Source organism: Pseudoxanthomonas sp. LARHCG66 (assembly GCF_052871755.1).
Genome location: NZ_JBIXJW010000006.1, coordinates 1 through 215,704 on the forward strand (window position 1 = coordinate 1; position 215,704 = coordinate 215,704).

A 215,704-nucleotide genomic window follows, 5' to 3' on the forward strand; every position below is an offset into this window, starting at 1 on the left:
CATTGACCGTTGAAGTCGATATGAAATGACAAACTCATTGCGGAAGCATCCTGATCTGTTCGTGGGGCCTAACACCAGAATTAAGCCGACCCGCGAAGCGGGTTCGGCTTGAATGAATTGTTAGGCCGCAACCAACAAAACGCGACCTATCCCTTTGTTGCCATTCTCCCAGACTGTGAAATCAGAACCCACAGAAAAGTACTTAAGTGCATCTGGAACTAGTAGCTGCACCGTGGCATGAAAGGTATCGCCGGGTCCAGGACTGTCCGCAAAAGTAAGGCGGGCTGACCAGTGCTCGTTGCCGATGCCAAGAATGGTGCGCCACTCACCAGATGCCAACGGAGTTGATCGACTGCCGGTCTCAATCGGTAGAAGATGGATCTCGGCAACAAAGTGAGCTTTCATTGCGGCCTAACACCTGAATTAAGCCGACCCGCAAAGCGGGTTCGGCTTGAATGAATTGTTAGGGCTCAATCCGAGAGAACTCTGGAGCGGACGAAGACAGGACGCTGACACAATCTGTCTGACCAACCACCAAGAACTCCCTGATACCCCGCGTGTTGCCACTGATAAAGCCTGGTCTCTGAGCCTCAGATGCCATCCAGCCGCCAGACCGAACCTCCCAGAGCCAGCCGTTAGGGCGCGCAGTGCTCCAGTACTCTAATAAGTCGCCCTCGCGGAGAACCCTGAAGCCAGAAAGGTCTTTGAAGGTCAGATAAGCTGGTGGCGACTCTTCAAAGTGAAGCGTGATCCGTAAGGTCCAGATGTCGTAATCAAGCCCGCCGACCTCCGGCACTGTGGGTGCGTAGGGGAATCCAGGAACTAAGCTTGCGGTGAACTCTGACATTGAGCCCTAACACCGGAATTAAGCCGACCCGCGAAGCGGGTTCGGCTTGAATGAATTGTTAGAGCCCATGCCTATGCTCATGCCCACTGCTCGAGTCCTGCGCATCCGCTGATGATGCAGGACGATCCTTGCGGTAGATGCGAGAAACGCCAAGTAGACCCCAGCCTGTTAGTGCAAGAACCAATGACATTACGTATCCGAGCATGGACTCATTGACTTGGCCAGGAGGAATGGTGGCGTCGGCATGTAGTGCAGCTATCAAGAATAGGATAGCGACCAACCATGAGGCCAAAGCCAGAAGCAACGTCGCGAATCTAACAATGGCTGCGGACTTGATCATGGGCTCTAACACCTAGTAGACCCCATTTCGGGGTAATAGCACGGAGTATTCAGGCGGCGCATTGAGGCGTCAACAGGAAGATGACCTTCTCATTCAATGCCTTGCCGGGGCCAGAAGTCGAGCGCTCGGAATGCTCCGTCGGTGCTATTTGCGGGAAGTAGGGTGGCGATCAAATAGCAGGGCGAATGCGGGGTGATAACGGGATCGGTTTGTGCGGGCAACTTGCGTGTTGGATCGCCGAGGTTTGTCGCTCACCGATACGGATTCTGGCGATCCATCGCTACATGAAATTGGGTCCCATCCGGCGGTCTGGTTAAGTCGCGGAACGTGAATGCAGGCGTGGCGGGGCTGCTCAATCCACCGCGGGCAGCGATGCGGACACGTGGTGGGCGGCGAGGAAGGCGCGCAGCGAGGCGGGCTTGACCGGCTTCGTCAGCAGCCGGTAGCCGCATTCGCGGGCTTCGCGCTTCAGTTCGTCGCGGCCATCGGCGGTGAGCAGGGCGCCGGCAATGGGGCCGGGGCTGGCGGCGCGCAGGGCGTCGAGCGTGGCAAGGCCATCGAGGCGGTCGTGCAGGTGGTAGTCCACCAGCATCACGGTCGGTGCCTGTGCGATCTTCTCGAGCGCTTCGTCGACCGTGGTGGCGGTGAGTACTTCCACCTGCCAGCGGCCGAGCAGGGCCTGCATGCCGTCGATGATTTCGCGGTCGTTGTCCACGCACAGTACGCGCAGCCCGGCAAGCGAATCGTTTGCAAGCGCGGTGCGTCGTGGCGACGCGCGCCGTTCGCTGGTGGGGCTGCCGCGCGGCACGACGATGGAGAACATGCTGCCGTGGTCGACCTTGCTGCGCGCATCCAGTTCGTGCTGCAGCAGGCGAGAGATGCGCTGACAGATCGACAGGCCCAGGCCGAGGCCACGTTCGCCCCAGTCGAACGGCTGCTGGTAGCGGTGGAACTCGTCGTAGATCTGCCGCATGTGGTTTTCGGGAATGCCGGGGCCGGTATCCCAGACCTGCAGGACCACCTTGTCGGCCTGTGCGCGCATGCCGATCACGATGCGCCCGTCGCGCGTGTAGCGCAGCGCATTGGCGAGGAAGTTCTGCAGCACGCGGCGCAACAGGCGGCGGTCGCTGCGCACCGGAATGGGGCGTGCGTGCACGCGCAGGCTGATCCCGCGGCCTGCGGCGACCGGAGCGTACTGCGCGGCGAGTTCGCGCAGCAGTTCGCCCGCATCGAAATCGCTGATCTGCGTCTGCAGTCCGCCGGCATCCAGGCGGGAGACATCCAGCAGGCCGTCCAGCAGTTCCTCGGCGGCACGCAGCGACGCGTCCACGCGCTCGGCAAGGTGCTGGCGTTCCTGGGCCTGTGCATCCGCACCCTGTTCGCTGTCGCGCAGCGCGCTGACGAACAGGCGTGCCGCGTTCAGCGGCTGCAGCACGTCGTGGCTGATGGCCGCGAGGAAGCGCGTGCGCGACTGCTGCGCATGCTCGGCGGCCTGGCTGCGTTCGGCCACGCGCTGTTCCAGCGTCTCGTTGGTTTCCAGCAGTTGTGCTTCGGCATGCTTGAAGTCGGTGATGTCGTTGTAGCTGGTGACGTAGCCACCTCCGGGCAGGGGTTGCCCGCGCATCTCGATGACCTGGCCATCGGCGCGCACGCGCTCGAAAATATGCGGCGAGCCAGCGCGCATGTAGCGGATGCGCTTGTTGATCTGTTCGTCGATGTCGCCATCGCCCAGTTCGCCGCGTTCCGCGTTGTAGCGGATCAGGTCGGCCACCGGACGGCCCACGTAGAGCATGCCGTCGGGATAGCCGAACATCTGCTGGTAGCGGCGGTTCCAGGCCACCAGCCGCATGTCGGGATCGACCACGCTGACACCGGCGCTGATGTTCTCCAGCGTGGTGGACAGGATCTCGCGGTTGAAGCGCAGCTCCTGGCCGGCCTGGTCGAGTACCGCGACCACTTCGCCCAGCTCCATGCCCGAGCCGCGCAGCACGCTGGTCAGCACGATGCGCGCCGAGGCGGCGCCGATGGCGGCCGCGAGCAGGCGTTCGGTGAACTGTACCCAGACGCGGTCGGCGGGCACATTCGGCTGCAGTTCGCGTTCCAGCAGCTGCGCCTGTTCGGCGAATGCACGCCGCGCATGGCGCTCGCCGACCACGCGTTCCGCCAGCGTGCACAGGTCACCCACGCGCACGCTGCCGGGCCATTCGCCGGCCACCAGCGCGGGGCGCTGTGCGTAGGGGTCGAGGAAGGGCGCGGCCCGCAGGCGTTCGTCCACGCCGGGGCGCGAGCGCGCGGAGACGATCATCATCGCGCCGGTGTTGACCAGCAGCGACCAGAACGTTCCGTGCGTCAGCGTGTCCCACCCGCTCAGGCCGAACAACTGCTGCGGCCGCAGCCAGGTGATGCCGAACGGACCGGCATGCAACCAGTGCGGATCGAACCAGCCGGCCTGGGTCATCGTGGGCAGCAGCAGCGTGTATATCCACGTGGCGAAGCCCAGCACCATGCCCACTTCCACGCCGCGCCGGCTGGCGCCACGCCAGTACAGGCCGCCGATGAGGCCAGGGGCGAACTGCGCCACCGCGGCGAACGCCATCAGGCCGTACGACGCCAGCGTGCTGTCGTTGCTGCTGCTGCGGTAGTACGAGTAGGCCGTCAGTGCGAGCAGCAGGATGGCCACGCGACGGATCCACAGCACGCGCGAGGCCACATCCGCTTCGGCATGGTGCTCGGCCCAGCCGCGGCGCAGCAGCACCGGCATGATCAGGTCGTTGCTGACCATGGTGGCCAGCGCGATGCTGGCGACGATCACCATGCCGGTCGCCGCGGAGAAGCCGCCGACATAGGCGACGATCGCCAGCGCGGTGCGGCCCTCCGCCAGTGGCAACGCCAGCACATAGCTGTCGTCGGCCACATTGGTGCCCCCGAACAGCGCGATGCCGGCGGCGGCGACCGGGACCACCATCAGCGAGAACAGCACCAGGTAGCCACCGAACAGCCAGCGCGCCTTGCGGATATCGCCCACGTCGCTGCATTCCACCACGGCCACGTGGAATTGGCGTGGCAGGCACACGATGGCGAGGAAGCCGAGCAGCGTCTGCGCGATGAAGCCGACCGGAGGCGCGTTCTCGAACAGCGTGCGGGCCGAGTCCGCGACGTGGATGTTGTTCCCGCCCAGCCACAGATAGGCGAACACGCCCACCGCGATCATCGCCACTAGCTTCACCACCGACTCCAGCGAGATCGCCAGCATCATGCCGTGGTGGTGCTCGGTGGCGTCCACCTGGCGAGTGCCGAACAGTGCGGCGAACAGCGCCATCAACAGCGCGACATACAGCGCAGGGTCCGTGAAGAAACCATGCGTGCTGTCGCCGCCTTCGCCGCTGAGCACGCTCAGACTCATGGCGACGGCCTTGTACTGCAGTGCCAGGTACGGCACCACGCCGATCAGCGCGATCACGGTGACCAGCGCGGCGAGACGGCGCGAACGGCCGTAGCGGGACGAGATGAAGTCGGCGATCGACACCGTGTTCTCGCTGCGCGCGATCAGGGCCAGCCGTTCGATGATGCGCCAGCCGAACAGCAGCAGCAGGACCGGGCCGAGATAGATCGGCAGGTAGCCCAGGCCGTTGCGCACCGCGCTGCCGACCGCCCCGTAGAACGTCCACGACGAGCAGTACACCGCCAAGGCCAGGCTGTAGACGACCGGCCGCAACCACGGGCGGTCGGGATACATCGGGCGACGGTCGCCCCACCACGCCACGCCGAACAGCAGCGCGGCATAGCCGACGGACACCAACAGCAGGATCCAGCTGGAAACCAACGCCCTCTCCCCCGGCGCTCAACCCGTCGCCGAGTGTACTGCGTGGCGCGTGCCGGGGCGGGTGGTCAGGCGGGCGTGGTGGCGAGCAGTTCGCGTACGGCGGTCTCGGCCTGGCCGCGCAGTTCGGGAACGGCGATGCTCTCCCACACGCAGCCGATGCGCAGGCTGCCGAGGATGAATACGCGCGGTTGCGGGTTGCCTTCCGCGTCGACCATGCGGCCGTCGCGCGCCGCCTTCAGGCCGATGCCATGCGGACCCGCCTGCGCATGCCCCTTGCCCAGCAGGTCGTGCAGCAGCGGATTGCGCATGGTCTGCGCGCGCATCTCCACCCCCGTGGCGTTGACCACGTAGTCGACGTCGAACTCGTCGGTACGGCCGTCGCGGGTATGCGTGGTCACGCGCAGGCAGCGTCCCTCGGCCATCACCGTGTCCAGGCGGCCGCGGTGCAGCCGCAACTGGCCGCGATCGAGCAGGGCCTGCAGTTTCGCGTGCACCTCCGGCGCGATGCGGTGCCGGTGCACATCCCACTGGCGCACCACGTGGCGCAGGAACCGGCGCTGGTCGGCGATGGACATCGATTGCCACAGCGCTTGGCCGTGCGGGCGGATGCGCTCCATGGCCGCCTGCCACGGCAGTCCGTCGGCGACCGCCTGCTTCGCTGCCGCACGCAGGAAGCGCATGCGTGCGCGCAGGTCCATCGTCTGCAGGGGAGCCGGATCGTAGGTCGCAGCCGGTCCGTGGCAATGCGGCAGCGGCAGCAGCGCGTGCCGCGACAACACGTGGATCGTGCCGGCGTGGCCGTTGTCGGCGAGGCTGAGCACGGTGTCCACCATGCTGAGGCCGGAACCGACGATGCAGAGGTCGGCATCCACGGGAATCGCCTTCACCGCATCGAAATCCCACGCGGCGATCGAATGGCCTTCCGGCAGTTGCGGCGCACCCCGCGCTGGTAGCGGCTTGGGCGTGTTGCCGACGGCCAGGACCACGCCACGTGCCTCCAGCGCGCCATGCCCGGCCAGTCGCAGCGTCGCGCCGTCGTCGCGCGCGTCGAGCTCAAGCACGCTGTCGTGGACGACCTGCAGCAAGGCTGGACTGGCCGCGACGGCTTCCTGCAGTCGCGTGCGCAGGTAGTCGCCGTAGCGGCGACGCTCGATGAACGCATGCGCCAGCGTCTCGCGGTCGGGGCCGCCCGTGGGTGTGGTGGCCACGACATGGTCGAGGAAATCGGCAGGCCGGTCGTCGAAGGCACTCATGCGGCCCGCGGGGACATTCAGCACGTGCTCGCCATGGGACGTCGCATACGCGACGCCCTGCGCCAGCACGTCGCGAGGCTCGATCATCACGATGCGCAGCGGCGTGGTGGCCTGGCGCAGTGCCTGCATCGCCGCCAGTACGCCACCGGCACCGCCACCGATGATCGCGAGGTCGCAGGGCGGCAGGCGGGGTGTCGTGGCAGCGCTCATGTCGCCATTGTAGGCGAACGGCATGCCGGCCCTCATGCGCAAGCCGCATGAGGGTGTGCCCACCCTACATCAGCGAGTCGGCCAGCCGTGCGATGCCTTCCCGGCTGCGCTGCCAGCCGGGGCGTCGCCGCCAGGCATCGCGTTCGACGTGGTCCGCATGCGCCAGGTAGTCGGCCTCGATCGCGCGGATGTGCGCGACCACCCCGGTGTCGTAGCAGACCAGGCCGATTTCGGCATTGAGCGCGAACGAGCGGATGTCCAGGTTGATCGAGCCGACCAGGGCGATGCCGTCGTCCACGGTCAGGTGTTTCGCATGCAGGAAATGCGGCCTGTACAGCGCGATCTTCACCCCGCAGGCCAGCAGCTCTTCGTAGTACGACTGCTGCGCCCACGCGGTCAGCGTCTGGTTGTTGGTGGCCGAAAGCACCAGTTGCACGTCCACCCCCGACAACGCGGCGATGCGCAGCGCGCTGAGCGTGGCGTCGTCGGGGACGAAGTACGGTGTGGTCAGTACCACCTTGCGGCGTGCCAGGTGGATGAGTGCATTCACCGTGTCGCGCGCGTTCTCGAATGGATACGCCGGTCCGCTGGGCAGCAGTTGCGCGGCGACATCCTGTGCCTGCACCGTCAGGTCGGGGTGCACCTCGAGCCGCTGGCCGGTTTCGATGTACCAGTCGCTGGCGAACACGCCCTCCAGGTGCGCGACCACGGGGCCCCGCACGCGCGCCACCAGTTCGCGATTCGGATGGCCGGGAACGAACGTCGCGGTGGCCAGGTTCTGCGAGCCCACGTAGCCGATACAGTTGTCGATCACCGCCACCTTGCGATGGTTGCGAAGATCCATGCGCCCGCTGCGTCGCCAGCGCAGGCCGCCTGGTAGCATGTCGTGTACATCGACACCCGCGGCACGCAGGCGTGTTGCATAGGCGCGCAAGCCGCGCTTCGCCCCGACGGCATCGAGCAGCATGCGGCAGGCCACGCCGCGTGCGGCGGCCCGGCAGAGTGCGGCGGCGATCGCTTCGCCCACAGTGTCGTCGAACATCAGGTAATACAGCAGGTGGACCTGCTGCGTGGCGGCGTCGATGTCGTCGAGCAGCGCGCGCAGCGAGGCGTCGTAGTCGTCCAGCAGGTCCACGGCATTGCCATGGGTGGGCATGAAGGCGCCCTGGCGTTCGATCAGGGGCGCCATTTCGACGGCAGCGCCCTCGCGTGGGGACCAGCGCAGCGCGCTGAGCGGACGCTGTTCCTCGCGGATCACGTCGGTGGCCCGCGACTGCCGGTCAATGCGCTCGCGCGACAGCCAGGGATGGCCGAGCAGCAGATAGAGCGGCAGACCCAGCAGCGGCACGAAACCGACCAGCAGCAACCAGCTGCGTGCGGCGGCCGGCGTGGTGCGACTGGGAATCCACCACAGCGCCGCCAGGCGGATCAGCCAGTCGACGATCAGCAGGGCGGTGCCGAGGGACCAGTCCATGTGGTGGATCCGTCCAAGTGGGATGGATCGATTCTGCTGGTGCTCGCGGGTAAAGAAAACCCGAAGGTAGTTCCTTCTCCCCGCAAAGCGGGGAGAAGGTGCCCAGCGGGCGGATGAGGGGCAGCTTTTGACTCTCCGAAGTCGAAAAGCAGAAAGCCCCGCCGAAGCGGGGCTTTCTGGGAGGCGCTGGACCCCGGCCTTCGCCGGGGTGAAACAGCGGCACAGGCGCATGCAGAGCATGCGCGCCGCTATTTCACTTGATCTTGCCTTCCTTGTAGATCACGTGCTTGCGCACGACCGGGTCGTACTTCTTGATTTCCATCTTGCCCGGGGTGTTCTTCTTGTTCTTGTCCGTCGTGTAGAAGTGGCCGGTGTTGGCCGAGGAGATCAGACGGATCTTGTCGCGCTTGGATGCCATGTTCGATTACTCCTCAGATCTTCTCGCCGCGCGCGCGCAGCTCGGCCAGGACGGAGTCGATGCCGTTCTTGTCGATGGTGCGCAGTGCATGCGCGGAGACTTTCAGCTTGACCCAGCGGTTTTCGCTGGCGACCCAGAAACGGCGCTCGTGCAGGTTGGGCAGGAAACGACGACGGGTCTTGTTGTTCGCGTGGCTGACGTTGTTACCCGTCATCACACGCTTGCCGGACACTTGGCATACGCGGGACATACGCACCTCGATGGATAATTGTGTCGCCCGTAGCCCGGGAGACGGCGGCCCGGCGGACGGCCTGCAGGGCAGGACGGACACCACGCGATACGGCAGGAAAACCGCTGCTGACCCAAGCCGGAATCGCGCTTCCGGCCGCAGATCCGGTCATGCCGGACGCAGCGAGCCGCGCATTATGCCGATGTTTCCCTTGCCCCGCAAGCACTTAGGTGGAGTGTCGCGGGGTCGATGGCGGAGGCGGGCCGGGGCCCGCCCTACGGGACTGCGGCCGGGCGTAGGTTGGGCCCTGGCCCGGCATCGTGGCGTTCGGATACCGGAGGGCCGGATCGGGCAAGGTGGGCCAGGGCCCAACCTACTGAATCACGGCGCCGCGGCCGCCGCCTTGCCCGGGCTCGCCTTGCTGGCGGCGATGAAGGCCCGGATCTGGCTTTCCAGCACCGGCAGGGTCACCGAGCCCTGCTTGAGCACGGCGTCGTGGAAGGCCTTGATGTCGAACTTCGGGCCAAGCTCGCGCTCGGCCTCGCCGCGCAGGCGGACGATGGCGATCTCGCCCAGCTTGTAGCTCAGCGCCTGCGCCGGCCAGGAGATGTAGCGGTCCACCTCGGTGGTGACCTCGTGTTCGGACAGGGCGGTGTGGTCGCGCAGGTAGGCCAGCGCCTGGTCGCGGGTCCAGTTCTTGTGGTGCACGCCGGTATCGATGACCAGGCGGGCGGCGCGCCACATTTCGTAGGTCAGGCGACCAAAATCTTCGTAGGGCGTCTCGTAGATGCCCATCTCCCTGCCCAGCTTCTCGGTATACAGCGCCCAGCCTTCGCCGTAGGCGGAGATGTAGTTGTCGCGGCGGAACGCCGGCTGTGCGCCCTGTTCCTGCGCCAGTGCCGCCTGCAGCGAATGGCCGGGTGAGGATTCATGCAGGGTCAGGGCCGGCAGGTTGTACAGCGGGCGCGATGGCAGGTCGTAGGTGTTCAGCCAGTACGTGCCCAGGCCGCCGCGGCCGGCGGTCCAGAACGGCGCGATGTCGGCCGGCACCTCGACGATGGTGAAGCGCCCGCGCGGCAGCGTGCCGATGTACTTGCCGACTTCGCCATCCACGCGCTTGGAGATCCACGCCGCGCGATCGAGCAGCTGTTGTGGCGTCTTCGCGTAGAACTGCGGGTCGGTGCGAAGGAAGGTCAGGAACTCCGCGAACGTCCCCTTGAAGCCGGCCTGCTTGATGACGTCCTGCATCTCGGCCTGGATGCGTGCCACCTCCTTCAGGCCGATCTGGTGGATCTGTTCGGCGTTGAGGTCCAGCGTGGTGTATTCGCGGATCTGCTGGGCGTAGAAATCCTTGCCGCCCGGCATGGCCTCCGCGGCCAGCGTGGTGCGCGCCTGCGGCACGTACTCGGTGCGGAAGAAGGTCAGCAACGTGCCGAACGCGGGCACCACCTGCTGGCCGATCGCGTCGCGCACTTCCTTGCGCAGCGCTTCCTGTTCCGCCGCCGGGATGCTGGCCGGCATCTTCCTGTACGGGGCGTAGAACGTGGATTGTTCCGGATCCTTCAACTCCGCCACCGTGGCGATGGAGACGTCGCGCCCGTCCAGCACCGCACGCGGCACGCTGAAGCCGCGCTTCAGGCCTGCACGCATGTTGACGATGTGCTGGTCGAAGTAGCGCGGCACGTCGCGCAGGCGCGCGGCATAGGCGCGGTAGTCCTCGGCGGTCTTCATCGGCCGGCGCGCCATGAACGACAGGTTGGACCAGAACGACGAGTCGGAATTGAACGGCATCTCGTAGGCGCGCAGGCGCACCTCGGCGGCAAGGTTCTCGACCTGCGGCCGGTAGATGGCCAGGTTGATGCGGTTCTCCGGCGACAGGGCCGCTGCGTCGATGCCATCCAGGTCTTTCAACACCTGTTCCCAGACCTTCAGTCGCGCCTGGTGCGCCTCGGCGCCCACGTCCGGCAGGCGGCGCTTGTCGCCGCTGGTATCGGTGTCCTCATCGGCCTGGCCGGTCTGTTCCTGCCGCCACTTCCATTCCTTCTCGTAGAGCGCCTGGAAGCGCTGGTCGGCGTCGGACGGGGCGAAGGCGAACGCCTGCAAGGGTGCGCAGGCGAGCAGCAGGGCGGCGATGCGGAGGTTCAAGGCGGGCATCCGGTGAAAGCGGAAACCGGATGGTAATGCAGCGTCGGCATCGGTGCTTTCTGTAGGAGCGACGTGAGTCGCGACCATGGCGCCGACACGCGCGATACCCGCGTCGTGCCGTGGGCTGCGGCACGAGACTGGTTTCTGGTGTCAGCGCCCGCCTCGGGAGTGAGGCGCGGCGATGGCCTGATGGCGTGCGGTCGCGACTTGCGTCGCTCCTACAGCAAGCACAAGCATCACACCCGCGGGCGCAGCCGCTCCAGCACGCCGTCCAGGGTGTCCAGGTCGGTGTACTGGATGATCAGCTTGCCCTTGCCGCCGCGGCCGTGGGCGATGGTGACGCGCGTGCCGAGGCTCTCGGACAGTTCGGTTTCCAGCGAGGCGATGTCGGGCTGCGGTGCCGCCTTGGCGGGCTTTGCTTTCTTGCCGTTGACCGGCACCTTGCCGGCGGCGAACTGCTGCGCGCGGTGTTCCACTTCGCGCACCGACCAGCCCTGCTCGGCGGCATCGGAGGCGAGCTTGCTGGCCAGGTCCGGCGACAGCGTCAGCAGGGCGCGGGCGTGGCCCATTTCAAGACGGCGCGCTTCCAGCAGCGCGCGGATGGCCGGCGGCAATTCCAGCAGGCGGAGCAGGTTGGACACGGCCGCGCGCGAGCGGCCTACCGCTTCGGCAGCTTCGGCGTGCGTCAGCGCGAATTCGTTGATCAGGCGCTGCAGCGACTGCGCTTCCTCGAGCGGATTGAGGTCTTCGCGCTGGATGTTCTCGATCAGCGCCATCGCAATGACGGTACGGTCGTCCAGATCGCGCACGACCACCGGTACTTCGGCCAGGCCGGCTTCCTGCGAGGCGCGCCAGCGGCGTTCGCCGGCGACGATCTCGAACTTGCCGGGCGAAAGTTCCCGCACGACGATCGGCTGGATCACGCCTTGCGCCTTGATCGACTCGGCCAGCTCGGTCAGCTTGCCGGGGTCCATCGCCGTGCGCGGCTGGTACTTGCCCGGTTGCAGCTGCTGTACCGGCAGCGTGCGCAGGGCTTCACCCGGCTGGGCTTCCGGCGGTGGCGTCTCGGCGGCTTTGGGGCCGAGCAGGGCTTCCAGTCCGCGACCCAGGCCGCGCTTCTTCGGGGCGCTCATCACGCATGCTCCATATGCTGCTGTTGCTTCTTGCGGTCGGCCTGGCGGCGCAGGATCTCGCCGGCCAGGCCAAGGTAGGCCACGCCGCCGCGCGAGGTGCGGTCGTAGCCCACGATGCTCTGGCCGTGGCTGGGCGCTTCGGCCACGCGCACGTTGCGCGGCACGATGGTGCGGAACACCTTGTCGCCGAAGTGGGTGGTCAGTTCGCCGGAGACCGCGTTGGCCAGGTTGTTGCGGATGTCGAACATCGTGCGCAGCACGCCTTCGATTTCCAGGGTGGGGTTCAGGCGTGCGCGCAGCGCTTCGATGGTTTCCATCAGCGCGGACAGGCCTTCCAGCGCGTAGTACTCGCACTGCATCGGCACCAGCACCGAGTCTGCGGCGGTCAACGCATTGAGCGTGAGCAGCGACAGCGCGGGCGGGCAATCGACGATGATGAAGTCGTAGTCGCCACGCAGCGGTTGCAGCGCGCTCTTGAGGCGCTGTTCGCGGCCGTCCGCATCCATCAGCTGGATCTCGGCCGCCGTCAGGTCGATGTTGCCCGGCATCAGGTCGAAGCCTTCCGGGGTGGTCACCACGGCGGCCTTCGCCTCGACCTCGCCGAGCAGCACGTCGCAGGTCGAAGCCTCGACCTCGCGCTTGTCCACGCCGCTGCCCATCGTGGCGTTGCCCTGCGCATCCAGGTCGACCAGCAGCACCCGCTGCGGCGCGCGCGCCAGCGCGGCGGCCAGGTTCACGGCGGTGGTGGTCTTGCCGACTCCGCCTTTCTGGTTGGCGACGGCGATGATGCGGGCCATGCGAGGGGCGCCTTATCGAGTACGGGGTGAGGGGGGATTATGCGGGCTCGGGCGGGGCCGTGCGAAATGAAGGGTACGCACAAGGCGCCCGCTCCCGGTCAGCCCGAGGGACAGCCCCGCGCCGGCATTCGGGCGTGACCAGTCTTTTCAAGGAGTTACAGGTTTCGCGTGGCCACGTTGCGCCGATCAGTCGCGGCGCACGATGACCATGTGGCGTTCGCCGACCAGACCCGGGACCGTCAGCGGGTGCAGGGCTTCCAGCGACCAGCCCGCCGGCAATGCCGCGATCTCCTCGTCAGGCCGTACGCCCTTCATCGCCAGCAGTGCCCCGCCCGGTTTCAGCAGGTGGCCGCCCACCTCGATGATGCCCGCCAGCACGTCCAGGGCCCGGGCGGTGAGGGCGTCGTAGGCCTGTGGTTCGTCCAGCGCCTCGGCGCGGGATTCGGCCACGCGGGCGTTGTCCAGTTTCAGGGTGCGCAACGCTTCGCGCAGGAAGCGCGCCTTCTTGCCGTTGCTCTCCACCAGGGTCACGCGCAGTCCCGGCTTAGCGATCGCCAGCGGAATCCCGGGCAGGCCCGGACCCGTGCCGAGGTCGGCGAGTGCGCCACCGTTCGCGGCGAGTCCGTCCACGAACGGGTGCATCGCCAGCGAATCCAGCAGGTGGCGCGTGACCATCTCGCGCGGGTCGCGGATGGCGGTGAGGTTGTAGGTCTTGTTCCAGCGATCGAGCAGGGCGAGGTAAGCGAGCAGCCGTGGCGCCAACGCCTCGGCATCCAAGCCGAGGGCGGCCAGGCCATGGTGCAGGGTTTCGCGCATATCGGCGGGAAAGGCGGTGTCGTTCATCACGGCATTATCGCAGGCCGCCACGCGGCCCCGCGCGGATGCCAGGCCAACGCGGCGCGGTAGTCCGCGCGCGGCGCCCATTCGTGCAGGTGCCAGTCGTCGGCATGGCCGAGCGCGGGATCGCATGCCGCCAGCCATGCGCGATCCCCGTCGAGGCGGACATGGAAGCGGTGCAGGCCGAAGGAGATGCCCTGGCCGTGCGCCTTCAGCACGGCTTCCTTGGCGCACCACAGGCGCACGAAGGCCAGCATGCGTGCATCCTCGTCGAGCGAATGCAGCCACGAGGTTTCCTGCGGATGATAGAAGCGCTGCGCCAGCTCCATCGCGCGCGGGCGCGGGCGCAACCGCTCCAGGTCCACGCCCAGTTCGATGTCCTCGCCCAGCGCCAGCAGCAGCGCCTCGCCGCTGTGGCTCCAGCCGGTTTCCAGCGAGTGCAGCGGGGCGATGAAGTGCGGCCGTCCCAGCGTGTCGCGCGTGATCGGCAGCAGGTGCGGTGCGAGGTCGAGCACGCGCGCCAGCTGCTCGCGCGCTGCGGGCTCGCCACGCAGCCGCGGGGCATGCGGCAGCAACCACAGGGCGATGCCGTCCAGCCGCCAGTCCGCGGCCACGTTGCGCCAGTTCATCCCGCCAGACCCGATGCGTGGTGCGGCACGGCGTGCAAGCATGCTGCGATGGCGCTATGTAGCAGGGGCAGGGACGCTTCCCCCATGTGAGTTAACGGCGGTTTCACGCCGCGCGTTGAAGATTCAAGCGTGCCCCGCACCATGGGGTTCTGTCCATTCAAGGGAGGAAGCAACGAAATGAATTTTCTCATCTATCTGATCGTGGGTGGCGTCGCCGGTTGGTTGGCCAGCCTGGTGATGAAGCGTGACGGGTCGCAGGGCATCATCCTGAACGTCGTGGTCGGCATCATCGGCGGCTTCCTGGGCGGTTGGCTGCTGCCGACGCTGGGCCTTGGCCTGGGCGGTGGCTGGGTAGGCTTCCTGATCACCGCCTTCATCGGTGCGGTGGTGTTGCTGCTCATCGTGAACCTGTTCACCCGGGGCAGGGCGAGGTAACGGTTTCGCTGCGGCCGCGTGCGCGCTTGAGACGCACCCAAGGCCCGTGGCAAGGAGAAGGCCCGGCATCCGCCGGGCCTTCTTCGTTTCCGTCGATCAGCCGCCCAGGCGCACCCACGCGGGCGCATGGTCGCTGGGGCGCTCCCAGGTCCGCGGTTCGCGGTCGATGCCGGATTCCACGGCGTGCCCGCGCAGCGCGTCGGAGACCAGGGTCAGGTCGATGCGCAGGCCCAGGTTGCGGCGCAGGCCACCCATCCGGTAGTCCCACCAGCTGTAGACGTTGGCTTCGTCGCTGTGCAGGCGGAAGGCATCGTGCAGGCCCAGTGCGTAGAGCCGGTGAAGGGCGGCGCGCTCGGCGGTGGAGGTGAGGATGTGGTCGTCGTTCCAGACCTTGGGGTCGAACACGTCGCGGTCGTCCGGCGCGATGTTGAAGTCCCCCATCACGACCAGCTTCGGGTGCGCCTGCAGTTCGGCGGCGACCCAGTCGTGCACCGCATCCAGCCAGCGCAGCTTGTAGGCGTACTTGTCGGTACCCACGTCCTGGCCGTTGACCACGTACAGGTTCACGATGCGAACCTCGCCCACGGTTGCGGCGATCACGCGCTTCTGCTCGTCCTCGAAGCCCGGTATGCCGATCTGCACATCGCTGACGGGTTCGCGCGAAAGCAGCGCCACACCGTTGTAGGTCTTCTGCCCGGCGAACACGCTGCGGTAGCCGAGCTCGGCCAGCGAGGTGTCCGGGAAGCGGTGGTCCTCCAGCTTGGTTTCCTGCAGGCCCACGATGTCCGGCGCGAACGCACCCAGCCATTGCGTGAGGTGCGGCAGGCGCACGTTGAGCGAATTGACGTTCCAGCTGGCGATCTTCATGGCGGCGATTCTAAGCCACGCACGCCGGTCAGGCGCCGGCTCCCTCGTCGGCCACGGCGGCATGCGCGGCACCCTCGCCGTCGCGCATCAGCCGCGCCGACATCCAGGCGGCCAGCAGCATCATCGCCACGCCGAACAATGCGATGGCGCGCATGGCGCCGGTGAACGCGGCACGTGCGGTGTCGCCGACCAGCGTCCCGGCCTGGCCTCCCAGTTCGCCGGCTACCGCGACCGCGCCGCCCAGCGTGGACAGCGCGCGTGTCGCGTCGGCGTCACCCAGCGTCGCGGGCAGGGCGGGATCCAGCCACAGCCGGTAGGCGAGCATGCCGGCGCTGCCCAGCACGGCGATGCCCAGCGCGCCGCTGAGCTCCGCGCTGGTTTCCGCCAGCGCCGAGGCCGCGCCCGCCCGTTCCGGCGGCGCGGTGGTGATGATCAGTTCGTTGCCCACCGTGAACACCGGCGCCATGCCCAGGCTCATCGCCAGCATGCCCGCGATCAGGATCCACAACCCGTACGGTGGCGTGACCAGTGCGGTGATGCCGAAACCCAGGGCGGCGAACAGCAGGCCGCGCACCATCACCCGGCGCGCACCCCAATGGCGCGCCAGTCGCGGCGCGAGCAGCGAGCCGACGGTGAAACACAACGACCACGGCACCGTCGCGATGCCTGCCTGGAGCGGAGTGAGTCCCAGCACCAGCTGCAGATACTGGGTCATGAAGATGTACACGCCCATCATCGACAGGCCGGCCAGCGCGTAGGCGACGATGGCGGCGGAGAACGCCGGCCGCCGGAACAGCGTCACGTCGAGGAACGGATACGCCAGATGCTGCTGGCGACGCACGAACAGCACCCCCAGCCCCAGGCCGAGCAGCAGCACCGCGATGCCGCGGACATCCATGCCGTATTCCGCGATGCGCTTGAGGCCGTAGACCACGGCGAGCACCGCGAACAGCGATTGCACCATGCTGGCCGGGTCGAGCTTGCCGGCATCGGGGTCGCGGTACTCCGGCAACAGCTTCGGGCCCAGCACCAGCAGCAACACCATCACCGGCACCGCCGCCAGGAAGGCCGCGCCCCACCACCACCATTGCAGCAGCACGCCGCCGACCAGGGGCCCGATGGCCCCGCCGACCGAGAACGCCGCGATCCATACGCCGATGGCGAACTGGCGTTCGTGTTCGTCATGGAACATGTTGCGGATCAGCGACATTGTCGAAGGCGCCAACGTGGCGCCGGCCACGCCCAGCAGCGCACGCATCGCGATCAGCATTTCGGCACTGCGCGAGAACGCCGCCATCACCGACGCCGCGGCGAACGCCGCCGCGCCGATCAGCAGCAGCTTGCGCCGGCCGACGCGGTCGCCCAGCGTGCCCATCGTGATCAGGAAGCCGGCCACCAGGAAGCCGTATACGTCGACGATCCACAGCAACTGGCTGGCCGTGGGGTCGAGTTCGGCGCTGATGGCGGGCAGGGCCAGGTTCAGCACGGTCAGGTCCATCGCATAGACCATGCAGGGCAGCGCGATGATCGCCAGCCCGATCCATTCGCGGCGGGTGGCTTTGGCGGGTACGGCGGTGGTCGACATGGCGGTCCGTCAGCAGGGGGTCATCCCGTTCGACGAACGGGAGCGACGATTCTCGACGAAGACGCGGACCAACACCGCCCGCAATGGAACGGACCGGCTCAGCGAATGATGAAGTCGATGAATCGCGCTACTTTGGAGTAAGGCGGCTTCAGCAGGTCGCTACCGGCCCACCGCGGCTGCCACAGCACGGGCAGCGCCTTGCTCATCGCGTCGAACCCCGCGCGCCCGTGGTAGGCGCCCATGCCGCTGGGGCCGATGCCGCCGAACGGCAGCGCATTGATGCCGAAGTGCAGCACGGTGTCGTTGACGGTGACGCCGCCAGCCAGCGTGCTGCGCAGGATCTTCTCCACCCGCGCCCGGTCGTGGCTGAAGGGATACAGCGCCAGCGGACGGTCGTGCGCGTTGACGTAGGCGATGGCCTCGTCCAGCGAGCCGACCGTGCGGATCGGCAGGATGGGGCCGAAGATCTCGTCCTGCATCACCTTCGCATCGTCGCCGGGTTCGATCACCAGAGAGGGCGCGAACAGCCGCTCCGCGCGGTCATGCGCCGGTGCCAGCGCGACGACCTCGTGGCCGCGTGCGCGGGCGTCGTCCAGGTAGCCTTCCAGCCGTGCGAACTGCCCATCGTTGATGATGCGGGTGAAGTCGCCGGCATCGGACAGGTTGCCGTAGCGCGCGGCGACCTGTCCGCGCAGCGCCTGCACCAGCGCATCGCGGCGGCTTCGACCCACCAGCAGCACGTAGTCCGGCGCGATGCAGGTCTGGCCGCCGTTGAACCACTTGCCGGTCGCCAGTCGCGCGGCGGCCTGTTCCACGGGGAAGTCGTCGCAGACGATGGCAGGCGACTTGCCGCCCAGTTCGAGCGTCAGCGGGGTCAGGTTCGCCGCCGCCGCCGCCATCACCTTGCGGCCCACGGCGGTGGAGCCGGTGAACACCAGATGGTCGAACGGCAGCGCGGCGAAGGCGCTCGCCACGTCGGCGCCACCCGTGGCGACCGCGACGCGCTCCAGCGGGAACACCTCCGCCAGCAGCGAGCGCAGGAACGCGGTGGTATGCGGCGTGTGTTCGGATGGCTTGAGGTAGACGTGGTTGCCTGCGGCGATGGCGGTGGCCAGCGGAATCAGCGCCAGGTTGACCGGGTAGTTCCACGGCGAGATCACGCCCACCACGCCGACCGGCTCGCGCCGGATTTCCGCGCGCGCCGGCCAGAACCGCCAGCCCACGCCCACGCGGCGCGGCTTCATCCATCTGCGCAGGTGCGAGGCCAGGTGGTCGATCTCGTTGAGTACGGTCATGCCGTCGGCGATCAGCGACTCGTGGCGCGAGCGATGGCCGAAGTCGGCGGCGATGGTGTCCGCCATTTCCGGCAGCCGCCGCTTCAGCGCGTCGCGCAGGCGTTGCAGGTCGTCGCGGCGCTGGGCCAGGTCGGGCTTCTTCGCCTGCCATGCCTCGCGCAGGCGTTGCAGGGTGGCGCTCAGGTCGGGCGTGGCGGTCATGTCCATACGCCGGAGTGTAGTCCGGCCGCATCGGGCCTGCTCGCTACAATGCGCAAATGACCTCCCTGCGCCCCTATCTTGACCGTTTTCCCGTCCTCGGCCCGCGCGTCTACGTGGATCCCGCGGCCACCGTGATCGGCGATGTCGAACTGGCCGAAGACGTGTCCGTCTGGCCCGGCAGCATCCTGCGCGGCGACGTCAATTTCATCCGCATCGGGGCCCGCACCAACGTGCAGGATGGCACCATCGTCCACGTCAGCCACCACAGCCCGTACAACAAGGCCGGGTACCCGACGCTGATCGGCGCGGACGTCACCATCGGCCACGGCACCATCATCCACGCGTGCACCATCGAGGACCTGTGCCTGATCGGCATGGGCGCCTGCATCCTGGACGGCGCCACGGTGAAGAAGTACGGCTTCCTGGGCGCCGGCGCGGTGCTCGGCCCCGGCAAGGTGGTCGGCGAGGCCGAACTGTGGCTGGGCAATCCCGCCCGTTTCGCACGCAAGCTCACCGACAAGGAAATCGAGAGCCTGCACTATTCCGCCGCGCACTACGTGCGGCTCAAGGACCATTACCTGCCACCAACACCGCCTGCGGCATGATGCCGCGTGGCGCATCCGGCGCCGGCATCGCAGGAGGGCCGCATGGCCTGGAAACCGGAAGGCTATACGTCGGTCGCGCCCTACCTGGTCGTCGACGGCGCGCAACGTACGGTCGAGTTCCTCCTCACCGTGTTCGACGCCGAACCGCTGCGCATGCATCCGGTCGGCGAAGGCAGGCTGGGACATGCGGAAGTCCGGATCGACGACACCGTGGTGATGCTGGCCGACGCGGCCGATGGCTGGCCCGCGATCGCCAGCCACGTGCATCTGTATGTGCCGGACGTCGATGCCACGTGGGCGCGTGCGCTGGCGGCGGGCGCCGACCCGGTGCAGGCGCCGGAGGAAAAGGGCGACGGTGACCGTCGCGGTGGCTTCCGCGATGCCGGCGGCACCACGTGGTGGATTTCCACGCAGGTGGCGTGACGTCGTGCCGGCGTCAGGGCGTTGTCGCGTGCTCGAGCGCGGCGAGCAGTGCCAGTGCCTCGGAGCGGCTGGCACCGCACATGTCGGGCCCCGGTTTCAGGGTGCCGCAGAACGCGGGGCGTTCCGGCCTGCCGAACAACCGGCAGCGCAATGCATCGTCCAGTTGCACGCACGCTACGCCTGCCGGCTTGCCGTGCGGCATGCCGGGGATGGGCGAGGTGATCGACGGCGCGGTGCAGCAGGCCGCGCAGCCCGGGCGACAGGAAAAGGACGTGTCCATGATGGCGCGCAGTGTAGTGCGGCTGGGCAAGCGCGACGCGGCCGGCTAAAGTCGCAAGGCACGGGGAAGGCGCATGGACAGCGGAACACGCCACTTCAATCACATCGGACCGGTCGCGGCCACCACGCCGCCAAGGGCGCAGCGCCCATGGTGAACGGCTGATGCTGGACACCTACCGCGAAGTCATCACGCCCGAGGGCGTGGGCCTGCACCTGCCCGCGGCGGGCCCCGTGCCGCGCGCGCTGGCGTGGGGCATCGACCTGGCCATCCGGCTCGGCGTGCTGATGATCATGGGCATGGTGCTGGCCATGCTGGGCAAGGTGGGTGAAGGGCTGTACCTGATCGGCCTGTTCCTTGTGTTCTGGGCCTATCCCATCGTGCTGGAATCCGTGTGGCACGGGCAGACGCCCGGCAAGAAGGCGCTCGGACTGCGCGTGGTATCGGCCGATGGCGCGCCGGTGGGCTGGCTGGCGGCGATCACGCGCAACCTGCTGCGCACCGTCGACATGCTGCCCTTCGGCTATGCCGCCGGGCTGGTGGCCTGCCTGGCGGACCCGCATGCGCGCCGCCTGGGCGACATGGTGGCCGGTACGCTGGTCGTGCATGCCGGCAACGAGCGCGAACACGCGCCGGCACCCGTCAACACGGTGTTCGTGCCGCCGGCGCGCCTGCTGCCGGAAGAGCAGGGCGCGATCGTGGCGTTCGGCGAGCGCGCGCCACAACTGACGACCTCGCGCCAGGAAGAGCTGGCCAACCTCGCCGAGCCTGTCACCGGTGCGCGTGGAGAGGTCGGCGTGCAGCGCCTGTACGGCATGGCCAACTGGCTGCTGGGGCGGCGATGAGGCAGGAACAGTTCGTCGCCCGCCACCAGCCCGAATGGCTGGCTTTCGAATCCTGGTTGCAGGCGCGTGGTGGCAGCGCCCGCAGCGCGCGCCGCGAGCGCAACAACGGTGTGCTCACCGATGAAGACGTGCCGGCACGCTACCGCCGCATCTGCCAGCAGCTGGCGCTGGCGCGCAAGCGCGGCTACAGCCCCGTGGTGGTGGACCGTCTGCAGGCACTGATGCAGCAGGGCCACGGCGTCATGTACCGGACGGCGCCACCGCGCTGGCAGCGCGCGGTGCGCTTCCTGCTGGCGGAGTTCCCGCGCCTGGTGCGCAGCGAGGCCGGGTGCATGTGGGTGGCCGCGGCCGTGTTCGTGGTGCCGCTGGTGCTGATGTTCGTGCTGCTGCAGGTCCGACCGGAGCTGGTGTACAGCATCGTGTCGCCCGAACAGGTGGCGATGTACGAGCGCATGTACGACCCGAGCGACACGCGCCATGCGCTGGGGCGCGAGAGTGGCAGCGACTGGCAGATGTTCGGCCACTACATCTGGAACAACATCAGCATCGGCCTGAGGACTTTTGCCGGTGGGCTGCTGGCGGGCGTGGGCGCGCTGTTCGTGCTGATTTTCAACGGCATCGGCATCGGCACGGTGTTCGGCCATCTGCAGCAGATCGGTTACGGCGATCCGCTGTGGCGCTTCGTCTGCGGGCACGCACCGTTCGAACTGACCGCGATCGTGCTGGCCGGCGGCGCGGGCCTGCGACTGGGCCTGAGCCTGGTGGCGCCGGGACGCCAGCGGCGCGTCGATGCGCTTGCCAGCGCGGGTGCGAAGGGCGCGCGGCTGTGCCTGGGCGTGGCCTTCATGCTGCTGGTGGCCGCGTTCATCGAAGCCTTCTGGTCATCGACGCAATCCATCCCGGCTGCGGTGAAGTACAGCGTCTCCGGTGTGCTGTGGACCCTGGTGGCGCTGTGGCTGGGCGTCGGCGGGCGCGGGATGGCCGATGAGGATTGAGCAGCTGACCGTCCGCCTGCGGGCGCGTTCGGACTGGGAGGCCGTCGAGCTGGGCATGGCGCTGGTGCGCCAGCATGCCGGTGCGGTCTGGAAGCCCTGGCTCTGGCTGACCCTGCCCGCGTTCGCGCTGCTCAATCTCGGCGCGTGGTGGATCGACCAGTTCTGGCTGGCCATGCTGCTGATGTGGTGGCTGAAACCGGCCTTCGACCGCATCCCGCTGTACGTCATCTCGCGTGCCGTGTTCGGCAGCGCGCCCGGTACGCGCGAGACATTGCGGGCGCAGTGGCAATGGGGCCTGCGCACGCTGCCGCACCTGCTCACCTGGCGGCGCTTCAGTCCCGTGCGCTCGCTGTACATGCCCATCGACCTGCTGGAAGGCGTCCAGGGGGATCGCCTGCGCCAGCGTCGTGGCGTCCTCGGTGGGCAGGCGTACGGCACCGCGATTCTGCTGACCTGGATCTGCCTGCTGTTCCAGGCCGTGCTGGTGATGGGGGGCGTTGTCGCCGTCGTCATGTACCTGCCGCAGGATCTGCTGCCGGACAGCATGCAGACGGCCTTCCGCATGGTGGCCATCGAATGGCCGGCGTGGCTCAAGCTGGCGTGGAATGCACTGGCATGGGCGGCCATCAGCGTGGTGGAGCCGTTCTACGTCGGCGCGGGGTTCGGCCTGTACCTCAACCGCCGCACGCAGATCGAAGCCTGGGATCTGGAGATCGTGTTCCGCAAACTGCGCGCACGGCTGGCGGCGGTCGCGCCGATGCTGTTGGCTGCGGTGCTGTGGGCCGGCATGGGCGTCGCCGAGGCGCAGGAGCGCCACGGCGCACCGCCGGCCACGACCGCGCCGCATGCCGAAGCTCCCGCCAAGCCGACGCCGCCGACGGTGCCCATCGTGTTCGGCGACCAGCGCGTCGACGACCGTGCATTCCGCAAGGCCGCCGATGAGGCGTACCGCGATCCCTTGCTGGATCGCACGCGCACGCAGGCGTCGTGGGAGCGTCGCGACACGGCGGAAGAAGAAGACCCCGACGAAACGCTCGACGGCGACAAGGCCTGGCTTTCCGGCTTCGGCAACGTGCTCGCCTTCATTGGCGAATGGGGCCTCTGGCTGGTGGTGGGCGTGCTGGTGCTCGCCTTGCTGGCGACGGCACGCTACTGGTGGCCGTGGATGCGCGGCATCTCAGGCGCGCGCGCGCTGCAGCCGGATGCGCCGCAGTCGGATGCACTGGTACTCCCCGAGGCGCTGCCGGACGACATCGCCACGGCGGCGCGCGCGCTGTGGCGCGAGGGACGTCCGCGGCACGCGCTGGGGCTGCTCTACCGCGCGAGCGTGGAGAGCATGAGCCAGCGCGCGGACATCGCGCTGCCGCCGGGCGCGACGGAAGCCGAATGCCTGCGCGCATCGCGACGCATGCCGCATGCGGAAGACCGGCATGCCTTCGCGCGCATCGTCAGGACCTGGCAGTACGCGGCCTACGCCGAGCGGCTGCCCGGCGAAGACGAGTTCGATGCGTTGGTGGGTGAACTGCAGCGCCGCTACGGGTGGGCGGCATGACGTCCGCGCGCCGCAATGGTCGCCTGGTGGGCGTGGGCCTGCTGGTCGTGTTCGTGGTGGTGGCGCTGCTGGCCGTGTGGTTCCGGCATACCTTCCACCGTGTCGAAAAGACGTTCTATCTTCCGCCCGATGGCGAAGCGGCCTACAACCCGCTGTACGCGCTGGCGAAGACGCTGGAAGCCGACGGCGTGAAGGTCAACGCACGCCAGCGCCTGCTGCTGGATGACAACGCGCTGGCGCGCGAGGACACGTTGTTGCTGTTCAACGATCCGCGCGCGCTGTCGCCACCCGAGGCCGATCGCCTGCTGGCATGGGTCGAGGCCGGCGGGCATCTTCTGGTCCGCACGCCGCTTTACTCGCCGGGCGAAGACCTGGCCGGGCCGGATGCACCGCAGACGGCCATGCTGGATCTGCTGTCGGTCTGGCTGGTGGACGGGGAGCCCGAGTGCGAAGCCTTCCAGGTGGAAGGCGAAGACCATCATGTCGAGTTCTGCGCCGGGCGGCGTTTCGCTTTCGATGACGTGGAGCCCGAACTCGCCTGGGGCAACCTGCAGGACGGCTATGTCTACGCGCGGCTGTCGCAGGGGCGTGGCCACGTGGATGTGCTGGCCGACTTCGATTTCATGGCCAATACCGAAATGCGGGCGCTCGCGCGCGGTGCGCTGGACGAGCCGCCGAAGGGCGGCCTGCGCGACGGTCCGCATCGCGCGCTGGCGCGGCAGGTGCTGGCGCCCAACTACGGTCGCGGCACCATGCACCTGGTCTATGCCGCCGAGATGCCGTCGCTGTGGCGCATCCTGTTCGTCCGCGGCTGGATGGTGTGGGCACCGCTGCTGCTCGCGCTCGCCGCCTGGTTGTGGATGCGCATGCAGCGGTTCGGTCCATCGGTGCCGTCACCGGCCGGCGAGCGCCGCTCGCTGCTGGAGCACGTGCGCGCGAGCGGCGAACATCTCTACCGCTACGGTCGCGGGGTGATGCTGTACGCGGCGGTCCGGCAGGCATTCCTCGCCCGGCTGCGCCGACGCGATCCTGTCGCCGCCGCGCTGTCCGGCGATCCCCAGGTGGCCGCCATCGCGGAGCGCACCGGCCTCCCGGCCGAGCGCATCCGCGTGGCCCTCAATGCGCCCGCCTCGCACGACAGGCAGGCATTCCGTGACCGCATCTCCCTGCTGATCCAACTGAGAAACCGCCTATGAACGACGAGACCGCCGCCGCGCCGCCCGCGCTTCCGCCGATGCCGGAAAATGCGCTGTCCCAGCGCGTCGATGCCGTACGCGAGGAAGTGTCCAAGGCGTTCATCGGCCAGCCGGATGTCCTCGACCAGATCCTGATCGCCCTGCTGGCGGGCGGCCACGTCCTGATCGAAGGCGTGCCGGGGCTCGGGAAGACGCTGCTGGTGCGGGCGTTGGCGCAGGCACTGGAACTGACCTACGGACGCGTGCAGTTCACCCCCGACCTGATGCCCAGCGATGTCAGCGGCCACGCCGTCTATGACCCGAAGACGGAGAGCTTCAAGATCCGGCGCGGGCCGGTGTTCACCAACATCCTGCTCGCCGACGAGATCAACCGCGCCCCCGCCAAGACCCAGTCCGCATTGCTGGAGGTCATGCAGGAAGGCCAGGTGACCATCGAAGGCAAGTCCTTCGAGCTGTCGCCGCCGTTCATCACGCTCGCCACCCAGAACCCGGTCGAACAGGAAGGCACCTATCCATTGCCGGAAGCGCAGCTCGACCGCTTCCTGTTGAAGGTGCTGATCGACTATCCGGCGCTGGACGACGAGAAGCGCATGGTCGACGCCATCACCACCGGTCGGACTGCGTCCGACTTCGATCTTTCGCAGGTGGCGCGCGTGCTGGGCGCGGACGACATCATCGCCATGCAGCGCGAAACCGCCGCCGTGCGCGTGGATCCGGAAGTCATCGACTACGCCGTGCGTATCGTCGCCGCCACCCGCAAGTGGCCCGGCATCGCACTGGGCGCGGGCCCGCGCGGCAGCATCGCGCTGGTGCGCGCCGCACGCGCGCAGGCCGTCCTGCAGGGACGCGATTTCGTCACCCCCGACGATGTGCGCGACATCGCCCGCCCGGCGCTGCGCCACCGCATCACCCTGGCGCCGGAACTGCAGATCGAAGGGCAGTCGCCTGACGATGCGTTGCGCGCGCTGCTGGCGAAAGTGGACGCGCCGCGGAAATGATCGTCCGCGTGGCCCCGACCTATCTCGCGATGAGCTCCCTCCTCCGCCTGCGGGGGAGGGTCGGGGTGGGGGAGAGCGATCAACCTGATCGTTTGCCGACGTATCCGGTCTCCGATTGCCCCCATCCCAGCCTTCCCCCGCAGGCGGGGGAAGGAGCGCCACAATGAGGCCTGCGCCGCTGCTGATCCTGCTGATCGCCTGCTGGGGCCTGGCGGGCCTGGCCGTGCCGTTCCTCGGCTGGCCGTTGTGGCAGTGGCAGGCGGTCGGCGCGGCGCTGCTGGTGCTTGCAGCGCTGGATGCATGGCGGCTGCGCGCGCGACCGCTGCCTGACGTGGTGCGCGAGTTGCCTGAGGCCCTGCCGCTGGGCATCGAGCGCGACGTGGCGCTGTGCTTCGAGTCGCGGGTACGGCAGCGGCTCGATGTGTTCGACCTGCATCCCGGCGGCTGGCCGTCGTCCGGCATGCCGCGGCGGCTCGCGCTCGCCCCGATGTCGGCGACCCGCATCACCTACCGGTTGCGGCCCAACGCGCGCGGCGATGCCGCATTCGAGGGCGTGCAGCTGCGCCTGCGTTCCGTGCTGGGACTGTGGCGACAGTCGCGGGTGGCAGGCGCGCCGCAACGCGTGCGCGTGTATCCCAACTTCGCACCGCTGACGCGTTTCGCGCTGTTCAGTGCCGAACAGGCGTCGCGCCTGGTGGGCGCGCACCTCAAGCGGCGACGCGGCGAAGGCACCGACTTCAACCAGATGCGCGAGTACCGCGTGGGCGACAGCCTGCGCCAGGTCGACTGGAAGGCGACGGCGCGCTCGCGCAAGCTGATCTCCCGCGAGTACCAGGACGAGAAGAACCAGCAACTGGTCATGCTGATCGATACCGGTCGCCGGATGATGGCGCGCGAGGATGCGCTGGGGCATTTCGACCACGTCCTGAATGCCGCACTGGTGGTGTCGTACCTGGCGTTGCGCCAGGGCGATGGCGTGGGCCTGCTTGCGGCGGGTGGCGACAGCCGCTGGGTGGCGCCGCAGCGCGGGATGGCGGCCATCGACACGCTGCTGCGCGCCAGCTACGACCTGCAGCCGCGCGCGGTGGCCACGGACTACCTGGCGGCGGCCACCGAGCTGAGCCTGCGGCAGCGTCGGCGGTCGCTGGTGATGCTGGTCACCAATGTCCGTGACGAAGACATCGAGGACCTGCTGGCCGCCGTGCGCCTGTTGCAGCGCCGTCACCTGGTCTGCGTCGCCAGCCTGCGCGAAACCTCGCTGGATGAGGCGCTCGACGGTGACGTCCGCGACCTGCAGGGCGCCATCCATGCCGGCGCGGTGGCGCGCTACCTGGAGCAGCGCACGGCCGCGCACGATGCATTGCGCAGCCACCGGGTGATGGTGCTGGATGTTTCCAGCGATGAACTGCCCGGCGCGTTGGTGGAGCGCTACCTCGCGGTGAAGCGGGATGGCGTGCTCTAGTGCCGCGCATGCGCTCTGCCTCTGTCTGCCTGCTGCTCATGGCGGCCCTGTGCCCGCAGGGTGCGACGGCGCAGCAGTCCACGGAGGTGGAACGCATCCGCCTGCAGTCCGGAGAGGTGGTGCTCGACGTCACGCCCGCCCTGGGTGGGCGTGTGTTGCGGTTCGGGCTGGCCGATCGACCCAGCCTGATCAAGGTCGGCGATCCCGTCGCCCCGCAACCTGCGCCGGCCGTATCGCCCGATGCGGATGACATCGGCTATCTCGGTCACGACGTATGGCTGGGGCCGCAGAGCGGCTGGTGGTCCGACCAGCATGTGAATCCTGCGCGTCGCGCTTCGAAGGCGGTGTGGCCGCCGGACCCTTACCTGGCCTTCGCCGAGACCCGCGTGGTCGCGCGTTCGCCCGAACGGCTGGTGTTGGAGGGCATCGACAGCCCGGTCACCGGCGTGCGGCTGCTGAAAGCGTTCGCGTTCGATCCGGCGGATCCGTCCACCGTCATCGTGGCGGCGACCGCGCGCAACATCCGCGACCGCCCGGTCGCGCGCGACCTGTGGTTCAACACCCGTACCTCGGCGGTCACGCGCGTGTACGTACCCGTTACCGACACGCGCGACGTGCGGGTGGAGGCCGCAGAGGGAGCCGCGCCTGCCTGGACGATCGAAGGGGGCGTGTTCTCGTTCCTGCCCATGCCGCAGGAGATGGAGATGCGCCGTGGCAAGGTGTTCCTTCAGCCATCCGCAGGCTGGATGGCCGGTTTCGCGCACGGGCAGGTGTTCGTGATCCGCTTCGATCACCTGCCACGTGCCGTGATCCATCCGGAACATGGGCAGGTCGAGCTCTATCTCGACCACGCCGACGACATGCAGGCCGGCTTGCTTGAGATGGAGGTGCACGCCGCCTTTCGCACGCTTGCATCCGGTGAGGCGATGCAGGCGCGCGAGCGCTGGACGGTGTTGCCTTACGAAGGTCCCGAGACGCGGGACGCGCAGGTGGCGTTCCTGTGTTCACGGCTGCAGCTCTGCGCCGGACCTGCCGTGCGCTGACGCGGATCAGCGCGGTTCGTCGATGCCCTGGCCGGTCGCGGCCCACCAGATGCCGCCGTACAGGTGCGCGAGATAGAGCGGATCGTCGTAGAGCGCGGGGGTATGGCCGAGTGCGGTGACGAAGACGCGACCACCGTCGTAGGCGTGGTACCACGCGACGGGATGTTCTTTTCCCATGCCGTGCGCGGTCTGGCCCGGCCAGATGCGGGAAGGATCGTAAGTGGATTCATCCACGCTCAGCACCGTCCGCAGGCCGCGCGTGACCGGGGCATTGAACTCGTACCATTCGTCCGTCCAGATCCACTGCGCCGGCAGGCCGAAGGTGGCGGGAAACGCAGGGTCTTCCACGCGCACGGTGGCGGTCTGCACCATCGGATGGATGCGGAACGTGCGTCCGATCAGCCGTTCGAACCAGGGCCATTCGCCAGGCGGGTTGAAGATCAGCGCGCGGTGCACCGCCACCACGCCGCCGCCAGCGCGCACGTAGGACGTCAGCCTTTCGCGCTGTGGGCCCTTCAGTTCATCGCCCGGCGTGTTGAGCAGCACGATGGCGGCATAGGCCGAAAGATCGCCATCGAACGGCGAGCTGTTCCACGACCACGTGAGTTCGAACGCATGCCGCTGTGCCATGCGTTCGAACTGCGGCTTGGCGACCACGGCGTAGTCGTGGTGATAGCGGTTGGGAATCGCGACGACCAGCACCTTGAACTGACCCTGCGCGAAGGCGGGCGCGGCGAGTGCGGCGATACACAGCAGGGTGAGCAGCAACAGGCGTTTCATTCCGCGATGCTAGCCCGGCCGGTGCCGGGCGGGTGCCTTTCCGCTATTCCGATTTCGGCGACGCCTATGCGGATATCGCCTATGCCGTCCGCGCTGCCTGCATGGCCTTGCAGGCGCCCCAGACCAGCAGCACCAGTCCGACGGCGGACACCACGCTCAGCAGCATGCCGAACGCGCCGAACAGGGACATCATCCCGCTCAGTGAGGCGTAGCCGTCAGCGGTGTTGTTGATCAGCCATGCCTGCCACACGCTCATCGCCACGCGCAGCAGCGTGGTGACCAGCATCAGTGCGACGCCGGCCAGCGCCAGCTTGCGGCCGGGCGCTGCCGGCACCCACATCGCCAGCATGGCAATACCCGCCACGCAGGCCAGCAGCTCGGGCAGCTGGTAGCCGAGCATCGTCAGCAGTTGGGTGAGGAATCCGTCCATGCACTAAGTTCCTTGAAAGTTGGGGGAGTTGTGTGAGTTTCTTCAGACGGTGCGCGTCCGGAGGCGCGCACGGTCGGAGTCGTTGAGAATCGCAGGGAGTTGTCGGGAATCGTCACCCGGATTCTCCTTGGTCTTTTCGCAGGCGGGGGATGGACGCTACGGCAAGCGCGAACGAGAGCGCTACCCAGAACGCAAGCAATGTGTCACCAGCGATCACCGCGTTCTCAGCCATTGTGGCCTGGTCAAGCGTTGCGAGCGCCCCTCGAGCGTTGTTGCCTGTCGTCGTCGTTGTTGGAAAGGGGGCATGGGCTGGTGTCAGGACATCGCGAAGCGTTGACTGGCCCCCTGCGAGCCACAACGCATTCGTGGCCAGCGCGATCAATAGAGAGAGGCTGGGAAGGTTGCGCAAGCGCACATGGAGCATGACGCAGCCGGCGAGGATCAGCACCAGGCTTCCCGTACCTGCGGCTTTACCAATCGTCAGGAAGCTGGAGTCCGCGATAGTCAATCCGCCGTCACCAGTACCTTGTCCCTGTCGCGCAACGCGGTGTAAACCGCATCGGTTTCCGGGCGCACGCCGTGCCACTGCTCGAATGCCTCGGCTGCCTGTTCCACCAGCATGCCCAATCCATCCACGGCATCGTGGCAGCCGGCGGCGCGCGCCCATGCGAGGAAGGAAATCGCGGCTTCGCCGTAGTTGAGGTCCACCGCCAGCGTGCGCGGCGTGGCCAGGTGGAAGGGCAGGCTGAACTCGCCGTGGTCCTGCCGCGAGGCGGACGTGGCGTTGACGATCAGCGAGAAGTCGCCGAGGTCGCGCAGATCGTCCCAGTAGCGCGAATGCGCGCGCTCCGGCTCGCCCAGCGCGTCCGCCAGCGCATCCGCGCGGTCAGGCGTGCGGTTGACGATGATCAGCTCGCTGATGCCTGCATCGAGCAATGCCGGCGCTACGCCGCGTGCGGCGCCACCGGCACCCAGCAGCAGTGCACGGCGTGCGCGCAGGTCCAGGCCATGCCGACCGGTAAGGTCGCGCACCAGGCCGGCGCCGTCGGTGTTGTCGCCATGCCATTGGCCGTCGTTGCGGGTCAGCGTGTTCACCGCGCCGGCGCGTCGCGCGCGCTCGGTAGTCCGAGCGCAGATCGCGAAGGCGGCTTCTTTCAGTGGCAGCGTGACATTGGCGCCCGCACCCCCGTCGCCCACGAAGCGATCGAGCGTGGCGACGAAATCGTGCGCCGCCACGTCAATGGCGGTGTACTCCAGTGTGATGCCGACCTGACGCGCGAACGCCGCATGGATGCGGGGCGACAGCGAGTGGGCGACGGGATGGCCGAAGACGGCGTAGCGATGGCTGGACATGGCGCAGGACCCCGTCGGGAGGAAGGATGGGATGCCGCAGAGGCGCGCCGCGAATGCGGGAGGCCGCTGCCGCTTCGATCCGAGTCTACCGCGCACGGCGGTCCGCTTGACAGGCAGTGCTGCCCGGCCTCACTGTGCCGCCGCCGAAAAGGGGCGCCAGGGATCAAGGCGACAGGCAGGCCGGGCTGGGGAGTCCGGTCGCCATCCATCGAACCCTGCTGCTGCGAGGGCGCTCGCCGACCGCGAACCGGTCAGACGGGCGCCACGTGCGCGCGCCGGGCCGGCTGTTTCCGCGACACATCATTCACCCCGCCGGTACCGCAAGGACGCGGGGATTCCACCACGACCGAAAGGGAGAATTCCATGAAGCCGTTGTTCCGTTGCCTGCCGCTCGCGCTGGCGGCCTTCGCCCTGCATGCGCAAGCGCAATCCATCTCTCCCGCGTACGAAGCCTTCCGCAAGAAGGAGGCGTCGCAGCCCGCCGCAAACCCGCCCGTGACGCCGGCGACGCAGGCAGCCGCCCCCCAGCCCGCACCGCCGGCCCCTGCGCCGACGTACCCGGCGCCGGCTCATGTTTCTCCCGCGCCTGCCCAAGAAGAGGAGGACGGCGGTTTCTTCATCGGCGTGCAGGCGGGCCAGGGCTGGATCTACGAAGACGTCGAACAGGATGCCGTCGCCGTGAGCGCGGGCTACCGCTGGCAGGCGGGTCCGTGGGCGCAGGTGGGCGTTGAACTGTCGGGCGGCCGCCTGGACGAGACCACCGATGGCGACTGGCGGTTCGCGAAGGCGACCTACAAGGCCATCGGCGCGAATGCACGCATGAACTTCGGCGACAGCCCGTGGTTCGCCACCGTGCGCGGCGGCTACTTCGATGCCGAGGTTGACGGCGCCGACGAGGAATTTTCCGCCGACGGCGGGTATGCGGGCGTGGCGATCGGCGTGGACATCAATCGCCATTTCAACATCAGCCTCGGCTATACCGCGTTCGTCTATGCCGACGACTACACCTACGACGACTGCGACGACGATCTCGACTGCGATTTCAACCGTGCCGACACCGTGATGCTGGGCGTCGAAGCGCGCTTCTGAGCGTTGAACGAAAACGGGAGCCGGACGGCTCCCGTTTTTTTCCTGCGCCGTCGATGCGAAGTATCCGCTCAATCGCCTGCCGGCTGTGCCAGCCGTCGCACGTAGGCATGCTGGGTCTTGGCGAGCGTGAAGCCTGCTGCCGGATAGAACGCATGCGATTCCGGACGCAGGATGTTGGAGCGCACGAAGACGTCCGTGCCGCCCTGGTCCCGTATCCAGTCGCAGGCCGTATCCACCAGGCGCCGCGCCAGACCGAGGCGTCGCGCCCGCGGGTCGATGATCAATGCCGTGATCTCGGCGCGCCCGCCGAACTCGATCATCAGCCGCCACTCCGCGGCCACCATTCCCATCAGGCCGCTGTCGTCGTCCGCTGAGGCGGCAACCATCACGGCATGCGCGGGCGATGCCAGCAGGATGGCCAGCCGTCCGGCCATCGCGGCGCTGTCGACGGGATAGGCGAGCAGCGTGCACAGGCGCGCCAGTTCGCCTGCATCGTCTTGCCGCGCATCGCGGATGACGATGGACGTCACTCAGCTGCTCCGCAGCCAGCGTGCCGCATCCAGCGCGAAGTAGGTCAGCACGCCATCGGCGCCGGCACGCTTGAATGCGGTCAGCGCTTCCAGTGCGCAGGCCTTCTCGTCGAGCCAGCCGTTCGCGGCCGCAGCCTTGATCATCGCGTACTCGCCGCTGACCTGGTAGGCGAACGTCGGCACGCCGAACTCGTCCTTCACCCGGCGGATCACGTCCAGGTACGGCAGGCCCGGCTTCACCATCACCATGTCGGCGCCTTCGTCCAGGTCCAGCGCGATCTCGTGCAGCGCCTCGTTGGAATTGGCCGGGTCCATCTGGTAGGTGAACTTGTTGCCCTTGCCGAGGTTGCCGGCGCTGCCCACCGCGCTGCGGAACGGGCCGTAGAACGCGGACGCGTACTTGGCCGCGTACGACATGATGCGGGTGTTGATATGGCCGGCATTCTCCAGCGCCTCGCGGATCGCGCCGATGCGGCCGTCCATCATGTCGCTGGGCGACAGGATGTCCACGCCGGCGGCGGCATGCGCCAGCGACTGCTTCACCAGCGCCTCGATCGTCTCGTCGTTGAGGATGTAGCCGGTGTCGTCGATCAATCCGTCCTGGCCGTGCGTGGTGTACGGGTCCAGGGCCTGGTCGCTCATCACGCCCAGTTCGGGGAAACGGGATTTCAGTGCGCGGATCGCGCGCGGGATGATGCCGTCCTCGTCCCATGCGATGCGGCCATCGGCGGTCTTCGCCGACGGATCCGGCACGCCGAACAGGTCCAGCACCGGCACGCCCAGCTCCAGCGCTTCCTCGCCCACGCGCAGCAGCTCGTCGATCGAGAGCCGCTCCACGCCCGGCATCGAGGCCACCGGCACCCGGCCCTTCTCCTCGTGCACGAACACGGGGTAGATCAGGTCGTTGGTGGTCAGCACGTTCTCGCGCATCAGGCGACGGGAGAACTCGTCGCGACGCATGCGGCGCGGGCGGGTATGGGGATAGGCCATCACGGGCTCCTGGCAGAGCGGCGAATGATACGCCCGCCGCCCGCCGGCCAGCCTGCTACGGGCGGTCGCAGTACGGAACGCTGCATCCGGTGGCGTCAGATGATCCCGCCGCCCAGCGACAGGCGGAAGATGCCGACGACGATGACGATGCCGTTCAGCACCAGCCCCGCCTTCGCGCGACCGCGGTGTTCCGTGCGGGTGAACAGGATGCCGATGGCGGCGATGACCGCGCCGACCGCCGCGAACGGGATCAGGAACCAGTTGCCCCAGCCCAGTAGCGGGATCAGGGCCAGCACCATCCACAGCATCGCCACGATGCCCCACAGCAGGCTGATCAGTCCCATGTCGCGGTTTCCATGCGGGCGTGCGGAAGGTCGCCCCGTGTTTCCACTATGCGGACGGTCGCCGGGCGCTTCAAGCTCCCACGCCGTGCATGCCCTCGATCTCGACCAGCAGCTCGCGCCGGCAGACGTCGGCATGCAGCATCAGCCATGGCACGCGCGTGCCCAGGCGGGCCTCGAGTTGCGCGGCCACGGTGTCGGCGTCGGCGGCATCACTCACGTAGACCTTCAGGCGCGAACTCGCATCCAGGTGCGCCGGCAACGTCGCCGCGTGGGTGCGCGCCGCGCCCAGCAGGCTGTCGAGGTTGGTGAGGGTCTCGTCCAGTTGCGCGCGCAGCGAGTCCGCGTGCTGCGACGCATGGCCGACGATACTGGCGGTGCCGGACAGCAACAGGGGCACCTGGTGCGACGGAGGCAGCAACGCGCGCGCGAAGCTCGGGGATTGCGGGCCGTATTCGCGCGGATAGCGGTAGGCACTGACCTGGCGCGGATTCTCCAGCGGCGTACCCGGTTCACGTGCGGCGAGCCAGTAGACCTGCAGCACGCGGCGGCCATCGCGGCTGCCTATCGCCGTGGCGGCGGGCAGCGCACGCGTATCGATATCGCCCAGGCCCTGCACGCGGCCGATGCAGAATTGCCGGTAGCGTTCACCGTCGCCTTCGCCCTGCGTGATGGCATCGAAGTAATTCCAGATGCGCAGCAGGTGCGGATATCCGCTGTCGCGCCAGAAGGCGGCCATCGCGGCATATGCATGCGCGCTTGCGTGCAGGATGCCGCCTTCGGGTTCTTCCCACTCCACCACGCCGAACATCAGCGCCCCGTCGTGGCTGTAGCGCACCGCGCCTTCGCGGCCGGTGGTCACGGGGCCCGCCGCACGCCAGACTTCGTACGGGGCCGCGGCTTCGCGCAACGGCGACAGCGGCACGCGCAGGTAGCGCGGGTCGTCGATGGTCGAGGTAGCGGGCGCCAGCGCGCCGAAACCGAACACGGCCAGCGTCTCCGGCAGGCTCAGCAACGCCCGTGGCGTGGGCGCATGGATGTAGTCGACGGCCAGCCGCTGCGGCGCGGGTGGATGGTCGGGGGCGGAGCTCATCGTGCGGGAAACGGGGGGCATGTCGGGGCGAAATGATAACCCGCCCATCCCGTCACGCCGGACGCCTGCTGGCTGTGCCAGTATTCAGCGGCATCGGCGGAAGATCGCCGCAGGTCACCGGGAGAAGCCGCCATGTCGTTCCGTATCGCTGCCATCGTGCTCGTCGCCGCGCTCAGTGCCGGCTGCGCCAGCAGCTCCAAGGTCATGCTGGGGCAGGCGCGCCCCGCCATCGATCCTGCGCAGGTCCAGGTCTACCGCACCGCGCCTGCGGGGTCGCTGGAAATCGCGCAGCTTGAATCCAAGAGTGCCGTCGGCTTCGGCACGCAGGGCCAGACCGACGCCGCCGTGGCACGCCTCAAGCGCGAAGCCGCCGCCCTCGGGGCGAACGGCGTGGTGCTGGTCGGCGTGGGATCCAGTGGTTCCCCGGTCGGCATGTCGGTGGGCGCCGGCAGTTACGGCCGCCACTCGGGCGGCGGTCTGAGCATGGGCATTCCCACCACCCAGAAGCAGGCCGCAGGCGTGGCGATCTACGTGCCGCCGGGCACGGCGGTGGACCCCACCCTGGTCGTGCCGGACCCGGCACCGAAGAACTGAGCCGGCCACCTGCCGGATGCGATCCGAAGGCGGCCCATGGCCGCCTTCGTCGTTCGTGGGGTCAGGGAGATGCCGGCCCGTCGTTGCCGGCTTCCAGCACGATCCGTTCGCCGCCGTCCACGTTGACGGCCAGCGTTTCGTAGTGCCATTCACCGGCGCGCTTCTCCGCCACCACGAACAGCGTGCCATCGGTCTTGCCGCCATCAAGCGGGATTGCCAGCTCTGCCTCGCCGCCCGCTCCACTGCTGTTGAGGCTGCCCTGCACGAACCAGCCCGGCTTGATCGGGGTGCCCAGTGCGGCGACCACGGCCGCATCGGCCTGCGCCCGTGCCATCGCATGCCGGTAGGGTTCGGAGGATTTCATCGCGCCGAAGATCAGTGTCATCAGCCCGGCGATGAAGGCCAGGAACGAGGCCAGCAGCACCACCGCCAGCACGGGCACGCACCATTTCCAGTTGCGGCTCCACCAGCCCGCTTTCACGGCGGCGGGCATCGGCGGCGGGGAAGCGGACATCGGCGTCTCCTTCGTCTCAGGGCTTCAGGCAACGACCGAAGAAATCCTCGGTCAGGCGGTAGCGGTGCAGCAGGTCGCTGCCGCGCAGGCCGTGCTTGGCGCCGGGGTAGGTCATCAGCTCGAACGGCGTACCGCGCTTCTGCAGGTCACTCATCAGCTTCGTCGAGTTGGAAAACAGCACGTTGTCGTCGGCCATGCCGTGGATCAAGAGCAGCTTCGAGTGCAGGCCGTCCAGGTGGGTGAACACGCTGGCCTCGCGGTAGCCGGCTTCGTTCGCGTTCGGCAGGTCCATGTAGCGCTCGGTGTAGTGGGTGTCGTACAGCGCCCAGTCCGTCACCGGCGCACCGGACACACCGCAGGCATAAGCCTCGCTGTGTTTGGCCAGCAGCATCAGCGTCATGTAGCCGCCGTTGGACCAGCCGTGCACGCCGATGCGCGCGGCATCGACGAACGATTGCGACTTCAGCCATTCGACGCCGCGCAGCTGGTCGTCCACTTCCACCGTGCCCTGCCTGCCGTACAGCGCGCCACCGAAGGCTGCGCCACGGCGTGGCGTGCCGCGGTTGTCCAGCGAGAACACCAGGTAGCCCTGCTGGGCCAGGTACTGGTTGAAGAAGGCATCGCTGCGGCCGGGCCAGGCGCGGGTGACGGTCTGCGCCGCCGGGCCGCCGTACACGAAGACAACCACCGGGTACTTCTTCTTCGGGTCGAAGCCGGCCGGCTTGATCAGGCTGTAATGCAGCGGCGTGCGGCCGTCAGCGGCCGTCAGCGTGCCGTAGGTGGTGGGCTGGTGGGCGCCGAGGTACTTCGCGTAGGGATGCGCCGCATCGGTCGCATCGTTGGTGAGCAGGGTCGCCAGCTTCGTGCCGTCGGCCTTGAACAGCTCGATCTGCGGCGGCGTGGTGTCGCTGGACCAGCTGTCGACGAAGACACTGGCATTGCGGGCGAAGGCGGCAGCATGCATGCCGGGCGCCTGCGTCAAACGACGCGGCTCGCCGCCGGACAACGGCACGGCATACACGTGCGTCTCGGTGGCGCCATCACGCGTGCCGCTGGCGTAGACCAGGCCGGCGGCTTCGTCGATGGCCAGCAGGCCGTCGACCACCCACTCGCCCTGCGTCAACGCGGTCAGCTCGGACCCGTCTTCCGATGCCATGTACAGGTGTTCGAACCCGCTGCGCTCCGACGACCACAGGAAGCGCCCGTCCTTCAGGAAGCGCAGGTCGCTGTGCAGTGGCACCCAGGTCTTCGAGGTTTCCGTCACCAGCGTGCGCTGCGTGCCGGTGGCCAGTGTGGTTTCGATCAGCTCGAGCTTCTTCTGGTCGCGCGACTGGCGCTGGAAGGTCAGGCGTTGCGGGTCGCGCCAGTCGACGCGGGCCAGATAGATGTCCTGGTCCGCACCCAGGTCGATCCAGCGCGGCTTTGCGCCGGCCTTCGGTGCGATCACACCCAGTTGCACCAGCACGTTGTCATCGCCCGCCGCCGGATACCGCTGCTCGATCACCTCGGTGCGGTCGGGGTACACCTCGTAGCGCTTCTGTACCGGCACCGGCGTTTCGTCGATGCGCGCGAAGGCGATGGCGGAATCGTCCGGCGCCCACCAGTAGCCGGTATGGCGATCCATTTCTTCGTCGGCGACGAATTCGGCCACGCCGTTGCCGATCACGTCGCTGCCGTCGCGGGTCAGCTGTGTTTCCCTGCCGCTGGCCAGCTCGATGACCCACAGGTTGCGGTCGCGGATGAAGCTGACGAAGCCCCCCTTAGGCGATATCTTCGGATCGGTGGCAAAACCACCGCCATCCGTCAGCTTGCGCACCGCGTCCTTGCCGGACTTCGCCAGGTCGTAGAAGTAAAGCTCGCCGCCCAGCGGGAACAGCAGTGCCTTGCCATCCGGCGACCATTGGTAATCGACGATGCCGGACAGTGCAGCGATGCGCTGGCGCTCGCGGCGCGCCTTTTCCTCATCACTCAGCACTTCCTCGCCGGGCAGCACCACCGACGAATCCACCAGCAGGCGCGTCTGTCCGCTGGCGATGTCGTATTCCCACAGATCCAGCCGGTTGCGGTCGCTGTCCTTGCCGCGCAGGAAGGTCACCCGCGATCCGTCCGGCGCGACCTGCGGCTTGGTCAGCGTCGGGCCGGACAGGGGCGCGCTGCCGGTGATCGCTTCCAGGGTGAGTTTTTCGGCGTGGGTGGGGAGGGCGGTGGCGAGTGTCATCAGGGCGAACAGGGCGAGGCGCATCGGATTTCTCGGGCGGCAGGGCCGGTCAGTCCCGGATTATTGCATTGGCCGCCGCGCGCGGGCCGGATGCGTCCTGATGCGGCGCAGCCGAGCAGGCTCGGCTCCGTCTACCGTGAGGGCTGGCCGAACAGGTGCTTGCGCTCCTCGTCGCTGAGCGGCTGGCCCGCGTTCGGATTGACCTGCGACTGCAGCGCATACGCGCGTTGCACGGCCGGCCGCGCCGCGATCTCGGCGCGCCAGCGCTGCAGGGCGGGATAGGGCGACAGATCCAGCGGGGCCTTGTCGTAGGCGTTGATCCACGGATGCGTGGCCATGTCGGCGATGCTGTAGTCGTCGCCGGCGATGTAGGCATGTTTCGCAAGCTGCGTGTCCAGCACGCCGAGCAGGCGCTGCACCTCGCGCGTGTAGCGGTCGATGGCGTAGGGAATCTTCTCCGGCGCGTACACGGTGAAGTGGCCGTACTGCCCGGTCATCGGGCCCAGGCCGCCCATCTGCCACATCAGCCACTGGTTCACGGCCACTTTCTGGCGGGTGTCGGCGCCGAAGAAGCGGCCGGTCTTGTTGGCCAGGTACACCAGGATGGCGCCGGATTCGAAGACGCTGATCGGTTCGCCGCCGTCGGTGGGGGTGCGGTCGATGATGGCCGGCATCTTGTTGTTGGGCGAGAACGCCAGATAGTCGGGCTTGAACTGGTCGCCCTTGCCGATGTTCACCGGCACGATGCGGTAGTCGAGTTTCGCGCCTGCATCGGCCAGCTCCTCCAGCAGCAGCGTGATCTTGTGGCCGTTCGGGGTGGGCCAGTAGTACAGGTCGATCATGGTGGATTCCGCAGGAGGGGGAGGCCTTCGAGTCTAGCCGTCCGTGCGGGCTTGGCAGCGTCAAATCCGGCCGGTACCCTGCGCCATCCTTGGAAAAGACCGTTCCCATGACGCTCCCCGCCAGCCCTCGCCCCAACTTCCTGCCCAACCTGATCTTCGCGTCGCGCTGGCTGCAGCTACCGCTGTACCTGGGTCTGATCGTCGCCCAGTGCGTGTACGTGTTCCTGTTCGGCAAGGAGCTATGGCACCTGATTCATCGCGCGCCGGGTCTCGGCGAGCAGGAGATCATGCTGATCGTGCTCGGCCTGATCGACGTGGTGATGATCTCCAACCTGCTGGTCATGGTGATCGTCGGTGGCTACGAAACCTTCGTATCGCGCCTGCGCCTGGAAGGCCATCCGGACCAGCCCGAATGGCTGAGTCACGTCAACGCCAGCGTGCTGAAGGTGAAGCTGGCGATGGCGATCATCGGCATCTCCTCGATCCACCTGCTGAAGACGTTCATCGCAGCGGGCGCCTTGAAGGGTTTGCCTTTCTGCACGCCGGACCAGCTGGCCCAGATGAAGGCCGAGATGGCGATCACGAGCACGCAGTGCACCCAGCTGACCCCTGACGGCGTGCTCTGGCAGACCATCATCCACTGCGTCTTCATCCTGTCGGCCATTGGCATCGCCTGGACGGACAAGCTCATGAATGGTGGAGCCCCCGCCAAGCACGCCGCACACTGACCCCGTGGCGGCCGAACCTGAGATACGCGACGCAAACGATGGCGACTACGCCGCCATCGTTGCGCTGAACGAAGCCGAGGTCCGCCACACCAGCCCCATGGATGCGGACAGGTTGCGCCACTTGGCGTCCCTGTCCGCTTATCACCGCGTGGCGACGCTCGACGGTCGCGTGGTCGCCTTCCTGCTGGCCATGCGCGCCGGGGCGGATTACCGCAACGACAACTTCGGGTGGTTCGCTGAACGCTATCCGGACTTCCTCTACGTCGACCGCATCGTCGTGGACGCGGCCGCGCAGGGGCACCGGCTGGGCTCGCGGCTGTACGCAGACCTGTTCGCCTTCGCCCGTGCGCATGGCATCCCGCGCATCACCTGCGAGTTCAATGTGGTGCCGCCGAACGAGCCGTCGCGCCTGTTCCACGTGCGCCACGGCTTTGTCGAGACCGGCCGCCAATGGCTGGACGACGGCCGCAAGCAGGTCTCGATGCAGGTCGCCGAGCTGGCCTGAGCCAGCGTCTCAAGGCGTGGGCCGCAGTAGGCCGTAAAATGCGCGGATGGATGTTTCCCACCTGCTCGACCACCTGAATCCCGCCCAGCGCGACGCCGTTTCCGCAGCGCAGGGGCATTACCTCGTCCTGGCCGGCGCCGGCTCCGGCAAGACCCGCGTGCTGACCCACCGCATCGCCTGGCTCAACGAAGTCTTCGGCGTGCCCACGCACGGCATCCTGGCGGTGACCTTCACCAACAAGGCGGCCGGCGAAATGCGCGCCCGCGCCGACGTGCAGTTGCGCAACGGCAGCCGCGGCATGTGGATCGGCACCTTCCACGGCCTTGCCCATCGCCTGCTGCGCCTGCACTGGCAGGAAGCGAAGCTGCCCGAGACCTTCCAGGTACTGGACAGCGATGACCAGCAACGGCTGGTCAAGCGCGTGGTGCAGGCGATGGAGCTGGACGAAGGCAAGTTCCCGCCCAAGCAACTGGCGTGGTGGATCAACGAGCAGAAGGACGAGGGCTGCCGCCCCGAGCACATCCAGCCGGCGCCGAACGACGAATGGCTGGACATCCGCCGCCAGGTCTACGCCGGTTACCAGGAACGGTGCGACCGCGCCGGTCTGGTGGATTTCGCCGAACTACTGCTGCGCGCGCACGAGCTGCTGCGCGACACGCCGGCCTTGCTGGCGCACTACCGCACGCGTTTCCGCGAGATCCTGGTGGACGAATTCCAGGACACCAATGCCATCCAGTACGCCTTCGTGCGCGTGCTGGCGGGCGATACGGGCCACGTCTTCGTGGTGGGCGACGACGACCAGAGCATCTACGGCTGGCGCGGCGCCAAGGTCGAGAACATGCAGCAGTTCCTGCGCGACTATCCGTCCGCGCGGACCATCCGGCTGGAGCAGAACTACCGGTCCAGCGCGAACATTCTGGGCGCGGCCAACGCCGTGATCGCGCACAACCCCGGCCGGATCGGCAAGCAGCTTTGGACCGATACCGGCGACGGCGAACCGATCGACCTGTACGCCGCCTACAACGAAATGGACGAAGCGCGCTTCGTCGTCGAGCGCATCCGCCAATGGGTACGCGACGGAGGCAGCCTCGGCGATGCCGCCATCCTCTACCGCAGCAACGCGCAGTCGCGTGCGTTCGAAGAGGCCTTGCTGTCGGAGCAGGTGCCTTATCGCGTGTATGGCGGCATGCGCTTCTTCGAGCGCGCCGAAATCAAGGATGCCCTCGCGTACCTGCGCCTGATGGCCAACCGGGCGGACGACGCGGCGTTCGAGCGCGTGGTCAACACGCCCACGCGCGGCATCGGCGAGCGTACGCTGGACGAAGTCCGCCGGCTGGCGCGCGGCGCACGCGTATCGCTATGGGGCGCGGCGATGCTGGCGGCGCAGGGCAGCGACCTGGCCGGGCGCGCACGCAATGCGCTGGCCGCATTCGCCGCATTGGTCGACCAGTTGGCCGAGGAGACTGCGGAGATGACGCTGGCCGAGCGCGTCGACCACGTGCTGGCGCGCTCCGGCCTGCGCGAGCACTGGGCGCGCGAGAGCCGCGGCGGGCTGGATTCGGAATCGCGCACCGAGAACCTGGACGAACTGGTGTCGGTCGCGTCGCGCTTCGTGCGTCGCGAAGACATCGCCGATGACGAGAATGGCAGCGAGGGCATGAGCGAGCTGGTCGCCTTCCTGTCCTACGCCGCGCTTGAAGCGGGCGAAGGCCAGGTCGAGGCCGGTGAGGATGGCGTGCAGCTGATGACGTTGCACTCGGCCAAGGGCCTGGAATTCCCGCTGGTGTTCCTGGCCGGGCTGGAGGAGGGGCTGTTCCCCAGCAACCGCTCGCTGGACGAGAGCGGGCGACTGGAAGAAGAGCGCCGCCTCGCCTACGTGGGCATCACCCGGGCGCGGCAGAAACTGGTGCTGAGCTTTGCCGAGGCGCGACGCCTGCACGGGCAGGACATGTACGGGATCCCCTCACGCTTCCTGCGCGAGATCCCCGCCAACCTGCTGAACGAGGTGCGGCCCCGCGTGCAGGTCAGCCGACCGGCCTCCGGCTTCGCTACCCGGGCGACGCCGGGCCATGCCAGCCTGGAAACGCCCGGCCTCAAGCTGGGCCAGACCGTCACCCACGCCAAGTTCGGCCATGGCGTGGTCACCGATTACGAAGGCAGCGGCGCCCACGCGCGGGTGCAGGTGAACTTCGACAGCGAGGGCAGCAAGTGGCTGGTGCTGGCCTACGCGAACCTGCAGGCCGTCTAGGCCGCGATTGATCCAGATCACGGCGCACTAAGCCCGCCAGGCGTGTAATGGCCGCACCCCATCACCCTGAGGTGCGGCATGTACCGGCATATCCTGATCGCGACCGACGGTTCCGAACTGGCAGGCAAGGGCGTGGAACATGGCCTCGCGCTGGCGACGCGACTGCAGGCCAGGGCCACCGTGCTGACGGTCAGTGAACCCATCAATACCGGCTTCGATGACGGCCTGGGCTGGAGCGCGGTGGGCACCTCGCTGCCGGAATTCCAGGCGGCCCGCGAAGAGGCCGCACGCCGGGTGCTGGACGGAGCCGTCGCACAGGCGACCCGGCATGGCATCGAGGTGCAGTGCCTGCACGTCGCTGACCGGTACGCCGCGGAAGCCATCGTCGAAACCACCGAACGCCAGGGCTGCGACCTGATCGTCATGGCCTCGCATGGCCGACGTGCGCTCGGGCGCCTGCTGCTGGGCAGCCAGACCAGCGAAGTACTGGCCCGCTGCGGTGTGCCGGTGCTGGTGATCCGCTAGCGCGGCATCTCACCAGCCATAGAGCTTCCAGTAGACGGGCGATACGTCGACGTTGTCCTTGCTCTTGTCCAGGCGCCCGTCGCCGTCGGAGTCATACAGGTAGTAGGGCGCGCCGCGCGATGGCGTGACCTTGACCATCCGCAGGTTGCCGGCCACGCGGTACTCCTCGATCACGTCACCATTTTTCTCGGTGCGGACGGCGACCTGCGCGTTGGCGAGATCGACGTTGGTGGGATCGCTGCCGGTCGATGCGCAGCCGGCCAGTGCCAGCAGGCAGGAGAGCAGCACGGCACGCTTCGTCATGCGGGTCATCGTGGCGACCTTTCGGGGGATGGATGGCCCGATTATGCGCCCAACGCCGGGCGGCGCGCGTGACGCCGCATGCAAGGCACGCGGCGTAGAATGCCGGCATGACACGACTCGTACTCATCGACGGCTCCAGCTACCTGTTCCGTGCGTTCCATGCGCTGCCACCGCTGACCAATGCGCAGGGCGAGCCTACCGGCGCGCTCTTCGGCGTGGTCAACATGCTGCGCGCGACGCTGAAGGAAAAGCCCGACTTCGTGGCCTTCGTGCTCGATGCCAGCGGGCCGACCTTCCGCGACGAACTGTATCCGGACTACAAGGCCAACCGCCCGCCGATGCCGGAAGAGCTGCGCGCGCAGGTGGAGCCGATGATCCGCATCGTGCAGGCGCTCGGCTTCCCGCTGCTGCGTGTCGAGGGCGTGGAAGCGGACGATGTGATCGGCACGCTTGCGTTGCAGGGCGCGGCGCAGGGCATGGACGTGACCATTTCCACCAGCGACAAGGATTTCGCGCAGCTGGTGCGTCCTGGCGTGGCACTGGTCAACACCATGAGCGGCAGCCGGCTGGATTCCACCGAGGCAGTGGTGGAGAAGTTCGGCGTGCGGCCGGAGCAGATCGTCGACTTCCTTGCCCTGATGGGCGACACCGTGGACAACGTGCCCGGCGTGGAGAAGTGCGGTCCGAAGACCGCCGCCAAATGGCTGGGCGAATACGGCACGCTGGCTGCGATCATCGACCGGGCCGGCGAGATCAAGGGCAAGATCGGCGACAACCTGCGCGCGGCCCTGCCACGCCTGCCGCTGAATCGCGAACTGGTCACCATCAAGACCGACGTTGCACTGGATGGCGGGCCGGAGACGCTGCCGCTGCGCGAACGCCATGTGGATGAGTTGCGCGAGTTGTACGCGCGCTATGGTTTCAACCAGGCGCTGAAGGAGCTCGAGGGTGGCACTGTCGACGCGTCCGCGGTGGCAGAAAAGGAGCCGGGTCGTGCACGCGGCACCGGTCGCGTGGCGGCGGCGATCGCGGACGATGCAGTCATCGACGCGTCGCTCGGCGTTGCGGGCGAATACACGACCGTGACGGAGCCCGCGCAGCTTGAAGCGCTGGTGGCGCAGCTGGAGCAGGCGGACGAATTCGCGTTCGATACCGAAACCGACAGCCTCGATCCCATGCGCGCGAACCTGGTCGGCCTGAGCTTCGCCACCGAACCCGGCAAGGCCGTGTACATACCGGTGGGACATGACTATCCCGGCGCGCCGCTGCAACTCGGCCGCGAGGCGGTGCTTGCGGCGCTCGCACCCGTGTTCGCCGATGCAGGCCGGCGCAAGCTCGGCCAGCACGGCAAGTACGACCTGCACGTGTTGCGCCGCCACGGCGTGGACGTGCGGGGCTACGCAGACGACACGATGCTGGAGAGCTTCGTGCTGAATGCCGGCAGCAACCGGCACGACATGGACAGCCTGGCCAAGCGCCACCTTGGCTACGACACCATCAAGTACGAAGATGTCGCCGGCAAGGGCGCCAAGCAGATCCTGTTCTCGCAGGTGGCCATCGACGACGCCACCCGCTACGCCGCCGAGGACGCCGACATCACCCTGCGCCTGCACCGCGCGCTGGCGCCGAAGCTGGCAGCGGAAGCCGGACTGGAAAGCGTCTACCGCGACATCGAGATGCCGCTGGTCCCCGTGCTGGCGCGCATCGAGGCCAACGGCGTGATGATCGATGGCGATGAACTGCGCCGGCAGAGCGCCGACCTGTCCAAGCGCATGCTGGCCGCGCAGCAGAAGGCCACCGAACTCGCGGGCCGCACGTTCAACCTCGATTCGCCCAAGCAGCTGCAGGCGCTGCTATTCGACGAGCTCAAGCTGCCGGTGCTGGTGAAGACGCCCACCGGCCAGCCCAGCACGAATGAGGAAGCACTCGAAGCCATCGCCGACCAGCACGAACTGCCTCGGGTGATCCTGGAATACCGTGGCCTGGCCAAACTGCGCAGCACCTACACTGACAAGCTGCCGGAGATGGTCAATCCCGACACCGGTCGCGTGCACACCAGCTACCACCAGGCCGGTGCGGCAACGGGACGGTTGTCGTCCACCGATCCCAACCTGCAGAACATCCCGATCCGCACCGAGGACGGGCGCCGCATCCGCAAGGCATTCGTCGCGCCGCCGGGCCGCAAGCTCGTGGCCTGCGATTACTCGCAGATCGAGCTGCGCATCATGGCCCACCTGTCGCAGGATCCCGGGCTGGTGCGCGCGTTCGAGTCCGGCGCCGACATCCACAAGGCGACGGCGGCGGAAGTGTTCGGGCGCAAGCTGGAAGACGTCACCGGCAACGAGCGCCGCGCCGCCAAGGCGATCAACTTCGGTTTGATGTACGGCATGAGCGCCTTCGGCCTGGCGCGCCAGCTGGGCATCGGCCGTGGCGAGGCGCAGGACTACATCGCGCTGTACTTCAGCCGTTACCCCGGCGTGCGCGACTACATGGAGCGCACGCGCCAGCAGGCGCGCGAACACGGCTATGTCGAAACCGTGTTCGGTCGCCGCCTGTACCTGGAGTACATCAACAAGGGGACGCAGGGCCAGCGCGCCGGCGCCGAGCGCGCGGCGATCAATGCGCCGATGCAGGGTACGGCGGCGGACATCATCAAGCGCGCGATGATCGGCGTGGATGCATGGCTTGCGGATCACCGCGACCAGGCGCTGATGATCCTGCAGGTGCACGACGAACTGGTGTTCGAAGCCGACGCCGGCTTCGTGCCGACTTTGCTGAAAGAGGCGACAGCGCGGATGGCTGCCGCAGCGCAACTGAGCGTTCCGCTGGTGGTCGACAGCGGCGTGGGCGACAACTGGGAAGAGGCCCACTGAGCGGGCCTCAGGACGGATTTCCTTCCGGAACATGGACTTGCGGAAGCTTCAGGAAAACCCTGTCAGGTATATTTGTATACTGACGAGTTCAATAAACTGAATTCCTCCTGAATCTTACGGTTTTTTAACCGGAATCTTCACGAACCATCCATGTCCGGAGTGGTCATATAGCCCGTGACAGATGCAACGTCTGTCACTGATCTCTCCCATCCCCTGGAGCGATCTCCCCCGGAGCGACGACCCCTCCCCAGGTCCCGCTCCCTGGCCCCGCCGATCTCCCCCTGGTCTGCGGGGCTTTTTATTGCCTGTCGTTTGCCCGCGTCGCGTGCGCTACCGTGCGCGCAGTCCTTCGCCACCGGGTGACGCATGAGCGCAACGTTCGCCGAGATGTTCCAGCTGGCCATGCCGTGGTGGGCGTTCGTGCTGCGGGCGTGCGTGGTCTACTTCATCCTGCTGGCGATGCTCCGTGTGTCCGGAAAGCGGTCGATGGGCCAGTTCACGCCGTTCGACATCCTGCTGGTCGTCCTGCTGGGCAATGCGGTGCAGAACGCGCTGCTCGGCGCGGATACGTCGGTGGGCGGGGGTCTGTTGCTCGCGGCCACGCTGATCGCGTTGAACTGGATCGTGGGCCTGGTGTCGGCGCGTTCGCCGAAGGTGGAGCGCTGGGTGGAGGGCGCGCCGGTATTGCTGGCGCGCGACGGGCAGGTCTACCGCGACGTGCTGCGCCGTGAGCTGATCAGCCGCGAGGATTTCGAGAAGGCGATGCGCGAAGCCGGCTGCCTGGACATGGCCGACATCCGGCTGGCGGTACTGGAGAACAACGGGCACATCACGGTCGTGGGCAGGCAGGCCTAGCTCCCTGCAGGAGCGACGTGAGTCGCGACCGTGGAAATGAAACGTCGTTGACGTTTGTCTCACCCGCACCGCGCGGGAAACAGGGAATTCTTGGCCCGCGTGCGCCGGCCGAGCCCCCCACAGATGACGTGCGGTCGCGACTCACGTCGCTCCTACAGAAGAGCAGGCTCAGGCGAACTCGGCCAGCCAATCACGTGGTCGCAGGTAGTCCGCCAGCCGCTGCTCGTCGCTGCCGTCTTCCGGGGCGTAGCCGTATTCCCAGCGCACCATGGGGGGCAGGCTCATCAGGATGGACTCGGCGCGCCCACCACTCTGCAGGCCGAACAGTGTGCCGCGGTCGTAGACCAGGTTGAACTCGACGTAGCGGCCGCGACGATACAGCTGGAACTGTCTTTCGCGTTCGCCGTAGTGCGCGTCCTTGCGGCGGGCGACAATCGGCAGGTAGGCGTCGAGGAAACCGTCACCGACGGCGCGCAGGTAACCGAAGTCGCGCTCGAAATCCCCGCTCAGATCGTCGAAGAACAGACCGCCCACGCCACGCGTCTCGTTGCGGTGCTTGAGGAAGAAATATTCGTCGCACCAGCGCTTGTGTGCGTCGTAACGCGCCTGGCCGCCGAAGGGCTCGCACAGGTCGCGTGCGGTCCTGTGCCAGTGATGCACATCCTCGTCGACCGGATAGAACGGGGTCAGGTCGAAGCCGCCGCCGAACCACCATGCCACGGTCTCGCCGTCGCGTTCTGCGCGGAAATGGCGCACGTTGGCGTGCGTGGTGGGCAGGTGGGGGTTGCGGGGGTGGAACACCAGCGACACCCCGACCGCGCGCCAGGAGGCGCCTGCGAGTTCAGGCCGGTGCGCGGAGGCCGAAGGCGGCAACCGGTCGCCGGATACATCGGAGAAACCGATGCCTGCCTGCTCGAACACCGCGCCGTCGCGCAGCACGCGGGTGCGTCCGCCGCCGCGGATCGGTGACGCATCGCCGGGTGGCCGTGCCCACGCATCCTCCCGGAAGCGCGCGCTGCCGTCGGCGGCTTCGATGGCGGCACAGATGCGGTCCTGCAGGTCGGTCAGATAGTCGCGGACGGGCGTGATGTCGTTCATGCCGCGCATTCTACCGGGGCGTCCGGATCATCCCGAATTCCGCCCGCACGTCGCGCCTGCACAACTGCCAGACCACCAGGCCGTGCAGCACGGCGAACGCGAGGGCGGTCGCCCAGAGCATGGCCAGCGCCAGCAGTCGCAAGCCGGCCAGCTCGTTCCGCATCTCTTCGGTGCCGGGCTGGGATGGGAGCGACTGGATCCAGGAAAAAGCGGCGTCGATCACCGCGATGCCGGCGAAATTGGCCGCCGCGCCAGCCACCATGAAGAACACGAAACCCCACCAGCCCCAGGCGCGGCGACGGAGCAGGCCCACCGCAACCGCCAGGAAGGCGATGCAGACGCCCAGGAAGCCGACGGCGATCGCGGTCAGGTGCGTGAGCGTCCACAGCGCGGGTGCGGGAGTCGACCGCGAAGCCAGGAAGCCCAGCACCGTCTCGGTATCCACCTGCCCGAGCAGCAGCCACGCCGCGATCACCTGCGCCGCCGCGTACAGCGTGGCGACGATGCCCATGGCGATCGACACCTTCGCCGTGACGGTGACGAAGCCGGCGCTGGCCATGGCGTTCGGTGAAGACGCCATCGCCTACTTGAGGGTCTGCTCGAACAGCTTCAGCACACGCTTGTACTCATCCAGCCACGAGTCCGAGCGGGTGAAGCCGTGGCGTTCGAGCGGATAGGCAGCGAGTTCCCAGTTGTCCTTGCGCAGTTCGATCAGCTTCTGCGTCAGCACGACGGAGTCCTTGAAGAACACGTTGTCGTCGATCATGCCGTGCGCGATCAGCAGGTGGTCCTGCAGTCCGGCGGCGTATTCGATCGGCGACGAGGTGCGGTAGGCCTCGGGATCCAGCTCGGGCGTGTTGAGGATGTTGCTGGTGTACTCGTGGTTGTACTGCGTCCAGTCCACCACCGGGCGCAGCGCGGCGCCGGCCTTGAACGTGCCGGGCTCGCGGAACAGCGCCATGAAGGTCATGAAGCCGCCGTAGCTGCCGCCGTAGATGCCGGCGCGGTCGCGGTCGCCCTGCTTCTGCTCGACCAGCCAGTCCAGTCCATCGAGATAGTCCTCGAGTTCCGGGTGGCCCATGTTGCGGTAGATCGCGGTGCGCCAGTCGCGGCCGTAGCCCTCGCTGGCCCGGTAGTCCAGGTCGAGCACGATGTAGCCGCGCTCCACCAGCAGATGGTGGAACATCTGTTCGCGGAAATAGTTGGGATAGCGCGCGGTGACGTTCTGCAGATACCCCGCGCCATGCACGAACATGACGATGGGGTAGCGCTTGCCGGGTTCCATCGTCTTCGGGCCGTAGTACTTGCCCCAGACCACGCCGGCGCCATGCTTCGACGGCACCTGCACGTACTGCGGCTCGATCCATTCGCGCGCCTTGAACGCCGCGCTGCGGGTGTCGGTGAGCGGCTTCGGCGTGCCGCCGTCCATGCCCACGACGGACAGTTGGGCCGGCGTGTAGCTGCGGGAGTGGCGGACCAGCAGCTGGCGTCCGTCCGGCGATGCACTGAAACTCTCCACGCCGTCCAGCGCGGTGACTTCGCGAAGGCCGTTGCTGGCAAGGTCGAGCTTGCAGACTTCGTAGTCGCCCGGCCAGTCGCGGTTGCACAGGAAGAGGAACCCGTTGCCGTCGGGCGTGATCTCCGGTTCCGACACTTCCCATTTGCCGGAAGTGCGTGCGCGTGGCTTCTCGTTGCCGGTCGCCGTATACAGGTGGGCGTAGCCGGATTCTTCCGACAGCAGCCACAGCGTACGGTTGTCCGGCAGCCAGCCGAACTGGTTGAAACCCCAGTTGATCCATGCAGCGTCGGTCAGACGGTGGCGCGGCAGCAGGCGGGCGCCCGGCAGGTCGACCGTGGCGATCCAGCGATCCTTGTTGTCGATGGCATGCACCTGCACCGCGACCTGGGTGCCGTCATTCGTCCAGGCGATCGCGCTGCCGTTGCTGTCGTTCTCCACGCGCACGTCGCGGTTGCCCTTCAGAGGCTCCTTGCCGGCCTTCTTGCGCAGCGCGGCCAGGGGATCCTTGTCGATGCCCGGCAACGGATCGAAGGCGAGCGGCTTCACGCTGCCATCGGCCAGGTCCACGCGCCACAGAGCGTGCGGCAGCGGCGCATTGCGACCCACGCGCGTGCGCACATCCTGGAACTCTTCATAGCCGGATTCGGTGACGTACTTCGGCATCTTGCCGCCCTGGCCGGCATCGGCCCCCTTCTTGCGGGTCACCACCAGCAACCAGCGGCCATCGGGAGAAAGCGAACTGCTTTCGATCTCCACCTCGGCGCCCAGGTAGACCGGGGCGGGCGCGCGGGTGGGGTCCGCCTTGCGCCAGGCCTCCGCCTGCTTCTGCGCGGTTTCGCGCTGGGCACGGTCGTCGGCCAGCGTGCGGATCGTGCGCAGTTGCTGCTCGCGCAGGGCGTCGGCTTTCGGTGCGGCCAGCGGATCGCGTTCCGCCTTGAGTTCGGCGACCGTCGTCGTGCCGGTGCCTGCGGCCCAGCGATACCACGTGCTGCCCACGCGCCAGATCACGGCGCCGTCATGGGTGAAGCGTGCCTGCTGCTCGGCTTCGTTGGTGCGCGTGACCTGCGTGAGCGTGCCGCTGCGCAGGTCGCGCACGAACAGGTCGCCGTTGCGCGACAGCAGCATGCGCTGGCGGGTCGCGTCGTAGACGGGATTGCCGGCGTCGAGTCCTGCGCGCTGGTCATCGGCGATGCGCCGCGCGGCGCTGCCGTCCAGTGCCTGCTCGAAGGTGTCGCGTACCACGCTGGCGTCGCGCTTGAGTTCGTACTGCACCTGCTTGCCGTCCCATGCCCACCACGCGCGCTCGACAGGGGGGCCGATCCAGTCCGGCTCGGCCATCGCCTGTTCGATCGTGAGCGGTGTGGAGGTCTGGGCGTGTGCCGCGGGGACGAGGGCGAACGGCAGCAGCAGGGCAAGCAGGGCGGGGCGCATCAGGCATCCGTTAGTGCGAGGTGAAGGGGCAAGATTACCAGCCCCTCCGCCGCACTCCTGCCGCTGATGGTCATGCATCGCGTGAACGCCGTGCGGGTTTCGCGCATGGGGCATTTCCCGCACAATCCCCGCTTGTCCACTCGCGGGGCGCGATACGCGCGAATGCAAGCCTACGTCTACAAGACCGAGCGCAAGGCCGACACCTTCGTCTACCTGGCGAAGCGCGACGGCTTCACCCTCGTGCCCGAGCCGCTGCGTACCCAACTGGGGCCCCTTTCGTTCGTGCTGGAAGTGGCGTTGACCCCCGACCGCAAGCTGGCGCGCGAAGACGCCAAGGTGGTCCGCGAGAACCTGACCGCGCGCGGCTTCCACATCCAGTTCCCGCCCCAAGCCGATCCCACCGTTCGCCCCGATGCCTGATTTCCGGCTGCAGCCCCGTCCTGTCGCCCTGGTCGCCTTGCTGGCGGGACTGCTGCTGGCCGGCATTGGCGGAGGGGTGGGCGGGATTTTCGCTGCCGTGGCGGCATGGCTGGCGCAACCGGCCGTGGCGCTGGGTGTGTCGTGGCTGCGGGGCACCCGCGTGCTGGCGCCCTCGCGCGCCTGGCGCGAGGACGTGCCGGCCTTGGTGCTGGCGTGGGCGGTCGCGTTCGCGGGTACGGCCCTGCTGCTGGCGTGGCCGCTGGCCTCGTTGCGCGACAGCGGCAGCCTCCCGGCCGCGCTGGGTGTCAGCGCGGTGGTGGGCGCGGTGATCGTCGGGCTGTGGCGGACCTGGCCCCTCTGGCATGGCCTGGAGCGTGATGGTGGCGCCCTGTCCGCGCACTGGCGTGGCCTGGTCGAACGCGACTTCCATGCGTGGCGCGGCCTGGCGGTGGCGACGCTGTTGACGCTCGCCGTGGCCGGTGGCCTTTCCCTGGCATGGACGGACCTGGTGCCGGACGCTGCGCGTATCGGTGCCGCCGTGGCGTATGCCCTGCTGTTGCCACTGGTGCACTGGGGCGTGCAACGGCTGGACGGGGCTGGCGTGCTGCCCGTCGTGGAAATGCCCGGGAGCGACGCCGTTGCCCTCCACGCAACGGACGTGGAGGAAGCGCCTGGACACGGCCTGGACCTGGAGCAGGCGTTGTTCGATGCCGCCCGCGCCGGACGCGTGGACCGTGCGCTGGAACTGATCGAGGCCGGCGCGGATCCGCATGCCGTGCCGGCGGAAGGCTCGCGCGACCAGCGCAGTCTCGGGGCTCTGGCGGCCGTGCTGCCCGACCTCCGTCTGCTGCGCACCCTGATCGCGCATGGCGTGGACCTCAACCATGCGCATGCCGGCGTGACGCCGCTGCTGGCCGCGACGCGCGACAGCTGGCACGGCCGCCCGGACGCGGTCACCACGCTGCTGGCCAACGGCGCCGATCCGCGCATCGCCGACGCGGATGGCAACACGCCGCTGCATCACGCCGCCCGCAGTTCCGATCCCGGCGTGGTGGCATTGCTGCGCGACGCCGCTGCGGAACTGGATGCTTTGAACCATGACGGCCTCACTCCGCTGGGCGTTGCCTGTGTGGCCGGCAACTGGCGGCTGGCGAAGTTTCTGCTGGAGCGGGGGGCGCGTCCGGATCCGCAGGGCGGGCAACCCGTCCTGCTGGCGGCGGCCTCGACCGAAGAAGACGACCCTGCCGGCGTGCAACTGCTCCTCAAGCACAAGGCGAAGGTGGATGCGCGCGACGCCCAGCGCCGCAGCGCGCTGCATGAAGGCGCGTATGCAGGCCATGCGGAAATCGCGGCATCACTGCTGGCCGCCGGTGCCGATGTGCATGCGCGCGATGCACAGCAGCGCACGCCCTGGCTGGAAGCCGCGCGCGGAGGGCATCTGGGCGTGCTCGAAAAGCTCGCCGAGGCGGGAGCCGACCGGCAGGCGGTCGACGCGGATCGCAGGAATGCGCTGATGCTGGCATGCGCCGCCGAGCATGCTTCGCCGACGCTGGTGCGCCGGCTGCGGGAATGGGGCGTCGATCCCGAAGCCACCGACGCCCAGGGCCGGCGCGCGGTCGATCTTGCTGCCGAAGCGGGGCGCTGGGCGCTGGTCTCGGCCCTGGACCCCGGCTATGCGCTGCCCACCGCCGTGGCGACAGCGGATGACGAAACGCTGCCCGACCGTGCACCGGTGGCACTGCTGCGCGAGGGCCTGGCGAGCGGCCAAGTGGAGGGCATGGAGGCGCTGGCGCGCCTGAGTTCGCGCGATGAGCTCGGTGCCCTGCTGCACGACCCGGAGATGCAGCGTCCGACGCGTCTGGCATGGTTGCTGCGGCAGGGTGCCGATGCCGACCATCGCAACGCGCAGGGCGACACCCTCGCATTCGTCCTGCTGTCCCAGGGGCCTGCGGGCATGCCCGCGTTGGCGACATTGATGGCGCGTGCGGTTTCGCCGGCCGGTGCCGGTGGCCTGGCGCGCTTCATGGCCGCCTGCGCGGCGGACGACCAGGCGGCGCGGACGCTGGAGTCCTGCGCACTGGACCTGCTCGAGCGTGGCGCGGATCCGTTCGCCGCCTCCCCGCAGGGCGATCCTGCGCTGTCGCTGGCGGTGCGCCTGGGTTGGCAACGGGTGCTCGACCGGCTGCTGGATATCGGCGTGGACCGCGAGGCGCGCGACAGCCACGGCATGACCGCGTTGCACCTGGCGGCAGTACTCGGCCGCGAGACCGCGCTGAAACACCTCATTGCCAAGGGTGCGTCGCCCGAGTCGCGCGCGGCCGATGGGCAGACGCCGCTGGGTGTCGCGCTGGCGTGCGGACGCCGTGACCTGGCCGACTGGCTGGACTGGCGCATCTGGTCGCTGCCGCGTCGCGCGCTGCGTCCCGCCGACCTGCCGGCGGCGGCCATGGCGGGTGATCGCGATGCCGTGCGGCGGTTGCTCGATCTCGGCTTTGACGTGGACTCGCCCGACGCCCAGGGCTGCACGGCGTTGCTGCGTGCCGCAGGCGGCGGATTCACGCCCACGGTGGAACTGTTGCTCGCGCGTGGCGCCGATGCGCAGCGTGCCGCCAATACCGGCGCGACGCCGCTGTCGGCCGCGGTGAGCATGCGCCAGGCCGACATCGTCAGTGCATTGCTCGGCGCAGGCGCCGACATTGAATACCGGCTGCCCGGTGGGGTGACCGTGCTGATGCTGGCGGCGGCGCTGGGCCTGCCCGAAATCGTTGCCCGCCTGATCACCGCCGGCGCCAACGTGCATGCCGGCGATGCGCAGGGACTGACGCCGCTGCATTGCGCCGCCCTGTATGGATTCACCGCGCGCGAGAAGCCCCGCCTGGTAGCGTTGCTCGACACCCTGCTGCTGTCCGGCGCGGAATCCGAACAGGTCGCGGCGGGATCGGTGACGCCGCTCCTGTTGCTGCTCGGTTCCCGGGCGGAGCCCGGCACCGCCTGCGACGAGGAAGTCGTGCTGGCCGGCCTGGAACGCCTGCTGGACGAAGACGTTTCGCTCGACGTGCAGGATCCGCGCGGCTTCGGGCCGCTGCACCTGGCGTCGCTGCATGGCCTGCTGCGCGTGGTCAGTCGCCTGCTCCGCGCCGGCGCCGATCCGGAGCTGCGCGATGCCTTGAACCGCACGCCGCGCGAGATCGCGGTGATGCGCGGCTTCATCGACGTGGCGGCGGAATTCGTTCCCGCCACGCCGGGCGCGGGCGCATCGATGGCCCGCTTCCTGCGCGATCGCGGTTAACGTGCCGGCGGCGGAACGTCTTCGCCGGTCGCGTCGGCTTCGAAGAGTTTCTCCAGGTCGCTGATCGCATCGCGCGCGGTCTGGATCACCGCACCGTCGTCGTCGTACACCAGGTACTGGGCGCGCATCAGGCTTTCGTCGTGCTGGCGGAAACGGCGGGTGTGCTCGGCGGCGGTCTCGGGCGGTATGCCCAGTTCCACCAGTACCTGCTGCGCCATCTCCAGGCTCGATCCCAGCGTTTCGCGATAGGCCTCCGCGCTCAGGTCCATCAGGCGCCACGCGTGCTGCCGGTTGCGCGCCCGCGCCAGTACGCGCGCCTCGGGGAACATGCGCCGGATCAGCCGTGTCGCCTTGATGTTGGTGTCGGGGTCGTCCATCGCCACCACGAAGACCTTCACATGCTGCGCGCCGGCCGAGCGCAGCAGGTCGGGGCGCGTCGGGTCGCCGTAGTAGAGCCGGATGTTGCCGAACCGCCGCAGCGTGTCCACCGTCTCGGGACTGTTCTCGAGCGCGACGAACGGGATGCGCTGCGCCGTGAGCAGGCGCGCGACGATCTGGCCGAACCGGCCCATGCCCGCGATCAGGACTTTCGGCTGCTCGTCCGGAATGTCGTCGAAGGCACGGGTCGCCGGTCCGGATCGCCGCACGTGCGCCGGCAGGCGATGCAGGCCCAGCAACAGCACCGGCGTCAGCGCCATCGAGATGCCCACGATGGCGGTCAGCTGGTTGCGCAGTTCGGCGTCCATCAGGCGCACGCGCGCGGCTTCGCTGAACACGACGAAGGCGAACTCGCCCCCCAGCCACAGGGTGCCGGCCAGCATCAGCGCGCCGCGCGGATCCAGCCGTCCCGGCCAGCGCCCGACGCAGAACAGCAGCGTGAACTTCACCGTCAGCAGGATCAGCACGCCGGCGGTGATCAGTTCCGGCTGCTTCACCACCGCGTCCAGGTCGATGTCCATGCCGACGGCGATGAAGAACAGGCCCAGCAGCAGCCCCTTGAACGGATCGATCTGCGATTCCAGTTCGTGGCGGAATTCCGAATCGGATAACAGCACGCCGGCAAGGAACGCGCCAAGGCCGGCGCTGAGGTCGGCCAGTTGCATGAACCATGCGATGCCCAGCACCACCAGCAGTGCGGTGGCGGTGAATACTTCGGGCATGCGGGTGCGCGCCACGATGCGGAACAGGTGCCGCAGCAGCAGCCGTCCGCCGACGATCACGATGGCGACGGCGCCGACCGCATGCAGCACCATGGTCCAGGTCAGCGTTTCGTTCTTGGCGCCGCCCAGCAGCGGGATGGCGGCAAGCAGGGGAATGGCGACCAGATCCTGGAACAGCAGGATCGCGAAGCCGAGCCGGCCGTGTTCGGTGGTGAGTTCCTTGTGTTCGGACAACAGCTGCAGGCTGACGGCCGTGGACGACAGCGCGAGTCCCAGCCCTATCACCAGCGCGGTCTTCCAGTGATGTTCGAACAGCAGCGCGACCCCGCCCAGCACCAGCGCACTCAGCATCACCTGCAGGCCGCCCGCGCCGAACACCGGCTTGCGCATCACCCGCAGGCGCGACGGCGACAGTTCCAGGCCGATGACGAACAGCATCATCACCACGCCGATCTCGGCCGCATCCAGGATGCGGTCGGCATCCCGCACCAGCGCAAGCCCGTCCGGACCCAGCACCACGCCGGCCACCAGGTACGCCAGCACGGCCCCCAGGCCAAAGCGCTTGAACACCGGCACCGCGATCACCGCGGCCAGCAGGAATACCAGCGTCAACTCCAGACCACTACCGTGCATGCGTCACCTCGCGCGGATAGTATGCGGCGGACGGAGCTGGTCCGAACCCATTCTCGGAAACCGAAGCGGGTGGCGTGCGGCCAGGGCACGATGATCCATGGACAAAGGAGGAGGTAGTGAAGCAGGGCATCGGGTGGGGCATGGCCATGGTGGCAGGGATGCTGGCAGTGTGGAATCCGGTTTGCGCCAAGGAGAGGACCGACACTGTCGAGGGCAGTGATCTGCGCAATCAGGTGGTGGGCAGCATGCTCCTGACCGGCAAGCTGGTCGTAGGCGCCGACGGCGCGATCAACGCTTACGCCATTGACGGTGCCCACAAAGTGCCGCCGCAGGTATTACAACACGTGGCGCGGCATGTTCCGAGCTGGCGGGTGATGAAGACCGGAGGTATCCCAGTGGAGCAGCGCTTCAGTGTGCGGGTCATGGCCACGCCGCAGGGCGGCGACAACTACGCGTTGTCACTGGTAGGTGCTGCGATCGCCAGGCAGCCGAATCCAGACGAAGACATCGCTGTTGTTGGCCGCCGCGAACGCCCCGAATATCCTCGCGCGCACCGAAACATCGGCGTCAGCGGCACGGTGTACATGGCGCTAAAAGTCGGGCGCGACGGCAAGGTGCAAGACCTGATGGCCGAGCAGGTCAACCTGGATTTCGTCGGCTCGCCGACCGAGGTCGCGCAAGTGCGGGCGGACTTCGCAGCACATACGGCGGCTGCGGTGCGGCGATGGAAGTTCCGCCTGCCGGCGTCGGGTCCTCTCGCCGCCGAGTCTCATGTAGTGGTGCGTGTCCCGGTGCGGTACACAATGGAACAGGTGCCGGGCTACGGGGAATGGGAGTACTACGTGCCCGGACCGCAGCGTGCGGTGCCATGGTCGGATCAGGATGGCATGGCGATCGGCGCCGGCGAAGCTGGCGTGCCCAAGCTGGTCGGGGTAGGCCCTTACCTGGAGATGCCGCTCGAACCCCGTCGCGGGTTGCGTGCATCAGGCGCCTACACCATTCCTTAGTCCATCCCGTCTAGGAGGAACCTTCAATCGACTCGCTTGCCCGTTGTCGCCATCGGTATCTCGTCGGATAGAAGCGTTCGCTCATTGCTTCACGGAACAACAGAGCTCGTCATCCGATCTGGCGAGGTTCATTCCACAACGAGTTTCGTCCTCCCGCCGCCATCAACCCGCCAGGACATGCAGCAGGTGCTTCCCATACTTCCCGGTGGGCGTGGCGCTGACCATGACGACCGCATAGGCGAAGATCAGGGCGATCGCGGTGAAGGCGATCACCGCCGGCCACGCCAGGCGGCGGGGTAGCGCGATGCGCTTGTGCTTGTTGCGGATGAAGAATTCGGCGACCAGTAGATTGGGAACGAAGAACAGATAGAGGATCGCGTAGTCGAACAGGCCGCTGGTGGTGCCTGTACCGATGCCGGCGCCGCCGGTCAGGTCCTTCCACGCGCGGAACTCCAGGTCGAATACCCATGAGCCCAGCACCATCGCGAACAGGCGGATGGCCCAGGCGCGATGCAGCTCGAACCGTTTCGCCCGCGCATGCAGGTATGCCATCACCGCGCTCAGCATCAGCACCGCGCCCCAGATCGCGAACGCGATGGAGGCGGCCGGGGTGTAAGCACCGTGCGTCAGGATGAAGGACATGCCGCCGACGCCCGCCAGGAGGCCCGCGCTCACGTAGACCCGCCCCATCCAGCGATGCACGGCGCGATGGCGGGTGCGGATACGCGCCGACAACAGGATCGGCCAGGCCAGCACCAGCACCGTGCCCATGACGAAGTGGACACCGATGCCGATGTTGGCGATCCAGTCGGAGGCGGTCTGCATCGGCATGCCGTCCATCAGGGCGCGCCACTGCTCGAAGTTCTTGAACGTCGCCCCGGTGGCCCGGAGCGCGATGTAGGCGCCGAAGGCCAACAGGCCGATCAGGGTCACGAAACGGAAGACGCGAGCGATGCCGCGGAGCCCTCGTTCCGCGACGGAGGCCGGCGGCGCCCCGGTCCGGTCCATGCGCATCGTGCCTTGCTCACTCATGGCGTTTCCTTTCCGGGCTGTTCCGGGTCGCTCCCGGCGCCGACAGCTTCCGGTCGTGGCGAGGGGATGTCGTTAGGGGAGTCGCAGGGCGCGATGAGGAAAGCTCAGGAACGCCGGTGGCCGGCCCGAGCGCGTCGGCACCTATACTGGATCGGGCGGGGCAGGCTCCGCCGGGGGACCGCATGCCGCAACCTGATCCGAGCCGCCTGGTCTTCGACGACGTGGTCATCGACTTCGTCGGTCGGCGGCTCATGCGCGCGGGCGGCGAGCAGTCGCTGGAACCCAAGGCCTTCGCCGTGCTCGCGCTGCTGGCAGGTTCGCCCGGCCGGGTGTTCACCCGGGAGGAGCTGTTGGATGCGGTCTGGGGCCACCGCCACGTCACCCAGAGCGTGCTTAACCGGATCATGAGCCTGCTGCGCCAGGCGCTGGGCGAGGACGCCCAACACCCGCGCCTGCTGCATACCGTGTATGGGATCGGCTATCGCTTCGATGCGCCGCCGGTCGATGGCGTCGCAGCGCAAGAAGCACCGACGGTCGCACCCCGTTTGCGCTGGGTGTGGATCGTGGCCGCGGCGGCCCTGGTGCTGCTGATCGTGGCGGTGACCGCCTGGATGCCGCGCGGCGCCATTCGCAACACGTCCAGCGTGGCGGCCGGGGCGCAAGCACGGCCTTCGCTGGCCGTCCTGCCGTTCGCCGACCTGTCGCAGGCGCGCGATCAGGCTTACATGGCCGACGGCCTTGCCGAGGAAATCCGCAACCAGTTGGCGCAGTCTCCCGCGTTGCGCGTGGTGGGCCGTACCTCCAGTGCGGCGGTCAACCGCAAGCGCGATGACCTGCGCGCCGTCGGCCATGCGCTTGGTGTGGCCTATCTGTTGGAGGGCAGCGTGCGCCGCGAGGGGAGCCACCTGCGTGTCACCGCGCAGTTGATCCGTGCCGATGATGGCTCCCACCTGTGGTCGAAGACCTACGCGCGCGAACTGCGCGACGTATTCGCGGTGCAGGACGAGGTTGCGCGCGATGTGGCGCGAGCGCTCAGCGTGAAGCTGGATGTGGCCAGGTTCAACCGCGAACAGGGCGGCACCACGCAGGTCGACGCTTACGAACGATTCCTGCGCTGGCGCAGCATCGTGATGCGCGAGCAGTTCGACTTCGAACACGACCGCCTGCGCCTGCAGCTCGCGCGCGAGATGGTGGCGCTGGATGCGCAATGCGTGCTGTGTTGGGATGCGCTCGCGGTCTCGCTGAATGCCATGGCAGAGGAACTTGACGACGTGCAGGCCGATCGGTTGCGTGCGGAGGCGGTGCAGATCCGGAACCATATCGCCCGCATCGCGCCTGAGAGCTGGGTGGCCAGGCGCGACCGGTCCAATGCGCTGTGGCGCGAAGGCAGGCGGGCCGAGGCCATCGCGCTGGCCAGGCAGATCACCGATGCCGGACCGTTGACCAAGGAGCGCACGTGGGACTACGCCTACATGCTCTATGCGATGGGCCATCTGGAGGACACCATCGCGCTGGTGGAGCAGGTGCGTGCCACCGAACCCAGGGCGCTGTTCCTGTCGCGCGACCTGCAGTACGACTACACTGCCGCGCGTCGCTACGCGGACGCGGAGGCCGAATACCAGCGCGGTCTTCGGCTGGAGGGTAGCCAGCGCGAGCCGGACTACGTGGCTTTTTTCCGCCAGCTCGCGGGCCGGCGGCCCGGAGGGACGCCTGAGCTGCAAGCCCTGCATCGCCGTTTGCTGCGGTACGACGGTCTCGATACGCCATTCTTGCGCGATCTGGGCGAAGTCCTGGACGACCGGGAGGCGATGCTTGCGCTCGTACGCCGTGCGCTGGCGGACGATGCTTACGCCGGCGGAGTCGAGGTCGCGTACGCACGCACGAGCGTGGCAGACGCACTGGGAGATGCGGGCCTGGCCGTGAGGTCGTTGCGCAGGGAACTCGAAGCCCGGCCCGGATTCGAGGACGGCACCATGGCGCAACACGCCTACGTCGCCTTCTGGAACGTGCCGTACTCCGGTGCACGCGCGCACCCCGACTTCAAGGCGTTGCTCGTGAAAGCCGGCGTGGTCGACTACTGGCGGCAGACTGGCCGGTGGGGCGACGGTTGTGGTCCGGTGGGAGCCGACGATTTCCAGTGCCGATGAGCGCAACCCCTTGCCTGGCCGCGCGTTGGCACTTGCACTTGCCTGCCGGAGGCGGTCGTCATCGCACTTCCCGTCCCTCGTCTTGTGCACAGGGCCGGTTCCGGCCTTGGCCGTGCATGCGTTGTCTCGTGGCGATAGTATGCGGCGGAAGGGCCCGGACAGGGCCGCATTTCCACGGATGAGGGAGAGGATGATGAAGCAAGGAATCCTGTGGCGCGCCGCGATCCTGATTGCCGCCTTGATGCTGGCACAGCCAGCCTTGGCCCAGGGGGCGGCGGCCGTGCGCAAGCAGGTGGAGGCCAGCCTGCGGGTGACCGGATCGATCACCATCGCCACTGATGGCAGCGTCGAGCGCGTGGAGCTGGATGCGCCGGAAGCGTTGCCCAAGGGCATCGCGGCGTTCGTCGGCGGCAATGTCGCGGCGTGGCGCTTCGAACCCGTGCTGGTGGATGGCAAGCCACGCCGCGCGTTGACGAAAATGAGTGCGCTGGTGGTGGGCAAGTCGATAGGTGATGACCAGATGCAGGTGTCCATCCGCGGCGCGGATTTCGGCGACTATGCAGCGACTCCCGAGGCCGAGCGCGTTGTTGCGCTCAAACTCAAGCCGCCGAGCTACCCGGCCGGTCCGGCCCGGAGCGGTGCACAGGGCACCGCCTACCTGCTGGTCAAGGTCGAGCGTGACGGCAGCGTCGGCGAAGTGGCTACCGAGCAGGTCAATCTGCGCATCGTCACCAACGAGGCGCAGATGAACCAGTATCGCGAACGTTTCGCCACCGCCGCGATGGCGGCGGCCCGGACATGGACGTTCACCCCGCCGACCGCAGGCGAGGAGGCAACGCAACCGTACTGGGTGGTGCGTGTGCCCGTGGACTTCACCTTCAGCGGCCAGCAGCGCCAGGGCAAGTGGGAGGTCTACGTACCCGGCCCGCGATCACGTCCGATCTGGGCGCCGGATGAAGATCAACCCGGATTCGCCCCCGGTGCGCTCGCCGAGGGTGGCGTCCACCTTGCCGGCAACAAGAGCGGTCCCCGGCTGCTGACCCCACTGGATGGCGCCTAGCATGGCGTGAATGCCGTCGCGGCCGATACGCGCGCGGAAGCCAACGAAAAAGCCCCGCATCGCGGGGCTTTTTCTTGTCTGCTGTCGGAGCGGTTCAGCGCTTCATCGAGCTGAAGAACTCGTCGTTGGACTTGGTGTTCTTCATCTTGTCCAGCAGGAACTCCATCGCCGCGATCTCGTCCATCGGGTGCAGCAGCTTGCGCAGAATCCAGATTTTCTGCAGCAGTTCCGGTTCGATCAGCAGGTCTTCGCGGCGCGTGCCGGAGCGGTTGATGTCGATGGCCGGGTAGACGCGCTTCTCGGTGATGCGGCGGTTCAGATGCACTTCGCTGTTGCCGGTGCCCTTGAACTCTTCGTAGATCACCTCGTCCATCTTGCTGCCGGTCTCGACCAGCGCCGTGGCGATGATGGTCAGCGAACCGCCTTCCTCGACGTTACGCGCGGCGCCGAAGAATCGCTTCGGGCGGTGCAGGGCGTTGGCGTCCACGCCGCCGGTCAGCACCTTGCCGGAGCTGGGCACGACGTTGTTGTAGGCGCGGGCCAGGCGGGTGATCGAGTCCAGCATGATCACCACGTCCTTCTTGTGCTCGACCAGGCGCTTGGCGCGTTCGATCACCATTTCGGCCACCTGCACGTGGCGGGCGGCCGGTTCGTCGAAGGTCGAAGACACCACTTCGCCGCGCACGGTGCGCTGCATTTCGGTGACTTCTTCCGGACGCTCGTCCACCAGCAGCACGATCAGGTGCACGTCCGGATGGTTGGTCGTGATGGCGGTGGCGATCTGCTGCATCATGATCGTCTTGCCCGCCTTGGGCGGCGACACGATCAGCGCGCGCTGGCCCTTGCCCTGCGGCGCCATCAGGTCGAGGATGCGGCCGGCGATGTCTTCCGACGAGCCGTTGCCGCGCTCCAGGGTGAAGCGGCGGCGCGGGAACAGCGGCGTCAGGTTCTCGAACAGGACCTTGTTCTTCGATGCTTCCAGCGGCTCGCCATTGATCGTGTCGATGGTCGACAGCGCGAAGTAGCGCTCGCCATCCTTCGGCCAGCGGATGCGGCCGGCCAGGTGGTCGCCGGTGCGAAGGTTGAAGCGGCGGATCTGGCTGGGGCTGATGTACACGTCATCGGGGCCGGCCAGGTAGCTGGCCTCGGCCGCGCGCAGGAAGCCGAAGCCGTCCGGCAGGATTTCCAGCACGCCGTCGGCGGCCACGCCCTCGCCATGGCGGGTCAGCACCTTCAGCAGGGCGAAGATGACGTCCTGCTTGCGGGCGCGGGCCACGCCTTCCTGGATGTTCAGCTGCTCGGCGATGTCCAGCAGCTTCGGCGCCGGCATGCGCTTGAGATCGCCCAGCGAATACTGGGGGAACCCTTCCGGCACATTCGGCATGGCGCGCGGCACAAAGGCGTCCTGGCCATTGCCGTTGCCATCCTGCGGCAGGCCGTCGTTGCCCTGGCGCTCGCGGTTGCGCTCGCGGCGGTTGCGGAAACGGTCACGGCGATTGTTGTTGTTGAAGCGGTTGCCGTCGCGCTGGTCGCCGCCGTCCTGCTGCTGGCCGCCCGCCTGGTTCTGCGGCACCGGCGCGTCGCCGCCACCGTCATGGGCCGGACCGGGCCCCGCAGGGGTGGGGGCGCGCTCGCTGGTCACCGGCGGCAGCGGGAGCTGCGGCGCCGGGTCGATGCGCTCTGCCGGTGCGGCGGCGGTATCGGCGGACGTGGTCTTCGGGACACGGGCTTTGCGCACGCGCTTTTCGGCGGGAGCGCCGGTTTCGTTGCTGCTGTCGGACAAGGTGCGATTCCTCGCTAGGTGGCGAGCGCCGGCGTTGCGGCGGCGGGGTGAAGTGAAGAGTGGGTATTCAGATCAGATGGGTGCGGCGCATCCCCTGCGCCGGATTTCGGGTTCGACACTACCACCGGCCCGGGAGGGCGGCAAGCCGCGTGGGGGCGATGGGTTCAAGCGGATTCAGCCTGGGCCCCCGCCTGGACGGGGGGCTCACGGGGCATCAGGCGGCCTGGGTGCCCAGGGCCTTGTCGATCATCTGGGTCAGCTGCCCCTTGCCGACGGCGCCGATCTGGGTGGCCTGGATCTGGCCATCCTTGAACAGCAGCAGCATCGGGATGGAGCGCACGTGGTACTTGATGGCGGTGGCGCGGTTCTCGTCCACGTTCACCTTGGCGACCTTCAGCTTGCCGCCGTAGGTCTCGGCCAGCTCGTCGAGCACGGGCGAGATCATCTTGCACGGGCCACACCATTCGGCCCAGAAGTCCACCAGTACGGGTTCGCCGGACTGCAGCACGGCAGCATCGAAATCGGCATCGCCGACGTGGGTCACTTTGTCGCTCACGGGGATCTCCTGCGGAGTCCGCGGCCGGGCGCGGACGGGTTCGGGCCGGGACGGCCACCACTATTGGGGTAAACTGGGGCGTTCCGCGACCTTTTCAAGGTTACCCAGGTGGTCGCGCAACCCGGCACAGGGGGCGCAGTGTGCGACGCCGGTACGGCCGATGCAAGCACACCCACCGCATTCATAAGAGACGCGCGCGGAACACAGCGACGCAAAGAAGAAGGCATGAGCGACAAACCGTTAACCGATATCACTTTCTCCTCGTTCGACCTGCATCCGGCGCTTCTGGCCGGGCTGGAAGCCGCAGGTTTCTCCCGCTGCACGCCCATCCAGGCGATGACGCTCCCGGTTGCCCTCGCGGGCCGCGACGTGGCCGGCCAGGCGCAGACCGGCACCGGCAAGACGCTGGCGTTCCTGGTGGCGGTGATGAACCGCCTGCTGATCCGCCCGGCGCTGGCCGATCGCAAGCCCGAGGATCCGCGCGCGCTGATCCTCGCGCCGACCCGCGAGCTGGCCATCCAGATTCACAAGGATGCCGTGAAGTTCGGCGCCGACCTTGGGCTGCGCTTCGCGCTGGTCTACGGTGGCGTGGACTACGACAAGCAGCGCGAGATCCTGCAGCAGGGCGTGGACGTCATCATCGCCACCCCCGGTCGCCTGATCGACTACGTCAAGCAGCACAAGGTGGTCAGCCTGCACGCCTGCGAGATGTGCGTGCTGGACGAAGCCGACCGCATGTTCGACCTCGGCTTCATCAAGGACATCCGCTTCCTGCTGCGGCGCATGCCCGAGCGCACCACCCGGCAGACGCTGCTGTTCTCGGCCACGCTGTCGCATCGCGTGCTGGAGCTGGCCTACGAGCACATGAACGAGCCCGAGAAGCTCGTCGTCGAGACCGAGTTCATCACCGCGGCCAGGGTGCGCCAGAAGCTCTACTACCCGGCCGATGAAGAAAAGATCCCGCTGCTGATCGGCCTGCTGTCGCGCAGCGAAGGCGCGCGCACCATGGTGTTCGTCAACACCAAGGCGTTCGTCGAGCGCGTGGCGCGCGCGCTGGAACGGGCCGGCTACCGCGTCGGCGTGCTGTCCGGCGACGTGCCGCAGAAGAAGCGCGAATCGTTGCTGAGGCGATTCCAGGCAGGCCAGCTCGAATTGTTGGTGGCCACCGACGTGGCCGCGCGCGGCCTGCACATCGATGGCGTGTCGCACGTGTTCAACTACGACCTGCCGTTCGATGCCGAGGACTACGTGCACCGCATCGGCCGTACCGCGCGCCTGGGCGCCGAGGGCGATGCGATCAGCTTCGCCTGCGAGCGCTATGCGATGTCGTTGCCCGACATCGAGGCCTACATCGAACAGAAGATCCCGTCCGAGCCGGTCACCGCCGAGCTGCTGACCGCGCTGCCGCGTCCGGAGCGTCCGAAGCCGGCAGCGGGCGAGGGCGATGACGAAGAAGAAAGCGTCAGCCAGATCTTCCGCGAGGCCCGCGAACAGAAGGCGGCCGACGAAGAGCGTCGTGGCGGTGGCCGCAAACCCGGTGGATCCGGTGGCGCGGGTCGTCGCGAAGGTGCTCGCCGCGACGGTCCGCGTTCGGCCGATGGCAAGCCGCGTCCGCCGCGCGCACCGCGTCCGCCACGCCCCGAAGGCGAGGCTGTCGTCGCCGTGGCGGCCGCAGCCGCACCGGCGGCGCATCCTGCCGAAGTGGCGCGTCCCGAGGTTGCCGCGTTGCCGGAAGGCGAGCGCAAGCCGCGCAAGCGCCGCCGCCGCCGTCACGGCCGTCCGCTCGAAGGGGCCGAAGGCGCCGTGGCGAACGTCGCGCCGTCCGCACCGAAGCCCGCGTCCGCACCGAAGCCGGCCGACGAGAACGCGGGTTTCCTGACGCGGCTCGGACGCAAGATCCGCTCGCTGGTGTCCGGCGGCTGAGTCGCATCGCTGCGCGTGAGGAGAAGAAGCCGGGCATGTCCCGGCTTCTTCTTTTGTGCGGCGGCATCGCCAGTGTCTTGATCGGTCCGGCATAATCGACGGACATGAGCGTCCTTCGATTCGAAAACGTCAGCAAGCAGTACCCCGGTGGCCATGCGGCACTGGAGGACGTCAGCTTCGAGGTGGCCGAGGGCGAGATGCTGTTCGTCACCGGCCATTCCGGCGCCGGCAAGAGCACCCTGCTGAAGCTGATCCACCTGAGCGAGCGGCCCAGCCGCGGTGCCGTGGTGTTCGGTGGCAGGAACCTGCTGAAGGTCCGTGGCGGGCGTATTCCGCTGCATCGCCGTGACGTGGGCGTGGTCTACCAGGACCACCGGTTGCTGACCGACCGCACGGTGATGGAGAACGTCTCGCTGCCGCTGATCCTGCGCGGCGACCGCCGTGGCGACATCGGCAAGCGCGTGCGCGAAGTGCTGGCACGGCTGGGTCTGGGCCATCGCGAGAAGGCGCTCCCCACCCAGCTGTCCGCCGGCGAGCAGCAGCGCGTGGGCATCGCGCGCGCCATCGTCGCCGAGCCGCGCCTGCTGGTGGCCGACGAACCGACCGGCAACCTGGACCCCACGCTGGCGGCCGAAATCATGTCGCTGTTCGCATCCATGCCGGAACGTGGCACCAGCGTGCTGGTGGTCAGCCATGACCTGTCGCTGCTCAAGCGGATGAAGAAGCGCGTGCTGATCCTGGACCACGGCAAGCTGGTCGACGACATTTCGCCTGCGGACCTGGCCGAATGAGCGATCTCGAGAACACCCGCGTGCGGCGGCGCTCCGGCGCCGGCATCTGGCTGGACCAGCATCTCTACAGCTTCGTTTCGAGCCTCGGCCGTGCGGTGCGGCGCCCATGGGCCACGCTGCTGACCATCGGTGTGATGGCGGTGGCATTCGTGCTGCCGTTGGGTCTGTGGCTGGCCCTGCAGAACGTGGGCCACTTCGCGGGCGATGTGCAGCAGTCGCGCGAGATCGATCTCTTCCTCGCGCCGGAGACACCGGTTGCGCGTGCGCAGGCGTTGGCCGAGGAATTGCGCGCGCGCGCCGATGTCGCCAGCGTGGCGGTACGCACGCCCGAAGAGGGCCTGGCCGAATTCCGCGAGCGCAGCGGGTTGAGCGCGTCGCTGGACCTGCTCGATGGCAATCCGCTACCCAGCCTGCTGGTGGTCGTGCCCGAAGGCGACGAGGCGCGGCTTGTCGCTGCGCTCGAAGCCTTGCCGGAAACCGATCTGCTGCAGCACGACGCGGCATGGCGCGAGCGCCTGGCCGGATGGATGGGCTTCGGCAAGCGATTGGTCTGGGTGCTCGCTGCGCTGTTCGGACTGGGTGCTTTGCTGGTGGTGGGCAACACGGTGCGCCTGGACATCCAGTCGCGGCGCGAGGAAATCGGCGTACTGCAGTTGCTGGGCGCCAGTGATGGCTTCATTCGACGTCCGTTCGTCTACCTGGGCGCCTGGTACGGCCTGGCCGCAGGCGCGTTGGCGCTGGGCCTGCTGACGTTGGCGGCATGGGCGCTGCAGGCGCCGCTGGCTGCGCTGGTGCGCAGCTACGGCAGCCCGTTCTCGCTGGTCGGGCTGGACCCGCTTGGCGCGACGGCCGTCGTGGCGGCGGCTACGGTCATCGGCTGGGTGGGGGCATGGCTGGTGACGGGCCACTTCTTGCGTCAGACTCGACCGACTGAAACCTGAGATTCCTCCCCTTCATGGCCCAAGAGCTCCGGCACCTGATCAGCGACGCGCCCCGCGTGATGGTGGTGGACGGGTCCAAGCTGGTCCGCAAGCTGATTGCCGACGTGCTGCAGCGCGAGTTGCCGGGGGTGCAGGTGATCGGCTGCTCGAGCGTCGCCGAAGCGCGCAATGCACTGGCGGGCGGTGAAGTGCACCTCGTCACCACGGCGCTGGCTCTGCCCGATGGCGACGGACTGGAGATCGCGCGCAGCGTGCGCGAGGCGGCGGGACAGGCGTACGTGCCGGTGATCGTGGTCTCCGGCGATGCCCAGCAACATCTTGAGGAGCGTCGCTTCACCGAGTTCGTCACCGATTACTTCGACAAGTCGCTCGGCCACGAAGCACTGGCGACCTTCATCCGGGGTTACGTGCAGCCCGAACCGATCGTGGGTGCCACGATCCTGTACATCGAAGACAGCCGCGTCGTCGCCGAGACCACGCGGCGCATGCTGGAGCGCCAGTCGCTCAACGTGGTGCACGTGCTGAAGGCCGAGGACGCGTTCGCCCTGCTCACGGCGGAATCATTGGGCCTGTCCACGCACAAGTTCGACCTGGTGCTCACCGACGTCATCCTGAAGGGCGAGCTGAGCGGTCGCGACATCGTGCAGCGCATCCGCGTGGACTTCGCCTACGGCAAGCGGCGGTTGCCGATCCTGGTGATGACCGGCGACAGCAACCGCGACAACCAGGCCGAACTGCTGCAGGCCGGCGCCAACGACCTGGTGCTGAAGCCCATCGCCGAACGCCTGCTGGTGACCAAGGTGCTGTTCCAGCTGCGCCTCGCGCGCATGGACGAATCCCGCAGCCTGGTCTGAGGCGCGCGCGACACCGCATGACCGACGACGACCGCATCAAGCTGGAGCCTTCGTGGAAGGCGCACATCGGCGACTGGCTGCAGCGGCCGGACATGCGCGAGCTGTCGGCCTTCCTGCGCCAGCGCAAGGCCGTGGGTGCGCGCATCTATCCGCCCGGGCCGCAGATCTTCGCCGCGTTCGACGCCACGCCGTTCGATGCAGTGAAGGTGGTGATCCTCGGCCAGGATCCGTACCACGGACCCGGCCAGGCGCATGGCTTGTGCTTCTCGGTGCTGCCGGGGGTACCGGTGCCGCCGTCGCTGGTGAACATCTACAAGGAAATCAATGCCGACCTCGGCATTCCGCCGCCGGATCACGGCTGCCTGCTGCCGTGGGCACGCCAGGGCGTGCTGCTGCTCAATGCCGTGCTGACGGTCGAGGACGGTCGTGCGGGTGCGCACCAGGGCAAGGGCTGGGAAGGGTTTACCGACCATGCCATCGAGACGCTGGCACGCGAGCGCGAAGGCCTGGTGTTCCTGCTGTGGGGCAGCTACGCACAGGCCAAGGGCAAGGTCATCGACACGCGTCGCCATCGCGTGCTGCGCGCGCCACATCCCTCGCCGTTGTCGGCGCATCGCGGGTTCCTGGGCTGCGGGCATTTTTCCGCGACCAACCAGTATCTGGCGCAGCGCGGACACGCGCCGATCGACTGGCGGTTGCCGCCGCGCGACCAGTTGGTGCCCTGAAGCAAGCTGTGCGCTGGGGGTGTGGGAGCGACGTCAGTCGCGATGATTTACTCGTAACACTTCATCGCCCCGGAAGTCGCCCCCACACCCCCCCCCTCTGCGGACCGGCGTCAGCGCGTACGGCGGCGCTTCTGCGGTGGTGAGACCGGAGGCGGCGGCGTGACCGGGATGTTCTTGATCTCGCCCTGCAACTCTTCCAGCATCGGCACCATCTTCTGCTGCACGGCGGTCATGATGTTCTGCATCAGCGCGGGGCTCTTCTCGAGCATGCGCTGGCCGGCGGCGCTTTCGTAGAACTTGGTGATCGCGCGCACGTCCTCGCGCGTGTAGGTCTTCTTGTAGACGTCCAGATATACAGGGCGCATCTCTTCCCACGACAGCGCCTTGCGCACGATCTCCCGGGTCTTGGCCTGGATCCGGGCGACCTCGGCCTTCTGCTCCTCGGTCATCTCCTTGCCGGCGAAGTGCTTGTCGAACTCCTGCTGCTGCACCGCTTCCATCTGCGGAATCATCCCGGCCAGCAGACTCTCGGCACGGGACGCCTTCAGCAGGCGGTCGATGTCGGTATCGGAAGGCTCGGCGGCGAAGGCTGGACCGGCCAGGGCCAGCGCGAGGACCAGCAGCGCGCGAAGGAACGGGTGCGCCGCGTTCAGCGAGGGTCGAATCATGCGGTAGGGACGGCGTGGAGCGGGGCCACAGGGTGCCTGCCCGGGAGTAAATCTGGTGTTAATCGTCGGCAAATCCACCCCCTCGCGCTGCGAACGGACACGCATCCTGACTACAATCCCCACATGGGGAGCAATGCACTCGAGATCACGCCCACACTGGCGATTCCGGACGACGAACTGGTCGAGCGCTTCGTGCGCGCCAGTGGCGCCGGCGGCCAGAATGTCAACAAGGTATCCACTGCCGTGGAACTGCGTTTCGACGTGGCCGGCTCGCCGTCGCTGCCCGACGCGTTGCGCGAGCGCCTGCTGGCCAAGCGCGACCGTCGCCTGACCGACGAGGGCGTACTGGTGATCGATGCGCAGCGTTTCCGCACGCAGGACCGCAACCGCCAGGACGCACGCGAACGGCTGGCCGCCATCATTGCCGCCGCGCTGGTGGTGCCGAAGAAACGCGTGGCCACCCGGCCCTCGCGCGCCGCCAAGGCGCGTCGGCTGGATGCCAAGCGCGAGCGCAGCCAGATCAAGCGCGGCCGCTCGCAGAAGAACCAATGGGAGTAATTGTTTGAGCGACGACATCATTCCGCGCATCCCGCCCAACATGCCGCAGGTGCCGCCGAACCGGTTCACCCGCTGGCTGGGTCGCACGTTCCTGCGCACGTTCGGCTGGAAGATGACCGGCACGCTGCCGGACATCCCGAAGCTGGTGATGATCGTGGCGCCGCATTCGTCCAACTGGGACGGCATCTGGGGCATGGCCGCGAAGATCGCGATGGGCTTCCAGGTGCGCGTGCTGGGCAAGGCGCAGCTGTTCTGGTGGCCGCTGTCGCCGCTGCTCCGGAAGCTGGGCGTGGTGCCGGTGGACCGCAGCTCGCCGCAGGGCACGGTGGAGCAGGCCGTGCGCATGCTGCGGCAGTCCGAGAAGATGTGGTTCGCACTGACGCCGGAAGGGACGCGCAAGCGCGTGGACAAGTGGAAGGGGGGCTTCCTGAAGATCGCCCACCAGGCGCAGGTGCCGATCCTGATGGCGTACTTCCACTATCCGGAAAAGACCATCGGCATCGGCGACGTGTACTACCCCACCGGCAACATGGACATCGACATGGCCGCGATCCGCGATTGGTACCGGCCGTGGCAGGGGAAGAATCGCGGGACGGTGTGAGGCTGCAGGCCGGGCAAGCGGCCATCCGATCCACACGCGTTGATGCCAATGGATCCCCGCGTTCGACGGGATAACGAAGTGACCACGCCCCGTCGTCCCAGCGAAGGCTGGGACCCATCTTGATTCTGCTCTTGCACGGGTTGGCCCCGGGTAACGCGTGCAAGGGCAGTGAAGCCGCTGCGGGAACACCCCGGGTTGACCAGGTGGCAAGGGCGCAATGGATCCCAGCGTTCGCTGGGATGACGGAACCCGTCACCACGGGCGCGCCGGGTCGCGATGGCGTTCCATCAGATAAACAAAAGCCCGCCTTTCGGCGGGCCTTGTTCCTGTCCGTGGCGCAATGCCTTACAGCGGCTCGCCGCCCAGCTTCCAGGTGACCTGCAGGAAGTAACTGCGGCCCACCGAATCGAACCAGGAGGTGTCGTAGTACGGGTAGTTCGCCCACGTCGCGTCCTTGGGCGGCATCTTGTCGAGCAGGTTGTTGACGGTCAGCGATACCCTCAGATGGTCGTTGATGTCGTAGCGCGCACCGGCATTGAAGCGCCAGGTGGAGCCCGTCCAGGCATCGTTGGCGTAGTTCGCGACGCGGCCCAGGTAGTTGCCGAAGATGCTGGCGCCTACCGCATCGCGCTCCCAGCTCACGCCCAGGTTGCCCTTGGTGCGCGGCAGCGTGGTGGCGCTGAAGCTGACATCCAGCATGTCCTCCTCGGGGTCGCCCGGATACTGCTGGCGCGTGTGCTCGTCGGTCCACGTGTAGGTGCCGGTGAAGCGGAAGTCGCCGGCGTTGGCGGTCTGCAGGCGGTAGTTGGCGGTGACGTCGACGCCCGAGGTTTCTTCGTTGGCGATGTTGATGGGGCTGAAATGCACGCTGGTGATGAATCCGTCCGCATCGCGCATCACGCGGGCGAGGGCATCGACGCAGGTCGGCGAGGTGATGTCCACCGGCGCCCCGGTATCGGTGGTGCCGAGGCGGCAGTTGGCTTCGTCCATGCGCAGTTGCTCGCGGCTCTGGCTCTGCACCTGGTTCGACACCTTGATCCTGTAGTAGTCCACCGCCAGGTCGAAGTCGGCGAACGGCGACCACACGAAGCCCGCCGAGAACGACTTGCTGGTCTCCACGTCCAGGTCCATGTTGCCGGTGTAGACGTCGAACGTGTTGATGTCCCAGGTGCCGTCGTCGTAACACTCGTCGTCGCTGAAGCCCGGTTCGTCGGTCCGGCACTGGTAGTAGTCGGTCGACACGGTGCGGTAGTAGTCGTCGCCGGCGAACAGGTAGTGCATGTCGGGCGCACGGAAGCCGGTGCCATACGAGCCGCGCACCAGCAGCGTGTCGAGCGGACGCCATTCCAGACCTGCGCTGTAGGTGAACTTGCCCGGGTTCTTGTTGCCGTACTCGTAGCGGTCGTAGCGGCCCGCCAGGCTGGCCTGAAGTGAGGACAGCAGCGGCAGGCGGAACTCCGCCGCCACGCTCCAGCGGTCGCGGTCGCCCTCGCCATCGCCGTAGCGCGGGCCGAAGTAGGCATCGGCGGTCAGCGCGAGCGGGTCGGGATTGATCTCGTAAGACTGCTGGCCGTATTCGATTGCGCCGGCGAAACCGACGTCGCCGGCCGGCATCGTGAACAGTGCGGGTGTGTCCACGGTGAAGCTGAGGTTGTCGTTGTCGGCCTTGGGGCGGAACGTCGACATCGCGCCGATGGAAGCGAACTCGGCAGGCGTCAGCGGCGTGAACAGGCGCGTCGGGTCCGGGCTGAAGATCGCATAGCCGTCCGCGTCGTAGCCTTGCTGCTCGCCCAGGAACAGGCGGTTGGCGGCGGCGGCGCGGATGCGGGGCATGCCCACGTCGGCCTTGTACTGCGAATGGTTGTAGGCCGCTTCCCAGTTCCAGGCGTCGCCGAAGCTGCCCTGCAGGCCGGTCGTCACCGCGAACGTCTTCTGGGTGGTGGTGTTCATGCGGTTGCCGAGGCCGCCGATTTCCTCGGGCGTGAACTGCCGCGACCAGATCTCGTAGTGGCCTGTGGCAGCGTTGTAGAACATCTTGTCGTTGTTGTCGGTCGAGTTCGGGTCATGGAATTGCCAGCCCATGACGTCGCTGACCACGTCGTTGCCGTTGGTGCCGGTCAGCAGCTTGACCTCCTGGCGCCCCAGTTGGACATCGGCGAACCAGGACAGCGTGTCGGAGAAGCGGTACTCGAACGAACCGTAGGCCGTGAAGCCTTTGCGCTCGTTCTGGATCGTGCGGTACGCGATCGCGCGCTCGCTGCCGCAATACGGCTCGCCGAACCGGTCCTCGGCCAGCACGGTGGTGCCATCGTTCAGGCCCGCCATCGCGGCGCAGTTATCGGCCGGCGCGATGTTGACGTCGTCGTCCCAGTCGTAGAGCTGGGCGGTGAGGCGGGGCAGCTGGCGGCGCGAGGTCGGCGCATCCAGCGTGGAGTCCTGGTTGCGGCGTTCGAAGCCCCATAGTGGACGCTTGTCGAGCAGCTCCAGGCCGACGATGCCGCTGAACGCATCACGCTCGAAGCCGGTGGTCAGCGTGAGCTTGTGGGATTCGCCGCCGCCGCGTTCGGTATCGCCGTAGCGATAGTCGATGATGGTGCCGTCGGTGGACTTCTTCAGGATGAAATTGATCACGCCGGCCATGGCATCCGAGCCATACACCGCCGACGCGCTGCCGGTGAGCACTTCGATGCGGTCGATCATGCCCAGCGGGATGTTGCCGATATCGGTGAAGTTGCTGCGGCCGTTGAGCGGCAGCGGGAAGTCGGCGATGCGGCGGCCGTTGATCAGCACCAGGGTGTGGTTGGGGCCGAGGCCACGCAGATCGACGGCCTGCGCGCCTGGGGTCGACTGTGCGCTGGTGGTGTTCTGCTGGCCCTGCACGCTGCCGCTGTTCTGGCTGAGCGAGCGCAGGACGTCAGGGACAGAGGTGAAGCCCGCCGCCTGGATCTGCTCCGCCGTCACCACGGTGATCGGTGCCGGTCCCTCGATCTGTGCACGCGGGATACGCGAGCCGGTGACCTGCAGGGTTTCCAGCTGGGTCACGGGCTCTTCGACCTGTGCGGCGCCTCCACCGGGGGGTGTTTCCTGGGGTGCGGGACGCGGGGGCGGTGCGCGGCGCGGAGTGGCGTCGGCCTGCACGATCAACACGGCGCCGGAAGCGTCGCGCTTGGCCTGGAAGCCACTGCCCTGCAGCAGGCGATCCAGCGCCTGGTCGGTCGACGTGGCGCCCTGCACCCCGGTGGTGCGCCGGCCCTTCAGCTGATCGGCGCGATAGACCAGCTGCGTGCCGGACTGCTTGGCCAGCGTGTTGAGCGCTGCCGTCAGTTCGCCCGCAGGCAGGTCGATGCGGCCCGGGGCCGCCTGGGCCTGCGCGGCGAGTGCCGCGCTACAGGCCATGCTCAACAGCAGGACTCGCACTGGGTACTGCATCGACGACTCTCCCCGTGGTGCTCGGAATGGCACCTCTCGCTATCAGGACGAACGAGCCGCGCAAATCCCCCCATGACCTTCGTCGTGGCGTGCGCGGCCCTAGCGTGTGTGCAGCACGATGCGGTCCGGATGCCGTTCGGCGCGCACCGGGAATCCCTGTTCCAGGAGATGCGCGAAGCCGTCGGCGTTGGACCAGCGGAAATTGCCGCCCACGCGCAGCTCGGCGACGGTGGCGTCGGCCAGTTCCAGCTTGCGGGTGTTGAAGCGGTTGAACTCGGCGGCAGCCTCCGCCAGCGAAGTGTCGTCGAAGGTCAGGAAGCCCTCGCGCCATTCCAGGTAGCGCTCCGCATCGGCCACCGGCAGCGAGCGCACCAGCACGCCGTTGCGGCCGGCGGTCGCCACGCTGCCGGCCGGCAGCAGGGCCACCGGCTGTGCGCGGCCATCGCGGCCGGCCCGGCTTTCCAGCCGCACCTTGCCTTCCGTCACCACCACGCGCACGGCCTCGGTATCGCGTCGCACGGAGAAGCGCGTGCCCACCGCAGCCACGCGGCGGCCCTCCGTTTCCACCACGAACGGGCGCCGTGTATCACGGGCCACGTCGAAGAAGGCTTCGCCCTGCACCAGGGAGACGTGCCGTTCGCTGCGGCTGATACGCAGTTCCAGCCGGCTGTCGCTGCTCAGGGTCGCGGTGGAGCCGTCGGGCAGCGTCACGGTCTGTATCTGGCCGACGGTACTGGCGTAGGTGCCCTGCTCGCGACCGGTCATCTGCCAGCCACCCCAGGCGGCGGAGCCCAGCGCCAGGACGGCCAGCGTCGCCGCCATGCCGTGCCGCCATCCGCGGCGCCGCGCCCGGTCGTCCCGGTGGCGTGGCGCGAAGGCGACGTCCCGCAGGTCGGGAACCCGGTCGGGTGATCCTTCCGGCACGCGCGCACCGGACCAAGTGCGGGGCGGTGGCGAGCCTGCGGGAAGACCCGCCGCCAGCGCCTGCAGGCGACCGGCTTCGCGCCACGCCGATTCCAGTCTCAGCCATGCCACCTTGTGCTGCGCCGATGCGGCCAGCCATGCGTCCAGCGCACGCTGGTCCTGCGCGCTCCAGTCATCGCCATCGCGACGGACCAGCCAGTCGGCTGCGGCCTCTTCAATCCGACTGCTGTCGGTCATGTCCGTCGTCCTCGTCCATGACGGGCCGGGCAGCCGTCCGCGCGACCGGCCCACGCACGGCATCGCCGCCGTACAGGTGGTCGGCGAGCAGGCGCATCCCTTTGGCCAGATGTTTTTCCACGGTCTTCTCGCTGATGCCCAATTGCCGGGCGACGTCCTTCTGCGGCAGTTCCTCCACCCGCCGCAGCCACACCACCTCGCGGCAACGGTCGGGAAGCCGGTCCAGGGCCTCGACCATGCGCTTGAGCGCCTGTCGGGTCCCGGTCCACCGCTCGGGCGACACCTCGTCGATCAGGTAGACGTTCGAGGACTCGAAATCACCCACCGACTCGATCGACACCACCCGGCTGCGGCGCAGGCGGTCGGTCATCAGGTGGCGGGCGGTGGCGAACAGGAAGGCCTTCGGCGCGTCCGGCCGTGCGCGGGCCGCCGCTTCGTAGACGCGCGCGTAGGCCTCCTGCCGCAGGTCATGCCACTCGTCGCGATGTGGCCATGCGCGTTGCAGGAACAGCACCAGTGCCCGTTCGTGGACGAGCACCTCGCGAACGAACCAGTCGTCTAATTCGGTGGGCATGGCCGCACTCTAGCCGATCACGCACGCCGTACGCGCGGTCCATCCGGATGGGGGGAAGTGCGCGCCGGTTCGTCTCTCCTTGGCATCGGTGCGTGGCATCCTGCCGCCACCTTCGACGTGGGAGTAGCGGCATGGTGTCTGTCCTTGGTGCAGTGCGGCGTGGCGTGGTGTGCATGCTCGCGCTGGCATTGTCGTTGCCTGCGCTGGCGGGCAAGCCGGCGCATTACGTACTGGGCGACACCGGTGCGAAGACCCCGGGGAAGGTGCAGCCGGGCCTGCTGCTGATGGGCGGTGGCGACCGCAACTTCGATGCGATGCGCTGGTTCATGCAGAAGGCGGGCAACGGGCACATCGTGGTGCTGCGTGCATCGCAGGCCGGCGAGATCGGCGAGGAATTCTTCAACGAAGTGGGCGGCATCGCGTCGGTGGAAACGTTCGTCTTCAGCGATCGGGACGCGGCGACGGATCCCGCCATGCTGCGCAGCCTGAAGCGCGCCGACGGCATCTTCCTGGCGGGCGGCGACCAGTCGCGCTACGTGCGCTACTGGCGTGGCACCCCGGTGGGCGATGCGCTGGACGCGCACGTGCGCGCCGGCAAGCCGCTGGGCGGCACCAGCGCCGGACTCGCCATGCAGGGCGAATACCTCTATGGCGCGATGGACGGCGGCAGCCAGATCAGTCCGCGCGCGCTGGCCGACCCGCTCGGCCCGGACAACACCATCGAAACGGATTTCCTGCATCTGGCGTTGCTGAAGGGCGTCATCACCGACACGCACTTCAGTGAGCGCAACCGCCTCGGCCGTCTGGTCGCGTTCGTCGCCAAGGCCGAAGCGATGGCGCAACGTCCGCTCATCGGCCTGGGCGTGGATGAGGACGCCGCGGTCGCCGTGGAAGGCGATGGCCGTGCGCGCGTATACGCCACCGCGCCCGGTGCGGGTGCCACGGTGGTGAAGGGCGGCTTCGCGCAGAAGCAGGTCGAAGACGAGGCGATGAACCTCGATCGTGTCGACACCGTCGTCGCCGGTGTCGACTCCGTGCTGCACCTGCCGAGTGGGCGCGTCGAGAAGCCCGCCGCCGAACGCCAGTACGCCGTGCGCAACGGCGTGCTGGTGGCGCTGGAGTCGCCGGTACTGGTGATCCATGGCGGTGCCGGCGTCGAACGCGCGGGGATGACGCCGGCCGACGAGGATGCCGCACGCAAGGCACTGGAAGCGGCGCTGCGCGCGGGCCATGCACAACTCACCGCAGGCAAGCCGGCGCTGGACGCGGTGACCGCCGCGATCACCGTGCTGGAGGATGCACCGCAGTTCAACGCGGGCCGTGGTGCGGTATTCACCCACGATGGCAAGAACGAACTGGATTCCTCGATCATGGACGGTGCCACCGGCAAGGCGGGCGCGGTGGCCGGGGTGCACCGGGTCAAGAATCCGATCACGCTGGCACGCGCAGTGATGGACAAGTCGCGCCACGTGATGATGGTCGGCGGCGGCGCGGAAGCCTTCGCGAAGGAGCAGGGCATCCCGCTCGTCGACCCGTCGTACTTCCGCACCGAGAAGCGCTGGCAGCAGTTGCAGAAGGCGCTCAAGGAAGAAGCGCAGGCGCAGGCGGCCAACGCGCCGCTGGACCTGCCGGGCAAGGCTTACTTCGGCACGGTCGGCGCACTGGCGCTCGATGCGAAGGGGCAGCTGGCCGCAGGCACCTCGACCGGCGGCATGACCAACAAGCGCTACGGCCGCGTGGGCGATTCGCCCATCATCGGTGCGGGCACCTGGGCCGACGACCGTTGCGCGGTCTCCGGCACCGGCTGGGGCGAGTACTACATCCGCGCCGCCGCCGCCCACGAGATCTGCGCGCGCGTGCGCCTGGCCGGACAGGGCATCGCACGCGCGGCGGACGGTGTGATCAACCGCGACATCCCGAAGGCCGGCGGCGACGGCGGCGCCATCGCCCTCGGCGCGGACGGCAGCATGGCCTTCCCCTTCAATACCGAAGGCATGTACCGCGGCTGGATCGGTGCCGACGGCGTGCCGCATGTGGCGATCTACAAGGAAGACCCGCTGCCTGCGCGCTGAGGCCGTGCCCGGGCTCCGGTGGGCCGACGGCGGCCCGCCGGCCCAACCCCCATGGCGGGGGAGGGGCGGTTCACGCCTGTCGCACCAGATGGAGCCCACGGCTCGCCTTACCCCTCGCGACGCCCTGCATATCCGCGCATGCCTTCACCCCTGCGAGCGCGGGCCGCAATAACGTGACGCACTGCTCACATATGTGACATGTGGGTTAAGATACGAATCACATTTGCAGGTGACCCCTCCTTGGCCTGGAAGGCGTCTTGGGTCATCGCGTCACTGGGGGCAAGCGGTAAGGCCTTGATTCGTACAGGCCTGGGGAGCGCCTCTCCAACAGAAGTGTCAGGGGATCCGTTCGTCGATGTCGTACCACGCTATTGATGGCCTGCGCCCGAGCGGCGCTTTTTCTGCACGTCCGTCGTCTTCCACTGTCGCCCTGGTCACCCCGAAAGCCCGCCGCTGGCGGCGTCGCGCCGGGCAGGCTGGCCTGCTGCTCGCGGGCCTCGTGACGGCGGGTTCGGCGCTGGCGCTGATCACCGGCACCTGGACAATCAACGGGTCCGCCTCGGCCACCACCGCGGTCAACGGCATCACCGTGACGTGGACTGGCGCAGCCGACAGCGCGTACTCCAACGGCAACTTCAACGCGACCAACGACAGTCGCTGGACCAACCCCTACGGTGGCACGGTCACCAACGGTGCCTCACTGACGTTGCTGCACGAAGTGGGCAGCAGGAACTACACGGTCACCTTCAGCAAACCGGTGGACAACCCGGTGCTGCACATCGATCGTCTGGGCGGCGCCATCGGCTCGGACCCCAACAGCTCGCGCTGGACCTTGAGCAACTCGGTGTCCCAGGGCGGGACCGTCTCGCTGACGCGGCTCAGCGGCAATCCGCAGTTCCTGGTGAACGGCAACACCATCGTGCGCGACACCAGTAACGGCTTCTCGGGCGAAGCCGATGCGGAATGCCGGACGGGCAACACGGCATCGGTCGCTCGTGGCACGGCCTGCGGCTCGGTCCGCTTCAACGGCACCGGCATCACCAGCCTGACCTTCAACGCGGGGTTGCAGGGGCCCACCGGAGGCGATCAGCTGGAACTGCGCTGGAGCTTCGAAGGTTCCAGCGTGATCGTGCGCAAGCAGTCCGCGGGCGGCACCGGCACCTTCGGCATCACCGCCAGCAACGCGGTGTCGCAAGCCTTCAACCTGACCACGACGGTGCAGAATTCGCCGGTGGCATCGGTGGCCTATCCCGTCACCAATCACGCGGCTGCGATCACGCTGACCGAATCCAGCGTTCCCGCCGGCTACGTACTCACCACCGGTGCGTGTACGGACCAGAGCGGCGCCGCTGTGGCCTCCACCGTCGATACGACCACCCGGCAGCTCACTGTTCCCGTCGCGAACTACCGCGCCAACCAGACCATCACCTGCACGCTGACCAACAGTGCCACGGCCACGCTGGCCGTGGCCAAGAAGTGGGTCAACGCGGCGATCAACGATACGGCCGTGCTGTCGGCGACCGGCGGTGCCAACAACGCCACGCTCTCATCCACCGCCGACAATGCATCGGAGACCGACACCGGAACCGCCGTGCAGGTGGTGCCGGGCAATGTCATCACCCTGGCGGAGACGCTGGGTGCGGGCAACGCACGCACCTACACTGCCAGCACCTGGAGTTGCAGCGGTGGCAACCTCAGCGGCAACACGCTGACGCTGACCAGCGCGCATGCGGGCCAGGCCATCGTCTGCACGGTCACCAACACCGGGCGCGTGGCCGATCTGTCGGTGGTGAAATCGACCGCGGCCGGCTCTTCCCTCAGTGGCGAGGTGCGCAACTTCACGCTGACGGTATCGAACGCAGGCCCCAACGCCGCGGACGGTGCGCTGGTGAGCGATGCGTCCGGCGGCGGTCTCGGCTGCGCGGTGGCCGGTACTTCCATCACCTGCAGTGCCAGCGGTGGCGCTGCGTGTCCGGGCGCAGCAGCGCTACCCGGTCTGGTAAGCGGTGGCGTGGTCGTGCCCACCCTCCCTTCCGGAGGACGGGTCACGTTCGTCGTACCTTGCCAGGTGACGGCGACGGGCCGGTAGGTCCGCGCGACGCGCTTCCCAAGCGGGCGTCGAATCCCCATCATGCGGCGTCGTTTCTCGGGCGTCCTGATGCAATGAGTCGTACTGCCTGGCTGTGGGTGGTGGTCGTGCTTACCACCGCCGCCCTCGCCGCCACGTTCCTGTTCACGCCGCGTTTCCCGGTCCCCGTGCCTGACGCCGGCCCGCCGGCCACCCCGTTCGGCTGGCCGGGACAGCTGTCGCTGACGGCGGGCGATGGCGTGCGCGGCCTGCGGGAAGGCGTGGGGTTGCAGGCCCGCTTCGATGACCCCTGGGGCATCGTGGTGATGGAGGACGGCACCCGTTATGTCGCCGATGCGGGCGACAACAACCGCATCCGCCGCATTGCGGCCGACGGCACGGTCACCACGCTGGCAGGCGGGCGCGAGGGGTTCGCCGACGGCACCGGTCCGGCCGCCGCCTTCCACACACCGTCGGCGTTGGCGCGCGACGGTGACGGCAATCTCTATGTGGCGGATACCGGCAACCACGCCATCCGCAGGATCACGCCGCAGGGCGTGGTGACCACGGTCGCGGGCACGGGCGAGGCGGGGTACCGCGATGGGCCTGCGAGGCAGGCGCAGTTCAATGGCCCCATCGGCGTGGCAGTGGACGGCAGCGGTCGCATCTATGTGGCCGACACCTACAACGACCGCATCCGGCTGATCTCGCGCGAAGGCGACGTCACCACGCTGGCGGGCGGAGAACATCCCGGATTCCTCGATGGTTCGGGAACGGAGGCGCGGTTCGACACGCCGACCGGCATCGCGGTCGATGCGACCGGCGTGGCCTGGGTCGCCGATCTCCGCAACAATGCCATCCGCCGGATCGCGCCGCAGGGTGGCGTCAGCACGTTGCCGATGCAGCAGGACCTGCCGGCGCTGGCCGGCCCGCGTCGACCCTTGAGCCTGGCGTTGACGCGCGATGGCCAGTTGTACGTCGGCGAGATGTACAGCGGGCGCGTCATGCAGGTGATGCGCGACGGTCGCTGGCATGCGTTGGCGGGGCATGTGCCGGACCAGCGCCTGTCGCGCACCGCCGGCCTGGCCGTCGATGCTTCCGGCGATGTGCACTTCACCGATGCGGGAAGCCATCGCGTGCACCGCATCACGCCACTCGCACCGGGCGCCGTCCCGATGGCGGCGACGGTGGGGCCTGCGACGGACGATCCATTGCCGGATACCGCGGGCCGCTGGCCCTTGCAGCCGCAGGACGCCTGGCACGAGGTGGTGGGTACGCTGGGCGAAGTCCGGGGCGACTACGAAGGCGAGAGCCGCCACCATCTGCACGGCGGACTCGACATCCGCGGCGACGTGGGCGCCACCGTGCTGGCCATCGCCGACGGCAAGGTCAGCAGTCCGGCCGCGGCCTGGGGTTTCGATGGCCTGGGCGAAGGACTCGGCGTGGGCCCGCTGGACTACATCCACATGCGCGTCGGCCGCACACCGCGCGGCGACCTGCTGGATCCGGCCCGCTTCCAACTGCTGCGGGATCTCAGCGGCGATCCCAGTCGCATCCGGGTGCGTCGCGGCACGCGCTTCGAGGCGGGCGATGCGCTGGGAACGATCAACCGCATGGCGCACGTGCACCTGTCGATCGGGCCATCGGGCTACGAACGCAACGCCATCGCACTCGGTTTCACCGGTTTCACCGATGCCTATCCGCCGCGCATCGACGACGTCGCGCTGTTCGATACGCTCGACCAGCCCATCGAACAGCGCCAGGAAGATCGCGTGCTGGTGCCGCGCGCGCTGCAGGGCGTGCGTATCGTGGTGGACGCGTGGGACCAGGTGGACCGCAACCTGCCGCGGCGCCGCCTCGGCCTGTATGCGCTGGGCTACCAGGTGCTGCATGACGACGGCACGCCCGTCGCCGGCTTCGAGGCGCCGCGCATGACGCTGGACTTCCAGCGCCTGCCTTCCGATGACGCGGTGCAGGTCGCCTACGCGCCGGGTAGCGGCATCACCGTGCATGGCAGCGCCGTGACACGGTTCAAGTACAGCGTGACCAACACCGTGCGCGATGGCGCCTGGGGCGAAGGCACGTGGCAGGCGGGCGAACTGCCGGCGGGCGACTACCTGCTGCGCATCACCGCGCGTGATTACAGCGGCAACGAGGCGCAGGGCCGCCGCGACCTGAAGCTGCGTCTCCAGTAGGACGCGTCCCGACCCGCCGCCGTCGGTCGCGCGGGATCGTGTCGATCCGCGCCACGCCCGTTCGTCGTCCCCCTGAAAGCGGCGGAAGGTCCCGACCGCGTGACAGGAGATCCTCAATGAAAGTCATGGTCATCGTGAAGGCCAGCCCCGCGTCCGAAGCCGGCGAAATGCCCGGCACCGAGCTGCTGGCCGAGATGGGCAGGTTCAACGAAGCGCTGGTGAAGGCCGGCATCATGCTGGCGGGTGAAGGGCTGCATCCGTCCTCGCGAGGCGCGCGGGTGCGCTTCGAGGGCAGGCAACGCAGCGTCATCGATGGGCCCTTCGGTGAAACGAAGGAGCTGGTCGCCGGCTTCTGGCTCTGGCAGGTGCGCAGCCTCGACGAGGCGATCGAGTGGATCAAGCGCGCACCGTTCGACGGCGGCACGGAGATCGAGGTGCGCCCGGTGTTCGAGGCCGATGATTTCGGCGACGCACTGACGCCGGAACTGCGCGAACAGGAAGCGCGCCTGGCCGCGCAGATCCAGGCATCCACCCACCGTTGAGGCAACCGCCATGAGCACCCAGATCTTCGTCAATCTTCCCGTGCGCGACCTGGCCGCATCCAGGGCCTTCTTCAATGCGCTGGGCTATCCGACCAATCCGCAGTTCACGAACGAGGACGCTGCCTGCCTCGTCATCAGCGACACCATCCATGTGATGTTGCTGGTGGAGCCGTTCTTCCAGGGCTTCACGCGCAAGACGATCTGCGATGCGCGCACCCACACCGAAGTGATCCTGTGCCTGTCCGCCGACAGTCGTGCCGCCGTCGACGACATGTTGGGCAAGGCACTGGCCGCCGGCGGCAGCGAACCCATCGAGGCGAAGGACTACGGCTTCATGTACCAGCGCGGCTTCCAGGACATCGATGGCCATCTGTGGGAAGTCGTGCACATGGACGAAGGCAAGATGCCCGGGGATTGATGTACATGAATGTAGCCGGTGAGGCGTGCTGATTTGAATGTGAAAGCTTGCGCAGGCGACATATCTGAAGTACAGAAGAGCCGACGCATGACGCGAGAGGTGCACGAATGCAGGGCAGGAGGCCGACACTCCACGGACGATCTTCGGGCCAAGCGCGATCGCTGGCGCTGGTATCGGCGATGATCGTCTCAACCGCAGGATGCCAGGGCATGGCGATGACGCAGGAATCGGGTTTGGAGGAAACGAGGGCTGGCGACACGGCTGCGTCGGAGTGGCCGTTGAAGTTCTTCCAGCACAACTTCGGCGCGCACTGTTTCGACACCATCGGCTGCAAGATCGTGTACAGCGGTTTCGTCCATGGCGTTGACCAAGACAACGAGGTAAGTCCTCCCGTTTCGTCCTATCGCGCAAGTCACGAGAAGCTTCTCAGTGCGGGCCACATCGCCCGGCGCAATTTTCCGGCGCCGGCGAAAGTGCAATGGCGCTCCAAGGATGGCGTGCCGCATGAAGCCGAAGTCGATATCGGTGAGATCTTCAAGGACCGCGTCGTGCTGCACAACGTGCCGCGCGACGAGATCTATGGAGATCTGGGCGATCCGGACATCATCCTTGAAGTGAACGATCGCACCATCAATGTCTACATGCGCGCCTTCGTGCCAACGAAGACATTGCAGGTTCCGGGCAACAAGTACAGCGGCTTCCGCGACGATCTGATCCTGGCCTGGACGAAAACCTACTGACACACCTCCAGGGAGTGGAGCATGGGCGGCGAACGGCATCCTGATGGTGTAAGCACGGTACCGGCGACGGCATCGGATCTGGCGACGTTCCCGGACGCCAGCAGGCAACTCGCGAGCTTCTCGGCGCCGTTGCTCCGCGACGGCGATGCGCCCGACCATCGGCTGTTCGTCGCTGCCTTCGACGGCACCGGCAACAGCATGTACAAGGATGCGCCGGAGAACCACACCAACGTGGCCCGCATCGCGAAACAGCTTGAGCAGGCAAAGGATGCGGCGATCGGCTTCGGATACGTCGAAGGCCCGGGTACGCAGGGCGGACTGGGCGGTGTCATCGACCAGGCAACCGGCGGCACTTACGAAGCCCGCATGGAGGAAATGTACTTCCAGTTCATCCAGCAGGCCTCGGCGTGGCTGCGGGACAATCCCGGTGCCGACATCCGCATCGCCGCCATCGGATTCAGCCGTGGTGCCGAGCAGGCGGCGGGCTTCACGCGCCTGGTTGAGGAGCGGGGCATCCAGGATCCGAGGGGCATGGACGTCGTGCGCGATCTCAACGGTCACATCGAGCGGCTGCAACCCACGCGCCCCAACCTGCGCGAACCCGGCACCGTCATCCAGGCCGTCGGCCTGTTCGATCCGGTTGGCACGGGCGAGCCGCGCGACCATGATCGCCGCCTGCCGCCGTCCGTGGTGTCGGGCTTCCAGATCACGGCCGACGACGAGCGGCGCAATTTGTTCCAGTCCACGCGTGTGATGGATCCCGGGGTGACCGACGGTGGGCGCTTCCTCAACGTCACCGTGGCAGGTGCGCACAGCGACATCGGCGGCGGCTATTCCCAGGACGGCATTGGCATCCGCAGCGGCAACCTGATGATCGATTACCTCAACGCACTCAGCGACACGCCCTATCTGGAGAAGCGCGAGGAGCCGACCGATCCGGCGCGCAACGTCATCCATCGCTCCGAAGAGCACCAGTTCTTCTATCGCACCTCGATCTACGACAAGGCGGGCGCGCGCGGCATGCAGGAGGAACTCGCGCCTGGAGCCCTGTGCAGGATCGACTGCCTGGATGCGCAGCCACGCAACGAAGCGCTGGCGCGCGAACTGGCCTGGCGACCAGTCGAGATCGGCCCGGTGCCGCAGACCCGTTCGGACACCGCAGTGCCTGCCCGTGCAGGCGACATGGTCGGACCGTTGCTCGACGCGGCGAAGCGCGGGGATGGCGCGGCGATCGAACGCATCTCACGCGAGGGACTGCAAGGGGCAGCCGGGCAGGCCTGGCTGCAGGCCGGCCGGCAGCAGCTGGAGGCCGCCTCTCTCGTGCAGGCGCCCGCCATCGAGCGGGCGCAGGAGCCGGCGCTGGCGCGTTGAGGTCCGCTTCGCAATGCCGTGACCGCGTGCGCTTGTCCCTTACCGTGCCGCTGCGCTTTAATCCGCGCGGGGACACGTGATGCCACGGGAGGCGTCCATGGAGTGGGGAGTACGCGGTGCGGGCATCCTGCTGGGGTGTCTGCTGGCGCCCTTGGCGCATGCGCAGGTCGAGCTTGAGCCGTTCCTGAAAAAGGACGTGCTGGAAACCCTGAAGATCTCGCCGACGGGCGAGTACTACGCGATGACGGTGCCGCTGGAGGACCAGACCATCCTGGCCGTCATCCGGCGCAGCGACAAACAGGTCACCTCCAAGGTCAGTGCCGGCCGTGACAGTGTGATCAATGGCGTGTGGTGGGTCAGCGACGAGCGCGTCGTCGTCTCGGTGGCGAAGAAGTACGGCTCGCGCGACCAGCCGTATGCGACCGGCGAGCTGTACGCGACCAACGCCGACGGCAGCGCGCGGCGCCAGATCTTCGCGCGCTACGGGCTGGAGGGCACGGAACTGCAGCCGCGGGCCGCCTATCTGATCGACACCTTGCCGGATCAGTCGCGCAAGGTGCTGGTGGGCATGTACGCGCTGGACACCTCGTCCCCGAGCACGCGGGTGGAAATGCTCGATGTCTTCAGTGGCGACCTCGACACGGTGGCGACCGCGCCCGTGCGGAACGCGCGCTTCGTCGTCGACCCTGCCCGCCGGGTGCGGTTCGCGATCGGGTCCGGCGACGACAACATCAGCAAGCTCTACCATCGGGCGGACGATGATTCGCCGTGGACGCTGGTGAACGATGAAGGCAAGAGCGGGCGCGTGGAGTGGCCGCTCGGTCTCTCCACCGACGGGCGCACTGCTTACCTGCAGGTGCAACAGGCGCAGGGGCCCGATGCCATCGTGGCGCTGGACACCACCAACGGTGGACGCACCCAGGTGATGCGCGACGCGGTGGTCGATCCGCACGACATCATCTATGCGGACGATGGACGCACGCCGGTCGGCAGTTTCTTCATGCACGAGAAGCTGCGCACCGCGTTCTTCGACGAGACCTCCACCACCGCGCGCCTGTACCGCAAGCTGGAGCGCTCGTTCCCCGGCGCGTCGATCGAGATCACGTCGGGCACGCGCGATGGCCGGCTGAAGATCGTCCATGCATGGAGCGATACCAGTCCGGGCGACTTCTTCCTTTTCGATACGACGAACAACTCGGCGAACCTGGTCTTCAGCCGGCGCAGCTGGCTGGATCCCGCGAACGTGGCGCCGAGTGAACTGGTGACACTCCGGGCGCGTGACGGACTCCCCCTGCATGGCTACCTCACCCGGCCGCGCGGGCAGCACGCCGTGCCGTTGCCGCTGGTGGTGATGCCGCATGGCGGTCCGTTCGGCGTCTTCGACGGCTGGGAGTTCAACGACGAGGCGGAGATGCTGGCGCGTGCGGGCTATGCGGTGCTGCGACTGAACTATCGCGGCTCCGGCAACTACGGCAGCGCGTTCCAGCAGGCCGGCGCGCGGCAGTGGGGGCGCACCATGCAGGACGACGTCACCGATGCCACGCGGTGGGCGATCGAACAGAAGATCGCCGACCCGCAGCGCATCTGCCTGTACGGCGCCAGCTATGGCGGTTACGCGGCCCTGATGGGCGTGGCGAAAGAGCCGGACCTCTACCGCTGCGCCGCCGGCTACGTCGGCGTCTACGACCTGGAGCTGATGCACAAGCAGAAGTCGCGCAGCGCGCGCTGGATGGGCACCTACATGGACGACTGGGTGGGTGACGACCGTGCGCGTCTGGTGGACGTCTCACCCACCGCGCTGGCATCGCGCATCCGGGTGCCGGTCTTCCTGGCGGCGGGCGGCAAGGACGAAATCGCGCCGCAGGCCCACAGCGAGCGCATGGAGAAAGCGCTCAAGGCCGCAGGGGTGCCGGTGGAAACCCTGTACGTGCGCACCGAAGGCCACGGCTTCTACGCCGAAGCCAACCAGCGTACCTACTACACGAGGCTGCTGGACTTCCTTTCGCGCCACCTGGGCGGCGCGAAGGCGAAGTAGGCGCGGGTCAGGCGCCCACGCGCCGGCGTACCGCATCGAAGTCGCGCACCGGCCGCACCTCGATGCTGCCGGTGCCGATCCACGGGAATTCCTGCGCGATCTTCACCGCTTCATCGATGCTGTCGGCTTCGATGAGGTTGTAGCCACCCAGGATCTCCTTCGTCTCGGCGAAGGGGCCGTCGACGATGCTGGTCTTGCCATCGCGCACGCGCACCGTGCGCGCGGTGCTCCCGTGTTCCAGCTGTTGCGATTCCACCAGCGTGCCCTGCGCCTTCAACTCGTCGGCGTGGGTGATGCAGCCATGCATCATCTGGTCGAACGCGCCGGCGGGCAGCGCATCGAGCAACTGGTCATCCGTGTAGACCATCAACAGGAACTTCATGCGCCCTCCCGGCGTGCCATGCAGGCCGGGATTGTGCCACGGTGCGCCGACCGGCGACGTTCAAGCCGCGCGCGGCGGCGTCGCCACGTTCATTCGCCGGCGGGCGAACGGAACCATGCCTCCACCGTGCCCTTGACCTTCATTGTCATCGGGTTGCCGCGGCGGTCCTTCGACTTGCCCACGGGGACACGCACCCAGCCTTCGCTGATGCAGTACTCCTCCACGTTGTCGCGTTCCACGCCGTTGAAGCGGATGCCGACGCCGCGATCCATCGCCTCGGCGTTGTAGAACGGGCTGCGCGGGTCGGAGGCCAGGTGGTCGGGAGGCGTGTCGGACATGGGAATGCGTCGTGCGGATGGGAGGCGGAAGGATAACCGAAGCGCGGCGGCTACCAGACCACGCGGTTGCGGCTGCAGATGAGCGTGGCCTGCAGGGTCAGCCTTCCGGATCGCGGGTCGGCGCGCAGCTGCCCGGGATGCGGGACGGCAGGAGCATGGAACGCGGCGCCGTCGTGGAAGACCAGCCGGTTCCATTTCGCCGGCACGGTGAGCACATGGGTGAACCACGCATTCGAGCCATCCGGATAGCCCGCCGGCAGGGCGTATCGCTGCGAGAATTCCTCCGGTGGCAATGCATCGGCATCGTGCTCCATCTGCTCCACCTGCTGCGGCGAGATGCGTGGCAGGAAGAACTGCAGGCCACCCAGCCCGGGGTCCTGGAAGAGGAACAGTTCGGCCATGGCGGCGCACTGGTCCGCTTCGAACGTACGCACGCGCCGGGGGATCCAGTGCGTCGGGGGAAGCGTGGCCGGCGGCGACGTCAGCAATGACAGCCGGCCCGCGCTGAACAGCACGCGGCGTGCGCCGAGCGCGCGGCGCGCGTGCTCGCGGAACACGTCGTGCAGCAGGTGGATGAATTCCTCCGGCATGCGCAGCTGCGCACCAGGAAACACGGATGCCGGTGCCGGCTGGAAATCCTCGCGGTAGGCCTCCGCGTAGGCGGGCAGGCGGTCCGGTGCGAGCAATGCATCGTCGATGACCACGCAGGCATGGCCGTGGCCGATCGCCAACCGCTGCACCACGGGACGGGGGTTGAACATGGCGCGGCCTCCCCGGCAGGCCGGCGTGCGGGCCGGCTCCGCCACGATAGACCCTGGCCGTGCCGGTGACAAAAACGCCGGGGCGGCCCACCACGGCCGCGCCCGGCGGTGCCGCCGTCGAGGAATTACGGCATCAGCACCTTGTCGACCACGTGGATCACGCCGTTGGTGGCCTTCAGGTCGGCGGTCGTGACCTTGGCCGTGTTGCCCTTCGCATCGGTGAGGGTGACGCCGCCGTCGGCCAACTGCGCCTTCAGTTCGCCGCCCTGCACGGTCTTCAGCGTGGCGGTGCCGCCGCCCGCTTCGATCTGCTGCGTCAGCGCGGCGGCATCCACATTGCCGGCCACCACGTGGTAGGTCAGCACGGTGGTGAGGTCGCCCTTGCTTTCGGGCTTCAGCAGGGTGTCGACGGTGCCTGCGGGCAGCGCGTCGAAGGCGGCATTGACGGGGGCGAAGACCGTGAACGGACCCGCGCCCTTCAGCGTGTCGACCAGGCCCGCCGCCTGCACCGCGCTGACCAGCGTGCTGTGGTCGGGCGAACCGATGGCGAGATCCACCACATCGTTCTGTTCGGCAGCGGGCGCGGCCATATCGGCCGTCACGTCCGCAGCGGCTTCGGGTACCGGCATCGGCGCGGCACCTGCTTCGGCATCGGCGGTCTTCGGCGAACAGGCCGTGGCGGCGAGAGTGGCCGTCAGGACGACGGACAGGAAGGTGTACTTCATGATGTGCTCCAGGAGTGGGAAGAGGTGTCCTGCGTTGCGGACACGCAGTTCCTTACGACGCGCTCACCCGACTGGATGCATCACGCGGTCTTAATGTCCTGCACGGTGCGGCACCGCTTCCCCGGACGCGGCCGGCGCGGCATGCTGTGCACCAACTTCCCTCATCCGACGCCGATGTCATCGCCCGACCACGAATTCGACCCCGACGACAACTTCCGCCATGCCTTCGATGACGAGGACGACATGGACCTGGACGACACCGAAGCACTGGTGTGGAACCTGCTGGTCCTGATCAACCCTGGCGACGAGGAAACCGCATTGCGGCAGTTCGCGGCCTACCGCGAAGCGGGTGGCGACGAAGGCGTCGAACCCGACCAGGTGTTGTGGACGCTGAAGGACGCCATCGACTGGACCTCCGGTTTCTACGTGGACTGGAAGGATGCGGAGTCCTTCATCGACTGCGTCAACCAGCTCGCCGCGCGTTACGCCATCGAGATCGACTGGGGCGGCGACACCAGCGACGAGGACTTCCTGGACGATACCGACGTGCCCGCGCTCATGGCCACCGCCCACGACCGCCTGCGCGAGCACGGCTACACCTTGTGGAACTGGAACACCGGCGGGGATGCGTACGCGGGCTGGATGGCACTGCGCCGCGACGACGAAGGCATGCAGCAACTGGCCGCGGTGATGGGGGTCGAGATCCGCCCGGGCAGCGACGCGTTCTGAGCCATCGTTGACCATGGCCACGACGGCGCGCGGGTTAGACTGCGGCCGTCGTCGCCGGCCATCGGGGCCGGCTCCACCTTGAAGCGAGCGCCATGTTGCCTGGAGCGATCATGCCCGTGATGCGCCTGTTGCTGGCTTGCCTGTGCTGCCTGCTGCCGGCGTTCGCGGCTGCGCAGGATGCGACCACCCTGCTGTCCCCCGCCAAGCCCAAGGCGCCGGAGGCCATCGCACTGGCCGACATTCCGGGGCGCGCCGATGCGGACGAACGTTACGCAGAAGAAGTGACGCTGCGCGCAGCCAACGTGGATCCGCTGGGCCGGCTGGTGCCGCGGCTGGCCGCGATCGAGCAGTCCGTGGACCAGAAGACCCGCCTGTTCCGTTATGGCGAGTTGCGCACGCTGCCGGTGCTGCGACTGGAAAGCATGGAGCGGCACTGGAAGTTCGATGCGCGGCAATACGCGCGCTGGCGTGCCGACATGCAGGCGCTGGTCGGGCCTTATGCGCAGGACGCCTCGGAGCTTGCGCTGCGGCGCGCGGACTGGGACCTCACGCGCGAGGCGATGGCGCCCGGGAGCACGCCGGAGGCCCTGCGCATGCGCGTCGACGCCGTCGCCGATCGCCTGCAGCAGGCCGAGCAGTCGCTTTCTTCGCCGCTCGCCGAGCAGATCGGATTGGGTCGTCGCGCCAACCTGCTGGCTGCGCGCATCCAGTCCGGCCAGAGGTCGGTCGAAGAAGCCATCGCGTATGCGGACCGTCGGCTGTTGCGGCTCGATGCGCCGCCGCTGTGGCGCGTGCAAGGCACCACGACGCTGCGCCAGGACGTGACGGACAAGCTCGGCCGCGACATCCAGTCGGAAAACAGCTTCGTCGCCCAGTACGCGGCGGCGGACGTGGGCAACCAGCGGCTGCTGCACATCCTGCAGGTGCTGCTGCTGGTCGTGCTGCTGTGGGTGGCGTGGCGCCATCGTCGCGAGGGCGTGGACCCGACGTCGGTCCTGGCGACCGATGCCGAGTCGCGCGTGATCCGCCGGCCGTTCTCCACCTGGCTGCTGCTCTCGATGATCGGCACGCTGCTGCTGGAGCCAAACGCGCCGCTGTTCCTGCACCAGATCGCCATGCTCGTCGCCCTGGTGCCGGTGCTGCGCCTGATGCCGCAGCAGGGACGGCGCCTGCTCGGCCCGTGGCCGTACCTGGCCACCGGGTTCTATCTGTTGCAGCGGCTGTCCGTACTGCTGATGGCCAGCGACTATCTCTACCGCATGTACTACCTGGGGCTGGCGGCATTGGCGCTGCTGGCGACGGGGTGGCTGCTATGGCGTTCCCGCGGGCAGCAGTTCGCGGGGGTGGCGGGACGGGCGGGTCGGCTGGTGCATGCGCTGGCCTGGGTTGGCGTGGTGGTGCTGGTCGTCTCGATCGGGGCCAACGTGCTGGGCAATGTGTCGCTGGCGGAAATGCTGGCCTCGGGCATCATCGAGAGCGGCTACTTCGCCCTGGTGCTGTACGCGGCGGTCACGGTGTTCGAGACGTTGCTGCGCCGGCTGGGTACGCGCCGCGAGGTCAGGCGGCTGTGGCTGATGCGCCGGCATGGCGGCAACGTGCTGGAATCGCTGGCACGGTGGGCGCGCGTGGCGGCGGTGATTGGCTGGATCATCTACACGATGAACCGCTTCCGCATCTTCCGGCCGGTATACGACCTGACGAAGACGATCGTGACGCACCGGTTCGAGTACGGCGAGCTGTCGATCAGCCTCGGCCACATACTGGTGTTCTGCATCGGCGTGGTGCTGGCGGTCTGGACCGCGAGAACGCTGCGCGCCCTGCTGCGGGAAGAAGTGCTGCCGCGCATGTCGTTGCCACGCGGCGTGGACAACAGCGTGGCTTCGCTGAGCTACTACGCGCTGCTGCTGCTCGGCCTGCTGGCGGCGCTCTCGGCGGCCGGTTTCAAGATGGGTCAGCTGGCGTTCCTGTTCGGTGCGCTCGGCGTGGGCATCGGACTGGGCCTGCAGGACGTGGTGAAGAACTTCGTCTCCGGCCTGATCCTCATGTTCGAGCGCCCGGTACAGCCGGGCGACGTGGTGGACATCAGCGGCACGGCGGGCCGCGTGCGCAACATCGGCATGCGCGCGACCACGGTGCGCACCTTCGATGGCGCCGACGTGGTGGTTCCCAACGGCATGCTGTTGTCCGACAAGCTGACCAACTGGACATTGAACGACCCCACCCGGCGCATCGACATCGACCTGGGCGTCGCCTACGGAACGGATGTCACGCGGGTGGTGCAGCTGTTGCAGGAAACCACGCGCGCGACGCAGGGCATCGCGGACGATCCCGCACCCGCCGTGCTGTTCACCGGGTTCGGTACCAGTTCGCTGGACTTCGCGATCCGGGCATGGACACACGACTTCGACAACTGGTCGACCCTCCGCAGCGAGTTGATGACGCGCCTGCACGCCGCGCTGGAAGCGGCGGGTATCGAGATCCCCTTCCCGCAGCAGGACCTGCACCTGCGCACGGTGGCGGATGACGTGCTGCAGTCGCTGGGGCGTCCCGGCCGCGGCCCGGAACAGGGCGATCACGACGCGCGCTGAGTGTCGTCAGAGCGTTTGCAGGAACTCGGTGATCGCCTCGAGTTCGGTCTTGTGCAGATCCAGGGGCTTGAGCAGGGGATCGGTCTGCGGGAACAACGGGTCGTCCTGCTGGTCAGGCTTGCGCGCGGGCCGTGGCATGCCGACGTTGTACATGTTCACCACGCCGCGCAACTCCATGAAGCCGCCGCTGTGCATGTAGGGGCCCGTCTTCCCCACGCCACGCAAAGTCGGTGTGCGGAACTTGCCGCTGTCGGCGGGATCACCGGTCACCCGGTAGCGCCCCAGATCCTCTTTCGGACGACCACGGAAGTGCAGTCCGAGATTGTGGAAGCGGTTGTCCGTCAGTGCAGGGCCACTGTGGCAGTTCATGCATCGTGCCTGGGTGCGGAACAGATGCAGTCCCCACAGCTGCTGGTCCGTCAGCACGTCCCGCCTACCTTCCAGGAAGCGGTCGAAGCGGTTGAAGCGGGGCACCAGGCTGCGCTGGTAGCTGGCCAGTGCCTGTGCCACCCGAGGCATGGTGACCTTCCTTTCGCCGAACACGCGCGCGAACGCGGCGGGGTAGTCGGTTTCCCGGTTGAGACGCTTCTCCAGTTCGCGGGGGGCGAAGGCCATCTCCGCGGAATCCTGGATCGGGTGCAGTGCCTGCGCCTCCAGCGTTGCTGCGCGACCATCCCAGAACAGCGGGGTGGAGAGGGCGGCCATCGACACGTTCATCGCGTTGCGTTTTCCCGCCTGCCGATCGTGCCCGAACGACACGCTGCGTCCATCGCCCCAGCCCAGTTGCCGGTCGTGGCAGCTCGCGCATGCGATCTGTCCGCTGCGCGAGAGGCGCGGGTCTTCGAACAGCTGCTTGCCCAGCGCGATCTTGTCCGGCGTCTGCGGGTTGTCCGCAGGCGCCGGCGGCATGTCAGGCAGTGGCGCGAGCTCCTGCCACGACGCCCCTGCGTCGACCGTGGGGGCAGGCCATTCGTTGATCGGCAGTGCGTAGACGCGGCGCAAGCAATCGGTGTCGATGCGGGGTGTGCTGGTGGCGATGCGCTGGCGGCATTCGGCGAGGCTCTGTTGTGGTGGAGCCGGGGGGGACTCGATATGGGTCTGCGCCATCCCTACGCCAACCAGTGTGCCGGGCAACGACAGGAACAACAGGGCAGGGAAGGCGCGACGTGCAAAGCGCATGACTAGAACCTGTAGCCCAGCTCGAGCCAGTAGCTGCGGCCGGGTTCGTAGTAGACCGCGGTGCCGGTGCGATAGGCATTCGAACGATTCAGTACGTTCATGGCCTCGACGCGCGCGTAGACTTCCCGGTCGCGCGGTAGTGCGACCGTGTACTCGACCGTGCTGTCCCAGGTCCAGGTCGCCGGCAGATCGATGTCCTCGATCACGTCGATGGATCGTCCTTCGTGCACCTCCGTGCCGACGGTCGTCGTGGTCCGATTGCCTGCTCGATACCGGAGGAAGTTGCTCCACAGCAGTCCCGGCTTCTCCCAGCGTGTCTGCGTGGAGAGCCTGGCGGTCCACGGCCGGTTGTAACTGGAAGGCGGCAGATCATGGCGCCGGATCAGCGCACCGTTGTACCGCACCCATTGGTTGTAGCTGGTGGCGGTCACATCGGTCATGTAGTCGCCGTAGTTTCGCTTGGTTTCGGTCTTGTCGGTCGCCAGCTGTATCTGGGTGTGGGCCCCGAACGCCTCCCAGGGGCGGACCAGGCCGACGGCCAAGGTGTAGATGTCACTACTGCTGCGTCCGCCGTTGAAGTACTCGTACACATCGGAAGCGTAGTAGCCGCTGCCGTCCTCGCTGGGAACTTCCCGCCGCAGGGCTTCGTCGCGGCCTTCGCGCCGTACGTACTTCACGTTGATGTCCAGGTTCGACCAGCGCTGGTTCCAGCCGGTCATCAGTTCGTCACTGTAAGGAATGTCCAGTGCTTCGAAACGGTTGGCGGCGGTGTAGCGGCGGGACACCCGCCAGGGCTGGGCCGCCGAGGAGCGTGTGTAGGCCGTCTGCAGGTTCTCGCGCCCCTCTCGCAGCTTGTAGGAGAACAGGCTACGGCCGTAGTAGCGATTCGCGCCGGCGGTCAGCAGGGACAACTGGTTGCCGAACACGTCCCATGACAGGGCCAGGCGTGGCGCCAGCGTCTTCTGGTCCATGAGGTCATCGCCATCCAGCCGCAGGCCGGGACGGATGCTCCATCGCCCCAGCCGGATGTCGTCCTGCACGAACAGAGCCCATTGCGCCATCGCGACTTCGAAGTAGCCGGCGCTGTAGATGTTGCGTGTGCGGAAGAACTGGCCGCGACCGGCGACAACCCCATTGGTGACGCTGGTGAACACGGGCGACAGCGAGCATGAGACGCTGTCTTCCACTCCAGCCGGCCCAAGGCAGGACGTGGTCGTGCCAGGTGAGAGGTAGCTGTCGTGGTCGTTGAGGCGATGGTATGTGGCCCGACGGTCCGCGTACTCGACACCCGCCTGTATACGGTGCTCAGCGTCGCCCCAGCGGAACGGCGCACGATCGGCGACCAGCTTGTAGCCGATGTCGCGCGATGTCTGGTCGACGTTGCCCCAGTTGCCTTCTTGACTGTTGTTGTTCACACCCCAGTCGTAGGCCTCGGAACGCGCCCATGTCTTCCAGTACTCGACGCCGGACTGCCCGCGTCGGGAGCTCTCCACATCGCTGTACGACAGCGTATTGCCAACCGTCCAGGCGCCCACGTCGAAGGCGGCGCGTACGCTGGCAACGGGCCCGCCCTGTTTGATGTCGAACCAGGAGTTCTTGGTATTGATGGTGAAGTAGCGCTCATCGGTGGGCGCATGGGTGACGCTCGCCCAAAGACGGACGCCGCCGAGGTCGATATCCCCACGGAGACTGGCGCTCGTGTTCTCCCGTCGCTGTTCCTTGATGAAGGCGTCGTCCGGGCTGGTCCTGTTGTCGGTATAGCCGCGCAGCGGGATATCCGATCGCGTGCGAGTGAAGGTGCCGATCAAGCCCAGGCCATTGTCCAGCCGACCCTCCAGCATCAGGCCGACCTTGTACTTGTCGTAGACGGGCTGATTGGAGTACTGCGCGGACTCGAGGAAATCCTGCCGGTCGCCGGGATCGATGATCATCTCGTTCCATGTCGACCGCGACATGCGGAAGTTCAGCTTGCCCCCGAAGCGATCCCCCGCCTGGCGACTGCGGGCATCCACGACGCCGCCGTTGAAGCCGCCGAAGTTCGCCGGGACATTGCTGTCGAAGACCGTCAGGCTGCCGATCAGGTCCGTGTCCAGCGCGATACCCTGCGCGACGGAAGGGACTTCCGCCACCACATGCGGGTTGCTGGATTGGGGATCGATGTCATTGTTGAAACTGGCACCATCCAGCTGCAGCAGGTTCTGGTAGTACTGTCCACCGTTGATGCTGATGTTGGCCGGCCGGATCTCACCCATGCGGTTGGATGACATCGCCGCCGAGTCGTCGAACTGCACATTCGGATTGATCCGCAGCAACGTGCCGATGTCGCCGTTGCCTTTTGCCTGGTCCTGGATGTAGCGCTCGTTGAGCACCATGCCTTCCTGATAAGGGAACAGGCGCTGGCCCACGACTTTCAGCGTGTCCAGGGTGGTGGGCTTGAGGTACTCCGGCGTGGTCGCCAGCGGTGCGGCGGCGGGAGCGGGAGTATCGGAAGGTGCGGTCTCGGCCGCGTGCGCGCCGGCGGACAACGCCGACAGGATCGCCAGGGTCAAAGGTTTCATCGAGTTCTCGGAGCGGGTGGGGGCCCGAAGGGCGCATTCCGCTGGCGGTGAGAACTTCGACGAAGCGACTCGGTGCTGGCTGATCGGCGCGGATTGTGCGCGCTCCGTTCAGCTGCGTCAACGCCACGAGGTCGCATCGCATGTCGAAATCCCGGTGCGCAGATCGTCGCGTCTGCAACTATCCGGGAGTCCGACAATGCCGCGTCCCTTCGATGTCCAGCGAATCGATCATCTCGTCCTGCGCGTGAGCGACCTCGCGCGCAGCATCGCGTTCTACCGCGACGTCCTGGGCTGCGACATGGAACGGCAACGTGAGCACCTGGGGCTGGCGCACCTGCGCGCGGGTGCATCGATGATCGATCTGGTGAGCGTGGACGGAAAGCTGGGTGCGCGCGGCGGCGCGTCGGCTGGCCGCGAAGGGCGCAACGTCGATCATCTCTGCCTGCGCATCGAACCGTTCGATGAGGCCGCACTGGTCGAACACCTTGCGCGCTTCGGTATCACGCCCACCGGGCCGGCGGACACCAACTTCGGCGCGGAAGGCGAGGGACCGTCGCTCTATTTCAACGATCCCGACGGAAACACGCTGGAGCTGAAAGGCCCGGCAATCGTGCGGGAAGGAGACGCATGACCGCCGTAATCGTGGTGGGCGGTCAGATGCGAGCGCCGCCCCTGCCGGGATCACGGATGCGTGTCAGGGGCGTGCGGACGCCACGGCGACGTGCGTTGCGGGTGGAGGCGCGATGCTGGCCGTGCGTTCCGGCATCGCGGTATCCGCGTCCGGCAGCGGCGCGCCGGGTGTCAGCATTCCGCCTTCGCCCTGCATCGCCTGCTCCGCCGCCTTCGTCATCACCACGATGCTGATGCGGCGGTTGATCGGGTTCTGCGGGTTCTGCTTGTCGAACAGCACGGACGACGACAGTCCGACCACGCGCGACACCTTGTCCTCGTGCATGCCGCCGGCCACCAGCGCGCGCCGCGCGGCATTGGCACGCTCGGCGCTGAGCTCCCAGTTGGTGTAACCGCGATTGGACGTGTACTGCGTGGTATCGGTGTGCCCGGTGATGCTGACGTGGTTCGGCACCTGGTTGATGAAGCCGGCCAGCTCGGCCAGGATCGTCTGCGTGTAGGACTTCAGCACCGTGCCGCCGAGGTCGAACATCGGCCGGTTCTGCTGGTCGACGATCTGGATGCGCAGGCCTTCGGGCGTCAGGTCCAGCAGCAACTGGTCCTTGAACGGTTCCAGTGCCTGGCTCTTGCCGATCGCTTCCTCCAGCGCCTGCATCAGGGTTTCCAGGCGCTGCTTTTCCTGCGCCTTCTGCTGCTCTTCGGCCGCCTGCTGCGCATCGCCGGGTGGCTTGGCGAACGGGTTGTCGTTCTCGCCCTTGGGCAGGTCCATCGTGCCGCCCAGCTTGATCATCGACGTGCTGGCGCCCCCGGGACCGGCGGGGCCGGGCGCGGGCGAAAAGCTCTTGCCGCTCAGCGGGCTGGGGTTCCGGAAGTATTCCGAGATCGCCGCGCGCTCCTTGTTGGTGGTGGCGCCCATCAGCCACATCACCAGGAAGAACGCCATCATCGCAGTCACGAAGTCCGCGTAGGCGACCTTCCACGAGCCGCCGTGATGGCCGCCACCGGCGACCTTCTTGATGCGGCGGACGATGATGGTGGGGCGTTGCTCGCTCATCGCCGTGGCTTACTTGTTGGCCTTGAGGTGCGCTTCGAATTCGACGAACGGCGGGCGCACGTCGGATGGCAGCGTCTTGCGGGCGAATTCCAGTGCCACGGCCGGGTTGTAGCCGCGCAGGCACGCCAGCAGCGCGGTCTTCACCGATTCGTACATGCGGCTGTCCTGCTCGACCTGGGCCTCGATGGCGGCGGCGAGCGGCGAGACGAAGCCGTAGGCGAGCAGGATGCCGAGGAAGGTGCCGACCAGTGCCGCCGCGACATGTGCGCCGACCGCGGCGATGTCGCCGCCGATCGAACCCATCGTCACGATGATGCCCAGCACCGCCGCCACGATGCCGAAACCGGGCAGGCCGTCGGACATCTTCTGCAGTGCGTGCGCCGGTGCCATCGCCTCGTGGTGGTGCTTTTCCAGCTCCAGCTCCAGCAGCGGTTCCAGCTCGTGCGGCTCGATGTTGCTGCCCACCATCAGGCGCAGGCATTCGGTCAGGAAGTCGAGCAGGTGGTGGTCGGCGAGGATCTTCGGGTACTTCTGGAACAGCGGGCTGTTGGTCGGGTTCTCGATGTGCTCTTCCAGCGACATGAAGCCGTCGCGGCGCGCCTTGTTGAGCATCTCGTGGATCAGCGTCAGCACGTCCAGGTAGTCGGCCGACTTGTACTTCGCGCCCTTGAACACCGACAGGGTGGCCGCGATCGTGCCCTTGACCACCTTGGTCGGATTGCTGGCCATGAAGGCGCCCAGGGCCGCGCCGCCGATGATGACCAGCTCGAACGGCTGCCACAGGGCGCCCAGCTTGCCGTGCGAGCCGAGGTAGCCACCGATCACGCTCAGGGTGACGATGATGAAGCCGACGATGATGAGCATGGCGGGGCGCGCACACGGTGGGGTTGTCCAAGGATCGGCCTGGCCACCGGTTTCTTGAGCCGCGACCGCCTGTCGGCCGGCGCACGGGAATGACCTTCGGCAGGGTTGACTACAGTTGTCGTCACGGGCATGTTGACGACAACTGTAGTCACAAGGCGATCCCATGCCCGGCAAGGCCCGCAAGTCCATCGGCGACCAGGAGCTGGCGCTGCTGCAATACCTGTCCGACCACGGCGAGGCCAGCGTGGGCGAAGTGGCGGCCGCGTTCGGCGAGACCCGCGGCCTGGCCCGCTCCACGGTGCTCACGATGATGGAGCGCCTGCGTGCCAAGGCCTACCTGCGACGCCGCCAGGTGGAGGGCGTGTACCGGTACGCGCCGGTCGCGCAGTCCAATGAAGTGATGCGCCATGCGGTCGGCAGTTTCGTCGAGAAGACGCTGCAGGGCTCGCTGTCGCCGTTGGTGGCGTGGATGTCCCAGCGCACCGAGGTGAGCGACGACGAACTGGCGGAACTGGAGGCGATGGTCGCGAGCCTGCAGTCCCGGCGGAAGGAGGGCTGACATGGATCTTGTCGCATGGGCGGACAGCCTGCTTTCCCGCTTGCTCGACGTCGGCATGCAGTCGCTGCTGCTTGCCGCCCTGGTGTGGGCCTTGTGCCGCTACCTGCCGCGCCTGGATGCGCGCACACGGGCCTGGCTGTGGTGGCTGGTGGCCGCGCAGATGGTGGTGGGGCTGGTGTGGCATGCCCCCGTTGCGCTGCCCTTGCTGCCGGCGGAGCCCGTGGCAGCCCAGATGGCGATGGCGGCCGCGGGAGACGCCTCGCCTGCCTTCACGGCGGCGGGACCGGCGGTGACCGTCACGTCGCCGACGGCATCGACGCAGGAGACCTCCCTCGATGCCGGGGTACTGCTGCTGGTGGCATGGCTGGCCGGCGTGGCCGTGATGCTGGCCAACACGGTGCGCCAGGCATGGCAACTGCGGCGCCAGATCGCGCGCGCGCGGCCGTGCCGGAATCGCCACATACGCGAGGAGTACCACGCGCTGGGCCGCCATCTCGGCATCGCGGTCTTGCCGATGTTGCAGGTCAGCGACGACATCGACTCGCCGCAGCTCGCGCGGCCGTGGCGGCCGGTGCTGATGTTGCCCGCTGCCGCCCTGCAACGCATGAATTCAGACGACCTGCGCATGTCGCTGCATCACGAACTGGCCCACCTGCAGCGACGCGACCTGTGGTGGGCGTGGATGCCGGCACTGGCGCAGCACCTGTTCTTCTTCCACCCCGTCGCACACCTCGCGGCACGCGAATACAGCCTGGCGCGTGAAGTCGCCTGCGATGCCGCCGTGCTCGCGGACGAGCGCCACGCTCCCCGCGATTACGGGCGCCTGCTGGTGAAGCTGGGTGTTTCCACCGCTCCCTCGCCGGCGTTGGCTGGCGCCTCCCCCACATTCCGCATCCTCAAGAGGAGACTGCTCATGCTGCAGCACACCGCTTCCCCCCTGCGCACCAGCGCCCTGGCCGTCACCGTCGGCATCGTGTTGCTGGGCGTGGTGCCTTATCGCGTGATCGCCAGCAGCACCCCGGTCGCGCCGGTGGCCGCCGCAGTGCCGGTGGCAGCGACGCCCGTCGCGGCACCCGTGATCGCGGCGCAGGCCGATCCTGTCGCCGTGCCCACGCCGGAGGCAGCCCCGCGCGCCGTCGTGGTCGCCGCAGCGCGCGACATGCCGGCACCACCGGCACCCCCTGCGGCGCCTGCGGCGCCCCGCGTGCGTGCACCGGCGGCGCCCACTCCCCCCGCGCCGCCCCCGATGCGTGGCACGTGGAGCATCGGCGGCGCACGCGATGGCGACGCCTACGTGCTCATCCAGGACAACGAAGTGACCATGGCCGGCCACAGCGACGACATCCGCATCGCCAGGACATTGCAGCAGGGCAAAGCGCCCGTGCTGTGGATGCGCGAGGACGGCAAGCAGTACATCGTGCGCGATGCCGCCACCGTGCAGCGGGTGAAGGCCGCGCATGCGCCGGTCGAGGCATTGGGCGCGCAGCAGGGCAAGCTCGGCGAACAGCAGGGTGCATTGGGCGAGCGGCAGGGAGCGCTGGGCGCAAAGCAGGGCGAACTGGGCCGGAAGATGGCCGCCATCGCCACCGAACGCGCGTCGGCCGCGCTGCAGGGCAGCCGCGCCAGCGATGCGGAGACCGACCGCCGCCTGGACGCGCTCGCCCAGCAGCAGGAAGCGCTGGCGCGCCAGCAGGAAGTCCTTTCGCGCCAGCAGGAGCCCCTCGCACGGCAGCAGGAAGCGCTGAGCCGCAGGCAGGTGGCCGCGACGGAACAGATGCAGCGCGAAGTGAAGCGCTTGCTGGACGACGCCATCCGCAGCGGGAAGGCGCAACAACTCTGACGCGGATCGCGGCGCCGGGCTTCTGCCCGGCGCCTGCATGGGGTGGGCTCCAGCAGAGGTGCGGTCGGGGCTGAATCCCCTCCTACAGGAAGCGTTCTCCGTCCGCCGCGCCGCTCCACTGCGAACGCGCGAGACGGATGATCGCGCGGACCTGTTCGCGGTCGCGGTGGCGGGAAATGGCAATGGCGCCGAGCCGCAATGCTTCTTCGCGCAGTTCTTCGGTCAGGTCGTAATGCGCCCCGCTGCGCTTGTCCTGGAAGGCGCGGCGCGGCATCCTCAAACGTTCCGCCATCGTATGCAGCTCTTCCAGCGTGTCGGCCATCATGTGTGCCCAGCGACGACCGCGCCACAGGGTGACGGCGTCATCCACGTAGACGCTCATCGCGGCGCGGTCGCCTTCGGCGGCCGCACCATGCGATCCATCAGATGCTCCAGCGTTGCGGGAAGATCGCCGCAACGGCCCATGTGCACCGATGAGGTCTGGATGATCGAACTCCGTTTCGCCGTGAGCCAGTGGAAGCGCGCGCGCGCCGGCAGCAGCCCGATCGGCGCGGCCGCTTCGCCGCCGCGGCAGATGGCGGGAATGGTGTCCAGGTGGCGGCGCAGCGATTCGATGTCCAGCGTGGGGTCGAGGGCCTGCAGGCGGGCTTCGTCCAGTTCGATGCGCGCTTCCAGGAATCCCGCCCGTTCGCACGACAGGATGACGCCGACGTTGACGAACTCTTCGCGCTCCACGCGCGGCACCACGCGGATCACCGCATAGTCGTAGGTGTCATGCGCGCGCATGGATCGCCCCCTGCACGAACGCGTCACGCTGTGCCAGACGTCGGATCAGGTAGTCGGTGTAGGCCGCGCGCTGTGCCGGCGGATCGCCGAAGCTGTCCGGTCCCTGCAGCCAGGCGTCGGGGACCTCCGCGACGATCCCCGCCATCACGGCATCCGGCAGGCGCGCCGCCATGGCCGCATCGATGTCCGCCAGGCGCGAGGCCCAGCGCAGCAGCACGTGGTCGCGGATCAGCGGGAAGGGCTTGCCGGCGCCCGACACGTCGCCGTCCCAGCCGTGGTGGAAGTACAGCGACGCCCCGTGGTCGATCAGGTACAGCCGCCGGTGCCACATCAGCAGGTTGGTGTTGCGTGCCGTGCGGTCGACGTTGCTGATGAAGGCATCGAACCAGACGATCCGCGAGGCAAGGTCCGCATCCGGCTGTTCGGCCACGGGATCGAAGTTCACCGCGCCTGGCAGGTAGTCCATGGCCAGGTTGAGCCCGGCGCTGGCCTTGATCAGGTCCTGTATCTCCGGGTCGCCTTCGGTGCGCGCCAGGTCGGCATCCAGTTCCATCAGCGCCAGGTCCGGCATCGGCAACTGCAGCGCTTTCGCCAGGCCGCCGGCGATCAGTTCGGCGACCAGCGCCTTGGGTCCCTGGCCGGCACCGCGGAACTTGAGCACATAGAGGCCGTCGTCGTCGGCCTCGACCACGGCCGGCATCGAGCCGCCTTCGCGCAGCGGGGTGACATAGCGGGTGGCGGTACGGAGGGGCAGCGTCATCAGGCCGCTAGGATACCCGTGTGGGAGGGGCTTCAGCCCCGACCGCAGGAACCCGGACGCCGAGGAACCCTGTCCATCCGTGCACCGCGTGCCGCACATTGCGCCGGAAATGCTTCATCGTGTCCTGTGACGTCCGTGTCGGGGTTGAAGCCCCTCCCATGCGTGCTCAGGTCGAACGCGCCACGCCCATGCGCCGCAACATCAGATAGACCGCCACGCTGGACGCCACGCCGAGCAGCAGCGCGAACGCAAGGCCATGCGTGCCGTGCGCGAATGGAAGGCCGGGCAGGTTCATGCCGAAGATGCCGGCCACCAGGCTGGGCGGCAGCAGCAACGCCGTGATCATCGAGAGCACGTACAGGTGGCGGTTGGTGCGTTCGGCCAGCTTCGCGGCTACTTCGTCCTGCAACAGGCGCGCGCGTTCCTGCAGCGTGCCCACATCGCCATCGAGGTCGTCGAAGCGCTGGTTGAGACGCGAGACGGAGGACAGAAGTTCGTGCTCGGCATCGGCGGGATGGCGCTGCTCGAACTGCTTGAGCACGCGCCGCATGGCGGTGAGCGGGCGGTGCAGGCGGACTGTCTGGTGGCGCAGCTGTGCCAGGTCGCGGCGTTCTTCGCCGATGCTGTCGGCCAGCACCCGGTCCTCGATGCGGTCCAGTCGCACGGAGAGGCTGTCGCTGCTGCGCTCCACCGTGTCGGCGAAATGGTCGGCGATCACTTCGAGCAAGCGCACCGTGGAGCCGGCGCGCAGACCGCCCGCCATGCCGCGGCGCGCCGCCTCGACCGAGCGCAGTGCCTGCCGCCGTGCGGTGACCAGCAGGCCGGGCGTCGCGGCGAAGTGCAGCCAACCGATGCCGTCATCGCCACGCAGCTGGCCTTCGGCCGCGAGGTCGACGCCACGCTGGTGCACCCAGTCGACGAATACGCCGTGCGCGGCATCGTCCTCCAGTTGCAGGTTGACGTGGGTATCGGGCGACAGCAACGCGGCGCGCGCGTCGTCGGGGATCGGCAGCATCGCGACCACCTGCGCGCTGCGTGCATCGCTGAGGTCCAGGTGCAACCAATGCCAGCCATCGGCGGGGGCATGCAGCGTGTCGAGCCCGCACTTGGCCGCGTCCAGTACCCGGGCCTGGCCGTCGGCATCGAAACGATAGAGCCAGAGCGCGCCGGGCAGTCCGGCAAACGGCGATGCGGGCGCTTCGGGAGCGGCGGACAGCGGCATGTGTTGCACCCGTGCGGCAGCCGGGAGACGGTTGGGTGACGGTCAGGCTACCGCCGTCATGTGCCGGTCTTGTGACAGGCGACGGGCGCCTATCCGGCGTGCTGCGCTTCCGCGCCGCCACGCTGGAGCAGGTCGGGCAACGCGTCGCCGTTGGGCGTGAATGCCAGCGACGCCGAATTCAGGCAGTGGCGCTCGCCGGTCGGCGGCGGGCCATCGGGAAACACGTGGCCCAGGTGGCTGTGGCAGCGTGCGCAGACGATCTCGGTGCGGACCATGCCGTAGCTGCTGTCGCGGATGCGGCCGACATGCGCCTCGTCCACGGGCTGGAAGAAGCTCGGCCAGCCGGTGCCGGAATCGAACTTCGCGCTCGAGCGGAACAGTGGCAGCCCGCACAGCCGGCAGGTGTAGACGCCGTCCTGCTTGTTGTCGAGGAACACGCCGCAGAACGGCGCCTCGGTTCCATGGTTCAGCAGCACGCGGCGCTCTTCATCACTCAGGTCCGCTATCAGGCGCTCGCGTTGCGCGTCGGTGGGGGGCGTCAGGTCGAAGATCGTCATGATGGGAACTCCGCGGGAAGATGGCCCCGATATGGTGCCGCCATCGTCATGCTGCAACCCTGGGTTACCATCCGGATCGGTTTCAGGGAGGTAGGCACGGATGCGCTTGTCTTGTTCATTGCCCGGGGGGGCGCTGCTGCTCCTGGTGGCGGCGACGCCGGTACTGGCGCAGCGAGTGCCGCCCGCCCCCGGCTGCCTTGATGCGCGCCAGATGGCCGAAGTGCGGCAGGCCTCGTCCCGCCAGCTTGCGGTGCAGGGCCAGGATGGCCAGCGCTTCCGCATCACGCTGGGCGAAGATTGCCCGGGTGCAGGCGAAGCGAGCGCCGTGCTGCTCGCCCGCGAGGGCTGGGTCTGCGGTGCGGGCGGCGAGCTCGTCCGCATCGGTGCGTCGGTCTGTGCCGTGGCCGGGGTGGAGCGGATCGACGCGCGTGCCTACGCCGCGATGGCGCGCGAGGCGTCCATCCGGAGCGCGGGCGACGACGTGAAGACGCTGGAGACCGTGCAGGTGCGGGCACCGCAGCGCAAGGGTTTCGCGGGCTCGCCAAGTTTCTGCTTCAATCCGCGCTACCTGCGTGCATGGTCGGAGGACAGCAAGGGCATGCTGGTGGAACTCTCGCCGCGCCGCTCCGGCGGTCATCGCTACTACCGCGTGGAACTGGCGCAGACGTGTCCCGACCTGGATTCGGCACCGGCCATCGTCTTCCGGTCCGGCGTGGGCATCGGCCTGATCTGCGGCAATCCCGGTGATCGCGTGATCGCGCAGGACAGCGGGGGTGGCAGCGTCTTCGACGCCGGGGATCCGGGTTTCGTGTTCGCGGACGATCCGCGACGGTCAGGGCGCATGGGCATGCGCGTGCAATGTTCGGTAGCGGCGGTGTATCCGCACGAACCGGAGGCCTGAAACGCACGGGCCCCGCGGGGTTGGACGCAGGGCCCGGATGCGATGACGCGGGGTCAGGGTGTGGCAGTGACGGCCTGGCCGCTCCGGAACTCCTTGCGCAGCCAGTCGTCGATCAGCCGCTTCTCGTAGCGCAGGGTGTCGTTGTTGTTGAGGTTGGGACCCATCAGGAACCCGTGGTCGACCAGCTTGCGCTCGCCTTCGGCGATGACCTGGCCATCCGGCCCCTTCACGCTGAAGCTCAGCGCGATGCGCGGCGGGTAGATGTCCTTGACGATGCGGATGTCGTTCATGGCCGATCGCGCCGATGGCTCGTAACGGCCTGCACGGTCGATGTCGGTGATCACGATGTCCAGGGTCTGGCCGCGGGCGAGCTGCTGGCCGGCTTTGTCACGGAGATACTTCGCCAGGTCGGTGACCCAGGTGCCGCGCTCCGATTCCCAGCGGCTGCCGCTGTACTTGATCTCGCTGAACTGTGCGGGATCGGTCCAGCTCACGCTGACAGCGCCGCCTTCGGTTGGCAGGCTGCGCGGAATGCCGGGATCGGTGACGTTCTTCTGGCGTGCCATGCCGGGCACGGCGGTCGCCAGTGCGACGATGGCGATGAGCAACAGGGCGGGCGTCTTCATGGCCGTTCCTCGGTAGGTGTCACATTTGAGTGTGCGCCTGCTCCCGGGGGTGCGGCAACGTCGGAGCCGGGTCTGTCGCGGCGGCGTTCAGCCGCTGTTTCCACGCCCGTCAGAGGTTGCGCAGGCGCTCCACGTCGCGGACCGGCGGCGCGCCGAACATGCGGCTATATTCGCGGCTGAACTGGGACGGGCTCTCATAGCCCACGCGATGGCCGGCGCTGGCGGCATCCATCACTTCGCTCAGCATCAGGCGGCGGGCCTCCTGCAGGCGCAGCTGCTTCTGGTACTGCAGCGGGCTCATCGCGGTGACCGCCTTGAAGTGGTGGTGCAGGGCGGAGGCGCTCATGTGCACTTCGCGGGCGATGTGGTCGATGCGCAGCGGTTGCGCGTAATGCTGCCGCAACCAGTGGATCGCCTTCGCCACACGCTGGCCCTGGCTGTCGGCGATGCCGATATGGCGCAGCATGGCGCCCTGCGGACTGCACAGCACGCGGTAGAGGATCTCCCGCTGCACCAGCGGCGCCAGCAGCGCGATGTCCTGCGGTGTGTCGAGCAGCTTCACCAGGCGGATGGCTGCATCCAGCATCTCCACGCTGCTGGGCTGCAGGAACAGGCCTCGCGAAGGTGGCGGCAGCGGTGTCTTCGCCGATTCCGCTTCGGTGACCATCTCGGCGATGGTGGCCGGCGAGAGTTTCAGCACCAGGCATAGGTAGGGTGCTTCGGACGATGCCCGGGTGACCTGGCCGGTCACTGGCAGATCCACCGAGGCCACCACGAAACGGCTGGCGTCGTACTCGTACACCTCGTCGGCAAGGATCGCCCGCTTGGCGCCCTGCACGATCAGGCACAGCGCGGCTTCCTGCACGCCGCGCATCGGCAGCGGCATGGGCGCGCTCAGGCGGGAGAACTGCAGTGCGGGGATCGCCGTGGCGTGGAGTCCGTCGTTGCCGGTGGATCGTTCAATCAGGCGGGCCAGTTCGCGGACGCGGTCATCGAGTAGTGGGGCGGCTTCGGGCATGGGAAGGCCTGTGGAACGTGCGTGGGGGATGGAAACGAGTCTACGCAACGGGCCGGGGGAGGGAATGGGGTGCGGGCGGCCTCCGCAGGATCAGGCAATGATCGCGGAGGAACCGGATATCGAAATCCCGGCCGGGAGGAACAGACTGCGCTCCGCTCCGGCGCAGCCCGCGCCGTGCTTCCCCCAAACGAGGTGCTCCATGTCCGGAATCGAAGGAAAAGTCATCGCCATCACCGGTGCCAGCAGCGGCATCGGCGAAGCCGCAGCGCGTGAACTCGCGCGCCGTGGCGCCCGCGTCGTCCTCGGCGCGCGCCGTACCGACCGGCTCGAACAGCTGGTCGCCGGCATCGAAGCCGAAGGCGGCACCGCCCGCCAGCGCGCGCTCGACGTCACCCGCCTGGACGACATGCAGGCGTTCGTCGATTTCGCCCGTGCGCAGTTCGGTCGCCTCGACGTGATCGTCAACAACGCCGGCGTCATGCCGCTGTCGCCGCTGGCCGCGCTGAAGATCGACGAATGGAACCAGATGATCGACGTCAACATCCGCGGCGTGCTGCACGGCATCGCCGCGGCGCTGCCGGTGATGCAGGCGCAGGGTGGCGGACAGGTCATCAACATCGCCTCCACCGCGGGTCACCGCGTATGGCCCAGCGCCTCGGTCTACTGCGCCACCAAGCACGCGGTGCTGGCCATCTCCGAAGGCCTGCGGCAGGAACACGACAACCTGCGCGTCACGGTGGTGTCGCCGGGCGTGACCACCAGCGAACTGGCCGAGACCACCAGCGATGCCGGCATCAAGGCGTGGCTGGAGGACTTCCGCCAGGTCTCGATTCCCGCCGAGGCCATCGCGCGCGCCATCGCCTACGCGGTGGAGCAGCCCGACGACGTGGACGTCAGCGAGATCATCGTGCGCCCGGCGGCCAGCCCCAACTGAGTTTTCGTCGGCAGGCAACGGAGTTTTCCACCGCCAGGGGTTGCCGCTGTCGCGGCAGGGGAGTGCAATGGCGCACTCCCCCGCTTCTGGAGCATCCGCTCATGGAATACCGTTACCTCGGCGCGTCCGGCTTCCGCGTTCCCGTCCTCTCCTTCGGCACCGGCACCTTCGGTGGCCAGGGCGCGTTGTTCAGTGCCTGGGGCAGCACCGACGTGGCCGAGGCGCGCCGACTGGTCGATGTCTGCCTCGATGCGGGCTTGAACATGTTCGACAGCGCCGACGTCTATTCGAAGGGCGCTGCGGAGGAGATCCTCGGCGAAGCCATCAAGGGCAGGCCGCGTGATGCGCTGATCATCTCCACCAAGGCCACCTTCCGCTTCGGCGACGGCGAGAACCAGGTCGGTTCCTCGCGCCATCACCTGATCAACGCCGTCGATGCCGCGCTCAAGCGCCTGGGCACCGACTACATCGACCTGTTCCAGCTGCACGGCTTCGATGCGCGTCCGCCGGTGGAGGAAGTGCTGTCCACGCTCGATACGCTGGTGAAGGCGGGCAAGATCCGCTATCTGGGCGTGTCCAATTTCTCCGGCTGGCACCTGATGAAGTCGCTGGCCGCCGCCGACCGCCACGGTTGGTCGCGTTACGTCGCGCACCAGGCGTACTACTCGCTGGTCGGCCGCGACTACGAATGGGAGCTGATGCCGCTGGCCGCCGACCAGGGCGTCGGTGCGGTGGTGTGGAGTCCGCTGGGCTGGGGCCGTCTGACCGGCAAGATCCTGCGTGGCCAGCCGCTTCCCGAGAACAGCCGCCTGCAGTCGCAGACGGCGAACGACGCCGGCCCGCAGGTCGACCTCGAGTATCTGTACGACGTGGTCGACGCGCTGGACGAGGTCGCGCAGGAAACCGGCAGGTCGATTCCGCAGGTCGCGCTGAACTGGCTGCTGCAACGCCCCACGATCAGCACGGTGGTGATTGGCGCGCGCAACGAGGAACAGCTGAAGCAGAACCTGGGTGCGGTCGGCTGGAATCTCACCCCGGACCAGGTGGCGAAGCTGGATGCCGCCAGCCAGCGACCCAAACCGTATCCGTACTGGCACCAGGCCGGCTTCGCGTACCGCAATCCCACGCCGGTCTGAAGCACCGGCGCCTCGCGGGCCGGGCCACCCGGTCCGCCGCGCGCCGAAACACCCTGTAGGAGCGACGCAAGTCGCGACCGCAGATCCGCGGCGACTGCGATGCCTGACCCCCTGGCGACGGCGGCCGTGAGGATACGGTCGCGACTTGCGTCGCTCCTACAGGGCGGGCTTGCTACAGTCGCGCGATCCTCTTCCACTGGAGCCCCGATGCGCCGCCTTTCCCTGCTGGCCATTGCCGCCTTGCTTTCCACCGCTGTGCCCGCGCTCGCGGCCACCACCTACGTCAAGGCCGGCCGCCTGCTCGATGTCGAATCCGGTCGCCTGCTGGCCGACCAGGCCATCGTCATCGAGGACACGCGCATCACCGCCATCGGCCCTGTCGCGAGCACGCCGGTACCGGCCGGTGCGACGGTCCATGACCTGTCGACGAAGACCGTGCTGCCCGGCCTGATGGACGCGCACGTCCACCTGCATGGCGACGCCGACCTGCAGGGCTATCGCCGCCTGGCCATCTCGCTGCCCGCCGCTGCGATCAAGGGCGCGAAGAACGCGCGCACCACGCTGCTCGCCGGCTTCACCACCGTGCGCGTGCCCGGCTCGCCCGGCTACGCCGACGTGGCGCTGCGCGATGCGATCGCGGCGGGGGAAGTCGAAGGTCCGCGCATCCTCGCGGGCGGCGTGTCCATCGGCATCACCGGCGGACACTGCAGCGACAACAACCTGCTGCCGGCCGAGTACAAGGCCGTAGGCGAGGGCGTGGCCGACGGTCCGTGGGCCGCGCGGCAGAAGGTGCGGCAGAACGTCAAGTTCGGCGCCGACTTCATCAAGACCTGTTCCACCGGCGGGGTGCTGTCCAAGGGCACCGAGGTCGGTGCGCCGCAGTATTCGCTGGAGGAACTGAAAGCGCTCGTGGATGAAGCGCATGCGCTGGGCCGCAAGGTGGCTTCGCACGCGCATGGCGCCACCGGCATCCGCAATGCGCTGCTGGCCGGCGTGGATTCCATCGAGCACGCCAGCTTCATCGACGATGAGGGCATCGCGCTGGCGAAGAAGAACGGTACCGTACTGGTGATGGACATCTACAACACCGAGTACATCCTCGGTGAGGGCGAGAAGGCCGGGTTCCTGCCGGAATCGCTGGAGAAGGAACGCCGCGTGGGCGCCACCCAGCGCGAGAACTTCCGCAAGGCGCACCAGGCCGGCGTCGTCATGGGATTCGGTACGGATGGCGGCGTCTACCCGCATGGCCTCAATGCGCGCCAGTTCTCGCGCATGGTGCAGTTCGGCATGACGCCGCTGCAGGCGATCCGCTCGGCTACGGTGGTGAATGCGCGGCTGTTCGGCATCGAGAAGGATGCCGGCGTCCTCAAGCCGGGCTACTACGCGGACCTGATCGCGGTGGACGGCGACCCGCTGCAGGACGTGGCGGTGCTTGAAAATGTCGGTTTCGTGATGAAGCAGGGACGTGTCTACAAGAACACCGCGAGCGAGTGAGGCGTAGCGCATGTCCACGCCCGTGAAGATCGATTTCGTGTCCGATGTGGCCTGCCCCTGGTGCGCGGTTGGCCTGGCCGCGCTGGAGCGCGCCATGGCGAACATCGGCGGCGACCTGCAGGTGGAACTGCACTTCCAGCCGTTCGAGCTCAATCCCGGCATGGCGCCGGAAGGCGAGTCCATCGCGGATCATCTTGGCCGCAAGTACGGTCTGACGCCCGAGCGGCTGGCGCAGAACGGCGAGGCGCTGCGCCAGCGCGGCGAGGCGCTGGGCTTCGTCTTCGACCTGCAGAAGCGCGACCGCATCTACAACACCTTCGACGCGCATCGCCTGCTGCACTGGGCGGGCGAACTCGGCGCCCCGCAGCAGCGTGCCCTCAAGCATGCGTTGCTGAATGCATACCATGGCGAAGGAAGAAACGTGTCCGACCACGACACGCTGGCCGCCATCGCGGGATCCGCCGGACTGGATGGCGCGGCGGCGCGGCATATCCTCGACACGGATGCTTTCGCTGCACAGGTCCGCGAACGCGAACACTTCTACCAGCGGCAGGGTATCCGCGCGGTGCCGTCGGTGATCTTCAACGACCGCCACCTGGTGCAGGGCGGGCAACCGGTGGAGGTGTTCGAACAGGCGCTGCGCCAGCTGTCGGATATCGCGGCCTGATCGCTACCGCCCTGCAACGGCTGCCTATCCGACGCGGGTGTACTGCGTCTCGACCGCCCGCATTTCCTCGCCCTGCGGGGTGATGTTGAACATGGTGATCACCAGCGTGTCAGGGTCGGGTTGCTCCAGCGTCGTGCGCCAGCCCCAGCGCGGACCACCCTGTCCGTCGCCGTAGCTGCCCAGGACGTTGGGGCCCGGTGCGCTGCCGGTGCCGGTCGAGAACATGATGTTGGTGCCCGTGCCGAAACTCTCCACCCAGGCGGATTCCCAGTGGCCATCGTCCAGGTGGTAGCCGTACAGCACGATGCCCTCGATGGGCTCGTCGTTGAAGCGGCTCTCGTACTCGTGCATCAGGAAGCGTCCGCCCAGCACGCTGCGGATGCGTCCCCGCTGCGGGGCCTCGCAAGCCAGTTCGTCCGGCGTGAACCACAGGCGGAAGCGGCCTTCCCACTCACCGGCCATCTGCGCCAGTTGCCGGTGCCGGCCTTGCGCCAGCGACTCTTCGAACGCGTGCTTGCCCATGGCGGTCTCTCCAAGTGTGTGCCGCGGATCATGCCATCCGGTGACGGAGGGCGGACAGCGGCGCGCAGTCGCCCGCGCGCCCGGAGCGGTGTTTCAGCCGTGGCGTGCCAACAGCACGGACTCGTTGCTGGGCATCTCGACCACCACGGCGGTCGGGATGCCGTGATGCTGGTGCAGGGTGGCCGCGAGCAACTTGGCGTTCTCGCGCGCGTCGCCGAGGTTGTCGAACCAGTCACGGCCGAACTGGCCTTCGTACAGCTGCCAGCCGCTGGCATCGGCGGCGATGGTGAAAAGCAGGCGGGGCATTGCGTACTCCAGTCAGCATGCCGGGCAGGGAACCGGCATGGGGACTGTGCGCGAATGTGCCAGTTATCACATTCGGCGGACTGCCCGTATCGGCGTAGGAAAATTCCTACCGCCGTGTAGGTGCAACGCCGCTCCTCAGCGCAGCAACGGCTCCAGCGCCGTCCAGACGTGGTCGCGCAGTTTCGGCTGGGCGCTGGCGACGGGGTGCAGGTTGTCGGCCTGGTAGGCATTGCGATCCAGTGCGATGGGTTCCAGCAGGAACGGCAGCAGCGCGGTGCGGTACTGCTTGGCCAGCGCGCTGAAGTTCTGTTCGAAGCCGCGCGTGTAATCGGGGCCGTAATTCGGCGGCATCCGCATGCCGACCAGCAGCACCTTCGCCTTGCCTGCCTGCGCAGCCTTGATCATCTTTTCCAGATTGGCGCGCGTCTGCACCAGTGGCAGGCCCCGCAGCCCGTCGTTCGCGCCCAGCGCGATGATCACGACGGCGGGCTTGTGGCGTTGCAGTTCCGCCGCGATGCGCGCCGCCCCGCCTGCAGTGGTCTCGCCACTGATGCTGGCGTTGACGACGCGCCAGCCCGGCTTCGTCCTGCCGATCCGGTCCGCGGTCAGCGACACCCATCCCTGCGACGGCGCCAGGCCGTATGCCGCCGAGAGCGAGTCGCCCATCACCAGGACGGTGCGCGTGCCTTTCGCGGGCGCGGCCTGCGCACTCTGCGCTGCGGCGGGACGTGCAAATAGTGCGACGAGCAGAAGCAGCGCCAAGCCCATGGCCCATTGCATGCGTACGTCGCTGGCCCCATACCTGTTCAAATTAAGAAACATTTAATCCCTGCTCCCGATGATCCACGAAATGACCGACGAGACGATCATGGCCGACGCCAGCAGACTCCCCACTGAAGCCCCCTCCATTGCGCGCCTTGCCGTGCTCGACGTGCAGGGCTTGGGCAAGCATGTGCCGCTGCCCGACGGTGCCCTGACGATACTCGACGACATCGGCTTCCGCATCGAGCATGGCGACACCGTCGCCATCGTGGGGGCATCCGGCTCCGGCAAGAGCACGCTGCTGTCGCTGCTGGCCGGCCTGGACGTGCCCAGTGCCGGCACGGTGACGCTGGATGGCGAGCGCCTTTCGGACATGGACGAGGACGGTCGTGCGCGCGTGCGCGGGGAGAAGGTCGGCTTCGTCTTCCAGAGTTTCCAACTGCTGCCGTCGTTGACGGCGCTGGAAAACGTCATGCTGCCGCTGGAACTGCGCGGTGACGCCGATGCGGAAGGCCCTGCCCGGCAGATCCTGGAAAAAGTCGGCCTTGGCCAGCGCCTCGGCCATTATCCGCGCCAGTTGTCGGGTGGCGAGCAGCAGCGCGTCGCCCTGGCGCGCGCGTTCGTCACGCGGCCCTCGCTGCTGTTCGCGGACGAGCCCACCGGCAACCTCGACACGCATACCGGGCAAGCCATCATCGAGCTGCTGTTCGCGCTGAACGCTGATGCAGGCACCACGCTGATCCTGGTCACCCACGACGATCATCTCGCCGAACGCTGCCAGCGCCGCCTGCGCCTGGATGCCGGTCGCCTGCAGGGTTCTGCGGCATGAAGACGCTCGCGCTGGCCTGGCGCCAGCTGCGGCGCGACCTGGTGGCGGGGGACATCCGCATCCTGTTCGCCGCGCTGGTGCTCGCCGTGGTGGCGGTGACCTCCGTCGGCTTCGTCACCGACCGCGCGGAGCGCGCGCTGGCGATCGAGGCGAACCGGCTGCTCGGTGGCGACGTGGTGGTGCGCGGCGATGCCCCGCCTTCGGACGCACTGCGCGCACTCGCCCAGGCACCCGGCCTGCGGGTGACCGAGACGCATGAATTGCAGAGCATGGTACGCGCGGGCGAATCGCTCTCGCTGGGCGACCTGCGTGCGCTGGGCGAAGGCTTCCCGCTGCGCGGCAACTTCCGCCTGGTGGATCGCGCGGGTGGCGTCGAACGCGATGCTGCAGGCATTCCGGCACCCGGCACGGTGTGGATCAGCCAGGCCGGCGCGGAGACGCTGGGTGCGAAGCCCGGCGACGGGATCGGCATCGGCACGCGCACGCTGAAGCTGGCCGCGCTTGTCACCCAGGAGCCGGATGCCGCGCTGGACTATTTCAACGTCGCGCCGAAGGTCTTCCTCAATCTTGCCGATCTGCCGTCCACTGATCTGGTGCAGGAAGGCAGCCGGCTGCGTTACCGACTCGTCGTTGCCGGCGAGGCTGCGGCGGTGGAAAGCTTCACGGCGGCCGCAAAGCAGCAACTCGCGCGTGGGCAACGGATGGAAACCATCCAGGACGCACGGCCCGAGGTGCGTTCCGCACTTGATCGCGCGAGTCGTTTCCTCGGTCTCGCCGCGCTGGTCTCCGTGGTGCTGGCGGCGGTCGCCGTGGCGATGGCCGCGCGCCGGCACAGCGAACGGCACCTGTCCGGCACCGCGGTGATGCGCTGCCTCGGCGCCCAGCAGCGCACGCTGGTGGGCATCCATGTCGGCGAACTGGTGCTGCTGGGCCTGGCGGCGTGCACCGTCGGCGTACTGATCGCCTTCGGCCTGCAGTGGGGCATCGGCAGCTGGCTGCAGCAGTCGCTGAAGATCGACATTCCGCCAGCAGGCCTGATGCCGGCGCTGCAAGGTTATGGCGTGGGCATGATCGTTCTGCTCGCGTTCGGCGCGCCGCCGGTGCTGGCGCTGCGTCGCGTGCCGGCATTGCGCGTGTTGAGGCGCGATCTAGACCGTACCGAACCGAGCGCATGGCTGGTCGCGCTGACCGGCTTCGTCGGTCTGGGCGCGCTGCTGTGGTGGAAGGCAGGCTCGCCCGCCTTGGGCACGGCGATGCTGGTCGGCATCGTCAGTACGCTCGCCGTGCTCTCGCTGCTGGCCTGGGCGATGATCCTGCTGGTGCGTCGCCTGCGTTCGCGGCTGCGCGGCAGCCTGCGTTACGGCCTGGCCAATGTCAGCCGCCGGGCGGGAACGTCGATCGCGCAGGTGTCGGCGCTCGGCCTCGGCCTGATGGCGCTGCTGTTGCTGACCTTCGTGCGCACCGACCTGTTGGATCGCTGGCAGCTCGCGCTGTCAGCCAATGCGCCCAACCGCTTCATCATCAACGTACAGCCGGACCAGGTGGATCCGGTGAAGGCCTTCATGCAGGCGCGCGGGCTCTCGGCGGTGGACCTGTATCCGATGATCCGTGGCCGGCTGGTCGAACTCAACGGCAAGCCGAGCAGTGGCGCAGACTACGAAGAGGCTGACGAGCGCACGCAGCGCCGCGCCGAGCGCGAGTTCAACCTGTCGATGGCGACGACACTGCGTGACGACAACAAGGTGACGGCCGGCGAGTTCTGGATCGGACGCACACCGTCTTCACCGGAGTTGTCGGTGGAGGAGGAGTTCGCCGAGGCGTTGGGATGGAAGCTCGGTGACCGGGTGGCGTTCGATATCGCCGGCCAGCGCTTCGAGGGCCGCGTCACCAGCCTGCGCAGCGTGGACTGGGAGAGCTTCCGTCCCAACTTCTTCGTTGTCGCCTCGCCGGGTGCGCTCGATGGCTACTCCGCCAGCTACATCACCGCCGTCAGCGTGCCGTCGGGAGATACTGCCTTCACGCGCGAGCTGGTCGACCAGTTCCCCAACCTGTCGGTGATCGACGTGGAGGCGGTGCTCAACCAGGTGCGCAGCACGGCCGAGCAGGTCTCGCAGGTGGTGCAGGTGGTGTTCTGGTTCTCGCTCGCGGCGGGCCTGCTGGTGCTGATGGCGGCGGTGAGCGCCAGCCAGGATGAGCGACTGCTCGAGGGCGGCGTGATGCGCGTGCTCGGCGGCAGCCGCCGCCAGCTGCGGTTGGCGCAGGCCTCGGAGTTCGCCGCCATCGGCCTGCTGGCGGGTCTGGTGGCTGCGATAGCGGCGTCCGTGTTGTCGGGCGTGGTGGCCACGCAGGTGTTCGACCTGCCCTGGAAGGCGAACTGGCAGCTGGCCGCCATCGGTGGCGGGCTGGGCATGCTCGCAGCCCTTGGTGCCGGCCTGTTCGCCACGCGCAAGGTGCTGGATGCGCCGCCGTCGGTGACGTTGCGCGAGCTGCAGGGATAGCGCCTGTAGGAGGGGCTTCAGCCCCGACCTGACCATCAGGGATGGCGGTCGGGGCTGAAGCCCCTCCTACAAGAAAAGAGCCATCCGTTGCTGGATGGCTCCGAGGCAGCATCAGGAGACTTTCACCCCTTGATGCAGACGACCTGGCGCAGAGTGTGCACCACTTCCACCAGGTCGCTCTGCGCGGCCATCACGGCGTCGATGTCCTTGTAGGCCGCCGGCGATTCGTCGATCACGCCGGCGTCCTTGCGGCACTCGACGTGCGCCGTGGCCTCGCGGTGCTGCGACAGCGTGATCTGCTGGCGCGCGGCGGTACGGCTCAGCACGCGGCCGGCACCGTGGCTGCAGCTGTGGAAGCTGTCCGCGTTGCCCTTGCCGCGCACGATGAAGCTCTTCGCGCCCATGCTGCCGGGAATGATCCCCAGCTCGCCGGCACGCGCGCTCACCGCGCCCTTGCGGGTCACCAGCAGATCCACGCCGCCGTGCGTCTCCTTCTGCACGTAGTTGTGGTGGCAGTTGACCGCCATCTTCTCCAACTGGAACTTCGGCAGGCGGTGGCGCATCTCGGCCAGCACGCGCGACATCATCGCTTCACGGTTCTCGCGGGCGTAGTCCTGCGCCCACGACACCGCTTCCACGTAGTCGTCGAACAGGGGCTCGCCTTCCATGAAGAAGGCCAGGTCCTTGTCCGGCAGGTGGAAGCCGAGTATGCGGTGCGCCAATTGCTCGCGTGCGCGCTCGATGAAGTACGTGCCGATCAGGTTGCCGGTGCCGCGCGAACCGCTGTGCAGCATCACCCACACCGCGTCGGCCTCGTCCAGGCAGATCTCGATGAAGTGGTTGCCGCCGCCCAGCGTGCCGATCTGGCGGTCCAGCTTGTCGGTGCGGATCTTGCGGTGCTTCTGCTTGATCGCCTCCAGGCGCGGCTCCAGCCCCGACTGCGCGATGCGCGTGGCGATGCTGTCCGGCAGTTTCCAGTGCTCGCCACCACGCCCGTTGCCCACCGGTACGCTGCGTTCGATGCTCGAACGCAGTTGCGCCAGGCTGTCCGGCAGGTCCTTCGCGCGCAGCGTGGTACGCACCGCCGCCATGCCACAGCCGATGTCCACGCCGACGGCGGCCGGGATGATGGCGCCGCGGGTCGGGATGACCGAGCCCACGGTGGCGCCCTTGCCCAGGTGCACGTCGGGCATCACTGCGACCCACGGGCCGACGAAGGGGATGGCCGCGATGTTCCGCAGCTGCTCATGGGCACCCTGGTCCAGGGGTACGCCGCGCACCCAGCCCTTGATCGGCGTGGTGCTGCCCTCGGCGTGCAGCAATTCGAAGTGTGTTTGCGTACTCATGTGGTCATTCCATTGAAGCCGGAAGCGGTGGTTCCGTCCACCGCCCCGGCTGTACTACTTCAACGTCACCAGTTGCTTCAGCACGCCATCCAGGCCGCCGAACACGGTGAGCTTGTCGATCTTCTCGGTGACCTTTTCCAGGGCCTCGAGCTCCTTCAGGCGCATCAGCACCGGCGACTCGTCGATCAGCTTCGCGGTGTTGAGCAGGGAACGCGTGGCGTTCGCCTCCTCGCGGCGGCGGATCACGTTGGCCTGCGCCGTCTTCTCCGCCTGCACCACCCCGTTGAGGATCTCCTTCATCTCGCCCGGCAGGATCACGTCCTTCACGCCGACGCCCAGCACCTCCACGCCGAGGCCGGTCAACTGGCCACGTACGTAAGCGAAGATGTCGGCGTCCAGCGATGCCTTGTCGCCCAGCAGTTCGTCCAGTGTCCTGGCCGAGACCACCTTGCGCAGGCCGTACTGCAACTCGCGGTAGACGAAGTCGCCCACCTTCGCGACCTTGGTGCGCGCCGCCACCACGTCGGTGACGCGGGTGCTGGCGGCGAGGTTCACGCGCAGGCTCACCTTGTCGCGGGTCAGCAGTTCCTGGCCCGAGACCTCGATCGTCTGCACGCGGAGATCCACGATGTCCACCACCACGTTCTTCTGGAAATTCCAGAAGGCGTAGCTGCCCGGGGCGAGCGTGCGATCGAGCTTGCCGTCGATGAAGACCAGGCCCGCGAATTCCGCCGGCACATCGGCCACCACCGCCAGCTTCGACAGCGCACCCAGCTGGCGCAGGCGCCGCGCGACGGCGACGTCCACGTCCGGCGTGGCGAGCGACACGGCCTGCACCTCGACGTTCACCAGGCCGATCCAGTACAGGCGCCGCGTGCCGGGCGGCAGCACGTCTTCCAGCTTGCCGTTCTTCAGCACCAGACCGACCTGGTCCACGCCGATGTCGGCGAGCACGAAGACATCGCCCAGGCCTTCGCCCAGGCGCGTGATCAGCGCTTCGACGTCATGGCCGGCGTATTCCGGCGCAGCGATGTTGAAAGTGCGCACCTCGATGCGACCCATCGGGTCGAACCAGCGGTACACGCCCGGCACGAGCAGCTGCTCGAACCGACGGTTGCGATACACCAGGCCGCGCTCGCCGTCACCGATCACGACCCTCTTGGTCCAGAACATGGCGTTGTTCTCCTTGTTGGCTCTGGTGGTTCGATCCAGTTGGCAAACATCGTCGCGGAGGATCGATTCCCGCGACGATGGTGTGCCGTCCGCGACATGCGGACAGCGGAAGAAGTTGGAAACGTCCCTGGACGGAGGCGGTGCGGACAGCAGGCGCTGTCGGCGGAGGCGTCGTCGCAAGCGGTGATCCGGAGATCGCAGCGATCGCGGCGTGCATCCGCGTCGAGGGCGCGGAGCCGGCACCATCCCCGCTGCGGCGCCCTGTCTTTCCGCAGTCCATCGCGGAGAGACGTTGCGCCACACGGGGCGTTTCCTGGTGGGACTTGCGTCCCGGTGTCATGACGTGAAAGGTCATGTGCCCTTGCAGGCGTTGGAGCGGGAATCGAACCCGCGACAGTCGGATTAACAGTCCGATGCTCTAACCATCTGAGCTATCCAGTGGTGGACGAACCGGATTTGAACCGGTGGCCAACGGCATATGCCGCTGCTCTCCCAAGCTGAGCTATCGTCCGCTCGAGGAACACCGCCTCCCACGCTTCGGCATACGCCACGGCAGCGCCGCGCGCACCGGACGGGATACAAACCCGTACCGCTGTAGCGTGTTCGATCGATGCTCCCCATTGCCGGCTGTCGCCAACCGGCAATTCGTGCGGGCGCCATGCGCCCTTGTGGTGTCCACTCCCCGCGCCGCTCGCGTCGAAGCATCACAACGCAGCGCACATGCGCCGGTTGCAGCCGCGCCCCTGCCTCGGGACGCGCAGGCGCGTTACCCGGATGCTTCAGGGCGGAAAGGAATTTCCGTGGTGGAATGGATGGAACCTGGTCGATGCATGCGCATCCTCCGCGAACGCTGGAAACAAAACGCCCCCGGGGCTTGCGACCCGAGGGCGTTCGCGTTTCCTCGGGAGATCGGGGTGGCCGATCTCCCTGGGAGTCAGCCGGATGTCAGGTGGCCAGATGCCGCGCGGGTTCGTTGCCGGGCTTGGCATCGAACGCATACGCACGCACGCGCAGGCCGCAGCGCGATGGCTGCAGGTCAAGCGTGTTGGCGATGGAGTGCGCGGGCTTCATGGAAATCATTCTGGTGAAAAAACAGCCGCAGGGGCCGAAGGCCGCGCACGATACGCGGGTTGTTTTCGTTGTGCAACATTTTTTTAACTGCGGTATCGCCAGCCCGACAAGCGGCATTCCTTCCATGCTGCGCGCATGCGCGGAACCGCCGCGTGCGCACGGGTAGAATTGCGCCCTGCTTCCCGTTGATGGTGTTCCCTTGGCCTCCCGATATTCCGATCCCGCGCTGGATGCGTTGATGCTGCCGTTCGCGCAAGGGCAGCTGGCCTGGCCGGCGGGTCCGGTGTTGTTCCTGCGCGCGCGCGATGGCGCTGCACTGCGCCAGTTCCCGCTTGCGCAACTGGTATGCGAACAGAGTTTCCGGCCCGATGCCGAACTGCTGGAGCGTGCGGGACTTCAGGTGGTGGCCGATGCCGCTGAGGGCGACACGCGCTATCCCCTGGTGCTGGTGCTTCCACCACGCCAGCGCGAAGAAGCGCGTGCACTGCTGGCGCGGGCCGTCGAGCGCGTCGCACCGGGCGGCATCGTGGTCGCCGCGATGACCAACAACGAAGGCGCGAAATCGGGCGAAGCCGATCTGAGGCAACTCGCAGGCCTCGCGGGAACGCTGACAAAATTCCACTGCCGCACGTTCTGGACAAGGACCCTCGGAGACAGCACCGACGAGGCGTTGCTGGGTCAATGGTCGGCGCTCGATGCGCCTCGCCGGATCGAAGGCGGGCGCTACCTCAGCCGTCCCGGTGTATTCGCCTGGAACCGCATCGATCCGGCGTCTGCGTTGCTGGTCGAGTGCCTGCCGACCGATATCGCCGGCCACGGCGCCGACCTGGGCGCGGGATGGGGATTCCTTTCGCTGGCCTTGCTCGCCCGCAATCCCGGCATCACCGCACTCGATCTCTACGAGGCCGAAGCGCGAGCGTTGGCGTTGGCGAAGGCGAACCTCGCGGACACCGGGTCGACCGCAACGCTCGGTTTCCATTGGCACGACGTTACCGCAGGACTGCCAAGCCGCTACGACTTCATCGTCAGCAATCCGCCGTTCCACACGCAGAGCCGTGCGGATCGCCCCGATATCGGCCAGCGCTTCATCACCGCCGCCGCGGCCGCGCTCAAGCCGGGCGGCCGGTTGTGGCTGGTGGCCAACCGCCACCTGCCGTACGAGCAGACCTTGAACGACAGCTTCGGCGACGTGCGCGTGGCCGGCGAGCGTGACGGTTTCAAGGTGATTGCCGCCATCAAGGCGAGGCGGTGAACGCATGAAGATCGTCAAGCACATCGCCAACCTGGGGTATGGCAGCCGCAAGCAGGTCCAATGGATGTTCCGCGAGGGACGCATCACCGACGCCGCGGGCGAGGTGCTGTACGCCGATGATCCGGTCGACCACGACAACATCCGGGTGGATGGCGAGCCGCTCGATCCTGCGCCGGGGCTGGCGATCCTGTTGCACAAGCCCGTCGGCTACACCTGCTCGACCAAGGACACCGGCCGCATCGTCTACGACCTGTTCCCGTCGCGTTTCCGCGATCGCTCGCCGGTGCTGTCCACGGTGGGGCGACTCGACCGCGAGACCAGCGGCCTGCTGCTGCTCACCGACGACGGTGGACTGCTGCACCGGATCATCTCGCCGAAGGCCAACCTGCCCAAGGTCTACGACGTCACGCTGGCGCAGGATTTGCGCGGCGACGAAGGTGCGGTCTTCGCCAGTGGCACGTTGATGCTGGAATCGGAGCAGACGCCGCTGGCGCCGGCCGGCCTGCACGTGATCGACCCGCGCCATGCGCAGGTCACGCTCACCGAAGGTCGTTACCACCAGGTGCGTCGCATGTTCGCCGCCGTCGGCAACCATGTGGAGGCGCTGCATCGCAGTCGCACCGGGGGACTGACGCTGGGCGACCTGGAGCCTGGGCAGTGGCGCCTCCTGGGCGAGGATGACCTTCGCCAGCTGTTCGAGGGCAACGCGTGAGTCCTGCACGCCTGCCGTTCGTGCCTGAGGCGGTGATCTTCGACATGGACGGCCTGATGCTGGACAGCGAACGCGCGATCATCGGTTGCCTGGCGGAAGCCGCGCGCGAGCTTGGCCACGATCTGCCCGAGGTGCTCTGGCTGTCCATGGTCGGCCACAGCGAGGCCGTCTGCCGCCACCTGCTGGACGAAGCCATCGGCGAAGCGCAGCGCGAGCGCGTGCTGCAGCGTTCGCACGTGCTTTACGAGGCGGTGGTCGCGGCGGGCGTCCCACACCGTCCCGGCATCATCGAGATGCTGGATTTCCTCGATTCCCGCAGGATTCCACGCGCCGTCGCCACGTCGACGCGTCGTCCGCTGGCGCTGCGCAAGCTGGATGCCGCCGGCCTGCTGCCACGGTTCGACGCCATCTGCACCAGCAGCGATGTCGAGCATCCCAAGCCTGCGCCCGATGTCTATCTGCTCGCGGCACGCTCGCTCGGCATCGATCCACGGCGGTGCCTGGTGCTGGAAGATTCGCCCACCGGCGTGCGCGCCGCACTTGCCGCCGGCATGCATCCGATCCAGATCCCGGACCTGCTGGAACCGGACGACGCCGTGCGTGCGCTTGGGCACACCATCCTGCCATCGCTGGACGATGCACGCATGTTGCTGGAGCAGCGTTTTCTTGGCGAGGTTTTGTAGGAGCGACGTGAGTCGCGACCGCACGGCAAATTCCCACTCGAATGCGCGAGGTCTCCTGATATGGCGGCCCTTGGTGTGATTCCATGCTCACCGGCATGGATAACGCCGACTGCCTGCGACGAACTGGAGGTCACGCCGATTTGCGTCACGGACGCATGTCAGCGGCAGGACAGGTCTACCTGGTCACCTTCGTCACGCATGACCGTCGACCGCTGTTCTCCGATACCGCCGTGGCCCATGATGCCGCGCGTGCGGCCACCGACAGACGGCTTTGGTATCGCTCCCGGCTGTTGGCATGGGTACTCATGCCGGATCACTGGCATGGGCTGATCGAGTTGGGAGCTATGGAATCCCTGTCCGTCTGCGTGCAGCGCCTGAAGACCAATACGTCACGCGCGGCGGCCAGGCCTGAAGGTCCGCGACGCGTGTGGGCGCCTGGCTTCCATGATCGTGCGATCCGTTCGGATGACGGCCTGCGGGCCGCCGCGCGCTATCTTGTCGCCAATCCATTGCGCGCTGGATTGGTCGACAGGATCGGGAGTTATCCGTACTGGGATGCGGTGTGGCTCCAGGCCTAGAGAAGCGATGACGGAGCCATGGGGCGGACGGTCGGCGGTCGCGACTTGCGTCGCTCCTACAGAAGAGCCAGACCTCTCTCACTCCCCGAACAGCTTCGCCCACCCCGCATGCCCCAGCGAGTCCAGCGTCTTCACGTTGCGCTCGACGATGACGTCGGCATCGGGGAAGGCTTCCACCGCGCGGTCGATGCTGGCTTCGCGCAGCAGGTGCAGGGTGGGGTAGGGCGATCGGTTGGTGTAGTTGCTGATGTCGTCCGGGGCGGTGCCGGCGAACTGGTAGTCCGGGTGGAAGCTGGCCACCTGGATCACGCCCTGCAGGTCCAGTGCCTCGACCGCGGCGTCGGCGTTGTCGAGGAAATCGTTGTAGTCGAGGAAGTCGGTCAGCACGTCGGGATGGATGATCAGCGTGGTGTCGACCTGTTCGGGGTCCGCATCCCGCAGCAGCACCAGTTCTTCCGCCAGTTCTTCCAGCAGTGCCTCCGGGGTGCTCGCATCGCTGAGCACGAAGCGGACCTGCTGCTTCACGTACACCGCTTTCGCGAACGGGCACAGGTTCAGGCCGATCACCGCGCGCTCCACCCACTGGCGGGTGGTGGCGATGGGATCGGCCACGCCGCTGGCGATGTGCGGAACGTCAGTCACGGAAATTGTCGAACTGCAGCGGCAGTTCGAACTCGGTTTTCTTCAGCAGGGCGATGACATCCTGCAGGTCGTCGCGCTTCTTGCCGGTCACACGCAGCTTCTCGCCGTTGATCTGCGCTTCCACCTTGAGCTTGGCGTCCTTGATCGTGGAGACGATCTTCTTCGCCAGCTTCTGTTCGATGCCCTGTTTGACGGTGACCTTCTGGCGCGCGCCGGCCAGATTGGTGTCCACGTCGCCGAACTCGAGGCAGCGTACGTCGATCTGGCGGGCGATCAGGCGGGCACGCAGGATGTCGGTCATCTGCTTGAGCTGGAAGTCGCTCGGCGCGGACTGGGTGATGAGTTTGTCTTCCAGCTCGAACTTCGCTTCCACGCCCTTGAAGTCGAAGCGGGTGGAGAGCTCGCGGTTGGCCTGGTCCACGGCGTTGGTCAGTTCGTGGGCGTTGACTTCGGAGACGACGTCGAAAGAGGGCATGGGGGGTCTTCCTGTCTGATGCGCCGCCATTCTAGCGTGCCGCCCTCGCCGCCGAGCGCCGGCCGGTGATAATGGCGCATGTCCGCGCCCCGCCCCTCCCTCGCTTCCGCCGTCCTGCTGATGCTGGCGGCCGTCCTGATGTTCGCGTTGATGGATGCAGGGCTGAAGCTGCTCTCTGCGCACTATCCGCCCTTGCAGGTCGCTGCGTTGCGCGGCCTCTCCTCGCTGCCCCTGGTCGCGTTGTGGGTGCTGGCCACGGTGCCGCCGCGCTTGTTGCTGCGCGTGTACTGGCCGCTGCATCTGCTGCGCGGCGTGCTGGGCATCGCGATGATGGGCGGGTTCGTCTACGGCTTGCGGACGATGCCGCTGTCCACGGCGTACGCGATCACTTTCGTCGCGCCGCTGCTGGTCACGGCGATGGCGGGTCCGTTGCTGAAAGAGCGCGTGGGACCGGCACGCTGGGTGGCGATCTTCATCGGCCTGGTGGGAGTCCTGGTGATCCTGCGACCCACCGGCGAGGGCATGCTGACCCAGGGTGGGCTGGCAATCCTGCTGGCCGCGATCTGCTATGCGCTGGGTGCGGTCACCGTGCGCATGCTGGCGCAGCGCGACAGCACGCAGGCGATGGTGTTCTGGTTCGTCGTCCTGCTGTCGCTGGGCGCGTGGCTGCTTGCGCTTCCGGCGTGGAAGCCGCTGCAGCCCGCGCATGGCTGGATCATCGCGGGCGTCGGTGTCTCCGGTTCGCTGGCGCAGGTGGCACTGACCGAAGCCTTCCGCCGGGGCGAGGCCTCGCTGATCGCGCCGCTGGAGTACACCGCGCTGGTATGGGGCGTGCTGCTGGACGTGGCCTTGTGGTCGGTGCTGCCGGACGGGATCACCTGGATCGGCGCCGGCATCATCGTCGCCAGCGGGCTGTACCTGCTGCGGCGCGAAAAGGTCCATGTGGAAGCCGAACACCCCTGACGCACGTTGCGGCATGATGCGCGCATGCCCATCGTCCTTGTCCTGCTTTTCGTCTTCCTGCTGCTGGCGTTGTGGGCGGTGCTGTTGCCCGTCTCCTTGTGGCAGCGTTACCGCTACGGCCGAGCGCGCCGCATGGCACGCAGCTGGTTGCTGACGCTCAACGCATGGAGCCTGCTGGTGTCGGTGGCGATCTTCATCGCGGTCAGCGCGTTCGGCCTGTTCTGGTGGCCGGACAGCCTGGTCGGTGCCGGAGTGGGACTGGCTGCCGGCAGCTTGCTCGGCCTGGTGGGCGTATGGCTCACGCGCTGGGATGTCGCGCCGCAGGGCGTGTTCTATCAGCCCAATGCCTGGCTGGCGTTGCTGCTGGTCGCCATCGTGGCCGGGCGCATCGTGCTGGGATTCGTGCAGATGGCGCAGTACTGGCGGAGCGGCGGCGTGCCGGCGACCCATGCGCTGTTGAGCGGCCACGGCAGCCTGCTGGCGGTGGCCGGCCTGCTGCTGGGCTACTACCTGGTTTATGCCTGGGGCGTGAAGTGGCGCGTCACGCGCTTGCAACGCCTGCGCGGCCACGTCATGCGGTGATCCGTTCCGTCCAATGAAAAGGCGGCGGGCCCGAAGGCCCGCCGCCGCATCGACGCGTTGGAGCAATGGATCAGAAGCGCGCGCCGATACCCACGCCCACGACCCAGGGGTCGATCGTCAGTTCTTCACCGGTGCCCTGGCCTGCGACACGCACGCCGGCATCGCCCTTCATGTAACGGGCATCCGCACGCGCGAACCAGCGCTCGTTGATGTTGAAGTCCATGCCGGCCGTTGCGATGGCACCCTTGGCGGTTTCCAGGCCCACGTGCGCGCCATCGCCGCCGATGGTCTCGTCACTGAAGTTGGACTCGTAATAGCCCAGCCCCACGAACGGACGCATCACCTTGTCCGGCGTGCCGAAATGGTACTGGCCGCTCAGCGCGATCGGCTGCTGGTCGACGGTGCCGATCTTGCCCGGGCCATCGGCCTTGACCCGATGGTTGAACTTGTCGGCGGCGCCCCACAGCTCCACCGCGATGTTGTCGGTGGCATACCAGCTGGCGCTGATGACCGGCGCGACATCGCCATCGATCTTCAGCCCCGGCGCTGGATCGCGATCGGGCTTGAGGATGGCGGCACCGCCGACCACGGCGAAGCGCTTTCCGGTTGAGGACGAGGGGGCGTCCGTCGATGCGTCCTGTGCAAATGCGACGGGAGCGGCCATCAGGGTGGCAAGGGCAATAGTGAGGGTGCGAATGGACGTCATGCGGGTGTCTCCTGTTGTTTTCTTATGTCCCCGCTGCGCGGCGGCGCATCGGTTGCGTCGTCGCGATCAGGGCGAGCGCACCGTAACCACCAGCGCATGAACGTCTGCCACGTCTCGACGTGAACGAATAACGAACCGGGTGGAATCGAACGCGATTCTTCACCGTGCGTGCATGTCGCTGACCATGAGCTCGCGCATGCGCCCGGTCCAGCGGCGAGAGTCTTTCGTTGCCTGTCCCGGATCTGTCGCGCGCGATGCGGGTGGACTCCGAATGACGTGCGCGCCTGGCTGCGCTACTGTCGCAGGCACGAGGAGCGATGCCCATGGTCAGCAGCAAGGCGGAGACGGTCGAGGGCTATCTTGCGGAACTGCCCGAGGCACGGCGGCAGGTGGTGGCAAGGGTGCGCGAGCTGGTCAATCGCCACCTGCCCGAAGGCTACGCGGAGACGATGAGCTGGGGGATGATCAGCTGGGAGATCCCGCTCTCGCGCTATCCGACGACCTACAACAGGCAGCCGCTGCCGTACGTCGCGCTGGCGGCGCAGAAGCAGTACTACGCGCTCTACTTGACGGGCTGCCATGCGGACTCCAGCCAGGATGCGGTCCTGCGTGGCGCGTACGCCGCCGCTGGCCGGAAGCTGGACATGGGCAAGTCCTGCCTGCGCTTCAAGACATGGGATGAGCTGTTGCCTGATGCCATCGGCGCGGTGATCGCGTCCACGCCGGTGGACGCGCATATTGCACAATACGAAGCCAGCCGCGCCCGGAAGTGACCCGCATGCCCCCTGCCAAACGCAAGCCGCGCACCGGACGCGCCAGGACGGACCTGCCGGAACCCGGCGGCCACCTGACGATGGCGGACCTGGCGAAGGTGGCAGGTGTTTCCGCCATCACCGTCTCGCGCGCATTGCGCGACAGCCCGCTGGTCAACGCCGAGACCCGCGAACGCGTGCGCCAGGTCGCGCAGCAGTATGGCTATGCGTTCAACGTGAGCGCACGCAACCTCAAGCTCCGCCGCAGCATGACCGTGGCCGTGGTGGTGGAGATGAAGCCCACCGTCGAAAGGCAGATGTCGGGGCCCTATCCGCTCGACCTGCTGGGCGGCATCACCCAGGAACTCACATCGACCGGTTACAGCGTGCTGCTGACCTCGCTGCAAGGGGGCGCGTTGCCGAACGTGCAGGCCGCCGATGGCGTGATCCTGCTGGGCCAGGGCGCGCACGAGGATGCGATGCACACGGTGCAGCGCTGGGGCCGGCCCATGGTGGTCTGGGGGGCGGTCAGCCGGCATGAGTCGCAAGTGGTCGTCGGCAGCGACAACCGTCGCGGCGGAGCGCTGGCGGCGGAGCGTTTCATCGCACTCGGCCGCCGCCGACCTGCGTTCCTCGGCGATCCCGCGCACGGTGAGTTCGCCGAGCGCCTCGAAGGCTTCACCGCGGCGCTGGCACGGCATGGCATCACGCCACTGACGCCCACCGTCGCCAGTTTCACCGTGGGGGCAGGCGCGGACGCCGTGCACGCCTTGCTGCAGGAGCACCCCCAGGTCGATGCGCTGTTCGCCGCCAGCGACCTGCTCGCCATCGGTGCGATCCGCGCGCTGATCGAGCGCGGCCGCCGCGTGCCGGAGGACGTGTCGGTGATCGGTTACGACGACACGCCCTTGGGTGCCACCTACGTACCGCCACTGACGTCCGTGCATCAGAACTTCATCGATGCCGGCGTGCTTCTGGCGCGCAAGGTCCGCACCCTGATCGAGGGCGAAGCGACCACCTCCGAGACCCTGCCCACGCACCTGGTGGTACGCGCGACCTGAGCGCATGCCGCTGCTGCATCGCAGCGGCCACCCGGTGGACATTTTCGTCGGTCGCCTTGGGTGGTATCGCCTGCAAGTCATTGAAAAAGCATGTTGTTTTCCCGGAATTGCCCTCCGGGCTGCGACGTTTCAAGTCACTGTAGTGCTGCTCTGACATCGATAACTTGACATCGATAACAGTGACTCCTAGCGTGCCTCCGCCCGTGGTGCCACTGCGGGATGCGCCAGGCCAGAGCGGGGATGTCGGTGGAACAGAGGCAAAACGATGCAACAGGAATGGACGCGGGCGCCGACGAGATGCGGCCCGATCCGTGGCGATTGACCCAGCGGGGCTTCGATGCGGCGCGTGCCGCCCGTGACGAGACCTTGTTCGCGCTGGCCAACGGCACGCTCGGCGTGCGCGGCGCCCTCGAGGAAGGCGACAGCGTCAGCGACGGCAGTTTCCTGTCGAGCGTGTTCGAGCAGAACCCGATCCACTACCACGAACGTTTCCCGGGCTTCACGCGCAGTACCGACACGCGCGTGCCGGTGGCAGAAGGCAAGCACATCCGGCTGCAGCTGGGCGATGCGCCGCTGCGGGTTGAGGAAGCGGCGTGGCTGGACTTCGAACGCACCCTGGACCTGGCTGCGGGCACGCTGGACCGCCGCCTCAGGCTGAAGACGCCGCAGGGCCACACACTGGAGATCCGTGCGCAGCGCGTGGTGCCGCTGGCCGAGCGCGCGCTGCTGGCGATCCGCTTCGAAGTCGCCTCGATCGACTATGCCGGTCCGTTGACCTTGCGTTCGTCGATCGAAACCGGGCGCCAGGCGATCGAACAGGGCGACGATCCCCGCATCGGCGTGGCCGGTGGCGAGGCGATGGACGTGTTCGACGAACATGCCGGTGCCGGCGGTGCATGGCTCACCCAGCGCACGCACCACAGCGGAATCACGCTGGTCTGTTCCCAGCATCACCGGTTGTCGCAAGGGGTCGCGTTCGCGTCAGCGGATGCCGGCGAAGGGCGCGTCGAGCAGTGCTTCGAGGCCGTACTCGCGCCGGGCGCGTCGGTGGTCGTCGAGAAGTTCGTCGCTTACGACGATGGCAACGGTACCGTGCGCGATGGCGTGCAGGCAGTGCTGGCGCGTGCGCAGGCCGCGGGCTTCGATGCGATCGCCCGCGCACAGGCGGAGACTCTGCAGGCGTTCTGGCAACGCGCCGGCATTTCGGTGGAGGGCGATCCGGCGGCCGAACTGGCGCTGCGCTTCAACCTGTTCCACCTGCTGCAATCGGCCGGTCGCGACGGCATCAACGGCACGGCGGCCAAGGGCATCACCGGCGAAGGCTATGAGGGCCACTGCTTCTGGGACACCGAGGCCTTCGTGCTGCCGGTGATGGCATTGACGGCGCCCGACGTGGCACGCGCCATGCTGATGTACCGCTTCCGCACACTGGATGGCGCACGCGACACCGCGCGTGCGATGAACCATCCGCGCGGCGCGCTGTACCCCTGGCGCACCATCGCCGGCCGCGAATGTTCCGCGCACTATCCCAGCGGTTCGGCGGCGTACCACATCAACGCCGCCATCGCGTACGGGATCGGGCTTTATCTCGACGCCAGCGATGATCTCGACTTCCTCAGCGAGGCTGGCGCCGAGATTCTTTTCGAGACCGCACGGATCTGGCCGCAGGCGGGCCACTTCAATCCGCGGCTCGACGGTGCGTTCTGCATCCACGAAGTGACCGGTCCCGACGAATACACCACGCTGGTCAACAACAACTGGTACACCAACCGCATGGCGCAGCGGCACCTGCTGCGTGCGGTCCAGGCCTGGGCGCGGCTGTCGGCCGCGCGGCCCGCTGCGCTGGCGGAACTCGCCTCACGCATCGGGCTGGACGCCGACGAAGTCGCGCTGTGGCAGCGTGCCGCCGAGGCGATGTACCTGCCGGTCGACGACGCATTGGGCATCCATCCGCAGGACGACGATTTCCTCGCCAAGCCGCGTTGGCCGTTTCCGAAGCGCGAAGGGCCGCATCGCCCGCTGCTGCTCGACTACCACCCGCTGACGCTGTACCGCCACCAGGTCTGCAAGCAGGCCGACGTGGTGATGGCGATGGTGCTGGCCGGTGACGGTATCGCGCTGGGTGCGAAGCGTCGCGACTTCGACTACTACGAAGCGGTCACTACCCATGACTCCACGCTGTCGGCGCCCGTGTACGGCATCCTCGCCAGCGAGGTCGGGCACGACGAAAAGGCATGGCGCTATTTCGACGCCAGTCTGCGCGTGGACCTGGATGACCTGCATGGCAACACCGACCACGGCGTGCACATGGCGGCGATGGCGGGCAGCTGGCTGGGGCTGGTGCAGGGCTTCGGCGGGCTGCGCATCGTGGGCGGTCGCCTGCAGTTCGCGCCGACGCTGCCCACCGCCTGGAAGGGCTACGGTTTCAACCTGCGTTGGCGCGGTTGCGCACTGCGAGTGGACGTGGATGCGCGGGGCGTGCGCTATCGGCTGGACGAGGGTGACCTGCTCGCCTTCGCCCATGCCGGGAGCGAAGTGGTGCTGAAGCCGGGGCGGGAAACCGTGTTGCCGCTTGCCGTGCCGTCGCCGCCGAAAGCCGTGTTCCCGCGTGCCTGCCGTGCCTTGGTCTTCGACCTGGACGGCGTACTGACCGACACCGCGCATACGCACTACCGGGCATGGAAACGGCTGGCCGACGAAATCGACGTCCCATTCGATCTGCTGGTGAACGAGCGGCTCAAGGGTGTGGACCGGATGGCTTCGCTGGAGATCATCCTGGAGCGCGCATCACGCGCCTACAGCGCAGACGAGAAGCGCGCGCTGGCCGATACCAAGAACGGTTACTACGTGCAGGAAATCGCCAGCGTGGGTCCGCAGGATCTGTTCGACGGTGTGCGCGAGGTGCTGGATGCCGCGCGTGCCGCGGGCCTGAAGCTCGGGCTGGCGTCCGCCAGCCGCAACGCGCCTGCGCTGCTGGACAAGCTGGGCATCGCCGACTGCTTCGACTACATCGCCGATGCCGGCCGCATCGCGCGCGCCAAACCGGACCCGGCCATCTTCCTGGACGTGGCCGCCGCACTCGGCGTGCCCGCGCACCTGTGCATCGGGGTGGAAGACGCCGCCGCCGGCATCGAGGCCATCCATGCCGCCGGCATGGCCGCCGTGGGCATCGGCGACGCCCGCGCGCTGCGCCACGCCGATGCCGTGATTCCCCGCATCGCCAAGTTCGACCTGAGGACGTTCGTTTCGCCTTGACCGCACACGGCCACAGAAGCCGCGGCGGCAGCCTGTCACTACAACAACAAACGCACTACGTGGAGGGAGAGACCATGCAACACACCAAGCACCCGATGCGCTACGCCCTGTCGGCCGCCATCGCGCTGGCGCTCGCGCCGGTATTGGCGGGCGCCCAGGAAGCCGCCCCGGCGCCCGCTAACGACGAGGCGACGACACTCGACGCCGTCATCGTCAGCGGTACGGCCAAGTTCAAGGGCCTGCGCAAACGCGACGCCAGCTTCTCGATCAGCACGGCCACGCCGGAGCAAATCCAGGAAACCGCGCCCACCAGCACTGCCGACCTGCTGAAGATCGTGCCGGGCGTGTGGGCCGAAGCCAGCGGTGGCGGTACCGGCGCCAACGTCTTCGTGCGCGGCATGCCCTCCGAGGGCGACGCGCCGTTCTTCACCCTGCAGCTTGACGGCTCGCCGATCTTTCCGCCGCCGACGCTGTCGTTCCTCGAGAACACCACGCTGTTCCGCATCGACGACACCATCGCGCGCGTCGAGGGCCTGCGCGGCGGTCCCAGCCCGATCTACTCGAACGGGCAGCCCGGCGTGACGGTCAATTTCATCCAGAAGAAGGGCGAGGACACGCCGGAGGGCAGCGTGCGCCTGACGCTGGGTACCGACAGTCTGCGCCGGGTCGACTTCTACAGCGGTGGTCCGCTGAGCGCGGACAGCGGCTGGTACTACAGTGTGGGCGGCTTCTACCGCGAGACCGACGGCGTGCGCCAGACGGGCTTCCCCGTGGAAAAGGGTGGCCAGCTGAGCGCCACGCTGACCAAGCGCTGGGCCGAAGGCGAGTTCAACCTCTATGCGCGTCATACCGACGACCAGAACACCTTCTATACGGCGGTGCCGCTGGTTTCGCGCAACAACGGCAAGGACATTTCCAGCTTCCCGGGCCTGGACGCCACCACCGGCACGCTCGTTGGCGACGACTTCCGCCGGGTAACGCTGCCCACCGGCGTCGGCAACCAGACGATGACCCGCGACCTGGCCGATGGCCGTGGCGTGGACATCGATGTGTTCGGCGGCTCCTTGGACTGGTACGTCGGCAACTGGACCATCAGCGACAAGTTCAACTACCTCAAGGGCGACGCGCCGACCTACGCGCTGTTCACCGGTGCCAACCCGCAGACCCTGTCGTCCTACATCACCGACACCTACGGGGCGGGCGTCACCGGCACCGGCACCTTCGTCAATGGCGGCGGCGCGGTGGATCCGAACCAGCAGGTGCTGACCGCAGGCTTCTGGGTGGTGGAGAAGGAGATCAGCTCGTTCACCAACGACCTGCGTTTCAGTGTCGATCTGACCGACAGCAATGCGCTGACGTTCGGCGTGTACTACGCGGACTACTCGTCCAAGGACCGTTGGTGGCTGGGCAACAACATGCTGCTGACCGCGCAGGACAACGCGCGCCGGGTGAACCTGGCGCTGTCCAACGGGCAGGTGGCGACGCGTGACGGCTTCGTGGGCACGGCGTTCTACAACATCCGCGGCGACTACGACGGCCAGAACGCGGCCTTCTTCATCGCCGACGAATGGACCGTCAACGACCGCATCCGCCTGGATGCCGGCGTGCGCTACGAGCGGCAGGAAGTGAACGGCACGGTGTGGGATCCGGTCACGGTCGACCTGGACGGCAATCCGAACACGCTGTACGACAACAACACTTCGGTCTCGACCACGCCACGCAGCATCGACCAGAACGACAGCGACGTGTCCTGGACGGCCGGCTTGAACTACACGCTTAACGATAGCGTCAGCCTGTTCGGTCGCGTCAACTCGGGCTTCACCTTCCCGCAGTTCGACAACCTGCGCGACGGCGCCAACAACAAGACCGAGATCGACCAGTACGAGTTGGGCCTGAAGGCCGGCGGCGAGACGTACGAGATGTACCTCACCGCGTTCTACAACGACTTCACCGGCCTGCGCTACCAGGCGTTCGACAACAACGGCAACAACGTCGTCATCATCGGCGACTCGAAGGCGCGCGGCCTGGAGTTCGAAGGTGCATGGCGTCCGGCGGGCGGCTTCGAGCTGGCGTGGAATGCGACCTGGCTGCGTGCCAAGTACGGCGACTTCGCCACCTACGATGGCAACCAGGTGGTACGCCAGCCGAAGTTCCGCGCGCGACTGACACCGAGCTACTACTGGTCCATGCCGTGGGGCGACCTGAAGGTGTTCACCACCTATACGCATGTCGGTGACCGCTACTCCGATCCCGCCAATGGCCAGGTGCTTCCCGAATACGACACCTGGGACATCGGGGCCAGCGCACACGTGGGCGAGAACTGGGAGTTCACCTTCTCGGGCCGTAACGTGACCGACGAGATCGCGCTGACCGAGGGCAATGCACGCGTGCTGGGCAATGCGACCAGTGGCGGCGTGTTCATGGGTCGCCCGCTGGAAGGCACGTCGTACCAGGCCTCCGTCGCCTATCGTTGGTGAGGCATCGGGGCCCGCCCTGATGCGGGCCGTCCTTCACCGCCGCGCCGTCTCTCCCCGGCGCGGCGGTGGATACTGTTTCCCGCCGGGTGCCGCGTGGCGTGACCACGCGACCTCCCTCCGCGCACTCCGGGCCAGGCGGTCAGGAGGCGCTTGCGCTTACCGGTACCGCCCATGACACGCACCCGCATGATCCTGGCAATGATCCTGACCTACATGATCTTCGCCATGCTGTTGAATTCCGTGGGCACCGTGATCCTGCAGTCCATACAGGGATTCGGCATCACCAAGGCCGATGCCAGCCTGCTGGAGGCGTTCAAGGACCTGCCCATCGCGATCACCTCGTTCCTGGTCGCGTCGTTCCTGCCGAGGGTGGGCTACCGCCGGGCGATGATGCTCGGCCTGCTGCTGGTCGCCGCCGCCTGCATCGCGATGCCGCTGCTGCAGGCGTTCTGGGCGACCAAGCTGCTCTTCACGGCGGTCGGTGTGTCGTTCGCGCTGGTGAAGGTGTCGGTCTACTCCAGCATCGGCCTGCTGACCGACGATGCGAAGGCGCATGCGGCGCTCACCAGCACCGTCGAAGGCTGGTTCATGGTCGGGATCCTCGGCAGTGCCTGGTTGTTCGCGGCCTTCATCAATGCGGATGCGCCGGGCGATCCGGTCTGGCTGGATGTCTATTGGGTGCTTGCGGCGATGTGCGCAGCGGTGGTCGCGCTGCTCGCGACCAGTACGCTGGACGAGCGCGCCGCGCGCGACGGCCATGCGGCGGGGGAATCCTTCATCGACATGTTCCGCCTGCTGGCAATGCCACTGGTGGTGGTGTTCCTGGTGTCGGCCTTCCTCTACGTGCTGATGGAGCAGGCCATCAATACCTGGCTGCCGACGTTCAATCGCGAGATCCTGCACCTGCCCACCACGCTCAGCGTGCAGGCGGCCAGTATCTTCGCCGGGTCGCTGGCGCTCGGTCGCCTGGGAGGCGGCGTGCTGCTGCGGCGCGTGCCGTGGTTCTGGCTACTGTCCGGCTGCGTGGCGGCGATGGCAGCGCTGGTGCTTCTGGCGTTGCCGCTGGCGGCGAATGTGCAGGCACGCGACGGCATGACCTGGTGGAACGCGCCCGCGGCTGCCTATGTGTTCCCGATGATCGGCCTGCTGATGGCGCCGATCTATCCGGCGATCAATTCGGTGGTGCTCAGTGCACTGCCCAAGTCGCGGCATGCAGCGATGACGGGGCTGATCGTGGTGTTCTCCGCCCTGGGCGGAACCACCGGCTCCTACGTCACCGGCCAGTTGTTCGCGCATTTCGACGGGTCGCGTGCGTTCTATCTGCTGCTGGCGCCGATGGCCATGTTGCTGGTGTCGATGGCGCTGCTGCAGCGCGCGGTGTCGGGGAAGCGAGGCATGCCGCAACCCGCGTGACGTCAGCACGTTGACGCCGCGTGGCGGGTGGCTTCGCGTATCGTGTCCGCCTTCCGTTACCGAGACGAGACGACGCATGAACGCGACCGGCGTGGCCCTGGCCCTCTTCATCGGCATGCTGCTGCCGCTGCAGGCGTTGATCAACGCGTCGCTCGGCAAACAGACCTTTGGCCCCGTGTTCGCCTCGTTGGCGTCCTTCATGGTCGGAACCGGGGTGCTGTTGGCGTGGTGGTGGCTCAGCCGGCCGGTATTCGTGCCTGCCGCGCTGGGCAAAGTGCCGTGGTGGGCATGGACGGGGGGCATGATCGGGGCGGTGTTCGTTGCCTCGGCCACCCTGCTGGTGCCTCGCCTGGGAGCGGCGTCGTTGATCTGCCTGGTGGTGGCGGGACAACTGGCGGGTTCGGTCGTGCTGGACCACTTCGGGGTACTGCATGCGCGGCAACCGGTGGATGCGCTGCGTGTCGTCGGCCTGCTGCTGGTGGTCGCCGGCGCGCTGCTGGTGGTGAAGCCCTGGCAGTCGGCGGGCGGCTGATCCGTGGCGGGCCTGCTGACCGGGCTGCCACCCAGCGTGGGTGCGGGCTGTCGCGTACTCGTGCTCGGATCGATGCCCGGCGACGCCTCGCTGCAGGCCGCGCGCTACTACGCCCATCCACGCAACCGGTTCTGGCCGGTGATGGCGTCGATCTGCGGATTCGATCCGGTCGCCCCGTACGAGCATCGCCTCCGGTACCTGCATGAGGCCGGCGTGGGCTTGTGGGATGTCATCGGCCAGTGCGAGCGACGCGGCAGTCTGGATGCCGCCATCGTGCGCGGCAGCGAGGTCGCCAATCCACTGGAGGAGATGCTGGTGGCGCACCGCAGCATCGTGGCGATCGCGTTCAACGGGGGAAAGGCGGCGGAGGCCTTCCGTCGCCACGTGCAGCCGCAGCTGCCGGAGGCCTGCATGCCGGCCCTGTTCGCATTGCCATCCACCAGCCCCGCCAACGCAGCGATTCGCCACGACGCCTTGCAGCAAGCCTGGACCGCGATCTCGCCGTTGCTGCGCATGCCCGCCTGACAATGCGGCGGCGTATCGTGTGAGTCGAACGTCGAACCAAAGCGATACCACTCTGTCCGCAGGCTCGCGTGGCGCAGTCGTTTTCCTCCGCGCCGGCACGCAATGTCCCGCCGTGGACAGCAATTAGTCCGAAGGAATGGTTGGCGCATCGCGCCGCTGCGGACACAATAGGGGTTCCCCTCTTCAAGTCCGCACCGGAGTAACGCCATGTCCGACATCAAGGAAGCCAAGGTTCCCGACATCGGTGACTACGACGGTGTGCCGGTGATCGAGATCCTGGTCGCCGTGGGCGACACGGTGAAGAAGGACCAGGGCCTGGTCACGCTGGAATCGGACAAGGCGACGATGGAAGTACCGTCGGCCTTCTCCGGCGTGGTGAAGGAGATCAAGGTCAAGCTGGGCGACGAGATCGCCGAAGGCGCGGTGGTGGCGCTGATCGAAGTGAGCGAAGGCGCGACCGAGGCGAAACCTGCCGCCGCACCCGCACCGACCGCCACCGCTGAAACCGGCGCGAAGGTGGAGCCGGTCGCGGTATCGCCGACACCCGACAAGATCACCCAGCGCGAGATCGCGCAGGAACGCGCCGCGCCGGCCGTCGCCCCCGCTGCCTCGCGTGTGCTGGACGACAAGCCCGGCATCGACCCGGAAGCCTCGCCGCCGCGCACGCCGCCGGTCGAATTCAATGCCGATCGCGTGCTGCCCGAGAAGGTCGCCTACGCCAGTCCCGCGGTGCGCCTGTTCGCCCGCGAACTGGGCGTGGACCTCAACCAGGTCAAGGGCACCGAGCGCGGTGGCCGGATCAGCAAGGAAGACGTGCAGAAGTACGTCAAGCGCGCGCTGGCAGGTGGCGTGTCGGCCCCCGTCGCGGCAGGCGCACCGGCCGCCGCCGGTGGCGGGCTCAATCTGCTGCCGTGGCCGAAGGTCGACTTCAGCAAGTTCGGCGAGACCGAGGTCGTCGCGCTGTCGCGCATCAAGAAGATCTCCGGCGCCAACCTGGCGCGCAACTGGGCGATGATCCCGCACGTCACCCAGCACGATCACGCCGACATCACCGACCTGGAAGCGCTGCGCGTGGCGCTGAACAAGGAAAACGAAAAGGCCGGCATCAAGCTGACCATGCTCGCCTTCCTGATGAAGGCCAGCGTGTCGGCGCTGAAGAAATTCCCCGACTTCAACGCTTCGCTCGATGCCAGCGGTGAGAACCTCACGCTGAAGAAGTATTTCCACGTCGGTTTCGCTGCCGACACGCCGAACGGTCTGGTCGTGCCGGTGATCCGCGACGTCGACAAGAAGGGTGTCAACGAGATCGCGCAGGAAAGCGGCGAGCTGGCCAAGAAGGCGCGCGAAGGCAAGCTGGGCCCGGCCGAGATGTCGGGCGGCTGCTTCTCGATCTCTTCGCTGGGCGGCATCGGCGGCGTGGCGTTCACGCCCATCGTCAATGCGCCGGAGGTGGCCATCCTGGGCGTGTCCAAGTCCTCGATCCAGCCGGTGTGGGACGGCAAACAGTTCCAGCCACGCCTGATGCTGCCGCTGTCGCTGAGCTACGACCACCGCGTGATCGACGGCGCCGCCGCGGCGCGCTTCACCGCGTATCTGGCGCAGCTGCTGGGCGACATGCGCCGCGTACTCCTGTGAGTCCGTAGGGTGGGCCCCGGCCCACCGATCCGACCAAGCCACGGTGGGCCCAGGCCCACCCTACGAAAGAGAGCGGTATGGCGAACACGATTGAAGTCAAAGTCCCCGACATCGGCGATTACAGCGATGTGCCGGTCATCGAGATCCTCGTCGCCGTCGGCGACACGGTGAAGAAGGACCAGGGGCTGGTCACGCTGGAATCGGACAAGGCCACGCTGGAAGTGCCGTCCTCGGCCGCCGGCGTGGTGAAGGAAATCAAGGTCAAGCTGGGCGATTCGCTGTCCGAAGGCAGCGTGGTGGCCGTACTGGAAGCCGAAGGCGCCGCGGCATCCGCGCCCGCGCCCGCAGCTCCCGCCAAGCCTGCGCCCGCACCGGCGGCGCCTGCCGCGTCGGCGCCCGCGCCTGCAGCACCGGCCGCGGCACCCGTGCCGTCCGGCGGTGGCGGATTGATCGAAGCCAAGGTGCCCGATATCGGTGACTACGATGGCGTGCCGGTGATCGAGATCCTGGTGGCCGTCGGCGACACGGTGAAGAAAGACCAGGGCCTGGTCACGCTGGAATCCGACAAGGCGACGATGGAAGTGCCGTCGCCTGCCGCCGGCGTGGTGAAGGAGATCAAGGTCAAGCTGGGCGATTCGCTGGCAGAGGGCAGTCTGGTCGCGATCCTGGAAGGCGAGGGCGCCGCTGCGGTGCCGGCCAAGCCTGCGCCGGTTGCGGCCTCGCCGGCGGCCCCTGCCGCACCGGCCACCTCGGCGCCGAAGCCCGCGCTGGGCAGCGGCAAGCCAGCCGATATCGAATGCCGCATCGTCGTGATCGGTTCCGGTCCGGGCGGCTACACGGCGGCGTTCCGCGCCGCCGACCTCGGTCTGGACACGGTCCTCATCGAACGCTACGAAGCACTCGGCGGCGTCTGCCTCAACGTGGGCTGCATCCCGTCGAAGGCACTGCTGCATGCGGCGGCCCTGATCGATGAAGCCTCCCACTCCGACGACATCGGCATCAGCTTCGGCAAGCCGAAGATCGACCTCGACAAGCTGCGCAGCTTCAAGCAGGACAAGGTGGTCGGCCAGTTCACCAAGGGCCTGGCCGGCATGGCCAAGCAGCGCAAGGTGCGCACGGTCACCGGGGTGGCGAAGTTCGTCTCGCCGAACGAGCTCGAGATCGCCGGCAGCGACGGCAAGACGCAGCTGCTGCGCTTCGAGCAGTGCATCATCGCCGCCGGTTCGCAGGCGGTGAAGCTGCCGAACTTCCCGTGGGACGATCCGCGCGTGATGGATTCCACCGACGCGCTGCAGCTGGCCGAGGTGCCGAAGAAGCTGCTCGTCGGCGGCGGCGGCATCATCGGCCTGGAAATGGCGACGGTGTACCGCGCGCTGGGCGCCGAAGTCACCGTGGTCGAGTTCATGGACCAGCTGATGCCGGGCGCCGACAAGGACCTGGTGAAGCCGCTGGCCGACCGCCTGAAGAAGCAGGGCGTGGCCGTGCACCTGAAGACCAAGGCCGCCAAGGTCGAAGCGTCGAAGAAGGGCATCACCGTGCACTTCGAGAGCGCCACCGAAGGCCAGAAGCCGGAACTCGAGTCGGGCACGTGGGACCGCGTGCTGGTCGCGGTGGGCCGTTCGCCCAATGGCGGCAAGCTGGATGCCGACAAGGCCGGCGTCACCGTCACCGAGCGCGGCTTCATCCCGGTGGACGCGCAGATGCGCACCAACGTGCCGCACATCTTCGCCATCGGTGACCTGGTGGGCCAGCCGATGCTGGCACACAAGGCCACGCACGAAGGCAAGCTGGCTGCGGAAGTCGCTGCGGGCGAGAAGAAGGAGTGGGTGGCCCGCGTGATTCCGTCCGTGGCCTATACCGATCCGGAAATCGCGTGGGTCGGCGTGACCGAGACCGAAGCGAAGGCCAAGGGCCTGAAGATCGGCGTGGGCAAGTTCCCGTGGGTGGCGTCCGCGCGCGCGGTGGGCATCGGCCGCGGCGAAGGCTCGACCAAGCTCATCTTCGACGAACACACCCACCGCATCATCGGTGCCGGCATCGTCGGCGTGCACGCGGGCGACCTGATCAGCGAACTCGCGCTGGCGATCGAGATGGGTGCGGAAGCTGGCGACATCGGCGCGACCATCCACCCGCACCCCACGCTCAGCGAGTCGGTCGCGATGGCGGCGGAGGTCTACGAAGGCACCATCACCGACCTGTACATCCCGAAGAAGAAGTAAGCGACACCGGGTGCTTCAGGAACGGAAAGGCCGCGCGGATGCGCGGCCTTTCCGTTCCTGGCGTCGGGCCTGTCAGGCGGGCAAGGGCATTGCTTTGGACGCCCGCCGGGCTTCGATCCGCTTCCACACCTTTTCATGGAAGTGGAAGACCACGGTATTGGTCGCCGGTTCGATCAACGCCAGCATGCCGCCCACCAGCAGGCTGCCGGTGAACAGGTAGCCCAGGGTGAAGGCCACCGAGAAATGCAGGATCGCGAAGCTCAGGGTCTTGTTCACGGCGGGCTCCAGATGAGAATTGATCTCATTATGGGGTCCAAGCTGCCGCTGTCCAATGGAATGATCCGCTGCTACCGATAAATATTGCCTATCGGTCGGGGTGGGGTATCTGGATGGCTGGCCAAGGCGGCCCGGGCGTGTTCGGCGCCGGGCGTGCCTTGTGCGACCGGGTCAGAACCGGACCGACACGCCCGCCATCGGGCCATGCACCTTGAACTCGCCGGTGGCCTTGCCCGCGACGTCCACCGTGCCGATACCCGACTCCGCCGGCGCCTCGAACGAACCGCGATAGTCGTCACTGAGCTTCAGGCGGAACCAGTCGTAGCCCACATGCACGCCGATCCGCTCGGTGACCCGGTACTCGACCAGCAGGCCGCCGCGTTCGAAGTGTCCCTGCTCATTGATGAAGTTGCCCCAGCGCGTATCCAGATACTGTCCCTGCGCCTCGATGCGCAGGCGCGGCGTGGGCGACCACGCCACGCGGGTGTGCAGGTTCGGCGAGGTGCCATCGCGGTTCCAGTCCAGGTCTTCCCACTGCGGATCGATCTCCCCGGTACCCGTGCTGGTGGCGGTACCGCGCGCCGCCAGCGTCGCATGGGTGATGCCGGCACCGAGGCCCCACTGGAAGCGTGGTGTATCGACCATCGCGAACTCGTAGTTGAGGCTGGCCAGTTCGAAACTGATGCGGCCCGACACATCGACGGCAGGCACCTCCACCGGCTCGCCAGGGATCTCGACCTCGTCGAAGATCGTGCCGGGATCGACCCAATCGCCATCGAAGCCCCACGATTGATCCCGTCGATAGTCGTAGTAATTGAGCCGGAGCGACTGGCGGGGCGTCATGTTGAAGGCGAGCTCGCCGCGCGGGCGCCAGCGGCCGTCGGCATTGATCTCCCCGGCCGCACCCAACTCCTCCGTTCGCTCGCCATTGGTGGCCACGGCGTCGCCGGTGAAGCGGATGTTCGCCTCGGGATTGAATGCGGAGAGTCTCAGTTCGAAGCGGGCGTCGTCGGAAACCTCCTGTGCGGACGCGGTGGAGGTGGCGATGGCCAGGGACAGGCAGCAGAAGACCGATGCGGCGGTGCGATGGGGGATGTGGCGGCTCATGGGGTCCATGCGGTTGGGTGTGGGGAGCCCAACGTTCGCCATGCCCGGGTCGACAGGGAGTGAATTGACTGAACGAGTGGCGCTCTCCGCAGCGTTTCCCGCCGGAAAAAAGGAAGCCCCGGGGGCAACCGGGGCTTCTGGAGAACCTGCGACGGAGCATCGGACGAGGAAGTTGAGCGGCAGGCCTCAGAGGGACTGACAGGCGGTTTTCGTCAAAGTTCCGGGAAATCCTGCGGAAAATTCTGAACAGGGGAAACGGTTACAGCCTTGTCCCCGCTGGCTTTGGCGGAATCCGGCGCCGAACTCGCGGTTTCGACCTTTGGCGGTTGTCCCGGAAATTGTCCCGCTGCTATACTTTTGCGGCTCGGCGAGGCGCTTTACCGCCTTGTACCCCGCCAATTCCGTAGGGCTTTCGTGTGCTGAATTCCGTCGCTGCGGGCCGGCGGCTGGTGTTGCGCGCCGCCGTCTGGCAGACGGTCGCGGTACTGCTGGTCGCGCTGCTGTTCCTGCTCTGGGGCGTGCCCCAAGCGGTTGCGGCGGCCGTCGGAGGGTTGGCGATCGTGGCCGGCGCGCTGCTGGCGGCCTGGATGGCCTTCGGTGGTGGTGTGCTCGGCGCCGTCTCGGCGGTCCTGAGGCTGGCCGCGGGGATGGTGGTGAAGTGGGTCGTGGTGATCGGTGTGCTGGTCGTTGGCGCGGGGCTGTACAAGCTGCCCCCGCTGCCTCTCCTGGCAGGCGTGATCACCGGACTGGTGGCACAGGTGCTGGTCGCGACCGGCAAGCAGCGATAACCCAACTAGAAAGGTTTCCGACTCATGGCGGGCGAAGCTCTGACTCCCACCAGCTACATCCAGCATCACCTGAAGAACCTCACGGCTCAGGTGGGCGGCGATGGTCCGTTCTGGACGATCAATGTCGACACCTTCGTGACCGCCGTTCTGATGGGTCTGCTCATCGTGTTCGCCTTCTGGATGGCGACCCGCAAGGCCACGGCCGGCGTGCCGGGCAAGTGGCAGGCGTTCGTCGAGATCATGCTCGAGTTCGTCGACAAGCAGGCCCGCGACACGTACCACGGGACCAGCAAGCTGGTGACGCCCATCGCGATCACCATCTTCTTCTGGATCCTGATGATGAACCTGCTGAAGATGATCCCGGCAGACTTCATCGCCAAGCCGCTCGAACTGATGGGCGTGCATTACTGGAAGCCGGTGCCCACCGCCGACGTCAATGCCACCCTGGGCATGTCGATCAGCGTGTTCTTCCTGATGCTGGTCTTCGCGTTCCGCTCCAAGGGCCTGGGTGGTTTCGCCAAGGAATTCCTGACGGCGCCGTTCGGCAAGTGGATGATGCCGTTCAACCTGATCCTCAACATCGTCGAATGGGTCAGCAAGCCCATTTCGCTGGCGATGCGACTGTTCGGCAACATGTTCGGCGGCGAGATCGTCTTCCTGCTGATCTGGGTGCTGGGCGGCGCCGGCATCCTCGGCATGCTCGGCGGTGCGACATTCGGCCTGGGTTGGATGCTGTTCCACCTGCTGGTCATCCCGCTGCAGGCCTTCATCTTCATGATGCTGTCGATCGTCTACCTGAGCCTGTCGGAAGACAGTCACTAACGTTTCCGCTTCACCGTTTCCTTCGTACCATCACCTTTCAAGCACTTAAGTTCCGGAGATCACCATGGAAAGCATCCTCACCAACCTCGCCCAGGTCCAGGCTTCGACCGCCCTCGCCATCGGCATCATGATCGGCCTGGCCGCGCTGGGCGCGGGTCTGGGTCTGGCCATCATGGCCGGCAAGTTCCTGGAATCGGCTGCCCGCCAGCCGGAACTGATCCCGGTCCTGCAGGTGCGCATGTTCATCACCGCCGGCCTGATCGACGCCGCGTTCATCATCTCGGTCGCCGTAGGCCTGCTGTTTGCGTTCGCCAGCCCGTTCATCACGATCTTCACCGAACAGCTGGCCAAGCTGGCGGGCTGATCCGTCGCGTGCACGCCTGACCCCGGGCATCCGCCCGCGGTCAGTCACCAGGCGTAGCTGGGCCGGCGCGATGTGCGCGGGCCCTTCATCACCGGCAGGTTTACGATGAATATCAATCTCACTCTGTTTGCCCAGGCGCTGGCCTTCGCCGGCCTGATCTGGATCATTGCGACCAAAATCTGGCCGCCGCTGCTGGCTGCCATCGAGGAACGCCAGCAGAAGATCGCCGAAGGCCTGGCCGCGGCCGACCGCAGCCAGAAGGATCTGGCGCAGGCCCAGGAAAAGGTCAACGAGGCGTTGAAGGAAGCCCGCGTCAAGGCCAACGAGATCATCGACCAGGCCCACGCGCGCGCCAACCAGATCGTCGATGCGGCCAAGAACGACGCGATCGCCGAAGCCAACCGCCAGAAGGCGCTGGCCGAAGCCGAGATCGACGCCGCCGCCACGCGTGCCCGCGAGGACCTGCGCAAGCAGGTGTCCGCGCTGGCCGTCAGCGGTGCCGAGAAGCTGTTGAAGCGCGAGATCGATGCCAACGCCCACAAGGCGCTGCTCGACGAACTCGCCGCCGAAATCTGATCCGGACGATCTGATCGATGAGCCAGGCCCTTACCGTCGCTCGCCCCTACGCCCGCGCCGCCTTTGCGACGGCGCGCGACGAAGGCAACTTCGCTGTCTGGTCGCAGGCGCTGGGTTTCGCCGCGCATGTCGCGGCGGACCCGCGCGTGGCCGCGCTGCTGCCCAATCCGCAGCTGCTGCCCGCCGACGCGGTGGCGCTGCTCGCGCCCGAGGGGGCCAGCGAGACGTTCGCCCGTTTCCTCGGCATCCTCGCCGATGCCCGCCGCCTCCCGCAGTTGCCGGAGATCGCCGGCCTGTTCGAGGACCTGCGTGCCGAAGCCGAACATATCGTCAAGGCGAAGGTCACCTCCGCCACGGCGATGCCGGCCGGTGAGCTGGACGTGATCAAGGCGGCATTGAAGAAGCGCTTCGGCCGCGAGGTCGAGGTGGAAACGGCCATCGACGCATCGCTGATCGGCGGCGCCGTGATCGATGCCGGCAGCGTGGTGATCGACGGCTCGCTGAAAGGCAAGCTGGCGCGCCTGCAGTCGGCGCTGACGCACTGAATTCCCATTGAACCGCCGCGCGCGAGCCGGCACACAGGACTTACCCATGGCTACCACGCTCAACCCCTCTGAAATCAGCGACCTGATCAAGACCCGTATCGAGAAGGTCAAGCTGGCCGCGGAGTCGCGCAACGAAGGCACGGTGACCTCCGTGTCCGACGGCATCGTGCGCATCTTCGGCCTGGCCGACGTCATGCAGGGCGAAATGATCGAGCTGCCCAACAGCACCTACGCACTGGCGCTGAACCTGGAGCGCGATTCGGTGGGCGCCGTGGTCCTGGGCGACTACGAGCACCTGCGCGAAGGCGACGTGGCCAAGACCACCGGCCGCATCCTGGAAGTGCCGGTCGGTCCGGAAATGCTCGGCCGCGTGGTGAACGCGCTGGGCGAGCCGATCGACGGCAAGGGCCCGCTGGGCACCTCGCTGACCGCGCCGGTGGAGCGCGTGGCCCCGGGCGTGATCTGGCGCAAGTCGGTCGACCAGCCGGTGCAGACCGGTTACAAGTCCGTCGACGCCATGATCCCGATCGGCCGCGGCCAGCGCGAGCTGATCATCGGTGACCGCCAGACCGGCAAGACCGCGATGGCCATCGACGCCGTGATCAACCAGAAGGGCACCGGCATCAAGTGCGTGTACGTCGCGATCGGCCAGAAGGCCTCGACCGTGGCCAACATCGTGCGCAAGCTGGAAGAGAACGGCGCGCTGGCCCACACCGTGGTCGTCGCCGCCACCGCCTCCGAGTCGGCCGCGATGCAGTACATCAGCGCCTACTCCGGCTGCACCATGGGCGAGTACTTCATGGACCGCGGCCAGGATGCCCTGATCGTGTACGACGACCTGTCCAAGCAGGCCGTGGCCTACCGCCAGATCTCGCTGCTGCTGAAGCGTCCGCCGGGCCGCGAAGCCTACCCGGGCGACGTGTTCTACCTGCACTCCCGCCTGCTCGAGCGCGCTGCCCGCGTGTCCGAGGATTACGTGGAGAAGTTCACCGAAGGCAAGGTCACCGGCAAGACCGGTTCGCTGACCGCGCTGCCGATCATCGAAACGCAGGCCGGCGACGTGTCCGCGTTCGTGCCGACCAACGTGATCTCGATCACCGACGGCCAGATCTTCCTGGAAACCGACCTGTTCAACGCCGGCATCCGCCCGGCCGTGAACGCCGGTATCTCGGTGTCGCGCGTCGGTGGCGCTGCCCAGACCAAGATCATCAAGAAGCTGTCGGGCGGCATCCGCATCTCGCTCGCCCAGTACCGTGAGCTGGCGGCGTTCGCGCAGTTCGCCTCGGACCTGGACGAAGCCACCCGCAAGCAGCTGGAGCGCGGCCAGCGCGTCACCGAGCTGATGAAGCAGAAGCAGTACGCGCCGATGTCCATCGCCCTGCAGGCGCTGTCCATCTACGCCGTCAACGAGGGTTACCTGGACGACGTGCCGGTCGGCAAGATCCTGGCGTTCGAAGACGCGCTGCACGCGCACTTCACCAATACCCAGGGCGCGCTGGTCGACACGATCAACAGCACCGGCAACTGGAACGACGAGATCGAAGGCGCCTTCAAGAAGGGCATCGCCGAGTTCAAGCAGACCGGTACCTGGTAAGCGTAGGGTGGGCCCCGGCCCACCATTCGTGAAGGCGGCGGGCCGGGCCCGCCCTACGAAGACGAATCAAGCGAGCAGAGCATGGCAGGCGGACGCGAAATCAAAACCAAGATCAAGAGCGTGCAGAACACCCGCAAGGTGACGCGCGCGCTCGAGATGGTCTCGGCCTCCAAGATCCGCAAGGCGCAGGAGCGCATGAAGACCTCGCGCCCGTACGCACGCGCGATGAAGCAGGTGATCGGCCACCTGGCGCAGGCCAACACCGATTACCAGCATCCCTTCATGGTGGAGCGCAAGGACGTCAAGCGCGTCGGCTTCATCATCGTATCGTCCGACCGCGGCCTGGCCGGCGGCCTGAACAACAACCTGTTCCGCAAGATGCTCGGCGAGATCCGCCAGTGGAACGAGAAGGGCGTCGAGGTCGACGTGGTCACCATCGGCCAGAAGGCTTCGGTGTACTTCCGCCGGGTCAAGGTCGACATGCTGGCCAGCGTGTCGCACCTGGGCGATTCGCCCAAGCTCGACCAGCTGATCGGCGTGATCAAGGTGATGCTGGACGCGTACACCGAAGGCAAGCTGGATCGCGTGTTCGTCGTCTACAACGACTTCGTCAACACCATGACCCAGCGTGCGGCGTTCGACCAGCTGCTGCCGCTGCCGGCGGCGGAGACGCAGGTGGCGCACCACGACTGGGACTACATCTACGAACCCGATGCCGCGACCGTGCTCGACCACGTGATCACGCGCTACATCGAGTCGCTGGTGTACCAGGCGGTGCTGGAGAACATCGCGTCGGAACACGCGGCGCGCATGGTGGCCATGAAGGCCGCCAGCGACAACGCCAACAAGCTCATCGGTACCCTGCAGCTGGTCTACAACAAGGCCCGCCAGGCGGCGATCACCCAGGAAATTTCCGAAATCGTCGGCGGCGCGGCGGCAGTCTGACGCGCGTAGTCACAAGAATTCATCTAGAGGAATGCAGCAATGAGTCAGGGCAAGATCGTTCAGATCATCGGCGCGGTGGTTGACGTCGAATTCGCGCGCCACGAAGTGCCGAAGGTGTACGACGCGCTGAAGGTGGAAAACACCGCCATCACGCTCGAAGTGCAGCAGCAGCTCGGCGACGGCGTCGTCCGCACCATCGCCCTCGGCTCCACCGACGGCCTGAAGCGCAACCTGATCGCCGTGAACACCGACAAGGCCATTTCCGTGCCCGTCGGTGCCGGCACGCTGGGCCGCATCATGGACGTGCTGGGCAACCCGATCGACGAAGCCGGCCCGGTGCAGGCGACCGACCATTGGGAAATCCACCGCTCGGCCCCGTCGTACGAGGACCAGTCTTCGGCCAACGACCTGCTGGAAACCGGCATCAAGGTCATCGACCTGATGTGTCCGTTCGCCAAGGGCGGCAAGGTCGGCCTGTTCGGCGGCGCCGGCGTCGGCAAGACCGTCAACATGATGGAGCTGATCAACAACATCGCCAAGGCGCACAGCGGTCTGTCCGTGTTCGCCGGCGTGGGCGAGCGTACCCGCGAGGGCAACGACTTCTACCACGAGATGAAGGACTCCAACGTTCTCGACAAGGTCGCGATGGTGTACGGCCAGATGAACGAGCCGCCGGGCAACCGCCTGCGCGTCGCGCTGACCGGCCTGACCATGGCCGAGTACTTCCGCGACGAGAAGGACGCGTCCGGCAAGGGCAAGGACGTGCTGCTGTTCGTCGACAACATCTACCGCTACACGCTGGCCGGTACCGAAGTGTCGGCGCTGCTCGGCCGCATGCCGTCGGCCGTGGGCTACCAGCCGACGCTGGCCGAGGAAATGGGCGTGCTGCAGGAACGCATCACCTCGACCAAGACCGGTTCGATCACCTCGATCCAGGCCGTGTATGTGCCCGCGGACGACCTGACCGACCCGTCGCCGGCCACCACGTTCGCCCACCTTGACGCGACCGTCGTGCTGAGCCGCAACATCGCCTCGCTGGGTATCTACCCGGCCGTGGACCCGCTGGACTCGACCAGCCGCCAGCTGGACCCGAACGTCATCGGCCACGAGCACTACGACACCGCGCGCCGCGTGCAGTCGACGCTGCAGAAGTACAAGGAACTGAAGGACATCATCGCCATCCTCGGCATGGACGAGCTGTCCGAAGAAGACAAGCAGGCCGTGTCGCGCGCCCGCAAGATCGAGCGCTTCTTCAGCCAGCCGTTCCACGTGGCGGAAGTGTTCACCGGTTCGCCGGGCAAGTACGTCTCGCTGAAGGACACGATCCGCGGCTTCAAGGCGATCGTCGACGGCGAGTACGACCACCTGCCGGAACAGGCGTTCTACATGGTTGGCGGCATCGAAGAAGCGGTCGAGAAGGCCAAGAAGCTCGCCGAGAAGGCGTAAGCACGTAGGGTGGGCCCCGGCCCACCTTCGCGGCAACCGGTGGCGGGCCTCGGTCCGCCCCAAACGGCAAAGAGAGTTCCATGAGCACCATCCGTTGCGACATCGTCAGTGCCGAGCAGGAAATCTTCCACGGTGAAGCCACCCTGGTCGTCGCCACCGGGGAACTGGGCGAGCTCGGCATCGCGCCGAAGCACGCGCCGCTGATCACCCGCCTGAAGCCGGGCAAGGTGGTGGTGACGCTGCCGAGCGGCGAGCATCTGGACTTCGCCATCTCCGGCGGCATCCTCGAGGTGCAGCCGCAGGTCGTCACCGTGCTGGCGGATACCGCCGTGCGTGCGACCGACATCGACGAGGCGCAGGTGCGCAAGGCGAAGGAAGAAGCCGAGCGCGTGCTGTCCCACAAGGACCCGAAGATGAGCGTGGAAGAAGCCCAGGCCCAGCTGGCCATGAGCATCGCCCAGCTCAGCGCGCTGGAGCGCCTGCGCAAGAACCTCAAGCACTGAGGTCCACCGCCTTCGCTTCATCGGAACGCCGGCCTCGCGCCGGCGTTTCCGTTTCCGGACCTAGCGGTAGACGACGTGCCGCCACAGGAAGAACGCGACCACCGCCAGCACGCCCTCTACCAGCGGCTTGGCAAGCCAGGCGTGCGCCAGTCCCAGTGACGACGCCACCCAGGTGACCGCCAGTGTGCTGATTGCGGTCAGTGGCACCCACACCAGCAGGAACTTGGTGAAGCGCCACCAGCCCAGCCGCGCCGCACCGGCCTGCGCAAACGTCAGCCGGCCGTTCAACCAGAAGCCCAGCAGCGCGCCGCACGCGCGTCCGGCCAGGTTGCCGGGTGCGGCGGCTACACCGACGGCGGTGAGCACCACGAAGGCCAGCCAGTCCAGCAGCAACTGCGCCACGCCGACGGCGATGAAGCTTCCGCCTTGTCTGAACATCGCATGTTGGGTGAGGCGCTGAAGCATCGTCGTATGTTACCCGCCGTCGTGGGGGCGGATGGCATGTGCGGGGGGCGGACTGCGTTGAAGGGGTAATTGCTACCATGTGGTCCTTCCTGCACGCGCTCGTCCACGACAAAGGAATTGCTCGCATGAATCCACTCCACGTCGTCATCCTGGCCGCCGGTGAAGGCAAGCGCATGAAGTCCGCGCTGCCCAAGGTGCTGCAGCCGATCGCGGGGCGGCCGATGCTGGCGCACGTCATCGACGCGGCGCGCGCCCTGTCGCCCGCCGGGGTGCACGTGGTCCATGGCCACGGTGGCGACCAGGTGCAGGCGGCATTCGCCGACCAGGCTGACCTGCACTGGGCGCACCAGGCGCAGCAGCTGGGCACCGGGCATGCCGTGGTGCAGGCCATGCCGGAGATTCCCGACGGTGCGCGCGTCCTGGTGCTCTATGGCGACGTCCCGCTGACCCGCAGCGAGACCTTGCAGCGCCTGCTGGACGCGCCCGCCCGCCTGGCGGTGCTGGTGGCGGAGCCCGCCGACCCGAGCGGGTATGGACGCATCGTGCGCGATGAAGCGGGGCGCGTGGCCGCCATCGTCGAACACAAGGATGCGGACGAAGACCAGCGCCGCATCCGCACCATCAACACCGGCATCATCGCCGCCGACGGCAGTGCCTTGAAGGGGTGGCTCACCCGACTGTCCAACGACAACGCGCAGGGCGAGTACTACCTGACCGACGTGTTCGCGATGGCGGCGGAAGAATTCACGCCTGCGGAGATGGTGCTGGTGGGTGAACCCATCGAAGCGGAAGGCGCCAACGATCCGTGGCAACTGTCGCAGCTGGAGCGTGCCTACCAGCTGCGCGCCGCGCGCGCGCTGTGCACGCTGGGCGCGCGCCTGATCGATCCGGCACGTTTCGACCAGCGCGGCACCGTGCGTGTGGGGCGCGACGTGCAGATCGATGTGGACGTGGTGCTGGAAGGCGAGGTGGAACTGGGCGACGGCGTCATCGTGGGTCCGTTCACGCGGTTGAAGGACGTGACGCTGGCCGCCGGTACCCAGGTCCGCGCGCATTGCGACCTTGAAGGCGTGGTCAGCCAGGGTGCGGCGCTGATAGGTCCGTATGCGCGGCTGCGTCCCGGTACCGTGTTGGCCGATGGCGTGCACGTCGGCAATTTCGTCGAGACCAAGAACGCGCACATCGGTACGGGCAGCAAGGCCAACCACCTGACCTATCTGGGCGATGCCGTCATCGGCAGCGGCACCAACATCGGCGCCGGTACGATTACCTGCAACTACGACGGCGTGAACAAGTCGACGACGACGATCGGCGACCGCGTGTTCGTCGGTTCCAATACCTCGCTGGTCGCGCCGGTAACGCTGGCCGACGGCGCGACGATCGGTGCAGGCTCTGTCATCTCGAAGAACGCTCCCGCTGACCAGCTGACGGTTGCCCGCGCGCGGCAGGTCACGATCGAAGGCTGGCAGCGGCCGGTGAAGAAGCTGAAGTAGCGTAGGGCGGGCTCAAGCCCGCCATTTGCGGAAGTACATTGAGCGGGATCGCGGCGGCCCGCCCTCACCCCTTACCCTCTCCCGGAGGGAGAGGGGGAGTCGGTGCCATGCGGGTTCGACCTCGGATGCAGCGGGAGGGCTCCGAAGTCCCCTCCTCGAAAAGATCAATTTTCGGGCAACTGAATCGCCACGCAAAGGCCGCCGCCATCGCGGTTGTGCAGCGACAGGCGCCCGCCGTGCGCCTCGATGATCTCGCGCGTCAGCGCAAGGCCCAACCCGGTGCCGTTGCGCTTGGTCGAATAGAACGGCACCAGTGCGTTCTGCAGCACCGCGTCGTTCATGCCGGTGCCGCGATCCATCACCTCGATGCGCAACCAGTCGGGAAGGCGCGTAACGCGGACCGATACGCCCTCCGGGATGGTGCCCGATTCGTGCGCGTTCTTCAGCAGGTTGAGCAGCGCCTGTTCGAGCTGCGCCACATCGATGCGGCCATCGATGTCGGCCTCCGGCATCGTGAGCTCGAAAGCGATCTGCCGTTGCAGCCCTTCGAAGAAGGCACGCCAGTGCACCGTCTGCAGTTGCGGCTGCGGCAACTTGGCGAAGCGTGCGTAGCCGCGGATGAAGCCTTCCAGGTGGCGTGCGCGCTCCTCGATGGTGCCGAACACTTCTTCCAGCCGGTCGTGGCGGCCACGCCGCACGAGCTCCGCGCCCGAGTGCGCCAGCGACGCCACCGGCGCGAGCGAGTTGTTGAGTTCATGGCTGATCACGCGGATGACCTTCTTCCACGTCATCACTTCCTGTCGCCGCAGCTCGCTGGTCAGCAGGCGCAGCAGCAGCAATTCGTGTGGTCGACCGTTCAGGCGGAAGTTCCTGCGCGCCAGGTGGTAGACCTGTTCTTCGCCGTCCTCTTCCTCACTGCCGATGGCGAACAGGCTGTCGCCGCCACGGGCGAGGGCTTCGCGCATCTCGACGGGTGCGGATCCGATCAGCACATCGTAGTCCTGGCCTTCGAGTTTCCAGCCGCTGTGCAGCAGCTTGCGCGCGGCAACGTTGGCGAAGATGACCCGCCGGACCCCGTCGCCGCCTGGCGCGATCAACAGCATGGCCACCGGCGTATTCTGCACCATGGTGTCGAGCAGCAGTTCGCGCTGGACCAGGCTCAGGCGCTGTTCGCGCAATACCTCGCCCAGCGCGGCATGGGACTGCACCAGCTCGGCGAGTTCGTCGTTCCCGCGCCAGTGGATGCCGAAGTTGTATTCGCCATCGCGATAGCTGTTGACGCTGCCGGCCAGCGCGCGGAACAGCGAGTACGTGCTGCGCAGCCCGCGATGGATCGCCCACATCGCCAGCGGCAACACCACGATGGCCGAGACCAGTACCGCGATGATGTCGTCGCCAAGCCAGTGCGACAGTGCGACCGGCAGCACCAGTGCCAGCGCCAGCAAGGGCAGCAGCCAGGACAGCACGCGACCGGCGAGGGAGCGACGGATCATGGGGTCTTGATGCCGAAGCGTTCCATGCGCCGGTACAGGGCCTGCCGGCTCATGCCGAGATCGGCCGCGGCCTGGGCGATGATGCCGCCGGCGCGCGCGAGCGCGGTTTCGATGTCGGCCCGCTCCGGTTCCGCCACGACCGTGTTGCGCACCGGTGCGGGCCGGGGCAGGTTGAGGTCGGTTGCCTCGATGCGGTCCCCCATCGCCAGCAGCCCGGCACGCTGGATGACGTTGCGCAGTTCACGCACGTTGCCGGGCCATGCGTGCCGGAGCAGCGCAGCGCGTGCGCTTTCACCCAGCGGCTTGTCGGCGGGACGGAAGCGCTCGGCCAACGGCAGGATGTCGCCGGGACGTTCGGCCAGGGGCGGCAGCGCGAGTTCGATCGCGTTGAGCCGGTAGTACAGGTCTTCGCGAAAGGAACCCTCGCGGATCATCGTGGGCAGGTCGGCGTTGGTGGCGCTGATGACGCGCACCACGACCTGGCGTTCGCGATTGGAGCCTAGGCGCTCGAAACGCCCGGTCTCGAGCACGCGCAGCAGCTTCATCTGGCCCGCCAGTGGCAGGTTGCCAATCTCATCGAGGAACAGCGTGCCGCCGTCGGCCGCCTCGAACTTGCCCTCGCGTGCCTTGTTGGCACCGGTGTAGGCGCCGGCATCGGCGCCGAACAATTCGGCTTCGATCAGCTCGGAAGGCAATGCGCCGCAATTGAGCGTCACGAAGGCGCCCGACTTCACGCTGGAGTTGGCCTGGATGATCTCCGCGATCTTCTCCTTGCCTGCACCGTTGGGGCCGGTGATCAGCACCGGCAGGTCCGAACGCGCGACCTGGCAGGCGAGGGCGACGACGCGTTCGCTGGCCGGGTCCTCGAACACCAGGTTGCGCAGGTCGTACTTCGCCGAAAGCTGGTCGCGGCTGCGGCGCTCGCGGTTGCGGCGGCGATCGAGCTCATTGCGTGTCTCGGCTAGTTCCAGCAGCGTGTTGACGGTGGCCAGCAGCTTGCGGTCGTCCCAGGGTTTGGCCAGGTAGTCGGTCGCGCCGGCCTTGACCAGGTTCACCGCCGCTTCCAAATGCGTCCACGCTGTCAGCAGGATCACCGGCAGGTCGGGCCACTGCGCGCGGATCGCGGTGAACAGCTGCTCGCCTTCCACCCCGGACGTGGTGTCCTCGGTGAAGTTCATGTCCTGGATGACCAGGTCGACCGCCTGCTCGCGCAGCAGGGTCAGGCCCGCTTCGGGTGATTCGGCATGCAGCGTGTCGATGTCGTGCAGCGAGAACAGCACGTTCAAGGCCGTGCTGACGGCCAGGTTGTCGTCGATGACGAGGATCGTGGGCATGCGCTATAGCCTAACCGAAGGACTGCGGCTGACGAGGTGCGCCGGAATGCGGCGCACGAGACGGGCAGGCCACCCGGCAGCGAGTTGCACCGCAAGGGCAGTCCAGGCAACCGCCGCTGCATGCGTCCACGGTGACGCGGCCGTTGCGCGCCATCCGGGCACGAGCAGCGGGAACAGCCATGCCATGCACGCCAGCGCAGCCAGGGAGGCACCCGCTGCCAGCAGGAAATACTCCAGCCTCAATCGCAGGGCGAGCTGGGCGCCGCTGGCCCCCATCGCCCGTCGAAGGCTGAACTCCTGCGCGTGCTCCTGGATCCAGCGATGGCCGCCCAGCACCAGCATGCCCAGTGTGAGCAGCCACCAGGTCGCGCAGGCGAGCGCCGACCGCCATGCGTCCGCTGCGGGCGCGCGCAAGGTCTGCTCGCGCAGCGTCGCCAGGCTGACGGGCATGGCGGACACGGCGGTCGGGTACGCCGCCGACAACGCGGTACGGATGCGCGCCGTCATCGCCCCGGGATCGGGGCGGTGGCGGACCACGAACTGGGCCGCCGCCGTGTCCTGCAAGCGCACCGGCAGCACCACGGCCGCACCGTCGGTGCCATGCGCCGTGGCCGGCAGCGGGATCCTGTCCGCCACGCCGACGATGTGAAGCGGCACGCCGGGCATCACGTGCAACGTGCGGCCCAGTGGATCGGCATCGCCATACAGATGCTTCGCCAGCGCCATGGAGACGATGGCGGACGTCGGACCGGCGTGCAGCCGGCCCTGGTCGCCCGGATAGTCGTGGAACTCATCGGCGAGAAAGCGGCGTCCGCTTGCTGTGGAGAGGCCGAGGGTATCGAAGAAGCCTTCATGGACGAGATAGAGGGAGGTCAGGTGGCGGGGGCTCCGGTCCGATCCGGTCCAGGCATGCACGCTCCATGCATTGCGTCCGTACGGGGCCTGGTTGCTTGCCGCCACCGAGACGACCCCGGGAATGGCGCGCAGCGTCTGCAGCACATGCTCGACACCCGGATCGTCTGCGGCAGGCAACTTGATCCAGGGCACCAGCATCAACGTATTCTCGTCGATGCCACTGGGTTCGAAGCGTCGGGCCTGGAGCGCGGCGAACGTCTGCCAGGCATGGACGCACAGCACGACGCCGATGGCGAGTTGCAACGCGAGCAGCCATGTGCCTGCGTGGTGACGTCCTAGCAGCAGGAATCCCGGATGTGGCATGAGCATTCCGGCGCCGCACACACCCGGAAGTGTGTGCGGCGACCCGTGCGCGTCAGGCAGTACGCGTCGCCACCGCCGGCGGCACCGACGCGGCCTTGCGCGCCGGCCCGTACACGGCGACCTGGCCCAGCAGCCACAGCAGCACGGCGCCGACCGGCAGGTACAGCAGCGGCAGGCGTGGCAGTTCGTACTTGCCCATCAGCAGCTGGTTGATGCCGTACGCCAGGATCATGCCGATCACGATGCCGATGGTCGCCAGCAGGAAGTTCTCGGTCTGGAAGTAGCGCAGGATCTGTCCTTTCGTTGCGCCCAGCGCGCGGCGGATGCCGATCTGCTTGGTGCGTTGCTGCACCCAGAAGCTGGCCAGTCCGACGATGCCCAATGCAGTGACGATCAGCAGCGAGATGATCACGGTGATCAACAGCCAGGCCATCGCGCGATCGCCGCGGTAGTAGTCGCTCATGATGTCGGTGAACGTGCCCTCGCGCAGGACCAGCCGGCGCGCGCTGTTCTTCTCCAGCGTGGCGATCGCAGCCTTCTGCACTTCGGCACGACGTTCCGGCGTGGTGCGGATCACGAAGGTCCCCATGGTCAGGTCCTTCGCCGGCAGGATCATCGCGAAACCCGCTTCCGCGATGCCACCGTTGTCGTTCGTGCGGATCAGCCGATCGACCACGCCGACCACGCGGTGCGGCACGTTGTCGGTGTTCCAGGCGTAGATGTTCTTCCCGATCGCGCTTTCGCCGGGGAAGAGCTTGTTCGCCAGCTCGCGGCTCAGGATCACGGCGGGCATTGCGTACTTCGCATTCTGCTTGTTGATCTCGGTCCAGTTGACGTACTCGTCGGCGTTGAAGTCGCGCCCCTCGGCCAGCTTCAGGCCGAGGGTTTCGACCACCGCATCGCCGAGATAGACGTTCGCCTGCGCGCTGGGGCGTTCCTGTTCCGGTGCGAGCTGGATGGAGGTGTTCCACGATGAATTGTCGAACGGCACGTGGTTGATGCTGCCGGCCGCCTTGACGCCTGCGAGCGCGCGCAGGCTGGCGACGTCCTGCTTCACCAGCGCGTCGGCGTCGGGATTTTCGCCGAGGTTGCCCATGCTGATCCGCACGATCTCCTCGTTGGCCATGCCGGTGGGGCGATCGATGCGCTCCAGTCGCTGGGTGATGAGGAATACCGCGTTGCAGATGATGGCGCACGACAGCGCCACTTCCAGCACGATCAGTGCGGCGGCCGTCTTGTGGCGGGACAGGGTGGAAAGGATGGGGCGGATGTCCATGACGTGCCTCTTGAATGGATGGGTCACTGGCTCTTGAGCTGGATGGCGGGCGTCACCTGCATGGCGCGCCAGGCAGGCAGCATCCCGGCAAGCAGGCTGGCGAGAATTGCCAGCGCGAAGGTGGCCAGCAGCATCTTCAGGTCCATGTGCGCGAGGTCGGCGTAGCCGGCCGGCTGCTGGCGAACGGCCAGCAGGCCCAGCCAGGCGAGCACGAGGCCCAGCACGCCACCGACCAGCCCGACCGTGCCCGCTTCCACCAGGCACTGCGCGAAGATGGCCTTGCGCGTTGCACCCAACGCGCGCCGCACGCCGATCTGCGAGGCGCGGCCCAGGAACTTCGCCAACAGCAGGCCGACGGTGTTGAGCAGGCAGACGGCCAGGAAGCCGAACGCCAGCCACACCTGCAGGCGAACGTCGGCGGGCACCGCGCCCTGCTTGTCCAGCCACTGCATCACGTTGTGCAGGTCCACGTTGGCGGCGCGTTCGAAACGGCCGGCAGCACGCTGCTGGTCGGAGTAGTTCTTCAGGTACTGCTTGTATGCCTCGACCTTCGCTGGCGTGCCCAGTTCGACCCAGTACTGCAGCCACGCGCACGGCGCATTCGGGCCTTGCGAGCCTTCCTCTTCGGCGCTGGAATCGCCCCAGCAGTTCATGTTGCCCTGCGTGCCCATCTTCAACGCGCGCGAGGTCCAGAACGGCACGAAAAGCTGCTCCACTTCGGTGAAGCGGTCCTGGGTCATGTCGTAGAACTTCGGTGCCGGACGCCATTCATCCAGCACGCCGATCACGCGGAACGTCGCGCCGGAGGCCTTGATCTCGCGGCCCACGCTGTTGGCGCCGCCGAACAACTTCTCGTTCAGGGCCTTGGAGATGACGGCCACGCGCGCGCGCGACTCGTCATCGGCCGCCGACCAGCCATTGCCGTAGCGGAATGGCACCTCGAACATCGGGAAGAAATCGGCCGTGGTGTAGCGCGAGTCGATGCGGAATGGCTCGATTCTGCCGTCTTCCGTCTCGATCGAAGAAGCGCCGCCGGTCATGAAAGCCTGCCGATCACCCTTTTTGTCGCGCAGCAGGCGCTCGGCGTCGTAGCGGGTGAACTGGTCTTCCGGCTCGTCGCCGGGGGTGAAGCCGTTCGCCGAGCGCGGGTCGATGCGGGGATAGAACAGCTTGTCGCTCTTCTGCGGGATCGGGTCGCCGGACAACACGTAGAACACCGTCAGCGTGGTCATGCTGGCGCCGATACCGAGCGCGATGGCCAGCACCATCAGGGAGGTCAGCGCCTTGTTGCGCTTGAAACTGCGCAGCGCGAGAGTGAAGTAGTAACCGAACATGGCGGTCTCCTCAGGCCGAGGCGTTGGCTTCGGCGGCGTGCGCCGCACGGATCAATGCAGGCTCCACCGACAGGTCGGTGGCCATGCCGTCCACGATATGCACGTTGCGCTGCGCGCGCGCGGCCAGTTCGGGGTCGTGGGTGACCATGATGATGGTCGTGCCCTGACGGTTGATCTCCTCCAGCAGCTCCATCACACCGCGGGCCATCTGCGAGTCGAGGTTGCCGGTGGGTTCGTCCGCCAGCAGCAGGCGTGGGCTGCCGGCCAATGCGCGCGCGATCGCGGTGCGCTGCTGCTGGCCGCCCGAGAGTTCGGCGGGGAAATGCTTCATGCGCGAGCCCAGGCCGACCCGGCCCAGGGCGTCTTCGATGCGCTGCTTGCGTTCGGCCGCCGGCATGCCGCGATAGCGCAGCGGGACATCGACGTTGTCGAACAGGTTGAGGTCGGGGATCAGGTTGAAGCCCTGGAAGATGAATCCGATCTTGTGGTTGCGCAGCCGCGAGCGCGCGTCATCGCCCAGGCCGCTGACATCCTGGCCATCCAGCAGGAACTGGCCGCCGGTGAAGGTTTCCAGCAGGCCGGCGATGTTGAGGAACGTGGTCTTGCCCGAGCCCGATGGACCGGTGACCGCGACGAACTCGCCCTCGCGGACATGCAGGTCGAGGGAACGCAGCGCATGCGTTTCCACCTGTTCGGTGCGGTAGACCTTGGCGACTTGGCGCATCTCAAGCATGGCGGGTTCCTTCTTCTTCGGGTTCGGGAGTGGAGTGGGAGACGTTGGGGAGGGCTGGGGGTGATGATCAGTTGACCGAGACACGCTCGGCGTCGCCGAACTGGTCGCTGCCGGAAACGACGACCTTGTCGCCGGGCTGCAGGCCGCTGAGTACTTCCACGTTGCTCAGGCTGCTGACGCCCAGTTGCACCGGGCGACGCACCGCGGAACTTCCGTCCATGACGTAGGCGTAGCGACCGCCGCCCTGTTCGAGGAACGGGCCGCGCTCGACCATCAACACGTTGCGGCGCGTGTCCATCAGGATGCGGGCGGACAGGCGCTGGTTCTGGCGCAGGCCGGGCGGCTGCTTGTCGGAGAAGCGCAGTCGGGTGACGACTTCGCCGTTCACCACTTCGGGCGACACCGCGGAAATTTCACCCGGATACGGTTGGCCGGCGCTGGTCAGCGTGGCGGGCATGCCGATGGCGAGGTCGCGCGCGAAGCTTTCCGGCACCTTGATCTCGACTTCGAACACCGACAGGTCCACCACGCTCAGCACGGGCGCGTTGATGGCGACGTTGGAGCGCTGCACTGCCTGGATCTGGCCGACCTGGCCGTCGAATGGCGCACGCAAGGTCAGTGCATCGACCTGGCGCTGCACTTCGGTGACCACGGCACGCTGGCGTTCGGCCAGCAGTTGCTTGTTGCGCGCATCCAGCCCGGCGCCCTGGCCCTGCAGGCCCGCATCCTTGCGGGCATGGGACAGTGCGATCTCGGCCTTGCGCAGGTTGTCCTGCGCTTCCAGTACGTCGACCTGCGGCACCGCACCGCCTTCGAAGCCGCGCTGATAGCGCTGCAGGGTGCGCTCGGCGGCCTGACGCTCGATGCCGGCCTGGTCCAGTGCCTTCTGCGCATTGGCACGGGTGACGCTCGCATCCAGGGTCGCACGGCTGGCCTCGGCCTGCATGCCCGCCAGCGTGGTCTGTTCCTGCGCCAGCTTGCTGCGCAGCTCAGGGCTGTCGATCTCGGCCAGCGGCTGGCCCTTGGCGACCTTGTCGCCGGCCACGACCTTCAGCGTGACCACGCCCCCGGCCACCGCGTACAGGGTGGGGCTATTGGCGGCGATGACGCGCCCGTCGGCGGCGATGTCGCGGACCAGATCGCCGCGGGTCACCTCGGCGATGCGCAGACGGGCGCCGTCGATCGAAGTCGTGCCCGCCAGCCAGCCACGCGCCGCGAACACGATGCCGGCCAGCAGCAGCGCGCCACCGGCGGCGGGCCATACCCAGCGGCGCCAGGCTGGGCGGGTCTGCGAGGAACTGAGCACTCGGTCTTGCGCGGAGGTGTCCCGAATCATCGGCGGCATGCGTTCTTTGGAATGACCTGCCGTACTCAGCAGGATGCGTGCCAAACGCAAGCGATTGATTTGCAAAGGGGTTGTCCGGAATGGAGGACTGTCCGGGTGTCCGCGGACACCGCGCGGACAGGGCTTGTCCAGTACCGGACACGTAGAATGTCCGTTCGTTTGACTCAGATGGAAGACACAGGCCTATGTGCGGAATTGTGGGTGCGATCGCCGATCGCGACGTGGTGCCGGTACTGATCGAGGGACTGAAGCGGCTCGAATACCGCGGCTACGATTCCGCCGGCATCGCCGTGGTCGAGCAGCAGGACGTGCGCCGCGTGCGCCGCACCGGCCGCGTGGCCGAGATGGAAGGCGCGGCCGCCGCCGAGGGCTTCAATGCGACGCTCGGCATCGGCCATACCCGCTGGGCCACGCACGGCGGCGTGACCGAGGCGAACGCGCACCCGCACATCAGCCACGGGGTGGCGCTGGTGCACAACGGCATCATCGAGAACCACGAGGAGCAGCGCGAGAAACTGCGCGCGCTCGGCTACGTGTTCGAGTCGCAGACCGACACGGAAGTGATCGCCCACCTGATGCACCACCACCTGAAGGGGGGCGACGACCTGCTCACCGCGTTGCAGCACACGGTGAAGGAACTCACCGGCGCGTACGCACTGGCCGTGGTAAGTCGCAAGGAACCCGACCGCATGGTCTGCGCGCGCATGGGCTGCCCGTTGCTGATCGGCCTGGGCGAGGGGGAGAACTTCATCGCCTCCGATGTGTCGGCGATCATCCAGGCCACGCGGCGCGTGATCTTCCTGGAAGAAGGCGATACCGCCGAAGTGACGCGCGAAGGCGTCAAGGTATTCGACGGCCAGAATGAACCCGTGCAGCGCGACGTGCATGTGTCGGACGTGTCGCTGGCGTCGCTGGAGCTGGGCCCGTACCGCCACTTCATGCAGAAGGAAATCCACGAGCAGCCGCGCGCGATCGCCGACACCATCGAGGCGGTGGTCGACGGCGGTTTCTCGCCCGCGCTGTTCGGCGCCAACGCCGAAGCCGCGCTCAAGGACATCGAGGGCGTGCAGATCCTCGCCTGTGGTACCAGCTACTACGCCGGCATGACCGCGCGCTATTGGCTGGAAGCCATCGCCGGCGTGCCGTGCAACGTCGAGATCGCCAGCGAGTACCGCTATCGCGCCGCGTACGCGAACCCCAAGCACCTGATCGTCACCATTTCGCAGTCCGGCGAAACGCTGGACACGATGGAGGCGCTGAAGTACGCCAAGTCGTTGGGCCACCAGCACACGCTGTCGATCTGCAACGTGCCCGAGAGCGCCATCCCGCGCGCCAGCGAACTGGTCTGCTACACCCGCGCCGGCGCCGAGATCGGCGTGGCGTCGACGAAGGCCTTCACGACCCAGCTGGCGGCGCTGTTCCAGCTGACCGTCGTGCTGGGCAAGTTGCGCGGCAAGGTCACTCCGGAGCAGGAAGCCGACTACCTGGAACAGCTGCGCCACCTGCCGGGCAGCGTGCAGCACGCGTTGAACCTGGAGCCGCAGATCGCCGCGTGGGCCGAGCGTTTCGCGCCGAAGTCCGACGCGCTGTTCCTCGGTCGCGGCCTGCACTATCCGATCGCGCTGGAAGGCGCGCTCAAGCTGAAGGAAATCTCCTACATCCACGCTGAGGCCTACCCGGCCGGCGAGCTGAAGCACGGCCCGCTCGCGCTGGTGGATGCCGACATGCCGGTGGTGGTGATCGCGCCGAACGACATGCTGCTGGAGAAGGTGAAGTCCAACATGCAGGAAGTGCGTGCGCGCGGCGGCGAACTGTTCGTGTTCACCGATCAGGACAGCCACTTCAGTGAATCCGAAGGCGTGCACGTCATCCGCACCCCGCGCCACGTCGGCGTGCTCAGCCCCATCGTGCACACCATCCCGGTGCAGCTGCTGGCCTACCACACCGCGCTGGCGCGCGGCACCGACGTGGACAAGCCGCGCAATCTGGCGAAGTCGGTGACGGTGGAGTGACCGCTGTCGCCTTCCTGTAACAGGCGGCGCGCAGAATGCGACCTGCAACGAGGTCCTCTCTCCTCCCGCGTTGCACCGGAGCCCGGCGAAAGCCGGGCTTTGTGCTGTCCGGGTCCCGTGCCGCGCGTGGCATGCTTGCATGCATGAAGGATTGCCCATGCCGTTGCGTCGTCTGCTTCCCGTCCTGTTGGCACTGATGCCGGCCGCGTCCGTGCAGTCCGGCGACATGCCGGCCGACGTGGTCGTCGTCGCACACCGCGGCGCCAGCGCGCATCTGCCTGAGCACACGCTGGAGGCGTATGCGCGTGCAATCGAGGACGGCGCGGACTACATCGAGCCCGACCTGGTGTCCACGCGCGATGGCGTGCTGGTCGCGCGGCACGAGAACGAGATCGGCGGGACCACCGATGTCGCGCAGCGGCCCGAGTTCGCCGCCCGCAAGCGCCAGCAGGTAATCGATGGCGAGACGTTCGAAGGCTGGTTCACCGAAGACTTCACCCTCGCCGAACTGAAGACGCTGCGCGCGCGTGAGCGGTTGCCCGAGCTGCGCGGCATGGCGCACGATGGCCGATACGACATCGCGACGCTGGATGAGGTCATCGCGTTGGCGGCGGAGCACGCCGCACGCAGCGGACGCAGCATCGGCCTGATTCCCGAGATCAAGCATCCCAGCCACTTCCAGCGCATCGGGCTGCCGATGGAAGCGCGGCTGCTGGAGACGCTGGCGGCGCACGCGTACACGCGCGAGGCCCCGGTGGTGATCCAATCGTTCGAACAGGCGAACCTGCGCGCGTTGCGCACGCGCCTTGGGCCGTCCAGCCGGAACATCCGCTTGCTGCAGCTGCTGGGTCCGGCGGACACGCAACCGGGCGATGCGCTGGCGGCGGGAAAGCCGACCCGCTATGCCGACCTGATGACGCCGGCGGGACTGCAGGACATCGCCGGCTATGCCGACATCATCGGGCCGTGGACGCGCCTGCTGCTGCCGGTTTCCGAGGACGGCGCATTGGGAGCGCCGACCACGCTGATGGCGGATGCCCGCAACGAAGGCCTGCACGTGTGGCCATACACCTTCCGGCCGGAGAACCATTTCCTGCCAAAGGCGCTGCGCGAAGGCGACGATCCGCGCATGCGCAACGAGGCGGGATCCCTTGCCGAGATCCGCGCCTATCTCGCGCTGGGGATCGGCGGCTTCTTCACCGACGATCCGGCGCTGGGGCGGCGCGCGGTGGACGGGCGCTGAGCCGGGTCAGACCCGCCCGAACACCAGGCTGGCGTTCGTGCCACCGAAGCCGAAGCTGTTGGACATCACCGTGGCCAGGGTCGCGTCGCGGCTCGCCTGCACGATGGGGAAATCCTTGGCGCCTTCGTCCAGCGTCTCGATGTTGGCCGAGCCCGCGATGAAGCCATCGCGCATCATCAGCAGGCAGTAGATCGCTTCGTGCACGCTGGCGGCGCCCAGCGAGTGGCCGGACAGTGCCTTGGTCGACGAGATCGGCGGCAGCGTATCGCCCAGCGCGGTGCGGATCGCCTCGAGTTCGATCACGTCGCCCAGCGGTGTGGAGGTGCCGTGCGTGTTGAGGTAGTCCAGCGGCGCGGTGACGCCTTCCAGCGCCATCTGCATGCAGCGCACCGCGCCTTCGCCGGACGGCGCGACCATGTCGGCGCCGTCGGAGGTCACGCCGTAACCCAGCAGTTCGGCGTGGATGCGTGCGCCGCGCTTCACCGCGTGGTCGTAATCCTCAAGCACCAGCATGCCGCCACCACCGGCGATGACGAAACCGTCGCGGTCCGCATCGTACGGACGCGAGGCATGCGCGGGGTCATCGTTGCGCTTGCTCGACAGCGCGCCCATCGCATCGAACATCATCGTCAGCGCCCAGTGCAGCTCTTCGCCGCCGCCGGCGAACACGATGTCCTGGCGGCCGGCGCGGATCAGGTCCGCCGCCGCGCCGATGCAGTGTGCCGAGGTCGCACAGGCGGCGGAGATCGAATAGCTCACGCCCTTGATCTTGAACGCCGTCGCGAGGGTCGCCGATACGGTGGAGCACATCGTGCGCGGCACCATGTACGGGCCCACCTTGCGGATGCCGCGCGCGCGCAGCAGGTCGGCGGCTTCGATCTGCCATTCGGCCGAGCCGCCGCCGGAGCCGGCGATCAGGCCGGTGCGCGGCTGGCTGACCAGCGCGTCGTCCAGGCCGGCATCGGCGATGGCATCGCGCAGCGCGATGTGCGCGAACGCGGCCGCGTCGCCCATGAAGCGCTTCTGCTTGCGGTCGATCTGCGCATCGAGATCGATCTCCGGCGCACCGCCTACCTGGCTGCGGAAGCCGAGTTCGGCGTATTGCGGGATATGGCGGATGCCCGAATGGCCGGCGCGCAGCGCGGCCGACACGGTATCCGCGTCGTTGCCGAGGCAGGACGTGATGCCCAGACCGGTGATGACGACACGGCGCATCAGAAGCTCTCCGTCGAGGTGAACAGGCCCACGCGCAGATCGCGCGCGGTATATATCTCGCGGCCGTCGACCAGCATGCGGCCATCGGCCACCGCAAGCACCAGCTTGCGGTTGATCACGCGACTGATGTCGATCTCGTAGCTGACGCGCTTGGCGGTCGGCAAGACCTGGCCGGTGAACTTCACTTCGCCTGATCCCAATGCGCGACCGCGACCGGGCGCGCCGATCCAGGTCAGGAAGAAACCGGTGAGCTGCCACATCGCATCCAGGCCGAGGCAGCCGGGCATCACCGGGTCGCCGAGAAAGTGGCACTTGAAGAACCACAGGTCGGGATGGATATCCAGTTCCGCGCGGATGAGGCCCTTGCCGTGCGCACCACCGTCCTCGCGGATCTCGGTGATGCGGTCGAACATCAGCATCGGGTCATTGGGCAGGCGGCCGCTGTCGGGGCCGAACAGTTCGCCGCGCGCGCTGGCCAGCAGCTGTTCGCGCGAGAAGGAAGCAGGGGCGGTCATTGCATGGTCCATTCTACGAAGGCGCAAATAATGCACACATGTGCATACGCTTGTCTTGATGCAAATCAACCGGGTTTTTTCCATACGCCGGCGTACCATCGGCGAGGCGTAATTGCGGCAAGGGTTTCGCACTCTCTGTCCGCATGTCCAAACGCAACCGTATCGTTCCCGCCTGCGTCCATGCGATCGCGTACGGCGGCCGATATCATCGCGTGATGCGCAAGATCATCCACATCGACATGGACGCCTTCTACGCGTCGGTCGAACAGCGCGACGATCCGTCGCTGCGTGGACGGCCCGTGGTCGTCGCGTGGCGCGGCGAGCGCTCGGTGGTGTGCGCGGCATCGTACGAAGCCCGCGTCTTCGGCGTGCGCTCGGCGATGCCGGCGGTGCGCGCGGAGCGGCTGTGCCCGCAGGCAGTGTTCGTGCCGCCGGACTTCGCGCGCTACAAGGCGGTGTCGCGACAGGTGCGCGAGATCTTCCTGCGCCACACCGACCTGGTCGAACCGTTGTCGCTGGACGAGGCCTATCTCGACGTCACCGCGCCAAAGTCCAACCTGCCGACCGCCACCGCGGTGGCCGAAACGATCCGTGCGCAGATCCGCGAGGAGACGCAGCTCACCGCGTCGGCCGGCGTGGCGCCGAACAAGTTCCTCGCCAAGATCGCGTCCGACTGGCGCAAGCCCGATGGGCAGTTCGTGCTGCGGCCGCACCAGGTGGAGGCGTTCCTGACGCCTTTGCCTGTGGAGCGCATTCCGGGCGTGGGCAAGGTGATGCAGGGCAAGTTGAACGCGGCCGGCATCCATACCGTCGGCGATCTGCGCACCTTCGAGCAGCGCGATCTGGAACAGCGCTTCGGCAGCTTCGGCGGAAGTCTCTATCGGCGCGCGCGCGGCATCGACGAGCGACCCGTGGAGCCTGACCAGCCGGTGCAGTCGATCTCGGCCGAAGACACGTTCGCCACCGACCTGTTGCTGCCCGAACTGGAACCGCACATCGTCCGTATCGCGGAAAAGGCCTGGGCCGCCAGCCGGAAGACGGAGCGCGTGGGCCGCACGGTGGTACTGAAGCTCAAGACCTCGCAGTTCCGCATCCTGACCCGCAGCTTCACGCCGGAGTCGCCTCCGGTGACGGCGCAGGATTTCATCGACATCGCACTCGCGCTGCGCGAGCGCGTGGAGCTGCCGGCGGCCACGCGTTACCGGCTGGTGGGCGTGGGCCTTTCCGGCTTCCGCGACCGGGATGAGGTGGCGACCCAGCCGGGCTTGTTCGACGAAGCGGAGCGGGTGGCGGGGTGATTGGGGAAAAAAAAGCCCGGCGATGCCGGGCTTTCTTCTATCGCGTGTCCCGTCGTGTCACTCGGTCGGCTGGTAACGCAGGCTCAGGCCGTAGGTGCGGCCAGCCTGGTTGTACCAGGCGACGGTTTCGTAGTCGCGGTCGAACACGTTGCCGACCTTCGCCTGCAACGTCCAGGCCGGCGCGATGGCGTACTCCAGGCGCAGGTCCAGCGTGCTGTAGCCGCCCAGGCGATCGGTGTTGGCCAGGTTGTCGTAGCGCTCGCCCGCCGCGTTGAACGTCACGCCGGTACGGAACGCGCCGAACGCGCGATCCACGTCGATGCGCGCGGTATTGCGTGGACGACGTGCCAGCAGGTTGTCGTGGTTGGGGCCCGCCGAACGGTTGCGCGGGTCGGTGTGACTCAGCTGGGTGGCGATGTCGAAACCGCCCAGCGTGAAGTCGACCGTGAACTCCGCGCCGCGGATGCGCGCTTCGTCGATGTTGTTGGGCAGGAAGATCGCCGCATCGTATGAGATCAGCTGGTCCACCTTGTTCTGGTAGACGTTGAACGTCCAGTTCCAGCTGTCCGCGTACCGCGCGATGCCCAGGTTGACGCTCTCGGATTCTTCGGGCTTCAGGTCGGGGTTGCCGAAGAACGGGTAGTACAGATCGTTGAAGCTCGGCGCCTTGAAGCCGGTGGCCACGCTGGCGGTCAGCTTCAGGCCGTTGTCGAAGCCGAATCCGTAGCCCAGGCTGCCGGTGGTGTGGTTGCCGAACTGTTCGTTGTCGTCGTTGCGGACGCTGGCCTGCAGCTGGTGCGCACCGAAGCGGCCCTGGTACTCGACGAAGCCGGCCAGGTTGTCGCGCTGGGTGACGTCGAAGTCGGTGGCGCTTTCCACCTTGTCGTCCTGCCAGTCGATGCCGGCGGTCAGCAGCTGGTTGGCGGCCACCGTGAAATCGCCCTGCAGCGAAGCCACGTAGCGGCGCGTCTCGAAATAGCCGGACTGCACGTCGTCATGGAAATCGTCTGATTTGTCGTCGTTGCGGCCCAGGCTCAGCTGCAGGCCGACCTTCTCGCTCGGCGTATAGCGCAGCTTGGTGCCGATCACCTGCTGCACCGTTTCCGAGCGATTGGTGAAGCTGCCGTCGAATTCGCTCTTGCCCTCGGCGCGCAGTGCGTTGGCTTCCATCGTCAGCGTATCGGTGAAAGAGTAACCGCCGCGCAGGTTGGCCGACGTGTTGCGGTAGCCATCGCGGTCGGGTTCGTCGGTAAAGCAACCAGCGCCGAAGTCGAACGGGATGCCCGGATCCGGACCGCGTCCACGGCAGGCATTGAAGCCATCCGTCCGCGTATGCGCCACGTCCGCGCCGAACCAGCCGCGCGCATTGCCGCCGCCGATGCCGGCGCTGGCTTCACGCGTGCTGTCGCTGCCCACGCCGATGCGGAAATTCGGACGCACCTTGCCGGTGTTGCGACGGGTGAACACCTGGATCACGCCGCCGATGGCTTCCGAGCCGTACAGGCTTGAGCGCGGGCCGCGCACGATCTCGACGCGATCGATCTGATCGATCGGCAGGTCCTGCAGCGCCGGCAGGCCGGCGGTCGCCGAGCCCATGCGGACGCCGTCGATCAGCACCAGCACATGGTCCGATTCGGTGCCGCGCAGGTTGAGCGTGGTGATCTTGCCGGCCCCGCCCTGGTTGGCGAGCGAAATGCCGGCGCGGCCTTGCAACAGTTCGGACAACGAACGGGCCTGGCTGCGCTGGATCGCTTCACGATTGATCACCTGCGCGGGGACCAGGCTGTCCTCGACCGCGACAGCGGTTCGGGTGCCGGATACCACGACTTCGTCGAGGTCGGTCGTGCTGCGGTCCTGCGCCTGCGCCGCGAACGGCAGCGCCAATGCGACCGCGAGGGCCAGGTGGGAAAGGGGAAAACGGCTGTACATCGGATTCAACTCCATCGCGCGCCCCGCGCGCATTCTTCGGCGTGGAGTTGCGACGGGGAAGGGAGCGTTGCGGACAGCGCAGCAGACAGGCAGCGGCGCGGCACGCCGCGACGCCCTCCGCATCGCAACCAGTGGACTCCCAGGCCGGTCTCCGGGCTTGCGAACGAGTGCAGGGCACTCCGCCTTGGCGCCTTCCCATGCAATGCACAGTGGCCGATGCCGCGGCTGTTGTTCGCCTACCGTTGCGGGGGCAGCGCCGGAATGCCGCGTATCGCGGGTCACCGGCTTCCCGTTTCAACCCGGGCGTGGAAGCCACGGGTCACCTGAAAGCGCGCGCAGTATACGGGAAGCCAACGCGTTCCTGCCCGCACAGGTGCAGGAGGGGCTTCAGCTTCGATGCTCTTCGAGCAGCCCCCTATGGAGTTGCTGAAAAGCATCGGGGCTGAAGCCCCGATGCAGGAGTCAGTCGTCGCCGCCTGGCGAGTCGAACAGGTTGAGCGAAGGGCCCGTGTCTTCTTCGCGCTCGGTGTGCGTCGTGGTCACCGGGCCTGCAGCGGGTCGGCCGCGCGGCGGCGGCAGCAGGGCCGCCGCCGCGTCGTAGGCCACCAGCAATGCACTGCGGCGATCCTCGGGCAGCTGCTGCCAGTGGCAGTCCAGCAGGGCGCCTTCCAGCGCATAGAGCAGGTTGAGGCTGGGCCGGAATCCCGCGCGCTTGACCCGTATGAAGGCTTCCACCGCGCCGACGCCCTCCAGGTCCTCCTGCGTGCGCAGGCCGACCTGGCGCAGCCAGGCGGCGGACTTGGGGCCGATGTTGCGCAGCTTGGTGCCTGTCATGTCAGCGAATCCACGAAGATGGCGGCGATGCGTTCCATGCCCGCCTGGTCGTCGGCATCGAAGCGCGCCAGGCGTGGGCTGTCCAGGTCGAGCACGCCGACCAGTTCGTCCCCTTTCACCAGCGGTACCACCAACTCCGAGCGTGAAGCGGAATCGCAGGCGATGTGGCCCGGGAAGGCCTCCACATCGTCCACGCGCTGGGTCTGGCGGGTGCGTGCGGCGGCTCCGCAGACCCCCTTGTCCAACGGGATCCGCACGCAGGCTGGTAAGCCTTGGAACGGGCCAACGACCAATTCCCGGCCATCGAAGAAGTAGAAGCCGGCCCAGTTGAGGTCCGGCAGGGCGTGGTAGAGCAGTGCGGCCAGGTTGGCGGCATTGGCGATCCGGTCCGGTTCGCCGGCCAGCAGGGCACGGGCCTGCGCGGCCAGCTGTGCGTATTGTTCCGGCTTGCTGCCGGTGAGCGTCTGGGAGGCGAATGACATGGCGTCGATTCTACTCCCGCGTCCTGCGGGACGGCCCGATATGATGCGTCCCATGCGCATGGGCTGACGGGGGCGACAGGTGGGCGCGAATGCACGCGATGAAGAAGAAGCGGGTTGGCGTGGCCATGGCGTGACGCGGCTGGAGGCATTCGTCGATGCGGCGTTCGCGTTCGCGGTCACTTTGCTGGTCATCTCCGTGGAGCGCATTCCTGACAGCATCGGCGGCGTACTGCAGGCGCTGAAGAACATACCGGCGTTCGCCGCCAGCTTCGCGATGGTGGCGATGTTCTGGTACGCGCATGTGCGCTGGAGCCGGCGCTATCGGCTGGGCACCGTCCCGGCCACGCTGCTCAGCCTGTTGCTGGTGTTCCTGGTGCTGGTCTACGTGTATCCGCTGCGGCTGCTGCTGGGTACGTTCTTCGGGTGGATCACGGGCGGGTGGCTGCCGATGCCGCTGTCCGACGCCAACGGTCCGCGTCCGCTGGCCTTCATGTTCATTTTCTACGGGCTCGCGTTCGCGTCGATGTCCGCCTGCGTAGGCGGTCTGTATGCGCTCGCATGGCGCGCGCGTGGCCGGCTGCGGCTGGATGGCGATGCCGCCGCCAACGCAGCTGGGGAGGTCGCATCGCATGCCTATTTCGTTCTCGTCAGCCTGGTGTCGGTGCTGATCGCGCTGCTGCTGACCGAGCACTCGCGGTCGTGGCAGGTCGCATTGCCGGGCAGCGTGTATTTCCTGCTTTCGTTCACCGGCCTGGTGCATGTGCGTGGCCAGCGCTGGGGCGCGCGCCGCTGGCCGGAGCGCGCAGATGGATAGGCCGATGGACCGGCTGTTCGTCACCGGTACCGACACCGGCGTCGGCAAGACCGTTGCCAGTGCCGCCTTGTTGCATGCATTCCGCGCGCGCGGGTTGCGCGCGGTCGGCATGAAGCCGGTTGCCAGCGGCTGTACCCTCACGCCGGCCGGCTGGCGCAACGACGATGCACTGGCCCTGCAGGCGGCGAGCGATCCCGTGCCGCCGTACGAGGACCTCAATCCGTATGCGCTGCCCGCCCCGCTGGCGCCGGAGATCGCGGCCCGCGATGCAGGCGTGGACGTCCAACTGGGGGTGCTGGTTTCAGCGTTCGAGCGCCTGCATCCGATGGCTGATCTGGTACTGGTGGAAGGCGTTGGCGGCTGGGCCGCGCCGCTGACGGCGACGCTCGATCAACGGCACCTCGTCGAGGAACTGCGCCTGCCGGTGGTGCTGGTGGTGGGGATGCGGCTGGGCTGCATCAATCATGCACGGCTCAGTGCGCGCGCCATCCAGGACGACGGGGCACGGTTGGTGGGCTGGATAGCGAACGAGGTCGATCCGGAGATGGAACGCCGGGACGAGAACTTCGCCCTGCTGTCCGCGCGCATGCCGGTGCCGTGCTGGGGGAGGTTGCCACATGCGCCGGACATCGACGCCAGGCAGCTCAGCCGGCATATCGCGATTTCCCTGTAGGAGGGCCTTCAGGCCCGACAGGCGTTGCCGGAAAAGCACCGGGCCTGAAGGCCCTCCTGCAAGAGCCTGGGTGCGCGGGCAATAAAAAACCCGGCAGCGTGGGGGCTGCCGGGTCGGCTGCGCGGAGGGAGGGGGAGCCGCGCAATAAACGTTGGACGTGCAGGTCCTGGGGCGGGTTTTACTTGCCCTTGGCGGCCTTGGTCGCCTTGGCCACGGAGGCCTGGACGTTGTCGGTCGCGGTTTCGAACTGGGTCTTCACCAGCTGGCCGAAGGCCTCACCGGTCTTCAGGCCCAGGCCGAACACTTCCTGGCTGGCGGCGACGACGCGCTCGGCGTTGTCCTTGGCCACCTGCATGCCCTTCGGCCACAGGGTCTTGTAGCCTTCGAGGTCGCGGGTTTCAGCCAGCTCGCCGAAGAAGGCGGTGGTGGCGTCGATGTTCTTTTCGAAGGTCTTCAGCTGCACGCCGAACACGGTCTCGGCGCTTTCCAGGGCCAGACGGTTGGCGCGCGAGGCAGCGGCGGCGAACTGGTGCGTGAACTGGCTGAAGCTTTCGTTGAATTGCGTGGTCATGGCGTGCTCCTGAAAGGGGATTCCCATCTGTTGCGACGCAGCATAGACATATCCATGTTGCAGTGCAATAAGTGGCGTATGGAAATCCGACGAACGGTCAGGAGCCGTTAAAAATCAAACGCTTGTATGTAGTGGTATGAAACCGGTTTCATGCCTCAGGGGCCCGTATAGCGGCACCCGGACGTGCAGGTTTCATGCACCACGATGGCGCTCAGCAGCGGCAGCACCGGTTTGGTCTGGTCCCAGATCCACTTCGCGAGCTGCTCGCTGGTCGGGTTGTCCAGGCCGGGGATGTCGTTGAGATAGTGGTGGTCCAGCCGGTCGTAGATCGGCAGGAAGGCCGCCTTCACGTCGGCGAAGTCCATCACCCAGCCAGCGTGCGGATCGACCGGGCCGGAGAGATGCAGTTCGATGCGGAACGAATGTCCGTGCAGGCGCGCGCACTTGTGCCCGTCCGGCACGTGCGGCAGCCGGTGCGCGGCTTCCACGGTGAAGACCTTGAAGATATCCATGCGGCGATTCTAGAGGGCGTGGCAACCAGCGTGCGGCGCCGGTGAGGGCGCCGCACGATCGACTCAACGGGCAGGGCGTGCCTGGCTGGGGCGCGCACCGCCGGGGCGGCGGTCGCCTTCGCGACGCGGGCCACTGCTGTGCTTCTTCGGGCCGGCGTGGGCGTGGCGCGGGGCCTCGCTGTGCGGGCGGCGCGCATGCTTCTGCGGGCCGTTGCGGCGCGGGGTGCGCTCGCCGGCGGGCTGTTCGGCCTTGCCCGGCGCACTGTTGCCCCAGCGGATCGGCGTCTGCGGCTCGAAGCCCGGCACGTCGCGCAGGTCCACGTCGCGGCCGAGCATGCGCACGATGGCGCGCAGGTACTTGACTTCATCCTGCACCACCAGCGAGATCGCCTCGCCCGTCGAGCCGTTGCGGCCGGTGCGGCCGATACGGTGCACGTAGTCCTCGGCCACCATCGGCAGGTCGAAATTGATCACCTGCGGCAACTGGTCGATGTCGATGCCGCGCGCGGCGATGTCGGTGGCAACGAGCACGTTGATGCGGCCGGCCTTGAAGTCGTTGAGCGCGCGTTGGCGTGCGCCCTGCGACTTGTTGCCGTGGATCGCCGCGGTCTTGATGCCGCTCTTGTCCAGGAACATCGCCAGCTTGTCGCTGCCATGCTTGGTGCGGGCGAACACCAGCGTCTGCAGGCGGCTGTCCTTGGCCAGCAGGTGCAGCAGCAGGTCGCGCTTGCGGCTGCCATCGACCGGGTGGACGCGGTGGGTGATGGTCTCGGCGACGGTGTTCTTGGGCGTGACCTGGATCTGCTTCGGATCACGCATGAATTCCATGGCCAGTTCGCGGATCGGCTCGGCGAAGGTGGCGGAGAACAGCATGGTCTGACGGTTCTGCTTGGGCAGCTTGGCCAGGATGCGCTTGATCGAGGGCAGGAAGCCCATGTCGAGCATGCGGTCGGCCTCGTCCAGCACCAGCACCTCGATGCCGGACAGATCGATGCTGCGACGCTCGATATGGTCGATCAACCGGCCCGGGCAGGCGATCACCATGTCCACGCCACGGCGCAGCGCGTCCAGCTGGTTGCCCATGCCCACGCCGCCATAGATGGTGGTGCTGGGAATGCGCAGGTACTTGCCGTAGCCACGCAGGCTGTCATGCACCTGCACGGCCAGTTCGCGGGTGGGGGTCAGCACCAGTGCGCGCGGCTTGCGCGGGCCACGGGTGGCGACTTCCTGCGGCGTGGTGGCCAGGTACTGGATCAGCGGCAGGCCGAACGCGGCGGTCTTGCCGGTGCCGGTCTGGGCGCCGGCCAGCAGGTCGTGCCCGGCCAGGGCCAGCGGGATGGCCTGTTCCTGGATGGCGGTGGGCTGGGTATAGCCCTGTTCGTCCAGCGCACGCAGGAGGGCGGGCGCGAGGCCAAGGTTTTCAAACGTCATGGTGGAAGCTCCAAAGCCGGCCGGCCGGACACGCACGCAACGCCGGCACAGCGAAGTGCGGCAACGTGGGACGCGCGGAATGCGGTGAGGCCGTGACTCGAAGCGTTCCCTGAAACCGCGCTGCGAGAAGGGGTGCGGAGGCGCCAAAGCGGCGGATCCGGGCTTGCCCACGAAAGAAGTCGGGGCGGGGCGGGCGCGGGAGGTCGTGTGGACATCCCGGCGCCGGCGGACCATGGGGAAACGAACGGCCGCGGGCAAGCGGCGCGCACTGTAACCGAATCCGGGCCTGAATGGGGGAATGGGTGCTGAAACCCGGGTCTGCGACCAATTGTCGCAGCCCGGAAATCAGTGACTTGCGGGCGTATCATGGCCTGGGAAGACCACGTAGCCGACCGCCATGAGCCTTCGCATCCTCCGCCAGAACGACGCCCCGGTGACCCGTGCGCCAGCCGATGGCGTGGTCTGCCAGGCCAATTCGCGCGGTTGTGGCGGCTGCCTGGTCCGGCACCTGGCCATCTGCGCGGCCCTGCCGGTGGAGAAGGCCCATGCCATGGAGGCGCTGGCCGATGACGTCCGGCTGTCCGCGGGCGAGGCGCTGGTGCGCGAGGGCGAGCCGCGGCGGGGCGTGTTCACGGTGACCAAGGGAGCGTTGCGCCGCATCCGGCTGTTGCCGGACGGGCGCCGGCTGGTGGCGGGGTTCCTGATGCCGGGCGACTTCATCGGCTTCAGCGGGACCTCGCACTACAAGCACACCATTGAGGCGATCACCGACAGCACGCTGTGCGAATTCTCGATGGCCGACATGCGCGGCCTGTGCCACGACCACCCGGAGCTGGAGCGCGAACTGTTGGAGCGCGCCTGCGTCGAACTCGACGCCACCCGTGGCAACCTGATGTCGCTGGCCCGCCTCAATCCGATGGAGCGCCTGTCCGGCTTCCTGGTGGACATGGCGCAGCGTCGTCGGCGCCAGGGCCAGGACGACACCGAAGTAATCCTGCCGATGACGCGTACCGACATCGCCGACTACCTGGGCCTGACCGTCGAGACCGTCAGCCGCAGCTTCACCCGCCTGCGCCAGGAAGGCAGCATCGCCACGGACGACCCGCACCACGTGCGCCTGCTCAACCGCAAGCGCCTGGACGCCCTGGCCGAAGCGCGCGCCTGAGGCTTTTTTTGCTCTCTGTAGGAGCGACGTAAGTCGCGACCGTATGCCCCGCGGGCGATGGGAGCGCAGCAGGGCATGCAGGTGTTTCCGCAGCGCTGTTCCACCCGACGGTGCAACGGTCGATCATTCGTGCGGTCGCGACTCACGTCGCTCCTACAGGGGGATGGCCTCCTTCACCAGCTTGCCATCGCGCAGCCGATACCGCGTATCCACCACGCCATCCGGCAGCGTCGCATGGCTGATGATCAGCACGCTGCGCCCCTCGCTGGCGGTCGCGATGTCGCGCATCAGGGCGTCAGCGGTGTCCTGGTCGAGGCCTTCGGTGGGCTCGTCGAGCAGCAGCAACGGTGCATCGCGCAGCAGCGCACGCGCCAGCGCCAGTCGACGTGCCTGGCCCGCCGACAGCGTCGCGCCGTTCTCGCCGACCCAGGTATCCAGACCGTCGTCCGCATCGCGGAAGCGGGCGTCCAGCTTCACCTGCGCCAGCGCCTGCCACAGGCGCGCATCGTCGGCAGCGGGATCGCCGAGGCGCAGGTTTTCGCGCACGCTGCCGGAAAAGACCGGCGCGTCCTGCGGCAGCCAGGCGATGCGGGTGTGCCAGAGCGCAGGATCCAGCGTGCGCAGGTCGTCGTCGGCGAAGCGTACTTCCCCTGCGTTCGGCGTACACAGTCCCAGCGCCAACGCCAACAAGGAGGATTTGCCTTCGCCGCTGTCGCCGGAGACCAGCACGCGCTCGCCCGCTTCGATGCGCAGGCTGGCGCCATCGAGCACGCGCCGCGCGCTGCCGGGCCAGGCGAACACCACCTCGCGGAACCACAGCACACCGCGTGGCGCTGGCGGTTGCGCACCCGTGCGCCCGTGGCTTCGGGCTTCGTGCTTCGGCTCCACCACTTCTTCAAGCCGTCCGGTTGCGGTGACGGCGGCACGCCATGCCTGCCAGGCCGGGGCGATGGCGCTGCAGGCTTCCAGTACGGCGACCGTCATGAAGAACAGGCCGCCCGCGGCTGCGGCGCCGATGCGTTCGCCGTGCACCGCCGACAGCAGGACCCACAGCATCGCCGGCAGCGTGGCGGCCGTGACCAGGGCATGCGCCAAACTGGCGAGCGCAAGCCGGCGCTTGCGCAGGTCTTCCCACTGCGCCACCTCGCGGCTCCGCGCATCCAGCGCTGCCAGCCACGCCGATGTGGCATCCATCGCGACGAGGTCCTGCTGGCCTTCGATGCCTTCCTGCACCGACGCGCGCAGGCGCATGCGGGCCTCGGCGCGTTCGCCTTCCAGCGCCGCCACGCTGCGCGCCGCCAGCCACGGCGCCAGCGCACCGATCAGCAGCAGCGCGACGAGCAGCACGGCGCCGGCTGCCGGCAGCGCGAACGTCGCCACCAGCGTCGCCAGCGCGCACAGCGACAGCACGGCCAGCAGCGGGCCGAGCGCGCGGACCAGCACGCCGTCGACCGCTTCGATGTCCGCCATCAACCGCGCCATCAGTTCGCCGATGCGGAAGCGGCCCAGGCCCAGCGGCGCCAGCGGCAGTGCGCGGCGGAAGAACCACACCCGCAGGTCGCGCGCGAGCCGCAGCGTGGCATCGTGGCCGAGCAGCTTCTCCGCGTAGCGCGACAGGATGCGTACGAAGGTCAGCGCACGGACGCCGGCCGACGGGCCGAAGAAGTTGAAGCCGAGTGCCGTACTGCCCGCCAGTGCTGCGGCAGTGAGGAAATGTCCGGACAGGCCGAGCAGTGCCGTGCCTGCGAGCAGCGTCAGCAACAGCAGCGCTATCGCGAGTACGATCCATCTACGGTGAAGAAGGACCACCTCGCGCAGGCGCACCGGCAGCGTGTCGTCGCGGTCGGTCATCGGGGCGCTACCGCGGTCGCATGCAGCTTCCCGCCATGCACGCGCCAGGTCTGCGCTATCGCCGCTTGCGCGGCGGCGCTGTGCGTAGCCATCACCAGCCCGCGTCCGCGTGCGAAGTGCAGGATCGCCCGCAGCACGGCGGCTTCCGTGTCCGGATCGAGGAAGGCCGTGGGCTCGTCGAGCAGCAGCAGGTCGGGGTCGCGCAGGAACACGCGCGCCAGCGCGATGCGTCGCGCTTCGCCGCCGGACAGGCCGAAGCCGCGTTCGCCGATCACCGTATCCAGGCCGTCAGGCAGGCGGTCCGCGAAACGCAGCACCTGTGCCGCTTCGGCCGCTCGCCGCAGTTCGTCGTCGCCCGCATCCGGTTTCGCCAGACGCAGGTTGTCGAGCAGGCTGCCGGCGAACAGGAACGGACGCTGCGGCGCGTAGCCGATGCGCAGGCCGGGTGCGCGCTCCACCGTGCCGGTCGTGGCCGGAATCCAGCCGGCCAGGGCTTCCAGCAGCGTGCTCTTGCCGTCGCCGCTGGCGCCGACGAGGGCGATGTGCTGGTCGCGATGCAGTGCCATATCGACATGGCGCAACACGTCGCGTGCATTGCCTGCATGGCGCAGCGTGACGTCGCGCGCGCTGATGAGGGTGCCCGCAGGCACTGTGGTCGGAAGGACGGGCGGCATGACGGCGTCCGCATCGTCCAGTACCGGCGCGATCTCGTCCATCGCCGCCAGCGCCGCAGCGCGGTCGTGGTAGTGCGTGGCCAGCCGTCGCAGCGGCGCGTAGAACTCCGGCGCCAGCAGCAGGCAGAACACGCCCGTGCCCAGCGTCAAGGGCTGCGCGCGCAGATCGATCATGCCGAGATAACTCAGGCCGAGGTACAGCGCGATCATCGCCACGCTCAGCGAGGCGAAGAACTCCAGTACCGCCGACGAAAGGAACGCGATGCGCAGCACGCGCAGGCTGCGCAGGCGCAGTTCCTCGGCGGCGGAACGGATGCCTTCCAGTTCAGCCTCGCCACGCCCATACAGGCGGATCAGACCCAGTCCGCGCAGACGGTCGGCGAAGTGTCCGCCCATGCGCGCGAGTGCCTGCAACTGCCGTTGGCTGGCGGCCTGCGCGCTCCAGCCGACCAGCATCATGAACACCGGCACCAACGGCATCGTCAGCAACAGGATCAGGCCGACCGTGCGATCCACGCAGAACGCCGCCAGCAGGATCGCCAGCGGTACGCCCACCACCTCCGCGCGTACTGGCACGAAGCCGCCGAAATAGCCTTCCAGCGCATCCACGTGCGCGCCCATGCGTTCGGCCAGCGCGCCGCTCTGCCGGGTGCGTACCCAGGCGGGACCGCGCGCCACCAGCGCGCGCGCGATGCTGCCGCGCAGGTCGACGCGGATGCGCTCGACCGCATGGTCGGCGCATCGCCGGCTCGCCCATCCCAGTCCGGCGCGCAGCAGCAACAGGATCAACAGGCCGCCAAGCAGTGGCAGCAGGACGAGGGGCGGCTCGTGGGCGACGAACGCGCGCTGCATGCACACGGCGATGAGCGCAGCCTGCGGCACGAGCAGCCAGCCAGCGAACAGGGCGAGCGCGCTGGCGGCCCGCAAGGGATCGCGCGCCACGCGCCCCAGCGTCTGCAGGCGCATCTTCGCGTTCGCGCCTTCTGAAGCCGGTGTCGCATCCGCCCTCATGGTGGCAATGGCTGGCAGCCCAGTGCCGTGAGCACGCCGTGCAGCGCCGGGTGCCGCATCAACCAGGGCGAGGCGATGGTCAGCAGGCCCGCCGCGAGCACGAAGGTCGCGGCCACGCGCCGCACGGCCGGTTGCTGCCAGCGCCGCCCCAGGCGTGCGCCCGACCAGGTCAGGGTGACCATCATCGGCAGTGTGCCGAGCCCGAACGCGGCCATGGTCAAGGCGGCATCGCGCGCATTGGCCTGCAGCCAGGCGACGGTGAGCAGGCTCAGGCTGAGTCCGCACGGCAACCAGCCCCACAGCGCACCGGCCACCAGGCGGCGCGGCAGCGTGTCCGCCGGCAGCACGCGTGCATGCAGGGGCCGCAATGCCTGCCAGACCTTCGCACCGGGACGGGCAAGGAAATCCAGGCGGCCCCGCTGGTCGAACAGGCGCAGCGCCAGCACCACCAGGGCCAGTCCCACGCCGACGCGCATCGCGAGCACGGCGGTGTCGTGCCGTGCCAGCGCCAGCAGGCCACCGCCGAAGGCGCCGACGATCGCGCCCGCCAGCGTGTAACCGGCGACGCGGCCGAGGTTGAGCTGCAGGGCACCGCTCCAGCCTGGTTGCCGGGAGGACATCGCGGAGAAGCCGGTGGCGATGCCGCCGCACATCACCGCGCAGTGCGTGCTGCCCACCAGGCCCGCCAGCAGGGCAGCGGACAGGACAGGGAGGTCAGGCGCCATCGTCGCCTTCGCGCGCGCGCGCGTCCTCGCGCTGTTTCGGCGGTGCATCGTCGAGGATGTCCAGCGCGGGTGTGTCGAGATCGTCGAACTGGCCCTTGCGCACGGCCCACGCGAACGCGGCGATGGCCAGGCCCAGCAGGACCAGGCTGATCGGCAACAGCATCAGCAGGATGTTCATGCCGCCATCTCCGTGGACGTGCGCGCCAGCCGCAGCGCATTGAGGGTGACCACCAGCGAGGATACCGCCATGCCCAGCGCCGCGATCCATGGCGTGACCAGGCCGGCGGCGGCCAGTGGCACGGCGAGCAGGTTGTAGCCGGCAGACCAGGCCAGGTTCTGCTTCACCAGCCGCCGCGACAGCCGCGCCACGCGCACGGCGTCGGCGATGCGCAACAGCGAAGGACCGGTGGCGACCAGGTCGGCCGCCCGCTGCGCCAGCGGCGCGCCTTCGCCCATCGCGATCGAGACATCCGCGCCGGCCAGCACCGGCGCGTCGTTCAATCCGTCGCCGACCATCGCCACGATGCGGCCTTCCGATTGCAGCTGCCGCACGCGTGCCAGCTTGTCCTCCGGCGATTGCCGGGCAAGCGTCGACGCGATGCCGAGGACGTGCGCCAGGCGCTGCACCGCGCCCTCGCTGTCGCCGCTGGCCAGATGGATGTCCAGGCCCTGCGCGCGCAGGGCCCGGATGGCGATGGCGGCATCCTCGCGCGGTCGCTCGTTCAAGGTGAAGCAGGCGACGCCGTGCGTGCCATCGCCCAGCCACAGGCCGCCATCGTCTGCCCGGTGTGCGGCCCAGTCCGCGCGCCCGAAGCGCCAATGGCGACCGTCGACATCGCCTTCCACGCCCTGGCCGGGACGTGCGACCACGGCCTGCGCCCATGCGCGTGCATCGACATCCGCGAATGCGGTCGCGATCGGGTGGCCGCTGTCCTTCTCCAGCGCGGCCACGATGCGCGTGGCGGCGTCCGCGTCCAGGCCGTCGAATACCTCCACGGCCACGCGTGCGGGACGGCCGTCGCTGAGCGTGCCGGTCTTGTCGAACACCACGTCGGTAGCGCGCGCCAGCGTGTCCAGCGCTTCGGGCCGCGTGGCCAGCACGCCGCAGCGCGCCAGTGCACCATGCGCGGCGGCGAGCACGGCGGGCACCGACAGCGACAGCGCGCAGGGGCAGCTGATGACCAGCAGAGCGAGGGTCACCTCGAACGCCCGTTCGGGCTGGTACATCCGCCAGCCGATGTAGACGCACACCGCCAGCACCAGCAGCGAGACCACGAAATGCCGGCCCACGCGATCCGCCAGTTGCGCCAGTGGCGGGCGATGGCCCTGCGCGCGGTCGACCAGTTCCGCCAGCTGCGACAGCCGTGTCGCCGTGCCGATTGCGGTCACGCGCAGCCGTGCCGGACGCTCGCGGCAGGTGGTGCCGGCATACACGGTCTCGCCCGCATGCCGGCGCACCGGTCGCGATTCTCCGGTCAGCAGCGCTTCCTCGAAATCCGCGGCCGCGTCCAGCAGCACGCCATCGGCGGGCACGCCCTCGCCGGCGGGCACGCAGACCACGTCGGCCACGCGCAGCGCCGACGGCGGCACCGATTCGCGCGTGCCGTCATCGCGCTCGCGGATCGCGAACACCGGCTGCGCGCGCGCCAGCGCATCCACCTGTGCGGTGGCGACGTTGCGCGCGCGCTGTTCCAGCATGCGCGCGGCCAGCAACAGGAAGACGAACATCACCGCCGCGTCGTACCAGACATGCGTGCCGCCACGGATCGTCTCGACCAGGCTGGCGACGTAGGCGAGCAGGGTGGAGCTGGCGATCAGCGTGTCCATCCCCACGTGGCGCGCGCGCAGTTCGCGCGCCATGCCGGCGAGGAACGGCCAGCCGCTGTAGAACACCACCGGCGTGCTGACCAGGAAGGTGAGCCAGCGGAACAGGTCGCGTGTCGGCAGCGGCATGGTGGCGTTGACGTCGAGGTACAACGCCTCGGCCAGCATCATCGCCTGCAGCGAACCGAGGCCGGCCACGCCGAGTCGCAGCAGCCAGCGGCGGCGTTCGGACAGGCGGGCCTGTTCGCGTGCGTCGCCGGTGGCCAGATACGGTCGATAGCCCAGCATGGCCAGGCGGTGCAGCAGGGCGGACAGGTGCGTGCGTGCCGGGTCCCAGGCGATGCGGATGCGGCCGGTTACCGCGTTGGCGGTGGTGTCGAGCACGCCGGCTTCGCGCGCCAGTGCGCGGTCGATCAGCCACGCGCACGCGGCGCAGCGCATGCCGTCGGTGAGCAGCACGATCTCGCGGCCACCGTCGATGGCGCGGCTGTGTTCATCCTGCAACTCGGCACGGTCCCAGCTTGCAAGATCCAGCCGGTCGGCCTGCACGCGGTTGGCGCTCGCGCTGCGCAGGCGGTAGTAGCTGCCCAGGTCCGCATCCTCGATCCACGCGGCGGCCGCCGCGCAGCCTTCGCAGCAGAACGCCCGTCCGCCCGCATCGACCCGGCGTGCGGCATCGCCGACCGGCTCGCCGCAGTGGTGGCAGGGCACCACGGGGATGTCCATGCAGGGGCGCTCAGCCGCTCCCGTGCGAGGGGGCCAGTCGCACGGCCTGGGTGTCTTTCTGCAGGCGTCCCCGGATACGCCATGCGCCGTCCTGCGGCGCGAGCTGGATGTTCCAGTCATGGGTGGTTTCGATTTCCGCGGGCGCGGTCCAGCCGGCCGTGTCGCGTGCCAGGGTCAGGACGACGTCCTTCGCGGCTTCGGTCGGATGGGCGAGCGTCAGCACCAGCGGGGACGTGCCCGCGAAATCGCCGGTGACGGCGATCATCTCCACGTGATCCGTGCGGACCTGCACGATCGCGCTGAGCTTGCGCTGCGCGGCATTGTCGTCGGGGCCCAGGTCGGCGGTCTGGATCTGCGACACCCGCTGCACCTTGTCGGTGACGGAATCCGCTCCTCCCGCCCGCACGGCGACCACCACCAGCCAGAGGCCGGCGATGACCGATGCCAGCGGCAGGCCCCAGACCAGCCACACCATCGGCTCTTTCCAGAACGGGCGCGCGACGGCGGCGGAGGGATCGGGCTTCGTGGTCATTGCATGGGTCCGAAATAGCTGCTTTCCACGGTCTTCCCGGTGCCGGTATCGACATCGCGGACAGTGAACGTCACGGCATGGCGGCCGTGCAGGGTGGCAGGGGCGGTGGCGGTGACGGGCAGCGACAGCACTTCCTCGGGCGCTGCCTGCACCATCAGTTCGCCGTCGCGCAGGCGGATGCCGGGCTGGCCGGACGCCAGTGTCACGCGGTAGCGGTGCGATTGCTGGTCCTTGTTCACCAGTTTGAGCGTGTAGCTGTTTTCGACCTGGTCGCCGGCCACTTCGCGGTACAGCGCGTTGCGGTCGCGCAGCACTTCCGCGATCAGCACGTCGCGGTTGAACACGCCCCAGCCCCACGCCGCAACCAGCGCCAGCAGGATGGTGCCGTAGACGAAGATGCGCGGTCGCAGCACCTTCGACGGTTTGCCGTCGATGGCGTTCTGCGTGGTGTAGCGGATCAGGCCCTTCGGGTAGCCCATCTTGTCCATCACGTCGTCGCAGGCGTCGATGCACGCGCCGCAGGCGATGCACTCGTACTGCAGGCCGTTTCGGATATCGATGCCGGTGGGGCAGACCTGCACGCAGATCGTGCAGTCGATGCAGTCGCCCAGTTGGTCGGGGACGAATTTCGGTAGCGGCTCGATCACCGCGCCGGCACCGGCGAAGGTGATGGTGCCGTGCGCGCCGAGGCGCTGGTCGGCGGCGCTGGGATGTGCGTTGGCACGCACCACGTAATCGTAGGCGGTGACCTGGTCGAGCAGGCCGCGCGCACGTTCCAGCACGCTGCCCAGGCCGCGCTTGCGCGGACCGCGCGGCTCGCCGCGCATCGGGTCGTAGGCGATGATCAGGGTGTTGCGGTCGAACATCGCGCTCTGGAAGCGCGCGTACGGACACATGTACTTGCAGACCTGCTCGCGCAGGAAGCCGGCGAAGCCCCACGTGGCCAGCGCGTAGAAGAACACCCAGAACGTCTCCCAGCCACCCCAGGCGAAGGGCCACAGGCGCGCGCCGAGATCGAGGATGGGCGTGAAGAAACCGACGAAGGTGAAGCCCGTCCATAGCGCGAACACCGCCCACAGCACGTGCTTGCCGCCCTTGCGCATCACCTTGTTGGCGCTCCAGGGCGCGGCATCCAGCTTGATGCGCGCGCTGCGGTCGCCTTCGGTCCAGCGCTCCATCCACAGGAACACTTCCGTCCACACCGTCTGCGGACACGCATAGCCGCACCACAGGCGGCCCGCCAGCGCGGTGAAGAAGAACAGCGCCATCGCCGCGATGATCAGAAGCACCGCCAGCAGCAGGAAATCCTGCGGCCAGAACACCAGCCCGAACACGTAGAACTTGCGCGCGGGCAGGTCGAACAGCACGGCCTGGCGGTCGTCCCACTTCAGCCACGGGAACACGTAGTACATGCCCAGCAGCCACCACACCGCCGCCACGCGCAGGCGGTTGAGCGTGCCCGCCACATCGCGCGGATACACCTTGCGCTCGCTCACGTAGAACGAGTTGCCCTGCGCATCCACCACGTCCAGCGGAATGCGCCGCTTGGCGGTGTCAGGGGCGGGAGAGGGAGGAGGTGCTGGCGTGGACATGGGCGACTCTGTCTTGGCTGGCGTCATGCTCGCGCCGCATCGGCACGCGAGGGAGCGACGGTTTGTCGCAGGCCGCGCTCAGTCCGGCGGCAGCGCGCGGTTGAAGCGGCTGGCCGGACGCAGCAGGATCCAGGTGAACAGGCTGCTGGCCGACGTCGCCAGCCAGAACATGAAGAAACCCAGCGTGTAGCCGAGTTCGCGGCTGATCGCCAGGTCGGGAAAGGTCATGTCGCGCAGCGTCAGCGGGTCGACGAAGGCGAAGAACACCATCGTCGCCACGCCGGCGGCGAAGAAGCTGGGCCACAGCACCGCCCCGATGCGCTGTGCGAGCGGTCGGGGCGGATGGTCGAGGCGGGGCTCGGTGAAATCCGTCATTTCGCGCCGGCGGTCGCCTGGCCCTGCTTGTGCGAGAGCGACCAGACATACGAGGCGACCAGGCGGGCACGTGTCTCGCCCAGCAGTTCGCGGTGGGCGGGCATCACGCCATGACGGCCCTTGTTGATGGTCGTGCGCATGCTCTCCTTGCTGTTGCCGTACAGCCAGTAATCGTCGGTGAGGTCGGGGGCGCCCAGTTCCTGGTTGCCCTTGCCGTCCACGCCGTGGCAGGCCACGCAGAGGCCATCGTACAGCGGCTTGCCCTGGGCAGCCATGAAGTTGTTCTTCATGCCGTCCTGCGGGTTGTTCAGCACGTTGACGTAGGCGATGACGTAGTCGACCGCGTTGTCGCCGCCCATGTTGGTCAGCGCGGTGCCCCATTCCGGCATCACGCCTTCGCGGCCATCCAGCACCGTCTGCAGCACCAGGTCGGGCGTGCCGCCCCAATGCCAGATGTCGTCGCTGAGATTGGGATATCCGATCGCGCCCTGGCCGGTGGAACCATGGCAGGTGGCGCAGGTGTTGTTGAAGATGGACTGTCCCAGCGCCAGCGCCTTCGGATCCTTGGCCAGCTGGTCGATGGGCTGGTTGGCGAATGGTGCGAACGTCGCTTCCAGCTTCTTGTCCTGCACGGCCTTGACCTGGTCGTGCTCGCCTGTGGAGGACCACTTCGCATAGCCGGGAATCACGCCCAGGCCGCCGTACCATGCGATGTAGCCGATGCTGAAGAAAATGGTGAGGTAGAACAGGTTGATCCACCACTTCGGCAGCGGCTTGTTGTACTCGGTCAGGTCGCCGTCCCACACGTGCGAGGTGTCTTCCGGTGCGGGGTCGCCGGGCCGGCGGCGGCCGGTCCACCACAGCAGCCACACGCAGCCCAGGATGTTCAGTACGACCAGCGCGACGATGAATCCGATCCAGCCTGCGCTCATGGGTTGTTCTCCCCTTCCTCACCCAGCGGCATGCGTGCCGCATCCTCGAAATCCGCCTTGCGGCGCGGGCTCCACGCCCACACCCAGCCGGCGATGAACAGCACGATCAGTGCCCCGGTCACGATCCCCGATACCATGGCTCAGCCTCCCCTCGGCGCGGCCTTGCCCAGCCCTTGCAGGTAGGCGACCACGGCGTCCAGTTCTGTCCTGCCTTCCACGTCGGTGGCGGCACTGTTGATTTCCTCGTCGGTATACGGATCGCCGATGCGCTGCAGCGTCTTCATGCGCTGGGCGACTTCGGCGCCGTCCACCTTGGCGTTCTCCAGCCAGGGGAAGGACGGCATGTTCGATTCCGGCACCACGTCGCGCGGGTTGATCAGGTGCACGCGGTGCCAGTCGTCGGAATAGCGACCGCCCACCCGGGCCAGGTCGGGCCCGGTGCGCTTGCTGCCCCACTGGAACGGGCGGTCGTAGACCGATTCGCCGGCCAGCGAATAGTGGCCGTAGCGCTCGGATTCGAAGCGCAGCGTGCGCACCATCTGCGAGTGGCAGTTGTAGCAACCCTCGCGGATGTAGATGTCGCGGCCGGCCAGTTGCAGCGCCGGGTAGGGCTTGACGCCTTCCAGCGGCTTGATCGCCTCGGCCTGGAACATCAGCGGGACGATCTCGGCCAGGCCGCCGAACGACACCGCCACCGCGATCAGCACCGCCATCAGGCCGACGTTCTTCTCGACTTTCTCGTGTGAATTTCCGTTGCTCATGTCGGTTCCTCAGGCGCGCGCTTGGCTGGCATCGGGCGGCAGGATCGGCTGCGGTGCAGTGGACCTGGCCGCCTGGAAGGTCTTCCAGGTGTTCCAGGCCATCAGCAGCATGCCGACGAATACCAGCAGGCCGCCGCCCAGGCGGACCAGGTAGTAGGGATACGTGGCGTTCAGCGCTTCGACGAAGCTGTAGGTCAGCGTGCCGTCGGCGTTGGTGGCGCGCCACATCAGGCCCTGCATCACGCCGGCGATCCACATCGAGGCGATGTAGAACACCACGCCCAGCGTGTGCAGCCAGAAGTGCGTGTCGATGGCCTTGATGGAGAACATCTGTTCGCGGCCCAGCAGCTTGGGCAGCATCGCGTACACCGAGCCGATGGTGATCATCGCCACCCAGCCCAGGGCACCGGCATGCACGTGCCCGATGGTCCAGTCGGTGTAGTGGCTCAGCGAATTGACCGTCTTGATCGACATCATCGGACCTTCGAAGGTCGACATCATGTAGAACGAGAGCGAGACGATCAGGAACTTCAGGATCGGGTCGGTGCGCAGCTTGTGCCACACGCCCGACAGCGTCATCACGCCGTTGATGGCGCCGCCCCAGCTGGGCGCCAGCAGGATCAGCGAGAACACCATGCCCAGGCTCTGCGCCCAGTCCGGCAGCGCGGTGTAGTGGAGGTGGTGCGGACCGGCCCACATGTAGATGGCGATCAGCGCCCAGAAGTGCACGATCGACAGGCGGTACGAGTAGACCGGGCGGCCGGCCTGCTTCGGCACGAAGTAGTACATCATTCCCAGGAAGCCGGCGGTCAGGAAGAAGCCCACCGCGTTGTGGCCGTACCACCACTGCACCATCGCATCGACCGCGCCGCTGTACACCGGATAGGAGTGCAGCAGGCCGCTGGGCAGCGCCAGGCTGTTGACGATGTGCAGCAGCGCCACCGCGATGATGTAGGCGCCGAAGAACCAGTTGGCCACGTAGATGTGCTTGACCGCGCGCTTGGCGATGGTGCCGAAGAACAGCACGGCGTAGGACACCCAGACCACCGCGATCAGCACGTCGATCGGCCAGATCAGCTCGGCGTACTCCTTGCCCTGGGTCAGGCCCAGCGGCAGCGAGACGGCGGCGGCCACGATGACCAGCTGCCAGCCCCAGAACACGAACGCGGCCAGCTTGTCGGAGAGCAGCCGCACGTGGCTGGTCCGCTGCACCACATGCAGGCTGGTGGCGAACAGGGCGCAGCCACCGAACGCGAAGATCACCGCGTTGGTGTGCAGCGGGCGCAGGCGTCCGTAGCTCAGCCACGGCAGATCGAAATTCAGCGCCGGCCAGTACAGCTGGGCCGCGATCAGCACCCCCACCAGCATCCCCACGATGCCCCAGACCACGGTCATCACCGTGAACTGGCGCACCACCTTGTCGTTGTAAGTCCCCTGGACGCCTTGCATGCGGCCTCTCCTATTCTGGTACGGTGGATTCTCGGGCCCATTCAGCCGGGCCGCATTGATCAGGATCAACCCCTTCCCGACAGCCGGTCGGCTGCGGGGCGCGCAGGATGCCGCAGGGCCGCGCGAAGGGGGGTGCGACAGATGGTCGCCCCCGTTCGCGACAGGCGGCGTCTAGAATCCACCACGGACACCCGGGAGCCGCATCGCCATGCCGGACATGACCGTCGTCGAACTGTCCCGTCTGCAATTCGCGCTGACGGCGATGTACCACTTCCTGTTCGTGCCGCTGACGCTGGGGCTGTCCTTCATGATCGCGATCATGGAGAGCGTCTACGTGATGACCGGGCGCGACATCTGGCGCCGGATGACGATGTTCTGGGGCACGCTGTTCGGCATCAACTTCGCCATGGGCGTGGCCACCGGCATCGTGATGGAGTTCCAGTTCGGCATGAACTGGTCCTACTACAGCCACTACGTGGGCGACATCTTCGGCGCGCCGCTGGCCATCGAAGGGCTGATGGCGTTCTTCCTGGAAGCGACCTTCATCGGCCTGTTCTTCTTCGGCTGGGACAAACTGTCGCGCGTGAAGCACCTGATGGTGACCTGGCTGGTGGCGCTGGGCACCAACTTCTCGGCGCTGTGGATCCTGATCGCCAACGGCTGGATGCAGTACCCGGTGGGCGCCGAATTCAATCCCGTCACCATGCGGATGGAAGTCACCGACTTCGCGGCGGTGCTGTTCAACCCGGTGGCGCAGGCGAAGTTCGTGCACACCGTCAGCGCGGGGTACGTGCTGGGCGCGGTGTTCGTGATGTCGATCAGCGCGTTCTACCTGTTGCGGGGACGCCATGCGGACCTGGCCAAGCGCTCGATGGCGGTGGCGGCCAGCTTCGGCCTGGCCGCGGCCCTGTCGGTGGTGGTGCTGGGCGACGAGAGCGGTTACGTGGCCGGCGAGAACCAGAAGATGAAGCTGGCGGCCATCGAGGCGATGTGGGAGACCGAGCCGGCGCCGGCGGGATTCACTGCTTTCGCGATTCCCGACCAGGAGGCGCGCGCCAACCGTTATGCCGTGCACATCCCGTGGGTGATGGGCCTGATCGGCACGCGCTCGTTCAATACCGAAATTCCGGGCATCGGGGAGCTGGTCGAACGCGCCGAGGGCCGCATCCGCAACGGACAACTGGCCTACGCGGCGCTGCAGCAGCTGCGCGCCAATCGCGAGGATGTGCAGGCGAAGGCGGTGTTCGACCAGCACTGGCGCGACATGGGCTATGCGCTGCTGCTGAAGCGCTACCGCGAGGATATCGGCAGCGCCACTGACGCGGAGATCACGCGCGCCGCCGCCGACACCATCCCGCGCGTGGCGCCGCTGTTCTGGAGTTTCCGCCTAATGGCGGGCATCGGTTTCTACTTCATCGCGTTCTTCGCGCTGGCGTTCTGGCTGGCGACGGTGCAGAAGCTCGACAAGTACCCGTGGTTCCTGAAGCTGGCGCTCTACAGCCTGCCGCTGCCCTGGCTGGCGATCGAAGCCGGCTGGCTGATCGCCGAATACGGACGGCAGCCGTGGGCCATCGATGGCGTGCTGCCGACGTTCATGGCCGCCTCGGGACTGCAACTGCACCAGGTCGTCATCTCGCTCACCGGTTTCGTGCTGGTCTACACCACGCTGGCGGTCATCGACGTGTACCTGTTGCGCAAGGTGATCCTGAAAGGCCCGGATGACGTGCCCGGCGGCGAACGGCGACCCGACCAGGCAGGCACGCCGCTGGCACCCGCGTCCACGACCGTGGCCTGACAGGAGGACGACATGGACACGATTCCCCTCGACTACGCGACCCTGCGCCTGATCTGGTGGTTGCTGCTGGGCATCCTGCTGATCGGCTTCGCCGTGATGGACGGCTTCGACCTGGGCATCGGCACGCTGTTGCCGGCGGTGGCGCGTACCGATGCCGAGCGCCGGTTGGTGCTGAACGTGGTGGGCCCGGTGTGGGAAGGCAACCAGGTGTGGCTGATCCTGGGCGGTGGCGCGATCTTCGCGGCATTCCCGGCGCTGTATGCAGTCAGCTTCTCGGGCTTCTACCTGGCGATGTTCCTGATCCTGTTCGCACTGATCCTGCGGCCGGTCGGCTTCAAGTTCCGCAGCAAAGTCGAAGACGCGCGCTGGCGGGCGGTGTGGGACTGGGCGCTGTTCGTCGGCGGCTTCGTGCCCGCGCTGGTGTTCGGCGTGGCGATGGGCAACGTGCTGCTGGGCGTGCCCTTCCATTTCGACGACACGCTGCGCATCCATTACAGCGGCGGCTTCTTCGCGCTGCTGTCGCCGTTCGCGGTGCTGTGCGGCCTGGTCAGCGTCGCCATGCTGGTGGCCCATGGCGCCAGCATGCTGGTGCTCAAGACCGACGGGCCGGTGGCGCTGCGTGCGCGGCGCCTCGGATCGCTGGCGGCGGTGGCGACGGCGGTGTTGTTCGTGCTGGCCGGCGTGTGGGTGGCGAAGGGCGTGGACGGTTACGCCGTGGTCGGGGCCGCCGTGACCGATGCCGCGTCCAATCCGCTGTTCAAGCAGGTGACCAGCGCGCGCGGCGGCTGGATGGCGAACTACCAGGCCATGCCGTGGACCTGGATCTTCCCCGTGCTGGGCGTCACGGGCGCGCTGGCCGCCGCGCTGCTGTTGCGCGCGGGCCGCGGCATGGCGGCGTTCCTCGCCTCGGCGCTCGCCATCGCCGGCATCATCCTGACCGAAGGCCTGGCGGTGTTCCCGTTCCTGCTGCCGTCCTCCACCCATCCCGCGTCGAGCCTGACAGTGTGGGATGCGTCTTCCAGCCACCTCACGCTGTTCGTGATGCTGGTGGCCACCTGCGTGTTCCTGCCCCTGGTCCTCCTGTACACCGCCTGGGTGTACCGCGTGCTGCGCGGCAAGGTGAGTCCTGAAAGCCTGGAACAGAACCACAACGCCTACTGAGGAACGACCATGTGGTACTTCTCCTGGATACTCGGCGTCAGCCTCGCGGCCAGCTTCGCCATCCTCAATGGCATGTGGTACGAGATGCGCGAGAACGATCGCGCCAACGCGGCCGGCGACGCGACGTGACGCGCCTCAGGCGAGCGCGCGGTAGCGGAAGTCGCTGAACTCGACTGCGCCCGTGCCGGCGCTGTAGAGCGCCAGCCGGAGACTGAGGAACCCGCCGAACACGTTGTGGTGGAGGCCGGAGACTTCCATCCGCGTGTCCAGCCGCTTCCACGTGCGGCCACCGTCGTGCGAGTGGTGCCAGGTGACCACGTGGTGGTCGTGGGTCAGGCGGATGCGTACGCGCCGTGTCGGCATCGACTGTCGCGCCCAGGTCTGTTCCTCGGCGTACTGGAACACGCGCAGCCCGGCGGGCGTGAAGCCGAGCCCGACGAAGGCCTTCGGGTTGTAGAACAGCAGCAGGCCACCTTCGCCTTCGCCCACCAAGGTCAGCGTGACCTCGGCCTGGTAGGCGCGGTCGCCGACGATGCAGGCCAGCGGGCTGCCATCGGCAGGCGAAGTGCCGGCGCCGGCGAGGCGGAGCGCTTGCGTCCCGTAGCGGATGCGCTGCATCTCGTCAGGCCGCGGCGCGTGGAAGGCCCATTGCGTGCCGAGCCGGTCTGTCGAGAAATCATCGGACAGCGCGACACCGGCAATGCCTACTTTGCCACCCCGTGGAGCAAGCAACGGTTTCGATAGATCCCCGCCACGCGCATGGAACCAGCCGTCTTCCGTCCACTCGATCGGCTCCAGCAGCGTCTGCCGCCCGAGCGTGCGGTACCCATTCTCGTACCCGTGGTAGACCATCCAGCTGTCGCCGGCAGGGCCTTCGACCAGCGTCGCGTGTCCGCGCGACCACCAGGGTTCGGAAGCGTCCCGGGTCCGTATCAGCGGATTGTGCGGGCAGTGTTCCCATGGGCCGTGGATCGAACGCGAACGTGCGGCGATCACCATGTGGCCGGTCACCGGGCCGGCGGTGCCGCCGACGGCGGTGACCAGATAGAACCAGTCGCCGCGGCGCGTCAGCTTGGGGCCTTCCGGCGCGAAGTTCTCGGTGATCCAGTCGTCCGGATAACGCCACGGGCTGTACGCATGCTCCAGCGCCCCGTCGGTCGCCAGGCCATCGTCGGTGAGCCGCACCTTGCGGATGCCGTTGACGAACAGATACCGCCGACCGTCCTCGCCGACTGCGTGGCCGGGATCGATGCAGCCATCGATGTGCAGGTCGACCGGTTCGCTCCAGGGGCCACGGATGTCGTCGGCCCAGATGACGTGGATCTTCCACGTCCCGCCTTTCGCCAGGGAAGGCAGGTAGATGAAATAGCGGTCGCCGTGCTTGCAGAGATCGACGGCCCAGACCGTGCCGACCGGCGTGCGCAATGCGGGTCCGAGCGGCGCCCAGTTGACCAGGTCGGTCGAATGCCAGATCACCAGGCCGGGATAGGCATCGAACGACGAGAACGTCATGTAGTAAACGTCGCCGTCCCTGAGGATCGTGGGATCGGGGCGGTCGCCCGCGACGACGGGATTGAGGTAGGTGCCGTCGCCGAGATCGGCCTTGCGCTGGCCCTCGATGCCGGTGGCGTGCGGTGGCAGCGGTGCCGCGCATGTGTCCGCCGCACTGGCACGCGAGGACAGCGGCCAGGCGACCAGTCCCGCGAGCCCAGCCTTGAACAACCCGCGACGCGAGGTACCCGACATGCGAACTCCCGTGATGGCGTGGTCAGCGACGGACGGCGTAGGGTCCGAAGGTGTTGCCGATGAAGCCGCCTGCGGTCTCCACGCTCAGCAGGCTCGCATCCAGGCCGGAGGCGACGGACCTCCACTCGCCTGGAGCCAACGCGTAATCGGCATCCAGGCGCGGTCCGTCGAGGCGGAAGCGCAGCGTGATCGGCATGGCGTTCGCATCCAGCGGGATGCGCGCCACCCGTTCGCCTTCCTTCGCGCCATCGCGGCTGCTGCGCCGGTACAGCGACACCGCCAGGCCGCGCGCGTCGCGTTCGACACCGAGCACGTAGTGACCGTATTCGTTCTGCAGCAGGGCGAGTCCCGCCAACTCGCCTGGCGACGGGTCGAACGAGGCGATCGTCGTTTCCAGCGTGGCATGGTGGTGCTGAAGGCGGTGCGCGACATAGGACGGTTGGCCGGGGGTGGCGCCGAATCCGCCGAGCGGCATCGTGCCGGGCGAGAGTGCCAGGCCCTGTGCACCGGTCGTGTACCACCTCGTCCTCGGCGGGTGCAGCGTCATCCACGACAGCGGCAGCGCCGGCGCGTCGAAGCGCTCCGTCCATGCGATCGGCCCACTGGTCGGCAGCGGCTGCGGATTGCGCGGCAGGTCCGGGCGCTTCACGACCATCGGCACGCGTTCGCCGCGCGGCAGGATCACCGGCCAGCCGTCCTTCCACGTGACCGGCAGCAGGAAGGTCTCGCGGCCCAGGTTGTACTGGTTGCCACGGTACGGACGCGTGGCAAGGAAGACCGCCCACCACGCGCCGTCCTTGAGCTGCACGAACTGCGCGTGGCCGGTGGATGTCACCGGATCGATGCGCGTCGGGTCGAGATCGCGCTGGGTCAGCGACGGATTGCCCGGGAACGCTTCGTACGGCCCCGTCAGCTTGCGGCTGCGCCAGATCATCTGCGCGTGCTGCTCGCCGGTGCCGCCCTCGGCGGCGGTCAGGTAGTACCAGCCGTCGTGCTTGAAGATGTGCGGCCCTTCGACGTGCTCGGGATTCGTCGACGGGTCCGCGCCGCCATCCACCAACAGGATGCGCCCGCCCACGCGTTCGCGCTTGTCGAAGTCGAAGCGCTGCAGCCAGACCGCGCGGTGGCCGTCATAGCGCAGCGTTCCATCGGGCACGTCGTTGTGCACCACCCACGCGCTGCCATCGTCATCGAAGAACAGCGAAGGGTCGATGCCGCTCACCCCGAGCCAGATCGGGTCCGACCACGGGCCGGCCGGATGCCTGGCCGTGACCACGAAGTTGCCGCGGTCGCAGTAGAAGCAGGTGTTGGCCACGTAGAACGTGCCGTCGCGGTGGGCGAGGGTGGCCGCGAACAGGCCGCGCGTCAGTTCTTCCTTATCGCCGTAGTGGATCTGGTCCGGGCGATGGATCGCGTTGCCGATCTGCGTCCACGACACCAGGTCGGTGCTGTGGAAGACCGGCAGGCCGGGGAAATAGCCGAAGGTCGAGGTGACGAGATAGAAGTCGTCGCCGACGCGGATGGCGGACGGGTCCGGATAGAAGCCGGCGACCACCGGGTTGCGGAACTGCGTGGCGTCGACGGGCGGGCCACCGTCGTCGCCGGCATAGCGCACCTCGCGGAAGACGGCGTCACCCGCCCATGCGGACGCCATCGAAAGAGTGCCCATCAACACCAGTGCGCAACGCGTCAGCATCGTCTGCCTCCTCATGTGGTGGCGGCACTCGTGCGCCGTGACCACAGCGCATGCAGGCCGCGCGCGGCCAGGTCTTCGGGGTGTCGCTGCACACCGACGCCCAGCGCGGTCAGCGCGTGTGCGTACGAGCCCAGCAGCCGGTCGTTGCCGATCAGGTGCACCTGTGCGGGACGCGGCGCATGCGAGAACAGGCCCGACGCGCGCAGCTCATGGCCGATCAGCAGGCCGGACAGGTACGACGGCAGCGCCGGTTCGGCGAACTGCTGGAACAGGCCGGTGGTGCGTACGCCGAACAGATGGTGCAGCAGGCCACCCGCATCCGCGCTGCGCTTGAGACCGGCGTCGAACGCATAGCCATCGAAGCGCACGTCGCCGACGGGCATCAGCCGTCCCAGGATGCTGTGCTGGCGCAGAACCGCATAGAGCTCGCCGGTCATCGCGGTCGCGATCCGCTGCACCCTGCCGTCGCGCACCGTGACCCATTTGCTGTGCGTCCCGGGCAGGCAGACCAGGTGCGTGCCGCCCGGCAGCACGTCCAGCAATGCCGCCAGTTGCGTCTCTTCGCCGCGCATCACGTCGGGCACGGTGTCGGAATCGTTGTCGCGCAATCCCGGCACCAGCCACAGCGCCCGGTCGTCGAAGCCCGGAGGCTGGAAGCGCTGCATGCCCAGCGCCAGCGCATGGTTGCCGGCGGGGCACGGCAGGTAGGGCATTTCGTGCCAGCCGCCGCGACCGCCGACCATCCCGCACAGCAGGACGTCGGTGTCGTCCCAGCCTGCGATCTCCTGCGCCAGCACGTCGCCGAAACGGCCATCGCAGGCCATCACGCCGTGGTCGCTGCGACGGCGCTCGCGGACCTGGCCGTCGTCGGCCATGCGGTACAGGCGCAGCGTGCTGGTGCCCCAGTCGACGGCGATCATGGCAGTCGCACCCGGTCTTCCGCACGCGCGAGCGGACGCGCGATGCGATGGGAGAACACGCCGCCCGACAGGGGATGCGCGGCCAGTGCGGCGGCATCCAGCCCGACGCGGGCGCTGGTGATGTAGAGCGTGTCGTCGTGCAGCACGCAGCACGAAGGCTGCGGCGCGGGGACCGCCACGATGCAGTCGGTGCGGCCGTCGGGCAGGTAGCGCACCACGCGACCGGCTCCCCACTGCGCGTTCCACAGCGCGCCTTCGGCATCCACGATGGCGCCATCCGGCTCCGCGCCGGGCGTGTCGAGTTCGACGAACACGGCGATGTCCGACACCGTTGCCGTCGCCGCGTCATAGCGGCACTGCAGGATGCGTGGCGCCACCGAGTCGCAGAAATACATGCGCGTGCCGCTTGCATCGAAGCAGATCGAATTCGGGATGGCGGCGCGCGGCAGCGCGAGCTCGCGCAGGCCGTGGGCGGCGGTGTACTGATGGAACCGGCCGGCGGGGCGCAGGTCGGCGTGTTCGCTCTTGGTGCCGAACACGAAGCCGCCATGCCGGTCGGCGCGGCCATCGTTGATGCGTGTCATCGGGTCGTCCGCTTCGACGTCCACGAGCTTCGCCAGCGGCAGGTCGCGCGCGACCAGGTGCGCTTCCACGTCGCTGGCATACAACCCGTTGGCCAGGCCCAGCAGCAGGCGTCCGTCTTCGCCCAGCGCCAGGCAGCCGAGCGGGGCAGGCAGCGACCAGGTGTGGGTGTGGCCGGTGGCGGGGTCGTGCCGCCACAGTTCGGCGGCGAGGATATCGGTCCAGTACAGCACCCGGCGGCGTTCGCACCACAGGATGCCTTCGCCCAGTGCGCAGCGGCTGTCGACGGCCAGGGTCGCCAGCGCCGTCGTCACGGCGTCACCACTCGGCCACGCTGCCATCGGCGTGCCGCCACAGCGGATTGCGCCAGCGCGGCGGCTGCCGGCTCGCTTCGACCAGGCGGGCTTCGTCGATCTCCACGCCCAGGCCCGGTTTTGGCAATGCGGCGATGCTGCCGGTGCCATCGCACCGGAAGTCGTCCTTGTTGAGGACGTAGTCCAGCAGGTCGGCGCCTGCGTTGTAGTGGATGCCGATGCTCTGCTCCTGGAGCATCGCGTTGTGCGACACGAAGTCCACCTGCAGGCAGGCCGCCAGCGCCACCGGGCCCAGCGGACAATGCGGCGCCAGCGCCACGTCGTGCGCTTCGGCCATCGCCGCGATCTTCACGCACTCGGTGATGCCGCCGGCGTGCGACAGGTCGGGCTGCAGGATCGCCAGCCCACCGGCGGCGAGCACCGGCTTGAACTCGGCGCGCGAGTACATGCGTTCGCCGGCCGCAAGCGGAATGGAGGTGGCATCGGACAGCGGCCGGTAGTATTCCCACTGTTCGGGCAGTACGGGCTCTTCGACGAACAACGGTTTGAACGGCGCCAGTTCGCGCAGCAGCACGCGCGCCATCGGCGCACTGACGCGGCCGTGGAAGTCGATGCCGAAGTCCACGCGATCGCCCATCGCCTCGCGGATCGCCGCGACCTTGGCCACCGCGGCGTCGATCGCGCGCGGGCTGTCGATCAGCTTCAGTTCTTCGGTGCCGTTGAACTTGAACGTGTCGAACCCGAGCGACTGGTACCGCTGCATCTGCGCGACGATGTCGGAAGGACGGTCGCCACCGACCCAGCGGTAGGTCTTCATGCGGTCACGCACCAGGCCGCCGAGCAACTGGTACACGGGCACGCCAAGCGCCTTGCCCTTGATGTCCCACAGCGCCTGGTCGATGCCCGCGATGGCGCTCATCAGGATCGCGCCGCCCCGGTAGAAGCCGCCGCGATACAGCACCTGCCAGAGGTCGTTGATGCGCGCCGGATCCTGGCCAACCAGATAGTCGGACAGTTCGTGCACCGCCGCTTCCACCGCGTGCGCGCGACCTTCGATGACCGGCTCGCCCCAGCCGGTGATGCCTTCGTCGGTTTCCACCTTGAGGAACAGCCAGCGCGGTGCGGCATGGTAGGTGCTGAGGCGGACGATCTTCATGCGGCGTGGTCCAGGTAGGCCTGCCGGAAACGCCGCGCGTGTTCGCGCGTGCGCTCGACCGGTTGGCCGGGCTTGTAAAGTTCGCCGCCGATGCCGGCGCCCTGACAGCCGGCTGAGAGGTAGCCGGAGAGGGTGTCGGGCGTGACGCCACCGACGGCGAATAGGGGGACGGGTGGCAGCACGCTGCGCAGGGCGCGCACCAGCGCCGGTCCGTGTACGGAAGCCGGGAAAAGCTTGAGCATCTGCGCGCCGGCATCGAGTGCGTCGAAGGCTTCGCTCGCGGTGGCGAAGCCGGCCGCCACCTGCAGGCCGTGCTCCACCGCGTGGCGGATGACCGCCGGACGCGTGTTCGGCGTCACCATCAAGCGGCCGCCGGCCGCCACCAGCGCATCGGCGGACGCCGGGGTCAGCACGGTGCCGGCGCCGATCATCGCGCGCTGGCCGAAGGCATCCACGGCGATGCGTACGCTGTGCTCCCAGTCCGGCGAGTTGGTCGGTATCTCGATCGCATCGTAGCCTTCCTCCACCAGCACGCCGACATGCGCAGGCACCTCGGCGGGCGTGATGCCGCGCAGGATCGCGATCAGCGGCAGGGCGAAAGGGAGGGGAGGGCTGTCCATGCGCTCAGTCGTGGTAGACCTGCGAACGGCCACCATCGATGGCAATGTCGGTGGCGTTGATGAAGCGGGCTTCATCGCTGGCGAGGAACAACGCGGTATAGGCCACTTCCTCCGGCGTGCCGATGCGTTGCGGCGGCAGCAGCGCAGTCTGTTTCTCGCGCGTGCCGGGCTCGCGTTCGAACCAGGCTTCGATGCGCGGCACCAGGATCAGGCCGGGCGAAATCGAATTCACCCGGATGCCGCGCGCGGCGTACTCGATGCCGAGCGAACGGGTCAGGCCGATCAGGCCGTGCTTGGCCACCGGATACGGGAAGCAGCCGGCGATGATCTTGTGCCCGTGTACCGAGGCGATGTTGACGATGGATCCGGCGCCCTGCGCCAGCATGGCCGGCAGCACCGCACGGCACAGGTGCCATGCGCCCTTGAGGTTCAGCGCGAAGCAGCGTTCCCAGTCTTCGTCCGACAGCGACAGCGGCTCGGAGAACACGTCGGCGCCGGCGTTGTTCACCAGCGCATCGATGCGGCCATGCCGCTCGCGCACGGACTGCACGACGGCATCGACCGCGGCGGCATCCGTGATGTCGGCGAGGTGGTGGGTGACGCCCGCGTCGGTGGAGGTCACCGGTTGTCGATCGAGCCCGATGACGGTGGCGCCTTCGCGGGCGAACAGGCGCGCGGTCGCCGCGCCGATGCCGCTGGCGGCGCCGGTGACGATGGCGATCTTGCCGGACAGCCGGGTGCTCACGGGCGCGCACCTGCGGGTGGCATGGACGCGACGATGGCGCCGGCACGCGAGGTGCCGTCGGACTGCGATGTCGCCATGGGGCCCTCCTCCCGGCGTTGATCGGATGCGGGATCACCGTGCGGCGGGCCTGTGCCGGCCGTCCGTGGGTGCCCCCGTTGCGGACGGCCCGATGTCCCGGCCAGCCCGCCCTTGAAGCGTGGCATAGCCTCGCGTGGGCATCTATGTACGACAAATGAAATTTTTGTCATAGGCTATTCCCAGCGCGAATAGGTCATTCGCCCGGAGGTTCCCATGGTCCAACCCACCACCGGCTGGTTCGGCGCCACCCGGCTCAAGACCCGCCATCTCACCCTGCTGCTGCACCTGTACGAGCAGCGGTCGGTGCTGCGTGCCGCCGAGGCCGCGAACATGACCCAGCCGGCCGCGTCCAAGCTGCTGGCGGAAATGGAAAGCCTGCTGGGCGTGCCGCTGTTCGAGCGGCACGCGCGTGGCGTGGAGCCCACCTGGTACGGCCAGGTGCTGATCCGCCGCGCGCGCTCCGCGCTGTCGGAGATCGGGCGCGCCCATGACGAGATCGCCGCGCTGCGCAGCGGGCGGATGGGCCAGGCGTCCATCGGCACGGTGGTGAACCCGGGCACCACCCTGGTTCCCCAGGCAGTTGCCGCGGTGAAGCGCGACTTTCCCGACATCCTCATCAAGGTCGAGATGGACTACAGCCGGCCCCTGGTCGCCAAGCTGCTGGATGGGCAGCTGGACATCGTGGTCGGTCGCATCATGGGCCCGGAAGGCGCGGGCGAACTGGACTTCGAGCCGCTGGCGGACGAGCCGCATGCCGTCATCGTGCGCGCCGGGCATCCGCTTACCCGGCGCCCGCGCATCACCCACGCCGACCTGGCGGACTACGGCTGGATCATGCCGCCGGCCGCCAGCGTGCTGCGCTCGCGGCTGGACGCGGTGTTCCTGGAACACGGCCAGCCGCCGCCACAGAACATCGTGGAAACCGCTTCGTTGCCGGTGATCATCCACCTGCTGCGCCACAGCGACATGCTCACCGCGTTGCCGGCCGAATCCGTGGGCCCGTATCTGCAGACCGGCCAGATGTGCGTGCTGCCGATCGAGCTGGGGGTGCGCATGGAGTTCTTCGGCATCGTGCGCCGCCGCGACCAGTTGCTGTCGCCAGGCGCCGAGCGCGTGCTGGAGGCGCTGCGGGCAACCGCCCGCCGGCTGTATGCCGAACCGGAGCCGCCGCGTCCTGCGGGTGCACCGCCGCCGGGCGAGGGTTCCCCGGGCTGAGCCGGGCCAGCTATTCGGGTTCGATATAGCTGGCGATCAATATTTCATTGGTACGGCATGTCAGCGCCGCCTATGCTCCCGCCGCAGTCACCCAGCGCGGTCCCATTGCCGCCGGTTGATTGTCCGGGCCCGCCCAGATGGCTTTCACCGCCCTGACATCCACCACGGATGGATCCGCACCACCGACGACCGCGGCCGGGGCCGCAGCCGCCACTTGCTTCATCCGGCCGAAAGACGCGCAGACGTCCGCGGATCGGGACCAAAACTCAATCGCTTGTCATGTGTCCTGGGAGGGAACATCCATGTCAACGCTCCAGCGCCGCCCTGCGGCGGCCGTCCGTGCCGTCCGCTCCGATGGCCGCAAGCTGCAACCCACCGTCCTCGCCCTGGGCATCGCCATGATGCTGGCCGCGCCTGCGTATGCGCAGGACACCGCGCCCGCCACGCAACAGGAAGAGGCCGCTACCGAGCTTGACGCGGTCGTCGTCACCGGCATCCGCGGTTCCGTCTACAAGGCGCAGGACATCAAGCGCGACGCCGACACCTTCGTCGATTCCGTCACCGCGCTCGACATCGGCGCGCTGCCCGACCGCAGCATCACCGAAACCCTGTCGCGCATCCCCGGCGTCACCATCGACCGTTTCCTGTCGGTCGGCGATCCCGAGCATTTCTCCGCCGAGGGCGGTGGCGTGCAGGTGCGCGGCCTGACCCAGGTGCGGTCCGAGTTGAACGGTCGCGACAGCTTCTCCGCTTCCGGCGGCCGCAGCCTGAGCTTCCAGGACGTGCCATCCGAACTGATGGCCGGCGTGGACGTGTACAAGAACCAGAAGGCCGACATGATCGAAGGCGGCCTGGGTGGCAGCGTCGACCTGCGCACCTTCATGCCGTTCGACTTCGAAGGCAGCAAGTTCGGCATGTCCTTCAGCGCCAACCGCGGCGACTTCGCCGAGAAGCTGCAGCCGTCGGGCTCCATCCTCTTCAGCAACCGCTGGGAAACCGATGCCGGCGACTTCGGCATCCTGGTCGACGTGGCGCATTCGGAACTGGCCACGCGCACCGACGGCATGTTCGTGCGGCCGTTCTTCAGCACCGCCAACTCCGACCTCAACAATGACGGAACCAACGAGCAACTGTGGCTGCCGCGCGGCGCCGACTGGCGCACACTGGAATACAAGCGCGAGCGCCAGGGCGCGTATGTCGCCCTGCAGTGGCGTCCCAGCGACACGCTGGAACTGTTCGCCACGGCCTTCCAGAGCAAGTACGACGAGCTCTGGTACGAAGACGCGATCTTCGTCTCGAACGACCCGCTGCAGGTGCGGGTGGATGCCAGCCAGCCGTACGAGATGGACGGCAACGTGTTCGTGTCCGGTCGCCTGCTGTCGAACGGCGACATCCCGATGGGCACGGACATCCGCGCGTCGCATCGCAAGTCCGAGACCACCGATTACTCGTTCGGCCTGAAGTGGGCTTTCAGCGACCGCACCGAACTGTCGACCGACCTGCAGTACATCACCGCCGACACGCGTTCGCTGGATTCCACCGTGTCGCTGGGCCTCAACGTGCCCTACATCGACATCGACCTGGGCCATGGCGTGCCGCGCATCGGTGTCGACCAGCAGTTCACGACGAACCCCGCGAACTACTACTGGGGGTTCACCATGGACCACCAGGACGACAACGAAGCCGAAGAGATCGCCTGGCGCGCGGACCTGAAGCACAGCTTCGACAGCAATTTCTTCGATTCCTTCAAGGTCGGCGTGCGCGTCACCGACCGCGATGCCCACAGCATCGATACCGGTTACGACTGGCAGCCCGTGTTCCAGCCGTGGATGCAGTGGTGGGCGCTGCCGGGCGGCGTGCCGTTGCCCGGCCTCGACCTCAACGGCACCGTCAATTCCAGCCTGACCAACCTGGTCACGTTCGACAATTTCTACCGGGGCGGCGCCACCACGCCGGGGGCGTTCTATTCGCCGGTGCTGGCCACCGCGCTCGGCTTCCCCAACAGCTACCTCGACATCCACGGCGCAGCGGTGCCGTACTACCTTCCCGGCGCGCCCTACGGCCAGATCACCCCGCGCAACCTCGCCGACCCGCAATGGGGCAACGTGCAGAAGGAGAAGACGTACGCCGCCTACGCCATGGTGAACTTCGCCATGGACGACGCGCGTATCGACGGCAACGTGGGCGTGCGCGTCGTCCGCACCGAGAACAGCGCGGACGGCTATCTCGTCTATCCGAACAACGCGTTCGCGCCGTATCTGGGTTCGGGCCAGTCCGAACCGATCTCGGCGGAGAACTCGTATACCGACGTGCTGCCGAGCGCGAACGTGAAGTGGGAGCCGGCCGAGAACTGGATCGTGCGCTTCGCCGCGTCCAAGGCCATCGCACGTCCTGCCTTCAGCGACATGCAGGCCTACCAGCAACTCAGCGTGGCGGTCAGGGACGGCGTGACCCCGCAACCGGGCACCACGCTGCAACCCGGCGACCTGGATCTCACCGGCAGTTCCACCGACAACCCGTACCTCACGCCGATGAAGGCGAACCAGTTCGACCTGTCGCTGGAGTGGTACTTCGCGCCGGACCGCGGCGGCATGGCCTGGGTGAACTTCTTCTACAAGGACATCAAGGACTACTTCCGCCAGCAGACCGAACTCGTTGCCTATCCCGGCGTCGACGGCAACCAGTACGACTACCTGGTCTCGCGGATGGTCAACGTCGGCACGGCGAAGATCCAGGGCGCGGAAATCGGCTGGAACCAGTTCTTCGACTTCCTGCCGGCGCCGTTCGATGGCCTGGGCATGTCGGCGAACTACACCTACATCGACAGCTCCACCAGCATTCCGGACGCCTCGAACGCGGTGCCCGTCGATACCGATGGCTCGCTGTTCGACGACCTGCCGGCCGATGGCCTGTCCAAGAACTCGTACAACGTGGCGGCCTTCTACGAGAAGGGCCCGTGGCAGTTCCGCCTGGCCTACAACTGGCGCAGCGAGTACCTGCTGTCGATCGGCCCGAACGGCTACAACGGCGGTGACGGCGGCATCGCATGGAAACTGCCGGTGTACAGCGACGCGTTCGGCCAGCTGGATGGTTCGATCTTCTACCGTTTCTCCGACAACGTGCAGATCGGCCTGGAGATGAACAACCTCAACAACGCCGAGCAGCGCACGATCATGGACCAGAACGGCGCCGGCAGGCGCGTCACGTCCTGGTACGTCAACGACCGCCGCTACGCCGCAACGATCCGCTTCACGTTCTGATCCGCGCTTTGCGGGAAGGGCAGCAGCAACCGCCCTTCCCGCATCGCTCGCGGCTACCTGGGTGTGCTTCACGCTGGCGCACCGGCTCTCCCTCTCCACAGGAGACTCCGTGCACACGCTTCGCCTGATCCTCGCGCTGTCCGTCCTGCTGCTGGCACCCGCCGTCGCGGCGAAGGACGAAACCGCCGACTACCGCTGGCGCAACGTCGCCATCGGCGGCGGGGGCTTCGTGACCGGGCTGGTGTTCCATCCGCGCGAGAAGGGCCTGCTGTACGCCCGCACCGATATCGGTGGCGCGTACCGGTGGGTGTCGCGCGAACAGCGCTGGCAACCGTTGATGGACTGGATGGGCCACGAGGACAGTGGCCGCTTCGGCGTGGAAAGCCTGGCGCTGGATCCGTCCGATCCGGATCGCGTGTACCTCGCCGTCGGCACCTACCTGCACGAACGCGGACAGGACGGCGCGATCCTGCGTTCGATGGATCGCGGCGCGACGTTCCAGCGCACGTCGCTGCCCTTCAAGCTCGGCGGCAACGAGCAGGGGCGCGGCAACGGTGAACGACTGGCGGTGGATCCCCACGACGGACGCGTGCTGTTGTTCGGCACGCGCGCCGACGGGCTGTGGCGCAGCGGCGATGCCGGCGCGACCTGGCGTGAAGTGCCGGCGTTCCCTGCCATTGCGAAGGCGCGCTCGGCCTGGGCGATGGGCTGGCGCGAGCTGCGTCCCGTCGGCATCGCGTTCGTGGTGTTCGATCCCGCCAGCGGCACGCCGGGCACGCCCTCGAAGACCCTGTATGCAGGCGTATCGACGAACGAGACCAGCCTGTATCGCTCGCTTGACGGTGGCGTGAGCTGGCACGCGGTGCCCGGCCAGCCGGTGGGGCTGCGTCCCAGCCACATGGTGCGCGACGGGCGCGGGCGCTGGCTGCTCAGCTACGGCGACGAGCCCGGCCCCAACAACATGGCCGATGGTGCGGTATGGCGCTTCGATCCCGCCGGCGACCGCTGGGAAAACATCACGCCGGCACCCCGTTCCTCCGACGCGTCCGGCAAGGGGTTCGGTTGGGGCGCGGTCGCGGTGCAGGCCGACAACCCGGACGTGATCATCGCCACCACCTTCCGTCGCTACCAGCCGCACGATGACCTCTATCGCAGCGTCGATGGCGGCCGCACGTGGACGGCCACGCTGCCGCGCTCCCGCTTCGATCATTCGTCCGCGCCGTGGACTGCGGATGCGAAGCCGCACTGGATGGCCGACATCGAGATCGATCCGCACGATCCCGACCGCATCCTGTTCGTCACCGGCTACGGCGTGTGGGCGTCGACCAATGCGCGTGCATTCGACCAAGGCGCCGACATGCAGTGGCGCTTCGAGCAGGCGGGCTTCGAGGAAACCGTGCCGTTGGCGCTGGCCAGTCCGCCGCAGGGCGCACATCTGGTCAGCGGTCTGGGCGATGTCGACGGCTTCGTGCATGACACGCTCGATGTATCGCAACCGCGCTTTGCCGGCGTGCGTTTCTCCAATACCGAAAGCCTGGCCTTCGCCGGACAGGTGCCGCAGGTGATGGTACGCACGGGCTATTTCCACAACCGGCCGGAAGGCGCGGTGCGTGGCGCATGGTCGAACGATGGCGGCCGCACCTGGACCGCGTTCGCGAGCGAGCCGCCGGATGGCGAGGGCGCGGGGCAGATCACCCTGGCCGCCGATGGCAAGCGCGCTATCTGGCATCCCCGCAACGGCGAATACCACTGGATCACCGCCGACATGGGTGGGCGCTGGCAGCAGGTGAAAGGCCTGCCGAAGACGGCGGTGGTGGAAGCCGACCGCGTCGATGAAGGCATCTATTACGGCTTCGATGCCATCAGCGGCACGCTGTATGTCAGCGGCAATGGCGGCGTCGCGTTCGAGGAAGTCCGCGCGCCGGTGGGCGAAATCGGCGACTGGTACCGGGCCGAGATCCGGCCGCATCCGCAGCGTGCCGGCGAAGCCTGGATCGCGTCGTCCTGGCGCGGCCTGCTGCATCTTTCCCCCGGCAGGCTGGCACGCGTGCCGGGCGTGGACAACGTGATGTCGGTGGGCCTGGGCAAGCCGGCGAAGGACGGCGATGCGCCGGTGCTGTTCGTGTTCGGCGAAGTGGGGGGCCAGCGCGGCCTGTATCGCTCCGGCGACAACGGCCGGCATTGGCAGCGGATCGATACCGACGCGCTGCGGTTTGGCGGCATCATCCGCCATGTGACAGGCGATCCCCGCCTGCATGGCCGCGTCTACTTCGGCACCGAAGGACGTGGCATCTGGTACGGAGATCCGCAGTGAATCGAATCGCCCTCGCTCTTCTCGTTTTTCTCGCAATGCCGGCCGCACACGCCGTCGAACTGCCGCGCATCTTTGCCGATGGCATGGTGGTGCAGCGCGACCAGCCGGTGCAGGTCTGGGGCCAGGCGGCCCCGGGCGCACGCGTCGTGGTGGCGTTCGCCGGCCGTGACGGCGCGGCGCAGGCCGATGGCAGCGGCCACTGGTCGCTGGAACTGCCCGCGCTGCCCGCCGGTGGCCCGCACGTGATGCGTATCGACGATGGCACCGGCGCGCGTGTGCTGCAGGACGTACTGGTAGGCGACGTGTGGCTGGCCAGCGGGCAGTCGAACATGGAGTGGCCGATCGCGCAGTCGGCCGATCCGGAGGGGGAGATCGCACGCGCGACCGATCCGCAGATCCGCCATTTCAAGATCCCCAAGTCCTGGGCCGGCACGCCGCAGGCGCAGCTCGCAGGTGGCGAATGGGTCGCTTCGTCGCCGCAGGCCGCGGGCAAGTTCTCGGCGGTGGCGCATTTCTTCGCGCGCGAACTGCGCAAGGTCACCGGTGTGCCGATCGGCATCATCGACAGCACCTGGGGTGGCAGCCGCATCGAAGCCTGGATGGATGCGCCATCGCAGGGGCTGGACGAAAAGGCGCTGGCCCAGCAGGCCAGCACGCTGCGCGCACAGGATGAGCAGGCGCTGGCGCGGACGCGCCGCAATCTGGCGCGCTGGCCGGATCTTCCCGTCGATGATGCAGGTTGGCAGTCCGCCGCGACCGACGCGTCCGCGTGGACACCGATCAAGGTGCCCGCGCTGTGGGAAGCCACGGGCTGGAACGGCATGGACGGCGTGGCGTGGTACCGCACCACGTTCACACTGACCGCCGAAGAGGCCGCTGCCGGCGTGATGCTGGGCGTGGGCCGCATCGACGATTCCGACACCACCTGGGTCAATGGCACCCAGGTCGGCCGGACGCACATGCAGTACAACCTGCCGCGCCGCTACACCGTGCCGGCATCGGCCCTGCATGCGGGCGTCAATCACGTGGCCGTGCGCGTATCCGACTTCGGCGGGGGCGGCGGCATCCACGGCGACGCGGCCGAGGTCTTCGTCCAGCCGCAGGGCGCCGCACCGCGCACGCTGGCGGACTGGTCGTTCCGGCCGTCCAGCGTCAGCGTCGCCCTGGTCGACGACAAGAACCAGCATCCCACCCTGCTGTACAACGCGATGATCCATCCGCTGCAGCCCTACGCACTGCGCGGCGTGATCTGGTACCAGGGCGAATCGAACGCGAACACCGTGGCGGACGCATTGCGCTACCGCCGCCAGTTCCCCGCGATGATCGAACAGTGGCGGGCGCAGTGGCGCACGCAGTGGGATGCGCCCGGCCTGCCGTTCCTCTGGGTGCAGCTGGCCAACTTCTCCTCCGGCACCGACAAGGGCGACGAGAGTCCCTGGGCGGTGTTGCGCGAGTCGCAATCGATGACCTTGTGGATGCCGGGCACCGCGCAGGTGGTGGCGATCGATATCGGCAATCCCGACGACATCCATCCGCTCAACAAGCAGGACGTCGGCAAGCGCCTGGCACTGGCCGCACGGCATGTGGCGTACGGCGAAGCCGTGGACTTCCATGGCCCGACGCCCCAGCACACCCGCTTCGAGGGCGGTGCCGCACATGTCGAGTTCGGCAGCGCGGGCGGCACGCTGGCGGTGCGCGGTGGCGGCACGCGCGTGCACGGCTTCGCGCTCGCCGGCACGGACCAGGTCTTCCATCCGGCGGAGGCGTCGCTGGTGGATGGGCAGGTGGTGGTGCGCAGTGCGGCGGTCCCGCGCCCGGTCGCCGTGCGCTACGGCTGGTCCGACAATCCCGCCGATGCCGACCTGATCAACACCGCGCAGCTGCCCGCTTCGCCTTTCCGCAGCGACACCTGGTGAACCTGGAGTCTTGTTGATGATGCCTCGCCTGCTTCGCCTGTCCACGCTCTGCGGTCTTCTGGTCGCGATCTGCGCACTCCCTGCATGCCGCGCTCCCGACGATGCGGCAACGCCGGGCGAAGCGGCATCGGGCGCAGGCAGCCGGAGCGGCGGCGAGGCCCCCATTCCGCAGATCGTCAGCAAGGACGGCCGCCATGCGCTGATGGTCGATGGCGCGCCGTTCCTGATCCTGGGCGCGCAGGTCAACAATTCCAGCAACTGGCCGCAGGCGCTGGACGACGTATGGCCGGCGATCGACGTGGTCAAGCCGAACACGGTGATGGTGCCGGTGGCATGGGAGCAGATCGAAGCGAAGGAGGGGACGTTCGACTTTTCCTTCGTCGATGTGCTGCTCAAGCAGGCGCGCGAGAAAAACGTGCGGCTGGTACTGCTGTGGTTCGCCACCTGGAAGAACAACGGCCCGAACTACGCGCCGGCCTGGGTCAAGCTGGACAACGCGCGCTTCCCGCGTGTGGTCACCGCCGACGGTCGCACGCTGAACTCGCTGTCGCCGCATGCGCAGGCCACGCTGGACGCCGACCGCAAGGCCTTCGTCGCGCTGATGACGCACCTGAAAGCGGCGGACCCGCAGCGCACCGTCATCCTGGTGCAGCCGCAGAACGAGCCGGGCACCTACGGCAGCGTGCGCGACTTCTCGCCGCTGGCGCAGAAGGTATTCGAAGGACCGGTGCCGGCAGCGTTGCTGAAGAAGCTGGGCAAGTCGCCGGGCACGTGGCGCGACGTGTTCGGCGCCGATGCGGATGAGGTCTTCCATGCCTGGCATATCGCGCACTACATCGACCAGGTGGCGGAAGCGGGCAAGGCGGTCTACCCGCTGCCGATGTTCGTCAATGCCGCCCTGCGCGGACCGTTCAATCCAGGCCAGCCGGGCCAGTACGCCAGCGGTGGCCCGACCGACAACGTGCTGGATGTGTACAAGGCCGCGGCGCCGCACATCGACCTGCTGGCGCCGGACATCTACATGCCCGAGTACACCCACTACACCACGGTGCTGGACCGTTACTCACGCCCGGACAACCCGCTGTTCGTCGCCGAGACCGGCAACCGGGAGGAATACGCGCGCTATTTCTTCTCCGCACTGGGCGAGCAGGCCATCGGCTGGTCGCCGTTCGGCATCGACTACTCGCGCTATTCCAACTGGCCGCTCGGCGCCAAGCACATGGACGAGAAGACGCTGGCCACGTTCGCGATGAACTACGCGATGGTGAAGCCGGCGGCTCGCGTCATCGCCCAGGCGAGCTTCGAGGGCAAGGTGCGTGGTACCGCCGAACAGCCGGGGCAGGCGGTGCAGACGGTGAAGATCGATGACCGCTGGAACATGGTGGTGACCTACGGCGTGCCGCAGTTCTGGTTCCAGGGCGAGCCGCCCGGCAATCCGGAGCCCATCGGCCGCGCGCTGGTGGTGCAGCTGGGGCCGGACGAATTCCTGGTCACCGGCGCGCATGCGCGCATCAACATCCACGCCGCCGATCCGGCGCTGGCCGCGCGGCAGATCTACGACTACGTCGACGAGGGCACCTACGTCGATGGCAAGTGGGTGTTCCGCCGTCGCTGGAATGGCGACCAGACCGACTACGGCCTCAATTTCTCCAGCGTCCCGCAATTGCTGCGGGTGAAGCTGGCGACCTACTGAACGATCCACGGGCCGGCACCGCCGGTCCATGAACCGGGACGCCTGCGGGCGCCCACGAGGAGCAAGCGATGGGTTACTTGAAGACGTTGACGGTGCCGCTGCTGGCCCTGGCTGCAGCGGGCGCCAACGCCGCGGGCAACGAGGCCGTCGAGAAGATCGACCACGGCGTGATCGTGCGCCCCGCCGACGCGACTGCCGCCGACGTGAAGGTGGAAGCGGTCGCGCCGGGCATCCTGCGCGTGATGGCCGATCCCGACGGCGACTTCGCCCGCACGCCCAGCCTGATGCGGGCGAAGACCGGTGCGCCGCCGGCAGTGAAGGTGGGCGAAGCCGGCGGGCAGGTGACGGTCAGCACGCAGGGCATTTCGGCGAAGGTCGATGCCCGCACGGGCCAGGTCAGCTTCTTCGACGCCGCCGGCAAGCCGTTGCTGGCGGAGCGTGCGCGCACGTTCACGCCGACGAAGATCGAGGGCAAGGACTACTACAGCATCCGCCAGCGCTTCGAATCGACGGATGACGAAGCCTTCTACGGCACCGGCCTGCACCAGCAGGGCTGGATGAACCTCAAGGGCCGCGATGTCGAGCTGCTCCAGCACAACATCGACAAGGCGATTCCCTACCTGGTCTCCACGCGCCACTACGGCATCCTGTGGGACAGCAACGCGATCACCCGCTATGGCGATCCGCGTGGCCTGCAGCCGCTGGGCGCGTCGCTCGACCTGTTCGACGCGCAGGGCAAGCCGGGTGCGCTGACGGCGCGCTACACGGTCAACGGCAAGCAGGTGGTGGAGCGTCGCGAAAGCGAAGTGAACTACCAGTACATCAAGGATCTCGCCAACTTCCCGGCGGCCGGCAAGAACATGGCGCAGGGCGGACGCAGCGACGTGGTGTGGGAGGGCGAGATCGCGGCGCGCACCGATGGCCGGCATACGTTCTCGGTCTACAACAGCGAATACGCCAAGCTGTACATCGACGGCAAGCTGGTCATCGACCGCTGGCGCCAGAACTGGAATCCGTGGCACCACGAGTTCGCCCTGGAGATGAAGGCCGGCCAGCGCCACAAGGTGAAGCTGGTGTGGGACCGCATCGAGCCGGCCTACATCGCGCTGCTGCACCGCGATCCGCTGCCTGCGGAAGAAGCCAAGGACCTGTCGATCTGGTCCGAGGCCGCGCAGGCCATCGACTACTACGTGGTCGCGGGCGACGACGCCGACCAGGTCCTGGCCGGCTACCGCACGCTGACCGGCAAGGCCGTGCTGCTGCCGAAATGGTCGTACGGCTTCTGGCAGAGCCGCGAGCGCTACAAGACCCAGGCGGAGCTGACCGGCGCGCTGGACGAGTATCGCAAGCGCAAGCTGCCCATCGACGCCATCGTGCTCGACTGGTCGTACTGGCCGGAAGACGCCTGGGGTTCGCACGATTTCGATACCAGGAACTTTCCCGATCCGGATGGCATGGTCGAGCACGTGCACGACCAGCATGCGCAGATCATGATCTCGGTGTGGCCGAAGTTCTATCCGACCACCGCGAACTACAAGGAACTCGACGCCGCCGGCCACATGTACCACCGCAACGTGGAAGTGGGCGAGCTGGACTGGATCGGCAAGGGCTACCTGAATTCGTTCTACGACCCGTACTCGAAGGAAGCGCAGGACATCTTCTGGCGCCAGGTCAACGGCAAGCTCAACGCCAAGGGATTCGATGCGTGGTGGCTGGACGCCAGCGAGCCCGACCTGCACAGCAACATCGACGTCGGCGAGCGCAAGGCACGCACCACGCCGACCGCGTTGGGCCCGTCGGTGGAGTTCTTCAACTCCTATCCGCTGGTGCATTCGGAAGGCGTCTACCGTGGCTCGCGCGAGCAGGATCCGGACAAGCGCGTCTTCATCCTGTCGCGCGCGTTCTTCGCGGGCCAGCAGCGCGCAGGCGCGGCGTTCTGGAGCGGCGACATCGTGCCGCGCTGGGACGACCTGCGCGAGCAGATCTCGGGCCTCGTCAACGCCTCAATGGCCGGCGCACCGAACGTCAGCTTCGACATCGGCGGCTTCTCGCCGGAGCGGCGCTACGAGACCAAGGACCCGGCGCACCTCGCCGAGTGGCGCGAGCTGAGCCTGCGCTGGTTCCAGCACGGTGCGTTCGTGCCGATCTTCCGTCTGCACGGCCAGTTCCCGTACCGCGAGATCTGGGAGATCGCACCGGAAGGCTCGCCGCACTACGACAGCTTCGTCCACTACCTGAAGCTGCGCTACACGCTGCTGCCGTACATCTACACGCTGGCCGGCGATACCTGGCACCAGGACGGCACGCTGCTGCGCACGCTGGCGATGGACTTCCCGTCCGACTCGAAGGTGCGCGACATCGCCGACCAGTACATGTTCGGCCCGGCATTCCTGGTCGCCCCGGTCACCACGTTCAAGGCGACCACGCGCCCGGTCTACCTGCCGGCGGGCACGAGCTGGATCGACTTCCAGACCGGCAAGCGTTACGACGGTGGCCAGACCATCGACGCCAGCGCGCCGCTGCAGCGCATGCCGCTGTTCGTGCGTGCGGGTTCGATCGTGCCACGCACGGTAGTGCAGCAGTACGTGGACGAGCAGCCCGATGCGCCGCTGACGATCGAGGTCTACACCGGTGCCGATGGCACGTTCTCGCTGTACGAGGACAACGGTCGCAGCTACGGCTACGAGCGCGGTGAATCCAGCCGCATTCCGCTGGCGTGGAACGAGAAGACGGGTGAACTGCGCATCGGCGCGCGCGAGGGTCGCTATCCCGGCATGGTCGACCAGCGCGAGATACGCGTCCGCTTCATCGACGGTCCGCGCGCCGATGCCGGCACGCTGGAACCGGCGGCCGACGTCACCGTGCGTTACGACGGCAAGGCGCAGGCCGTGCGGTTTCCCCGCACTGCACGATGACAGCAGGGTGGTCGGGCGGCACCATGGAAACCGGTAGACAACACCTGTCCGGGAGGGCTGGATGATGCAGTCCTCGCGCCCGGGCATGTCGCCGGTCGCCGTCGACACCGGGCCACATGATCCCGGTCGCCGCACCCTGTTCAAGGGCGTGGCGGGCGGTGCACTGGTGGCGGGACTGCCCTGGGATGCCGCTGCGGCGCCAGCGGGCGCGACGACGGCGCAGGACCTGCGCCTGTGGTATCGCCAGCCGGCGCGCGTCTGGGTGGAAGCATTGCCGGTCGGCAATGGCCGACTGGGCGCGATGGTGTTCGGCGGCGTGGCGCATGAGCGCCTGCAGCTCAACGAGGACACGCTGTATTCGGGCGGGCCGTACTCGGCGGTCAATCCCAAGGCGCGCGAGGGCCTGCCGCGGGTGCGCGAGCTGGTCTTCGCCGGTCGCTACGCCGAAGCTGCGGCGCTGGCCGACGAGATACTGATCTCGCGCCCGGCGAAGCAGATGGCGTACCAGCCGCTGGGCAACCTGTGGCTGCAGTTCGACCGCCTGGATGGCGTGGCGGACTATCGCCGTGAGCTCGATCTCGATGCGGCCGTCGCGCGCACGACCTTCCGCGTGGGTGCCGGCGTGCATCGGCGCGAGGTGTTCGTGTCACCGGTCGACCAGTGCATCGTCGTGCGCTACGCGGTCGATGGCGGCGACGCGATGATCGGCCGCATTCGCACTGGCAACGAACATGCGACCACGACGCGCGTCGTCGATGGCGGCTGGCTGATCAGCGGGCGCAACGTCGGCAAGCATGGCATCGAGGGGCGCTTGCGCTTCGCGTTTCGCGTGCATATCGCGCACCGCGAGGGCCAGGTGCGGGTGGAGCAGGACCAGGTCGTGTTCGACGGCGTGCGCGAGCTGGAACTGCGCTTCGTCGCGGCGACCGGCCATATGGCCTACGACGATGTCAGCGGCGATCCCGACGCGATCACCGCCGCGCAGCTGGGGCGGGTGAAGGACAAGGCGTTCGATGCGGTGCTGGCCGACCATCTGGCCGAACACCGCCGGCTCTTCCGTCGCGTACGGCTGGACCTGGGCCGCACCGCCGCGGCCGACCTGCCCACCGACGAGCGCATCGCCGCGTTTGCGCAGGGCGACGATCCCGCGCTGGTGTCGCTGTACCACGCGTACGGACGCTACCTGTTGATCTGCAGCTCGCGGCCGGGCAGCCAGCCCGCCAACCTGCAGGGGATCTGGAACGACCTGATGGATCCGCCGTGGGAGAGCAAGTACACGGTCAACATCAATACCGAGATGAACTACTGGCCCGCCGAAGCGAACGGGCTGGGCGAGTGCGTCGAGCCGCTGCAGCGCATGCTGGAGGAACTGGCGAAGACCGGTGCCGGCGTCGCGCGCGACATGTACGGCGCCGGCGGCTGGATGCTCCACAACAACACCGACCTGTGGCGCGCGGCCACGCCGCCGGATGGCGCGCGCTGGGCGCTGTGGCCGACCGGGGGCGCGTGGCTGCTGCAGGCGCTGTGGGACCGCTGGGACTACGGCCGCGATACGGATTACCTGAAGCAGGTCTGGCCCCTGTTCAAGGGCGCCGCGCAGTTCTTCGTCGAGACGCTGCAGAACGATCCGCAGACCGGGCACAAGGTCACCGTACCGTCGCTGTCGCCGGAGAACGAACATCCTTTCGGCGCAGCGATCTGCGCCGGCCCGACGATGGATGCGCAGATCCTGCGCGATCTGTTCGGCCAGTGCATCGAGGCGGCGCGCGTGCTTGGCGTGGACGCTGATTTCGCCGCGCGCTTGAACACGCTGAGCGCGCAGCTACCGCCCAACCGGATCGGCAAGGCCGGGCAGTTGCAGGAGTGGCAGCAGGACTGGGACATGCAGGCGCCCGAGATCCACCACCGGCACATCTCGCACCTGTACGGCCTGCACCCCAGCGCGCAGATCAACCTGCGCGACACGCCCGAGCTCGCGCGCGCCGCGCGCCGAACGCTGGAGATCCGCGGCGACGACGCCACCGGCTGGGGCATCGCGTGGCGGCTGAATTTCTGGGCACGCCTGTGGGATGGCGAGCACAGCCTGAAGATCCTGCGCATGCTGCTGTCGCCGCAGCGCAGCTATCCGAACCTGTTCGATGCGCACCCGCCCTTCCAGATCGACGGCAATTTCGGTGGCGCGGCCGGCATCGTCGAGATGCTGGTGCAGAGCTGGGGCGGGTCGATCTTCCTGCTGCCTGCGCTGCCGTCGTCATGGCGCGACGGTGAACTTGAAGGCGTGCGCGTGCGCAATGCCGCGCAGCTGGATCTCAGCTGGAAAGCAGGTCGACTGGCGCGCGCCACGCTGTATTCGGACACGGGCGGCCGCTACCAGCTGGTCCATGCAGGCCGCACGCTCGACCTCGAACTCGCGGCAGGTGCGTCGGCCACGGTGGTGCTGCGCCAGGGAGCGCTGGTGAAGACATGAAGAAGGACATCCGATGAGTCTGGTTGCGGGCATCGACGCAGGCACGCAGAGCCTGAAGGTGGTGGTGTACGACGCAGCCGCACGTGCGGTGGTGGCCGGTGCCAGCGCGCCGCTGGAGCTGATCAGCGGCGAGGACGGCAGCCGCGAGCAGCACCCCGCCGACTGGGTGGCCGCGATGCAGGCCTGCTTCGACCGCATCGATCCGGCACTGCGTGCACGCATCGTGGCGCTGTCGGTGTCGGGCCAGCAGCACGGCTTCGTGCCGGTCGATACTGCCGGCGAGGTGTTGGCCCCGGCCAAACTGTGGTGCGACACCAGCACCACGGCCGAGTGCACGCAGATCATGGACGCGGTGGGCGGTTCGACAGCGACGATTGCGCTTGCGGGCAATCCGATCCTGGCCGGCTACACCGCCTCCAAGCTGCCGTGGACGAAGACCCACCGCCCCGAGGCTTATGCACAGCTGGCGAGCATCCTGCTGCCGCACGACTACCTCAACTTCGTGCTCACCGGCCAGCGCTTCTGCGAGTGGGGCGATGCCTCCGGCACCGGCTGGCTCGACGTGCGCACGCGCACCTGGTCGAAGGAACTCCTTCGCGCGACCGATGCGGACCGCGATCTGGCCGACTGCCTGCCGCCGATCGCTGCACCCGATGCGCTGTTCGACATCGATGCGGGCATGGCCGCCATGCTGGGGCTGCCTGCCACGGCGAAGGTCGCCGTCGGCGGCGGCGACAACATGATGGCCGCCATCGGCACCGGCTGCGTGGAAGAGGGGAGGCTGGCGATGAGCCTGGGCACCTCGGGCACGCTGTTCGCCTACTCCGATACCCCGGTAGTCGATCCGGCCGGCGCGTGGGCGGCGTTCTGTTCCTCCACCGGCGGCTGGCTGCCGCTGATCTGCACGATGAACTGCACCGTGGCCACCGAACAGGTGGCCAAGGCGTTCGGCTTCAGCACGCGCGAGGGCGATGCCCACCTGCACGCCACGCCGCCCGGCGCAGACGGTCTGGTGATGCTGCCCTTCCTCAACGGCGAGCGCACGCCCGACCTGCCGCTGGGCAAGGGCGTGCTGGCCGGGCTGGATACGACCAACATGACCCCGGCGCACGTCTACCGCGCCGCGATGGAAGGGGCGACCTACAGCCTGAAGTACGGCTTCGATGCCTTCGTGCGAGCCGGCATGGACTTCGATCGCATCGTGCTGACCGGCGGGGGCAGCAACAGCGCCGCGTGGCGGCAGCTGGTGGCCGATGTGTTCGGCCTGCCGGTGGATGTGCCCGTGCAGGCCGAGGGCGCGGCCTTCGGCGCGGCGCTGCAGGCGCTGTGGGCATGGGGCCGTTCGCGTGGCGAGACATCGTCCATCGCCGACATTGCCCGCGCCCATGTCGCCACCGAGCCGGCCTTGTCCGCCACGCCCGATCCCACCCGCACGCAGGCCTATGCCGCGGCCTACCGCCGCTTCCTCCAGCACCTCGATGCCCTCACGCCGCAGCAGCGCGGCT

Annotated in this window: 191 protein-coding genes, 2 tRNA genes, 1 pseudogene and 1 riboswitch; of the genes and pseudogenes, 94 read left to right on the forward strand and 100 right to left on the reverse strand. The window is 67.7% G+C overall.

What is annotated here, in order from left to right; translation table 11 throughout:
• Window positions 1-1,539: 1,539 nt before the first annotated feature.
• The 10 genes from ACIPRS_RS16105 to ACIPRS_RS16150 all read right to left on the reverse strand — a co-directional run bounded on the left by ACIPRS_RS16105 (window position 1,540) and on the right by ACIPRS_RS16150 (window position 14,135).
• The gene (locus ACIPRS_RS16105) at window positions 1,540-5,010 is read right to left on the reverse strand and encodes a hybrid sensor histidine kinase/response regulator (RefSeq protein ID WP_446539292.1); all 3,471 of its coding nucleotides are present in this window, start codon (window positions 5,008-5,010) and stop codon (window positions 1,540-1,542) included.
• A 65-nt stretch (window positions 5,011-5,075) separates the two neighbouring features.
• The gene (locus tag ACIPRS_RS16110) at window positions 5,076-6,473 is read right to left on the reverse strand and encodes an FAD/NAD(P)-binding protein (RefSeq protein ID WP_446539408.1); all 1,398 of its coding nucleotides are present in this window, start codon (window positions 6,471-6,473) and stop codon (window positions 5,076-5,078) included.
• Window positions 6,474-6,537: 64 nt separating this feature from the next.
• A complete protein-coding gene (cls, locus tag ACIPRS_RS16115) occupies window positions 6,538-7,947 on the reverse strand; it encodes a cardiolipin synthase (protein ID WP_446539293.1) in 1,410 nt (469 codons plus the stop codon).
• A gap of 253 nt (window positions 7,948-8,200) precedes the next feature.
• On the reverse strand, window positions 8,201-8,365 hold the full coding sequence (rpmG, locus tag ACIPRS_RS16120; protein WP_027070918.1) for a 50S ribosomal protein L33: 165 nt from the start codon (window positions 8,363-8,365) through the stop codon (window positions 8,201-8,203).
• A gap of 13 nt (window positions 8,366-8,378) precedes the next feature.
• Window positions 8,379-8,615, reverse strand: coding sequence for a 50S ribosomal protein L28 (rpmB, locus tag ACIPRS_RS16125; protein ID WP_142125930.1), 237 nt, complete (start codon window positions 8,613-8,615; stop codon window positions 8,379-8,381).
• Between the two features lie 360 nt (window positions 8,616-8,975).
• Window positions 8,976-10,748 carry a DUF885 domain-containing protein gene (locus ACIPRS_RS16130; protein ID WP_446539294.1) on the reverse strand — a complete coding sequence of 591 codons (1,773 nt, stop codon included), beginning with the start codon at window positions 10,746-10,748 and terminating at the stop codon, window positions 8,976-8,978.
• A gap of 227 nt (window positions 10,749-10,975) precedes the next feature.
• On the reverse strand, window positions 10,976-11,872 hold the full coding sequence (locus ACIPRS_RS16135) for a ParB/RepB/Spo0J family partition protein (protein ID WP_192202826.1): 897 nt from the start codon (window positions 11,870-11,872) through the stop codon (window positions 10,976-10,978).
• Window positions 11,872-12,669 carry a ParA family protein gene (locus tag ACIPRS_RS16140; protein ID WP_142125932.1) on the reverse strand — a complete coding sequence of 266 codons (798 nt, stop codon included), beginning with the start codon at window positions 12,667-12,669 and terminating at the stop codon, window positions 11,872-11,874. The genes ACIPRS_RS16135 and ACIPRS_RS16140 overlap by 1 nt, the downstream gene beginning before the upstream one ends.
• Before the next feature lie 186 nt (window positions 12,670-12,855).
• Window positions 12,856-13,512 carry a 16S rRNA (guanine(527)-N(7))-methyltransferase RsmG gene (gene rsmG / locus ACIPRS_RS16145; protein WP_446539295.1) on the reverse strand — a complete coding sequence of 219 codons (657 nt, stop codon included), beginning with the start codon at window positions 13,510-13,512 and terminating at the stop codon, window positions 12,856-12,858.
• On the reverse strand, window positions 13,512-14,135 hold the full coding sequence (locus ACIPRS_RS16150; RefSeq protein WP_337732771.1) for a 4'-phosphopantetheinyl transferase family protein: 624 nt from the start codon (window positions 14,133-14,135) through the stop codon (window positions 13,512-13,514). The genes rsmG and ACIPRS_RS16150 overlap by 1 nt, the downstream gene beginning before the upstream one ends.
• A gap of 177 nt (window positions 14,136-14,312) precedes the next feature.
• Here ACIPRS_RS16150 and ACIPRS_RS16155 point away from each other — a divergent pair, with 177 nt between their 5' ends.
• A complete protein-coding gene (locus ACIPRS_RS16155) occupies window positions 14,313-14,570 on the forward strand; it encodes a GlsB/YeaQ/YmgE family stress response membrane protein (protein ID WP_142125935.1) in 258 nt (85 codons plus the stop codon).
• A gap of 96 nt (window positions 14,571-14,666) precedes the next feature.
• Here the strand turns inward: ACIPRS_RS16155 and xth are convergent, their stop codons facing one another.
• The 3 genes from xth to ACIPRS_RS16170 all read right to left on the reverse strand — a co-directional run bounded on the left by xth (window position 14,667) and on the right by ACIPRS_RS16170 (window position 18,518).
• Window positions 14,667-15,437: an exodeoxyribonuclease III gene (gene xth, locus ACIPRS_RS16160; protein ID WP_446539296.1), complete on the reverse strand. Its 771-nt coding sequence runs from the start codon at window positions 15,435-15,437 to the stop codon at window positions 14,667-14,669.
• A 28-nt stretch (window positions 15,438-15,465) separates the two neighbouring features.
• Window positions 15,466-17,022 carry an MFS transporter gene (locus ACIPRS_RS16165; RefSeq protein ID WP_446539297.1) on the reverse strand — a complete coding sequence of 519 codons (1,557 nt, stop codon included), beginning with the start codon at window positions 17,020-17,022 and terminating at the stop codon, window positions 15,466-15,468.
• A gap of 98 nt (window positions 17,023-17,120) precedes the next feature.
• On the reverse strand, window positions 17,121-18,518 hold the full coding sequence (locus tag ACIPRS_RS16170; protein WP_446539298.1) for a coniferyl aldehyde dehydrogenase: 1,398 nt from the start codon (window positions 18,516-18,518) through the stop codon (window positions 17,121-17,123).
• A 56-nt stretch (window positions 18,519-18,574) separates the two neighbouring features.
• On the opposite strand from ACIPRS_RS16170, the gene ACIPRS_RS16175 reads away from it, so the two are divergent.
• Entirely contained in the window at window positions 18,575-19,123 is a 549-nt protein-coding gene (locus ACIPRS_RS16175; RefSeq protein WP_446539299.1) for a gamma carbonic anhydrase family protein, read from the forward strand.
• 42 nt (window positions 19,124-19,165) lie between these two features.
• On the forward strand, window positions 19,166-19,546 hold the full coding sequence (locus ACIPRS_RS16180; protein ID WP_446539300.1) for a VOC family protein: 381 nt from the start codon (window positions 19,166-19,168) through the stop codon (window positions 19,544-19,546).
• A 13-nt stretch (window positions 19,547-19,559) separates the two neighbouring features.
• On the opposite strand, the gene ACIPRS_RS16185 is transcribed toward ACIPRS_RS16180, so the two are convergent.
• A complete protein-coding gene (locus ACIPRS_RS16185; RefSeq protein ID WP_225591177.1) occupies window positions 19,560-19,826 on the reverse strand; it encodes a YkgJ family cysteine cluster protein in 267 nt (88 codons plus the stop codon).
• Window positions 19,827-19,987: 161 nt separating this feature from the next.
• On the opposite strand from ACIPRS_RS16185, the gene ACIPRS_RS16190 reads away from it, so the two are divergent.
• The 7 genes from ACIPRS_RS16190 (at window position 19,988) to ACIPRS_RS16220 (ending at window position 27,914) form a co-directional block, all read left to right on the forward strand.
• Window positions 19,988-20,668 (forward strand): RDD family protein, encoded by a 681-nt coding sequence (locus ACIPRS_RS16190; RefSeq protein WP_192202834.1) that lies wholly within the window; start codon window positions 19,988-19,990, stop codon window positions 20,666-20,668.
• A complete protein-coding gene (locus tag ACIPRS_RS16195; RefSeq protein ID WP_192202835.1) occupies window positions 20,665-21,663 on the forward strand; it encodes a stage II sporulation protein M in 999 nt (332 codons plus the stop codon). Before ACIPRS_RS16190 ends, ACIPRS_RS16195 begins: the two co-directional genes overlap by 4 nt.
• On the forward strand, window positions 21,653-23,215 hold the full coding sequence (locus ACIPRS_RS16200; RefSeq protein WP_446539301.1) for a DUF4129 domain-containing protein: 1,563 nt from the start codon (window positions 21,653-21,655) through the stop codon (window positions 23,213-23,215). Before ACIPRS_RS16195 ends, ACIPRS_RS16200 begins: the two co-directional genes overlap by 11 nt.
• On the forward strand, window positions 23,212-24,411 hold the full coding sequence (locus ACIPRS_RS16205; RefSeq protein ID WP_446539302.1) for a DUF4350 domain-containing protein: 1,200 nt from the start codon (window positions 23,212-23,214) through the stop codon (window positions 24,409-24,411). Before ACIPRS_RS16200 ends, ACIPRS_RS16205 begins: the two co-directional genes overlap by 4 nt.
• Complete coding sequence (locus ACIPRS_RS16210) at window positions 24,408-25,409, forward strand: AAA family ATPase (protein WP_446539303.1); 1,002 nt, start codon at window positions 24,408-24,410, stop codon at window positions 25,407-25,409. Before ACIPRS_RS16205 ends, ACIPRS_RS16210 begins: the two co-directional genes overlap by 4 nt.
• Before the next feature lie 163 nt (window positions 25,410-25,572).
• On the forward strand, window positions 25,573-26,871 hold the full coding sequence (locus ACIPRS_RS16215) for a DUF58 domain-containing protein (RefSeq protein ID WP_446539304.1): 1,299 nt from the start codon (window positions 25,573-25,575) through the stop codon (window positions 26,869-26,871).
• 8 nt (window positions 26,872-26,879) lie between these two features.
• A complete protein-coding gene (locus tag ACIPRS_RS16220; RefSeq protein WP_446539305.1) occupies window positions 26,880-27,914 on the forward strand; it encodes a DUF4380 domain-containing protein in 1,035 nt (344 codons plus the stop codon).
• A 6-nt stretch (window positions 27,915-27,920) separates the two neighbouring features.
• Here ACIPRS_RS16220 and ACIPRS_RS16225 read toward each other — a convergent pair whose 3' ends face one another.
• The 4 genes from ACIPRS_RS16225 to aroE form a co-directional block, all read right to left on the reverse strand.
• Window positions 27,921-28,694, reverse strand: coding sequence for a ThuA domain-containing protein (locus ACIPRS_RS16225; protein WP_446539306.1), 774 nt, complete (start codon window positions 28,692-28,694; stop codon window positions 27,921-27,923).
• 79 nt (window positions 28,695-28,773) lie between these two features.
• Window positions 28,774-29,124: a hypothetical protein gene (locus tag ACIPRS_RS16230; protein WP_446539307.1), complete on the reverse strand. Its 351-nt coding sequence runs from the start codon at window positions 29,122-29,124 to the stop codon at window positions 28,774-28,776.
• Window positions 29,125-29,236: 112 nt separating this feature from the next.
• Complete coding sequence (locus ACIPRS_RS16235; protein WP_446539308.1) at window positions 29,237-29,572, reverse strand: hypothetical protein; 336 nt, start codon at window positions 29,570-29,572, stop codon at window positions 29,237-29,239.
• Between the two features lie 56 nt (window positions 29,573-29,628).
• The gene (gene aroE, locus ACIPRS_RS16240; protein ID WP_192202842.1) at window positions 29,629-30,477 is read right to left on the reverse strand and encodes a shikimate dehydrogenase; all 849 of its coding nucleotides are present in this window, start codon (window positions 30,475-30,477) and stop codon (window positions 29,629-29,631) included.
• Window positions 30,478-30,840: 363 nt separating this feature from the next.
• On the opposite strand from aroE, the gene ACIPRS_RS16245 reads away from it, so the two are divergent.
• Window positions 30,841-31,566: an outer membrane beta-barrel protein gene (locus ACIPRS_RS16245; RefSeq protein ID WP_446539309.1), complete on the forward strand. Its 726-nt coding sequence runs from the start codon at window positions 30,841-30,843 to the stop codon at window positions 31,564-31,566.
• 68 nt (window positions 31,567-31,634) lie between these two features.
• On the opposite strand, the gene ACIPRS_RS16250 is transcribed toward ACIPRS_RS16245, so the two are convergent.
• The 4 genes from ACIPRS_RS16250 to ACIPRS_RS16265 form a co-directional block, all read right to left on the reverse strand.
• Window positions 31,635-32,096: a GNAT family N-acetyltransferase gene (locus ACIPRS_RS16250; protein WP_446539310.1), complete on the reverse strand. Its 462-nt coding sequence runs from the start codon at window positions 32,094-32,096 to the stop codon at window positions 31,635-31,637.
• On the reverse strand, window positions 32,097-33,086 hold the full coding sequence (gene hemB / locus ACIPRS_RS16255) for a porphobilinogen synthase (RefSeq protein ID WP_337732675.1): 990 nt from the start codon (window positions 33,084-33,086) through the stop codon (window positions 32,097-32,099).
• A gap of 95 nt (window positions 33,087-33,181) precedes the next feature.
• A complete protein-coding gene (locus ACIPRS_RS16260; RefSeq protein WP_192202846.1) occupies window positions 33,182-33,430 on the reverse strand; it encodes a hypothetical protein in 249 nt (82 codons plus the stop codon).
• A gap of 70 nt (window positions 33,431-33,500) precedes the next feature.
• The gene (locus ACIPRS_RS16265) at window positions 33,501-34,520 is read right to left on the reverse strand and encodes a chorismate transformation enzyme, FkbO/Hyg5 family (RefSeq protein ID WP_446539311.1); all 1,020 of its coding nucleotides are present in this window, start codon (window positions 34,518-34,520) and stop codon (window positions 33,501-33,503) included.
• Window positions 34,521-34,652: 132 nt separating this feature from the next.
• Here ACIPRS_RS16265 and ACIPRS_RS16270 point away from each other — a divergent pair, with 132 nt between their 5' ends.
• Window positions 34,653-35,114, forward strand: coding sequence for a hypothetical protein (locus ACIPRS_RS16270; protein WP_192202848.1), 462 nt, complete (start codon window positions 34,653-34,655; stop codon window positions 35,112-35,114).
• Window positions 35,115-35,175: 61 nt separating this feature from the next.
• Here the strand turns inward: ACIPRS_RS16270 and ACIPRS_RS16275 are convergent, their stop codons facing one another.
• The 3 genes from ACIPRS_RS16275 to ACIPRS_RS16285 all read right to left on the reverse strand — a co-directional run bounded on the left by ACIPRS_RS16275 (window position 35,176) and on the right by ACIPRS_RS16285 (window position 38,688).
• Window positions 35,176-35,628 carry a cytochrome c oxidase assembly factor Coa1 family protein gene (locus ACIPRS_RS16275; protein ID WP_337732672.1) on the reverse strand — a complete coding sequence of 151 codons (453 nt, stop codon included), beginning with the start codon at window positions 35,626-35,628 and terminating at the stop codon, window positions 35,176-35,178.
• Between the two features lie 16 nt (window positions 35,629-35,644).
• Complete coding sequence (locus tag ACIPRS_RS16280; protein ID WP_446539312.1) at window positions 35,645-37,870, reverse strand: DPP IV N-terminal domain-containing protein; 2,226 nt, start codon at window positions 37,868-37,870, stop codon at window positions 35,645-35,647.
• 107 nt (window positions 37,871-37,977) lie between these two features.
• Complete coding sequence (locus ACIPRS_RS16285) at window positions 37,978-38,688, reverse strand: glutathione binding-like protein (RefSeq protein ID WP_446539313.1); 711 nt, start codon at window positions 38,686-38,688, stop codon at window positions 37,978-37,980.
• 107 nt (window positions 38,689-38,795) lie between these two features.
• Here ACIPRS_RS16285 and ACIPRS_RS16290 point away from each other — a divergent pair, with 107 nt between their 5' ends.
• The 4 genes from ACIPRS_RS16290 to ACIPRS_RS16305 all read left to right on the forward strand — a co-directional run bounded on the left by ACIPRS_RS16290 (window position 38,796) and on the right by ACIPRS_RS16305 (window position 42,694).
• On the forward strand, window positions 38,796-39,416 hold the full coding sequence (locus ACIPRS_RS16290; RefSeq protein WP_446539314.1) for a TIGR00645 family protein: 621 nt from the start codon (window positions 38,796-38,798) through the stop codon (window positions 39,414-39,416).
• A 4-nt stretch (window positions 39,417-39,420) separates the two neighbouring features.
• Window positions 39,421-39,921, forward strand: coding sequence for a GNAT family N-acetyltransferase (locus tag ACIPRS_RS16295; protein ID WP_446539315.1), 501 nt, complete (start codon window positions 39,421-39,423; stop codon window positions 39,919-39,921).
• 46 nt (window positions 39,922-39,967) lie between these two features.
• Window positions 39,968-42,169, forward strand: a complete 2,202-nt coding sequence (gene uvrD / locus ACIPRS_RS16300; RefSeq protein ID WP_446539316.1) for a DNA helicase II — start codon at window positions 39,968-39,970, stop codon at window positions 42,167-42,169.
• Window positions 42,170-42,247: 78 nt separating this feature from the next.
• Entirely contained in the window at window positions 42,248-42,694 is a 447-nt protein-coding gene (locus tag ACIPRS_RS16305) for a universal stress protein (protein ID WP_337732667.1), read from the forward strand.
• A gap of 9 nt (window positions 42,695-42,703) precedes the next feature.
• On the opposite strand, the gene ACIPRS_RS16310 is transcribed toward ACIPRS_RS16305, so the two are convergent.
• A complete protein-coding gene (locus ACIPRS_RS16310; protein ID WP_225591165.1) occupies window positions 42,704-42,997 on the reverse strand; it encodes a DUF2782 domain-containing protein in 294 nt (97 codons plus the stop codon).
• A 107-nt stretch (window positions 42,998-43,104) separates the two neighbouring features.
• On the opposite strand from ACIPRS_RS16310, the gene polA reads away from it, so the two are divergent.
• Both polA and ACIPRS_RS16320 read left to right on the forward strand, forming a co-directional pair.
• The gene (polA, locus tag ACIPRS_RS16315) at window positions 43,105-45,870 is read left to right on the forward strand and encodes a DNA polymerase I (RefSeq protein WP_446539317.1); all 2,766 of its coding nucleotides are present in this window, start codon (window positions 43,105-43,107) and stop codon (window positions 45,868-45,870) included.
• 366 nt (window positions 45,871-46,236) lie between these two features.
• On the forward strand, window positions 46,237-46,725 hold the full coding sequence (locus ACIPRS_RS16320) for a DUF421 domain-containing protein (RefSeq protein WP_337732664.1): 489 nt from the start codon (window positions 46,237-46,239) through the stop codon (window positions 46,723-46,725).
• 168 nt (window positions 46,726-46,893) lie between these two features.
• Here ACIPRS_RS16320 and hemF read toward each other — a convergent pair whose 3' ends face one another.
• The 3 genes from hemF to ACIPRS_RS16335 are packed head-to-tail and all read right to left on the reverse strand — an operon-like array spanning window position 46,894 to window position 50,773.
• Entirely contained in the window at window positions 46,894-47,823 is a 930-nt protein-coding gene (gene hemF / locus ACIPRS_RS16325; protein ID WP_446539318.1) for an oxygen-dependent coproporphyrinogen oxidase, read from the reverse strand.
• A 10-nt stretch (window positions 47,824-47,833) separates the two neighbouring features.
• The gene (locus ACIPRS_RS16330; protein ID WP_446539319.1) at window positions 47,834-48,403 is read right to left on the reverse strand and encodes a hypothetical protein; all 570 of its coding nucleotides are present in this window, start codon (window positions 48,401-48,403) and stop codon (window positions 47,834-47,836) included.
• A gap of 3 nt (window positions 48,404-48,406) precedes the next feature.
• Window positions 48,407-50,773 (reverse strand): prolyl oligopeptidase family serine peptidase, encoded by a 2,367-nt coding sequence (locus tag ACIPRS_RS16335; protein WP_446539320.1) that lies wholly within the window; start codon window positions 50,771-50,773, stop codon window positions 48,407-48,409.
• A gap of 162 nt (window positions 50,774-50,935) precedes the next feature.
• Here ACIPRS_RS16335 and ACIPRS_RS16340 point away from each other — a divergent pair, with 162 nt between their 5' ends.
• Both ACIPRS_RS16340 and ACIPRS_RS16345 read left to right on the forward strand, forming a co-directional pair.
• Window positions 50,936-51,193 (forward strand): YcgL domain-containing protein, encoded by a 258-nt coding sequence (locus tag ACIPRS_RS16340; protein WP_446539321.1) that lies wholly within the window; start codon window positions 50,936-50,938, stop codon window positions 51,191-51,193.
• Window positions 51,186-54,482: an ankyrin repeat domain-containing protein gene (locus tag ACIPRS_RS16345; protein ID WP_446539322.1), complete on the forward strand. Its 3,297-nt coding sequence runs from the start codon at window positions 51,186-51,188 to the stop codon at window positions 54,480-54,482. The genes ACIPRS_RS16340 and ACIPRS_RS16345 overlap by 8 nt, the downstream gene beginning before the upstream one ends.
• Here ACIPRS_RS16345 and ACIPRS_RS16350 read toward each other — a convergent pair.
• Window positions 54,479-56,275: a monovalent cation:proton antiporter-2 (CPA2) family protein gene (locus tag ACIPRS_RS16350; protein WP_192202864.1), complete on the reverse strand. Its 1,797-nt coding sequence runs from the start codon at window positions 56,273-56,275 to the stop codon at window positions 54,479-54,481. The two genes, ACIPRS_RS16345 and ACIPRS_RS16350, sit on opposite strands and share 4 nt — an antisense overlap.
• Window positions 56,276-56,391: 116 nt before the next feature.
• Here ACIPRS_RS16350 and ACIPRS_RS16355 point away from each other — a divergent pair, with 116 nt between their 5' ends.
• The gene (locus ACIPRS_RS16355; protein ID WP_337732658.1) at window positions 56,392-57,282 is read left to right on the forward strand and encodes a hypothetical protein; all 891 of its coding nucleotides are present in this window, start codon (window positions 56,392-56,394) and stop codon (window positions 57,280-57,282) included.
• 162 nt (window positions 57,283-57,444) lie between these two features.
• On the opposite strand, the gene ACIPRS_RS16360 is transcribed toward ACIPRS_RS16355, so the two are convergent.
• Window positions 57,445-58,314, reverse strand: coding sequence for a DUF2306 domain-containing protein (locus ACIPRS_RS16360; protein ID WP_446539323.1), 870 nt, complete (start codon window positions 58,312-58,314; stop codon window positions 57,445-57,447).
• 182 nt (window positions 58,315-58,496) lie between these two features.
• Here ACIPRS_RS16360 and ACIPRS_RS16365 point away from each other — a divergent pair, with 182 nt between their 5' ends.
• Together ACIPRS_RS16365 and ACIPRS_RS16370 are read left to right on the forward strand one after the other, a co-directional pair.
• Window positions 58,497-60,461: a winged helix-turn-helix domain-containing protein gene (locus ACIPRS_RS16365; RefSeq protein ID WP_446539324.1), complete on the forward strand. Its 1,965-nt coding sequence runs from the start codon at window positions 58,497-58,499 to the stop codon at window positions 60,459-60,461.
• A gap of 193 nt (window positions 60,462-60,654) precedes the next feature.
• Window positions 60,655-61,521 (forward strand): energy transducer TonB, encoded by an 867-nt coding sequence (locus tag ACIPRS_RS16370; protein WP_446539325.1) that lies wholly within the window; start codon window positions 60,655-60,657, stop codon window positions 61,519-61,521.
• 94 nt (window positions 61,522-61,615) lie between these two features.
• Here the strand turns inward: ACIPRS_RS16370 and rho are convergent, their stop codons facing one another.
• Together rho and trxA are read right to left on the reverse strand one after the other, a co-directional pair.
• The gene (gene rho / locus ACIPRS_RS16375; protein ID WP_446539326.1) at window positions 61,616-63,304 is read right to left on the reverse strand and encodes a transcription termination factor Rho; all 1,689 of its coding nucleotides are present in this window, start codon (window positions 63,302-63,304) and stop codon (window positions 61,616-61,618) included.
• A gap of 214 nt (window positions 63,305-63,518) precedes the next feature.
• Window positions 63,519-63,860, reverse strand: coding sequence for a thioredoxin TrxA (gene trxA, locus ACIPRS_RS16380; RefSeq protein ID WP_055939299.1), 342 nt, complete (start codon window positions 63,858-63,860; stop codon window positions 63,519-63,521).
• 225 nt (window positions 63,861-64,085) lie between these two features.
• On the opposite strand from trxA, the gene rhlB reads away from it, so the two are divergent.
• The 5 genes from rhlB to ung all read left to right on the forward strand — a co-directional run bounded on the left by rhlB (window position 64,086) and on the right by ung (window position 69,094).
• The gene (gene rhlB, locus ACIPRS_RS16385; RefSeq protein WP_446539327.1) at window positions 64,086-65,783 is read left to right on the forward strand and encodes an ATP-dependent RNA helicase RhlB; all 1,698 of its coding nucleotides are present in this window, start codon (window positions 64,086-64,088) and stop codon (window positions 65,781-65,783) included.
• Window positions 65,784-65,887: 104 nt separating this feature from the next.
• Window positions 65,888-66,574, forward strand: coding sequence for a cell division ATP-binding protein FtsE (gene ftsE, locus ACIPRS_RS16390; RefSeq protein WP_192202871.1), 687 nt, complete (start codon window positions 65,888-65,890; stop codon window positions 66,572-66,574).
• Entirely contained in the window at window positions 66,571-67,515 is a 945-nt protein-coding gene (gene ftsX, locus ACIPRS_RS16395; RefSeq protein ID WP_446539328.1) for a permease-like cell division protein FtsX, read from the forward strand. Before ftsE ends, ftsX begins: the two co-directional genes overlap by 4 nt.
• A 14-nt stretch (window positions 67,516-67,529) precedes the next feature.
• Window positions 67,530-68,369 carry a response regulator gene (locus ACIPRS_RS16400; protein ID WP_192202873.1) on the forward strand — a complete coding sequence of 280 codons (840 nt, stop codon included), beginning with the start codon at window positions 67,530-67,532 and terminating at the stop codon, window positions 68,367-68,369.
• A 17-nt stretch (window positions 68,370-68,386) separates the two neighbouring features.
• The gene (gene ung, locus ACIPRS_RS16405) at window positions 68,387-69,094 is read left to right on the forward strand and encodes a uracil-DNA glycosylase (protein ID WP_337732651.1); all 708 of its coding nucleotides are present in this window, start codon (window positions 68,387-68,389) and stop codon (window positions 69,092-69,094) included.
• Window positions 69,095-69,204: 110 nt separating this feature from the next.
• Here ung and ACIPRS_RS16410 read toward each other — a convergent pair whose 3' ends face one another.
• Window positions 69,205-69,762, reverse strand: coding sequence for a DUF2059 domain-containing protein (locus ACIPRS_RS16410; protein ID WP_337732650.1), 558 nt, complete (start codon window positions 69,760-69,762; stop codon window positions 69,205-69,207).
• A 123-nt stretch (window positions 69,763-69,885) separates the two neighbouring features.
• Between ACIPRS_RS16410 and arfB the strand changes: the two genes are divergently transcribed.
• Window positions 69,886-70,320, forward strand: coding sequence for an alternative ribosome rescue aminoacyl-tRNA hydrolase ArfB (arfB, locus tag ACIPRS_RS16415; RefSeq protein WP_337732649.1), 435 nt, complete (start codon window positions 69,886-69,888; stop codon window positions 70,318-70,320).
• Between the two features lie 40 nt (window positions 70,321-70,360).
• On the forward strand, window positions 70,361-70,921 hold the full coding sequence (locus tag ACIPRS_RS16420; protein WP_192202985.1) for a lysophospholipid acyltransferase family protein: 561 nt from the start codon (window positions 70,361-70,363) through the stop codon (window positions 70,919-70,921).
• Between the two features lie 345 nt (window positions 70,922-71,266).
• On the opposite strand, the gene ACIPRS_RS16425 is transcribed toward ACIPRS_RS16420, so the two are convergent.
• The 3 genes from ACIPRS_RS16425 to ACIPRS_RS16435 form a co-directional block, all read right to left on the reverse strand.
• Window positions 71,267-74,317 carry a TonB-dependent receptor gene (locus tag ACIPRS_RS16425; RefSeq protein ID WP_446539409.1) on the reverse strand — a complete coding sequence of 1,017 codons (3,051 nt, stop codon included), beginning with the start codon at window positions 74,315-74,317 and terminating at the stop codon, window positions 71,267-71,269.
• Between the two features lie 132 nt (window positions 74,318-74,449).
• On the reverse strand, window positions 74,450-75,511 hold the full coding sequence (locus ACIPRS_RS16430; protein WP_446539329.1) for a FecR family protein: 1,062 nt from the start codon (window positions 75,509-75,511) through the stop codon (window positions 74,450-74,452).
• Window positions 75,489-76,085 carry an RNA polymerase sigma factor gene (locus ACIPRS_RS16435; RefSeq protein WP_192202879.1) on the reverse strand — a complete coding sequence of 199 codons (597 nt, stop codon included), beginning with the start codon at window positions 76,083-76,085 and terminating at the stop codon, window positions 75,489-75,491. The genes ACIPRS_RS16430 and ACIPRS_RS16435 overlap by 23 nt, the downstream gene beginning before the upstream one ends.
• A gap of 473 nt (window positions 76,086-76,558) precedes the next feature.
• Here ACIPRS_RS16435 and ACIPRS_RS16440 point away from each other — a divergent pair.
• The 9 genes and pseudogenes from ACIPRS_RS16440 to ACIPRS_RS16480 all read left to right on the forward strand — a co-directional run.
• Window positions 76,559-76,975: pseudogene (locus ACIPRS_RS16440) on the forward strand (cyanophycinase); the annotation flags it as partial.
• Window positions 76,976-77,176: 201 nt separating this feature from the next.
• Entirely contained in the window at window positions 77,177-78,157 is a 981-nt protein-coding gene (locus ACIPRS_RS16445) for an isoaspartyl peptidase/L-asparaginase family protein (RefSeq protein ID WP_337732769.1), read from the forward strand.
• Window positions 78,158-78,512: 355 nt separating this feature from the next.
• On the forward strand, window positions 78,513-80,246 hold the full coding sequence (locus tag ACIPRS_RS16450; RefSeq protein ID WP_446539330.1) for a prealbumin-like fold domain-containing protein: 1,734 nt from the start codon (window positions 78,513-78,515) through the stop codon (window positions 80,244-80,246).
• Window positions 80,247-80,320: 74 nt separating this feature from the next.
• Window positions 80,321-82,420, forward strand: a complete 2,100-nt coding sequence (locus ACIPRS_RS16455; RefSeq protein WP_446539331.1) for a gluconolaconase — start codon at window positions 80,321-80,323, stop codon at window positions 82,418-82,420.
• Between the two features lie 116 nt (window positions 82,421-82,536).
• Window positions 82,537-82,962 (forward strand): YciI family protein, encoded by a 426-nt coding sequence (locus ACIPRS_RS16460; protein ID WP_446539332.1) that lies wholly within the window; start codon window positions 82,537-82,539, stop codon window positions 82,960-82,962.
• Window positions 82,963-82,972: 10 nt separating this feature from the next.
• A complete protein-coding gene (locus ACIPRS_RS16465) occupies window positions 82,973-83,380 on the forward strand; it encodes a VOC family protein (RefSeq protein WP_446539333.1) in 408 nt (135 codons plus the stop codon).
• 209 nt (window positions 83,381-83,589) lie between these two features.
• Complete coding sequence (locus tag ACIPRS_RS16470) at window positions 83,590-84,120, forward strand: hypothetical protein (RefSeq protein WP_446539334.1); 531 nt, start codon at window positions 83,590-83,592, stop codon at window positions 84,118-84,120.
• 21 nt (window positions 84,121-84,141) lie between these two features.
• Window positions 84,142-85,491 carry a T6SS phospholipase effector Tle1-like catalytic domain-containing protein gene (locus ACIPRS_RS16475; protein WP_446539335.1) on the forward strand — a complete coding sequence of 450 codons (1,350 nt, stop codon included), beginning with the start codon at window positions 84,142-84,144 and terminating at the stop codon, window positions 85,489-85,491.
• A gap of 97 nt (window positions 85,492-85,588) precedes the next feature.
• The gene (locus ACIPRS_RS16480) at window positions 85,589-87,526 is read left to right on the forward strand and encodes an alpha/beta hydrolase family protein (protein WP_446539336.1); all 1,938 of its coding nucleotides are present in this window, start codon (window positions 85,589-85,591) and stop codon (window positions 87,524-87,526) included.
• A gap of 7 nt (window positions 87,527-87,533) precedes the next feature.
• Here ACIPRS_RS16480 and ACIPRS_RS16485 read toward each other — a convergent pair whose 3' ends face one another.
• The 4 genes from ACIPRS_RS16485 to ACIPRS_RS16500 form a co-directional block, all read right to left on the reverse strand.
• On the reverse strand, window positions 87,534-87,908 hold the full coding sequence (locus tag ACIPRS_RS16485) for a YciI family protein (RefSeq protein WP_337732637.1): 375 nt from the start codon (window positions 87,906-87,908) through the stop codon (window positions 87,534-87,536).
• Between the two features lie 89 nt (window positions 87,909-87,997).
• On the reverse strand, window positions 87,998-88,246 hold the full coding sequence (locus ACIPRS_RS16490; protein WP_142125999.1) for a DUF3297 family protein: 249 nt from the start codon (window positions 88,244-88,246) through the stop codon (window positions 87,998-88,000).
• A gap of 50 nt (window positions 88,247-88,296) precedes the next feature.
• Window positions 88,297-89,007: a DUF6445 family protein gene (locus ACIPRS_RS16495; protein ID WP_446539337.1), complete on the reverse strand. Its 711-nt coding sequence runs from the start codon at window positions 89,005-89,007 to the stop codon at window positions 88,297-88,299.
• A gap of 125 nt (window positions 89,008-89,132) precedes the next feature.
• Entirely contained in the window at window positions 89,133-89,732 is a 600-nt protein-coding gene (locus ACIPRS_RS16500; protein ID WP_446539338.1) for a fasciclin domain-containing protein, read from the reverse strand.
• 174 nt (window positions 89,733-89,906) lie between these two features.
• Here ACIPRS_RS16500 and ACIPRS_RS16505 point away from each other — a divergent pair, with 174 nt between their 5' ends.
• Both ACIPRS_RS16505 and ACIPRS_RS16510 read left to right on the forward strand, forming a co-directional pair.
• Window positions 89,907-90,461 carry a DUF6630 family protein gene (locus ACIPRS_RS16505; RefSeq protein WP_337732633.1) on the forward strand — a complete coding sequence of 185 codons (555 nt, stop codon included), beginning with the start codon at window positions 89,907-89,909 and terminating at the stop codon, window positions 90,459-90,461.
• A 110-nt stretch (window positions 90,462-90,571) separates the two neighbouring features.
• Window positions 90,572-93,049, forward strand: coding sequence for a mechanosensitive ion channel family protein (locus ACIPRS_RS16510; protein ID WP_446539339.1), 2,478 nt, complete (start codon window positions 90,572-90,574; stop codon window positions 93,047-93,049).
• Window positions 93,050-93,055: 6 nt separating this feature from the next.
• Here ACIPRS_RS16510 and ACIPRS_RS16515 read toward each other — a convergent pair whose 3' ends face one another.
• Together ACIPRS_RS16515 and ACIPRS_RS16520 are read right to left on the reverse strand one after the other, a co-directional pair.
• A complete protein-coding gene (locus tag ACIPRS_RS16515) occupies window positions 93,056-94,228 on the reverse strand; it encodes a cytochrome-c peroxidase (RefSeq protein WP_446539340.1) in 1,173 nt (390 codons plus the stop codon).
• Window positions 94,229-94,230: 2 nt separating this feature from the next.
• Window positions 94,231-96,786, reverse strand: a complete 2,556-nt coding sequence (locus ACIPRS_RS16520; protein ID WP_446539341.1) for a hypothetical protein — start codon at window positions 96,784-96,786, stop codon at window positions 94,231-94,233.
• Window positions 96,787-96,982: 196 nt separating this feature from the next.
• On the opposite strand from ACIPRS_RS16520, the gene ACIPRS_RS16525 reads away from it, so the two are divergent.
• Entirely contained in the window at window positions 96,983-97,417 is a 435-nt protein-coding gene (locus ACIPRS_RS16525; protein WP_446539342.1) for a VOC family protein, read from the forward strand.
• Between the two features lie 63 nt (window positions 97,418-97,480).
• Here the strand turns inward: ACIPRS_RS16525 and motB are convergent, their stop codons facing one another.
• Both motB and motA read right to left on the reverse strand, forming a co-directional pair.
• Entirely contained in the window at window positions 97,481-98,470 is a 990-nt protein-coding gene (motB, locus tag ACIPRS_RS16530; protein ID WP_446539343.1) for a flagellar motor protein MotB, read from the reverse strand.
• A gap of 9 nt (window positions 98,471-98,479) precedes the next feature.
• Entirely contained in the window at window positions 98,480-99,334 is an 855-nt protein-coding gene (gene motA / locus ACIPRS_RS16535) for a flagellar motor stator protein MotA (RefSeq protein WP_337732627.1), read from the reverse strand.
• 163 nt (window positions 99,335-99,497) lie between these two features.
• On the opposite strand from motA, the gene ACIPRS_RS16540 reads away from it, so the two are divergent.
• Both ACIPRS_RS16540 and ACIPRS_RS16545 read left to right on the forward strand, forming a co-directional pair.
• Window positions 99,498-99,893: a BlaI/MecI/CopY family transcriptional regulator gene (locus tag ACIPRS_RS16540; protein ID WP_337732626.1), complete on the forward strand. Its 396-nt coding sequence runs from the start codon at window positions 99,498-99,500 to the stop codon at window positions 99,891-99,893.
• Between the two features lies 1 nt (window position 99,894).
• Window positions 99,895-101,733: a M56 family metallopeptidase gene (locus ACIPRS_RS16545; protein ID WP_446539344.1), complete on the forward strand. Its 1,839-nt coding sequence runs from the start codon at window positions 99,895-99,897 to the stop codon at window positions 101,731-101,733.
• Between the two features lie 82 nt (window positions 101,734-101,815).
• On the opposite strand, the gene ACIPRS_RS16550 is transcribed toward ACIPRS_RS16545, so the two are convergent.
• From ACIPRS_RS16550 to msrB, 5 genes are all read right to left on the reverse strand, one after another.
• Window positions 101,816-102,115 (reverse strand): DUF4031 domain-containing protein, encoded by a 300-nt coding sequence (locus tag ACIPRS_RS16550; RefSeq protein ID WP_446539345.1) that lies wholly within the window; start codon window positions 102,113-102,115, stop codon window positions 101,816-101,818.
• Window positions 102,112-102,519, reverse strand: a complete 408-nt coding sequence (locus ACIPRS_RS16555; RefSeq protein ID WP_337732623.1) for a DUF3037 domain-containing protein — start codon at window positions 102,517-102,519, stop codon at window positions 102,112-102,114. The genes ACIPRS_RS16550 and ACIPRS_RS16555 overlap by 4 nt, the downstream gene beginning before the upstream one ends.
• Window positions 102,506-103,279: a HipA family kinase gene (locus ACIPRS_RS16560; protein WP_192202900.1), complete on the reverse strand. Its 774-nt coding sequence runs from the start codon at window positions 103,277-103,279 to the stop codon at window positions 102,506-102,508. Before ACIPRS_RS16560 ends, ACIPRS_RS16555 begins: the two co-directional genes overlap by 14 nt.
• A 166-nt stretch (window positions 103,280-103,445) precedes the next feature.
• Window positions 103,446-104,501: a CorA family divalent cation transporter gene (locus ACIPRS_RS16565; protein WP_337732621.1), complete on the reverse strand. Its 1,056-nt coding sequence runs from the start codon at window positions 104,499-104,501 to the stop codon at window positions 103,446-103,448.
• Between the two features lie 89 nt (window positions 104,502-104,590).
• Window positions 104,591-105,058 (reverse strand): peptide-methionine (R)-S-oxide reductase MsrB, encoded by a 468-nt coding sequence (msrB, locus tag ACIPRS_RS16570; protein WP_446539346.1) that lies wholly within the window; start codon window positions 105,056-105,058, stop codon window positions 104,591-104,593.
• A gap of 100 nt (window positions 105,059-105,158) precedes the next feature.
• Here msrB and ACIPRS_RS16575 point away from each other — a divergent pair, with 100 nt between their 5' ends.
• A complete protein-coding gene (locus ACIPRS_RS16575; RefSeq protein WP_446539347.1) occupies window positions 105,159-105,959 on the forward strand; it encodes a hypothetical protein in 801 nt (266 codons plus the stop codon).
• A gap of 53 nt (window positions 105,960-106,012) precedes the next feature.
• Here the strand turns inward: ACIPRS_RS16575 and ACIPRS_RS16580 are convergent, their stop codons facing one another.
• Window positions 106,013-106,585: a DUF3016 domain-containing protein gene (locus ACIPRS_RS16580; protein ID WP_446539348.1), complete on the reverse strand. Its 573-nt coding sequence runs from the start codon at window positions 106,583-106,585 to the stop codon at window positions 106,013-106,015.
• A 109-nt stretch (window positions 106,586-106,694) separates the two neighbouring features.
• Entirely contained in the window at window positions 106,695-107,603 is a 909-nt protein-coding gene (locus tag ACIPRS_RS16585) for an AraC family transcriptional regulator N-terminal domain-containing protein (RefSeq protein ID WP_446539349.1), read from the reverse strand.
• A gap of 199 nt (window positions 107,604-107,802) precedes the next feature.
• Here ACIPRS_RS16585 and ACIPRS_RS16590 point away from each other — a divergent pair, with 199 nt between their 5' ends.
• The 4 genes from ACIPRS_RS16590 to ACIPRS_RS16605 all read left to right on the forward strand — a co-directional run bounded on the left by ACIPRS_RS16590 (window position 107,803) and on the right by ACIPRS_RS16605 (window position 111,834).
• Window positions 107,803-108,537: an SDR family oxidoreductase gene (locus ACIPRS_RS16590; RefSeq protein WP_337732616.1), complete on the forward strand. Its 735-nt coding sequence runs from the start codon at window positions 107,803-107,805 to the stop codon at window positions 108,535-108,537.
• A 101-nt stretch (window positions 108,538-108,638) separates the two neighbouring features.
• Window positions 108,639-109,673 carry an aldo/keto reductase gene (locus ACIPRS_RS16595; protein WP_446539350.1) on the forward strand — a complete coding sequence of 345 codons (1,035 nt, stop codon included), beginning with the start codon at window positions 108,639-108,641 and terminating at the stop codon, window positions 109,671-109,673.
• A gap of 207 nt (window positions 109,674-109,880) precedes the next feature.
• Entirely contained in the window at window positions 109,881-111,167 is a 1,287-nt protein-coding gene (locus tag ACIPRS_RS16600) for a Xaa-Pro dipeptidase (protein WP_446539351.1), read from the forward strand.
• Window positions 111,168-111,177: 10 nt separating this feature from the next.
• Window positions 111,178-111,834 (forward strand): DsbA family oxidoreductase, encoded by a 657-nt coding sequence (locus tag ACIPRS_RS16605; protein ID WP_446539352.1) that lies wholly within the window; start codon window positions 111,178-111,180, stop codon window positions 111,832-111,834.
• A gap of 24 nt (window positions 111,835-111,858) precedes the next feature.
• Here ACIPRS_RS16605 and ACIPRS_RS16610 read toward each other — a convergent pair whose 3' ends face one another.
• The 3 genes from ACIPRS_RS16610 to ACIPRS_RS16620 all read right to left on the reverse strand — a co-directional run bounded on the left by ACIPRS_RS16610 (window position 111,859) and on the right by ACIPRS_RS16620 (window position 113,430).
• The gene (locus ACIPRS_RS16610; protein ID WP_446539353.1) at window positions 111,859-112,356 is read right to left on the reverse strand and encodes a DUF1579 domain-containing protein; all 498 of its coding nucleotides are present in this window, start codon (window positions 112,354-112,356) and stop codon (window positions 111,859-111,861) included.
• 93 nt (window positions 112,357-112,449) lie between these two features.
• Window positions 112,450-112,662 (reverse strand): hypothetical protein, encoded by a 213-nt coding sequence (locus ACIPRS_RS16615; protein WP_142126021.1) that lies wholly within the window; start codon window positions 112,660-112,662, stop codon window positions 112,450-112,452.
• A 135-nt stretch (window positions 112,663-112,797) separates the two neighbouring features.
• Complete coding sequence (locus ACIPRS_RS16620; RefSeq protein WP_446539354.1) at window positions 112,798-113,430, reverse strand: arylesterase; 633 nt, start codon at window positions 113,428-113,430, stop codon at window positions 112,798-112,800.
• Between the two features lie 82 nt (window positions 113,431-113,512).
• Between ACIPRS_RS16620 and ACIPRS_RS16625 the strand changes: the two genes are divergently transcribed.
• On the forward strand, window positions 113,513-114,253 hold the full coding sequence (locus ACIPRS_RS16625) for an ABC transporter ATP-binding protein (RefSeq protein WP_446539355.1): 741 nt from the start codon (window positions 113,513-113,515) through the stop codon (window positions 114,251-114,253).
• Window positions 114,250-116,751 (forward strand): ABC transporter permease, encoded by a 2,502-nt coding sequence (locus ACIPRS_RS16630; protein ID WP_446539356.1) that lies wholly within the window; start codon window positions 114,250-114,252, stop codon window positions 116,749-116,751. The genes ACIPRS_RS16625 and ACIPRS_RS16630 overlap by 4 nt, the downstream gene beginning before the upstream one ends.
• 122 nt (window positions 116,752-116,873) lie before the next feature.
• On the opposite strand, the gene ACIPRS_RS16635 is transcribed toward ACIPRS_RS16630, so the two are convergent.
• The 5 genes from ACIPRS_RS16635 to ACIPRS_RS16655 all read right to left on the reverse strand — a co-directional run bounded on the left by ACIPRS_RS16635 (window position 116,874) and on the right by ACIPRS_RS16655 (window position 120,341).
• The gene (locus ACIPRS_RS16635) at window positions 116,874-118,097 is read right to left on the reverse strand and encodes an RtcB family protein (protein WP_446539357.1); all 1,224 of its coding nucleotides are present in this window, start codon (window positions 118,095-118,097) and stop codon (window positions 116,874-116,876) included.
• Between the two features lie 54 nt (window positions 118,098-118,151).
• Complete coding sequence (locus ACIPRS_RS16640) at window positions 118,152-119,270, reverse strand: slipin family protein (RefSeq protein WP_446539358.1); 1,119 nt, start codon at window positions 119,268-119,270, stop codon at window positions 118,152-118,154.
• Between the two features lie 371 nt (window positions 119,271-119,641).
• Window positions 119,642-119,707: transfer RNA gene (locus ACIPRS_RS16645), tRNA-Asn, on the reverse strand.
• A 2-nt stretch (window positions 119,708-119,709) separates the two neighbouring features.
• A tRNA-OTHER gene (locus tag ACIPRS_RS16650) sits at window positions 119,710-119,781 on the reverse strand.
• Window positions 119,782-120,215: 434 nt separating this feature from the next.
• Window positions 120,216-120,341, reverse strand: a complete 126-nt coding sequence (locus ACIPRS_RS16655; RefSeq protein WP_255431495.1) for a hypothetical protein — start codon at window positions 120,339-120,341, stop codon at window positions 120,216-120,218.
• Between ACIPRS_RS16655 and ACIPRS_RS16660 the strand changes: the two genes are divergently transcribed.
• From ACIPRS_RS16660 to ACIPRS_RS16680, 5 genes are all read left to right on the forward strand, one after another.
• On the forward strand, window positions 120,340-120,507 hold the full coding sequence (locus ACIPRS_RS16660; RefSeq protein WP_446539359.1) for a hypothetical protein: 168 nt from the start codon (window positions 120,340-120,342) through the stop codon (window positions 120,505-120,507). The two genes, ACIPRS_RS16655 and ACIPRS_RS16660, sit on opposite strands and share 2 nt — an antisense overlap.
• 72 nt (window positions 120,508-120,579) lie before the next feature.
• A complete protein-coding gene (locus ACIPRS_RS16665; RefSeq protein ID WP_337732767.1) occupies window positions 120,580-121,593 on the forward strand; it encodes a class I SAM-dependent methyltransferase in 1,014 nt (337 codons plus the stop codon).
• Between the two features lie 4 nt (window positions 121,594-121,597).
• Complete coding sequence (locus tag ACIPRS_RS16670) at window positions 121,598-122,305, forward strand: pseudouridine synthase (RefSeq protein ID WP_337732607.1); 708 nt, start codon at window positions 121,598-121,600, stop codon at window positions 122,303-122,305.
• A complete protein-coding gene (locus tag ACIPRS_RS16675; RefSeq protein ID WP_446539360.1) occupies window positions 122,302-122,988 on the forward strand; it encodes an HAD family hydrolase in 687 nt (228 codons plus the stop codon). The genes ACIPRS_RS16670 and ACIPRS_RS16675 overlap by 4 nt, the downstream gene beginning before the upstream one ends.
• A gap of 155 nt (window positions 122,989-123,143) precedes the next feature.
• Window positions 123,144-123,566 (forward strand): REP-associated tyrosine transposase, encoded by a 423-nt coding sequence (locus tag ACIPRS_RS16680; protein WP_446539361.1) that lies wholly within the window; start codon window positions 123,144-123,146, stop codon window positions 123,564-123,566.
• 78 nt (window positions 123,567-123,644) lie between these two features.
• Here ACIPRS_RS16680 and ACIPRS_RS16685 read toward each other — a convergent pair whose 3' ends face one another.
• Both ACIPRS_RS16685 and ACIPRS_RS16690 read right to left on the reverse strand, forming a co-directional pair.
• On the reverse strand, window positions 123,645-124,190 hold the full coding sequence (locus tag ACIPRS_RS16685; protein WP_446539410.1) for a DUF1415 domain-containing protein: 546 nt from the start codon (window positions 124,188-124,190) through the stop codon (window positions 123,645-123,647).
• Between the two features lie 10 nt (window positions 124,191-124,200).
• Window positions 124,201-124,683, reverse strand: a complete 483-nt coding sequence (locus ACIPRS_RS16690) for a YajQ family cyclic di-GMP-binding protein (RefSeq protein ID WP_192202915.1) — start codon at window positions 124,681-124,683, stop codon at window positions 124,201-124,203.
• 78 nt (window positions 124,684-124,761) lie between these two features.
• On the opposite strand from ACIPRS_RS16690, the gene ACIPRS_RS16695 reads away from it, so the two are divergent.
• Entirely contained in the window at window positions 124,762-125,646 is an 885-nt protein-coding gene (locus tag ACIPRS_RS16695; protein WP_446539362.1) for a DMT family transporter, read from the forward strand.
• Between the two features lie 24 nt (window positions 125,647-125,670).
• Window positions 125,671-126,228, forward strand: a complete 558-nt coding sequence (locus ACIPRS_RS16700; RefSeq protein ID WP_446539363.1) for a DUF1453 domain-containing protein — start codon at window positions 125,671-125,673, stop codon at window positions 126,226-126,228.
• 70 nt (window positions 126,229-126,298) lie between these two features.
• On the opposite strand, the gene ACIPRS_RS16705 is transcribed toward ACIPRS_RS16700, so the two are convergent.
• Window positions 126,299-126,934 carry an OmpW/AlkL family protein gene (locus ACIPRS_RS16705; RefSeq protein ID WP_446539364.1) on the reverse strand — a complete coding sequence of 212 codons (636 nt, stop codon included), beginning with the start codon at window positions 126,932-126,934 and terminating at the stop codon, window positions 126,299-126,301.
• A gap of 323 nt (window positions 126,935-127,257) precedes the next feature.
• On the opposite strand from ACIPRS_RS16705, the gene ACIPRS_RS16710 reads away from it, so the two are divergent.
• From ACIPRS_RS16710 to lpdA, 9 genes are all read left to right on the forward strand, one after another.
• A complete protein-coding gene (locus tag ACIPRS_RS16710; RefSeq protein WP_446539365.1) occupies window positions 127,258-127,707 on the forward strand; it encodes a DUF1801 domain-containing protein in 450 nt (149 codons plus the stop codon).
• A gap of 5 nt (window positions 127,708-127,712) precedes the next feature.
• Complete coding sequence (locus ACIPRS_RS16715) at window positions 127,713-128,747, forward strand: LacI family DNA-binding transcriptional regulator (protein ID WP_446539366.1); 1,035 nt, start codon at window positions 127,713-127,715, stop codon at window positions 128,745-128,747.
• Window positions 128,748-129,023: 276 nt separating this feature from the next.
• Entirely contained in the window at window positions 129,024-132,002 is a 2,979-nt protein-coding gene (gene pgmB, locus ACIPRS_RS16720) for a beta-phosphoglucomutase (protein WP_446539367.1), read from the forward strand.
• Between the two features lie 74 nt (window positions 132,003-132,076).
• Window positions 132,077-134,479 carry a TonB-dependent receptor gene (locus ACIPRS_RS16725; RefSeq protein WP_446539368.1) on the forward strand — a complete coding sequence of 801 codons (2,403 nt, stop codon included), beginning with the start codon at window positions 132,077-132,079 and terminating at the stop codon, window positions 134,477-134,479.
• Between the two features lie 171 nt (window positions 134,480-134,650).
• A complete protein-coding gene (locus tag ACIPRS_RS16730) occupies window positions 134,651-135,892 on the forward strand; it encodes an MFS transporter (RefSeq protein WP_337732597.1) in 1,242 nt (413 codons plus the stop codon).
• A 76-nt stretch (window positions 135,893-135,968) separates the two neighbouring features.
• The gene (locus tag ACIPRS_RS16735) at window positions 135,969-136,424 is read left to right on the forward strand and encodes a DMT family transporter (protein ID WP_192202921.1); all 456 of its coding nucleotides are present in this window, start codon (window positions 135,969-135,971) and stop codon (window positions 136,422-136,424) included.
• 3 nt (window positions 136,425-136,427) lie between these two features.
• A complete protein-coding gene (locus ACIPRS_RS16740; protein WP_446539369.1) occupies window positions 136,428-136,949 on the forward strand; it encodes a DNA-deoxyinosine glycosylase in 522 nt (173 codons plus the stop codon).
• 207 nt (window positions 136,950-137,156) lie between these two features.
• The gene (locus tag ACIPRS_RS16745) at window positions 137,157-138,584 is read left to right on the forward strand and encodes a dihydrolipoyllysine-residue acetyltransferase (RefSeq protein ID WP_446539370.1); all 1,428 of its coding nucleotides are present in this window, start codon (window positions 137,157-137,159) and stop codon (window positions 138,582-138,584) included.
• Window positions 138,585-138,661: 77 nt separating this feature from the next.
• Window positions 138,662-140,803 (forward strand): dihydrolipoyl dehydrogenase, encoded by a 2,142-nt coding sequence (lpdA, locus tag ACIPRS_RS16750; protein WP_446539371.1) that lies wholly within the window; start codon window positions 138,662-138,664, stop codon window positions 140,801-140,803.
• A gap of 72 nt (window positions 140,804-140,875) precedes the next feature.
• Here the strand turns inward: lpdA and ACIPRS_RS16755 are convergent, their stop codons facing one another.
• Together ACIPRS_RS16755 and ACIPRS_RS16760 are read right to left on the reverse strand one after the other, a co-directional pair.
• Window positions 140,876-141,079 (reverse strand): DUF2061 domain-containing protein, encoded by a 204-nt coding sequence (locus tag ACIPRS_RS16755; protein WP_337732591.1) that lies wholly within the window; start codon window positions 141,077-141,079, stop codon window positions 140,876-140,878.
• A 171-nt stretch (window positions 141,080-141,250) separates the two neighbouring features.
• Window positions 141,251-142,186 (reverse strand): hypothetical protein, encoded by a 936-nt coding sequence (locus tag ACIPRS_RS16760; protein ID WP_337732590.1) that lies wholly within the window; start codon window positions 142,184-142,186, stop codon window positions 141,251-141,253.
• A 416-nt stretch (window positions 142,187-142,602) separates the two neighbouring features.
• Between ACIPRS_RS16760 and ACIPRS_RS16765 the strand changes: the two genes are divergently transcribed.
• From ACIPRS_RS16765 to ACIPRS_RS16805, 9 genes are all read left to right on the forward strand, one after another.
• Window positions 142,603-142,974 (forward strand): hypothetical protein, encoded by a 372-nt coding sequence (locus ACIPRS_RS16765; protein ID WP_337732589.1) that lies wholly within the window; start codon window positions 142,603-142,605, stop codon window positions 142,972-142,974.
• A gap of 24 nt (window positions 142,975-142,998) precedes the next feature.
• On the forward strand, window positions 142,999-143,796 hold the full coding sequence (atpB, locus tag ACIPRS_RS16770) for a F0F1 ATP synthase subunit A (RefSeq protein ID WP_241045911.1): 798 nt from the start codon (window positions 142,999-143,001) through the stop codon (window positions 143,794-143,796).
• A gap of 64 nt (window positions 143,797-143,860) precedes the next feature.
• A complete protein-coding gene (gene atpE, locus ACIPRS_RS16775; protein ID WP_055939490.1) occupies window positions 143,861-144,160 on the forward strand; it encodes a F0F1 ATP synthase subunit C in 300 nt (99 codons plus the stop codon).
• Window positions 144,161-144,265: 105 nt separating this feature from the next.
• Window positions 144,266-144,736: a F0F1 ATP synthase subunit B gene (locus ACIPRS_RS16780; protein WP_142126044.1), complete on the forward strand. Its 471-nt coding sequence runs from the start codon at window positions 144,266-144,268 to the stop codon at window positions 144,734-144,736.
• Between the two features lie 17 nt (window positions 144,737-144,753).
• Entirely contained in the window at window positions 144,754-145,281 is a 528-nt protein-coding gene (locus ACIPRS_RS16785; RefSeq protein ID WP_192202929.1) for a F0F1 ATP synthase subunit delta, read from the forward strand.
• Between the two features lie 46 nt (window positions 145,282-145,327).
• The gene (gene atpA, locus ACIPRS_RS16790) at window positions 145,328-146,875 is read left to right on the forward strand and encodes a F0F1 ATP synthase subunit alpha (RefSeq protein ID WP_192202930.1); all 1,548 of its coding nucleotides are present in this window, start codon (window positions 145,328-145,330) and stop codon (window positions 146,873-146,875) included.
• A gap of 81 nt (window positions 146,876-146,956) precedes the next feature.
• Complete coding sequence (gene atpG, locus ACIPRS_RS16795; RefSeq protein ID WP_192202931.1) at window positions 146,957-147,820, forward strand: F0F1 ATP synthase subunit gamma; 864 nt, start codon at window positions 146,957-146,959, stop codon at window positions 147,818-147,820.
• A gap of 39 nt (window positions 147,821-147,859) precedes the next feature.
• Complete coding sequence (gene atpD, locus ACIPRS_RS16800; RefSeq protein ID WP_142126048.1) at window positions 147,860-149,266, forward strand: F0F1 ATP synthase subunit beta; 1,407 nt, start codon at window positions 147,860-147,862, stop codon at window positions 149,264-149,266.
• Between the two features lie 80 nt (window positions 149,267-149,346).
• Window positions 149,347-149,769: a F0F1 ATP synthase subunit epsilon gene (locus ACIPRS_RS16805; protein WP_142126049.1), complete on the forward strand. Its 423-nt coding sequence runs from the start codon at window positions 149,347-149,349 to the stop codon at window positions 149,767-149,769.
• 60 nt (window positions 149,770-149,829) lie between these two features.
• Here ACIPRS_RS16805 and ACIPRS_RS16810 read toward each other — a convergent pair whose 3' ends face one another.
• A complete protein-coding gene (locus ACIPRS_RS16810) occupies window positions 149,830-150,207 on the reverse strand; it encodes a GtrA family protein (protein ID WP_446539372.1) in 378 nt (125 codons plus the stop codon).
• A 152-nt stretch (window positions 150,208-150,359) separates the two neighbouring features.
• Between ACIPRS_RS16810 and glmU the strand changes: the two genes are divergently transcribed.
• A complete protein-coding gene (gene glmU, locus ACIPRS_RS16815) occupies window positions 150,360-151,727 on the forward strand; it encodes a bifunctional UDP-N-acetylglucosamine diphosphorylase/glucosamine-1-phosphate N-acetyltransferase GlmU (protein WP_446539373.1) in 1,368 nt (455 codons plus the stop codon).
• 164 nt (window positions 151,728-151,891) lie between these two features.
• On the opposite strand, the gene ACIPRS_RS16820 is transcribed toward glmU, so the two are convergent.
• The 7 genes from ACIPRS_RS16820 to ACIPRS_RS16850 all read right to left on the reverse strand — a co-directional run bounded on the left by ACIPRS_RS16820 (window position 151,892) and on the right by ACIPRS_RS16850 (window position 160,451).
• Window positions 151,892-153,220, reverse strand: coding sequence for a sensor histidine kinase (locus tag ACIPRS_RS16820; protein WP_446539374.1), 1,329 nt, complete (start codon window positions 153,218-153,220; stop codon window positions 151,892-151,894).
• Complete coding sequence (locus ACIPRS_RS16825) at window positions 153,217-154,554, reverse strand: sigma-54-dependent transcriptional regulator (protein WP_337732585.1); 1,338 nt, start codon at window positions 154,552-154,554, stop codon at window positions 153,217-153,219. Before ACIPRS_RS16825 ends, ACIPRS_RS16820 begins: the two co-directional genes overlap by 4 nt.
• A 3-nt stretch (window positions 154,555-154,557) precedes the next feature.
• The gene (locus ACIPRS_RS16830; RefSeq protein ID WP_446539375.1) at window positions 154,558-155,772 is read right to left on the reverse strand and encodes an ABC transporter permease; all 1,215 of its coding nucleotides are present in this window, start codon (window positions 155,770-155,772) and stop codon (window positions 154,558-154,560) included.
• 52 nt (window positions 155,773-155,824) lie between these two features.
• Entirely contained in the window at window positions 155,825-157,048 is a 1,224-nt protein-coding gene (locus ACIPRS_RS16835) for an ABC transporter permease (protein WP_446539376.1), read from the reverse strand.
• A 23-nt stretch (window positions 157,049-157,071) separates the two neighbouring features.
• Window positions 157,072-158,382, reverse strand: coding sequence for an ABC transporter permease (locus ACIPRS_RS16840; RefSeq protein ID WP_446539377.1), 1,311 nt, complete (start codon window positions 158,380-158,382; stop codon window positions 157,072-157,074).
• A gap of 10 nt (window positions 158,383-158,392) precedes the next feature.
• On the reverse strand, window positions 158,393-159,115 hold the full coding sequence (locus ACIPRS_RS16845; RefSeq protein WP_192202941.1) for an ABC transporter ATP-binding protein: 723 nt from the start codon (window positions 159,113-159,115) through the stop codon (window positions 158,393-158,395).
• A 67-nt stretch (window positions 159,116-159,182) separates the two neighbouring features.
• The gene (locus tag ACIPRS_RS16850; protein WP_446539411.1) at window positions 159,183-160,451 is read right to left on the reverse strand and encodes an efflux RND transporter periplasmic adaptor subunit; all 1,269 of its coding nucleotides are present in this window, start codon (window positions 160,449-160,451) and stop codon (window positions 159,183-159,185) included.
• 194 nt (window positions 160,452-160,645) lie between these two features.
• Here ACIPRS_RS16850 and glmS point away from each other — a divergent pair, with 194 nt between their 5' ends.
• Complete coding sequence (glmS, locus tag ACIPRS_RS16855) at window positions 160,646-162,472, forward strand: glutamine--fructose-6-phosphate transaminase (isomerizing) (RefSeq protein WP_446539378.1); 1,827 nt, start codon at window positions 160,646-160,648, stop codon at window positions 162,470-162,472.
• A gap of 157 nt (window positions 162,473-162,629) precedes the next feature.
• Complete coding sequence (locus tag ACIPRS_RS16860) at window positions 162,630-163,715, forward strand: glycerophosphodiester phosphodiesterase (RefSeq protein ID WP_446539379.1); 1,086 nt, start codon at window positions 162,630-162,632, stop codon at window positions 163,713-163,715.
• Between the two features lie 6 nt (window positions 163,716-163,721).
• On the opposite strand, the gene fabB is transcribed toward ACIPRS_RS16860, so the two are convergent.
• Together fabB and fabA are read right to left on the reverse strand one after the other, a co-directional pair.
• Entirely contained in the window at window positions 163,722-164,930 is a 1,209-nt protein-coding gene (fabB, locus tag ACIPRS_RS16865; protein ID WP_192202944.1) for a beta-ketoacyl-ACP synthase I, read from the reverse strand.
• Window positions 164,930-165,445 carry a 3-hydroxyacyl-[acyl-carrier-protein] dehydratase FabA gene (fabA, locus tag ACIPRS_RS16870; RefSeq protein WP_192202945.1) on the reverse strand — a complete coding sequence of 172 codons (516 nt, stop codon included), beginning with the start codon at window positions 165,443-165,445 and terminating at the stop codon, window positions 164,930-164,932. Before fabA ends, fabB begins: the two co-directional genes overlap by 1 nt.
• A 215-nt stretch (window positions 165,446-165,660) precedes the next feature.
• On the opposite strand from fabA, the gene dinB reads away from it, so the two are divergent.
• Window positions 165,661-166,743: a DNA polymerase IV gene (dinB, locus tag ACIPRS_RS16875; RefSeq protein ID WP_446539380.1), complete on the forward strand. Its 1,083-nt coding sequence runs from the start codon at window positions 165,661-165,663 to the stop codon at window positions 166,741-166,743.
• A 57-nt stretch (window positions 166,744-166,800) separates the two neighbouring features.
• Here dinB and btuB read toward each other — a convergent pair whose 3' ends face one another.
• The 3 genes from btuB to ACIPRS_RS16890 all read right to left on the reverse strand — a co-directional run bounded on the left by btuB (window position 166,801) and on the right by ACIPRS_RS16890 (window position 169,988).
• On the reverse strand, window positions 166,801-168,672 hold the full coding sequence (gene btuB, locus ACIPRS_RS16880; RefSeq protein WP_446539381.1) for a TonB-dependent vitamin B12 receptor: 1,872 nt from the start codon (window positions 168,670-168,672) through the stop codon (window positions 166,801-166,803).
• Between the two features lie 125 nt (window positions 168,673-168,797).
• Window positions 168,798-169,014: riboswitch (cobalamin riboswitch) on the reverse strand.
• Between the two features lie 120 nt (window positions 169,015-169,134).
• Window positions 169,135-169,506 carry a TfoX/Sxy family protein gene (locus ACIPRS_RS16885; RefSeq protein ID WP_192202948.1) on the reverse strand — a complete coding sequence of 124 codons (372 nt, stop codon included), beginning with the start codon at window positions 169,504-169,506 and terminating at the stop codon, window positions 169,135-169,137.
• The gene (locus ACIPRS_RS16890; RefSeq protein WP_446539382.1) at window positions 169,503-169,988 is read right to left on the reverse strand and encodes a GAF domain-containing protein; all 486 of its coding nucleotides are present in this window, start codon (window positions 169,986-169,988) and stop codon (window positions 169,503-169,505) included. Before ACIPRS_RS16890 ends, ACIPRS_RS16885 begins: the two co-directional genes overlap by 4 nt.
• 79 nt (window positions 169,989-170,067) lie before the next feature.
• On the opposite strand from ACIPRS_RS16890, the gene ACIPRS_RS16895 reads away from it, so the two are divergent.
• Window positions 170,068-170,802: a TMEM175 family protein gene (locus ACIPRS_RS16895; protein WP_337732575.1), complete on the forward strand. Its 735-nt coding sequence runs from the start codon at window positions 170,068-170,070 to the stop codon at window positions 170,800-170,802.
• 4 nt (window positions 170,803-170,806) lie between these two features.
• Window positions 170,807-171,475 (forward strand): dethiobiotin synthase, encoded by a 669-nt coding sequence (gene bioD / locus ACIPRS_RS16900; protein WP_446539383.1) that lies wholly within the window; start codon window positions 170,807-170,809, stop codon window positions 171,473-171,475.
• A 178-nt stretch (window positions 171,476-171,653) separates the two neighbouring features.
• Here bioD and phaP read toward each other — a convergent pair whose 3' ends face one another.
• The 3 genes from phaP to ACIPRS_RS16915 all read right to left on the reverse strand — a co-directional run bounded on the left by phaP (window position 171,654) and on the right by ACIPRS_RS16915 (window position 173,989).
• Entirely contained in the window at window positions 171,654-172,046 is a 393-nt protein-coding gene (phaP, locus tag ACIPRS_RS16905; protein ID WP_192202952.1) for a phasin family protein, read from the reverse strand.
• Window positions 172,047-172,201: 155 nt separating this feature from the next.
• On the reverse strand, window positions 172,202-172,558 hold the full coding sequence (gene queD, locus ACIPRS_RS16910) for a 6-carboxytetrahydropterin synthase QueD (protein ID WP_446539384.1): 357 nt from the start codon (window positions 172,556-172,558) through the stop codon (window positions 172,202-172,204).
• 63 nt (window positions 172,559-172,621) lie between these two features.
• Window positions 172,622-173,989, reverse strand: coding sequence for a DEAD/DEAH box helicase (locus ACIPRS_RS16915; RefSeq protein WP_446539385.1), 1,368 nt, complete (start codon window positions 173,987-173,989; stop codon window positions 172,622-172,624).
• Between the two features lie 397 nt (window positions 173,990-174,386).
• Between ACIPRS_RS16915 and ACIPRS_RS16920 the strand changes: the two genes are divergently transcribed.
• Complete coding sequence (locus tag ACIPRS_RS16920) at window positions 174,387-175,154, forward strand: Crp/Fnr family transcriptional regulator (RefSeq protein WP_337732572.1); 768 nt, start codon at window positions 174,387-174,389, stop codon at window positions 175,152-175,154.
• Window positions 175,155-175,307: 153 nt separating this feature from the next.
• Here the strand turns inward: ACIPRS_RS16920 and cydC are convergent, their stop codons facing one another.
• From cydC to ccoN, 12 genes are all read right to left on the reverse strand, one after another.
• Window positions 175,308-177,005: a thiol reductant ABC exporter subunit CydC gene (cydC, locus tag ACIPRS_RS16925; RefSeq protein ID WP_446539386.1), complete on the reverse strand. Its 1,698-nt coding sequence runs from the start codon at window positions 177,003-177,005 to the stop codon at window positions 175,308-175,310.
• Window positions 177,002-178,645: a thiol reductant ABC exporter subunit CydD gene (cydD, locus tag ACIPRS_RS16930; RefSeq protein ID WP_446539387.1), complete on the reverse strand. Its 1,644-nt coding sequence runs from the start codon at window positions 178,643-178,645 to the stop codon at window positions 177,002-177,004. The genes cydC and cydD overlap by 4 nt, the downstream gene beginning before the upstream one ends.
• A gap of 41 nt (window positions 178,646-178,686) precedes the next feature.
• Window positions 178,687-179,415, reverse strand: a complete 729-nt coding sequence (locus ACIPRS_RS16935) for a sulfite exporter TauE/SafE family protein (RefSeq protein ID WP_446539388.1) — start codon at window positions 179,413-179,415, stop codon at window positions 178,687-178,689.
• Window positions 179,405-179,593 carry a cbb3-type cytochrome oxidase assembly protein CcoS gene (ccoS, locus tag ACIPRS_RS16940; protein ID WP_446539389.1) on the reverse strand — a complete coding sequence of 63 codons (189 nt, stop codon included), beginning with the start codon at window positions 179,591-179,593 and terminating at the stop codon, window positions 179,405-179,407. Before ccoS ends, ACIPRS_RS16935 begins: the two co-directional genes overlap by 11 nt.
• Window positions 179,590-181,965, reverse strand: a complete 2,376-nt coding sequence (locus ACIPRS_RS16945; RefSeq protein ID WP_446539390.1) for a heavy metal translocating P-type ATPase — start codon at window positions 181,963-181,965, stop codon at window positions 179,590-179,592. Before ACIPRS_RS16945 ends, ccoS begins: the two co-directional genes overlap by 4 nt.
• A gap of 10 nt (window positions 181,966-181,975) precedes the next feature.
• Complete coding sequence (locus tag ACIPRS_RS16950) at window positions 181,976-182,497, reverse strand: FixH family protein (protein ID WP_446539391.1); 522 nt, start codon at window positions 182,495-182,497, stop codon at window positions 181,976-181,978.
• On the reverse strand, window positions 182,494-184,089 hold the full coding sequence (locus ACIPRS_RS16955; RefSeq protein WP_446539392.1) for a 4Fe-4S dicluster domain-containing protein: 1,596 nt from the start codon (window positions 184,087-184,089) through the stop codon (window positions 182,494-182,496). The genes ACIPRS_RS16950 and ACIPRS_RS16955 overlap by 4 nt, the downstream gene beginning before the upstream one ends.
• Window positions 184,090-184,167: 78 nt before the next feature.
• Complete coding sequence (locus ACIPRS_RS16960) at window positions 184,168-184,464, reverse strand: hypothetical protein (protein ID WP_337732564.1); 297 nt, start codon at window positions 184,462-184,464, stop codon at window positions 184,168-184,170.
• Window positions 184,461-185,396, reverse strand: coding sequence for a cytochrome-c oxidase, cbb3-type subunit III (gene ccoP, locus ACIPRS_RS16965; protein ID WP_446539393.1), 936 nt, complete (start codon window positions 185,394-185,396; stop codon window positions 184,461-184,463). Before ccoP ends, ACIPRS_RS16960 begins: the two co-directional genes overlap by 4 nt.
• Complete coding sequence (locus tag ACIPRS_RS16970) at window positions 185,393-185,533, reverse strand: cbb3-type cytochrome oxidase subunit 3 (protein WP_142126089.1); 141 nt, start codon at window positions 185,531-185,533, stop codon at window positions 185,393-185,395. Before ACIPRS_RS16970 ends, ccoP begins: the two co-directional genes overlap by 4 nt.
• Before the next feature lie 3 nt (window positions 185,534-185,536).
• Complete coding sequence (gene ccoO, locus ACIPRS_RS16975) at window positions 185,537-186,157, reverse strand: cytochrome-c oxidase, cbb3-type subunit II (RefSeq protein ID WP_185894374.1); 621 nt, start codon at window positions 186,155-186,157, stop codon at window positions 185,537-185,539.
• A 9-nt stretch (window positions 186,158-186,166) separates the two neighbouring features.
• Window positions 186,167-187,606 (reverse strand): cytochrome-c oxidase, cbb3-type subunit I, encoded by a 1,440-nt coding sequence (ccoN, locus tag ACIPRS_RS16980; protein ID WP_192202965.1) that lies wholly within the window; start codon window positions 187,604-187,606, stop codon window positions 186,167-186,169.
• Window positions 187,607-187,814: 208 nt separating this feature from the next.
• Here ccoN and ACIPRS_RS16985 point away from each other — a divergent pair, with 208 nt between their 5' ends.
• Genes ACIPRS_RS16985 through cydX form a run of 3 tightly spaced genes read left to right on the forward strand, consistent with a single transcriptional unit; the run spans window position 187,815 to window position 190,691 of the window.
• Window positions 187,815-189,401: a cytochrome ubiquinol oxidase subunit I gene (locus tag ACIPRS_RS16985; RefSeq protein WP_446539394.1), complete on the forward strand. Its 1,587-nt coding sequence runs from the start codon at window positions 187,815-187,817 to the stop codon at window positions 189,399-189,401.
• 12 nt (window positions 189,402-189,413) lie between these two features.
• Window positions 189,414-190,562 (forward strand): cytochrome d ubiquinol oxidase subunit II, encoded by a 1,149-nt coding sequence (gene cydB / locus ACIPRS_RS16990; RefSeq protein WP_446539395.1) that lies wholly within the window; start codon window positions 189,414-189,416, stop codon window positions 190,560-190,562.
• Window positions 190,563-190,571: 9 nt separating this feature from the next.
• Window positions 190,572-190,691: a cytochrome bd-I oxidase subunit CydX gene (cydX, locus tag ACIPRS_RS16995; RefSeq protein ID WP_298125812.1), complete on the forward strand. Its 120-nt coding sequence runs from the start codon at window positions 190,572-190,574 to the stop codon at window positions 190,689-190,691.
• Between the two features lie 6 nt (window positions 190,692-190,697).
• Here the strand turns inward: cydX and ACIPRS_RS17000 are convergent, their stop codons facing one another.
• Genes ACIPRS_RS17000 through ACIPRS_RS17030 form a run of 7 tightly spaced genes read right to left on the reverse strand, consistent with a single transcriptional unit; the run spans window position 190,698 to window position 198,341 of the window.
• Window positions 190,698-192,308, reverse strand: a complete 1,611-nt coding sequence (locus ACIPRS_RS17000; protein ID WP_446539396.1) for a family 43 glycosylhydrolase — start codon at window positions 192,306-192,308, stop codon at window positions 190,698-190,700.
• 22 nt (window positions 192,309-192,330) lie between these two features.
• Window positions 192,331-194,004 carry a glycoside hydrolase family 43 protein gene (locus tag ACIPRS_RS17005; protein ID WP_446539397.1) on the reverse strand — a complete coding sequence of 558 codons (1,674 nt, stop codon included), beginning with the start codon at window positions 194,002-194,004 and terminating at the stop codon, window positions 192,331-192,333.
• A gap of 11 nt (window positions 194,005-194,015) precedes the next feature.
• Window positions 194,016-194,924 carry a 2-dehydro-3-deoxygalactonokinase gene (locus tag ACIPRS_RS17010; protein WP_446539398.1) on the reverse strand — a complete coding sequence of 303 codons (909 nt, stop codon included), beginning with the start codon at window positions 194,922-194,924 and terminating at the stop codon, window positions 194,016-194,018.
• Window positions 194,921-195,847, reverse strand: a complete 927-nt coding sequence (locus ACIPRS_RS17015) for an SMP-30/gluconolactonase/LRE family protein (RefSeq protein WP_446539399.1) — start codon at window positions 195,845-195,847, stop codon at window positions 194,921-194,923. Before ACIPRS_RS17015 ends, ACIPRS_RS17010 begins: the two co-directional genes overlap by 4 nt.
• Complete coding sequence (dgoD, locus tag ACIPRS_RS17020) at window positions 195,825-196,976, reverse strand: galactonate dehydratase (protein ID WP_337732555.1); 1,152 nt, start codon at window positions 196,974-196,976, stop codon at window positions 195,825-195,827. The genes ACIPRS_RS17015 and dgoD overlap by 23 nt, the downstream gene beginning before the upstream one ends.
• The gene (locus tag ACIPRS_RS17025) at window positions 196,973-197,596 is read right to left on the reverse strand and encodes a 2-dehydro-3-deoxy-6-phosphogalactonate aldolase (protein WP_446539400.1); all 624 of its coding nucleotides are present in this window, start codon (window positions 197,594-197,596) and stop codon (window positions 196,973-196,975) included. The genes dgoD and ACIPRS_RS17025 overlap by 4 nt, the downstream gene beginning before the upstream one ends.
• 4 nt (window positions 197,597-197,600) lie before the next feature.
• Window positions 197,601-198,341, reverse strand: coding sequence for an SDR family oxidoreductase (locus ACIPRS_RS17030; RefSeq protein ID WP_446539401.1), 741 nt, complete (start codon window positions 198,339-198,341; stop codon window positions 197,601-197,603).
• Window positions 198,342-198,632: 291 nt separating this feature from the next.
• Here ACIPRS_RS17030 and ACIPRS_RS17035 point away from each other — a divergent pair, with 291 nt between their 5' ends.
• The 8 genes from ACIPRS_RS17035 to xylB form a co-directional block, all read left to right on the forward strand.
• Window positions 198,633-199,634: a LysR family transcriptional regulator gene (locus ACIPRS_RS17035; protein WP_337732552.1), complete on the forward strand. Its 1,002-nt coding sequence runs from the start codon at window positions 198,633-198,635 to the stop codon at window positions 199,632-199,634.
• A gap of 302 nt (window positions 199,635-199,936) precedes the next feature.
• Window positions 199,937-202,894, forward strand: coding sequence for a TonB-dependent receptor (locus tag ACIPRS_RS17040; protein ID WP_446539402.1), 2,958 nt, complete (start codon window positions 199,937-199,939; stop codon window positions 202,892-202,894).
• Window positions 202,895-203,003: 109 nt separating this feature from the next.
• The gene (locus ACIPRS_RS17045; RefSeq protein WP_446539403.1) at window positions 203,004-205,208 is read left to right on the forward strand and encodes a cellulase; all 2,205 of its coding nucleotides are present in this window, start codon (window positions 203,004-203,006) and stop codon (window positions 205,206-205,208) included.
• A gap of 35 nt (window positions 205,209-205,243) precedes the next feature.
• Window positions 205,244-207,124, forward strand: coding sequence for a sialate O-acetylesterase (locus ACIPRS_RS17050; RefSeq protein ID WP_446539404.1), 1,881 nt, complete (start codon window positions 205,244-205,246; stop codon window positions 207,122-207,124).
• Window positions 207,125-207,140: 16 nt separating this feature from the next.
• Complete coding sequence (locus ACIPRS_RS17055; RefSeq protein ID WP_446539405.1) at window positions 207,141-208,817, forward strand: GH35 family beta-galactosidase; 1,677 nt, start codon at window positions 207,141-207,143, stop codon at window positions 208,815-208,817.
• A gap of 68 nt (window positions 208,818-208,885) precedes the next feature.
• Window positions 208,886-211,732 carry a TIM-barrel domain-containing protein gene (locus tag ACIPRS_RS17060; protein WP_446539406.1) on the forward strand — a complete coding sequence of 949 codons (2,847 nt, stop codon included), beginning with the start codon at window positions 208,886-208,888 and terminating at the stop codon, window positions 211,730-211,732.
• Between the two features lie 85 nt (window positions 211,733-211,817).
• Window positions 211,818-214,199, forward strand: coding sequence for a glycoside hydrolase family 95 protein (locus ACIPRS_RS17065; RefSeq protein WP_446539412.1), 2,382 nt, complete (start codon window positions 211,818-211,820; stop codon window positions 214,197-214,199).
• A gap of 13 nt (window positions 214,200-214,212) precedes the next feature.
• Window positions 214,213-215,704: xylulokinase (gene xylB / locus ACIPRS_RS17070; RefSeq protein ID WP_446539407.1), on the forward strand; the 1,492-nt coding region annotated here is incomplete at its 3' end.

Bases quoted from the DNA above. Each gene is read 5' to 3' on its own strand.
- ACIPRS_RS16110 (WP_446539408.1), bottom strand. From the start codon at position 6,473: ATGAGCGCTGCCACGACACCCCGCCTGCCGCCCTGCGACCTCGCGATC.
- cls (WP_446539293.1), bottom strand. From the start codon at position 7,947: ATGGACTGGTCCCTCGGCACCGCCCTGCTGATCGTCGACTGGCTGATC.
- rpmG (WP_027070918.1), bottom strand. From the start codon at position 8,365: ATGGCATCCAAGCGCGACAAGATCCGTCTGATCTCCTCGGCCAACACC.
- rpmB (WP_142125930.1), bottom strand. From the start codon at position 8,615: ATGTCCCGCGTATGCCAAGTGTCCGGCAAGCGTGTGATGACGGGTAAC.
- ACIPRS_RS16130 (WP_446539294.1), bottom strand. From the start codon at position 10,748: ATGCCCGCCTTGAACCTCCGCATCGCCGCCCTGCTGCTCGCCTGCGCA.
- ACIPRS_RS16135 (WP_192202826.1), bottom strand. From the start codon at position 11,872: ATGAGCGCCCCGAAGAAGCGCGGCCTGGGTCGCGGACTGGAAGCCCTG.
- ACIPRS_RS16140 (WP_142125932.1), bottom strand. From the start codon at position 12,669: ATGGCCCGCATCATCGCCGTCGCCAACCAGAAAGGCGGAGTCGGCAAG.
- rsmG (WP_446539295.1), bottom strand. From the start codon at position 13,512: ATGAACGACACCGCCTTTCCCGCCGATATGCGCGAAACCCTGCACCAT.
- ACIPRS_RS16150 (WP_337732771.1), bottom strand. From the start codon at position 14,135: ATGAACTGGCGCAACGTGGCCGCGGACTGGCGGCTGGACGGCATCGCC.
- ACIPRS_RS16155 (WP_142125935.1), top strand. From the start codon at position 14,313: ATGAATTTTCTCATCTATCTGATCGTGGGTGGCGTCGCCGGTTGGTTG.
- xth (WP_446539296.1), bottom strand. From the start codon at position 15,437: ATGAAGATCGCCAGCTGGAACGTCAATTCGCTCAACGTGCGCCTGCCG.
- ACIPRS_RS16165 (WP_446539297.1), bottom strand. From the start codon at position 17,022: ATGTCGACCACCGCCGTACCCGCCAAAGCCACCCGCCGCGAATGGATC.
- ACIPRS_RS16170 (WP_446539298.1), bottom strand. From the start codon at position 18,518: ATGACCGCCACGCCCGACCTGAGCGCCACCCTGCAACGCCTGCGCGAG.
- ACIPRS_RS16175 (WP_446539299.1), top strand. From the start codon at position 18,575: ATGACCTCCCTGCGCCCCTATCTTGACCGTTTTCCCGTCCTCGGCCCG.
- ACIPRS_RS16180 (WP_446539300.1), top strand. From the start codon at position 19,166: ATGGCCTGGAAACCGGAAGGCTATACGTCGGTCGCGCCCTACCTGGTC.
- ACIPRS_RS16185 (WP_225591177.1), bottom strand. From the start codon at position 19,826: ATGGACACGTCCTTTTCCTGTCGCCCGGGCTGCGCGGCCTGCTGCACC.
- ACIPRS_RS16190 (WP_192202834.1), top strand. From the start codon at position 19,988: ATGCTGGACACCTACCGCGAAGTCATCACGCCCGAGGGCGTGGGCCTG.
- ACIPRS_RS16195 (WP_192202835.1), top strand. From the start codon at position 20,665: ATGAGGCAGGAACAGTTCGTCGCCCGCCACCAGCCCGAATGGCTGGCT.
- ACIPRS_RS16200 (WP_446539301.1), top strand. From the start codon at position 21,653: ATGAGGATTGAGCAGCTGACCGTCCGCCTGCGGGCGCGTTCGGACTGG.
- ACIPRS_RS16205 (WP_446539302.1), top strand. From the start codon at position 23,212: ATGACGTCCGCGCGCCGCAATGGTCGCCTGGTGGGCGTGGGCCTGCTG.
- ACIPRS_RS16210 (WP_446539303.1), top strand. From the start codon at position 24,408: ATGAACGACGAGACCGCCGCCGCGCCGCCCGCGCTTCCGCCGATGCCG.
- ACIPRS_RS16215 (WP_446539304.1), top strand. From the start codon at position 25,573: ATGAGGCCTGCGCCGCTGCTGATCCTGCTGATCGCCTGCTGGGGCCTG.
- ACIPRS_RS16220 (WP_446539305.1), top strand. From the start codon at position 26,880: ATGCGCTCTGCCTCTGTCTGCCTGCTGCTCATGGCGGCCCTGTGCCCG.
- ACIPRS_RS16225 (WP_446539306.1), bottom strand. From the start codon at position 28,694: ATGAAACGCCTGTTGCTGCTCACCCTGCTGTGTATCGCCGCACTCGCC.
- ACIPRS_RS16230 (WP_446539307.1), bottom strand. From the start codon at position 29,124: ATGGACGGATTCCTCACCCAACTGCTGACGATGCTCGGCTACCAGCTG.
- aroE (WP_192202842.1), bottom strand. From the start codon at position 30,477: ATGTCCAGCCATCGCTACGCCGTCTTCGGCCATCCCGTCGCCCACTCG.
- ACIPRS_RS16245 (WP_446539309.1), top strand. From the start codon at position 30,841: ATGAAGCCGTTGTTCCGTTGCCTGCCGCTCGCGCTGGCGGCCTTCGCC.
- hemB (WP_337732675.1), bottom strand. From the start codon at position 33,086: ATGGCCTATCCCCATACCCGCCCGCGCCGCATGCGTCGCGACGAGTTC.
- ACIPRS_RS16260 (WP_192202846.1), bottom strand. From the start codon at position 33,430: ATGGGACTGATCAGCCTGCTGTGGGGCATCGTGGCGATGCTGTGGATG.
- ACIPRS_RS16265 (WP_446539311.1), bottom strand. From the start codon at position 34,520: ATGAGCTCCGCCCCCGACCATCCACCCGCGCCGCAGCGGCTGGCCGTC.
- ACIPRS_RS16270 (WP_192202848.1), top strand. From the start codon at position 34,653: ATGTCGTTCCGTATCGCTGCCATCGTGCTCGTCGCCGCGCTCAGTGCC.
- ACIPRS_RS16275 (WP_337732672.1), bottom strand. From the start codon at position 35,628: ATGTCCGCTTCCCCGCCGCCGATGCCCGCCGCCGTGAAAGCGGGCTGG.
- ACIPRS_RS16280 (WP_446539312.1), bottom strand. From the start codon at position 37,870: ATGCGCCTCGCCCTGTTCGCCCTGATGACACTCGCCACCGCCCTCCCC.
- ACIPRS_RS16285 (WP_446539313.1), bottom strand. From the start codon at position 38,688: ATGATCGACCTGTACTACTGGCCCACCCCGAACGGCCACAAGATCACG.
- ACIPRS_RS16290 (WP_446539314.1), top strand. From the start codon at position 38,796: ATGACGCTCCCCGCCAGCCCTCGCCCCAACTTCCTGCCCAACCTGATC.
- uvrD (WP_446539316.1), top strand. From the start codon at position 39,968: ATGGATGTTTCCCACCTGCTCGACCACCTGAATCCCGCCCAGCGCGAC.
- ACIPRS_RS16305 (WP_337732667.1), top strand. From the start codon at position 42,248: ATGTACCGGCATATCCTGATCGCGACCGACGGTTCCGAACTGGCAGGC.
- ACIPRS_RS16310 (WP_225591165.1), bottom strand. From the start codon at position 42,997: ATGACGAAGCGTGCCGTGCTGCTCTCCTGCCTGCTGGCACTGGCCGGC.
- polA (WP_446539317.1), top strand. From the start codon at position 43,105: ATGACACGACTCGTACTCATCGACGGCTCCAGCTACCTGTTCCGTGCG.
- ACIPRS_RS16320 (WP_337732664.1), top strand. From the start codon at position 46,237: ATGAGCGCAACGTTCGCCGAGATGTTCCAGCTGGCCATGCCGTGGTGG.
- hemF (WP_446539318.1), bottom strand. From the start codon at position 47,823: ATGAACGACATCACGCCCGTCCGCGACTATCTGACCGACCTGCAGGAC.
- ACIPRS_RS16330 (WP_446539319.1), bottom strand. From the start codon at position 48,403: ATGGCGTCTTCACCGAACGCCATGGCCAGCGCCGGCTTCGTCACCGTC.
- ACIPRS_RS16335 (WP_446539320.1), bottom strand. From the start codon at position 50,773: ATGCGCCCCGCCCTGCTTGCCCTGCTGCTGCCGTTCGCCCTCGTCCCC.
- ACIPRS_RS16340 (WP_446539321.1), top strand. From the start codon at position 50,936: ATGCAAGCCTACGTCTACAAGACCGAGCGCAAGGCCGACACCTTCGTC.
- ACIPRS_RS16345 (WP_446539322.1), top strand. From the start codon at position 51,186: ATGCCTGATTTCCGGCTGCAGCCCCGTCCTGTCGCCCTGGTCGCCTTG.
- ACIPRS_RS16350 (WP_192202864.1), bottom strand. From the start codon at position 56,275: ATGCACGGTAGTGGTCTGGAGTTGACGCTGGTATTCCTGCTGGCCGCG.
- ACIPRS_RS16360 (WP_446539323.1), bottom strand. From the start codon at position 58,314: ATGAGTGAGCAAGGCACGATGCGCATGGACCGGACCGGGGCGCCGCCG.
- ACIPRS_RS16365 (WP_446539324.1), top strand. From the start codon at position 58,497: ATGCCGCAACCTGATCCGAGCCGCCTGGTCTTCGACGACGTGGTCATC.
- ACIPRS_RS16370 (WP_446539325.1), top strand. From the start codon at position 60,655: ATGAAGCAAGGAATCCTGTGGCGCGCCGCGATCCTGATTGCCGCCTTG.
- rhlB (WP_446539327.1), top strand. From the start codon at position 64,086: ATGAGCGACAAACCGTTAACCGATATCACTTTCTCCTCGTTCGACCTG.
- ftsE (WP_192202871.1), top strand. From the start codon at position 65,888: ATGAGCGTCCTTCGATTCGAAAACGTCAGCAAGCAGTACCCCGGTGGC.
- ftsX (WP_446539328.1), top strand. From the start codon at position 66,571: ATGAGCGATCTCGAGAACACCCGCGTGCGGCGGCGCTCCGGCGCCGGC.
- ACIPRS_RS16400 (WP_192202873.1), top strand. From the start codon at position 67,530: ATGGCCCAAGAGCTCCGGCACCTGATCAGCGACGCGCCCCGCGTGATG.
- ung (WP_337732651.1), top strand. From the start codon at position 68,387: ATGACCGACGACGACCGCATCAAGCTGGAGCCTTCGTGGAAGGCGCAC.
- ACIPRS_RS16410 (WP_337732650.1), bottom strand. From the start codon at position 69,762: ATGATTCGACCCTCGCTGAACGCGGCGCACCCGTTCCTTCGCGCGCTG.
- arfB (WP_337732649.1), top strand. From the start codon at position 69,886: ATGGGGAGCAATGCACTCGAGATCACGCCCACACTGGCGATTCCGGAC.
- ACIPRS_RS16420 (WP_192202985.1), top strand. From the start codon at position 70,361: ATGCCGCAGGTGCCGCCGAACCGGTTCACCCGCTGGCTGGGTCGCACG.
- ACIPRS_RS16425 (WP_446539409.1), bottom strand. From the start codon at position 74,317: ATGGCCTGTAGCGCGGCACTCGCCGCGCAGGCCCAGGCGGCCCCGGGC.
- ACIPRS_RS16430 (WP_446539329.1), bottom strand. From the start codon at position 75,511: ATGACCGACAGCAGTCGGATTGAAGAGGCCGCAGCCGACTGGCTGGTC.
- ACIPRS_RS16435 (WP_192202879.1), bottom strand. From the start codon at position 76,085: ATGCCCACCGAATTAGACGACTGGTTCGTTCGCGAGGTGCTCGTCCAC.
- ACIPRS_RS16450 (WP_446539330.1), top strand. From the start codon at position 78,513: ATGTCGTACCACGCTATTGATGGCCTGCGCCCGAGCGGCGCTTTTTCT.
- ACIPRS_RS16455 (WP_446539331.1), top strand. From the start codon at position 80,321: ATGAGTCGTACTGCCTGGCTGTGGGTGGTGGTCGTGCTTACCACCGCC.
- ACIPRS_RS16460 (WP_446539332.1), top strand. From the start codon at position 82,537: ATGAAAGTCATGGTCATCGTGAAGGCCAGCCCCGCGTCCGAAGCCGGC.
- ACIPRS_RS16465 (WP_446539333.1), top strand. From the start codon at position 82,973: ATGAGCACCCAGATCTTCGTCAATCTTCCCGTGCGCGACCTGGCCGCA.
- ACIPRS_RS16470 (WP_446539334.1), top strand. From the start codon at position 83,590: ATGGCGATGACGCAGGAATCGGGTTTGGAGGAAACGAGGGCTGGCGAC.
- ACIPRS_RS16475 (WP_446539335.1), top strand. From the start codon at position 84,142: ATGGGCGGCGAACGGCATCCTGATGGTGTAAGCACGGTACCGGCGACG.
- ACIPRS_RS16480 (WP_446539336.1), top strand. From the start codon at position 85,589: ATGGAGTGGGGAGTACGCGGTGCGGGCATCCTGCTGGGGTGTCTGCTG.
- ACIPRS_RS16485 (WP_337732637.1), bottom strand. From the start codon at position 87,908: ATGAAGTTCCTGTTGATGGTCTACACGGATGACCAGTTGCTCGATGCG.
- ACIPRS_RS16490 (WP_142125999.1), bottom strand. From the start codon at position 88,246: ATGTCCGACACGCCTCCCGACCACCTGGCCTCCGACCCGCGCAGCCCG.
- ACIPRS_RS16495 (WP_446539337.1), bottom strand. From the start codon at position 89,007: ATGTTCAACCCCCGTCCCGTGGTGCAGCGGTTGGCGATCGGCCACGGC.
- ACIPRS_RS16500 (WP_446539338.1), bottom strand. From the start codon at position 89,732: ATGAAGTACACCTTCCTGTCCGTCGTCCTGACGGCCACTCTCGCCGCC.
- ACIPRS_RS16505 (WP_337732633.1), top strand. From the start codon at position 89,907: ATGTCATCGCCCGACCACGAATTCGACCCCGACGACAACTTCCGCCAT.
- ACIPRS_RS16510 (WP_446539339.1), top strand. From the start codon at position 90,572: ATGCCCGTGATGCGCCTGTTGCTGGCTTGCCTGTGCTGCCTGCTGCCG.
- ACIPRS_RS16515 (WP_446539340.1), bottom strand. From the start codon at position 94,228: ATGCGCTTTGCACGTCGCGCCTTCCCTGCCCTGTTGTTCCTGTCGTTG.
- ACIPRS_RS16520 (WP_446539341.1), bottom strand. From the start codon at position 96,786: ATGAAACCTTTGACCCTGGCGATCCTGTCGGCGTTGTCCGCCGGCGCG.
- ACIPRS_RS16525 (WP_446539342.1), top strand. From the start codon at position 96,983: ATGCCGCGTCCCTTCGATGTCCAGCGAATCGATCATCTCGTCCTGCGC.
- motB (WP_446539343.1), bottom strand. From the start codon at position 98,470: ATGAGCGAGCAACGCCCCACCATCATCGTCCGCCGCATCAAGAAGGTC.
- motA (WP_337732627.1), bottom strand. From the start codon at position 99,334: ATGCTCATCATCGTCGGCTTCATCATCGTCACCCTGAGCGTGATCGGT.
- ACIPRS_RS16540 (WP_337732626.1), top strand. From the start codon at position 99,498: ATGCCCGGCAAGGCCCGCAAGTCCATCGGCGACCAGGAGCTGGCGCTG.
- ACIPRS_RS16545 (WP_446539344.1), top strand. From the start codon at position 99,895: ATGGATCTTGTCGCATGGGCGGACAGCCTGCTTTCCCGCTTGCTCGAC.
- ACIPRS_RS16550 (WP_446539345.1), bottom strand. From the start codon at position 102,115: ATGAGCGTCTACGTGGATGACGCCGTCACCCTGTGGCGCGGTCGTCGC.
- ACIPRS_RS16555 (WP_337732623.1), bottom strand. From the start codon at position 102,519: ATGCGCGCGCATGACACCTACGACTATGCGGTGATCCGCGTGGTGCCG.
- ACIPRS_RS16560 (WP_192202900.1), bottom strand. From the start codon at position 103,279: ATGACGCTGCCCCTCCGTACCGCCACCCGCTATGTCACCCCGCTGCGC.
- ACIPRS_RS16565 (WP_337732621.1), bottom strand. From the start codon at position 104,501: ATGCCGCTGTCCGCCGCTCCCGAAGCGCCCGCATCGCCGTTTGCCGGA.
- msrB (WP_446539346.1), bottom strand. From the start codon at position 105,058: ATGACGATCTTCGACCTGACGCCCCCCACCGACGCGCAACGCGAGCGC.
- ACIPRS_RS16575 (WP_446539347.1), top strand. From the start codon at position 105,159: ATGCGCTTGTCTTGTTCATTGCCCGGGGGGGCGCTGCTGCTCCTGGTG.
- ACIPRS_RS16580 (WP_446539348.1), bottom strand. From the start codon at position 106,585: ATGAAGACGCCCGCCCTGTTGCTCATCGCCATCGTCGCACTGGCGACC.
- ACIPRS_RS16585 (WP_446539349.1), bottom strand. From the start codon at position 107,603: ATGCCCGAAGCCGCCCCACTACTCGATGACCGCGTCCGCGAACTGGCC.
- ACIPRS_RS16590 (WP_337732616.1), top strand. From the start codon at position 107,803: ATGTCCGGAATCGAAGGAAAAGTCATCGCCATCACCGGTGCCAGCAGC.
- ACIPRS_RS16595 (WP_446539350.1), top strand. From the start codon at position 108,639: ATGGAATACCGTTACCTCGGCGCGTCCGGCTTCCGCGTTCCCGTCCTC.
- ACIPRS_RS16600 (WP_446539351.1), top strand. From the start codon at position 109,881: ATGCGCCGCCTTTCCCTGCTGGCCATTGCCGCCTTGCTTTCCACCGCT.
- ACIPRS_RS16605 (WP_446539352.1), top strand. From the start codon at position 111,178: ATGTCCACGCCCGTGAAGATCGATTTCGTGTCCGATGTGGCCTGCCCC.
- ACIPRS_RS16610 (WP_446539353.1), bottom strand. From the start codon at position 112,356: ATGGGCAAGCACGCGTTCGAAGAGTCGCTGGCGCAAGGCCGGCACCGG.
- ACIPRS_RS16615 (WP_142126021.1), bottom strand. From the start codon at position 112,662: ATGCCCCGCCTGCTTTTCACCATCGCCGCCGATGCCAGCGGCTGGCAG.
- ACIPRS_RS16620 (WP_446539354.1), bottom strand. From the start codon at position 113,430: ATGGGCTTGGCGCTGCTTCTGCTCGTCGCACTATTTGCACGTCCCGCC.
- ACIPRS_RS16625 (WP_446539355.1), top strand. From the start codon at position 113,513: ATGACCGACGAGACGATCATGGCCGACGCCAGCAGACTCCCCACTGAA.
- ACIPRS_RS16630 (WP_446539356.1), top strand. From the start codon at position 114,250: ATGAAGACGCTCGCGCTGGCCTGGCGCCAGCTGCGGCGCGACCTGGTG.
- ACIPRS_RS16635 (WP_446539357.1), bottom strand. From the start codon at position 118,097: ATGAGTACGCAAACACACTTCGAATTGCTGCACGCCGAGGGCAGCACC.
- ACIPRS_RS16640 (WP_446539358.1), bottom strand. From the start codon at position 119,270: ATGTTCTGGACCAAGAGGGTCGTGATCGGTGACGGCGAGCGCGGCCTG.
- ACIPRS_RS16660 (WP_446539359.1), top strand. From the start codon at position 120,340: ATGGAAATCATTCTGGTGAAAAAACAGCCGCAGGGGCCGAAGGCCGCG.
- ACIPRS_RS16655 (WP_255431495.1), bottom strand. From the start codon at position 120,341: ATGAAGCCCGCGCACTCCATCGCCAACACGCTTGACCTGCAGCCATCG.
- ACIPRS_RS16665 (WP_337732767.1), top strand. From the start codon at position 120,580: ATGCTGCCGTTCGCGCAAGGGCAGCTGGCCTGGCCGGCGGGTCCGGTG.
- ACIPRS_RS16670 (WP_337732607.1), top strand. From the start codon at position 121,598: ATGAAGATCGTCAAGCACATCGCCAACCTGGGGTATGGCAGCCGCAAG.
- ACIPRS_RS16680 (WP_446539361.1), top strand. From the start codon at position 123,144: ATGTCAGCGGCAGGACAGGTCTACCTGGTCACCTTCGTCACGCATGAC.
- ACIPRS_RS16690 (WP_192202915.1), bottom strand. From the start codon at position 124,683: ATGCCCTCTTTCGACGTCGTCTCCGAAGTCAACGCCCACGAACTGACC.
- ACIPRS_RS16695 (WP_446539362.1), top strand. From the start codon at position 124,762: ATGTCCGCGCCCCGCCCCTCCCTCGCTTCCGCCGTCCTGCTGATGCTG.
- ACIPRS_RS16700 (WP_446539363.1), top strand. From the start codon at position 125,671: ATGCCCATCGTCCTTGTCCTGCTTTTCGTCTTCCTGCTGCTGGCGTTG.
- ACIPRS_RS16705 (WP_446539364.1), bottom strand. From the start codon at position 126,934: ATGACGTCCATTCGCACCCTCACTATTGCCCTTGCCACCCTGATGGCC.
- ACIPRS_RS16710 (WP_446539365.1), top strand. From the start codon at position 127,258: ATGGTCAGCAGCAAGGCGGAGACGGTCGAGGGCTATCTTGCGGAACTG.
- ACIPRS_RS16715 (WP_446539366.1), top strand. From the start codon at position 127,713: ATGCCCCCTGCCAAACGCAAGCCGCGCACCGGACGCGCCAGGACGGAC.
- pgmB (WP_446539367.1), top strand. From the start codon at position 129,024: ATGGACGCGGGCGCCGACGAGATGCGGCCCGATCCGTGGCGATTGACC.
- ACIPRS_RS16725 (WP_446539368.1), top strand. From the start codon at position 132,077: ATGCAACACACCAAGCACCCGATGCGCTACGCCCTGTCGGCCGCCATC.
- ACIPRS_RS16730 (WP_337732597.1), top strand. From the start codon at position 134,651: ATGACACGCACCCGCATGATCCTGGCAATGATCCTGACCTACATGATC.
- ACIPRS_RS16735 (WP_192202921.1), top strand. From the start codon at position 135,969: ATGAACGCGACCGGCGTGGCCCTGGCCCTCTTCATCGGCATGCTGCTG.
- ACIPRS_RS16745 (WP_446539370.1), top strand. From the start codon at position 137,157: ATGTCCGACATCAAGGAAGCCAAGGTTCCCGACATCGGTGACTACGAC.
- lpdA (WP_446539371.1), top strand. From the start codon at position 138,662: ATGGCGAACACGATTGAAGTCAAAGTCCCCGACATCGGCGATTACAGC.
- ACIPRS_RS16760 (WP_337732590.1), bottom strand. From the start codon at position 142,186: ATGAGCCGCCACATCCCCCATCGCACCGCCGCATCGGTCTTCTGCTGC.
- atpB (WP_241045911.1), top strand. From the start codon at position 142,999: ATGGCGGGCGAAGCTCTGACTCCCACCAGCTACATCCAGCATCACCTG.
- atpE (WP_055939490.1), top strand. From the start codon at position 143,861: ATGGAAAGCATCCTCACCAACCTCGCCCAGGTCCAGGCTTCGACCGCC.
- ACIPRS_RS16780 (WP_142126044.1), top strand. From the start codon at position 144,266: ATGAATATCAATCTCACTCTGTTTGCCCAGGCGCTGGCCTTCGCCGGC.
- ACIPRS_RS16785 (WP_192202929.1), top strand. From the start codon at position 144,754: ATGAGCCAGGCCCTTACCGTCGCTCGCCCCTACGCCCGCGCCGCCTTT.
- atpA (WP_192202930.1), top strand. From the start codon at position 145,328: ATGGCTACCACGCTCAACCCCTCTGAAATCAGCGACCTGATCAAGACC.
- atpG (WP_192202931.1), top strand. From the start codon at position 146,957: ATGGCAGGCGGACGCGAAATCAAAACCAAGATCAAGAGCGTGCAGAAC.
- atpD (WP_142126048.1), top strand. From the start codon at position 147,860: ATGAGTCAGGGCAAGATCGTTCAGATCATCGGCGCGGTGGTTGACGTC.
- ACIPRS_RS16805 (WP_142126049.1), top strand. From the start codon at position 149,347: ATGAGCACCATCCGTTGCGACATCGTCAGTGCCGAGCAGGAAATCTTC.
- ACIPRS_RS16810 (WP_446539372.1), bottom strand. From the start codon at position 150,207: ATGTTCAGACAAGGCGGAAGCTTCATCGCCGTCGGCGTGGCGCAGTTG.
- glmU (WP_446539373.1), top strand. From the start codon at position 150,360: ATGAATCCACTCCACGTCGTCATCCTGGCCGCCGGTGAAGGCAAGCGC.
- ACIPRS_RS16820 (WP_446539374.1), bottom strand. From the start codon at position 153,220: ATGATCCGTCGCTCCCTCGCCGGTCGCGTGCTGTCCTGGCTGCTGCCC.
- ACIPRS_RS16825 (WP_337732585.1), bottom strand. From the start codon at position 154,554: ATGCCCACGATCCTCGTCATCGACGACAACCTGGCCGTCAGCACGGCC.
- ACIPRS_RS16830 (WP_446539375.1), bottom strand. From the start codon at position 155,772: ATGCCACATCCGGGATTCCTGCTGCTAGGACGTCACCACGCAGGCACA.
- ACIPRS_RS16835 (WP_446539376.1), bottom strand. From the start codon at position 157,048: ATGGACATCCGCCCCATCCTTTCCACCCTGTCCCGCCACAAGACGGCC.
- ACIPRS_RS16840 (WP_446539377.1), bottom strand. From the start codon at position 158,382: ATGTTCGGTTACTACTTCACTCTCGCGCTGCGCAGTTTCAAGCGCAAC.
- ACIPRS_RS16845 (WP_192202941.1), bottom strand. From the start codon at position 159,115: ATGCTTGAGATGCGCCAAGTCGCCAAGGTCTACCGCACCGAACAGGTG.
- ACIPRS_RS16850 (WP_446539411.1), bottom strand. From the start codon at position 160,451: ATGATTCGGGACACCTCCGCGCAAGACCGAGTGCTCAGTTCCTCGCAG.
- glmS (WP_446539378.1), top strand. From the start codon at position 160,646: ATGTGCGGAATTGTGGGTGCGATCGCCGATCGCGACGTGGTGCCGGTA.
- ACIPRS_RS16860 (WP_446539379.1), top strand. From the start codon at position 162,630: ATGCCGTTGCGTCGTCTGCTTCCCGTCCTGTTGGCACTGATGCCGGCC.
- fabB (WP_192202944.1), bottom strand. From the start codon at position 164,930: ATGCGCCGTGTCGTCATCACCGGTCTGGGCATCACGTCCTGCCTCGGC.
- fabA (WP_192202945.1), bottom strand. From the start codon at position 165,445: ATGACCGCCCCTGCTTCCTTCTCGCGCGAACAGCTGCTGGCCAGCGCG.
- dinB (WP_446539380.1), top strand. From the start codon at position 165,661: ATGCGCAAGATCATCCACATCGACATGGACGCCTTCTACGCGTCGGTC.
- btuB (WP_446539381.1), bottom strand. From the start codon at position 168,672: ATGTACAGCCGTTTTCCCCTTTCCCACCTGGCCCTCGCGGTCGCATTG.
- ACIPRS_RS16885 (WP_192202948.1), bottom strand. From the start codon at position 169,506: ATGACAGGCACCAAGCTGCGCAACATCGGCCCCAAGTCCGCCGCCTGG.
- ACIPRS_RS16890 (WP_446539382.1), bottom strand. From the start codon at position 169,988: ATGTCATTCGCCTCCCAGACGCTCACCGGCAGCAAGCCGGAACAATAC.
- bioD (WP_446539383.1), top strand. From the start codon at position 170,807: ATGGACCGGCTGTTCGTCACCGGTACCGACACCGGCGTCGGCAAGACC.
- phaP (WP_192202952.1), bottom strand. From the start codon at position 172,046: ATGACCACGCAATTCAACGAAAGCTTCAGCCAGTTCACGCACCAGTTC.
- queD (WP_446539384.1), bottom strand. From the start codon at position 172,558: ATGGATATCTTCAAGGTCTTCACCGTGGAAGCCGCGCACCGGCTGCCG.
- ACIPRS_RS16915 (WP_446539385.1), bottom strand. From the start codon at position 173,989: ATGACGTTTGAAAACCTTGGCCTCGCGCCCGCCCTCCTGCGTGCGCTG.
- ACIPRS_RS16920 (WP_337732572.1), top strand. From the start codon at position 174,387: ATGAGCCTTCGCATCCTCCGCCAGAACGACGCCCCGGTGACCCGTGCG.
- cydC (WP_446539386.1), bottom strand. From the start codon at position 177,005: ATGACCGACCGCGACGACACGCTGCCGGTGCGCCTGCGCGAGGTGGTC.
- cydD (WP_446539387.1), bottom strand. From the start codon at position 178,645: ATGCGCCTGCAGACGCTGGGGCGCGTGGCGCGCGATCCCTTGCGGGCC.
- ACIPRS_RS16935 (WP_446539388.1), bottom strand. From the start codon at position 179,415: ATGGCGCCTGACCTCCCTGTCCTGTCCGCTGCCCTGCTGGCGGGCCTG.
- ccoS (WP_446539389.1), bottom strand. From the start codon at position 179,593: ATGAACATCCTGCTGATGCTGTTGCCGATCAGCCTGGTCCTGCTGGGC.
- ACIPRS_RS16945 (WP_446539390.1), bottom strand. From the start codon at position 181,965: ATGGACATCCCCGTGGTGCCCTGCCACCACTGCGGCGAGCCGGTCGGC.
- ACIPRS_RS16950 (WP_446539391.1), bottom strand. From the start codon at position 182,497: ATGACCACGAAGCCCGATCCCTCCGCCGCCGTCGCGCGCCCGTTCTGG.
- ACIPRS_RS16955 (WP_446539392.1), bottom strand. From the start codon at position 184,089: ATGTCCACGCCAGCACCTCCTCCCTCTCCCGCCCCTGACACCGCCAAG.
- ACIPRS_RS16960 (WP_337732564.1), bottom strand. From the start codon at position 184,464: ATGACGGATTTCACCGAGCCCCGCCTCGACCATCCGCCCCGACCGCTC.
- ccoP (WP_446539393.1), bottom strand. From the start codon at position 185,396: ATGAGCGCAGGCTGGATCGGATTCATCGTCGCGCTGGTCGTACTGAAC.
- ACIPRS_RS16970 (WP_142126089.1), bottom strand. From the start codon at position 185,533: ATGGTATCGGGGATCGTGACCGGGGCACTGATCGTGCTGTTCATCGCC.
- ccoO (WP_185894374.1), bottom strand. From the start codon at position 186,157: ATGAGCAACGGAAATTCACACGAGAAAGTCGAGAAGAACGTCGGCCTG.
- ccoN (WP_192202965.1), bottom strand. From the start codon at position 187,606: ATGCAAGGCGTCCAGGGGACTTACAACGACAAGGTGGTGCGCCAGTTC.
- ACIPRS_RS16985 (WP_446539394.1), top strand. From the start codon at position 187,815: ATGCCGGACATGACCGTCGTCGAACTGTCCCGTCTGCAATTCGCGCTG.
- cydB (WP_446539395.1), top strand. From the start codon at position 189,414: ATGGACACGATTCCCCTCGACTACGCGACCCTGCGCCTGATCTGGTGG.
- cydX (WP_298125812.1), top strand. From the start codon at position 190,572: ATGTGGTACTTCTCCTGGATACTCGGCGTCAGCCTCGCGGCCAGCTTC.
- ACIPRS_RS17000 (WP_446539396.1), bottom strand. From the start codon at position 192,308: ATGTCGGGTACCTCGCGTCGCGGGTTGTTCAAGGCTGGGCTCGCGGGA.
- ACIPRS_RS17005 (WP_446539397.1), bottom strand. From the start codon at position 194,004: ATGCTGACGCGTTGCGCACTGGTGTTGATGGGCACTCTTTCGATGGCG.
- ACIPRS_RS17010 (WP_446539398.1), bottom strand. From the start codon at position 194,924: ATGATCGCCGTCGACTGGGGCACCAGCACGCTGCGCCTGTACCGCATG.
- ACIPRS_RS17015 (WP_446539399.1), bottom strand. From the start codon at position 195,847: ATGGCAGCGTGGCCGAGTGGTGACGCCGTGACGACGGCGCTGGCGACC.
- dgoD (WP_337732555.1), bottom strand. From the start codon at position 196,976: ATGAAGATCGTCCGCCTCAGCACCTACCATGCCGCACCGCGCTGGCTG.
- ACIPRS_RS17025 (WP_446539400.1), bottom strand. From the start codon at position 197,596: ATGGACAGCCCTCCCCTCCCTTTCGCCCTGCCGCTGATCGCGATCCTG.
- ACIPRS_RS17035 (WP_337732552.1), top strand. From the start codon at position 198,633: ATGGTCCAACCCACCACCGGCTGGTTCGGCGCCACCCGGCTCAAGACC.
- ACIPRS_RS17040 (WP_446539402.1), top strand. From the start codon at position 199,937: ATGTCAACGCTCCAGCGCCGCCCTGCGGCGGCCGTCCGTGCCGTCCGC.
- ACIPRS_RS17050 (WP_446539404.1), top strand. From the start codon at position 205,244: ATGCCGGCCGCACACGCCGTCGAACTGCCGCGCATCTTTGCCGATGGC.
- ACIPRS_RS17055 (WP_446539405.1), top strand. From the start codon at position 207,141: ATGATGCCTCGCCTGCTTCGCCTGTCCACGCTCTGCGGTCTTCTGGTC.
- ACIPRS_RS17060 (WP_446539406.1), top strand. From the start codon at position 208,886: ATGGGTTACTTGAAGACGTTGACGGTGCCGCTGCTGGCCCTGGCTGCA.
- ACIPRS_RS17065 (WP_446539412.1), top strand. From the start codon at position 211,818: ATGTCGCCGGTCGCCGTCGACACCGGGCCACATGATCCCGGTCGCCGC.